Source organism: Rhizobium sp. 05N430 (assembly GCF_056396985.1).
Genome location: NZ_JBFTMO010000011.1, coordinates 57,004 through 220,772, shown reverse-complemented (window position 1 = coordinate 220,772; position 163,769 = coordinate 57,004). Strand labels below are relative to the sequence as shown.

154 protein-coding genes and 1 pseudogene (1 of these 155 running past the window's edge) are annotated in these 163,769 nt (G+C 61.8%); 76 read left to right on the top strand and 79 right to left on the bottom strand.

The window, feature by feature from the left end:
- Positions 1–434: 434 nt before the first annotated feature.
- From AC1DJO_RS21585 to ccoN, 11 genes are all read right to left on the bottom strand, one after another.
- A complete protein-coding gene (locus AC1DJO_RS21585; RefSeq protein WP_112389757.1) occupies positions 435–1,124 on the bottom strand; it encodes a CBS domain-containing protein in 690 nt (229 codons plus the stop codon).
- A gap of 114 nt (positions 1,125–1,238) precedes the next feature.
- Entirely contained in the window at positions 1,239–1,955 is a 717-nt protein-coding gene (locus AC1DJO_RS21580) for a response regulator (RefSeq protein WP_112389758.1), read from the bottom strand.
- 124 nt (positions 1,956–2,079) lie between these two features.
- Positions 2,080–2,238, bottom strand: a complete 159-nt coding sequence (ccoS, locus tag AC1DJO_RS21575) for a cbb3-type cytochrome oxidase assembly protein CcoS (RefSeq protein ID WP_112389759.1) — start codon at positions 2,236–2,238, stop codon at positions 2,080–2,082.
- Positions 2,235–4,523 carry a cation-translocating P-type ATPase gene (locus tag AC1DJO_RS21570; RefSeq protein ID WP_112389760.1) on the bottom strand — a complete coding sequence of 763 codons (2,289 nt, stop codon included), beginning with the start codon at positions 4,521–4,523 and terminating at the stop codon, positions 2,235–2,237. Before AC1DJO_RS21570 ends, ccoS begins: the two co-directional genes overlap by 4 nt.
- Positions 4,520–5,005, bottom strand: coding sequence for a FixH family protein (locus tag AC1DJO_RS21565; RefSeq protein ID WP_112389761.1), 486 nt, complete (start codon positions 5,003–5,005; stop codon positions 4,520–4,522). The genes AC1DJO_RS21570 and AC1DJO_RS21565 overlap by 4 nt, the downstream gene beginning before the upstream one ends.
- Positions 5,002–6,570: a cytochrome c oxidase accessory protein CcoG gene (gene ccoG / locus AC1DJO_RS21560; RefSeq protein WP_112389762.1), complete on the bottom strand. Its 1,569-nt coding sequence runs from the start codon at positions 6,568–6,570 to the stop codon at positions 5,002–5,004. Before ccoG ends, AC1DJO_RS21565 begins: the two co-directional genes overlap by 4 nt.
- 181 nt (positions 6,571–6,751) lie before the next feature.
- Positions 6,752–6,937 (bottom strand): hypothetical protein, encoded by a 186-nt coding sequence (locus AC1DJO_RS21555; RefSeq protein WP_112444340.1) that lies wholly within the window; start codon positions 6,935–6,937, stop codon positions 6,752–6,754.
- 11 nt (positions 6,938–6,948) lie between these two features.
- Positions 6,949–7,812 carry a cytochrome-c oxidase, cbb3-type subunit III gene (ccoP, locus tag AC1DJO_RS21550; protein WP_112389763.1) on the bottom strand — a complete coding sequence of 288 codons (864 nt, stop codon included), beginning with the start codon at positions 7,810–7,812 and terminating at the stop codon, positions 6,949–6,951.
- Position 7,813: 1 nt separating this feature from the next.
- Positions 7,814–7,966 carry a cbb3-type cytochrome c oxidase subunit 3 gene (locus AC1DJO_RS21545; protein ID WP_112389764.1) on the bottom strand — a complete coding sequence of 51 codons (153 nt, stop codon included), beginning with the start codon at positions 7,964–7,966 and terminating at the stop codon, positions 7,814–7,816.
- A gap of 9 nt (positions 7,967–7,975) precedes the next feature.
- The gene (gene ccoO, locus AC1DJO_RS21540) at positions 7,976–8,710 is read right to left on the bottom strand and encodes a cytochrome-c oxidase, cbb3-type subunit II (protein WP_112389765.1); all 735 of its coding nucleotides are present in this window, start codon (positions 8,708–8,710) and stop codon (positions 7,976–7,978) included.
- A gap of 8 nt (positions 8,711–8,718) precedes the next feature.
- Positions 8,719–10,341, bottom strand: coding sequence for a cytochrome-c oxidase, cbb3-type subunit I (gene ccoN, locus AC1DJO_RS21535; protein WP_112444342.1), 1,623 nt, complete (start codon positions 10,339–10,341; stop codon positions 8,719–8,721).
- A gap of 240 nt (positions 10,342–10,581) precedes the next feature.
- Between ccoN and AC1DJO_RS21530 the strand changes: the two genes are divergently transcribed.
- The 7 genes from AC1DJO_RS21530 to AC1DJO_RS21500 all read left to right on the top strand — a co-directional run bounded on the left by AC1DJO_RS21530 (position 10,582) and on the right by AC1DJO_RS21500 (position 16,715).
- Positions 10,582–11,313, top strand: coding sequence for a Crp/Fnr family transcriptional regulator (locus AC1DJO_RS21530; RefSeq protein WP_112386738.1), 732 nt, complete (start codon positions 10,582–10,584; stop codon positions 11,311–11,313).
- A gap of 18 nt (positions 11,314–11,331) precedes the next feature.
- Positions 11,332–13,254 carry a PAS domain S-box protein gene (locus AC1DJO_RS21525; protein ID WP_112386737.1) on the top strand — a complete coding sequence of 641 codons (1,923 nt, stop codon included), beginning with the start codon at positions 11,332–11,334 and terminating at the stop codon, positions 13,252–13,254.
- Positions 13,255–13,368: 114 nt separating this feature from the next.
- Positions 13,369–13,815 (top strand): pseudoazurin, encoded by a 447-nt coding sequence (locus AC1DJO_RS21520; RefSeq protein ID WP_112386735.1) that lies wholly within the window; start codon positions 13,369–13,371, stop codon positions 13,813–13,815.
- Between the two features lie 158 nt (positions 13,816–13,973).
- The gene (gene speD / locus AC1DJO_RS21515; protein ID WP_310289838.1) at positions 13,974–14,411 is read left to right on the top strand and encodes an adenosylmethionine decarboxylase; all 438 of its coding nucleotides are present in this window, start codon (positions 13,974–13,976) and stop codon (positions 14,409–14,411) included.
- Complete coding sequence (locus tag AC1DJO_RS21510; protein WP_112386734.1) at positions 14,411–15,514, top strand: fused MFS/spermidine synthase; 1,104 nt, start codon at positions 14,411–14,413, stop codon at positions 15,512–15,514. The genes speD and AC1DJO_RS21510 overlap by 1 nt, the downstream gene beginning before the upstream one ends.
- Before the next feature lie 3 nt (positions 15,515–15,517).
- Positions 15,518–16,351 carry a hypothetical protein gene (locus AC1DJO_RS21505; RefSeq protein ID WP_112386733.1) on the top strand — a complete coding sequence of 278 codons (834 nt, stop codon included), beginning with the start codon at positions 15,518–15,520 and terminating at the stop codon, positions 16,349–16,351.
- A gap of 10 nt (positions 16,352–16,361) precedes the next feature.
- Positions 16,362–16,715 carry a hypothetical protein gene (locus AC1DJO_RS21500; protein ID WP_112386732.1) on the top strand — a complete coding sequence of 118 codons (354 nt, stop codon included), beginning with the start codon at positions 16,362–16,364 and terminating at the stop codon, positions 16,713–16,715.
- Positions 16,716–17,119: 404 nt separating this feature from the next.
- Here the strand turns inward: AC1DJO_RS21500 and AC1DJO_RS21495 are convergent, their stop codons facing one another.
- Positions 17,120–18,919 (bottom strand): IlvD/Edd family dehydratase, encoded by a 1,800-nt coding sequence (locus AC1DJO_RS21495; protein ID WP_112386731.1) that lies wholly within the window; start codon positions 18,917–18,919, stop codon positions 17,120–17,122.
- Between the two features lie 106 nt (positions 18,920–19,025).
- Here AC1DJO_RS21495 and AC1DJO_RS21490 point away from each other — a divergent pair, with 106 nt between their 5' ends.
- Positions 19,026–19,952 carry a LysR family transcriptional regulator gene (locus AC1DJO_RS21490; RefSeq protein WP_112386762.1) on the top strand — a complete coding sequence of 309 codons (927 nt, stop codon included), beginning with the start codon at positions 19,026–19,028 and terminating at the stop codon, positions 19,950–19,952.
- A gap of 17 nt (positions 19,953–19,969) precedes the next feature.
- Here AC1DJO_RS21490 and AC1DJO_RS21485 read toward each other — a convergent pair whose 3' ends face one another.
- From AC1DJO_RS21485 to hemN, 4 genes are all read right to left on the bottom strand, one after another.
- Positions 19,970–20,233 (bottom strand): BON domain-containing protein, encoded by a 264-nt coding sequence (locus AC1DJO_RS21485; protein WP_112386730.1) that lies wholly within the window; start codon positions 20,231–20,233, stop codon positions 19,970–19,972.
- A 63-nt stretch (positions 20,234–20,296) separates the two neighbouring features.
- A complete protein-coding gene (locus AC1DJO_RS21480) occupies positions 20,297–20,785 on the bottom strand; it encodes a hypothetical protein (RefSeq protein ID WP_112386729.1) in 489 nt (162 codons plus the stop codon).
- Between the two features lie 127 nt (positions 20,786–20,912).
- Entirely contained in the window at positions 20,913–21,422 is a 510-nt protein-coding gene (locus tag AC1DJO_RS21475; protein WP_112386761.1) for an NUDIX hydrolase, read from the bottom strand.
- A 233-nt stretch (positions 21,423–21,655) separates the two neighbouring features.
- On the bottom strand, positions 21,656–23,008 hold the full coding sequence (gene hemN, locus AC1DJO_RS21470) for an oxygen-independent coproporphyrinogen III oxidase (RefSeq protein WP_112386760.1): 1,353 nt from the start codon (positions 23,006–23,008) through the stop codon (positions 21,656–21,658).
- A gap of 169 nt (positions 23,009–23,177) precedes the next feature.
- Here hemN and AC1DJO_RS21465 point away from each other — a divergent pair, with 169 nt between their 5' ends.
- Both AC1DJO_RS21465 and AC1DJO_RS21460 read left to right on the top strand, forming a co-directional pair.
- A complete protein-coding gene (locus AC1DJO_RS21465) occupies positions 23,178–23,528 on the top strand; it encodes a hypothetical protein (RefSeq protein WP_112386728.1) in 351 nt (116 codons plus the stop codon).
- 86 nt (positions 23,529–23,614) lie between these two features.
- Positions 23,615–24,175, top strand: coding sequence for a LysE family transporter (locus AC1DJO_RS21460; RefSeq protein ID WP_112386727.1), 561 nt, complete (start codon positions 23,615–23,617; stop codon positions 24,173–24,175).
- On the opposite strand, the gene AC1DJO_RS21455 is transcribed toward AC1DJO_RS21460, so the two are convergent.
- Entirely contained in the window at positions 24,176–25,255 is a 1,080-nt protein-coding gene (locus AC1DJO_RS21455; RefSeq protein ID WP_310290085.1) for a LacI family DNA-binding transcriptional regulator, read from the bottom strand.
- 169 nt (positions 25,256–25,424) lie between these two features.
- Here AC1DJO_RS21455 and AC1DJO_RS21450 point away from each other — a divergent pair, with 169 nt between their 5' ends.
- The 4 genes from AC1DJO_RS21450 (at position 25,425) to AC1DJO_RS21435 (ending at position 29,981) form a co-directional block, all read left to right on the top strand.
- A complete protein-coding gene (locus AC1DJO_RS21450) occupies positions 25,425–26,408 on the top strand; it encodes an ABC transporter substrate-binding protein (protein ID WP_112386726.1) in 984 nt (327 codons plus the stop codon).
- 82 nt (positions 26,409–26,490) lie between these two features.
- Positions 26,491–27,984, top strand: a complete 1,494-nt coding sequence (locus tag AC1DJO_RS21445) for a sugar ABC transporter ATP-binding protein (protein ID WP_112386757.1) — start codon at positions 26,491–26,493, stop codon at positions 27,982–27,984.
- A gap of 37 nt (positions 27,985–28,021) precedes the next feature.
- On the top strand, positions 28,022–28,987 hold the full coding sequence (locus AC1DJO_RS21440; protein ID WP_405049562.1) for an ABC transporter permease: 966 nt from the start codon (positions 28,022–28,024) through the stop codon (positions 28,985–28,987).
- 10 nt (positions 28,988–28,997) lie between these two features.
- Entirely contained in the window at positions 28,998–29,981 is a 984-nt protein-coding gene (locus AC1DJO_RS21435) for an ABC transporter permease (protein ID WP_477972824.1), read from the top strand.
- Here the strand turns inward: AC1DJO_RS21435 and AC1DJO_RS21430 are convergent.
- Entirely contained in the window at positions 29,978–30,703 is a 726-nt protein-coding gene (locus AC1DJO_RS21430; RefSeq protein ID WP_112386723.1) for an SDR family oxidoreductase, read from the bottom strand. The two genes, AC1DJO_RS21435 and AC1DJO_RS21430, sit on opposite strands and share 4 nt — an antisense overlap.
- A gap of 262 nt (positions 30,704–30,965) precedes the next feature.
- On the opposite strand from AC1DJO_RS21430, the gene AC1DJO_RS21425 reads away from it, so the two are divergent.
- From AC1DJO_RS21425 to AC1DJO_RS21400, 6 genes and pseudogenes are all read left to right on the top strand, one after another.
- Positions 30,966–32,024 carry a LacI family DNA-binding transcriptional regulator gene (locus AC1DJO_RS21425; protein ID WP_112386722.1) on the top strand — a complete coding sequence of 353 codons (1,059 nt, stop codon included), beginning with the start codon at positions 30,966–30,968 and terminating at the stop codon, positions 32,022–32,024.
- Complete coding sequence (locus tag AC1DJO_RS21420; protein ID WP_112386721.1) at positions 32,021–33,325, top strand: ABC transporter substrate-binding protein; 1,305 nt, start codon at positions 32,021–32,023, stop codon at positions 33,323–33,325. Before AC1DJO_RS21425 ends, AC1DJO_RS21420 begins: the two co-directional genes overlap by 4 nt.
- Positions 33,326–33,418: 93 nt before the next feature.
- Positions 33,419–34,264, top strand: coding sequence for a carbohydrate ABC transporter permease (locus tag AC1DJO_RS21415; protein WP_112386720.1), 846 nt, complete (start codon positions 33,419–33,421; stop codon positions 34,262–34,264).
- Positions 34,261–35,094 (top strand): carbohydrate ABC transporter permease, encoded by an 834-nt coding sequence (locus AC1DJO_RS21410; protein ID WP_112386719.1) that lies wholly within the window; start codon positions 34,261–34,263, stop codon positions 35,092–35,094. Before AC1DJO_RS21415 ends, AC1DJO_RS21410 begins: the two co-directional genes overlap by 4 nt.
- A gap of 13 nt (positions 35,095–35,107) precedes the next feature.
- A complete protein-coding gene (locus AC1DJO_RS21405; protein ID WP_112386718.1) occupies positions 35,108–37,198 on the top strand; it encodes an ADP-ribosylglycohydrolase family protein in 2,091 nt (696 codons plus the stop codon).
- Positions 37,199–37,208: 10 nt separating this feature from the next.
- Positions 37,209–37,966, top strand: a pseudogene (locus tag AC1DJO_RS21400) (ABC transporter ATP-binding protein).
- Between the two features lie 27 nt (positions 37,967–37,993).
- Here the strand turns inward: AC1DJO_RS21400 and AC1DJO_RS21395 are convergent.
- The 7 genes from AC1DJO_RS21395 to AC1DJO_RS21365 all read right to left on the bottom strand — a co-directional run bounded on the left by AC1DJO_RS21395 (position 37,994) and on the right by AC1DJO_RS21365 (position 44,615).
- Positions 37,994–38,812 (bottom strand): phosphate/phosphite/phosphonate ABC transporter substrate-binding protein, encoded by an 819-nt coding sequence (locus AC1DJO_RS21395; protein WP_112386716.1) that lies wholly within the window; start codon positions 38,810–38,812, stop codon positions 37,994–37,996.
- Between the two features lie 8 nt (positions 38,813–38,820).
- A complete protein-coding gene (solA, locus tag AC1DJO_RS21390; protein WP_112386715.1) occupies positions 38,821–39,963 on the bottom strand; it encodes an N-methyl-L-tryptophan oxidase in 1,143 nt (380 codons plus the stop codon).
- Positions 39,964–39,973: 10 nt separating this feature from the next.
- Entirely contained in the window at positions 39,974–41,461 is a 1,488-nt protein-coding gene (locus AC1DJO_RS21385; RefSeq protein WP_112386714.1) for an HAL/PAL/TAL family ammonia-lyase, read from the bottom strand.
- The gene (locus AC1DJO_RS21380; RefSeq protein WP_112386713.1) at positions 41,458–42,234 is read right to left on the bottom strand and encodes an ABC transporter ATP-binding protein; all 777 of its coding nucleotides are present in this window, start codon (positions 42,232–42,234) and stop codon (positions 41,458–41,460) included. The genes AC1DJO_RS21385 and AC1DJO_RS21380 overlap by 4 nt, the downstream gene beginning before the upstream one ends.
- Positions 42,235–42,246: 12 nt before the next feature.
- Positions 42,247–42,951 (bottom strand): ABC transporter permease, encoded by a 705-nt coding sequence (locus AC1DJO_RS21375; protein WP_112386712.1) that lies wholly within the window; start codon positions 42,949–42,951, stop codon positions 42,247–42,249.
- Entirely contained in the window at positions 42,951–43,676 is a 726-nt protein-coding gene (locus AC1DJO_RS21370) for an ABC transporter permease (RefSeq protein WP_112386711.1), read from the bottom strand. Before AC1DJO_RS21370 ends, AC1DJO_RS21375 begins: the two co-directional genes overlap by 1 nt.
- A 99-nt stretch (positions 43,677–43,775) precedes the next feature.
- A complete protein-coding gene (locus AC1DJO_RS21365) occupies positions 43,776–44,615 on the bottom strand; it encodes a transporter substrate-binding domain-containing protein (protein ID WP_112386756.1) in 840 nt (279 codons plus the stop codon).
- 179 nt (positions 44,616–44,794) lie between these two features.
- Here AC1DJO_RS21365 and hutC point away from each other — a divergent pair, with 179 nt between their 5' ends.
- A complete protein-coding gene (gene hutC / locus AC1DJO_RS21360) occupies positions 44,795–45,547 on the top strand; it encodes a histidine utilization repressor (protein WP_112386710.1) in 753 nt (250 codons plus the stop codon).
- A gap of 32 nt (positions 45,548–45,579) precedes the next feature.
- On the opposite strand, the gene AC1DJO_RS21355 is transcribed toward hutC, so the two are convergent.
- Both AC1DJO_RS21355 and AC1DJO_RS21350 read right to left on the bottom strand, forming a co-directional pair.
- Positions 45,580–46,935, bottom strand: a complete 1,356-nt coding sequence (locus AC1DJO_RS21355) for a sigma-54-dependent transcriptional regulator (RefSeq protein WP_112386709.1) — start codon at positions 46,933–46,935, stop codon at positions 45,580–45,582.
- Positions 46,932–48,785: a sensor histidine kinase gene (locus AC1DJO_RS21350; RefSeq protein ID WP_477972822.1), complete on the bottom strand. Its 1,854-nt coding sequence runs from the start codon at positions 48,783–48,785 to the stop codon at positions 46,932–46,934. Before AC1DJO_RS21350 ends, AC1DJO_RS21355 begins: the two co-directional genes overlap by 4 nt.
- 222 nt (positions 48,786–49,007) lie before the next feature.
- On the opposite strand from AC1DJO_RS21350, the gene AC1DJO_RS21345 reads away from it, so the two are divergent.
- Entirely contained in the window at positions 49,008–50,333 is a 1,326-nt protein-coding gene (locus AC1DJO_RS21345; RefSeq protein ID WP_477972820.1) for a dicarboxylate/amino acid:cation symporter, read from the top strand.
- 73 nt (positions 50,334–50,406) lie between these two features.
- Here the strand turns inward: AC1DJO_RS21345 and AC1DJO_RS21340 are convergent, their stop codons facing one another.
- A complete protein-coding gene (locus tag AC1DJO_RS21340; RefSeq protein ID WP_112386707.1) occupies positions 50,407–51,012 on the bottom strand; it encodes a TetR/AcrR family transcriptional regulator in 606 nt (201 codons plus the stop codon).
- A gap of 101 nt (positions 51,013–51,113) precedes the next feature.
- On the opposite strand from AC1DJO_RS21340, the gene AC1DJO_RS21335 reads away from it, so the two are divergent.
- Both AC1DJO_RS21335 and AC1DJO_RS21330 read left to right on the top strand, forming a co-directional pair.
- A complete protein-coding gene (locus AC1DJO_RS21335) occupies positions 51,114–51,944 on the top strand; it encodes an SDR family NAD(P)-dependent oxidoreductase (RefSeq protein ID WP_112386706.1) in 831 nt (276 codons plus the stop codon).
- Between the two features lie 99 nt (positions 51,945–52,043).
- Positions 52,044–52,676 (top strand): Rossmann-fold NAD(P)-binding domain-containing protein, encoded by a 633-nt coding sequence (locus AC1DJO_RS21330; RefSeq protein WP_112444406.1) that lies wholly within the window; start codon positions 52,044–52,046, stop codon positions 52,674–52,676.
- Positions 52,677–52,698: 22 nt separating this feature from the next.
- Here the strand turns inward: AC1DJO_RS21330 and AC1DJO_RS21325 are convergent, their stop codons facing one another.
- The 3 genes from AC1DJO_RS21325 to treZ form a co-directional block, all read right to left on the bottom strand.
- Positions 52,699–53,526: an endonuclease/exonuclease/phosphatase family protein gene (locus tag AC1DJO_RS21325; RefSeq protein ID WP_112386705.1), complete on the bottom strand. Its 828-nt coding sequence runs from the start codon at positions 53,524–53,526 to the stop codon at positions 52,699–52,701.
- 90 nt (positions 53,527–53,616) lie between these two features.
- A complete protein-coding gene (locus AC1DJO_RS21320; RefSeq protein ID WP_112386704.1) occupies positions 53,617–55,080 on the bottom strand; it encodes a phospholipase D-like domain-containing protein in 1,464 nt (487 codons plus the stop codon).
- An 88-nt stretch (positions 55,081–55,168) separates the two neighbouring features.
- Positions 55,169–56,941, bottom strand: a complete 1,773-nt coding sequence (gene treZ, locus AC1DJO_RS21315) for a malto-oligosyltrehalose trehalohydrolase (RefSeq protein WP_112386703.1) — start codon at positions 56,939–56,941, stop codon at positions 55,169–55,171.
- 273 nt (positions 56,942–57,214) lie between these two features.
- Here treZ and AC1DJO_RS21310 point away from each other — a divergent pair, with 273 nt between their 5' ends.
- The 3 genes from AC1DJO_RS21310 (at position 57,215) to AC1DJO_RS21300 (ending at position 60,853) form a co-directional block, all read left to right on the top strand.
- Positions 57,215–57,475 carry a DUF2934 domain-containing protein gene (locus tag AC1DJO_RS21310; RefSeq protein ID WP_112386702.1) on the top strand — a complete coding sequence of 87 codons (261 nt, stop codon included), beginning with the start codon at positions 57,215–57,217 and terminating at the stop codon, positions 57,473–57,475.
- Positions 57,476–57,801: 326 nt separating this feature from the next.
- Positions 57,802–57,972 carry a hypothetical protein gene (locus AC1DJO_RS21305; protein WP_162698734.1) on the top strand — a complete coding sequence of 57 codons (171 nt, stop codon included), beginning with the start codon at positions 57,802–57,804 and terminating at the stop codon, positions 57,970–57,972.
- 157 nt (positions 57,973–58,129) lie between these two features.
- Positions 58,130–60,853, top strand: coding sequence for a hybrid sensor histidine kinase/response regulator (locus AC1DJO_RS21300; protein WP_112386700.1), 2,724 nt, complete (start codon positions 58,130–58,132; stop codon positions 60,851–60,853).
- On the opposite strand, the gene AC1DJO_RS21295 is transcribed toward AC1DJO_RS21300, so the two are convergent.
- Entirely contained in the window at positions 60,850–61,206 is a 357-nt protein-coding gene (locus AC1DJO_RS21295) for a hypothetical protein (protein ID WP_112386699.1), read from the bottom strand. The genes AC1DJO_RS21300 and AC1DJO_RS21295 overlap by 4 nt on opposite strands.
- Positions 61,207–61,373: 167 nt before the next feature.
- Between AC1DJO_RS21295 and AC1DJO_RS21290 the strand changes: the two genes are divergently transcribed.
- The 5 genes from AC1DJO_RS21290 (at position 61,374) to AC1DJO_RS21270 (ending at position 66,126) form a co-directional block, all read left to right on the top strand.
- Complete coding sequence (locus AC1DJO_RS21290; RefSeq protein ID WP_112386753.1) at positions 61,374–61,688, top strand: plasmid stabilization protein; 315 nt, start codon at positions 61,374–61,376, stop codon at positions 61,686–61,688.
- Positions 61,689–61,771: 83 nt separating this feature from the next.
- A complete protein-coding gene (locus AC1DJO_RS21285) occupies positions 61,772–62,497 on the top strand; it encodes a glutathione S-transferase (protein ID WP_112386698.1) in 726 nt (241 codons plus the stop codon).
- A gap of 11 nt (positions 62,498–62,508) precedes the next feature.
- Positions 62,509–63,315 (top strand): non-homologous end joining protein Ku, encoded by an 807-nt coding sequence (gene ku / locus AC1DJO_RS21280; RefSeq protein ID WP_112386697.1) that lies wholly within the window; start codon positions 62,509–62,511, stop codon positions 63,313–63,315.
- Between the two features lie 129 nt (positions 63,316–63,444).
- Positions 63,445–64,635: a formaldehyde dehydrogenase, glutathione-independent gene (fdhA, locus tag AC1DJO_RS21275; protein WP_112386696.1), complete on the top strand. Its 1,191-nt coding sequence runs from the start codon at positions 63,445–63,447 to the stop codon at positions 64,633–64,635.
- A 258-nt stretch (positions 64,636–64,893) separates the two neighbouring features.
- Positions 64,894–66,126 (top strand): MFS transporter, encoded by a 1,233-nt coding sequence (locus tag AC1DJO_RS21270; RefSeq protein WP_112386694.1) that lies wholly within the window; start codon positions 64,894–64,896, stop codon positions 66,124–66,126.
- 24 nt (positions 66,127–66,150) lie between these two features.
- Here AC1DJO_RS21270 and ligD read toward each other — a convergent pair whose 3' ends face one another.
- From ligD to AC1DJO_RS21220, 10 genes are all read right to left on the bottom strand, one after another.
- Complete coding sequence (ligD, locus tag AC1DJO_RS21265) at positions 66,151–68,658, bottom strand: DNA ligase D (protein WP_112386693.1); 2,508 nt, start codon at positions 68,656–68,658, stop codon at positions 66,151–66,153.
- Positions 68,659–68,660: 2 nt separating this feature from the next.
- A complete protein-coding gene (gene ku / locus AC1DJO_RS21260; protein ID WP_112386692.1) occupies positions 68,661–69,497 on the bottom strand; it encodes a non-homologous end joining protein Ku in 837 nt (278 codons plus the stop codon).
- 23 nt (positions 69,498–69,520) lie between these two features.
- The gene (locus AC1DJO_RS21255) at positions 69,521–69,751 is read right to left on the bottom strand and encodes a DUF2188 domain-containing protein (RefSeq protein WP_112386691.1); all 231 of its coding nucleotides are present in this window, start codon (positions 69,749–69,751) and stop codon (positions 69,521–69,523) included.
- 17 nt (positions 69,752–69,768) lie between these two features.
- Positions 69,769–70,038: a hypothetical protein gene (locus tag AC1DJO_RS21250; protein WP_112386690.1), complete on the bottom strand. Its 270-nt coding sequence runs from the start codon at positions 70,036–70,038 to the stop codon at positions 69,769–69,771.
- A 288-nt stretch (positions 70,039–70,326) separates the two neighbouring features.
- Positions 70,327–71,358 (bottom strand): DNA topoisomerase IB, encoded by a 1,032-nt coding sequence (locus AC1DJO_RS21245; RefSeq protein ID WP_112386689.1) that lies wholly within the window; start codon positions 71,356–71,358, stop codon positions 70,327–70,329.
- 18 nt (positions 71,359–71,376) lie between these two features.
- Positions 71,377–73,530: a glycogen debranching protein GlgX gene (gene glgX, locus AC1DJO_RS21240; RefSeq protein ID WP_112386752.1), complete on the bottom strand. Its 2,154-nt coding sequence runs from the start codon at positions 73,528–73,530 to the stop codon at positions 71,377–71,379.
- A gap of 272 nt (positions 73,531–73,802) precedes the next feature.
- Positions 73,803–74,597, bottom strand: a complete 795-nt coding sequence (locus tag AC1DJO_RS21235; protein ID WP_112386688.1) for an SDR family NAD(P)-dependent oxidoreductase — start codon at positions 74,595–74,597, stop codon at positions 73,803–73,805.
- A 114-nt stretch (positions 74,598–74,711) separates the two neighbouring features.
- Positions 74,712–75,917 (bottom strand): 3-oxoadipyl-CoA thiolase, encoded by a 1,206-nt coding sequence (pcaF, locus tag AC1DJO_RS21230; RefSeq protein WP_112386687.1) that lies wholly within the window; start codon positions 75,915–75,917, stop codon positions 74,712–74,714.
- A 10-nt stretch (positions 75,918–75,927) separates the two neighbouring features.
- Positions 75,928–76,632, bottom strand: coding sequence for a CoA transferase subunit B (locus AC1DJO_RS21225; RefSeq protein WP_112386686.1), 705 nt, complete (start codon positions 76,630–76,632; stop codon positions 75,928–75,930).
- A complete protein-coding gene (locus tag AC1DJO_RS21220; RefSeq protein WP_112386685.1) occupies positions 76,629–77,336 on the bottom strand; it encodes a 3-oxoacid CoA-transferase subunit A in 708 nt (235 codons plus the stop codon). The genes AC1DJO_RS21225 and AC1DJO_RS21220 overlap by 4 nt, the downstream gene beginning before the upstream one ends.
- Before the next feature lie 207 nt (positions 77,337–77,543).
- On the opposite strand from AC1DJO_RS21220, the gene AC1DJO_RS21215 reads away from it, so the two are divergent.
- Together AC1DJO_RS21215 and AC1DJO_RS21210 are read left to right on the top strand one after the other, a co-directional pair.
- Positions 77,544–78,794, top strand: a complete 1,251-nt coding sequence (locus AC1DJO_RS21215) for a sensor domain-containing diguanylate cyclase (protein WP_112444353.1) — start codon at positions 77,544–77,546, stop codon at positions 78,792–78,794.
- 89 nt (positions 78,795–78,883) lie between these two features.
- The gene (locus tag AC1DJO_RS21210) at positions 78,884–79,639 is read left to right on the top strand and encodes an IclR family transcriptional regulator (RefSeq protein WP_112386683.1); all 756 of its coding nucleotides are present in this window, start codon (positions 78,884–78,886) and stop codon (positions 79,637–79,639) included.
- Here the strand turns inward: AC1DJO_RS21210 and AC1DJO_RS21205 are convergent, their stop codons facing one another.
- Positions 79,640–80,521 (bottom strand): helix-turn-helix domain-containing protein, encoded by an 882-nt coding sequence (locus tag AC1DJO_RS21205; RefSeq protein WP_112386682.1) that lies wholly within the window; start codon positions 80,519–80,521, stop codon positions 79,640–79,642.
- Between the two features lie 110 nt (positions 80,522–80,631).
- On the opposite strand from AC1DJO_RS21205, the gene pobA reads away from it, so the two are divergent.
- Both pobA and AC1DJO_RS21195 read left to right on the top strand, forming a co-directional pair.
- Complete coding sequence (pobA, locus tag AC1DJO_RS21200) at positions 80,632–81,804, top strand: 4-hydroxybenzoate 3-monooxygenase (protein ID WP_112386681.1); 1,173 nt, start codon at positions 80,632–80,634, stop codon at positions 81,802–81,804.
- Positions 81,805–81,996: 192 nt separating this feature from the next.
- On the top strand, positions 81,997–83,520 hold the full coding sequence (locus AC1DJO_RS21195) for an adenylate/guanylate cyclase domain-containing protein (protein ID WP_112386751.1): 1,524 nt from the start codon (positions 81,997–81,999) through the stop codon (positions 83,518–83,520).
- Here the strand turns inward: AC1DJO_RS21195 and AC1DJO_RS21190 are convergent.
- Positions 83,517–84,392, bottom strand: a complete 876-nt coding sequence (locus AC1DJO_RS21190) for an NAD(P)-dependent oxidoreductase (RefSeq protein ID WP_112386680.1) — start codon at positions 84,390–84,392, stop codon at positions 83,517–83,519. The genes AC1DJO_RS21195 and AC1DJO_RS21190 overlap by 4 nt on opposite strands.
- A 225-nt stretch (positions 84,393–84,617) precedes the next feature.
- Here AC1DJO_RS21190 and AC1DJO_RS21185 point away from each other — a divergent pair, with 225 nt between their 5' ends.
- Positions 84,618–85,064 (top strand): GNAT family N-acetyltransferase, encoded by a 447-nt coding sequence (locus AC1DJO_RS21185; RefSeq protein WP_112386679.1) that lies wholly within the window; start codon positions 84,618–84,620, stop codon positions 85,062–85,064.
- A 136-nt stretch (positions 85,065–85,200) separates the two neighbouring features.
- Here AC1DJO_RS21185 and AC1DJO_RS21180 read toward each other — a convergent pair whose 3' ends face one another.
- The 3 genes from AC1DJO_RS21180 to AC1DJO_RS21170 all read right to left on the bottom strand — a co-directional run bounded on the left by AC1DJO_RS21180 (position 85,201) and on the right by AC1DJO_RS21170 (position 88,398).
- Positions 85,201–85,419 carry a hypothetical protein gene (locus tag AC1DJO_RS21180; RefSeq protein WP_112386678.1) on the bottom strand — a complete coding sequence of 73 codons (219 nt, stop codon included), beginning with the start codon at positions 85,417–85,419 and terminating at the stop codon, positions 85,201–85,203.
- Between the two features lie 28 nt (positions 85,420–85,447).
- Positions 85,448–87,376, bottom strand: coding sequence for a hypothetical protein (locus tag AC1DJO_RS21175; RefSeq protein WP_112386677.1), 1,929 nt, complete (start codon positions 87,374–87,376; stop codon positions 85,448–85,450).
- A 239-nt stretch (positions 87,377–87,615) separates the two neighbouring features.
- A complete protein-coding gene (locus AC1DJO_RS21170; protein WP_112386676.1) occupies positions 87,616–88,398 on the bottom strand; it encodes an alpha/beta fold hydrolase in 783 nt (260 codons plus the stop codon).
- 156 nt (positions 88,399–88,554) lie between these two features.
- Here AC1DJO_RS21170 and AC1DJO_RS21165 point away from each other — a divergent pair, with 156 nt between their 5' ends.
- Both AC1DJO_RS21165 and AC1DJO_RS21160 read left to right on the top strand, forming a co-directional pair.
- Entirely contained in the window at positions 88,555–89,136 is a 582-nt protein-coding gene (locus AC1DJO_RS21165) for a sigma-70 family RNA polymerase sigma factor (RefSeq protein ID WP_112386675.1), read from the top strand.
- Positions 89,133–89,780, top strand: a complete 648-nt coding sequence (locus AC1DJO_RS21160) for an NrsF family protein (RefSeq protein WP_112386674.1) — start codon at positions 89,133–89,135, stop codon at positions 89,778–89,780. The genes AC1DJO_RS21165 and AC1DJO_RS21160 overlap by 4 nt, the downstream gene beginning before the upstream one ends.
- Before the next feature lie 3 nt (positions 89,781–89,783).
- Here AC1DJO_RS21160 and pcaQ read toward each other — a convergent pair whose 3' ends face one another.
- Positions 89,784–90,710 (bottom strand): pca operon transcription factor PcaQ, encoded by a 927-nt coding sequence (pcaQ, locus tag AC1DJO_RS21155; RefSeq protein WP_112386673.1) that lies wholly within the window; start codon positions 90,708–90,710, stop codon positions 89,784–89,786.
- 93 nt (positions 90,711–90,803) lie between these two features.
- Here pcaQ and pcaD point away from each other — a divergent pair, with 93 nt between their 5' ends.
- The 11 genes from pcaD to AC1DJO_RS21100 all read left to right on the top strand — a co-directional run bounded on the left by pcaD (position 90,804) and on the right by AC1DJO_RS21100 (position 100,748).
- Entirely contained in the window at positions 90,804–91,613 is an 810-nt protein-coding gene (gene pcaD, locus AC1DJO_RS21150; protein ID WP_112386672.1) for a 3-oxoadipate enol-lactonase, read from the top strand.
- Positions 91,610–92,014, top strand: a complete 405-nt coding sequence (gene pcaC, locus AC1DJO_RS21145; protein WP_112386671.1) for a 4-carboxymuconolactone decarboxylase — start codon at positions 91,610–91,612, stop codon at positions 92,012–92,014. Before pcaD ends, pcaC begins: the two co-directional genes overlap by 4 nt.
- 9 nt (positions 92,015–92,023) lie before the next feature.
- Positions 92,024–92,773, top strand: coding sequence for a protocatechuate 3,4-dioxygenase subunit beta (pcaH, locus tag AC1DJO_RS21140; protein ID WP_112386670.1), 750 nt, complete (start codon positions 92,024–92,026; stop codon positions 92,771–92,773).
- The gene (gene pcaG, locus AC1DJO_RS21135; RefSeq protein WP_112386669.1) at positions 92,773–93,387 is read left to right on the top strand and encodes a protocatechuate 3,4-dioxygenase subunit alpha; all 615 of its coding nucleotides are present in this window, start codon (positions 92,773–92,775) and stop codon (positions 93,385–93,387) included. The genes pcaH and pcaG overlap by 1 nt, the downstream gene beginning before the upstream one ends.
- Positions 93,388–93,574: 187 nt before the next feature.
- On the top strand, positions 93,575–94,744 hold the full coding sequence (locus AC1DJO_RS21130; protein ID WP_112386668.1) for an acyltransferase family protein: 1,170 nt from the start codon (positions 93,575–93,577) through the stop codon (positions 94,742–94,744).
- Between the two features lie 93 nt (positions 94,745–94,837).
- A complete protein-coding gene (locus tag AC1DJO_RS21125) occupies positions 94,838–95,887 on the top strand; it encodes a 3-carboxy-cis,cis-muconate cycloisomerase (protein WP_112386750.1) in 1,050 nt (349 codons plus the stop codon).
- A gap of 127 nt (positions 95,888–96,014) precedes the next feature.
- On the top strand, positions 96,015–97,187 hold the full coding sequence (locus AC1DJO_RS21120) for an ABC transporter substrate-binding protein (RefSeq protein WP_112386667.1): 1,173 nt from the start codon (positions 96,015–96,017) through the stop codon (positions 97,185–97,187).
- Positions 97,188–97,417: 230 nt separating this feature from the next.
- Entirely contained in the window at positions 97,418–98,281 is an 864-nt protein-coding gene (locus tag AC1DJO_RS21115; RefSeq protein ID WP_112386665.1) for a branched-chain amino acid ABC transporter permease, read from the top strand.
- A gap of 1 nt (position 98,282) precedes the next feature.
- Positions 98,283–99,290, top strand: a complete 1,008-nt coding sequence (locus tag AC1DJO_RS21110) for a branched-chain amino acid ABC transporter permease (RefSeq protein ID WP_310290149.1) — start codon at positions 98,283–98,285, stop codon at positions 99,288–99,290.
- Positions 99,287–100,051: an ABC transporter ATP-binding protein gene (locus AC1DJO_RS21105; protein WP_112444355.1), complete on the top strand. Its 765-nt coding sequence runs from the start codon at positions 99,287–99,289 to the stop codon at positions 100,049–100,051. The genes AC1DJO_RS21110 and AC1DJO_RS21105 overlap by 4 nt, the downstream gene beginning before the upstream one ends.
- Positions 100,032–100,748 carry an ABC transporter ATP-binding protein gene (locus tag AC1DJO_RS21100; protein WP_112386663.1) on the top strand — a complete coding sequence of 239 codons (717 nt, stop codon included), beginning with the start codon at positions 100,032–100,034 and terminating at the stop codon, positions 100,746–100,748. The genes AC1DJO_RS21105 and AC1DJO_RS21100 overlap by 20 nt, the downstream gene beginning before the upstream one ends.
- 3 nt (positions 100,749–100,751) lie before the next feature.
- Here the strand turns inward: AC1DJO_RS21100 and AC1DJO_RS21095 are convergent, their stop codons facing one another.
- Positions 100,752–101,237 carry a GNAT family N-acetyltransferase gene (locus tag AC1DJO_RS21095; protein ID WP_112386662.1) on the bottom strand — a complete coding sequence of 162 codons (486 nt, stop codon included), beginning with the start codon at positions 101,235–101,237 and terminating at the stop codon, positions 100,752–100,754.
- A gap of 116 nt (positions 101,238–101,353) precedes the next feature.
- Between AC1DJO_RS21095 and AC1DJO_RS21090 the strand changes: the two genes are divergently transcribed.
- Complete coding sequence (locus AC1DJO_RS21090; protein ID WP_112386661.1) at positions 101,354–102,121, top strand: SDR family oxidoreductase; 768 nt, start codon at positions 101,354–101,356, stop codon at positions 102,119–102,121.
- Here the strand turns inward: AC1DJO_RS21090 and AC1DJO_RS21085 are convergent.
- The 4 genes from AC1DJO_RS21085 to AC1DJO_RS21070 form a co-directional block, all read right to left on the bottom strand.
- The gene (locus tag AC1DJO_RS21085) at positions 102,118–103,797 is read right to left on the bottom strand and encodes an ABC transporter permease (protein ID WP_477972817.1); all 1,680 of its coding nucleotides are present in this window, start codon (positions 103,795–103,797) and stop codon (positions 102,118–102,120) included. The two genes, AC1DJO_RS21090 and AC1DJO_RS21085, sit on opposite strands and share 4 nt — an antisense overlap.
- A gap of 11 nt (positions 103,798–103,808) precedes the next feature.
- Positions 103,809–104,768, bottom strand: a complete 960-nt coding sequence (locus tag AC1DJO_RS21080) for an ABC transporter substrate-binding protein (protein ID WP_112386659.1) — start codon at positions 104,766–104,768, stop codon at positions 103,809–103,811.
- Entirely contained in the window at positions 104,761–105,870 is a 1,110-nt protein-coding gene (locus tag AC1DJO_RS21075; RefSeq protein WP_112386658.1) for an ABC transporter ATP-binding protein, read from the bottom strand. The genes AC1DJO_RS21080 and AC1DJO_RS21075 overlap by 8 nt, the downstream gene beginning before the upstream one ends.
- 125 nt (positions 105,871–105,995) lie before the next feature.
- On the bottom strand, positions 105,996–107,174 hold the full coding sequence (locus AC1DJO_RS21070; protein ID WP_477972815.1) for a DUF3095 domain-containing protein: 1,179 nt from the start codon (positions 107,172–107,174) through the stop codon (positions 105,996–105,998).
- A gap of 123 nt (positions 107,175–107,297) precedes the next feature.
- Between AC1DJO_RS21070 and AC1DJO_RS21065 the strand changes: the two genes are divergently transcribed.
- Positions 107,298–107,777, top strand: coding sequence for a class I SAM-dependent methyltransferase (locus tag AC1DJO_RS21065; protein WP_112386656.1), 480 nt, complete (start codon positions 107,298–107,300; stop codon positions 107,775–107,777).
- Positions 107,778–107,780: 3 nt separating this feature from the next.
- Here the strand turns inward: AC1DJO_RS21065 and AC1DJO_RS21060 are convergent, their stop codons facing one another.
- Positions 107,781–108,245 carry an Rrf2 family transcriptional regulator gene (locus AC1DJO_RS21060; protein WP_112386746.1) on the bottom strand — a complete coding sequence of 155 codons (465 nt, stop codon included), beginning with the start codon at positions 108,243–108,245 and terminating at the stop codon, positions 107,781–107,783.
- Between the two features lie 128 nt (positions 108,246–108,373).
- Between AC1DJO_RS21060 and AC1DJO_RS21055 the strand changes: the two genes are divergently transcribed.
- Positions 108,374–109,279, top strand: a complete 906-nt coding sequence (locus AC1DJO_RS21055; protein WP_112538735.1) for an NAD(P)/FAD-dependent oxidoreductase — start codon at positions 108,374–108,376, stop codon at positions 109,277–109,279.
- Here the strand turns inward: AC1DJO_RS21055 and AC1DJO_RS21050 are convergent.
- Complete coding sequence (locus tag AC1DJO_RS21050) at positions 109,276–110,154, bottom strand: FkbM family methyltransferase (RefSeq protein WP_112386654.1); 879 nt, start codon at positions 110,152–110,154, stop codon at positions 109,276–109,278. The two genes, AC1DJO_RS21055 and AC1DJO_RS21050, sit on opposite strands and share 4 nt — an antisense overlap.
- Positions 110,154–111,872, bottom strand: coding sequence for an adenylate/guanylate cyclase domain-containing protein (locus tag AC1DJO_RS21045; RefSeq protein ID WP_477972813.1), 1,719 nt, complete (start codon positions 111,870–111,872; stop codon positions 110,154–110,156). The genes AC1DJO_RS21050 and AC1DJO_RS21045 overlap by 1 nt, the downstream gene beginning before the upstream one ends.
- Before the next feature lie 193 nt (positions 111,873–112,065).
- On the opposite strand from AC1DJO_RS21045, the gene AC1DJO_RS21040 reads away from it, so the two are divergent.
- Both AC1DJO_RS21040 and AC1DJO_RS21035 read left to right on the top strand, forming a co-directional pair.
- On the top strand, positions 112,066–113,154 hold the full coding sequence (locus AC1DJO_RS21040; RefSeq protein ID WP_112386652.1) for a glycosyltransferase family 4 protein: 1,089 nt from the start codon (positions 112,066–112,068) through the stop codon (positions 113,152–113,154).
- Positions 113,151–113,903, top strand: a complete 753-nt coding sequence (locus tag AC1DJO_RS21035; protein WP_112386651.1) for a polysaccharide deacetylase family protein — start codon at positions 113,151–113,153, stop codon at positions 113,901–113,903. Before AC1DJO_RS21040 ends, AC1DJO_RS21035 begins: the two co-directional genes overlap by 4 nt.
- Here AC1DJO_RS21035 and AC1DJO_RS21030 read toward each other — a convergent pair.
- Together AC1DJO_RS21030 and AC1DJO_RS21025 are read right to left on the bottom strand one after the other, a co-directional pair.
- A complete protein-coding gene (locus AC1DJO_RS21030) occupies positions 113,900–114,730 on the bottom strand; it encodes an MBL fold metallo-hydrolase (RefSeq protein ID WP_112386650.1) in 831 nt (276 codons plus the stop codon). The two genes, AC1DJO_RS21035 and AC1DJO_RS21030, sit on opposite strands and share 4 nt — an antisense overlap.
- A 354-nt stretch (positions 114,731–115,084) precedes the next feature.
- The gene (locus AC1DJO_RS21025; RefSeq protein WP_112386649.1) at positions 115,085–116,455 is read right to left on the bottom strand and encodes a nucleotide sugar dehydrogenase; all 1,371 of its coding nucleotides are present in this window, start codon (positions 116,453–116,455) and stop codon (positions 115,085–115,087) included.
- 415 nt (positions 116,456–116,870) lie between these two features.
- On the opposite strand from AC1DJO_RS21025, the gene AC1DJO_RS21020 reads away from it, so the two are divergent.
- The 10 genes from AC1DJO_RS21020 (at position 116,871) to AC1DJO_RS20975 (ending at position 131,495) form a co-directional block, all read left to right on the top strand.
- Positions 116,871–118,214, top strand: a complete 1,344-nt coding sequence (locus AC1DJO_RS21020) for an adenylate/guanylate cyclase domain-containing protein (protein ID WP_112386648.1) — start codon at positions 116,871–116,873, stop codon at positions 118,212–118,214.
- A 144-nt stretch (positions 118,215–118,358) separates the two neighbouring features.
- Positions 118,359–120,257 (top strand): ABC transporter ATP-binding protein, encoded by a 1,899-nt coding sequence (locus tag AC1DJO_RS21015; RefSeq protein ID WP_477972811.1) that lies wholly within the window; start codon positions 118,359–118,361, stop codon positions 120,255–120,257.
- Positions 120,251–122,164: an ABC transporter substrate-binding protein gene (locus AC1DJO_RS21010; RefSeq protein ID WP_112386646.1), complete on the top strand. Its 1,914-nt coding sequence runs from the start codon at positions 120,251–120,253 to the stop codon at positions 122,162–122,164. The genes AC1DJO_RS21015 and AC1DJO_RS21010 overlap by 7 nt, the downstream gene beginning before the upstream one ends.
- 1 nt (position 122,165) lies before the next feature.
- Positions 122,166–123,164 carry an ABC transporter permease gene (locus tag AC1DJO_RS21005; RefSeq protein ID WP_112386645.1) on the top strand — a complete coding sequence of 333 codons (999 nt, stop codon included), beginning with the start codon at positions 122,166–122,168 and terminating at the stop codon, positions 123,162–123,164.
- Complete coding sequence (locus tag AC1DJO_RS21000) at positions 123,164–124,336, top strand: ABC transporter permease (RefSeq protein ID WP_162698735.1); 1,173 nt, start codon at positions 123,164–123,166, stop codon at positions 124,334–124,336. Before AC1DJO_RS21005 ends, AC1DJO_RS21000 begins: the two co-directional genes overlap by 1 nt.
- Before the next feature lie 88 nt (positions 124,337–124,424).
- Positions 124,425–125,633 carry a glycosyltransferase family protein gene (locus AC1DJO_RS20995; RefSeq protein ID WP_112386643.1) on the top strand — a complete coding sequence of 403 codons (1,209 nt, stop codon included), beginning with the start codon at positions 124,425–124,427 and terminating at the stop codon, positions 125,631–125,633.
- Between the two features lie 11 nt (positions 125,634–125,644).
- On the top strand, positions 125,645–126,892 hold the full coding sequence (locus AC1DJO_RS20990) for a glycosyltransferase family 4 protein (protein ID WP_112386642.1): 1,248 nt from the start codon (positions 125,645–125,647) through the stop codon (positions 126,890–126,892).
- Complete coding sequence (locus AC1DJO_RS20985; protein WP_112386641.1) at positions 126,889–128,022, top strand: glycosyltransferase; 1,134 nt, start codon at positions 126,889–126,891, stop codon at positions 128,020–128,022. Before AC1DJO_RS20990 ends, AC1DJO_RS20985 begins: the two co-directional genes overlap by 4 nt.
- A gap of 182 nt (positions 128,023–128,204) precedes the next feature.
- Positions 128,205–130,919: an ABC transporter transmembrane domain-containing protein gene (locus AC1DJO_RS20980; RefSeq protein WP_112386640.1), complete on the top strand. Its 2,715-nt coding sequence runs from the start codon at positions 128,205–128,207 to the stop codon at positions 130,917–130,919.
- Between the two features lie 108 nt (positions 130,920–131,027).
- Positions 131,028–131,495 (top strand): cyclic nucleotide-binding domain-containing protein, encoded by a 468-nt coding sequence (locus AC1DJO_RS20975; RefSeq protein ID WP_112386639.1) that lies wholly within the window; start codon positions 131,028–131,030, stop codon positions 131,493–131,495.
- Between the two features lie 6 nt (positions 131,496–131,501).
- Here the strand turns inward: AC1DJO_RS20975 and AC1DJO_RS20970 are convergent, their stop codons facing one another.
- From AC1DJO_RS20970 to AC1DJO_RS20960, 3 genes are all read right to left on the bottom strand, one after another.
- Entirely contained in the window at positions 131,502–131,789 is a 288-nt protein-coding gene (locus AC1DJO_RS20970; RefSeq protein ID WP_112386638.1) for a type II toxin-antitoxin system RelE/ParE family toxin, read from the bottom strand.
- A complete protein-coding gene (locus AC1DJO_RS20965) occupies positions 131,786–132,244 on the bottom strand; it encodes a hypothetical protein (protein WP_112386637.1) in 459 nt (152 codons plus the stop codon). The genes AC1DJO_RS20970 and AC1DJO_RS20965 overlap by 4 nt, the downstream gene beginning before the upstream one ends.
- 114 nt (positions 132,245–132,358) lie before the next feature.
- On the bottom strand, positions 132,359–133,687 hold the full coding sequence (locus tag AC1DJO_RS20960) for an MFS transporter (RefSeq protein WP_112386636.1): 1,329 nt from the start codon (positions 133,685–133,687) through the stop codon (positions 132,359–132,361).
- Between the two features lie 378 nt (positions 133,688–134,065).
- On the opposite strand from AC1DJO_RS20960, the gene cyoA reads away from it, so the two are divergent.
- From cyoA to AC1DJO_RS20935, 5 genes are read left to right on the top strand one after another with little or no spacing between them, the layout of a single operon-like run.
- On the top strand, positions 134,066–135,253 hold the full coding sequence (cyoA, locus tag AC1DJO_RS20955) for a ubiquinol oxidase subunit II (RefSeq protein ID WP_112386635.1): 1,188 nt from the start codon (positions 134,066–134,068) through the stop codon (positions 135,251–135,253).
- A 45-nt stretch (positions 135,254–135,298) separates the two neighbouring features.
- Positions 135,299–137,302 (top strand): cytochrome o ubiquinol oxidase subunit I, encoded by a 2,004-nt coding sequence (gene cyoB / locus AC1DJO_RS20950; protein WP_112386634.1) that lies wholly within the window; start codon positions 135,299–135,301, stop codon positions 137,300–137,302.
- 5 nt (positions 137,303–137,307) lie between these two features.
- On the top strand, positions 137,308–137,928 hold the full coding sequence (cyoC, locus tag AC1DJO_RS20945; protein ID WP_112386745.1) for a cytochrome o ubiquinol oxidase subunit III: 621 nt from the start codon (positions 137,308–137,310) through the stop codon (positions 137,926–137,928).
- A complete protein-coding gene (gene cyoD, locus AC1DJO_RS20940) occupies positions 137,925–138,332 on the top strand; it encodes a cytochrome o ubiquinol oxidase subunit IV (protein ID WP_112386633.1) in 408 nt (135 codons plus the stop codon). The genes cyoC and cyoD overlap by 4 nt, the downstream gene beginning before the upstream one ends.
- 42 nt (positions 138,333–138,374) lie before the next feature.
- Positions 138,375–139,115: an SURF1 family protein gene (locus AC1DJO_RS20935; protein WP_112386632.1), complete on the top strand. Its 741-nt coding sequence runs from the start codon at positions 138,375–138,377 to the stop codon at positions 139,113–139,115.
- A gap of 12 nt (positions 139,116–139,127) precedes the next feature.
- Here AC1DJO_RS20935 and AC1DJO_RS20930 read toward each other — a convergent pair whose 3' ends face one another.
- Both AC1DJO_RS20930 and AC1DJO_RS20925 read right to left on the bottom strand, forming a co-directional pair.
- Complete coding sequence (locus AC1DJO_RS20930) at positions 139,128–140,534, bottom strand: FAD/NAD(P)-binding protein (protein ID WP_112386631.1); 1,407 nt, start codon at positions 140,532–140,534, stop codon at positions 139,128–139,130.
- 264 nt (positions 140,535–140,798) lie between these two features.
- A complete protein-coding gene (locus AC1DJO_RS20925; protein WP_112386630.1) occupies positions 140,799–141,416 on the bottom strand; it encodes a flavodoxin family protein in 618 nt (205 codons plus the stop codon).
- Positions 141,417–141,536: 120 nt separating this feature from the next.
- Here AC1DJO_RS20925 and AC1DJO_RS20920 point away from each other — a divergent pair, with 120 nt between their 5' ends.
- Together AC1DJO_RS20920 and AC1DJO_RS20915 are read left to right on the top strand one after the other, a co-directional pair.
- Complete coding sequence (locus AC1DJO_RS20920) at positions 141,537–143,501, top strand: ABC transporter ATP-binding protein (protein WP_310290188.1); 1,965 nt, start codon at positions 141,537–141,539, stop codon at positions 143,499–143,501.
- A 210-nt stretch (positions 143,502–143,711) separates the two neighbouring features.
- Positions 143,712–145,610 (top strand): ABC transporter ATP-binding protein, encoded by a 1,899-nt coding sequence (locus AC1DJO_RS20915; RefSeq protein ID WP_112538736.1) that lies wholly within the window; start codon positions 143,712–143,714, stop codon positions 145,608–145,610.
- A 53-nt stretch (positions 145,611–145,663) separates the two neighbouring features.
- On the opposite strand, the gene AC1DJO_RS20910 is transcribed toward AC1DJO_RS20915, so the two are convergent.
- From AC1DJO_RS20910 to AC1DJO_RS20865, 10 genes are all read right to left on the bottom strand, one after another.
- Positions 145,664–146,509: a fumarylacetoacetate hydrolase family protein gene (locus tag AC1DJO_RS20910; protein ID WP_112388950.1), complete on the bottom strand. Its 846-nt coding sequence runs from the start codon at positions 146,507–146,509 to the stop codon at positions 145,664–145,666.
- Positions 146,510–146,539: 30 nt separating this feature from the next.
- On the bottom strand, positions 146,540–147,274 hold the full coding sequence (locus AC1DJO_RS20905; protein WP_477972808.1) for an SDR family oxidoreductase: 735 nt from the start codon (positions 147,272–147,274) through the stop codon (positions 146,540–146,542).
- Between the two features lie 4 nt (positions 147,275–147,278).
- Positions 147,279–147,734 carry a MaoC/PaaZ C-terminal domain-containing protein gene (locus AC1DJO_RS20900; protein WP_477972806.1) on the bottom strand — a complete coding sequence of 152 codons (456 nt, stop codon included), beginning with the start codon at positions 147,732–147,734 and terminating at the stop codon, positions 147,279–147,281.
- A gap of 4 nt (positions 147,735–147,738) precedes the next feature.
- On the bottom strand, positions 147,739–148,818 hold the full coding sequence (locus AC1DJO_RS20895) for a Gfo/Idh/MocA family protein (RefSeq protein WP_112388947.1): 1,080 nt from the start codon (positions 148,816–148,818) through the stop codon (positions 147,739–147,741).
- On the bottom strand, positions 148,811–149,140 hold the full coding sequence (locus AC1DJO_RS20890) for an L-rhamnose mutarotase (RefSeq protein WP_112388946.1): 330 nt from the start codon (positions 149,138–149,140) through the stop codon (positions 148,811–148,813). The genes AC1DJO_RS20895 and AC1DJO_RS20890 overlap by 8 nt, the downstream gene beginning before the upstream one ends.
- A gap of 11 nt (positions 149,141–149,151) precedes the next feature.
- Positions 149,152–150,264: a mandelate racemase/muconate lactonizing enzyme family protein gene (locus AC1DJO_RS20885; protein WP_112388945.1), complete on the bottom strand. Its 1,113-nt coding sequence runs from the start codon at positions 150,262–150,264 to the stop codon at positions 149,152–149,154.
- A gap of 14 nt (positions 150,265–150,278) precedes the next feature.
- Positions 150,279–151,376, bottom strand: coding sequence for a sn-glycerol-3-phosphate ABC transporter ATP-binding protein UgpC (locus AC1DJO_RS20880; protein WP_112388944.1), 1,098 nt, complete (start codon positions 151,374–151,376; stop codon positions 150,279–150,281).
- 6 nt (positions 151,377–151,382) lie between these two features.
- Positions 151,383–152,249 (bottom strand): carbohydrate ABC transporter permease, encoded by an 867-nt coding sequence (locus tag AC1DJO_RS20875; protein ID WP_112388943.1) that lies wholly within the window; start codon positions 152,247–152,249, stop codon positions 151,383–151,385.
- Between the two features lie 2 nt (positions 152,250–152,251).
- Positions 152,252–153,145, bottom strand: a complete 894-nt coding sequence (locus tag AC1DJO_RS20870; protein ID WP_112388942.1) for a carbohydrate ABC transporter permease — start codon at positions 153,143–153,145, stop codon at positions 152,252–152,254.
- A 122-nt stretch (positions 153,146–153,267) separates the two neighbouring features.
- Positions 153,268–154,578, bottom strand: coding sequence for an extracellular solute-binding protein (locus AC1DJO_RS20865; RefSeq protein WP_112444361.1), 1,311 nt, complete (start codon positions 154,576–154,578; stop codon positions 153,268–153,270).
- 166 nt (positions 154,579–154,744) lie between these two features.
- Between AC1DJO_RS20865 and AC1DJO_RS20860 the strand changes: the two genes are divergently transcribed.
- Together AC1DJO_RS20860 and AC1DJO_RS20855 are read left to right on the top strand one after the other, a co-directional pair.
- Positions 154,745–155,530, top strand: a complete 786-nt coding sequence (locus AC1DJO_RS20860) for an IclR family transcriptional regulator (RefSeq protein ID WP_112388940.1) — start codon at positions 154,745–154,747, stop codon at positions 155,528–155,530.
- 35 nt (positions 155,531–155,565) lie between these two features.
- Entirely contained in the window at positions 155,566–156,402 is an 837-nt protein-coding gene (locus tag AC1DJO_RS20855; RefSeq protein ID WP_112388939.1) for an amidohydrolase family protein, read from the top strand.
- 57 nt (positions 156,403–156,459) lie between these two features.
- On the opposite strand, the gene AC1DJO_RS20850 is transcribed toward AC1DJO_RS20855, so the two are convergent.
- The 4 genes from AC1DJO_RS20850 to AC1DJO_RS20835 form a co-directional block, all read right to left on the bottom strand.
- Complete coding sequence (locus AC1DJO_RS20850; RefSeq protein ID WP_112389064.1) at positions 156,460–157,566, bottom strand: extracellular solute-binding protein; 1,107 nt, start codon at positions 157,564–157,566, stop codon at positions 156,460–156,462.
- A 20-nt stretch (positions 157,567–157,586) separates the two neighbouring features.
- Positions 157,587–158,747, bottom strand: a complete 1,161-nt coding sequence (locus AC1DJO_RS20845; RefSeq protein WP_112388938.1) for a CaiB/BaiF CoA transferase family protein — start codon at positions 158,745–158,747, stop codon at positions 157,587–157,589.
- Positions 158,748–158,753: 6 nt separating this feature from the next.
- A complete protein-coding gene (locus AC1DJO_RS20840) occupies positions 158,754–159,254 on the bottom strand; it encodes a MaoC family dehydratase (protein ID WP_112389063.1) in 501 nt (166 codons plus the stop codon).
- Between the two features lie 151 nt (positions 159,255–159,405).
- Positions 159,406–159,597: a hypothetical protein gene (locus tag AC1DJO_RS20835; protein WP_148194277.1), complete on the bottom strand. Its 192-nt coding sequence runs from the start codon at positions 159,595–159,597 to the stop codon at positions 159,406–159,408.
- 36 nt (positions 159,598–159,633) lie between these two features.
- On the opposite strand from AC1DJO_RS20835, the gene AC1DJO_RS20830 reads away from it, so the two are divergent.
- Both AC1DJO_RS20830 and AC1DJO_RS20825 read left to right on the top strand, forming a co-directional pair.
- Complete coding sequence (locus tag AC1DJO_RS20830) at positions 159,634–160,779, top strand: alpha-hydroxy acid oxidase (protein ID WP_112389062.1); 1,146 nt, start codon at positions 159,634–159,636, stop codon at positions 160,777–160,779.
- A 96-nt stretch (positions 160,780–160,875) separates the two neighbouring features.
- Positions 160,876–161,907: an aldo/keto reductase gene (locus tag AC1DJO_RS20825; protein ID WP_112388937.1), complete on the top strand. Its 1,032-nt coding sequence runs from the start codon at positions 160,876–160,878 to the stop codon at positions 161,905–161,907.
- 15 nt (positions 161,908–161,922) lie between these two features.
- Here AC1DJO_RS20825 and AC1DJO_RS20820 read toward each other — a convergent pair whose 3' ends face one another.
- Positions 161,923–162,999, bottom strand: coding sequence for an ABC transporter ATP-binding protein (locus tag AC1DJO_RS20820; RefSeq protein ID WP_112388936.1), 1,077 nt, complete (start codon positions 162,997–162,999; stop codon positions 161,923–161,925).
- Positions 163,000–163,045: 46 nt separating this feature from the next.
- Positions 163,046–163,769, bottom strand: partial view of a carbohydrate ABC transporter permease gene (locus AC1DJO_RS20815; RefSeq protein WP_477831177.1) — the 3' portion only. Its footprint extends 164 nt past the window's final position; 724 of the gene's 888 nt are visible here — the last part of the coding sequence; its start codon lies off the right edge, out of view; the stop codon is at positions 163,046–163,048.

Sequence of the window (163,769 nt, the reverse complement as noted above, 5' to 3'; positions counted from 1 at the left end):
GCACCCAAACCCGAAAGCCTGGGAATAAATCAGCCTCAAAGGCCAACCTTCAAGAAATCCTAGAGCGAAAGACTTCGTCGCCTGCAGCGCCGCCGCCCTCGTTCAGTGACGCGGCTTATACGGCTAACCCCCGCAAACAGTCAACAGCACTCCGCAAAGAATTCCAATGTTTCTCGTAAGTAATTGTAATTGTACGATAATTCGAAATTGGTGTTCAGGAGCTCGAAGTCAGGCTGTCCGGCACCCCTTCTGGGAAAGCTGTCTCGTTGATTTCGATCAATGAAGGGGCCGGTGTCATCGCTAGGTTTGGCGCGCGGGCGAACGGTACCCGTGTCAAGTGGGGCAACTTGGCAGAGACTTGGCCGGTCCAGGGGCATAGCGCCGGGCAAGTCTCCCATGCCCTGGACCCTGACGGCACATCATCGATCCCGTTCCTAGATTGCCAGCCGCTCGGTTTCCAATATCGGCATGACGACCCGCAGCTGATCCCGGTAGGCACCGAGACCGAGGCCTTCGATCAGTGCGCGCACGGCCTTCCGCTTCAGCTCCGACTCGACCTGGCCGTTCAGGGTGATCTGGCCGTTCGTCACCGATACCTGCACCGTCTGCGGCGTCAGACCAAGATCGGACCGCAGACGCGTCCGGAGCGCAAGCCGGATCGCGCCATCCTCGCGCGGCAGCGCCGTCACAGGCGCATCGACGATCATGCCGAGAATATCCCGGCGGCTGACGATGCCGACCAGCCGGCCATCCTCGACGATCGGCAGGCGCTTGATGCGATGGGCTTGCAGGCTTTCGGCAATGTCGGAGACTTCGCTATCCGGCCGCGCGACGATCACATCGGTTGACATGACATCGCGGACTGACCAGCCATGGCTGCTGATGTAGCGTTCGAGTTCGAGCTCGGAGAGTACGCCGGAGGCACGAACCTGGTTCGGCTGCGGACGGATCTCGCGGCGCAGCAGCAGATCGCCCTCCGTCAGCATGCCGCAGATCCGGCCTTCGTCATCGACGACCGGCAGTCCGCTGATCTTGCCCTGCATCATCACCGCAACAGCGTGGCGGATGCCGGCGGCCGGGCTGATCGAAACCACGTCGGTGGTCATTATGTCTTTTGCCTGCATCGGCCTGCCTCATTCGTGCGGATAGCGACGTTCGGGGAAGGTTAGCGGTCGTCAAGCAGACACGCATTGATCTCCGTCAAAGATCGACAACCACAACGCGGCGAACGGGCAGCGCTACCGCTGCCTGCCGGTAAAGACATAGCCGACACCGCGCACCGACTGGATCAGCGCCGGTTCGCGCGGATCAGCCTCGATCTTCTTGCGCAGGCGAACGATCTGCGCGTCGATCGCGCGGTCGAACGCTTCGAGGTGACGGTTGCGGGTGAGATCCATCAACGTCTCACGCGACAAAACCCTGCCGCGATTGCGGACGAAGACCACCAGCATATCGAACTCGCCGGTCGTCATCGTCACGTCGCCGCCATCGGGAGAAGTGAGCCGCCTGCGGGAGACGTCCAGTGTCCAGCCGTCGAACAACAGGGTTTCATCGGCATCAGAGGCTGCGGATGGATGATCGGACACGGTTCGCCGCCGCAGAATGGTTCTGAGGCGGGCCAGCAGTTCGCGCAGGTGGAAGGGTTTTGCGATATAGTCGTCGGCGCCGATCTCGAGACCCACCACCTTGTCGGTGACGTCGTCCTGGCCTGTCAGCATCAGGACCGGAACGTCGGATGTGTTGCGGATTTCGCGCAGCAGTTCCAGACCGTTTTCGCCGTTCGGCAGAACGAGATCGAGGAAGACGGCAGCGTAGTGGCCCTTGGCCAGCTCGCTGCGCATCGCGGCGCCGTTTCCGACGGCATTCACCCTGTAACCATTGTCCTCGAAATAGCGAACAAGCATTTGTCTGATCCGGGCGTCGTCATCGACGACCAGAATGCGATCTGCTTCCATGTCACCCGTTCGTCCTGCTTTCTTCGTTTTCGTTAGAGATAACGCAGGTTTGTGGGCAGCGCTACCATTGCGGCCTTCGTCCACAATCTTCCGATCGAGATGATTTCGACCGGCGGCCGCCCGATCAGGAGCCTGGCGGATCCAGATCGTCATCAGCGATCGCCCGCCATGCCGCACCCTGCAGGTCATCGTACTGGCCGCTCTTCAGCGACCAGAGAAACGCTGCCAGTCCGATACCACCCATAAAAAGCGCGATCGGAATGAGATAGATCAGCATGTTCATGCCGTTCGCGCCTCGCTGGCTTTGCCGGCGGGACGCGCGATCGCGCCGGCGAGGATCGACTTGCCGAAGGCATTCAGCCTCAGCGCGTTCGAGACGACGATGATCGACGAGGTCGACATGGCGACGGCGGCAATCAACGGGGTTGCCAGCCCGGAAATGGCGATCGGAACCGCCAGAATGTTGTAGCCGATCGCCAGCGCGAAATTCTGGCGGATCAGCGCTGCCGAGCGGCGGGCGACGGCGATCGCCAGCGGCACGGCATCGAGGCGCTCGTTGAAGAACACCAGGTCTGCAGCCTGCCGGCCGATATCGGATGCAGTCGCTGGTGCCATCGACACATGGGCGGCGGCCAGCGCCGGTGCGTCGTTGATGCCATCGCCGATCATGAAGACCCGGTGGTTGCTACTGTTGAGTGCCTGGCATTGATCGACCTTCTGCTTCGGTGTCAGGGCGCCCAGCGCCCGGGGGATTCCGAGTTCGCGCGCCGTGTTGCCGGCAACGCGCTGGCGGTCGCCCGATATCATCACCGTCCAGAATCCAGCAGCATGAAGCGTAGCGACGGCCTCGCGCGCTCCCGGCCGCAGCGTGTCGTCGAAGAAGAACCGCGCGGAAACGACGCCATCCTGCGACAAGACGACTTCCGAGAACGGACAGTCCTCGGCCGGCTGAGTTGCCAGACCACGGCAGGCGAAGGATTCGCTGCCAAGGCGATAGAGCGTTCCGCAGCTGACGGCTTCGAGACCACCACCGGGGATTTCGGTGACGCGATCAAAGGGCACCGGGGTTGTACACGCGCTATGCATCATTGCCTGCGAGAGCGGGTGGCGCGAGTGGGCTGCGAGACCGGCCGCGATCGAGAGAAGGCGGCCTTCCGGCGGCTCGGCTTTCACCAACCGGGGCCTGCCCATGGTCAGGGTTCCTGTCTTGTCGAAGGCGACGGTGTCGATCTCCGCCAGCCTTTCGAGCGCCGAGCCATCCTTGACCATGATGCCGTTGCGGAACAGTTCGCCTGCCGCCACGACCTGGACGACGGGAACGGCGAGGCCGAGCGCGCAGGGGCAGGTTATGATGAGAACGGCGACCGCGACGAGCATCGCCTGCTTCCAGTCGCCGCCGATAAAACCCCAGCCGAGAAACGACGCCAGCGCCAGAAGATGAACGACCGGCGAGTAAAGGGCCGCCGCCCGGTCGGCGATCCGGCGGTAGCGCGCCCTGCCCCCTTCGGCGGCCTCCATCAGGGCGATGATTTCAGCAAGTAGCGACTCGCCTGCGCGTTTGCTGGCGCGCAGGATAAGCGAGCCGGTGAGGCTCATCGAACCCGAGCTGACCGGACTGCCGGCGTGAAGCGGAACAGTGCTGCTTTCGCCTGTGACGATCGAAAGGTCGAGATCGCTCTCGCCGCTGACGACAACGCCATCGACAGGGATACGCTCACCGGCGGCGACCGCAATCTCGTCACCGACCGAAATTTCCTCGACTGCCACATAGCGCCGCGATCCATCGGGCTGGATGAGCAGCGCGCCGCGCGGCGCGATCCGCGCCAGACCGTTGATCGCAGCCCGCGCCTTTTCACGCATGACATGATCCAGCGTCCGGCCGATCAACAGGAAGAACAGCAGCGAGACGGTGGCGTCGAACCAGGCATGTTCGCCGTGATGCATCGTCTCCCAGAGCGAGACGGCATAGGAGAGCGTCACGGCAAGCGAGATCGGCACGTCCATGTTGGTACGGCCATGCTTCACTGCATTCCACGCCGACTGAAAGAAGAAGCGGCCCGAGTAGATCAGCGCCGGGGCAGCGATCATCGCCGATATCCAATGGAACATGTCGCGCGTTGCGGCATCGGCGCCCGACCAGACGGAGACCGAGAGCAGCATGATGTTAGCCGCGGCAAAGCCGGCGACGCCGACGGCGAGCAGCAGCTGGTTGCGGGTCTTGTCGCCCTCGGCGGCAAGCGGCGCGTAGAGATGCGCGCGGTATCCCGCGCCCGCGACGGCGGCGATGATTTCGGCCGGATCCGTCGCCTGTGCGCCGATCTTTTCGTCATAGATGCAGGTGACGCGCCGCGAGGTCAGGTTGACGCGCGCCTTGCTGACGAAGGGCAATGCTGTCAGCGCCCTCTCGATCGTCGAGATACAGGCGCCGCAGTGGACATCGGGGACACTGAGATCAAGCTGATGCAAGCCGCCACCGAGCGGATGGCTGGCAAGCGCAATCTCCTCGGCACTGAAGGCCGTGGTGCTCATCGCCATCACCCCCTCGGCATCGATCGCACAGCAGGTCATCGAACGAACTCCGTAGTGTCGAACCGGATCGCCTCGTGCATGACGAGCCTGCCGGCCTTCTTCGAGATGAACTCGACGATCCAGTCGCCGGCCGGGACATGGCGATCCGTTTCAAACGCCCCCTCACCGCGATTGTCCAGCGCAACGGAAAAGTCCTCGTGGTCGCCGACCGGCCGCTTGAAAATGGCCGTCACGGTATCGACCGCCGCCGGCGATCCGTCCGGATTGGCAATCCGGTAGATGAAGCGGTCATCCTTCAGCGAGATATGCCCCGCGATGCCCGATGCGGTCATCGCCTTCATCTCGGCGGCGCGGTGATTGAACTCCTGGCTGGCGACATAGGTGTTTTCGACCACGAGGCCGCTCCAGCTTGAAGACGCGAACCAGGCCATCGTGACGTTGACGGTGATGACCACGGCAAAGAAGGAGGTGATGACGAGCAGCATGTGGCGGCCGGTGAAGCCTTGGACGCGGGTGGTCATTGCGGATCTCCAGGTGCGTTGAATGCTGCGCGATAGCTCGCCCGGTCGCTGCCGCCGGACTCCTCGATGGTGAAGAGGAATTCGTCGACAGCAGCCGTGGACGGCTTGCGGGTGACAAAGACCTTGATCGTGGTTGCCGCATCCGGTGCCGCGTCCAGCGTGAAGCTGCGGACATCGTCCTTGCTGAGTTCGGGGATGCGCATAGTGGCGCCATCGAGGCCCGACAGCGTCAGCGCGATCTGCCGCGGCCGCGGCACCATGTTGAGAATGCGGATCGTGTAGCCGTTGCGGATCGAGCCGTCGCTTTCCATGACGAATTGCGGATTGCGGTCGTGGACGACGTTCAGTTCCAGACGGCCGCGAATCGACAGATGGACGAGCATGCCGATGCCGATCACCGCCCATACGGCGGCGTAGAATACGACGCGCGGGCGAAAAATGATGCGCCAGTTGAAATGCCGGATGCCATCGACGAAGGAGCCACCCTCATCGCGCACCTTGGCCGGCTGCACCGCCGTGCGCCCGCTATCGGTGGCAATCGCCATATTGGCAGCATATTCGCTGAGCGTCGCATAGGCGATCAGGCCGCGCGTTTTGCCGATCTTGTCCATCACGCCATCGCAGGCGTCGATGCAGAGGGCGCAGGTGATGCACTCCATCTGCTGGCCATCGCGGATATCGATGCCCATGGGACAGACGGCAACGCAGGCATTGCAATCGACGCAATCGCCGACCGGAAGCCCATCCGCCTGCGCCTTCTTGCTGTGTCGCGAACGTTGCTCGCCGCGCCAGTCGTTATAGGTGACGACAAGCGAATTCTCGTCCAGCATGGCGCCCTGGATGCGCGGCCAGGGACACATGTAGGTACAGACCTGCTCGCGCAGCAGCCCGCCGAAGACGTAGGTGGTGGAGGTCAGGATGGCGACAGTGGCATAGGCGACGGCGGGTGCCGCGCCGGTTGCGAGTGCCACTGCCAGAGACGGCGCGTCGGCGAAATAGAAGATCCAGGCGCCACCCGTCGCAACGGCTATCGCCAGCCAGATGGCATGTTTCAGGGCGCGCTTCCGCAGCTTGCTCAAGCTCCACGGCGCGGCATCGAGCTTGATCCGGGCGTTGCGGTCGCCTTCTATGGCGCGTTCGACGACGAGAAAGAGATCGACCCAGACCGTCTGCGGACAGGCGTAACCGCACCAGGCCCGGCCGACCGCCGAGGTCACGAGGAACAGCCCGAACCCGGCCATGAGGAGCAGCCCAGCGACGTAGTAGAATTCCTGCGGCCAGATCTCGATGAAGAAGAAGTAGAAGCGGCGCGAGGCGAGATCGACGAGGATTGCCTGGTCCGGCGCGTAGGGTCCGCGATCCCAGCGGATCCAGGGGGCCAGATAGTAGATGCCGAGTGTAACAAGCATCACGATCCATTTGAAACGGCGGAACTGCCCCTCGGCGCGCTTTGGAAAAATCTTCGTTCGCGCCGCATAAAGCGGCTGACGGTTACGGCGGGCGTTCACAGGCTCGACATCGAGCCTCTCCACGCTCTTGGGATCGGGGGCTGTGAAAAGGTTCATAAGTAATGTCTTTCGCGTTCGATACGCCTGTTCTCCTCCGGGGGCCGTCGAGCGTCCTTGATAAAGATCAACAAGGATTAACCGGCCGCCTGCCGTAAAAAGACGGGCGGCGCTTCGAGACGAAGGCGCGGCCCCGGAAAGCAGTGGGAGAGAACGCCGCCTGGGTGTCCTCTCCCAATTTCTAGTGGCTCGACGGCTCGTCATCCCTGAGCGAGGTCAAGCTGACAATCGCGCTACCGATCTTCTCCGGCGCGTCGCCCTTGCAGCCGGGCGGCAGGGATTTGCCACGGACCGAGACACGGGAACGCACGATCGAGCGCGGCATGCCGTAAATCCGGAGGAGCGGATTGTTCCCGTGTGCCGTCACCGTCCCTCTCCTTACTGACCGCCGCCGAGCGAATGGACGAAGACCGTCAGTTCCTTGACCGTCGTATCGCCGAGGCGCGCCGACCATGCCGGCATCACGCCATGCTTGGGCGCCGTGACCTGGCGAATGATCGCCTCCTCGCCCCGGCCCTTCAGCCAGATCGCGTCGGCGAGATCGGGCGCGCCCATCTCTGCCTTGCCCTTGGCGTCCTCGCCGTGGCAGGCGGCGCAATTGTCGAGGAAGATCTGCTTGCCGGCAGTGGCCAAAGCCGGATCGGAAGGCGTGTTGGTCAGCCCCCAGACATAGGCGGCCACTTCCTTCGTTTGATCCTTGCTGAGGATATCGCCGAAGGCAGGCATCTCCGAGACATGCGTATCCGCATCCTCGTCGAAGCGGATACCGTGAGCGATCGTCGTCTGGATCGATTGCAGGTCGCCGCCCCAGAGCCAGTCGTCGTCATTCAGGTTCGGAAAGCCCGGTCCGCCGCTGGCGCCCGATCCGTGACAGGTGGCGCAGTTGACCTTGAAGGCCGAGGCACCACCGGCAATAGCGAATTCGCGCAGTGCCGGATCGGCGTCGATCTCTTCGACGCTCTTTGCCGCGATCATTTCGTGGAACTTCGCCTGGCCGGCCTTCGCGTGATCGAGATCCTGCTGCAACTCGGCGCGGCTGGAATAGCCGAAATAACCCTTCGTCGCCGAGGTTACCATAGGGATGGCGGGATAGACGACGACGTAGCCGATCGCCCAGAGGATCGTCACATAAAAGGTCCAGACCCACCATCGCGGCATCGGATTGTTCAGTTCGCGAATGCCGTCCCATTCATGCCCGGTGGTTTCGACGCCGCTGACTTCATCAATATGCTTTTCCGACATCTCAATCGTCCTTCAGGGGAATGTCAGCGGCCTCCTTGGCCGTCTGCTTGCTGCCGGGGCGGAGCGTGTAGGCGACGGCGCAGACGAAGAATGCCGCCATCGCCAGAAGCCCCCAGCTGTCGGCGAAGTGCCGCATTGCCGTGTATGTTTCCATGAGATCACCTCACCGGTAGCCGGTGGCATCGTCATAGGTCGAGAAATCGACCAGCGTGCCGAGCATCTGCAGGTAGGAGACCAGCGCATCCATCTCGGAAAGACGCTGCGGATCGCCGTCGAAATCGCCGGTCTTTGCCTTCGGGTAGCGCTGCAGCAGCGCCGAGGTGTCGGCGTTGGGATCGGCCTGCGCCTTCATGTCGGCTTCCGCATTGGCGAGCATGTCGTCCGTGTAGGGCACGCCGACATCCTCGTTGGCTTTCAGGTCCATGCCGATGTCCTTGACGGTGACCTCCTGCGTCTTCAGGAACGCGTATCTCGGCATGATCGATTCAGGCACGGCCGCCCGCGGATCGGACAGATGCTGAACATGCCACTCGTTCGAATAGCGGCCGCCGACGCGCGCGAGATCCGGCCCGGTGCGCTTCGAGCCCCATTGGAACGGGTGGTCGTACATGGATTCCGCCGCCAGCGAATAATGGCCGTAGCGCTCGACTTCATCGCGGAACGGCCGGATCATCTGGCTGTGGCAGAGGTAGCAGCCTTCGCGGATGTAGATGTTGCGGCCTGCCAGTTCGAGTGGTGTGTAGGGGCGCATCCCCTCCACTTTCTCGATGGTATTCTGCAGATAGAAGAGCGGCGCGATCTCTACGATGCCGCCGATCGAGACGACCAGCAGCGAGCCGACGAGCAGCAGCGTCGCGTTCTTTTCGAGGATCTTATGTTTGTCCAGTATCGATGCCATGGTTCACCTCACTCGGCAGGCTGTGCCTGAGGCACATAAGCGGTCGGGATAGCGGCTTCGTCGCGCAGGCGTCCGCGGATGGTCATGAAGACGTTCCAGGCCATGACGAGGCCACCGGCGAGATAGAGCGTGCCGCCCAGCGTGCGCAGCACATAATAGGGGAACATCGCCGAGACGGTTTCTGCGAAGGAATAGACGAGGAAGCCCTGCGAATTGTATTCGCGCCACATCAGGCCCTGCTGGATGCCGGCGACCCAGAGCACGGCGGCGTAGACGACGATGCCGAGCGTGGCGAGCCAGAAATGCCAGTTGACCATCCGCAGGCTGTAGAGCCGCTCGCGGCCCCAGAGCTTCGGCGTCAGGTAATAGATCGCCCCGAAGGTGATCATACCGACCCAGCCGAGCGCGCCCGAATGCACGTGACCGATGGTCCATTCGGTGTAGTGGCTCAGCGAATTGACGGTTTTCACCGACATCATCGGCCCTTCGAAGGTCGACATCCCGTAGAAAGCGATGGCGACGATCATCATGCGGATGATCGGATCGGTGCGGATCTTGTCCCAGGCGCCCGAAAGCGTCATCAACCCGTTGATCATGCCGCCCCACGACGGCATCCAGAGCATGATCGAAAACACCATGCCGAGCGTCTGGGCCCAATCGGGCAGAGCCGTGTAATGCAGGTGGTGCGGACCAGCCCAGATATACATGAAGATCAGCGCCCAGAAGTGGATGATCGACAGGCGGTAGGAATAGACCGGGCGGTTGGCCTGTTTCGGAACGAAGTAGTACATCATCCCCAGGAAGCCTGCGGTCAGGAAGAAGCCGACGGCGTTATGGCCGTACCACCACTGCGTCAGCGCATCCTGGACGCCGGAGAAGACCGAGTAGCTCTTCGATCCCAGGAACGACACGGGCACGGCGAGATTGTTGACGACGTGCAGCATGGCGATGGTGACGATGAAGCCGAGATAGAACCAGTTCGCCACATAGATATGCGGCTCGCGACGCTTCAGGATCGTGCCGAGATAGACGACGAGATAGGCGACCCAGACGATGGTCAGCCAGATATCGACATACCATTCCGGCTCGGCATATTCGCGGGCCTGAGTGATGCCGAGCACGTAGCCGGTCGCCGCCATGACGATGAACAGCTGGTAGCCCCAGAAGACGAACCAGGCGAGACTGCCGCCGAAGAGCCGCGCATGACAGGTGCGCTGTACGACATAGAACGAGGTCATGATCAGCGCATTGCCGCCGAAGGCGAAGACAACGGCCGATGTGTGAACCGGCCGCAGCCGCCCGAAATTCAGGTAGGGTGCCAGATTGAGATCGGGACATGCGAGCTGCGCGGCAATGATCACGCCGACGAGGAAGCCGACGACACCCCAGAAGACGGTGGCGATCAGCCCGTAGCGGATGACCTCATCGAAATAACCGGATGCCTCCGGCTTCGGCTGACGTCCCGCCGGCGAGAAATCGACGCGGCGTATTAAGATCACCGTTCCGGCAAACAGGCAGAAACACAGGATCCCCATATGGGCGGCAAAGAGCTGATCGTGGGCGAAGGCTGCTCCTAGCAAGGCTAGGAACGCTGCGACCGCGACCATCACGGTCTCGGTTGTGTAGTTCATGGTATCGTCCCCAGTGCGCAGCAGGCCGCGTGACGGCGCGCTTTCTCGTACTTTGCAGCAAGGACTGTCATGGAGCTCTCCGGCACTCCTTGATTTACATCAACGAACCGAACGGCTTAGCCGGTGATACCCAGCCTGTTACAAACTGTTACGCAGTCTCACCATTTGGCACCGTCCGCTCATCCTCGTGTGACGCAGCGGCTGTCTATTCCCTCGCGTGCAAACGAGGGGACTACGACGATGCTGATGCAGAACCACCAGGCGTTCGAACATGGAAAGCCCGCCGGTGAAGCGGCAAAGACGGGGCGCTCGCTGTCGTCGGTGTTTCATCTCTCGGCACTCGAACCGGTCGCCGCCGGCAAGGCGCTCTGCTGGGAAGGCGATGCGGCAAAGCATCTGTTTCAGGTGGTCGAAGGCGTTGTCCGCCTGCAACGCATCATCGGCGAGGGCCGCCGGGTGATCACCGGGTTTCATTTTGCCGGAGAAATCGTCGGCGCCTTCCTGCAGGGCGACTTCCTGTTCACTGCCGAGGCTGTCACCGATTGCAAGATCCGCCGCGTCTCGCGCAAGACCTTCCAGGACGAGGTGGCGCGCTCGGATGCGCTACGCCCCGAATATATCGCACTCCTCTGTCACGAGACGGCAGCGGCCCATGATCAGATGGTGCTCCTGTCGAAGAAGAATGCCGAGGAGCGGCTGTGCAGCTTCATCGCCACGCTCGCCGCCCGCCCCGGCGCCCAGCCGCGCCCGGGATTACTGCGCGTGCCGATGAACCGGCAGGATATCGCCGACTATCTCGGCCTGACGATCGAGACGGTTTCACGCACGATCACCAAGCTCTCGCAGCGCAACGTCGTGGTCCCCGAAGGCCGTCATGACTTGAGGATTCTCAGCAAGGGCAAGTTGATCCAGCTCTCGGGTAACGCAGATGATTTTCCGGAGAAAAACTGCCATAGGGTCAGCGTTCACTGATCGCAGCAGGAAGCAGCCATGCCCCATCGCCTGATCTCGCCGCGCACGGCCTCCCCCCAGGAACTGGACGCGCTTGTGCATGTTCTCGATGGCGCCGATATCATCGTGCATCGCCTCGAAGGCACGATCACCCATTGGTCGATCGGCTGCGAGAACATGTATGGCTGGGCGCGCGAGGAAGCGGTCGGCGAAAAGGTCGATGTACTGCTCGCCACGCGGTTTCCGGAGCCGGTCGAAGATATCCACGCACACCTGAGGTCACGCGGTTTCTGGCAGGGCGAGATCGTCCACCGCCACAAGAGCGGCTACGACCTTCACGTCGCCACCCGCTGCGTGCTCGTCAACCTTCCGGATGGTGAACCAGCTGTCATTCAGGCGAACAGCGACGTCAGCGCTCTCCGGAAAGCCGAAGAGGCCGTCAGCGCAAGAGAGGCGCATCTGAGCTCGATTCTCGAGACGGTGCCCGACGCGATGGTCGTCATCGACCAGAAGGGCAAGGTTCTCTCCTTCAGCACAGCAGCGGAAAAGCTGTTCGAGATGACCTCGGACCAGATCTGCGGCAGGAATGTCAGCAATCTCATGCCCTCGCCCTACCGCAGCGCCCATGACGGCTATATCGGCCGTTACCTGGAAACCGGCGAGAAGCGGATTATCGGCTACGGCCGCGTCGTCACCGGCCAGCGCGCCGATGGCTCGCAGTTTCCTATGGAACTGCATGTCGGCGAAGCGACCGCGAATGGCGAGCGGATTTTTACCGGTTTCGTCCGTGACCTGACCAGCCGCTTCAAGATAGAGGAAGACCTGCGCCAGGCGCAGAAAATGGAAGCGGTCGGCCAGTTGACCGGTGGCCTCGCACACGATTTCAACAACCTTTTGACTGTGATCAGCGGCAATCTCGAGATGATCGAAGACAAGCTGCCGCCGGGGCCACTGCGCGATATGCTGCGTGAAGCGCAGGGTGCGGCGACAGACGGAGCGAAGCTGACGGGACAGTTGCTTGCCTTCGGCAGGCGCCAGCCGCTCAATCCCCGGCATGCCGATCTTGGCCAGCTTCTCACCGGCTTTTCGGATCTGCTGCGGCGGACGCTCGGAGAAAATATCAAGCTCTCGACCATTCTCTCCGGATCCGAATTCAATGTGCTTGTCGATAGCTCGCAGCTCCAGAACGCCATTTTGAACATCGCTCTCAACGCCCGCGACGCGATGCCGAAGGGCGGCAGTCTGACAACCGAGATTTCGTCCGTGCATCTGGATGCCGACTACGCCAAGATGTATCCCGAAGTCCGCAGTGGAAACTTCGTGCTGATCTCGATGACCGACACCGGTTCGGGGATGACCGAAGACGTGAAGAAACGTGCCGTCGAGCCGTTCTTCACCACCAAGGAAACCGGCTCCGGCACTGGGCTCGGATTGAGCATGGTCTATGGCTTCGTCAAGCAATCCGGCGGCCATCTGCAGATCTACAGCGAGGACGGCCGGGGAACGACGATCCGCATCTACCTCCCGGCAATCGGCCCGACGCCGAAAGCATCCGCTGAGGACGGATCGGCCGTCGAAAGCCCGATGCCGCGCGGTCACGAGCAAATCCTGGTGGCCGAGGACGACATTCGCGTCAGACGCGTTGCCGTCGCAAGGCTTTCCGGCATGGGATACGCGGTGCTCGAAGCCGACAATGGCCGGCGGGCGCTTGAAATCCTCAAGGACAATCCGGAGATTGCCCTGCTCTTCAGCGATATCGTCATGCCCGGCGGAATGACCGGCGATGAGGTGGCACGCGCCGCCCGCGCTATCCGGCCCGATATCGCCGTGCTCTTCACCTCCGGCTATTCGGAGCCGGCGCTGGCGGCTAACGAGGTGATCCCCGGCGCCCAATGGCTGCGAAAACCCTATACGGCCCGCGAGCTCGCCGCGAAGATCCGCGACCTTCTCGACGCCAGATGATCCTGGGGCGAAACGCCGATTCCGCACCTGAAGTTTGACCGGCATCAAAGAGCATCTCTGGTGGATGACTTAGAACGTCTCGGGGCGAACGGCCCGCAAAACAGGAGACGTGCGATGAATTTGAAATACGGCCTGATCGCCGCAACGGCGGCCATGATCGCCTCGCCAGCACCGCTGATGGCAGCCGATCACCAGGTCCAGATGCTCAACAAAGGCACTGATGGCGCCATGGTCTTCGAGCCGGACTTCATCAAGATCGCTCCCGGCGATACCGTGACCTTCGTGCCGACCGACAAGAGCCACAATGTCGAGACCTTCAAGGGTCTGATCCCGGATGGCGCTGCGGAATTCAAGTCGAAGCCGAGCGAGCAGTTCCAGACGAAATTCGATATCCCCGGCGCATATGTCGTCAAGTGCACGCCGCATTTTGCCATGGGCATGGTAGCGCTGATTCAGGTGGGCGACCAACCCGCCAATCTCGACGCCATCAAGACGGCCAAGGTTCCGAACCTGGCACGCAAGCGCCTGGATGGCGAACTTGCGAGGGCCGCCGCGCAATAAGGCGCCGATCGTCGGACGGAGCGCGGGTTGCAATCCCTGGATGCGGCCCGCCTCTGGCTCCCGGCAATATATGTTGTCTGGCTAATATTTTGTGGCATGCTCATTACAAACTCCGTTCGATGTTGGGTTCCATGGGTGGAAGAGCGGCCGGGGACGCCATGACGGTGTCCGTTCATCGCAAGTCTGCAGCCTGCTACATGCCACCCATGCCCGTTGGCAGCGTGGTTCATGCGGGCAGGACCAATGGCGAACTTCCCGGCCGGCATCTCATCGCCGATTTCAGCGGCGCCACACAACTCGGTGACGTCGCACATATCGAGGCAGCGTTCCGCGCAGCCGTGAAAGCTGCGGGCGCCACCCTTCTCGGTATGAATTTTCACGTCTTCGACCCCGGCGGCGGCGTGACAGGAACCGTCTCGCTGGCGGAAAGCCACATGTCCATCCACACATGGCCCGAGCACGCGTATGCAGCGCTCGATATCTTCATGTGCGGCGCCTGCGATCCGCTGAATGCCCTGCCGGCACTGGTCGAGGCGCTCTCGCCTGCCCTGGTGGAACTGCGCCAGATCATTCGGAGAGAGGCAACGGATCTGTAATGGTCATTGTCATTTCGGACGATCCGGAAGAAACCGCACTGGAGCCGCTGCCAGCGATTTCGCGGCCCTACCCTCTGCCGGAGCTGCCGCCAGGCCGGGTCTTTGTCGAAGGGCTGGATACCGACGTGCCGCCGCGGAGCGGCAGCGTCTTCGTTCTCGAGGACGCCGATATCTTCGACGAGTATCACTATCGCGCCCAGTCCATCGTCTGCTCGTTTCGAACGCCGTTTCAGAACGTCACGATCGCCGATACCTACAGCTTCGGCCGTGCGCTGTTCCTCGACGGCGCCATCCAGAGCGCGGAGGACGACGAGGCGCTGTATCACGAACTGCTCGTGCATCCGGCCATGCTGATGCATGACAACCCGCGTCAGGTGCTGATCATCGGCGGCGGTGAAGGCGCAACGCTCCGCGAAGTGCTTGCCTATCGCGACGTGACGCGCGCCGTGATGGTCGATATCGACCGGGATGTGGTCGATTGCTGCCGCGAACATCTTGGCACCTGGAACTACGGCGCTTTCACCGATCCCCGGGCGGAATTGCATTATCGCGACGGCCGGGACTATTTGGAGACGACCGACGAACTCTTCGATATCATCATCATCGACGTCGTGGACATGCTGGATAACGGCCCGGCCCAGCACCTCTACACCAAGGAGTTCTATCGCTCGCTGCGCGGCTGCCTGCGCGACGGCGGCATTCTGGTCGTGCAGGCGCTCGAATTTTCGTCCTGCAACTACAAGGGCCACACCGCACTTCGCCGGACGCTGCAGACGGCCTTCACCAAGGTCAGCAGCTATCAGGTGCCGATCCCGTCGTTTCTCGCCGTGTGGGGCTTCATTCTGGCGTCAGACTGGCTCGACCCGGAAGAGGAGAATGCTGTCCGCCTTGACCAGCTGATCGATGCCAGGCTCGGCGATGACTGGCTCGATCACGCGACTGGCGCCTTCATCATGTCGCGCTTCTGCTTCGACAAGGAGACCGGCTTTCTGCTCGGCCTTGCCGGCCCGGTGCTGGAAGACGGCGTGGCATTCATCCCGCCTCCCGATGTCCATACGGTCGATGACGGCATGCGGCAGCTGCCCGCGCTGGCGGACGAGTAGCCGATGGCTGCGAACGGCGCTCAGCATTGCCGGCTGTTCCTGCTTCCTCCGGGTGAAGCCAGCCGCGCCGACGCTCCCCTCCTTTGCAGCCTCTCATATCCACGTCCGGTTTCGCTGCATGCATCGATCACGCCGATCGAGAGCGAGACCGTTCCGGGTGCGCCATTTCCCGATACCAATGATCAGCAGTTTGAAGTCATCTTGCTGCCGAGCGGCTCCCAGACCTCCTTTGCTCTACAGGAAGCGGCAGCAGACTGGCTGCGCAACGCAGCCGCGCAAGACCGATTCGAAAGCCTGTCCGCCGATCTCAAACTTCGCAACGGGCAGATCAGCATCCGCGGTCACCGCGTCGTCATCCAGTCCGCGCCGGAGCTTTTCAGAGACCTGCTCATAGGCATCGGGGCATTCGGCTGGCTCTGGCTTGGTATCGAGGATACCGAGCGGGCATTCGAGACCGCCTGGGATGGGCAATATCGCGATGCCGCGCTTCTTGAGCGCCGTACCTACAGCCGCCAGATCAGCCGTGAGCTCTCCGCCAAGGCGGCTGAAACCGCACGGCTTCGGCAGTGGTTTCTGAAGACCACGCTGCTTCTGGAGCGCGGCGACCGCGGCCTTCCAGCCGCCTCCCGCCGCAGCTTCTTCGAACTTTGCCAGCAGATGGACTTCGGCCGCCGGCTTCAGTTGATCGGCGAGGCGGTCGAAGCGCGGGAGACGCTCTACGGAACCGCTGCCGAACGCAGTTTCGAATACCGCATGTTCCTGGTGTCATGCGTGATCGAAGCGGCCATCCTGGCCGGTATCCTGATCGAAATCGCAATCATGCTCTACGATCTTTGAGGAGGGGTAGATGAGATTCCGCATAGTCCTGGCCGCCATGGCCATAGCAACGCCGGCGCTTGCCCAGGAGGCATCGCTGTCCGGGGCGCAGATCAAGGCCGCCTTCGCCGGCAGGACGGTCTCTGGAACGGAAGATGGCGCAGCCTATCAGGAGAAACTTCTTGCCAACGGTTCGATTCAGGGGCGCTCCAGCCTTGACGGGAGCTATACCGGGGAATGGGAAGTCGATGGCAACGAGATCTGCTTCTACTACGACGATGATGACGAAGACGACGATGAGGATTGCTCGCGCGTCATCCTGAAGGGAGCCAGTGTCACCTTTATCGACGAGGACGGATCCCGTTCGAGGGCGACCTTGCGATAGAGCGGCTGGGCGGCTCAGACGGGCACGGTTTCGCCTTTCCTCTCAAGCTTTTGCACCGCCGGGGCCGTGTCACGCCGATGTCACGCGACGATGATCCGAGGTTGTGATTAGCTTTTTTCCGAGGGGCTGGGGGGCCGCTCATGAAACGGCTTCGCCAGAGTTCGAGTAGCGAAGCGTCCTGTTCAGGAGACCCGCCTTTTTAGGCGGGTCTTTCAATTCGAGGGACCTAAATTGACCAAAATCCATATTTCATTCGGAATAGCTTTTCTCGTGGCGCTGACATCGCTGATCCTGGCACTTCTCGGCTCGCCACTGCCTTTCTGAGCGGCCGCCGCCTGGCCGCCAAAACAAAAATGGCACGGGCGAGCCCGTGCCATTTTTGTTTCATCGCAGCTGATTTCAGCTCAGTGGTTGTCGCGCGGCACGCCCTTGGTCTGGGCAATGCGCTGATACTTGACCGCCGGTTCGAGCACCGCGCCGGTTTCCAGCTGGCCGACGACCGAGCGCTGGATTTCCTGCCATGGCGTCTGGTGGTCGGGATAGCGGTAGCCACCATCGGCCTTGAGAGTCGCATGCCGCTCGGCAAGCTCGGCGTCCGAGATCAGAATATCGGCGCGGCCCTGGCCAACGTCGATACGCACCCGGTCGCCAGTCTTCAGAACTGCGAGCCCGCCGCCCGCGGCGGCTTCCGGCGAAGCGTTGAGGATCGACGGGCTGCCTGATGTGCCAGACTGGCGTCCGTCGCCGATGCAGGGCAGCGACGAGACGCCCTGCTTCAAGAGGTAGTCGGGCGCACGCATGTTGACGACCTCTGCGGCACCCGGATAGCCGATCGGACCGGCGCCGCGCATGAAGAGGATGGTATAGGCATCGATCCCGAGCGACGGATCGTCGATCCGCTTGTGATAATCTTCGGGACCATCGAAGACGACCGCCCTGCCCTCGAAAGCTTCCGGATCCTTGGGATTGGAGAGGTAGCGTTCGCGGAACTCCGGCGAGATGACGCTGGTCTTCATGATCGCCGAGGAGAACAGATTGCCGCGCAGCACGCGGAAACCGGCACGTGGCTTCAGCGGTGTCTCGTAGCGGCGGATGACCTTTTCGTCCTGGATCGTCTGCCCGCGACAGTTGTCGCCCATCGACTTGCCGTTGACCGTCAGCGCGTCTTCCTTGATCAGGCCCTGGCCCATCAGCTCATTCACCACGGCGGGAACGCCGCCAGCGTGATAATAGTCTTCGCCGAGATATTCACCGGCCGGCTGCAGGTTGACGAGCAGCGGCACTTCCTCGCCATAGGTCTGCCAGTCGTCGACCGTCAGCTCGACGCCGATATGGCGGGCCAGCGCGTTGAGATGGATCGGTGCATTGGTCGATCCGCCGATCGCCGAATTGACGCGGATGGCGTTGATGAAGGCATCCTTCGTCAGGATATCCGATGGCTTGAGGTCTTCGCGGACCATATCGACGATGCGCAGGCCGGTGCGATAGGAAATCTCCTGACGGTCGCGATACGGCGCCGGAATGGCGGCCGAACCCGGAAGCTGCATGCCGAGGGCTTCGGCCAGCGAATTCATCGTCGTCGCCGTGCCCATGGTGTTGCAATAGCCGGTCGAAGGGGCCGACGACGCAACAAGCTTCACAAAGCCCGCATAATCGATCTCGCCCTTTGCCAGTAGCTCGCGGGCCTTCCAGACGATGGTGCCGGAGCCGGTGCGCTCGCCGCGGAACCAGCCGTTCAGCATCGGCCCGACGGAGAGCGCGATCGCCGGAATATTGACGGTGGCCGCCGCCATCAGACAGGCCGGCGTGGTCTTGTCGCAGCCGATGGTCAGCACCACGCCATCGAGCGGATAGCCGTAGAGCACTTCGACGAGGCCGAGATAGGCAAGGTTGCGGTCAAGGCCCGCGGTCGGACGCTTGCCGGTTTCCTGGATCGGATGAACCGGAAACTCGATGGCGATGCCGCCGGCTTCGCGAATGCCTTCGCGCAGGCGATTGGCGAGCTCAAGATGATGCCGGTTGCAAGGCGACAGATCGGAGCCTGTCTGGGCAATGCCGATGATCGGCTTGTCCGACTGCAGCTCTTCCTGGCTGAGGCCGAAATTCATGTAGCGCTCGAGATAAAGCGCCGTCATGTCGGCATTATCAGGATTGTCGAACCAGGCGCGGGAACGAAGGCGGGGCTTGCTGTCGTGTTGGGTCATTGCGCTATCCACGTTGTTTATTGACATGCAAATATCCTAAGGCAGGCGGATTGTATAATACCGTTCTCCTATTCTGACTTAGCAAAACCGAATATCAGGAGTGATGATGACAAGGCTTGACGCCTTCAAACTCAAGCATCTGCGCATGCTCGTCGCTCTGGAAGAGCACGGCAAGGTCGGCAGCGTAGCCGGAATGTTCGGCTTGTCCCAGCCCTCGCTGTCGCGAACGCTGGTCGAGCTCGAATCACTGGCCGGGCATCGGCTGTTCGAACGGCACAACCGCGGAACGGCGCTGACGCCGGAGGGCAAGGTTCTGGCGCGCTACGCCCGGACCTTGCTGGCGGAAGCGGCACGCGCCGAATACGACATGAAGGTCATTGCCTCGGGCAAGCGCGGCAGCGTCAGCATCGGCACGGTGATGACGCCCGCTTCCGAGATCGTCGTTCCCGCCCTCAACGATGCGCAGGCTGGGTATCAGGATCTCGACATCAACGTCTCGCACGGCAGCAGCGATGCGCTTCTCGCACAGCTGAGCGCCGGGAGCCTCGATTTCGCGATCTGCCGTCTGCCCGAGAATTTCAACCGGACAATGTTCGACTACGAGCCGCTCGGCGAGGAAACCTTCCGGATGGTGGTGGCGCGCGGGCATCCGCTGGCTGCAAAACCGGCCGTAGAGGAGGCAGATCTCGAGGGGCTCGACTGGGTGCTGCAGCCGGAAGGCTCCTATCTGCGGGATGTGATGGATGATTATCACCGGGCGCATGCCATCGTGCCGCGCAGTGTCATTTCCACTTCGTCGGTGCTCATGACCATCCTGCTCGTCAAGAGCAGCGGCCGGGTCGGGATCTTCGCCAAGACCGTCGCCGAGATGCTCGACCAGCACCAGCTGCTGACGGCGCTGCCGATCCACGCCCGCATCGACATTCCGGGCTTCGGCCTGGTGCAATTGAAGGGCAAGGAGCTTTCGCCGCAGGCTCGAAGCGTGTTCGAGGCATTGCGGCAAAAAGCTCGCGAACGCAAGACGTGGGATTGAGGCGAGCAATCCCTGGCCTAAGGCGCCAGACGCCGCACCAGATGATACGCCGTCGAGATGTCGTCGTTGACGACACGCTTGATGCCTCGCACATTTCCGGCAGCAGCACCTGCCGCCTCGCGCGTTCCCGTGCTTGCCAGCCGCCCCTTGAGGGTGACGACGCCGTTCGCCACGGTCGCCTTCACCACGTCATGTGTCAGCCCGAGTTCCATCTGCAGCCGGCTGCGCACGGCAGTCGATAACGCGTCATCGCCGATCGGCACGATATCGTTCACAAACATCACGGAGCTCCTTCTCTCACCGCGAAGTGAACAACGGGCGGGAGCGCTACGCCTTGACGTAGATCAAGCGCCGGCAGGCGTCAGCTTCGCGTCTGATACGAGAGAAGGCACCGCGATCGCCTGGCGGATCTCGCCGATCAGCTGCCGCTCTTCTTTGATATGCCGGCGCGCCGGGCAGCAGAATGAACGGAGCGCATAGGCGATGGCGTCCGCCGAGAGGCTGCTTCGCCCCCTGCTCAAGTCGCACAACACCTTGACGGCGCGCTCTGCCATATCGCGTTGCTCGAGCCGATCGGAAATCCGGCGCTGCTCTTCGTCTCTCGGTGCCGGGACGCTGATAGCGAGGGCAGGATGCCGATCGACGCTGGTCTCTTCCAACTGATGTATCCTCACCAAAAGCGGAACGAGGTCTCGCGTCAGTGTCCTGCACAATCCCTCATCGACATGGCAGGGCAGAAAATCGGCAATCGCCTCGATCAGATCGCACCAAGACGACAATTCGCTAAGGTGCGTTTCCAGTGCATCGAGGCCGCCACGTGTCTCATCTATCATTCCAAGCCCCCTTGAACCGGCGAACACGAGGCCATCGGCGTGTTCGTCCGAAGACGGGCTATAGAGAACAGTCAGGATTTTCTTTGAGATCGATCAACAAGACCGTGATTTGGGCGGCAATGGGCTGTCACTTGACCTTGAAATCGACCAGCAGGGATTTCAGCTCGATCTCGCGAACGCGCCGCGCCGCCTCTTCCGGCTCGACCCAGGCAAGCACCCGCTGGCCTCGCTCCTTGAAGTTCTCGGACTGCTCCAGCACCTCGACCGTATAGACATCGACGATGCAGGGGGCGACGTCGCCATTGTCGAGCCATTTCAGGTACGTGTAGCGGCCGACCGGCTTCTTGCCGACGGTGCCACGCACGCCAGCCTCTTCCCAGGCTTCGGTCGCCGCCGCCTCATAGGGCTTCTTCTTCTTCATCGGCCAGCCCTTGGGGATCACCCATCGCCGGCTTTCGCGCGAGGTCATCACCAGCACTTCGATGCCGGAGCTGCCCGGCGCCTTGCGGTAGCAGAGCGCCCCATATTGCTGGCGGAAGGCGCCGGTGAACAGCTTGTCGGGCGTGGCGGCGAGCTGCTGGAGAAGCGTCTTCGGCTTTTCCGGCGCAAGCTTTCGCTCCTTCTTCTTCGGCACCATCTGAAGGGGCTGGCTCCGCCACCCATCGTGGTGGAGATCTGTGACGAAAAGATTCATTGCTGCTCCGACGGACAGGCACGGCCATCCGTTTTTCATGCCACGTCGGTCGGGCATTAGCAGACAATTTGCAGCCATCGGCCAAAAGGGCAACCCCGCGGGCAGCGCCCACTATGAGATTTTGATCGCAATCCCCGGCTATGGAGGGGTCGCCTCGTCAGAGAGTTGTAGCCGTTTCAGGCACCCTTGCTATGCGTGCGCCCCGGCGCTCCGAGATAGGCATCGAAGGCAGCGGCCACGGCGCGCACCATGAAGCGTGCTTGCTGCGAAACGGTCAGCCGCCCGTCCGCCAGCGTCACCACGCCGTCGGCCAGCAGTTGCGCCAGCCGCTCGTTGCGGCGCGTCAGGAAGGCAGGGTCATATCCGGCTTCGCCGCTGAGCGCAGCAAGATCGGCCTCGAAGCTGCACATCAGCCTTTCGATGACCTTTGCCCGCAGCCTGTCCTCAGCGCTCAGCACATAGCCTTTCGCAGTCGGCAGGATGCCGGAGGCGACGCGCTCCGCATAGCGGCCGGGGGCGACCTCGTTCTGGACATAGCCTCCGGGAAGCTTGCCGATCGCAGAGGCGCCGAGACCAATCAGCGTTTCGCAGTCGTCGGTGGTATATCCCTGAAAATTCCGCCGCAGCGTTCCCTCATGCGATGCCAGCGCCAGCGGGTCATGCGGCAGCGCGAAGTGATCGAGGCCGATGCGGACATAACCGGCGCCGACGAGTTCGTCGGCGATCGCCTCGGCCTGGGCATTGCGCTGGCTGGCATCCGGCAGCTGCGTCTCGTCGATCAGCCGCTGATGCTTCTTGAAGGACGGGATATGGGCGTAACCGAATACCGAAAACCGTTCCGGCCGGAGCTCGACAGCCATCCTGACCGTCTCAAGACAGGAGCGCACGGTCTGCAGCGGCAGGCCGTAGATCAGGTCGAAATTGATGCTGCGGGTGCCGTTTTCCCTCAAGCCTTCGACGGCTGCTTTCGTCTGATCGAAGGTCTGTATCCTGTTGATCGCATGTTGCACCCGCGGATCGAAACTCTGGACCCCGAGGCTGGCGCGATCGACGCCGTTGTCGCCGAGCGCGCCAATCATTGCTGCGGACAGGGTTCGCGGATCGATCTCGACGGCAACGCTGCAATCCGCCTCGAACCGGAAGGCGCTCCTCAGCTTCGCCATCAATGCGGCAAAGGCCTGAGGCGTCATGATCGTCGGTGTGCCGCCGCCGAAATGGATGTTTCGAACCGGCAGATCATTGCCGGCTGCCTGCGACACCAGTTCGATCTCCTCGCTCAGCACGTCGAGATAATCGGCAACCGGTCCGTCCTGGCGCGTCACCGACGTGTGGCAGCCGCAATACCAGCACATCGAGCGGCAGAACGGGATATGCAGATAAAGCGATACCGGATCGGCCGCACCGAGCCGCGCCAGCCCATCCGCATAGGCCTCCGGGCCGACGGCAGCCGAAAAGGCCGGTGCTGTTGGATAACTGGTGTAGCGCGGCAGGCGGGCTTCACCATATTTGGCGACCAGGGCATCGGACATCGTGATTTCCTTCATCTTCGTCTCGCGGGCTTATGCCGCGCGGCCGCTCACCCTTCCTTGTCCTAGATCAACGAACCGGACACGCCTCAGGCGGTCTTGATCGAAATCAAAGTATCGTCTCCATGCATCGCGTAGACTTGGCGCGTTGCGGGCGTGAGAGGACCATTCGATGCGATACGCGATCATTGCTGCGCGACTGGACGAGAGGGAAAAGTGCGGCCGTATCGAGATGCTCGATGGGGCAGTGGCACGCACCGTCATCATCACCCGGCGCGCGCTGCTCAGCATCGCTTCCCCGCCAAGGGCAACAGAAAGCCGGCTTCTGCAACATCTCGAAGCCTTCTGCGATGTCATCAGGACACAGAATATCGAACCCGACGCCACCGGGATGATCTTCATCAATGCCAACCACGTCCGAAACTGGCGTGGCCTGCGCGCGATGGACGATCCGGCGGACAGCGCTTCGATCCATACGCCAAACGCGGCCGGGCTCCCCTTCCCCAACCGGCCAGCCTTATAAATCCGCGCACGCACCCGCTGGAAATGGCAACGGGCAGGGACTATCGTTGCCTACTGAAACCGCAGGCTTCAAGGACACACAATCAGATGAACCTGCCGACTTTCTCTCTGGGCATCCTGGCACTGCTCATCCTGCCCGGGCCGACGAACGCCGTCCTTGCCATGATGTCACCAGGCCTGACGGTGAAACGCCTGACGTCCCTGCTGCTCGCTGTTGTCTCCGCCTATCTGCTGGTCATCCTGCCGGTATCCGGCATCGCCGGTCCATTCCTTCACGCGCATCCGGCCATTGCGCAGGCAGTGCGGCTGATATCGGCGGTCTGGGTTCTGTTTCTGGCATTGAAGCTCTGGCGGTCGCAATCTGAAGGGGCGGCAGCGCCGGTCGGCATCCGCGAACTTTTCCTCACCACCCTGCTCAACCCGAAAGCCATCATCATCGGCCTGACCATGGTGCCGGCCGTCGAGGCGCCGCTCCTGCTGACAGTGCTGATCTTCGTGGCATCGGTCACGGTGACGTCGACGCTCTGGATTGTCCTTGGCCGGCTGATCATCGGGCGGGGCACCGCCATGCCTCTGCTGGCGCAGCGCTGCGCCTCTGCCGTGCTGATGTTTTTTTCCGTGACCCTGGTGATCAGCGCCGTCGGCTGATCAGGGTTTGGTCTTTGCGGTCGAGGTTCTGACGACGAGCGGACCATCGACCTTGATGGTCATCGGCCGCAGCGTCTTGCCGTGGATGGCCATATCGATGAGCGTCTCCGCCGCCTTCTGCCCCATCTCGTAGTTCGGCAGGACCAGCGTCGAGAGCGGCGGATGGGTGTAGCGCGCCAGCTCCTGGTCGTCATAGCCCATGACGGAGAGATCTTCGGGAACGCGAAAGCCCTTCTCGGCCGCCGCTTTCATCACGCCGATCGCCATCAGATCGTTGCCGCAAAAGATCGCTGTCGGCGGATTGCTCATCGACAACAGGTCGAGACCAGCCTCATAGCCGCGCAAGGGCAGCCAGTCGCCGTCGCGCACCAGCGTCTCGTCGAAGGCGACATCGACGGTGGCGAGCGCCTGCTTGTAGCCCTTGAGGCGATCGACCGCCGCGTCCATCCAGGGTTCGCCGTTGATGAAGCCGATGCGCCGGTGGCCGAGCGAGGTCAGATGCGCCGTCGCGGCAAAGCCGCCCGCCACTTCGCCGGGCACGATCGCCATATGCTGACGCGGCTCGGCATAGCAGTTCAGCAATACGGTCGGGATGTTCTTCAGCAGTTCCGGCACCTTCACCTTGCGGGTGAAGATCGTCGCATAGATGACGCCGACGATCGTCGGGTCGCGCAGGATCGAGCGCAGCACGGCGTCTTCGAGATCCGGATTGGAACGCGTTGCATGCGCCGAGGTCAGGAAACCCTGCTCGAAAGCAAAATCGCGCACGCCGTCGAGGCTGACAACGGGATGCGGGCTGGTGGAGATTTCGTCGACGACGAAGGCGATCGTGTCTTTCTCGATTCGCGTGTCCGGCTGAGCTTCATGACGAACTCCAGGTAATTTATAACCAATTTTATGAGCAGCCTCCAAAACCTTGGCCTGGGTGTCCGGCGAGATGCGTGATCCCGACATTTCATTGAGCACAAGCGACACGCTGGACTGCGAAACGCCCGCAATACGGGCAACATCGGTCATTGTAGGCCGTCCAGCCTCACCGCGGCGCCCGTTTTCCCCGCCGCGGCCATTCTTTTTCGTCATCACAATATCCTCCCGATGACTTGCTGCAGCACAAACCAAAATTTGTGCAATAGCTCATAAAATGACGCTTGACTGCTAATATTATTAGCTACAAGATTAGCTCATGTGAAGCAGTTATTGCTCACTGCCGGTTGGGAAGATACCGGAAAATTCGGGAGGAGAAACTGAGATGTCCGCATTCTCACGTCGTACATTCATGCTTGCTGCAACCGCACTCGGCGCCGTCGCCGTGGCCGGCACAGTTGCCATGGCAGAAGTGCCTGCGCTGAAGCAGAAGGAAAAGTACAAGGTCGGCTTCGCGCAGACCGAATCAAACAATCCGTGGCGCATCGCCCAGACCGAAAGCATGAAGGCGCAGGCTGAAAAGCTTGGCTACCAGCTGGTCTATACCGATGCCGCCGGCTCGGCCGCCAAGCAGGTTGCCGACGTCAACTCGATGATCGCCCAGGGCGTCGACCTGATCTTCCTCTCGCCGCGCGAAGAAAAGCCGCTGATCCCGGCCGTCAAGGCTGCCGAGAAGGCCGGAATCCCGGTCATCCTGCTCGACCGTAGCGTCGATCCGAAGCTCGCCAAGCCCGGCAAGGACTACCTGACCTTCATCGGCTCCGACTTCATCAAGGAAGGCCAGCGCGTTGCCGAATGGCTGGCGAAGAACGCCAACGGCAAGAAGAAGATCATCGAGCTCGAAGGCACGACCGGCTCCTCGCCTGCCAACGACCGCAAGAAGGGCTTCGACGACGCCATCAAGGCCGCTGGCGGCTTCGAGATCGTCGCATCGCAGTCCGGCGATTTCGCCCGCGACAAGGGCCGCCAGGTTGCCGAAGCGCTGCTTCAGGCGCATCCGGATGCGGATATCGTCTACGCCCACAATGACGAAATGGCGATCGGCGCCATCTCCGCCATCGAAGCCGCCGGCAAGGTGCCGGGCAAGGACATCCTAGTGCTGTCGATCGACGGCGGCAAGGAAGCTGTCGGCCTCGTGGCTGAAGGCAAGATCGGCGCAGTCGTCGAATGCAACCCGCGTTTCGGACCGAAGGCTTTCGAAACGATGGCGCGCTATGCAAAGGGCGAGAAGATCGAGCCTTGGGTCATCAACGACGACAAGTTCTACGATGCATCCAACGCCAAGGCCGAGCTCTCCAGCGCCTACTAAACTCCCAGCGTGACCGCTCCGGCCGGTTCGGCAGACGCCGTTCCGGCCGGCTTTTCCTTTATTGAATACGGAGTCGACCGGCATGCTGCTGTCGATGCAGGGTATCTCCAAATCCTTTGCCGGGATCGCCGCGCTGCGCGCCGCTTCCCTCGATATTGCCGAGGGCGAGATTATGGCGCTTGTCGGCCAGAACGGCGCCGGCAAGTCGACGCTGATCAAGATCCTGACCGGCGCCTATCAGCGCGACGAAGGATCGATCTGTTTCAACGGCGAGGACGTCGCCTTCTCGACGCCGGCAGAAAGCCAGGCCGCCGGGATCGCCACGATCTATCAGGAGATCAACCTGGCGCCGCAGCGCTCCGTCGCCGAGAACATCTATCTGTCGCGGGAACCGAAGAAATTCGGCTTCCTTGACCGCCGCGCCATGCGCGATGGCGCCCGCAAGGTGCTTGCCACCTTCAATCTCGATATCGACGTCGATCTGCCGGTTGCGCGCTTCAGCGCCGCCACCCGCCAGATGGTGTCGATCGCCCGCGCCGTGACCCAGAACGCCCGGCTGCTGATCATGGACGAGCCGACCTCATCGCTGGACGAGCGCGAGGTCGCCGTCCTTTTCGAGACGATCCGCACACTGCAGAAAAGCGGCGTCGCAGTGATCTTCATCGGCCACCGCCTCGACGAGCTCTATGCGATTTGCGACCGCGTCACCATCATGCGTGACGGCCAGACGGTTGCCGTCAGCGCCATGAAGGATATCCCCAAAATGGAGCTGGTGCGCCACATGCTCGGCCGCGAACTGGCGGCTTTCGAAGCGCTCAGCCGCGATGCCGACAATGCGATCGAACGGCCGGTGCGCCTTGAGCTGCAGGGCGCCGGTTCGGGCCTGCGCGTCCGCGACGTCGATCTGCTGATCCGCGAGGGCGAGATTTCCGGACTGGCCGGCCTTCTCGGCTCCGGCCGCACGGAGACCGCCCGCATCATCTTCGGCGTCGACAAGCTGGAGCGCGGCAGCCTGAGCTTCAACGGCACCTCGCGCAGCTATGCCGAACCGGCCGCGGCGATCGCCGATGGCATCGGGCTCGTTTCCGAAGACCGCAAGATCGACGGGATCATTCCGGATATGAGTATCCGCGAGAACATGACGCTGGCGCTGCTGCCAAAACTGAAGAAAGCAGGCATCGTCGACCGCGCCCGCCAGGACGAGATCGTCGCCCGCTTCATCAAATCGCTCGGCGTCAAATGTGCCTCTCCGGACCAGCCGATCAAGGAACTGTCGGGCGGCAACCAGCAGAAGGTGCTGCTGGCCCGCTGGCTCTGCACCGATCCGCGAGTGCTGATCGTCGACGAGCCGACACGCGGCATCGATATCGGCGCCAAGTCCGAGATCCTGCGGCTGCTGCGAAACCTCGCAGATGATGGCCTCAGCGTGCTGATGATCTCGTCGGAACTGGAAGAGCTGCTGGCCGCCGCCGATCGCGTCACCGTGCTCAGCGACGGTATGTCGGTCGCGGTTCTGCCGAGACGTGAACTCTCGGAGCAAAGCCTCCTTGCCGCCATGGCGCATCAGGTGAATTGACATGACGATATCGGATACCGCCATCAAGCCGTCAACCATGTCGAAGGCGTCAGCGCTTCGCATCGCCAGCCGCTACGGCACCTTAGCTGCATTCCTGCTCTTGATCGCCGTCAACATTGCGATCACCCCGAACTTCTTCTCGTGGCAGACGCTGAACGTCAATCTGACCCAGGTCGCCACGATCGTCATCGTCGCAACCGGCATGACGCTGGTGATCGCCACCGGCGGCATCGATCTTTCGGTCGGCTCGCTGATGGCAATATCGGGCGCCATCGCGCCGATGATCTTCCTGGGAACCCTGTTCCCGATCGACAACGTCGCGCTTGCCGTTGGCCTTGCTTTCGTGGTGCCGGTCATCGTCGCCATGCTGTTTGGTTGGTTCAACGGCTTTCTCGTCACGCATTTCTCGATCCAGCCGATCGTCGCCACCCTGGTGCTGTTCATCGCCGGGCGCGGCATCGCGCAGGTGATGACCAATGGCAATCTGCAGGTCTTCAAGAACCCGGCATTCCAATGGATTGCCATGGGCCATTTCGCCGGCATCCCGGCGCAGGTGGCTCTGATGATCGTCATTGCCGCCCTCGCCTATGCGCTGATCCGCTTCACTGTCATCGGCCGCCAGATCATCGCCGTCGGCGGCAACGAAAAGGCGGCGCGGCTGACGGGCATTCCGGTCAAGCGGGTGAAGACGCTGGTTTATGTGATCAGCGGTGCGCTTGCCGGTATCGCGGGGCTGATCGTCGTGGCCAGAAACTCCGCCAGCGACGCCAATCTGGTCGGCATGGGCATGGAGCTTGACGCGATTGCCGCCGTCGCCGTCGGTGGATCGCTGCTGACGGGCGGGCGGGCCAATATCTTCGGCACGCTGCTTGGCGCCTTCGTCATTCAGCTGGTGCGCTACACGCTGCTTGCCAATGGCGTGCCCGATGCCGCCGCGCTGATCGTCAAAGCGGGACTGATCGTCATTGCCGTCTTCATCCAGCAGCGCGCCGACAAGACCTGAGGACACCGAGATGCTTTCCGCCCTCTTCAAACCCTTCGCCCCGAAATCCGCCGGTGACCTTGCCCGCCTCGGCGTACTGATCGCGCTGGCCGCGCTCATTCTCTTCGGCGCCCTGCGCTACGAGAATTTCCTGTCGCCCTTCAATATCCTGAGCTTCCTGCGCTACAATTCGATGTTCGCGCTGATCGCGCTCGGCATGGCCTTCGTGATCATGACCGGCGGCATCGATCTCTCCGTCGGCGGGGTTGCGGCGCTGGCAAGCGTCGTTTCCGCACTCGCCTCGCCCTATGGCTGGGCGGCGGGGCTGGTGGCGGGCGTCGGCGCCGGTCTGCTCGTCGGCATGCTCAACGGCTTCGTCATCTCCAAGATGCGGATTCAGCCGTTCATCGCCACACTGGCCGCTATGCTCGCCGCCTATGGCACCGCCTTGCTGCTAGCTGACGATCAATCGGTCTCCGTCGACTACGACACCGCTTTCGTATCGATCGGCCAGGACGATTTCCTCGGCTTTCCGATCCCAGCCTGGATCGCGCTCGCTGCTTACATCGCCGGATGGATTTTCCTCGAACGCCGCCCCTCCGGCCGCCATATTCTGGCGATCGGCGATGGCGAGCACACGGCCGCGCTGATGGGCCTGAAGGTCAATCGCACGCTGTTTGCGATCTATGCTCTCTCGGGCGCGCTTGCCGGACTTGCAGGCGTGATCCTCGCTGCCCAGTTCGGCGCGGGACAGCCGACCGAAGGCGTCGGCTGGGAGCTTTTCGCCATCGCCTCGGTCGTCGTCGGCGGCACGCTCCTGACCGGCGGATCCGGGTCGGTCGGGGCAACGCTGGCAGGCGCGCTGCTGCTAGGCATGGTCTTCAACGTGTTGAATTTCGAGAACGGTCTCGGCTGGATCTCGCTGTCTGCCTATTGGCAATCGGTGATTCGCGGCGCTTTCCTGCTCGTCGTCGTCATCCTGCAGGCACGGCTGACGGCCAAATCGGCCACCTAGGAAACCGCGAGACCGCCATCGACAGGCAGCGACACACCGTTGACCATCGATGCACCGTCGCTGAGCAGAAACAGGATCGCCTCGGCGACCTCGTCCGGATCGAGGAACCGGCCAAGCGGAATGCGGGCCTTGACCGGATCGGCCTTGGCCGGATCGCTCCAGGCAAGCTCGCCCATCGGCGTCAGCGTCACCGTCGGGTTGACGCTGTTAACCCTGATGCCTGACGGGCCGAGCTCGGCTGCCATCACCCGCGTCATCGCATCGAGCGCTGCCTTCGAGGCGCAATAGGCGGTGTGATTGGCGACACCGCGCCGCGCCGCATCGCTGGAAACGTTGACGATCGCGCCCTTGATGCCGCGGGCCAGCCAATCCCGCACCACGATCTGCGACAGCACCATCGGCGCGACCGTGTTGACGTTCATCACCCGGTTGAATTCCGCGAGATCACTGGTCACGAAGCTCTGCAGCACGGTCGTTCCGGCGCAGTTGACGAGCAGATCGACCGGAAGCGCCAGGCGGACCGCCGCTTCAATCGCACCGATCCCGGCAAGGTCGGCGCAGATCGTCTCGCAGGCGATCTCCGCGGCAAGGCTCGCCAGATCATCGGCACTGCGGCTGAGAGCGACGACCTTTGCCCCGCGCTTTGCCAGCATCACCGCCGTCGCCCGGCCGATGCCCTTGCCAGCTCCCGTCACCAGCACGCGGCGCCCATTCCAATCCATTCTGTCGTCCTCCTGCTCCTTCATTGGGCCGGATCATGAATGGCGAGCGAAGCGAAATCCACATCTATCGTGACGCCCGTGCCGGAAATTCTGCCGGGACCGCGCCCCCTCCAACCCTCTGAAATAGCGCTTGCATCCGCATCCGCTAAAGACGCCGCGATAGGCTAAAGCGGACGGGGGCTCCAGCGAACTTAAATATCGCCATTGACTAATTGATACGTAGCAATAAGTTGTTGCTACGTATCAATTATGGATATCTCAGGTGACGGGACGGCGGATTACGCAGAAGGAGGTGGCCGAAAGAGCGGGCGTTGCGCAAGCCACCGTCTCGCTGATCCTCAATGGTGGCCGTGAGAAGGTTACGCCTGAGACCGCCGAACGCATCGAGGCGGCAATCCTGGAACTCGGCTATCAGCCGAACCGGTTTGCGCAGGCGCTGCGGACCAAGCGGACCTATGTGATCGCCTGCGTGGTTCCGGATCTCGCGAACCCCTTTTATCCCTCGCTCGTCGTTGCCGTGCAGAAGGTCGCGCGCGCCGCCGGCTACGAAGTGGTGACGATCGATACCGAGGGCGAGCTGAACAATGAGCGGCAGGTGATCCTAGCCGCGCAGCAGGGCCGCTTCGACGGCGTGGTCGGCGTATTCTTCAAGACCAGCGCCAGGGATCTCGCGCCGCTCGGCAAGACGGGCGTTCCCGTCGTCCGTATCGAAGTCTCCAGGAAGGTCGGCGGCCCGCTGCCGATCGACAACCTGTTCATCGACAACGTCGCCGCCGCCCGGACGCTGACCAAGCACCTTCTGAACCTCGGCCACCGGTCGATCGCCATGATCGCAGCGCCCGGCGGTCCGCAGCAGGTCCGCCTGCAGGGCTATCTCGAGGCGATGGCGACCATGGGTGCCGCGCCGATCGTGCTGGAAGCCGCGCATTTCACGCTGGAGGGCGGGCGCGAGATCGCCGACCGCCTGCTGGAAAGCGGCCGTCCGGTCAGCGCCATCATCGCGGCCAACGACCTGATGGCGATCGGCACCATGCAGAGCCTCGCCGCCCACGGCCTGTCCGTTCCCGGCGACGTTTCGGTTGCCGGTTTCGACGACATTCTGGCGGCAGCGCTGGTGACACCGGCACTGACGACAGTCGCACAGTTTCAGGATCGGATCGGCGCCCGCGCCGCCGAGAAACTGATCGAACGGCTGGCAGACGGGGCCTCCGAACCCGGCCAGGCAGAAGAAATGCCATACGAACTCATCATCCGCGCCTCGGTTGCCCCCTTCAAGGGACAGCCGGAGCACATGCATCAAACCAGGGAGGAAACATTATGACCAGGCTGAAGCTTTTCGCCGCCACCGCATTGATTGCCAGCACGTCGCATATCGCCATCGCGCAGGAGAAGGTCTCTTGGTGGTACGAACAGGCGACCCCGGACCAACAGAAGCTGATCCAGAAAGATATCGTCGAGCCCTTCGCCAAGGCCAATCCCGATTACAGCCTTGTCATCGACTATCGCGGCAACGAACTCGACAAGCAGCTGCGCGTTGCCATGCTCTCCGGCAACGGTCCTGATGTCGTCTATACGGCAGGCCCGAGCTATGTCGCGCCGATGGCCCAGTCCGGCCAGCTGATGCCGCTGGATGACTATGCCGCCAAGTACAAGTGGCAGGACCGTATCCTGCCGGTCTTCCTGAAGATGGGCGAGTATAACGGCAAGATCTACGCCCTGCCAAAGACCTACGAAACGGTCGGCCTGTTCTACAACAAGACGCTGTTTGCCCAGAAGAACTGGCAGGCACCGAAGACGCTGGACGAACTCGAGACCGTCGCCGACGCCATGCTGAAGGACGGCATCACTCCGTTTGCGGCAGGCAATGCCGATTGGCGCGGCGCAAACGAGTGGTTCGTGACACTGGCGCTCAACTCGGTTGCCGGCCCCGAAAACCTGAACAAGGCGCTGCGCGGCGAAATGCCCTGGACCGCCGAGCCCTTCGTCAAATCGATCGACCGGCTGAATTCCTGGTGGCAGAAGGGTTATTTCGGCAAGAATTACTTCTCGGTGACGAGCAGCGAACAGGCAGCAGACGCCATGGCATCCGGCAAGGCCGGGATGATGCCGACCGGCACCTGGCAGTTCCAGAATGTCGATACCTACGGCAAGAAGGCAGGCAGCGAGGCGGGCTTCGTCGGCTTCCCGAGTGCTTCGGGCGACCCGGTCTTCCCGCTCGGCATCGGCTCCACCTTCTCGATCGCCACCAAGGCCAAGAACCCGGATGGCGCGGCAGCGGCGATCAACTATGTCTTCTCGCCTGAAGTCTACGAGACGATGAATTCGGCCTGGCAGGGCGAATGGAACATTCCACTGAAGGATATCTCCAACGTCAAGATGGCGAGCGAAGTGACGCCGCTCTTTACCGAGACGATGAAGAACCTCTCCTCATCGGTAAACGACGGCAAATACGGCTACACGACCTGGACCTTCCTGCCGCCGGCGACAGACAGCTATGTCATCAACGGCATCGAGGAAGTCTGGCTGAAGAAGACAACGACCGCCGACTTCCTCGCCAAGATGGACGCTTCCTTCCAGAAGGAAATGAAGGCCGGAAAGGCGCCTGCGGTCCCGGCCCGCTGATCAAAATGGCCGTGAGGGCGCAGCTTCGGCGCCCTCACCTTCGCCTGCGCCGCGTCGGCGCGGGAGTGGCCTGTTTGCCTTGAAAGGTCTGCAATGCACCGACTTTACGTCCTGCCGACATTGATCATCAATGTCGTCATCATCGCCATACCGGCGCTGCTCACGGTGGCTCTCGCCTTCTTCGAATGGGACGGCATCAGCACGCCCGTGTTCGTCGGCCTCGACAATTTCCAGGCCCTTTGGGACGACAGCGTGTTCTGGACGGCGTTGACCAACAACATCATCTGGACGCTTATCTTCCTGACGGTACCGATCGCCATGGGCCTGCTGGCAGCCACCATGATGCTGGTCGTGCGCCGCGGCTCGAACTTCTTCCAGGTCGTCTATTTCCTGCCTGTTATCATCGCCACGGCGATCACCGGCCGTGTCTGGCAGGGCATGATCTATTCGCCGGTCACCGGCATCACCGGCCTTCTGCAGCGCATGGGTCTCGATATCGCCAATCCTCTGACCGAGACGTCGAGCGCGCTCTATGGTATCGCGGTCGTCGACCTCTGGCATTGGTGGGGCTTCCTCTGCGTCATCTTCTTCGCGGCCCTGCGTCAGGTGCCGAACGAACAGATCGAAGCGTCGCGCATCGAGGGTGCAACCTTCTTCCAGACCATCCGCTATGTCCTCCTGCCAGGCATCATGCCGACCATCACGCTGATGATGATCATGACCGTCATCTGGTCGTTCCTGGTCTTCGACTTCGTCTACATCCTGACCCAGGGCGGCCCGGCCTATTCCTCCGAAGTGCTATCGACCTTCGCCTATCGCTCGGCCTTCTACGACCTTGCTGTCGGCAAGGCGGCAGCGATCTCGGTGGTGATCAGCCTCTTCGGCCTGGCCGCAACCGTCTTCTACATCCGCGCCCAAGCGACGGAGTTCGAACAATGAACATCACCGAAAGCCGCCTCACCTTCGCGATCGTCTACATCACCCTGTCGGTGCTGCTGATCGTCACCCTGTTTCCCATCGCGCTGACCGTGCTCAACGCATTGAAGCCATCGGCAGAGATCGTCCAGAATCCGCTGGCGCTCCCCTCCGTCATCCGCTGGGACAATTTCACCCGCGCCTGGACGGACGCGAATTTCGGCCAGACGCTGCTGAACTCCGCCGTGCTGACGGGCCTGACGATCATCCTCGTCTGCTCGACCGGATCGCTGACCGCCTATGTTCTGGCCCGCCAGAAGATCAAGCGCTGGAAAATCCTGACCTTCTATCTCTTGGCCAGCACCACCGCGCCGATCCAGCTCTTCCTCTTCCCGCTCTATTTCGGCTTTGCCCGCTTCGGGCTGATCAACAACCCTGTCGCCGTCGCCTTCATCTATACGGCGGTCTATTCGCCCTTCGCGATCATGCTGCTGCGGACTTACTTCCTTGCGGTTCCCAAGGAGCTGGAGGAAGCAGCGCTGATCGACGGGGCGACGCATTGGCAGGTGTTCCGCCGCGTCTTCCTGCCGATCGTCTCGCCCGGGATCCTGACGGTGGCGCTGATCATCGGCCTCTATTCCTGGAACGAGTTCCTGATCGCCACGACGTTCCTGCAGGGCCAGGACAGGCTGACGGCCGTCGTCTCGTTCTTCCTGCTTTCCGGCCAATACTCGTCCGACTGGGGTGAGATCATGGCCGCCGCCCTCATCATCATTCTTCCCATCGTAATCCTCTTCGTCCTGCTGCAGCGCCACTTCATCGAAGGAATGGCCGGCGGTTCGGTGAAGGGCTGATCAAGGAGTTCGCATGTCCATTCCCGCAGACTACAACAACCGCGTCTATGCAGGCGTTCTCGGCAAGCTGATCGGCGTCTATCTCGGCCGCCCGTTCGAGAACTGGCGCTACAAGGACATTCTCGAAAAGCTCGGCCCGATCACCTATTACGTCCATGACCGCCTCGGCGATCCGCTGATCGTCACCGATGACGACGTGGCCGGGACCTTCACCTTCCCGCGAGCGCTTGACGACTACGGCATCTCGCCGGATCTGTCGGCCGAAGACATCGGCAAGGCCTGGCTGAACTACATCATCGAGGAACGTTCGATCCTCTGGTGGGGTGGTGCCGGCAATTCGACGGAACACACCGCCTGGCTCAACCTACAGCGCGGCATTCCGGCGCCGGCCTCCGGTTCGATCGCCGTCAACGGCGCCACCGTTGCCGAGCAGATCGGCGCGCAGATTTTCATCGACGGCTGGGCGCTGGTCTCCCCCGGCAACCCGGCGCAGGCCGCCAAGCTGGCACGCGCCGCAGGCTCCGTCAGTCACGACGGAGAAGCGGTGAATGCCGCCGTCCTCTGGGCTGCGATGGAGGCGGAGGCCTTCGTCAGCAAGGATGTGAACCATCTGCTCGATACCGGCCTTGCGCATATCCCGAAGGACAGCCTGATCGCCAGGCTGATCGCCGATATCCGCGGCTGGACATCGGGCAACGAGGATTGGGAAGCGACGCGTCAGAAGATCGAGGACAATTACGGTTACGACAAATATCCGGGCAATTGCCATGTCGTGCCCAACCACGCGCTGATGATCATGGCGCTGTTGCATGCGCCGCACGACTTCCAGCGCGGCCAGATGATCGTCAACACCTCCGGTTGGGATACCGATTGCAACGCCGGCAACCTCGGCTGCCTGCACGGCATCATGCTCGGCCTCGACGGTCTCGATGCCGGTCCCGACTGGCGCGGCCCGGTCGCCGACCGTCTCTACATGTCGACCGCCGATGGCGGCCGCTCGATTGCCGACGCCGCCGACGTCTCGTTGTGGCTGGCCAATCTCGGTCGCAAGCTTGCCGGACAGACAGCCGAACCGGCGCCGAAGAATGGCGCGAAATTCCACTTCTCGCTGCCGGGCTCGGTCCAGGGCTTCCGTCCGCAGGCGGGCCAGACCGCTCTTGACGGGCTGAAGGTGACAGGAACCGGATCGGCGCTGGCGATCGATTACCAGGCGCTTGCCCAAGGTCGTGAGGCTGCGGCCACCACGCCGGTCTTCACGCCGCTCGAAGTCACCAAGATGCGCACCTACGATCTGGTCGCCAGCCCGCGCATCCATGCCGGACAGACGCTGCGCGCAACCATCCGCGCCGAAGCGGCAAACAGCGGCTCCGTCGAGGCGAAGCTCCGCATCCGCCACTATGATGGCAGCGATGCCCTCGTCGATATCGACATGCCCTCCGGCAAGCTTCTCAACCCCGGCAATTCGGCAGCGCTCGAATGGACCGTCCCCGCAACCGGCCACCAGCCGATCGCCGAAATCGGCCTGGTGTTGACGGCACCGCAGGGACGAGCAAACGGGCGGGTCCTGGTCGATGCGCTCACCTGGGATGGTTGCCCTGATGTGACCTTCAAGCGTCCGGAAGGCGCCAGCGACTTCTGGCGCCGCGCCTGGGTCAGCAATGTGCATTTCTTCTCGAAGAACTTCCCGCAGGACTTCCGCATCAGCCAGAACCGCGGTGAAGGATTGATCCTGCAGGGCACGCGCGACTGGACCGATTATGCTATCGAGGCCGACCTGATGCTGCATCTCGGCGATCACGGCGGCCTGGCGATCCGCGCCGAGGGACAGCGCCGCTACTATGCGGCTCTGGTTACCCGCGACGGCAAGCTGCAGATCGTCTGCCGCAAGGATGAGAAGCAGACGGTGCTCGCCTCGACCGCACTCCAGGTCGAATTCGAGACGCGCTTTACGATGAAGCTCTCGGCCAGGGGCGACAAGCTTTCCGCTACGGTCGGCGGCACCACGGTCGAAGCCAATGACCAGACCTTTGCCGGCGGATCGGCCGGACTGATCATTCACGAGGGAGCCCTCTCGGCCACCCGCATCCACATCGGCGCGGCGTAAGGAGATCCCCATGGCAAGTGTCACGATCGACAAGGTCGTCAAGCGCTACGGCAGCGCCGAGGTCATTCACGGGATCGATGCGGCGATCGGTGACGGCGAATTCGTCGTCCTGGTCGGCCCGTCGGGTTGCGGCAAGTCCACGCTGCTGCGGATGATCGCCGGTCTTGAGGACACCTCTTCGACGAACCGCTGTCGAACCTCGACGCCAAGCTGCGCGTGCAGATGCGCGGCGAAATCAAGAGCCTGCACCGCCGCCTCGGCACCACCATGGTCTACGTCACCCACGACCAGGTGGAGGCAATGACCATGGCCGACCGGATCGTCGTCATGCAGGCGGGCCGCATCGAGCAGATCGGCACGCCACTGGAACTCTACGACCGCCCGGCCAATGCCTTCGTCGCCCAGTTCATCGGCTCGCCGGCGATGAACCTGTTCCCGGCAACCGTCACCGGCGGCAAACTGATCCTGCAGAATGGCCAACCGTCGGGACTTGCAGCGCCATCAGCTGTTCAGGAAGGCCAGAAGCTGCTGATCGGCAAGCGGCCGGAAGAAATCGGCCTTGGGGCAGAAGGCGACCTGCACGCAACCGTCGAGAATATCGAGCCGACCGGCTCCGAAGCCTTCATCGAGCTCAAGCTCGGCGATCAACTCGTCTCGGTGGTGCTTCGCGAACGGCCATGGTTCGATGTCGGCAGCAAACAGACACTGACCCTCACCAAAGGCGCCGTTCACATCTTCGACGCGGCGTCGGGCAACAGGATCGGCTGAGGAAGCGCGCCGCCGGGAAGGCGGCGCTCATTTCAGCCTGTCGAAATCGCGGTAGCCGAATTCCTCGGCCTGCTTGGCAAGCGTCAGCAGCACTTCGTAACGGGCGTCCGGCAGGATGTCGAAATCGACCAGCCCCATCGTATCGCGCGCCACCGCAAGAAATGGCGCGCGGATCGAGGCCATGAGCGCTTCACGAAGCAGCTCAACCTGTTCGTCGGTTGCACCGCCAGACGTGATGAAGGGCAACCCGGGACTGGCAGGCGTGAGCGCAAGCTGCCGGATTTCAGTCACGCGCTCACGGTCGAAGCGTTGGATATTTGCAAGTGTAACGCAATCGATGGCCGCACAATCGGCGCGGCCCTGGGCAACCGCATCGATGCTGGCGCCATGGCTTCCCGTCTCGATAAAGGCAGCAAAGAAGCGCCCCTCCCGGGCAAGAGGAGTAACGGCGGCGCGCAGGAGATTGGCGCCGGAATTGCTGGTCGGGCTATTGATCGCCGCGACTGCGCCACGCAGATCTTCGATCGCAGCAAAAACCGAGTCGCGTCTGACGACGATGACGCTGCGCATCAGCGGCCCGTCGCAGCCCGGATGGCTGTAGACTGGCGTTGCGACGAGGCGGACCCTGCCCCGTAGCTGTGTCACATAGGGATAGCCGCAGGTCTGCGAGAGCAGGAGGTCGGGACGAAGCCAGGCTTCGTCATAGGCCAGATCGGTATCCAGACGATCCGGCAATCCTGAGACACCCGGGCGCGCGAGATATGCGCGCAGGAACTCCCAGAGTTCAGCGGTCGCCGCGGCAAGCGGCGGCGGGGTAACATACATTGCCAGGCAGACAAGATGCATCTTGTGCCTCAGCCGTTCGGGAAGTGCCGCGCAAACGAGAACAGGCCGTGCGGCAGCGCGCTGCCGCCCTCCAGCGCGAGATCCGCCAGAAGTTCGCCGATGACGCTGGTGAATTTGAAGCCGTGGCCGGAGCAGGCGGAGGAGACGACGACATCAGGCGCACCCGGCACATGATCGATCAGGAAGTCCTCGCTCGGCAGCATCGTGTAGCGGCAGGTCGTCGCCCGCACCCGCATCGAAGCCGCATGCGGCAGACGCTTGAGGACGAAGCTGTCAAGAAGCGCGGTATCGGCCTCGTTGACGGGCGGATTGGGAGCACGCGGATCGATCGGCTCGCGGAAATGCGCGTGACGGCCGACCTTGACGCCGTCGATGCCGATATTCGGAAAACCGAAATAGGATCCGCCCTCGCCGTCATCCCGCAGGAAGCAGGGCATGCGCTGCGGCTCGGCAACGAAGCCATCGGATGGCTGATACCAGGCCACCACCTGGCGGATCGGCACGGCACGCGACCGCAGTTGCGGCACGAGCTCGGCGATCCAGGCGCCGGTCGCAACGATGACCTTGCGTGCGCGGTAGGTCGCGGTGCCCGAGACGATCGTCACGCCATTGCCGCTCTGGTCGATCGAAAGCACCGGTTCGCCGAAATGCAGCGCAGCACCGTGTTCGGCGGCCAGCTTCAGGTAGCCCATGATCGCGGCTTCAGGCTTGACATAACCGCCCTGCGGATCGAGCAGCCCGATCTCGCCGTCATCGAGGGCAAAGGCCGGAAACCGCCGCGCCATCTCCTGCTTGTCGAGGATCTGATGCGCCAGGCCATGCATCTCACAGGATGCCTTCGTTCCGCTGACGATCTTGCTGTCCGGTGCGCCGATCTGCAGCACGCCTGTGACGGTCAGGATATCGGTTCGCAGCTGTGCTTCCAGCGCCCGCCAGTTTTCATAGGCACGCTGCAGCAGCGGCACATAGGACGGGTCTTCGAAATAGCCGAGCCGGATGAGACGGCTGTCACCATGCGACGAGCTGAGCGCATGGGCCGGGAAATAGGCTTCGAGCCCGATGACTTTGGCACCGCGCGATGCCGCGAAGGCGGCGGCCGAACTCCCCATGGCACCAAGACCGATGACGGCGACATCGAATTCTGCAGACATGTCCATTCTCTCACTCGGCCGGCTGATGGGTTGATATCAGGGTTCGGAGCGCCTCGATATCGCCATGCAACGGCCGGTCGTCATGGTAATGGCCTGCAACGCCGCGCACCATCGCGTGAATGGCGCCGGTTCCGGTGGCGCGTGCACCGTTGACGGCCACGAAATCATGCGCCTGCGCTGCCGCCATCAGTTCGACGGCCAAGATATATTCGGCGTTATCGATGATGGCGAGCAGCTTGTTTGCCGCCGCCGTCGGATGGGCCAGGAAGTCCTCCTGCAAACCGGAGGTGATGCCGCCGTCGAGCGAGGCGGGTGCCGCGAGACGGCGATTTTCGTTGGCAAGTGCCACAGCGGTATATTGCGCGATCATGAAGCCCGAATGGCTGCCGGCATCGCTGGCGAGAAACGGCGGCAACCCGCTGACAAGCGGATTGACCAGCCTGTCCGCGCGCCGCTCGCTCATTGCGCCGATCTGCGCGATCGCGATTGCGAGAGCATCGGCGGCCTGCGCCAGGGCGGGCGCCACGGCATGCGCTTCGGAGGACACCACGGGACGATCCGGCGTCCCGGAGATCGCGGGGTTGTCGGTCACGGAAGCCAGCTCCTGATCGACGATCCGGGCCGTCTCCTCGAACACGTCCCACGCAGCGCCGTGGGCGTGGGGCACCGAGCGGAGGCTGAGCGCGTCCTGCGTCCGTTTGCCCTTGGCGGCGTCGACCAGCGCGCTGCCCTTTAACCGGGAGCGTAAGCGCCCGCCTACCTTCGCAATACCTTTGGAAGGACGGAGCGACAGCACTGATTTCTCAAAAGCGGCTATCTGGCAGCCGACAGCTTCGAGCGTCAGCGCTGCGGCGGCGTCGGCCCAATCGAGCAGCCGTTCGGCGCGGGACAGGGCAACGGAAGACAAGCCCGTTGCGCAGGCCGTTCCGTTGACGAGGCTCAGGCCTTCCTTGGCTTGAAGCACAAGCGGCGCGAGCCCGATCGCGAGAAGTGCCTCGCGCCCCGTCATGCGCCGCCCGCCGACGGTTGCATGGCCCTCTCCGATCAGCACTAGAGCCGAATGGGCGTTGTGGGTGAGATATCCGGCCGATCCCCTGGACGGCACATCGGGAATGCAGTCCTTCGCGAGGAATGCCGTGAGATGTTCGAGGATTTCAGGGCGCACGCCGGAATGGCCGTGGCCGAAATTGGCGATCTGCGCAGCGATGATCGCGCGCACTTCGCGCGGCGCCAGCAGAGGACCGACACCGCAGGCATGGCTCAGAATGATATTGCGCGACAGGCGGCTCTGCGAGGTGCGGTCAACGACCGTGTCGGACAACGCGCCGACCCCGGTATTAATGCCATAAGCCCTGACGCCGCTTTCGACGATGCTCTCCACGATCTGTCTGGCGCGGGCGACACGGTCGCGTGCTGCGGCCGACAAGGCCAGAGCTTCACCCTCGCCAACGCGGGCGACATCGCGCCACGACAGACGTTCATGCAGGACGATGGTCATTGCCCGGTTCCGAAATGGCCGATGAACTGGCGGAAGGCCGGCGTGGCCGCACTGCCGAACATATCGTCGGGCGCGCCGCTGCTTTCGATCAGGCCTTCGCGCATGAAGACGACGCGGTTGGAAACGTTGCGGGCAAAGCTCATCTCGTGGGTGACGACGAGCATCGTCATGCCTTCCTCGGCCAGCGCGCGCATGACGCGCAGCACTTCGCCGACCAATTCCGGATCGAGCGCCGATGTCGGCTCATCGAACAGCATGACCTTTGGCTTCATGGCAAGGGCGCGAGCGATCGCGGCACGCTGCTGCTGGCCGCCGGAAAGATGCGCCGGATAGGCATGGCGCTTGTCGGCGATGCCGACCTTTTCCAGAAGCGCCTCGGCCTCGGCAATACACTCGGCCTTCGGGCGCTTCAAAACGTGGACCGGCCCCTCGATGACATTCTGCAGGATGGTCATGTGAGACCAGAGGTTGAAGCTCTGGAACACCATGCCGAGTTCGGAACGGATGTGGTCGACCTGCTTCTGGCTGGCAGGACGGCTGCTGCCGTTCTTGTGCACCATGCGGATTTGCTCGCCATCGACCCAGATCTCGCCATCGCTCGCGGTTTCCAGGAGATTGATACAGCGCAGGAAGGTCGACTTTCCCGAGCCGGAAGCGCCGAGCAGCGAAATAACATCGCCGTCCTGGGCCTCAAGGGAAATGCCGCGCAGGACCTCATGGGTGCCGAAGCTCTTGCGGATGTTGCGAACGGAAAGGCGTGTCACACCGGGCATCGCGGTTGCTCCTTAGGCCTTGAGTGCCGGCGGGATGGCGCGGCGGTGTTTGGAGAGTGAATATTCGAGCAGCGCCATGGCCTGCAGGATGATGAAGTTCAGCACCAGGTAGATGATGGCGGCGCACAGGAAGACTTCCATGGTGCGATAGGTCTGCGAAATCAGCCGCTGCGCGACGCCGGTGACTTCCCAGACGGTGACGAGGCTTGCGAGCGCTGTCGATTTCATCATCAGCACGATCTCGGTGGAATAGGCAGGCAGCGCATGACGGAAGGCGATGGGCGCGATGATCCGCCGGATCATCAGCATGCGCGGCATGCCGATGGCGCGGGCCGCCTCGATTTCCTTTGGCGAGACGGCGCGGATGCCGCTGCGGAAGATTTCCGCAGAGTAGCCTGCCGTGCAGAGCGCCAGCGAAAGCACGGCGCAGACCATTGGCTCGCGCAGGAAGGGCCAGAGGAAGGAGTAGCGGATGACGCCGAACTGACCAAGCCCGTAAAAGACCAGGAACATCTGGATCAGCAGCGGGGAGCCGCGGAAGATGAAGATGTAGCCCTTGGCGAAACCGGCCAGCAACGGATTGCCGCTGACGCGAAGCGAGACGATGACGAGCGCCAGCAGGCCGCCGAAAAAGATCGACAGCGAAAACAGGATCAGCGTCGTCGGCACTGCTTTCAGCAGCGTCACCATGGTGGAGAACAGAAATTCGAAATCCATCACGCTTGCCCCATCGCCGACGCAGGCATACTGCGGTTTGCGCGCCGTTCGGCGGTGTTGAAGATCCGGTCCGAGAGACTGGTGAGCAACAGATAGAGAAGGCCGCCGGCGATGAAAAACAGGAAATACTGACGCGTCGAGCCTGCGGCCACCTGGCTGGTGCGCATCAGCTCGGCGAGACCGGTGACGGAGATCAGCGCCGAATCCTTGAGGCTTAGCTGCCAGACATTGCCGAGACCGGGGATCGCGAAGCGCAGGACCTGCGGAATGATGACGCGCCGCAGGCGCAGCGCGCGCGGCATGCCGATCGCCGAGGCCGCTTCCAGCTCTCCCTTGGAGATCGCCAGAAAGGCGCCGCGATAGACTTCCGCCTGATAGGCGCCGGAGATGATGCCGACGGCAAGGGCGCCGGCGGCAAAGGAGGGCAGGCCGAGGAAGCCCTCGTAGCCTAGCCATTGACCGACGGATGTCACCGCCGCCGAGCCGCCGAAATAGATCAAATAGATGATCAGCAATTCAGGCACGCCGCGAAACACGGTCGTATAGATATTGCCGAGCGTCACCAGCAGCATATTGCCGGAGAGTTTGGTCGAGGCGATGATGGTGCCGAGTACGGCGCCGATCGCCAGCGCAGTCGCGGTCACGGCGAGCGTCATCAAGGTTGCAACAAGCAACAATGCGCCCCATCCGTTCGAGCCGAAGCCCAAGAGTCCCAAGGTTCCCATTGCGTCCGTTCCCGTCGATAGCAGCTTCAGGCGTCGAGATTATCACAGGCGTCTCCGGCAAGGTGCCGGAGACCGTATCGGTGATAGCCCGAAGGTTGCTTATTGCGGGCTGACGTCGACCTTGAACCACTTCATCGAGAGGGTCTTGACGGTACCGTCGGCCAGCGCGGACTTGATGGCTTCGCTGAACTTGTCGCGCAGGTCGGTGTCTTCCTTCCGGATGCCGAGACCTTCGCCCTCGCCCCAGATCGAGCCGGCGATTTCCGGGCCGGTGAAGGCAAGCGTATCGTTTGCCGACGCGAATGCGTTGTTGAAATAGACCGCGTCGTCGAAGCCGAGATCGATACGGCCGTTCTGCAGATCGAGATCGCGGTCGGCGCCGGTCTTGTATTCGCGGATTTCGGCGATCGAGCCGAAGTTGTCATAGACGAACTTCGCATAGACGGTCGCGGCCTGGATGCCGATCGTCTTGCCCTTGAAGGCTTCCTTCAGCGCATCGATTTCCTTCACGCCGGTCTGGCCGGGCGTCATCTTGATCGTCACGCCGGTACCGGCGGCATTTGCCAGCGGGCTATCCTTGGCGGTCGCGAAAGCGGCAGGCGTCGCGGCATAGGGAACGGTGAAGTCGATGATCTTCTTGCGCTCTTCGGTGATCGACAGCGCATCCATGATCACATCGAATTTGCCGGCATTCAGCGCCGGGATCATGCCGTCCCAGTCGGACGCGACAAGCTTGCATTCGATCTTGGCGCGCTCGCAGAGCACCTTGGCCAGTTCCGGCTCGAAGCCGCCTAGCGTGCCGTCGGCATTCGTCATGTTCCAGGGTGCGTAGGCACCCTCGAGGGTAATCGTCGCAGTCTTCCAGTCCTTGCCGAGAACCGGCGTTGCGAGAGCGGAGATTGCCACCGCTCCAGACACGATGATGCTATGCAATTTCATGTTCCAAACTCCTCTGAAATTCGATTGACCGTCTTTCCTGCCGATCTCCGCCGGCTTGCCTTTTGCGAAGATCATATCTCGCCGAAGGTTGTATAGGGTACCATATGAATAATTTTGTGATATGCAAGATGGAAAGTTGAGTTTTGCGGCAATTGCTGTCGATGCCAAGGGATTAGGCAATGAAACGTGCCGGTGAAATGAAGCGGGAATTGGCCGAGAATGACGCGACCCCGCTTTATGCGGGCGTCAAGCAGATCATTCTCGACAGGATTCACAGCGGCGAGTGGCCGCCCAAATACCGCGTACCGTCGGAAAACGAGCTAGTTGTCGAACTCGGCGTCAGCAAGATGACCGCCAACCGGGCGCTTCGCGAGCTTGCCAGCGAGGGCGAACTGGTGCGTATTCAAGGCGTCGGTTCGTTCGTTGCCGAACGCAAGGGCGTCTCCGCCCTCTTCGAAGTGCGCAACATCGCCGAGGAGATCGCCGAGCGCGGCCACGCCCATGAAGCGGCGGTTATCGTGCTGGCGCAGGAGACTGCATCGCCTGAAATGGCGGATGCATTGGGTCTGGAGATCGGCTCGGCGGTGTTCCATTCACTCGTCGTCCACAGCGAAAACGGCGTCCCGGTGCAGATCGAGGACCGCCACGTCCACCCGGATGCCGCCCCTGATTACCTTACTCAGGATTTCCGCAGCAAGACGCCGAACGCTTACCTCTCGGAAGTCGCACCGCTGACGGGCTCGGAACACATTGTCGAGGCGGTCATGCCGCAGCCTTGGGAATGCAAGCTGCTGACGATCCTGAAGTCCGAACCCTGCCTGACAATCCGCCGGCGGACATGGTCTTCACGCGGCGTCGTGTCCGTCGCGCGCCTCATCTATCCTGGCCACCGCTACCGGCTGGAAAGCCGCAACGGCGTAGAAGCCAAGTAGTTGTATATGGGAGTTAACGGTGATTTAACCGTTCACCGCTTGTCGGCGTAGTCGCTGCGAACGATCCCGTGACGCTGCATCTTGTCATAAAACGTCTTTCTCGGGATGCCCAAGGCGGCGATCGTCTGCTGCACGTTGCCACCGAACGAGATCAGTGTATCGCGAATGATCCCGGCTTCGTAGTGATCCAGCCGCTCGGGCAGCGGCACGCCGTTGGAAGCGCCGGGATCGGCCTTCGGCGGTTCGGGCTCGGCGGGCTGCATGCCCAGGACGGTGCGCTCGGCGAAATGCGAGAGTTCGCGGACATTGCCCGGCCAGTCATGATCCCGCAGATGGCGGCTGACGGTTGCGGTGATCTGCGGCACATCGCGATGGAAGCGGCGGGCCGCCCGCTCGGCAAAATAGCTGAAAAGCAGCGGAATATCGTCGCGCCGCTCGCGAAGCGGCGGGATCGCCAGCGTCACCACGTTCAGACGGTAATAGAGATCTTCCCGAAAACTCTGGCGTTGTCCGGGATCGCCGAGATCGACCTTCGCCGCCGCAACGATGCGCAGATCGACGGGGCGCACCTCGTTCGTTCCGAGCGGCGTCACCTGGCGCATCTCCAGAACACGCAGCATCTGCACCTGCGTCGACAGCGGCATGCTCTCGATCTCATCGAGAAACAGCGTACCGCCGCTCGAATGCTCGATCCGCCCGACGCGTTTCTTCTGCGCGCCGGTAAACGCGCCGGGCTCGTGGCCGAAAAGCTCGCTCTCGATGATCTGTTCGGGAAGCGCGCCGCAGTTCAGCGCCACGAAATTGCCTTTCGAACGGCGGCTCCAACCATGCAGCAGGCTCGCCACAACCTCCTTGCCACTGCCGGTTTCGCCGGTGACAAGCACATCGACATCGGTATCGGCGATCTGGCGCAGCATATGGCGCAGGCGCTCCATCACAGGGGTCTGCCCAATCAGAGGCATGCCCGGGTCGGCCTGCTGCGCGGCTTCGCGGAGATTGCGGTTTTCGATCACCAGCGCCCGCTTTTCGGCCGCACGCCGTACGCATTGAATCAGCCGCTCGGTGGCAAACGGCTTTGCAATGAAATCATAGGCACCGTCCTGGATCGCCTTGACGGCCATCTGGATATCTCCGTGGCCGGTCATCAGGATAACGGGTAGCTCGGCGTCGAGCTGGCGGATGCGCTCGAACATCTGCAATCCATCGAGGCCAGGCATGCGGATGTCCGACACCAGCACGCCCGGAAATGTGCGGTCGAGCTTGCCGAGCGCTTCCATCGCCGACGTGCAAAGCGTGACGTCGAAGCCGGCGAGATCGAGCGTCTGCCCGGTGGCGCGCAACAGATCCTTGTCGTCGTCAACGAGAATGACCGGGGCTGCCTTGCTCATGCGGAAACCTCCTTCAGATGGACGATGAAGCGGGTGCCGTCGGCCCCGCTCTCGACATCGATGCTGCCGCCATAGTCGGAGACAATGTCCTTGGAGATCACCAGGCCGAGGCCGAGGCCTTTTTCCTTGGAGGAATTAAAGGGTTCGAACAGGGCTTCGAGAATATCGGGGGCAATGCCCGGACCGTTATCGGCGACCGAAATGGCAACGCCGTCGCCGGAAACACCTGCCGAAACCGTCACCCGGCCGCCATCGCGCGCCTCCACGGCTTCCAGCGCATTCTGAAACAGGTTGATGAACACCTGCTCCAGCCGCAGCCGGGTGCCCATGACCTGCAGGCCTTCAGGGACAGGCTCGACGGTCAGCATCTCAAGCCGGCCGGTGAAACGGCTGCGCAGCAACATCAGCGCGCCGTCTATCATCTCCTCGACGCCAACCGCTTCGGGCGCCGTTCGTCCGCGCCGGGCGAGTGCCTTCAGATCCTCGGTGATGGTCCCGATCCGCTCCGTCAGTCCGGCAATCAGCGCAAGGTTCTCCGCAACCGGTTCGGTCTGCTGGCGCTTGAGATAGACCGCGGAATTGTCGGCATAGGCGCGGATCGTCGCGACCGGCTGATTGATCTCATGGGCGACACCGGCCGCGATCTGGCCGAGGATCGCCAGCCGGTTGGCATTGACCAGATCCTGCTGCACGCTCTGCAGCCGCGCATCGGTCGCCCGGTGACGGGTGATCTCGGCCTCGAGGCTATCGCGCGTCCGGCTGAGATCACGCGTCCGCTCGGCAACACGCTGCTCCAGCTCTTCGCGCGCCAGCTGCTCGCGCACGATGGTCATCAGCGCCACATCCCTGCGGCGCAGCCAGATGGCGGCAATGGCAATCACGGTCAAAAGCGCCAGCGCCGTCACCAGCAGGGCCTCGCGCACGGCCGCAGCCACCGGCAATTCGACCGGCAACAGATACTGAAACGTCCAGTTCGTCGAAGGCACAGGCGCTATGATCTTGAGATAGGTCGCGGCCCGGCCACCCGGAAGGATGGCGCGGATCAGCAGCGCGTCGGCTCCCAGCGCCTTCACCGGCCGGAAAGGCAGAGGCAAAAGCGGCGCATCGCCGAACTGCAGGCTCTCGCGGATCGAAAGCAGGCTATCGGCAGCAAGCGCTTCCGACGTCATGAACCGCCAGGAGGGCACGCTGGTGATCAGCACCACGTTGTTCTGATCGACCACGAAGGCCGGACGCTGCGTGTCGCTCCAATCGCTCTCCAGCTGATCGAACTCCATCTTGACGACAACGACGCCAAGCGGAGCCGATGCAGGCCCGATACGGTGCGAGATATAGAGCCCGGGGCGCTTGCTGACGGAGCCGAGCGCAAAATGCTCGGCCATCCCCTCCCGCATGCCGCGGGTGAAATAGCTGCGGAACGTATAGTCGTTTCCGACGAAACTCGTCGCTTCGTGCCAGTTGCTGGCCGAAACCGCGATACCATCCGCGTTGACCACGTAGATGACGGCGGCATTGGTGCCCTTGACCAGATCTTCCAGCTTGCCGCTCAACGCATCCTTCTTTTCCTGACCGGACTGGGTCAGCGCGTCCTCCACATCGCGGTCACGCGACAGCAGAAGGGGCAGCGCACGCGGCCGTTCCAGAACGGCCTGAAGCAGGGCAACCTTCAGATTGGCATCGGTGCGGCCCTGCTGTTGCAGCGCCGAAAGTGCTGCAGAGCGCCCATAGATCGCCGCAGTGGTCAGTGCGGCAGCCGCGATCAGCGCCGATATCAGCGCAAAGACGACCCACGTCCGGCGAATGCCGAGGCGAAGGCGCGCGTCTTCCGAGGATGGAACGGCTATGGCCATCGCCAATATTGAGCACAAAACCGCACTTCATTCAATATAATCCGTGCGGATTTACGCACATTCCGCATCAGACGACTTGCAGACCAATGTATAGTCTCAAAATAAATCAATGCCTTAGTCAGAATTTCCGAGTCTGGCACGCCGATTGCTGATCGTTCTGCGACGAAACGCAATTCGCCCCGGGAGAGCCAAATCCTTGGTTGGGGCTTCATGGAGGATATCATGGACATTGCACACCAAGACACGCAGCCGCGTGCGCCTCTGCCGTTCTACCGGCATCTTTACGTACAGGTGATCGCCGCCATTGTCGCCGGCATCCTGCTCGGCCACTTCTATCCGGATACCGGTACGGCGCTGAAGCCGCTCGGCGATGCCTTCATCAAGCTCGTGAAGATGATCATCGCCCCGGTTATTTTCCTGACGGTCGCGACCGGCATTGCCGGAATGTCCGATCTGAAAAAGGTCGGACGCGTTGCCGGCAAGGCGATGATCTACTTCCTCGTCTTCTCGACGCTGGCGCTCGCCGTCGGCATGCTGATCGCCAACGTTCTGCAGCCGGGCGCCGGAATGCATATTTCCGCCGCCTCGCTCGATGCGAATGCCGTCTCCAGCTATGCCAGCAAGGCGCATGACGCGACCATCACCGGCTTCCTGATGAACATCATTCCGGACACGATCGTCGGCGCCTTCGCCCAGGGCGACATCCTGCAGGTGCTGTTCTTCTCGGTGCTCTTCGGTATCGCGCTCGGCATGGTCGGCGATCGCGGCAAGCCAGTTCTCGACTTCCTGAACGCGTTGACTGCACCGATCTTCCGCCTTGTCGCCATCCTGATGAAGGCAGCACCGATCGGCGCGTTCGGCGCCATGGCCTTCACCATCGGCAAATACGGCATCGGCTCGATCGCCAACCTCGCCTTCCTGATCGGCACGTTCTACCTGACGTCACTGCTCTTCGTGATCGTCGTGCTCGGCGCTGTTGCCAAGTACAACGGCTTCTCGATCTTCGCGCTGATCCGCTACATCAAGGAAGAGCTTCTGCTGGTTCTCGGCACCTCGTCGTCGGAAGCCGCCCTTCCCGGCCTAATGCAGAAGATGGAACGGGCCGGCTGCAAGCGATCCGTCGTCGGTCTGGTCATCCCGACCGGCTATTCGTTCAACCTCGACGGCACCAACATCTACATGACGCTGGCAGGCCTGTTCATCGCCCAGGCAACCGACACGCCGCTCACCTTCGGCGACCAGATCCTGCTGCTGCTCGTCGCGATGCTGAGCTCCAAGGGTGCCGCAGGCATCACCGGCGCCGGCTTCATCACGCTTGCGGCAACACTCTCTGTCGTCCCGTCCGTCCCAGTGGCCGGCATGGCGCTGATCCTCGGCATCGACCGCTTCATGTCGGAATGCCGCGCCCTCACCAACTTCGTCGGCAACGCGGTCGCAACTGTCGTCGTCGCCCGCTGGGAAAACGAACTGGACGAAGGCATGCTGGCCCGAGCGCTTTCCGGTCAGGCAACCGAAGAGCCGGTCCCGGTTCTTCAGGCCGCCGAATAATTCCTCCCAGGGAAGAGACCCGGTCTCCGGAAGGCCCGCCGCTTGCGGCGGGCTTTTCCGTTTGCGGCTCGCTTTATGCGAGATCGAGTGGGCGCTGAAGAAGATCAAAACCCTCATCGATATAGTACGTGAGCGGATGTGCGCCATTTGCCTGCCGCCAGTTCTCCTTGGCGAAGCGAAGTGTTCCCATTGCGGTGATCGCCGCCAGCCGCAGTGCCGACCGCCCTGCCTCACCCGGCCATAATTCGTACATCGCCTCCGCCAGCACGTCCTCCAACTGAATGTGAAGCGCATCCTTGCGCAGCCGAAGCGTTTCCGTCGAGCGCAGGATCCGGTCGGCGAGAATGGATTCCTTGCTTTCATATCTTGAAGCAAGAATCAGGAATGTCTTGCGAGCAGCCTCCAGCGGCGGCTGGTCCGGTGACTGCGCAAGAAAGGTGGGGCGCAGCATGTCGGGAATGCCGCCGCTCTCGTGCGCCAGGAGAACATCCTCCTTCGACTTCAAATAAGAAAAGAACGTCCGGCGCGATATTCCCGACGCCGCCGCGATCGCGTCAAGCGTGGTGGCCTCGTAGCCATTCTCCATGAACAGTTTCAGGCCTGCTTTTGCGATGCGGTCGAGCGTCGATCTGCGTTTGCTTTCGCGCAAGCCGATGGGGGCGGTGTCAGCGGTTTCCATGACCACAACTCTTACCGCAAAAAAGGCGCTTGCCAAACTTGCACTCAGTGCGATATTTATTTTCTGCACTCAGTGCAATTATATCAACGGAGAAGCGCAATATGACATCGGCCAAAGTTTGGTTCATCACCGGAGCGGCGCGAGGATTTGGGCGTGTCTGGGCTGAAGCCGCCCTGCGGCGCGGCGACAAGGTCGCTGCCACCGCACGAGACATCACATCGCTCGAAGAGCTCGCAGCAGCTCATGGTAATGCAATTCTGGTACTGCCTCTCGATGTTGCGGATCGCGGCGCGGTATTCGAGGCGGTCGGCAACGCGCACAGGCACTTCGGGCGTCTGGACGTCGTTGTGAGCAATGCCGGCTATGGCTATTTCGGGGCTATCGAGGAGATCGAGCCCGAGCAGGCCAAGGCCAATTTTGAAACGAACGTGTTCGGCACGCTGTGGCTGATGCAGGCCACCTTGCCGATCCTGCGGGCGCAGGCCAGCGGTCACATCATAACGGTGTCGAGCATCGGCGGCGTCATCGGCTTTCCGACCGGCGGGACATATACGGCAACCAAATTTGCGGTCGAAGCCATTTCAGAGGGATTGGCCGGTGAAGTCGCAGCATTCGGCATCAAGGTCACGATCCTTGAGCCGGGCCACTTCACCACCGGCTTCGGCTCATCGGCCCGGTCTGCACCGGCGATCGACATCTACAACCCGATACGCCAGGCCATTCGCGCCTCGTTCAAGCCGGAAGACTTCGGCGATCCGGAAGCAACAAGTGCGGCACTGTTTCAGGCCGTGGACGCAGATCAGCCACCGCTCCGCTTGGCGCTCGGCACGGGAACGATCGTGAAATTCAAATCGGTCTACGAGGCGCGGCTGAAAAATTGGGGTGAATGGGAAGCCGTGACGTACGCCGCTCAAGGCCGCCCGGACGCCTAAGCCATATAAGCCCCGGGAATTGCTTGACGGCTTCCGGGGCCAGGGCATTCTCTATGCCTGACAAGGCCGGCGTGATCTCACCCTATGAAAGAGCTGAAGATGAAGCTGCTATTGCTTGGCGCAACGGGACTGGTCGGCAACAAGGCATTGGAGTTGGCACTTGCCAACGCCGCGATCTCCGAAGTCGTCGCGCCGACAAGAACGCCGCTGCCTGCCCGCGACCGGTTGTTGAACCCCGTTGCCCCGCGTCTGGAGGCGCTTGTTCAAACCTCCATATCGTACCAGCCGGACGCAATCCTGTGCGCGCTCGGAACAACACAAGCTAAGGCTGGTTCGAAGGAAGCATTTCGCTACGTCGACCACGAATTACCGGTCGCGTTCGGCCAAGCGGCGTTTGACGCCGGCGTCAAAACCTATGCCATCGTCAGCGCCGTTGGCGCATCGGAAAAGTCCATGAATTTCTATTCGCGGACGAAAGGCGAGGTCGAGCGGGACATCCGGAATATCGGTTTTCGATCCCTGACGATCTGCAGGCCGAGCCTGATCGGCGGAGAGCGTAGCGAGACGCGGCGGGCGGAGAGAGCGGCACTCGCCGTGGTTCGGCTTCTGGCGCCGGTCCTGCCGAAGAAGTTTCATCTCAATCCGGCGGAAAGGATTGCCGCAGCCGCGCTCGACGCGGTCATCGCCGCAAAGCCGGGATGTCATTTCATCTATGCTGAACAGATGCGCTGACATCATTCGATAGCGACAGAATCTATGCCTTCGCCAGTTTCTCTATCGTCTGCAGATTGATCACCGCCTTGATCGGCAGATGATCAGAGGCAACGCGCGACAGCGGCGTATCATGCGCTTCAATCGTCGTCAGAACGCCCTTGCGGTTGGCGATGATGCGATCGAGCGCCAGGATCGGCAGTCGCGCCGGGAAGCTTGGAACAGCCGGCGGCTGCGGCCCGAAAGCCGATTGAAAGCTGTTCAGCGACGAGCGGTCGCCGAGCCGCCATTCGTTGAGATCGCCAAGCAGGATCGTCGGCATCTCGTGCCGGTCGGCCATCAGTTCGACCAGCATCTGCGCCTGACGGGCGCGCGAATGGCGCAGCAGGCCGAAATGCGCGGCGATGATGCGCAGTGCCCCGCCACGCTCCAGCTCGATTTCGGCCACCAACGCGCCGCGCGGCTCAAGGCCGGGGAGCTTGATCTGGTGGACGTCGCGCACCAGGCCTTTCTTGAAAAGCACGACATTGCCGTGCCAGCCATGCGCCTTCGCCATGCCGGTGATCGGCACCGGGATAAGGCCGGTCTCGCGCTCCAGACGGGCAAGATCGAGAATGCCGGTGCGCTCGCCGAAACGCGTGTCGGCCTCCTGAAGCGCGATCAGGTCGGCATCAATCTCGTGGATGACGCGGCTGGTCCGCTCAGGGTCGAACCGCCGGTCAGCGCCGACGCATTTGTGCACGTTGTAGGAGGCGATCAATGTGCCTTCGGCACGCGGCCGCGCTTCGGCAAGGGCGGCGTCAAGCCGCTTCTTCCTGTTGCGGATCGAGGCCAGGATGCTGGCGGGGATACTGTCTTTTCTGGCATGCATCGGAGTGGGCAAAGGCTCCGTTGATCGAAAATAGCTCTCCCGGGATTATAGGCGGCACAACAGAAGCTGCCATAGGGGAAGCGCAGAAAATCAGAGATAGGGCGAGCCGAGCCAGAGAACCTTCTCGACGAGACGAACCAGGAAGGGCCGGGCGCGCAAGCCCTCCAGCGTCACCGGCGTTGCCGTGCGCAGCACCTCTTCGGCGTGCTCGTCGATCTCGGCTGCAAATCCTTCATTGAACACTTCGAGATCGATCTCGAAATTCAGACGCAGCGACCGCGGGTCGATGTTGGAGGAACCGACATAAGCCCAGGCGCCATCGACCGTCATAAGCTTGGAATGGCTGAAGCTGCCGGTCGCCCGCCAGATTCGGCAGTAATTCTTGAGGATCTGGTCAAACTGCGCCGTCATTGCCCGGTCGACCAGCATCAGATTGTTGACGGCGGGAACGATGATATCCACCTCGACGCCGCGCCGCGCCGCCGTCACCAGCGCGCTGATCAGTTCACGATCCGGCAGGAAATAGGGAGACATGATGCGGATCGATTTTCGCGCGACAGAGAAGGCACCCATCAGCATCTTGTGATTGGTTTCGACGCTGCGGTCCGGCCCCGATGCAACGACGCGCATGAACACCGGATCACCCGGCTCGCGCTCCGGCGTGGCGGTCTGCCAGGCCGCGCTGTTCAAAAGCTCTCCCGTCGCAAACCGCCAGTCTTCGGCGGCGACATCGAACAGATCGGCGACGGCCGGACCGGTGACAGAAAAATGCGTGTCGCGGGCATAGCTCTCGCCCGACATCTCCTCGCTGAACCCTTCGCGGATATTCATCCCGCCGGTCAGCGCCAGCCGCCCATCGACAATGACGATCTTGCGGTGGGTCCTGAGATTCGCATAGGGCAGCCTGAGGCCTATGATGACGTTGCCGTTAAAGACCGAGACGGTCACGCCGCCCTCGGCGAGATAGCCGAGGATGCTCGGCACGGAATAGCGGGCGCCGACGGCATCGATCAGGACCCGCACTTCCACGCCGCGCTTGACGGCCGCTATCAGCGCATCGGCGATCCTGAGGCCGATCCTGTCGCGGTCGAAGATATAGGTCTCCAGCAGAACGCTGCGCTCGGCACCATCGATCGCCGCCTTCATTGCACGATAGGCATCGTCACCCGTTTCCAGCATGTCGATCGTGTTGCCCGTTGTCAGCGGATTGCGCGCAACGCGGTCGCCGAGCGTCTGCATGGCGGCAAAGCGGTAGCCATAGCCGCTGATCACCATCTCCGCATCGGCATCGAAGGTCTCGAGCTCGTCCAGCGCTTCATCGGGCAGCAGTTCATCGCGCCGGATACTCAGCGACTTGCGGCGGATGCGATTGACGCCGGCAATGGCATAAAGCACGGCACCGACGATCGGCGACAGGATGATGACGCCGACCCAGCCGATCGCGGCGCGCACTTCCTCCTTGGTCATGGCGGCGTGAATCGCCGCCGCGGCTCCCATGGCGATCGAGATGATGAAAAGAATATGCGGCCAGTAGGTCGAGATGAGATAAAACATCGGTCAGGAATATAGCCGCGAAATGGCAGCGTTCAATTCGCCACTCTTCGCGTCAGGCGTGAATCTTTCATGCGGCTGTGAAATGCGGTCAGGCAATGGCGAAAACCACCGATTCCGCCGGCAATCCCTCCCCATGTACCTCGCGGACCAGCTCGAAGATCGTCTGACCATTGACCGCGGGCAGCGTTATCGATTGCGACGTGAGGTTGGCACGCAGCTGCAGCCGCGCGCCGTCCATCGCCCAATCGATCGCCAGGGCGCCATCGGCGGTTTCCGGTGCCTCGGCCTGCATCCGCGGTGTCCGCTTCAGCAGCGGTACGACATGCTGTTGCCGGATCCGCGCAAGCTCCGCGACGAACGCTTTCCGGCGCCTGCCATCCGAAGTCTCGGCGCGCTGCCATTGCAGGGCTGAGCCATCGAAGGTCGCGCGCGCATTCGGGTCCGGCAGCGTCTCCTTCGATTGGCCTTCCTTCAGACCACCGAAGCCTTCAGCTTCCCTCATGCGGCCTTTGCGGATCATATCGCCGAGTTCGCCGGCGTAGTCGCAGAAGAAATAGAAGGGCTGCGTCTCCCCATATTCCTCGCCCATGAACAGGAACGGGATCTGCGGCGCCAGCATCATGATCGCTGTCAGCGTCTCCACCATCGGCGGCCGGGACAGGCTCAGCAAACGCTCGCCGAAGGCACGATTGCCGATCTGGTCGTGGTTCTGCAGAAAATTCACAAAGGCTTCGGGCGGCAGATAGACACGTTCGTCGCGCGGCAGCACCGGCGGATCGGCACGGTCGGGATAGACGAAGCCATGCTGCAGGGCGAGCTTCGTCTTTTCCCAGAGGTCGCCGGCAAAGGGCTTGTAGTGACCGTTGTCCTCGCCGGTTGCGATGATATGCGCGACATGGTGGAAATCGTCGTTCCATTCGGCCGTGTAGGTCTTGACCTCGCCTTTTTCATCCCGCTCCAGCAGACTGACGAGATTGCGCTGATCCTCGACGATCAGGTGAACCTTTCGGCCCGGAAAAGCGCTACGCACTTCTTTCGACAATTCTTCGAGGACATGGCGCTCCGACAGGTCATGGATCTGTTCGACGGCATCGAGCCTCAGGCCATCGAGCTGAAATTCGCCGATCCAATAGAGTGCGTTGTCGATGAAATAGCGGCGCACCGCGGGCTGAGCGAAATCGATTGCCGCTCCCCACGGTGTCTGGCGGTCGGCGCGGAAGAAATCCGGGGCATAGCCGTGCAGGTAGTTTCCTTCAGGGCCGAAGTGATTGTAGACGACATCGAGCAGCACCATGATGCCGCGGGCATGCGCTGCATCGATGAAGGCGCGAAAGTCATCCGGTGTCCCGTAGGCCGAATGCGGCGCGTAATGCAGCACCCCGTCGTAGCCCCATCCGCGCTCGCCGGAAAACTGCGCCACCGGCATCATTTCGATTGCCGTGATGCCCGCCCCTGCCAGATGATCGAGCTTGGAGATCGCGCTTGAGAACGTGCCCTCGCCGGTGAAGGTGCCGACGTGGATCTCGCTGATGACGGCCTCTTCCCAGTCCCTTCCCTTCCAGTCGGTCCGCCAGCGATAGACGCTGGCAGGCACAAGCGACGGGCCATGCACATCGCCGCGCTGCTGGCGCGAAGCAGGGTCGGGCACGGCGCGTCCATCTCCGAGAACGAAGACGTAATCCTGTCCTTCGAGCGGTCCGGGCACGCGCGTCTCGAACCAGCCATCACCGGTATCTTGCATTGCATGGCCGGCGCCAGCCAGCTGCAGAACAACCGCCGCTTCTCCCGGTGCCCAAAGCCGGAACTTGGTCTCATCGCCGTCCCTGATTGGCCCCCAGGCGTGCTTCGCATTGCCGGTCATGCCGTCCCCTTGTCGCTGATATCCGAACATGTTCCGAAATCCGTGATCGCGCCGGTTGTTCCATCGGTACAGACCCACGAACATTAGCAGTGAGAAAAGCACAAGTTTTGTGCAGTATTGCAGGCTGCCAGCGAGCAAAACTGCCCATTTATATTGCACCGCAAACAATATTTTGCAGTGTGTCAAAATTTCTCTTGAAACTGCATGATTCCTCTGGAACCATCCCATCTAGTCTAGCGTTTGACTGCGGCATGTTGTGACGGGAGATCAGCGATGGCAGAAACTCGCGACGAGTGGATCAAGAAGCGTGCATATTCCCTCTGGGAAGAAGAGGGCCACCCGACGGGGCGCGATTCAGTTCATTGGGAACAGGCAAGGAAAGAGCGCGAAACGCTCGAGACCTCTGCCGCATCCAAGGACGGCACCGAAGTCAAGACCAGGGCAAAGCGGACCACAACGGCCGGTGCCAAGACCAATGGCGCCGTGAAGGCCGTGGCCGCACCCAAGAAGACGGCAAGCCGCAAATCGGCTTAGCCTGACATCATTTATCCGATCTTCGCAGACGCGCGGAAACCCGCGTCTGCCTATTCGTGTCATATATCTGAATTACTTGCGTTTTATGGTGTGATTCATGGAGCAGACAGCTCCCCCGGGGGATCGATCAGGCCAAATGAAGACCACAATCTGGCATCTTCAAAATATTGCCGCGAAATGGCCACGAATGGCGGAACCAAAGCCCGCCTGGAATGTTATTGGCGGGAATGGGAGAACCGCCATGAACAAAGGCTATTTCGACGTCATCCTCGTGTCCCTGATCGTAGCCAGCTGCTACATGTTCATAGCGCCGGTGTGAGGGAACAATGCTTGTCCTGACGATCGCCGCGCTGGCCTATTTTCTGCTCGCTATCGGGCTGGTGATTGTCATCGACAATATGGTCGGCTTCGTCTTTCCGGAGCGCCGTCCGGCATCCGGCCGCTTCTTCGATCTGACCAAGGCGATCGCGGTTGCCCAGCGCTTCGGCCGCAAGTAGTTCCCCCATCTCCGGCAGTCCTTCGCGCGCAAGAATACACGCGTGTTAAGCTTATTTTCCGTCAGGCCTTTCCCAATACGTGCGACCCTCTATTTTAGCCTGCAATTGGGCAGAATCGCGCTGCGAAAGCAGCGGCATCGCACGGAAGTGAATTTGAATGACGGGGCAGACTGAAGGCGATTGGCCGAAGGGTGGCGGCGGGATCGGCAAAATGCTTCGGGATCCGGAGTTCCGCGCCTCAGGTCTGGGACCTGTCGATCAATGGCCCGCCTCGCTCCGCTTCATCGTCGACGCCGCCCTCGATTCCCGCCATGCCAAGTTCATCGCCTGGGGTCCGGACCTCGCCTTCATCTACAACGACGCCTATGTGCCGATCTTTTCGGAGCGCCATCCACATGCTCTCGGTCGTCCCTTCAAGGAAGTCTGGAGCGATATCTGGCCGCAGTTCGAGCCGATCGTAAAGGCAACGCTTGACGGCCAGGCGCAGCTTTTCGAAGAGCTGCTGGTTCCGATGCGCCGCGGCGGCAAGCTTGCGGATGCCTGGTTCACCTTCTCCTATACGCCGCTACGCGACGAGACCGGCTCGATCGTCGGCATTCTCTGTGCGACGATGGAGGTCTCCGGCCAGGTCACCGCGAAACGTGGCGAGCGGCGGGCGCTCGATGAACTCCGGATCAAGTCGGATGCGCTATCGATCGTCAATGCGGCGGGATCGGCGATCACCGCCGAGCTGAATGTCGAGCGTCTGACGCAAACCGCAGTCGATGCCGGCGTAGCACTGACCGGCGCCGAGTTCGGCGCCTTCTTCTACAATGTCGATGACGGAGAAGGCGGCAGCTATATGCTCTATGCCCTGTCGGGCGTTGACCGGAAGAACTTCGAGCGCTTTCCGATGCCGCGCAACACCAAGGTCTTCGCGCCGACCTTCAATGGTGAAGGCGTCGTACGCTCCGACGACATCCTGCTCGACCCACGCTATGGCAAGAACGCGCCGCATGCGGGAATGCCGAAGGGCCACCTGCCCGTGCGCAGCTATCTCGCCGTGCCGGTCAAGTCGCGCGACGGCTCGGTGATCGGCGGCCTGTTCTTTGGCCATGCGCAACCCGGCCGCTTCAATGATGCCGCGGAATCGAGCCTTGTTAGCCTCGCCGGCCAGGCCGCCGTGGCGATCGACAATGCGCGCCTCGTTCGCGCCCAGGAGATGGAACTCAATCAGCGCCGCAATGTCGAGGAACAGCTCCGGCGGCTGAACGAGACGCTCGAGGTTCGTGTTGCCGCAGAGATCGCCGATCGCCAGCATGCGGAAGCTGCCCTCCAGCAGGCGCAGAAGATGGAATCGATCGGCAAGCTGACCGGTGGCGTGGCGCATGACTTCAACAACCTGCTGCAGGTGATTTCGGGCAATCTCCAGCTGCTTGGCAAGGATGTCTCCAGCAATACCCGCGCCAAGGAGCGTATCTCCAACGCCCTCACCGCCGTCGATCGCGGTTCACGGCTTGCCAGCCAGCTTCTGGCCTTCGGCCGCCGCCAGCCGCTGGAACCGAAGGTGATCAATATCGGCCGCTTCGTCTCGGGCATGGACGACATGCTGCGCCGCGCGCTGGGTGAGGAAATCGAGGTTGAGACCATCGTCTCCGGCGGGCTCTGGAACACCTTTGCCGATCCGATCCAGATCGAGAATGCCCTGCTCAATCTGGCGATCAACGCTCGCGATGCAATGGATGGCTCGGGAAGGCTGACGATCGAGGTCGGCAACGCGTTTCTCGACGATTCCTACAGCCGCACCCATCCCGAGGTCGTTGCCGGCCAATATGTCGTGCTCGCCGTCAGCGACACCGGTTCGGGCATGACGGCTGATGTCATCGAGCAGGCTTTCGAACCGTTCTTCTCCACCAAGCCGGAAGGCAAGGGCACCGGGCTCGGCCTGTCAATGGTCTATGGCTTCGTCAAGCAATCCGGCGGGCATGTGAAGATCTATAGTGAGATCGGCGAAGGCACGACGCTGAAGCTGTATCTGCCGCGCTCCTTCCAGAGCGAGGATCGTATCGCCAGCATCGAGACCGTGCCTGCCGTAGGCGGCACCGAGACCATTCTGGTCGCCGAGGACGACGAAGGCGTGCGCGCCACCGTCGTCGAGATGCTGACCGATCTCGGTTATTACGTGCTTAAGGCCCGCGATGCGCAGAGCGCGCTGACGGTCATCGAGAGCGGCGTCCATATCGACCTTCTGTTCACAGATGTCGTCATGCCCGGCACGCTGAAGAGCCCGGAACTGGCCCGCATGGCGCGCGAACGGCTTCCGCATGTCGGCGTCCTCTACACATCCGGCTATACCGAAAACTCCATCGTCCATGGCGGCCGTCTGGATCCGGGGCTGGAGCTGCTTTCGAAGCCTTATACCCGCGAAGCGCTGGCCCGGAAGATCCGCCATGTGCTTGCCAATCAGGCCCAGCGCCGCCAGAGCGCCGCAGCGGCAATCAGCGCGCCCGGAACGCCGCCGCGCGAAATCGTCCAGGAAAAGCTCAAGCTGCTGCTGGTCGAAGACGACGCTTTCATCCGCATGGATACAGCCGAGATCCTGCAGGATCTCGGCTATGACGTGATCGAAGCCGAGAGCGGCGAACGCGGCGTCGAAATCCTCGCTGCTGCCTCGGTCGATATCATCGTCGCCGATGTCGGGTTGCCGGGTATGTCCGGCCCCGCCTTTGCCGCCAAGGCGCGTGCGGCATTCCCGTCCGTCGGATTGGTCTTTGCCACCGGCAATAGCAGCCTTCCGGAAGCGGCCCGCTTTGCCGGCTCCGTGTTGCTGACAAAACCCTTCAGCAGCACGGCTCTCGACACAGCCATCAAGACCGCGGCCCAGCAGCGCCCGATCGCCTAGAACCCATCGAGCTTGTGGCTGCCGCTGTTGAACTCGGGATATTTGCGGACGATGTCATCGGTGCTGACGCAGCTGTCGTCGCGCGCAATCAGTTCGACCGCCAGACTGTCGCCGATATTAAGCGCGCCGCCAGGGTGATAGACGGGAATACGCGCGCCACTGGCGCTGATCAGCACGGCATCGCTGGCGAAGCCGCGTTGCAGCAGCCAGTCGCGCGACGCCATCAGGCGAACGTTGATCTCAAAGGATTGGCCTGTGCCCTTCCTTACCTTGAGGCTGTAGGCCACAGGCGATAGCTGGCCATTCAGATCGATCTTGCCGTTTCCATCGGCTTCGCTGATGTGGTTGTCCATGTCTGTGCTCCTTCCTTTTTGGTCATGAGGTTTCAGGACTCGCCGCCAAAAACGGGGTCAACGCGATTTTTGTTCCGTTTACGTAAGAATCGTACCGCGCCGCGGAATGGACGGAACTTTTCAAGTTCCGGGCGGTTGAAACTTGTTTGGAGCAACAGGAGGCGATGATGCCCAGAGGCGAAAAATCGGCCTATATCGGCAAGCAGAAGCGCAAGGCGGAGCATATCGAAGAGAGCTACGAGGATCGCGGGCTCTCCCACGAGGAGGCCGAGCGCCGGGCCTGGGCGACCGTCAACAAGGAAGACGGCGGCGGCAACAAATCCGGATCCGGCCGCGGCAAGACGGACACCCACGTCTCCGCGGGAAAGGGCGGCCGGACCGGCGGCAAAGCCTCTGCCTCACGCACGCCCGCCGAGCGCTCCGCTTCCGCCAGCAAGGCAGCGGCAACTCGCAAGCGCAATGCGCAACACGCTCATCACTGATGGTAAAAGCCGCGCCTGTTGACGGATGCGCCAGCCGCTACACTTCAATGGATGAAACATGGCGTATCTGGCCGGGGAGTTGAATGGCATACGAGCTCTATTATTGGGACGGCATACAGGGTCGCGGCGAATTCGTCCGCCTTGCGCTTGAGGAAGCTGGCGCCAGCTACATCGACGTGACGCGGGAGCCCGGCAGAGGCACGGGCGAAATGATGGAAATCATGAAGAGCGGCTCGGGTAGTGACATCCCCTTCGCGCCGCCATTCCTGAAGGACGGCGACCTGATCATTTCCCATGTCGCCAACATTCTGTTCTATCTCGGAGCGAAGCTTGACCTGGCACCGAAGCATGATACGGCGCGCTATGTCCTCAACGGCCTGCAGCTGACGATCACCGATTTCGTCGCAGAGGTGCACGACACGCATCACCCGATCGCAACGTCACTCTACTATGAAGACCAGAAGGAAGAGGCAAAGGCGCGCTCGGGCGAGTTCATCAAGGAGCGCATCCCCAAATTTTTCGGCTATTTCGAGCGCGTCATCGCCAACAACCCGAAGGGGCCGGCGCATATCTCGGGCGACAAGCTAACCTATGTGGACCTGTCGCTGTTTCAGGTGCTCAAAGGACTGCGCTATGCCTTTCCCAAGGCGATGAAGGGCTCGGCGGAGACATATCCGTTGTTGCAGGCGCTGCACGATAGGGTCGAGCAGCGGCCGAATATCGCTGCCTACCTGAAATCCGCTCGCCGCCTCGCCTTCAACGTAAACGGCATTTTCCGCCACTATCCGGAACTGGACAAGGCGGCCTGAGGAGAACCGAGATGCCCCGGCAGACATTCTGGAAAGGCTATCTGAAGCTCTCGTTGGTGACGGCGCAGGTGTCGCTGACGCCGGCGACGACGGACAGCAACAAGGTGCGGTTCAACGTTTTGAACCGCAACACCAAGAACCGCGTCGAAAGCCGCTATGTGGACAGCGTTACCCACCGGGCGGTTGCGGCCAGGGAGCAGGTGAAGGGCTATCCGCGCGGCGAGGACGATTATGTGCTGCTCGAAGATGCCGAACTCGACGAGGTCGGCCTGGAAAGCACGCGGACGATCGATATCGACACGTTCGTGCCGCGCGGCTCGATCGACTGGATCTGGTACGACAAGCCGCATTTCCTGGCACCCGAAGACAAGGTCGGGACCGAGGCTTTCTGCGTCATCCGCGAGGCGATGGCTGCCAATGACGTGGTCGGCATCGCCCGGCTGGTGCTCTATCGCCGCGAACGCGCGGTGCTTCTGGAGCCGCAGGGCAAGGGGATCGTGCTCTGGACGCTGCATTACGGCGACGAGGTTCGCGAGGCTGTGGGAACGGTCGCTATCGACGCCAAGCCCGATGCCAAGGTGCTGGCGATGATGAAGAAGCTGGTGAAGGACCAGACGCAGGACTGGAGCCCCGCCCTGATGCAGGATCCGGTGCAGAAGCGGCTGCAGAGCATTATCCGCGCCAAGCTGAAAACCATGAAAAAGGCGGCACCGGCCAAGAAGGCACCTGCTGTCAAATCGACAGGCAATGTCGTCAATATCATGGATGCCCTGAAGAAGAGCCTGGCGAAAGAAAGCGGCCAGCCGAAGCGGCACTAACAGGCCAATTCCGGACCCAAACCGTCGCATTCGGAACGGTGCCTGTTTGCATATGCTCTAATCTGTGAGCACAGCCCGCAGCGGGAGGAGCCCTGCGGGATGGCGGCATTTTCAACGGAGGAGACGAGAATGAGCAAGAATAGAGGCGTAGTCTATCTGCGGCCCGGCAAGGTCGAAGTCCGCGACATCGACGATCCGAAGCTGGAGGCCCCCGATGGCCGCCGCATCGAACATGGCGTCATCCTGAAAGTCATTTCCACCAACATCTGCGGCTCCGACCAGCACATGGTCCGCGGCCGCACGACAGCCATGCCCGGCCTGGTTCTCGGCCACGAAATCACCGGCGAAGTCATCGAGAAGGGCATCGATGTCGAGATGCTCGAAATCGGCGACATTGTCTCCGTTCCGTTCAATGTTGCCTGCGGCCGTTGCCGCTGCTGCAAGTCGCAGGACACCGGCGTCTGCCTGACGGTCAATCCGTCGCGCGCAGGCGGCGCCTATGGCTATGTAGACATGGGCGGCTGGATCGGCGGTCAGGCCCGCTACGTCACCATCCCCTATGCCGACTTCAACCTCCTGAAGATTCCGGATCGCGACAAGGCGATGGCCAAGATTCGCGACCTGACCATGCTGTCCGACATTCTGCCGACCGGCTTCCATGGCGCGGTCCGCGCCGGGGTGGGCGTCGGCTCGACGGTGTATGTCGCCGGTGCGGGTCCTGTCGGCCTTGCTGCCGCCGCCTCGGCCCGCATCCTCGGCGCTGCCGTTGTCATGATCGGCGACTTCAACAAGGATCGTCTGGCGCACGCCGCCAAGGTCGGTTTCGAACCGATCGACCTGTCGAAAAGCGACCGTCTCGGCGACATGATCGCCCAGGTCGTCGGCACCAACGAAGTCGATAGCGCCATCGATGCCGTCGGCTTCGAAGCCCGCGGCCATGCCGGTGGCGAACAGCCGGCAATCGTCCTGAACCAGATGATGGAGATTACCCGCGCCGCAGGCTCGATCGGTATTCCCGGTCTCTACGTCACCGAGGATCCGGGCGCCGTTGATGCCGCCGCCAAGCAGGGCAGCCTGTCGCTGCGCTTCGGTCTCGGCTGGGCGAAGGCGCAGTCCTTCCACACCGGCCAGACCCCTGTCATCAAGTACAATCGCCAGCTCATGCAGGCGATCCTGCACGACCGTCTGCCGATCGCCGACATCGTCAACGCCAAGGTCATCTCGCTCGAAGATGCCGCACAGGGCTACGAGAGCTTCGACCAGGGCGCGGCGACGAAATTCGTCCTCGATCCGCATGGCGTGGTGTCGAAGGCAGCCTGATTTCGGAAGGGGCGGCGCAAGCCGCCCTTTTCATATGTGCTCGCGATTGACCAGCCCAAGGTTTGCCGCTAGCTCTAGGCAATGATGATCGCAACGGTTCTCGTAGTGGTGATAGGGCGCATGGGCAGGATGGCGTAGCCATCCGGCGAAAGCACCCATGCGCGGTAAGCAGGCTCCCGGCGGGGCCTTTTTTATTGCCTGGATTCCGGGCAGCGGCCTGCCGGACATCCCTCTTCCCATCACCCGAGAGACCGACCGATGACCGGACAATCCGCATCCGAACCCGCGCCCGCAGGGCAACTTCAATCCGTGCCGCCGCGGCTGATCACCCTGATCCTGCTGACCGCCCTCTCCGTCCTACCCGTCAACCTGATCCTGCCGTCCCTGCCGGAGATTGCCGCCGATCTGCGCGCCGATCCGGCACTGGTGGCGCTCTCCGTCGCCGCTTATGCTGCGCTGACCGCCTTTGCCGAGATCATCGGCGGCGCCCTGTCCGATCGCTTTGGCCGCAGGCCGGTCGTGCTTTCCTCGCTGTCTGTCTTCATCCTGGCCTCAGCTGGTTGTGCGCTTGCGGATAACATTCATGTCTTCCTGCTCTTCCGTACCTTGCAGGCGGCCATTGCGGCCTGCTTCTCGATCGCGCTCGTCATCGTCAAGGAAAGCTGGGGCGGGCAGAAAGCGGCCAGCAAGTTCGGCTATCTCGCCATGGGCTGGGCGGTAGCACCAATGATCGGGCCGACGATCGGCGGATCGGTCAGCGAGCTTTTCGGCTGGCGGGCAAATTTCGTGATGTTCGCGGTGCTCGGGGCAATCATGCTGGCGCTCGCCGCCCGTGAGATCCGTGATGAGACCGGGAAGCGGAAAACTCACTCACATGGCTATCTCGCGGCATACCGGCTGCTGCTCGGCTCGCCGCGTTTCCTCGCCTATGCCGCCTGCATGGCCTGCTCGATGGGAACGCTTTACGTCTTCCTCGCCGGCGCGCCGCTGGTCATGAACCAAGCGCTCGGCGGATCAAGCGCCAGGCTTGGCCTCTACATGGGACTGGTGCCCGCGGGCTTCATCCTCGGCAGCTATCTCGCAGGACGGTATGCTGGCCGCATTCCAATCGCCGCCGTATTGGTTGCGGGACGCGCAGTCACGTGCACCGGATTGCTCGGCGGCCTGGCTCTTGCCGTCGGCGGATTGACCGCGCCTCCCGCCTTCTTCGCGGCCTGCATCTTCATCGGCATCGGCAACGGGCTGACCATGCCTGCCGCCAATTCGGGGATACTGGCCGTCCAGCCCGATCTCGCGGGCACGGCTGCGGGGCTAGCGGCGGCCGTCAGCGTTGGCGGCGGCGCCGTCATCGCCTCGATCGCCGGACTTCTCCTCAATGACGCTTCGAGCGGCCGGGATCTGCTCTACGTGATCCTCATCCCAGCGGCATTGGCTCTTGTCAGCGCCGGTCTTGCTTGCCTGCTCGACCGGCGGAAGCCGATCGCGGCATGATCAGACGAGAGCGATCCCGATGCGTCAGGACCGCTTCTTCTTTTCTAGAGGCCTCGCTGCATCGAAGAAATCGGCCCAGGGGTCGCTTGACAGCGCGTTGACCCTCGCCGGCGCGTTGTCGACGGTGAAATAAGCGGGGCCGATCTCGCCTGTCAGCTCGCTCCAATCGATGGGCATCGAGACCGGCGCACCTTTGCGGGCGCGGGCCGAATAGGGCGCGACGGCAGTATTGCCGCGCCCGTTGCGCAGATAGTCGATGAAGATCCTGCCCGTTCGTTCGGCCTTTGTCGCCTTGGCGATGTAGCGGGATGGGTCGGAGGCTTCCATCGTGTCGGCGATCCATTTGGCGAAGGCTTTCACTTCGGTCCAGCCCGCCTTCGGCGCCAGCGGCGCCACGACATGCAGCCCCTTGCCGCCCGAGGTCTTGACGAAGGCAGCCAGCCCCTCGCCTTCCATGAGCGCCTTGATCTCATGCGCCGCCGATATCACCGCGTCCCATGGCACATCATCGGCCGGATCGAGATCCATGGTCACCATATCGGGCTTTTCCCATTTGGCGGTCGTCGCGCCCCAGGGGTGGATCTCCAGGACGGCCGACTGCACCAGCGCGACGAGCCCGTCGAAATCCCTGATCCGCAGCAGCTTCTCGCCGCTGCGATCCTTGGGGTCGGCGATCTCTTCGATATATTCGTTCATTCCCTTCCAGGCGTGTTTCTGGAAGAAACGCTGCTTGCCGGCAATGCCATCGGGAAGGCGCAGCAGCGAGAGCGGCCGGTTGACGACGAACGGCTTCATCAGTTCCCAGACATGGGCGTAGTAATCGGCCAGCCCGGCCTTGGTAATGCCCTCGTCGGGCCAGTAGATGCGATCGGGATGCGTCAACGTCACGCTCGATACCGGCAGTTCTTTTGCAGCAGTTCCACCCATTTCGCGCCCCACATCCTTTGCCGCCTTGTCTTCGCGCAAACCGCGGAAAGCCGCATGGCGGAGATTACCATCGGCTGACCAGGCGCCAAACTCAACCTCGGCAACCATATCAGGCTTGACGAACACCAACCCGCGGCGCTCCTCGGCCGTCAGCTTGCCGTCGAAAGGACTGGCGGATTGCTCGATCTTGGAGAGCTGAGTGTAGAGATTGTGCGAGAGCTTCGCGGTATATCCGGTACCGACGCGCCCGACATGTTTCAGCTTGCCCTTGTCATAATAGCCCATGGCGAGCGAGCCGATGGCGCTCTTCATCGAGGTCGAGGGCACATAGCCGCCAATGACGAATTCCTGGCGCTTGACGCATTTCGATTTGATCCAGTCGCCGGTGCGGCCTGACACATATTTGCTGTCGCGGCCCTTAGAGATGACGCCTTCCAGGCTGAGCTGGCAGGCGTGGTCGAGAACCAGGCCGCCATTCTCGTCGAAATGATCGCTGTAGCGCAACTTGCTACTGCCCGCCGGCAGCAGCTTTTCCAGCAGCGCCTTGCGATCGATCAGCGCTGCATTCTGCAGATCATGGCCGTCGAGATAGATCAGGTCGAAGGCATAGAAGGAGAAGCGGTCGCTACGCCCCTCGCTCAGATCGTGCTGGAGTGCCGAGAAGTCCGATGCACCGTTCTCGCGTTCGACGACCAGTTCGCCGTCGATCAGCGCGGTCTCGACAGGCAGTTCGCCGAAGGCGGCAGCGATCTCTTCCCCGAATTTCTCCGTCCAGTCCAGGCCGGTGCGCGTCAGCATCGCCACCTTCCCGTCGCGGATGCGGATCTGCAGGCGGTAGCCGTCGAACTTGATCTCGTGGATCCAGCCGTCGGCGGCCGGAGGACGCGGCTTCAGCTTGGCAAGCACCGGCTCGACGAAATCGGGCATCGCCGCCTTGCGCACACCCTTCGGCCATTGGTGAGCCTGCGGCTTCGCCTTGGCCTTGGTTGCAAGCCTGGCTGCCGCCTTCCGGCCATTCGGCTTCGAATTCCAGGTATCATCTGGGTTCTTGGCGACCTGTTCGATCGTCCGGCCGCTCTTGGCCGATTCCGGACGCTTCTTGAGGATGTCCTCGCGGCCATGGCGGGCTTCGGCGTCCTCGCCCTTGATCAGCAGCCAGTTCTCGTGCTTTTCGCCCGGCTTGCCGTGCATGCGGACGAGATGCCAGCGGCCTTTCAGCTTGTCGCCGTCGAGCTCGAATTCGATATGGCCCTTTCGATAGGCTTTCTTCGCATCGTAAAGCGGCGTCCAGGTTCCCTGATCCCAGACGATGACGGTGCCGCCGCCATATTGCCCCTTCGGAATGACGCCTTCGAAATCGCCATAGGAGAGAGGATGATCCTCGACATGGACGGCCAGCCGCTTGTCATCGGGGTTCAGGCTGGGGCCGCGCGTCACCGCCCAGCTTTTCAGCACGCCGTCCATCTCCAGCCGGAAATCGTAGTGCAGCCGCGTCGCGTCGTGCTTCTGGATGACGAAGCTGTTGCCCTTGCTCTTGCCTTTTGCGCCGCGCGGTTCGGGAGTGGCCTTGAAGTCGCGCTTCTGCTGATAGGTTTCGAGCGCCATCGTCAGCTCGCCTTCTTGCGGCGGCTGGATGCGCTGGCGGCAGGCTTACCAGATCCGGATTTGCCGCCGATCTTGGCGCTTTGGCGCAGCGCCTCCATGAGATCGACGACCTTGCCCTCCGGCTTCGGCTTGCGCTTCGGCGGCTCCCGGCCCTCGATCTTGGCTTTCACGAGTTCGGTCAGTGCCGCCTCGTAGCGGTCCTCGTATTCGGCCGGATTGAAGCTGCCCTTCTTGGTGCCGATGATGTGGCCGGCAAGCTCCAGCATTTCCTTGTCAAATTTGATATCGGGAATGTCCTTGAAGACTGTCTCGGCGGAGCGGACTTCGTAGTCGAAATTGAGCATGGTGGCGATGACGTGATCGCCCTGCGCGCGGATCAATAGCGTCCGGTTGCGGCGGAACAATACGGCCTGGGCGAGCGCTGCGACCTTGTTGTCGCGCATGCTGCGCATGATCAGGCTAAGCGCTTCGGCATCGTGATCCTCGACTGGCGCCAGATAGTACGGACGATCGAAATAGAGCTTGTCGATCTCTTCCAGCGGGATGAAGCTCTGGACGCCCATCACCTTGTCGCTCTCCGGCATGACGCTGGCGATCTCGTCACCTTCGATGACGATGTATTCGCCATTGTCCATCCTGTAGCCCTTCACCTGGTCTTCGCGGTCCACGGGCTTTCCGGTTTCGCTATCGACAAACTGCCGCTCGACGCGATGGCCGGTCTTCCGGTTGATGATATTGAAGGACAGGCGGTCCGACGATGAAATGGCCGTGTAGAGACCGACGGCGCAGACAAGGTCGCCGATCTTCAGATGGCCTTTCCAGCTTGCCCGCGCCGCCATGTCACTCTCCTACGCTTGTCCCGTCAGAGCCTGCTTCCGCTCTTGTCCGTTTCCAGGGGTTGAAACTGCCAGCCGCCATCCGGCGAGGGATAGGCGAGCGTGGCATCGCCGGCCCCGATCTTCTGCCGCGACGCAGCACTTCGCGCCCGGTCTGCGGCTTCCTCGGCCGTGGCATAGGTCTCGGAAATGGTTTCGCCGAGCTTGTAGGCCCAGCCTTCGTCATGCGGCACGATCTGATATGTAATATCCACCATCTTCAGCTCCTCTTTCTTCAGTCGTAGTCGCGTGGCGCACCTTTGCGGCGCTCATCCAAAGCTATGATCTTTTCGACCGATGCGATCTCGTCGCTGGTCACCGGCCTGACGGGATCGGAGGCGATCGCTTCCAGCACCGCGTCCGACAATCCGCCATTGCGGATGACCCATTCGAGCGTCTCGCGCGTCTCCCGCTCGGCTTTCAGCTGCGCGTAGAGAGCGACGATCAACCGGTCGCGGGGATCGAACTTTCGGTCCTTGTCAGCCGCCTTGCGGACATTCGGCATGGGAGCGCCCTTTCAGAATGACTTCCGATCAAGCTTTTCAACGAGATGTAAGAGAATTTGTTCCGCGGCCACCGCTTTAAAGCCAAGTTTGCAGATCGCGCGTCGCATTTCAGGAACGATCTGGCGCTTGAGTGGTTCTACTTCTGCGACCGCACTGATTGGAGCGCGCATTTACTGCGACATCGGCGCGGCGAGTAGATCGAGGAAGGCCGTCTTTCAGAAGCGGCTGCTTGATAAGACCTCCTGTTATCTTGAGAAGCCCGCGCTCCCGAGCGCGGGCTTTTTTCATCATCTTGAAGAGGGCGTGATGCCCGCTTCGCGCATCAGGAAATCGAGCAGGCGGTTTTCCTCGGCGCGAAGACCGCGCAGCGGCTCCGCCGGCTCCGGCAGTTCTTCCGCCAACGCGCTGCCGCGGTCCGAAAGAGCGATGATGCGCGGGTGGATATAGCTGGAGCGCGAGATGGCCGGCGTGTTGTGCAATACTTCGGCCGAGGCCTCCGCCATCTCTTTCACAGTTGGGTGGCGGCCATCGAGGATTGCGCCGCGTGCCGCGCCGAACCCGGCAAGCGAGCCCGCCCAGGTACGAAAGGTCTTGGCGGAAATCGCGATGCCGGAAATTTCGGCCAGATAGGCGTTGAGCCTGCCGGACTCGACCGGCTTCAGCGATCCCGTCTCGTCCTTCCAGACAAAAAGCTGGCGGCCGGGGAGATCGGCGATTTCTTCCAGGATTTTCTGCAACCGCGGATGCTTGAGGCTGCGCTGCACGCGCTTGCCGCCCTTCGCCCGAAATTTGAGCTCGATTCTGCCGTCGTTCAGCTTGATGTGGCGCTTGAGTAGCGTCGTTGCGCCATAGGTGCCGTTTTCCCTGACATAGGCCTGATTACCGACGCGCAGATGTGCTTCATCGAGCAGCGTCGTCAGCGCCGCAAGGACGCCCCTGACATCGTCGGCGCCGGTGTCGAGATCTCTGAGAGCCTGCCGGCGAATCTTCGGCAGCGCCTGGCCGAATTCGATCAGCTGATGGAATTTCTCGACGCTGCGGAAGCTGTTCCAGTCCTTGTGATAACGGTACTGCTTGCGCCCGCGCGCGTCGTAGCCGGTTGCCTGCAGGTGGCCGTTTTCCTGCAGGCAGATCCAGACACCCTCATAGGCGGGCGGCAGACCGAGCGATGCGATGCGCTTCTTTTGATCCGGATCGGATACCAGCGAACCATCCGGCAGACGGTAGGAAAAGCCCTTGCCCTTCCGGCTGCGGCGGATACCCGGTTCGGTATCGTTCACATAGGTCAGTCCGAGCTCAGTTATCGCGTCCGCATTCATCGCTTTGTTCTGGGCCTGTCACTTCTTCTTGCGGCCGAAACTGAACCAGCGGCGGCGCTCGGCGGTATCGGCATCCTTGGGCGGCTCGGTGGCGCCTTTTGGCGCAAACACCGCGATACTTTCGCGATAGAGCGTGAACGGGTTCTCTGCGTGGATGACCTCGAAGGCATCGTCCGCCCCGGTCTCGACGAGGCGTTGCCATTCCCTGACACCGTTCACCTCCGGCAAATTGATCTCGCAATCGCCACCGGCATTGAAGAGCATGTAGAGACCCTGCATGTCCTCGTTCTCGGGTGCGCTGACGCTGCGCGACAGATAGACCCCAAGCACGCGCAGCTCGCCATCGTTCCAGGCGCCGTCATCCATGAAGCTGCCGTCGGCCTTGAACCACGCGATCTCGATCCGGCCATCCTCGCTGGTTTCGCCGGTCAGGAAGCGCTCCTGGCGCAGCTCGGGATGGGCTTTGCGGAAGCCAATCATCTTCTGGCAGAAGGCCAGGAACGGATCGTCGAGACCGCTCCAGTCGATCCAGCCGATCTCGTTGTCCTGGCAATAGGCGTTGTTGTTGCCATGCTGGCTGTTGCCGACCTCATCGCCGGCGACGATCATCGGCACGCCCTGAGACAGCATCAGCGTCGCCATCATGTTGCGGCGGCGCCGCGCGCGATTGTCGTTGATGCCCTGATCGTCGGTCGCGCCTTCGGCGCCCATATTGTCCGAATGATTGTCGGAATGGCCGTCATTGTTGTCCTCGCCATTCGCTTCGTTGTGCTTGTCGTTGAAGGACACCGTATCCATCAGCGTGAAGCCGTCATGGGCAGCCAGCAGGTTGACTGAAGACGTTGCGCCGCGGTCGGAATGATTGAACTGCACCGAGGAGCCGGTGATGCGCTGCGAGAGGCTGGAAACCAGACCGCCGTCGCCCTTCCAGAAGCGCCGGACATCGTCGCGGAACTTGTCGTTCCACTCGCGGAAGGGATGCGGGAAACCGCCGACCTGGTATCCGCCCTCGCCGACATCCCACGGCTCGGCGATCAGCTTGACGCCCGCCAGCATCGGATCCTGACGGATGGCGCTGAAGAAAATGCCGGCACGGTCGAATTCGAGATCCTGGCGGCCTAGCGTGCTGGCGAGATCGAAGCGGAAGCCGTCGATATGCATGACGCCGACCCAATAGCGCAGGCTGTCGAGCACCATGCGCATCACCATCGGGTTGGCAATGTTCAGCGTGTTGCCGGTGCCCGTCGTATCGAACGTATGGCGCGCATCGTCTGGCGAGAGAATGTAGTAGCTCGCATTGTCGAGGCCGCGGAAGGAGAGTGTCGGGCCGCGCTCGCTGCCTTCAGCGGTGTGATTATAAACGACGTCCATGATCACTTCGATGCCGGCCGCATGGAACTTGCGGACCATCGTCTTGATCTCGGTGATCTTGTCGCTCGACATGTAGCGCGACTGCGGCGCGAAGAAGCCGAGCGTCTGGTAGCCCCAGTAATTGGTCAAGTTCTTTTCTTCGAGATACCGGTCGTTCGGGAAGAACTGGATCGGCAGAAGTTCGATGGCGGAAATGCCGAGCTTCGTCAGATGATCGATGATCGGATCGCTCGCCATGCCCAGGAACGTACCGCGCAGATGATCGGGCACCTTGGGATGGGTCATCGTCATGCCGCGCACATGCGCCTCATAGACGATGGTTTCCGTCCATGGCCTGCGGATCGCCTGGTCGCCATCCCAATCGAAATCCGGATCCTGGACGACACCCTTGACCATGAAGGGCGCACTATCGCGCTCGTCGAAGGACAGATCGTCCTTTCCGATCGCATATCCGTAGAGAGCATCATCCCATTTCAGATCGCCCTTCACCTGCTTGGCATAGGGGTCGAGCAGCAGCTTGTTGGGATTGAAACGGTGGCCGTTCTTCGGATCGTAAGGGCCGTGGGCGCGATAGCCATAGACCGTTCCCGGCCCGACGCCGGCGATATAGCCCGACCAGATGTCGCCCTCGCGCTTGGGCAGCGCCAGCCTCGCCTCTTCCTTCTTGCCGTCGGCCGAAAACAGGCAGAGTTCCATCTGTTCGGCATGGGCAGAGTAGACGGCGAAATGCGTCCCGGATCCGGTATATTCCGCACCAAGCTCCGGCTTGAGGAAATCGAGTTCCGAGAACGAATAGCTCATCTTTGTGTCGCCCATCCTTTATGTCGCTTCATTATACGGTTTTCGCTGCCGCGGCAGCTGACGAGGCGGATGGGCAATTCAGCCAGCAGACACAGCAAAGCACTGCGTCCGGCAGCGTTGCCCGGCACAGCGATTGGAGTGGCTTGGCTTGAACATGATCATCCGTCTCAGATAACAAGGAACGGCGATCGCCTTCCCCCGTCTCCGAAACGTCAAGGGAACCCGAAGGTTCCCTTGTGCAGTGCAAAATATCGGGGAGAGAAAATGCCGGATTACGGCATCAGCTGGCCGCCATTCACTTCGATGATCTGGCCGGTGATGTAGCCAGACAGGGTCGGCGAAGCGAGGAAGAGATAGGCGCCGACGCAATCTTCCGAAGTGCCGACAAAGCCCATCGGGATCGACTTGCGCTGCATCTCCATCTGCTCGTCATTGGTATAGCGCTCATGGAACGGCGTGGCGATAACGCCGGGCGCCACTGCATTGACGCGGATACGATCGCCGACAAACTCTTTGGCATGGCCGCGGGTAATCGTCGAGACGAAGCCCTTGGATGCCGCATAGAGGATCGCGCCGTTACCGCCGCCATTGCGGGCGGCGATCGAGGTGGTGTTGATGATGAATCCACCCTGCTTCTTCAGCCAGGGATGAGCGGCGCGCACGGCAGCGAGAACCGAGCGTGCATTGAGGTTCATGACGTTGTCGTAGTGCTCGTCGGTATATTCGGCGGTCGGCTTGCGGCCGAGCATGCCGCCGGCATTGTTGATCAGGCCGTCGAGATGGCCGAAGGTCTTTGCCGTTTCTTCGACGACGCGCTCGGTCTCGCCCTCTTTCGATACGTCACCATGCACGAGATGCACGGTGGCGCCGGTGGCGCGGATTTCCTCGGCGAGTTTTTCGGCCGGTTCGCGGCTGGCATTGTAATGAATGCCGACCTTCATCCCCTGTGCCGCGAAGGCGCGGGCAAGTGCGGCACCGATACCGGTCGAGGCGCCGGTGATGAGCACCGCCTTGCCGACCAGATCCGGCAACTTGATGGACGCGAGTGATTGAGCAAGATCAGCCATGGCTGCAAAGCCTCCCTAAAACCAATGAAGTGTGATTATGGCTGGGAGTCTTAGCAGCAGGCGTCGCTGATCGGCAATGCCGAACACGCGAATTTGTACGATGACCGGCTGTCCCTAGACCCGCTCCAGCGCTACGGCGATCCCCTGCCCGACGCCAATGCACATGGTCGAGAGCGAATAGCGGCCGCCGGTTTCGGCAAGTTCCAGCGCCGCCGTGCCGGTGATGCGGGCGCCCGACATGCCGAGCGGATGACCGAGCGCGATCGCCCCGCCGTTACGATTGACGCGGGCATCGTCATCGGCAATCCCGAGTTCGCGCAAAACTGCCAGACCCTGCGAGGCAAAAGCTTCGTTGAGTTCGATGACATCGAACTGCTCCTGTTTGAGGCCAAGCCGCGCCAAAAGCTTGCGCGAAGCCGGGACCGGGCCGATGCCCATGATCCGCGGCGGCACGCCGGCGGCGGCACCGCCGAGAATGCGGGCGATCGGCCTGAGGCCGTATTTCTTCGCCGCCGCTTCGGAGGCGACGATCAGCGCAGCCGCGCCGTCATTGACGCCGGAGGCATTGCCCGCGGTAACCGTCCCGCCTTCCTTCTTGAAGGGTGTGCCGAGCTTGGCGAGCGTTTCGATCGAGGTGGCACGCGGATGCTCGTCCCGGTCGACGACAACGGCATCGCCCTTGCGCTGTGGAATGGTGACGGCGCTGATTTCCTTGGCCAGCCGGCCGCTTTCCTGCGATGCCGCGGCCTTCGCCTGCGAGCGGACGGCAAAGGCGTCCTGATCCGCGCGGCTGACCTTGTAATCCTCGGCAACGTTCTCGCCGGTCTCCGGCATGGAATCGACACCATACTGCTTCTTCATCAACGGATTAACGAAGCGCCAGCCGATCGTCGTATCGTAGATCTCGGCATTGCGCGAGAAAGCCGTATCGGCTTTCGGCATGACGAACGGCGCCCGCGACATGCTTTCGACGCCACCCGCAATCATCAGCTCTGCCTCGCCGGAACGGATCGCCCGGGCTGCCGTGATGACTGCATCCATGCCCGATCCGCAGAGCCGGTTGATCGTCGTGCCGGATACGCCGAGCGGCAGGCCTGCCAGCAGCAGCGACATGCGCGCCACATTGCGGTTGTCCTCGCCCGCCTGGTTGGCGCAGCCGAAGACGACGTCATCGACGGCCTCCCAATCGACGGAAGCGTTGCGCTCCATCAGCGCCTTCAGCGGCACGGCACCGAGATCGTCAGCGCGGACGGAGGAGAGCGAGCCGCCGAAGCGGCCGATCGGGGTGCGGATGTAATCGCAGATGAAAGCGTCAGCCATCGGTCAGTCCTCAGAGTTCGGGCACGATGAGATCGGCGACCGGGCCTTCGACATGCAGCTTGGCGCCGGTCATTGCCTGCAGTTCCTCGACAGTCATGGCGGCAAGCTTTTCGCGCAGCACGAAGCGGCCCTTGACGATATCGATCACTGCATGGCTCGTGTAGATACGCGTGATGCAGCCGACTCCAGTCAACGGGAAGGTGCATGTTTCGACGAGTTTCGGCTCGCCGTTCTTGGTGACATGCTCGGTGATGACGCAGACCTGCTTGGCGCCATGCACCAGATCCATCGCGCCGCCGACGGCGGGCACGCCCTTCGAGCCGGCGCGCCAGTTGGCGAGATCGCCGTTTTCAGACACCTGATAGGCGCCGAGGATCGCGATATCGAGATGACCGCCACGCACCATGGCGAAGCTGTCGGCATGGTGGAAGAAGGCAGCGCCCGGCTTCAGCGTCACCGCCTTCTTGCCGGCATTGATCAGATCCCAGTCTTCCTCGCCCGCAGCCGGCGCCTCGCCAAAATTCAGGATGCCGTTTTCGGTATGGAAGATCGCCTCGCGGCCCTCGGGCTGATAGCGGGCCACCATCTCAGGAAAACCGATGCCGAGGTTGACATAGGCACCGTCGGTGATGTCCTGAGCGGCGCGCCAGGCGATCTGGGCGTTCGAAAGCTTGATGTCTTCGCGTGTGTCGATCTTGCTTGGTTCAGGGGTCATACGTAAGCCACTCCGGCTCGAATGAGCTCTTCTTCCTGTTGCGGATTGGCGATCTCGACGACGCCATCGACGAAGATGCCGGGTGTCACCACCTGTTCCGGATCGATGCCGCCGGCCGGCACCAATCTCGACACCTGGGCAACGGTCTTGGCCGCCGCCATGCACATCAGCGGGTTAAAGTTGCGGCCCGCCTTGTTGTAGGTCAGATTGCCATGCGTATCGCCGAGATGCGCCTTGACGATCGCAAAGTCGGCTTTCAGCCAGCGTTCCTGCACATATTTCCGGCCGTCGAACTCGGCAATCGGCTTACCCTCGGCAAGCTCGGTGGCATAGGTCGTCGGCGTATAGAATGCCGGGATCCCGGCGCCGCCGGCACGGATGCGCTCGGCAAGCGTGCCCTGCGGCACCAGCTCAAGCTCGATCTCGCCCGCCAGATACTTGTCGGTGAAGGCGCGCGGGTCGGACGAGCGCGGGAAGGAGCAGATCATCTTCCTGACCATCCCGGCATCGATCATCGCCGCAATACCGATCCGGCCATTGCCCGCGTTGTTGTTGATCACGGTCAGGTTCTTCGGCCCCTTGTCGATCAGCGCGTGAATGAGCTCGATCGGTGCGCCCGAACCGCCGAAACCGCCTATCATGACGACGGCGCCATCGCCGATTTCGGAAACGGCATCCGCCGCGCTCCGGATTGTCTTGTCCATGCCGGATATCTCCTCGCCTGGCATCGCGAGGCTCACCGGCCTCGATCTGACTGCTACGGATAAATCCGGGACCTTGGGTCAGGCAAGTTAATTGTGCGATATTTGATATTTGTTCGTATATCGCACCGATGATTATATGATGTGGTTTGGAAACATTACCCGTTATTTACAATTAGCCCGCATATTTGCTCGCAAAAGAGGTGGCAAATGGCGGTTGCTAGGGCATTTGGCAGATCATCGGTCGAGGCGGCGCAGCGCGAGCTGGAGCGCCTCAATGCGCTTGACGAGCTTGATATGCTCGATACGCCGAGAGACGAGGGCTTCGAACGGCTCGTCCGTCTCCTCAAGCAGGTCTTCTCCGTCGATATCGGCATCGTCTCGTTCATCGATGCGCACCGTCAATGGTACAAGGCCTGCTCAGGCCTGACCAACGACGAGATGCCGCGGGAAGACACCTTCTGCCGCTATGTCGTCGATGACGAACAGCCGATCGTCGTCCAGGATGCCACGCGCGATCCGCGCTTTGCGGCCAATCCTGCGGTCACAGGCGAGGCTCATATCCGCTTCTATGCCGGCGTTCCCTTGAAGACCCGCGACGGCCATACGGTCGGAACGGTCTGCGCCATCGACCGCAGACCGCGTTCTTTCGGCAGCAAGGACCTCGGCATCCTGGAAGAAATCGCCGGTATCGCGATGGATCGCGTCGAGCTGCTACGCTCTGCCGCGACCGACAGCTTGACGGGCGTCCTCAGCCGCCGGGCCTTCAATGAGGAAGCACGCCGCCTTCTCTCGCTTGCCACCCGGCATCAGCATGATGCGGCCTGCATCGTGCTCGATGTCGACCATTTCAAGAAGGTCAACGACACCTATGGCCATTCGGCTGGCGATGCGGTTTTGAAGGCGGTTGCCGCGACCTGCCGGGAACAAATTCGTGCCGGCGATATCCTCGGGCGGCTCGGCGGCGAAGAATTCGCGGTGCTGCTGCCGCATGCCGATCGGGACGCGGCTCTCGCCGTGGCCGAAAAGCTGCGCGGCGCGTTGGAGGCCAGTCCGGTTCCCGTTGCCGACAACGCGATCCGCGTTACGGCCAGCTTCGGAATAACTGGCATGTCGATCATCGCCAAGGACATCGATACGCTTCTGGCGCAGGCGGACGCCGCCATGTACCGGGCCAAGCAGGCGGGCCGGAATCGCTGCGCTTCCTCCGCCCCGGCCTCGTCATCAGAAGCCGGCGAGCGGCGCCGGGTGCTCAAAGCGGGCGTGATCATCTTCAATGACAGGCGCTCGACATTCGATTGCACGATCCGCTCTCTCGGACCTGATGGCGCCAGCCTTGCCGTCTCGAACGCAACGGGCATCCCGCCGGAATTCACCCTAGGCATTCCCGGCGATCGCTTCGAAACCGCCTGCCGGGTCGTCGCGCAAGATCGCCAGCATCTTGAAGTCCACTTCCGATAGCGGGCGCCCAGCTTTGCCGGAGAGCAATGCCGTGCTAGCAAACCGCTAGGCTCGATCGAGCCAGCAACAGAGATTCTGGACCGGATCGAATGCGCGAAACGGACTTCGTCAGCGGCTTTGCGAGAGGCCTGAAGGTCATCGAAGCCTTCGGAGAGATGCATCAGCGGCTATCGATTACCGATGCCGCGAAGCTGACCGGCCTCGACCGCGCAACGGTGCGGCGCTCGCTGCTGACGCTCTCCGAACTCGGCTATGCCGATTACGACGGCAAGTTCTTCACGTTGACGCCGAAGGTTTTGCGCCTCGGCCACGCCTATCTCTCGGCGACGCCGCTGCCCGCCATCCTGCAGCCGCATCTCGATCAGCTGTCGGATAAGGCCGGGCAGAGTGCCTCGGCCTCGGTGCTCGACGGCACCGAGATCCTCTATATCGCACGGGCCTCGCAGAAGCGGGTGATGTCGATCAACCTGACGCCGGGGAGCCGCCTGCCCGCCTATTGCGCCTCGATGGGCCGCGTGCTGCTGGCCGCCTTGCCCGAGCCCGAGGCGCGCGCCGTTCTCGCCCGCAGCGATCTCAAGGCCAGTACGCCGCGCACGATCACCGATCCCGAAAGGCTGATCGCCGAGTTCCAGCGCGTCCGCGCTCAGGGCTATGCGGTTATCGATCAGGAACTGGAGCTCGGCCTGTGCTCGATCGCCGTACCGGTGGAAAACGATCGCGGCCAGCTGATCTGCGCGCTGAACATCGGCGCCCCCGCCGCTCATGTTGCAGCGTCGGAGATGGCAGCGCGCTATCTGCCGCTGCTGAAGGAAACACAGGCCGCCCTTCGCCTGGTCCTGCGCTGATCACATGCCGAGCTTCGCCCGCTCGGCAATCCGCCAGGCCCGCGGCGTCTCGCCCGTCTGCTTCAGGAAAAAGCGGGAAAAATAGGCGGGATCGGCGAAGCCGAGCCGGTAACTGATTTCCTGGACACTGCCGAAGGTGAAGACCAGCTCGCGTTTGGCCTCATCGGTCAGGCGATGCGCAATCATCTCATGCGTGCCCTGCCCGGTCGCTGCCTTGACGATGCGGTTCAGATGCGTTGCGGAGACGCCGAGCTCACCGGCATAGAAGGCGGCCGGCCGGTGGGATCTCAGATGCTGCTGGATCAGGCCGTTCAGCAATTCCATCCGCCGCCCGTTTTCGTCGCCAGCCTGCCCGGCATCACTGCCGGAGAGCCGCATCGTCAGCTGCAGCGCGATCGTCACATAGGCTTCCAGCAGATCGGCGCGGCCACTGCCACGTCCCGCGAACTCGGCACCAAGGCGTGAGAGCGTCTGCCCGGCATAGACTGCGTCCGGATCGTCCCGGTGCAGGCTCGTCAGATGCGGGCGGGCAAGCCATTCGCCAAGCGGGCTGCGGCCACCCGGCAGCGCCTTCAGATGCGACGCAAGCACGGTGATGACGAAGCCGTCGATATCCTTCGAGAACCGGAAGCCATGGTTCAGCCCCGGCGGCACGGTGATCACCGTGTTGGGCGTGATCTCATGCCGCTCTGCGCCAAAGATCGCATCGCCGGATCCGGCGCTGATGTACAAGATCTGAAAGAAGCTCTCATGGCGATGCAGCTTGATCTCCCAATGATGCAAGCTGCTGCGCGATGGTATCGTCTCGCAATGCAGCCAGAAATCGGGATTTCTGCCGGTGTTCTCGCCATAGAGCTCATAGGTCGGGACGAATTTCGTCATGGCCGCATCCTCCTGCCACGTTCGATAAGTGCAATTTCTGGCGCGAAATGTCCATTGCTGCGGGCCACCGCGTTCCGCAAAATCCGGGCAAGAGGATGCAAGGAGGAACCATGCGCACCAAAGTCGCCATTATCGGCTCAGGCCCCGCCGGTCTGCTGCTCGGCCAGCTGCTGACTGATGCCGGGATCGACAACGTCCTCCTCGACCGCGCCGCCAAGGATTATATCCTCGGCCGGGTTCGCGCTGGCGTGCTCGAGGAGGGTACCGTCGGGCTGATGGACCGGGCGAAATCCGGCGCGCGCATGCATGCCGATGGCTTGCCGCATGACGGTTTTTCGCTCGCCTTCGATGGTAGGGATCACCGGATCAATCTCCATGGACTGACCGGCGGCAAGCGCGTCATGGTCTATGGCCAGACGGAGTTGACCCGTGATCTGATGGAACATCGCGAGGCGAGCGGCGCGCTGGCGATCTACGAAGCGGCCAATGTGACGCCTCACGATTTCGACGGTGCCGCGCCCTACGTTACCTATGACAAAGACGGCGTGACGCACCGCATCGACTGCGATTTCATCGCCGGCTGCGACGGCTTTCACGGCGCCAGCCGCAAGGCGGTGCCGGAGAAGGCGATCCGCACCTTCGAGAAGATCTATCCGTTCGGCTGGCTCGGCATCCTGGCCGATGTCGCGCCTGTCAGCCACGAGCTCGTCTATGCCAATCATCCGCGCGGCTTTGCGCTCTGTTCGATGCGATCGGAAAGCCGCAGCCGCTATTACATCCAGTGTCCGCTCGACGAGAAGATCGAGGATTGGAGCGACGAGCGTTTCTGGGACGAGCTGCGCCGCCGCCTGCCTGCCCATCACGCCGAGGCGATGCAGACGGCACCGTCCTTCGAGAAATCGATCGCGCCGCTGCGCTCCTTCGTCGCCGAGCCGATGCGCTTCGGGTGGCTGTTCCTTGCCGGTGACGCGGCCCATATCGTGCCGCCGACCGGAGCCAAGGGGCTGAATCTCGCCGCGAGCGACGTCCATTACCTGTTCTCCGGCATCGCCGAATATTACGCCGAGCATTCAAGCGCCGGGATCGATGTCTATTCGCAGCGCGCCCTGTCGCGCGTCTGGAAAGCCGTTCGCTTCTCCTGGTGGATGACGACGATGCTACACCGCTTCCCGGATACCGGCGATTTCGGCCAGAGGATCCAGGAAGCCGAACTCGATTATCTGACCCATTCGACCGCCGCCTCGACCGCGCTTGCCGAAAACTATGTCGGGTTGCCCTACTGACGACACGCCTTCCGCCATCCACGGAAGGCGGCCCACCGATGAATATGCTCGACAACTGAAATACGATGGCCGATCCTGTCGCCCTTGGGTTTTGATATCGATCAGCGGGTGGGGCAGATCGTGGCGACGCGGGAAAAGGAAATATCGACAGCGCGCAAGAACGCGCATCTGATCGGATTGGTGACGCTGATCATGCTCGCCGGCCTGCCGCTTGCGGCCTGGCTTGATGTCAGCACACTGTCGCGCGATGCCGTGCACCGGCAGGCGCAGGACATGAGCTCGCTGATCACGAGTATCCGCTCCTATTACTCGACCAACGTCGTCGGCCGGATTCTCGCAGCCCACGCGGCGGGCCAGGAAAACGGGACGGTCCTCTCCCACAACTACGCCAATATTCCCGGCGCCATTCCGATACCGGCGACGCTATCGCTGGAACTCGGCGACGTCATCAAGGAGCAGCAGGCGAATATCACCTACCGCTTCGTCTCCGATCTTCCCTTCAAAAACCGGGCATCGCACGATCTGGACAAATTCGAGAGCGATGCGCTCACCGCGCTTCGCACCAATCCGAAGCAGACGATGACGGAGAACAAGCGTTCGGGCTTCACCAATATCTTCCGTCTCGTCACGCCCGTGCTGATGGGGCCTGCCTGCGTCGCCTGCCACAACACCCATCCGGAGAGCCCGAAGACCGACTGGAAGGTAGGCGATGTCAGAGGCATTCAGGAAGTGATCATCCGTCAGCCCTTTGCGGCCAATGTCTTTGCCTTCAAATATCTGCTCGCCTATTTCATCTGCGTCGCGGTACTTGGCGCGTCCTTCATCGTCATGCAGCGCCGCCAGGCTTCGGTGCTGCACGCCTTCAACCGCGATCTCGAATCCACCAACGAGTTCCTGGCCAGCATCTCGCTGAAGATCTCGCGCTATCTCTCGCCGCAGATCTACAAGAGCATCTTCAGCGGCCAGCGCGACGTCGTCATCCAGACCGAGCGCAAGCGGCTGACGATCTTCTTTTCCGATATCAAGGATTTCACCGCAACCACCGAGCGGCTGCAGCCGGAAGCGCTGACGGAGATGCTGAACGAATATCTGACGGAGATGTCGAAGATCGCGCTGAAACACGGCGGCACCGTCGACAAGTTCATCGGCGACGCGATCCTGGTTTTCTTCGGCGACCCCGAAACCAAGGGGGCGGCAGAAGATGCAAAAGCCTGCCTGCGCATGGCCGTTGATATGCAGCAACGCCTCGGCGAACTGAAGGCGAAATGGCGACGCGACGGTACGGCCGAGCCCTTCATCGTGCGCATGGGCATCAACAGCGGCTATTGCAATGTCGGCAATTTCGGCAGCACCGATCGCATGGACTATACGATCATCGGCGCCGAGGCCAATCTGGCGGCGCGGCTGCAATCAATCGCCGAGGGCGGCAAGATCGTCATGAGCTATGAAACCTATGCGCTGGTGGAGGATATCGTCGAAGCCGTGCCGCTGGCGCCGATTACGATGAAGGGTATCCAGCGCGATATCGTGCCTTACGAGGTGCAGGGCCTACTCCTCGGTAACGACGGTCATTCAAGGGTGATGAGCGAGCATTTTGCCGGTCTGGATCTCCACCTCAACATGTCGCAGCTGGAGCCCGGCGAGAGGAGCAAGGTCAAGGCGGCGCTGATGGAAGCGCTGGCGGCCGTGGAAAAACCCACGGAGAAACCGGCCTAGCATTTCGCCGCGCGGGCGGCGATCGCCTTGATAACGGCAGCCATGTCGAGCCCTCCGAAACCCATCTCTTCGGTTTCGGCATAAAGCGCGCGGCAGACATCGAGCAGCGGTGAAGCGATACCCAGCCGCCGCGCGGCATCGACAACCAGCTGATTGTTCTTCAGCACGTCGGAGATCGCCGCCTGCGGCGAGAAATCGCCTTCTGCAAGCTTGGCGTTCTTGAGCCTCAAGATGCCGCTCGCCATCTGGCCGCCATCGGCAATCCGCTTGAAGAGATGCAGGTCGAGGCCGTGGCTGGCGGCAAAATTCGCGGCCTCGGCGAGACCTGTCACAGTCGAGATCAGGAAGATATTGACCGCCAGCTTCATCAGCAACGCGTTTGGAACCACGCCGCAGACGATCGCATCGCGGCAGAGCGGCTGGAGCAAGGGCTGCACAGTTTCGACTGTTTCAGGCGCTCCCGCCAGCATGGCCACAAGCTCGCCAGCCTCGGCCGGAACACGCGATCCTGAGACCGGCGCCTCGACATAGGCGCCTCCTGCTGAAAGCACGTCCGCTTCCAGTGTCTTTGAATAATCAGGCGCCGTGGTGCCCATGTGAACGAGGGTGCGCCCGGCAACGAGGCTGGCAAAGGCAGGGGTTCCGCGCTGCAGAACCGCATCGATTGCCACATCCGTCGCCAGCATCAGGATGATCACATCAGCGCCTGCGAAAAGGGCCGCGACGCTTGCCGCCACTTCGGCGCCTTCAGCTTCGAGAACGGCTGCCTTTTCCGCAGAGCGGTTCCAGACGATGACGTCGCGCCCCGATCGCACCAGATTGAGGGCCATGGGCGTCCCCATGATCCCGAGACCGATGAAGCCTATGCGCATGTGCCCTCCAATCGCCGATAGACGACAATGGCAGGCGGCGATGGCGTCGTCTTGAAGATTAGTGCTCCGTCAAATTGTCGCGGCACCGGGAAAAGACGTGTAGAACGGCACCATTCACAACTTTAGACCACAATTGAGCGGTAAAAAATACAGCAACCAGTTGTTTAGGACCGGCGCTCATAATATTCATCAGCATCGCCCTTGGTGCTTCGTTAGACAGTGGCCATGACAGTCGTTTTCAAGCGGATCAATAAAAACCAGGCGCTTCAGGGCGCCGCCATCATCGTCGAAGCCTATAGTGCCGCGCCATGGCACGAACACTGGACGATCAAGCGGGCAAACGCCCGGATGGTGGAACTGTCGACGACGCCGGGTTGGCTCGGGGTCGGTGCGCTTGATGGCGAGGATCTCCACGGTTTTGCGATCGGCTACCCGCACACAGCGGCAACCGGCTGCATGCTCTATATTCCGGAGATCGCCGTCATGCCTGCCCACCAGGGCAAGGGCATCGGCACCGCGCTGCTGAAGCTGCTGGAGGAAGAAGCGCTGGCGGCCGGATTTTCGAGCACATGGCTGCTGTCGCAAAATGAGGGGGTCGCGGCGGATTACTACCGGTCGGCCAACTACCGGCAATCTCCCAATCACCGTATCTATTCAAAGCCGCTCAAGTAGCGGTTTTTTTGGCATCGCCCGGCGCGTCCCATGCGGGCCGGTGGAATAGCGCTCCAAAGCGCACGACCACCCTGTGTGAGCAGCGCCGCTCGCTGCTCACATCGGCGATTGTGATGCTGGTTGTCTTAAGGCGTGACTAGCCGTCGTAGTGGCCGGCTGCGACAGTATCCGCCGACTTGACGGCAACGGCCAGATTGACGCCCTTGGTGATGACGCTGCCCTTGGCGGCGAGAGCCGCAGCCTCGGCAAGTGCGCCAGCCTTCGGCACGCTCAGCGGCGTGACCGTGCCACGGCCGAGATCCGCCACCCAGAGCCCCTTTTCACCCTCAACACTGATTACAACAACTTTGGTCATGCTCTTATTCCCTCTTCCAGAGTTGACGTTAAAAGCCTGCCTTCTTCAGTCCTTCGCGATAAAGGTCCTTGTGCCACTGTTCCTTGCTCGGAACGGCGGACAACCATTTATCGACATCGAAGTTCGGATTGGCCTCGCGGACGCGGCGCACCAGAACGCGCGCCTTGTCCTTGTTGCCAAGCATCGCCCAGCTGGCGGCAGCAAGTCTGTCTGCCAGGCTGGGATCGCTCATCTGGCTGATATAGTCGATCGACGCGGAAAACTCGCCGAGCGCATAGTTGGCGCCGGCCGCAGTCCAGAGATAGGGATCGGGGCTCAGCGGATTGAGCTCGATCGCGCGCTCGATCTTCTGCAGCGCCATGCCGGGGCGCGAGCAATGCACCAGCGTATCGGCATGATCGGCAATGACGTCGGCATAGTGCGGCGACAGGGTTTCGGCGATTTCCATCGCCTCTGCGCTGTCGTCGAAAGCGCCCTGCAGCAACTTGGCGACACCGAATTCGCGGTAGCCGTCGGCCAGATCGTTGCGCGCTTCGATGGATTTGGTCGCAAATTCCTCTGCCGACTTCAGAAGTTCCATATCGCCGCGGGCTGTCAGCAGCCATTCCTTCGAATAGGTTCTGGCGGTCGAGCTCAGCGCCGGTGCGAAATCGGGCGTCGCCTTCAGTGCCGAGCGCATCTCCTTGCGCGCACGGCGCAGGTTGGGCAGCGTCAGGCGCCCGAGGTATTGCTTGCCAACCAGATATTGATGATAGGCGGCCGGATTGAGCTCAAGGTACGAGCGCGTCGCCTCATGCCGCTCGATCTCGCTGGAAACAGACAGCGCCACGCGCCGTGAGATCACCCGCCTGTCGCGCAAGAGATCGGCCTGATTGAGGCTGAAGCGTTCGGCCCAGACGATCTGGTTGTCGTCGAAGAAGATCAGCTGCGCGAAGAGCTTGACCTCGTCGAAACCGGTGATCTGGGTTTCCAGCACATAATTGACGGCGTGCCGTTCGAAAAATGCGGTCTGGTCCTCGCTCTGATGGCCGATCTGTACGGCCGAATGCGGCGCGATGACCTGCAGACTGTTGAAGGCGCAGAAACCAATGGTGATATCCTCGATCAGCGAGGCGGCAATCATCACCGATTGCGGATTGCTGGAGAGATTGCGCGGCGCGAGCAGCACCAGGCGGGGAATGGCCGGGCGCCCTGCCCTTTCCAGTGACAGACCCTCGATCCCATCCCCTGCTGCGGTACCTACCGGTCTTGCTTCCAGCTTGCTGCTGCCATTGCCAACGGTGGGCGACACGGCATCGAGGCCGCGCGCGATCGAATTTCTCCGCTTCTCGATATAGTCGCGGATATATTCGACCTCTTCCTGCGCATCGAAAATATCGAGCAGCAGGCGCAGCATGTCCGGGTCTTTCGGCTCGTCGCGAAACACCAGAAGCCCGGCTTTCCTCAGAACCTCCCATTCCTCGGTCGTTTCGACGGGAAAAGAAACCGCTTTCAGCGTATCCTGAAGCACGCCGGAATGGCGGTAGTTCTGATCCTTCAGCCAGCCATCGAAAACGTGGCTCTGGCAATTGACCTGCCCCAGGAAAGGCTGGCCCATTGCTTTCGTTAGCTTCGCCAGCCGGGCCATCGGCTCGCCTGTTGCCTGCAGCGCAACGAAGTCGGCGCTCAGCGACGATGGATCGAGGGAGACGGAGCTTTCGGTGAATGTCAGGAATTCGGTGCCGAGCTGCTCCTGGCGGGCCTTGATGCGCGAGATGGTCTTGCGCAGGTTGGACAGCGAGATCGCCTTATCCTCATTGCCCCACAGAAAATCGGCAGCCATCGTGCGGTGCGCCGCATGCTTTTCGAGCGTCAGCAGATAGGCGACGAGCAGCAGGCCTTTCTCGGGGAAAGCAATATCGTTGCCTTCCGCGTCGGCAAGCCGCAGACGTCCAAACGTTTCTACGAGAAAAGCCATTTCAACCTTTGAGTTGCGCCGCCCTGATTCGCATCCTTCGTGCGAGATATTAATGCAACCAAAAATACGAATAATGCTCGGCAAAGCAAGCTTTTGCCGAGTGCCCTGGAAATATGAGTTTGGCTTAATGTGCGGGCAAATTCAACTGTTGTGCACCGCACGCGCCACCGCAGCTCAGCCGGGAGTTGGTGAGCCGGCTATTCGGGGCCGGACGCGGGCTGCGTCCGGCCCCGCTGTCTTCATTTTTTAACCGGATATCCGGCGGCCGCGAGGATCAGATTGGCGATCTCGCGCGGATGAGAAATCAGCGATACGTGGCTGGAATTGAGCTCGACCCTGGTGGCGTTCATGCGCTTGGCAAGGAAGCGCTCGAGATCCGGATTGGTCGTCCGGTCGTTCTTCGAAACGGCGTACCAGCTCGGCTTTGTCTTCCACGCAGCCTGCGTCGTCTTGGTCGAAAACAGCGTATCGGAGATCGGGCCCTGGACGGCGTAGAGCGCGAGCGCGTCCTTCTTGCTCAAATCACCCGCGAAATCATGGACGAAAGCATCCTCGCTCAGCTGCGCGAAGCCGCCGCTATGCACCAGGCCCTTGCTTGCGGGAGGAGCCGGGAACTTTGCGGCAAGCGCCGGATAGTCTTCACCGGCATCAGGTGCACGGGCGGCGACGTAGACCAAGGCCGAGACCTTGGGATCGACGCCCGTCTCGCTGATCACCATGCCGGCATAGGAATGGCCGACGAGCACGGTCGGGCCGTCCTGAAGGGCAAGAGCACGCTTGGTGGCGGCAACGTCGTCGGCAAATGAGGTGAGCGGGTTCTGCACCGCGGTCACATGCAGCCCGGCCTTCTGCAGCAGCGGGATGACTTTCGACCAGCTGGAGCCGTCGGCATAGGCGCCGTGGACGAGCACGACGTTGCGCGCCTTGACCGGCGCCTCACCGGCTGCCGAGGAGGCACCGGCAAAAGAGACCGCAGCAATAAATGTTGCCGCAGCAAAAGCGGCCTTCTGGAAAATGTTCATGATCTGACGTCCGTATCGTTTCGTGATGAAGCACGTCGCTTCAAAAGCCCTATTCGACCGGCATTTCAGGTCCGCAACACTATCACGCTTTTGTGACGGCCTCAATTTTTTCACCAGTCCATGTAACGAAACGCTGACAACAGCGAAAAGACGATCATGACCCCTCGCGAAGACAATTGGGCGGATGCCATGCGCGCTGCTCGCCGCGGCGATGCCGGAGCCTACGAAGCGCTGCTCGAAGATATCGGGCGAACGCTGCGCGTGCTCGTCGGCCGCAAGCTGACAAGGCTCGGCATGGGGACCGACCAGACAGAAGATATCGTTCAGGAAGCCCTGCTCGGCCTGCACATGATGCGCGACCGCTGGGACGATAGCCGGCCCTTCCTACCCTGGCTGCACGCAATCGTCCGCTACAAGATCGGCGACGCCATGCGCAAGGGCAGCCGCGAGGCGCGCCACCGCTGCGACGTGACGCTCGACGAGCTTTCGGATGTCATCGCCGCACCCGATCAGGGCGACCGCCACATGCCTGATATGGACCGGGCGCTTGCGAGCCTTTCTTCCGGCCAGCGCGACGTCGTCTCATCATTGGCGATCGAGGGGCAGTCGGTTCGCGAGACGGCTGCGAGATTGAAGACCAGCGAGGGCGCGGTCCGCGTCACCCTGCATCGCGCGCTTCAGCGCCTGACGGCCTTTGCCGATCCGGGGCCTGGCTACGCAAGAAAAGGCAAATCATGAAATCCGCCCAAGACACATCCGCCTTGATCCGCAGCCTGGCGCGCGAAGCCGCCGAGGAGGAACCGTCGCAGGGCCTGCGCTTCGATCGTCTGCTGATGCTGGCGGGCGGTTTCTCACTGCTGCTGTCGATCGCGCTGGCGCTCGGCCTGTTCGGCATCCGCCCCAATCTGCCTGCCGTTCTGATTGGCGCGCCGTTTCTCTTCAAGTTCGCGACGATGCTGCTTCTGGCCGCTGGCGGCTTGGCGCTGGTTCGCCGGGCGGGCGAGCCTGACAGCGGCGGCGCTGCCTGGATGATGCTCATTCCAGGCTTCCTGGTGCTCGCCATGGGGCTGGCACTCGATGGTTCCAGCTTTCCGCTTTTGGGCCGGCATGGCGGTGCGGTGCCAAGCTGCGTCGGCGCTATCGTGCTTCTATCGCTTCCGGCGCTTGCTGCCGCTCTCGGCGTGCTGAAGCGCGGCGTGCCGACGCAGCCCCTGCGCGCCGGTTTGTCGGCAGGATTCCTTGCCGGAACGATCGGCGGGGCGGCCTATGCCTTCGTCTGCAAGAACGACGGCGCACTCTTCGTTGCCGTCTGGTACGGATTGGCGATTGTCATCGTCGCAACGCTTGGAGCACTGATCGGCCGCAAAGCGCTCGCCTGGTAAAAGTCAGGTCTTCGCCGAAACCTCGTCTGCCGCCTCGCGGATCGTCTGCATCAGGATCGACAGCGGCAGAGACGGGATCGCATCGGTGCGCATCGTCAGGCCGACCGGGCCTTTCGTCTCGCTGGTATCGATCGGCAGCACCGCCAGAACCCCATCCTCGATATCCTTGGCGACGACGCCGGTCGAGATGATCCAGACCGCATCGCTCGCACGCACGAAAGCGCGGCCGAAGCTGTCTGAAACGGTCTCGATCTGGTTCGGCAGGCTCGGCACACCGTTGGCGATCAGGAAACTCTCGACGAAGGGCCGGATGATCGAAGCCCGCGTCGGCATCAGCACCGTGTAATCGGCGAGCGCTGCAAAATGCGATTGCCGGGTCTTCAGCAGCGGATGGCCGGCGCGCACGGCAAAGACCACCTGCTCCGAATAGAGATGCTCGAAGGAGAAGCCGGTCATCTTCTCCGGCCCGGCAAGACGGCCGACGACAAGATCGAGATCGCCGACGCGCAACTGCTCCAGAAGCACGGCGTTTTCGCCGGTGACGATCTTCAGCCGGCTCCAGGTATTCTCCTTGAGAAACAGCTCCATGGCCCGCGGCATGATGCGCGTCGACACGGTGGGCAAGGCCCCGACCCGGATCGGCGGTGCGTCGCCGACACGCTCCTGGGTGACGGAATCGAGCCCCTGCCGCAGCGCTGTCAGAGCAGCACCGGCATGCTTCAGAAATACTTCGCCGTAACGGGTGATCTTGATGCCGCGGCCGTCGCGCTCGAAGACCTCGACGCCGAGAACCTCCTCCAGCTCACGGATCGTCTTAGTCACCGCGGGCTGGCTGACATGCAGCAGCTCGGCCGCCTTCATCACGCTTTTCTGCCTGGCGACCTCGACAAAGGTTTGCAGATGGCGGAACTTTATGCGGCCGTCGATCATCGATCACATAACTCCGGAGTTATCGGAAAGCCACGAAATATCATTTTACCTAACCAGATTAAACCTTCAATTTCCTGTCCGGAGGAGTTTCCAGTGCAGTTTGCCCGCGTCAACGACATCGCCATTCACTATCAGGTTATCGGCGGCCCCGCCGACAAGCCGGTCCTGGTCTTTGCCAATTCGCTGGGCACCGACTTCCGGATCTGGCGTGATGTCGTCGTCCGCCTGGCAGGCGATTTCGCCATCCTGCTCTATGACAAGCGCGGCCATGGCCTTTCCGATGTCGGCCAGACGCCCTATTCGATCGAGGACCACGCGTCCGATCTCATCGGCCTGCTCGAAACGCTGGATATCAAGAAGGCCATCATCTGCGGCCTGTCCGTCGGCGGACTGATCGCGCAGTCGCTCTACCAGCAGCGTCCCGATCTCGTCAGCGCGCTGATCCTCTGCGACACCGCGCACAAGATCGGCACGGCCGAGAGCTGGAACAACCGCATTGCGGCCGTCGAGCAGAATGGCATAGCCAGCATGTGCGACGCGATCATGGAGCGCTGGTTCACGCCGGCCTTCCGCCGCCCTGAGAACGCCGCCTATGACGGCTATTGCAACATGCTGGTCCGCCAGCCGGTGGCCGGCTACGCCGCGACCTGCGCTGCCGTGCGCGACGCCGACTTTACCGAAGCGGCAAAGACCATCGCCGTACCAACGATCTGCATCGTCGGCGCTCAGGACGGATCGACACCGCCAGACCTCGTCAAGTCGCTGGCGCAACTGATCCCCGGCGCGCGCTTCGAAATCATTCTCGATGCCGGCCACATCCCCTGCATCGAGCAGCCCGAAGCGCTGACGTCAGTCATTCGCGCATTCATCGATTTCGCATTGCATGGAGAAAAGAGCCCATGAGTGACAGTTCGCGCGCCTCCGAGCGCTACAAGCAGGGCATGGCGACGCGCCGCGCCGTGCTCGGCGACAGCCATGTCGACCGTGCCGAGGCCGGATCGACGGATTTCGACAAACCGTTTCAGGACCTGATCACCGAAGCCGCCTGGGGTCATGTCTGGTCGCGCCCAACGCTTTCCAAGCGCGAGCGCTCGATCGTCACCATCGCGCTGCTCGCCGCTCTCGGCCAGGACGATGAAGTGGCGATGCATGTGCGCGCCACAGTCAATACAGGCGCCAGCCGCGACGATGTCTGCGAGGCGCTGCTGCATGTGGCGATCTATGCCGGTGTTCCGGCGGCCAATCACGCGATCAAGATTGCCAAGCAGGTCTTCGAACAGATGGACGCTGATAAGGCGGCATAAGAGGAAGCCATGTCCGACATACCGAACCGCAAGCCCGAAACAGGCGCCTTTTTCGCCCGCGACCACGCCTGGCATCCGCCTGCCTTTGCGCCGGGATACAAGACCTCGATCCTGCGTTCGCCGCAGCGCGCCCTGCTGTCTCTCGACGGCACGATCTCCGAGATCACCGGCCCCGTCTTCGGCCACGGCATGATCGGCGAACTCGACAACGACCTGCTCCACAATTATGCCAAGCCCGGCGAGAGCGCGATCGGCGAGCGCATCATCGTTCACGGCCAGGTGCTGGACGAGCGCGGGCGGCCGCAAACAGGCGTGCTGGTCGAGTTCTGGCAGGCCAATGCCGGCGGGCGCTACCGCCACAAGAGGGAAAGCTATCTGGCAGCGATCGACCCGAATTTCGGCGGCTGCGGCCGGGCGATCACCGACGAGGAAGGCCGATACTATTTCCGCACCGTGCGGCCCGGCGCCTATCCTTGGCCGAACGGCGTCAACGACTGGCGCCCGGCACATATCCATTTCTCGGTCTTCGGCCACGGCTTCTCGCAGCGCCTGATCACCCAGATGTATTTCGAAGGCGATCCGATGATCTGGAAGTGTCCGATCGTCAGCACGATCCCCGACAAGGCGGCGATCGAACAGCTGATCGCCCCCATGGATTGGGGCAACACCATTCCGATGGATAGCCGCGCCTACAAATTCGACATCGTGCTGCGCGGCCGCCGCTCGACGATGTTCGAGAACAAGCTGGAGGGCAACTGATGGCCCAGGAAATCCGTTACCTCAAGGAAACGCCATCGCAGACCGCGGGACCCTATGTCCATATCGGTCTCACGCCGAATTTCTGCGACATATCAGGTGTCTATGACGGCGACCTCGGCACCGCGATGGTCAACGACAAGACGACGGGCGAGCGGATCACCGTGACGGGCCGGATCTTCGACGGTGCCGGCGCTTTGGTGCGCGATGCGGTGATCGAGATCTGGCAGGCCGACAGCGCCGGGCTCTATAACAGCCCCTCGGAAATGCGCGGCGCCGCCGATCCGAATTTCACCGGCTGGGGCCGTTGCCCGACCCGGGCGGAGGACGGCGTCTACAGCTTCGAGACCATCAAGCCCGGCAAGGTGCCGTTCAAGGACGGGCGCAAACAAGCGCCGCACATCACCTTCTGGATTGTCGCACGCGGCATCAATCTCGGCCTGCACACCCGCATGTACTTCCCGGAAGAATCGGAAGCCAACGCTGCCGACCCGCTGCTGCAGCGGATAGAGCACCGCGACCGCGTGGCGACACTTATTGCCGCACGCGATGGCGCAACCTATACGTTTGACATCCGCCTGCAAGGAGAAAACGAGACAGTCTTTCTCGATATCTGACAAGCTTTACTGCCGCTGGATTTTCGCCTGATCTCGGAAATCCGGCAGCAGCCGGCTTTCGTTAAGCACGCGCAATTCAAAATACAACCGGGAATGTATTTTCCATGCTGCATCCGCGTAAAGCGGGTTGGCTTTCATGCTGCGCCGCGGTATGAAACGGACGGGCTGAAACGTTGATGGTGGAAACATGCAGAAAACTTTCGGACACGTCCTGGCGGCGCATAGGGGCCTCGGTCCAGGTTTTGATTTCTTGCGAATCGCGCTCGCTTTTTCAATTGTCCTCGCGCACTCCTTCCTACTGACCGGCAATGACGAATTCTTCCGCTCCACGCCACTGTGGTTTGCGGAATATGCGCTGGTGCCGATGTTCTTTGCGTTGAGCGGCTTCCTGATTGCAGGCAGCGCCCAGCGGCTGAGTCTCAAGAACTTCCTCCTGAACCGCGGGCTGCGTATCGTGCCGGCGCTTGCCGTCGATATCGTCGTCTGCGCCCTGATCATCGGCCCGCTGCTGACGCCTGTCGCGCTCAGCGCCTATTTCTCAAGCGCCGATTTCTTCAAATATTTCCTGAACATCATAGGCTGGATCCACTACAGCCTGCCGGGCGTCTTCGAGAACAACCCGACGCATCGCGTCAACGGCGCATTGTGGACGGTTCCCTGGGAGATCTTCTGCTACATCATCATGTCCGGCCTGATGATGACCTCGATCATCTCTTCCTGGCGGAAGACGGCTCTGCTGACCGCAGGCTTCATCGTCGCCGGTCTTTTGATCCAGGCCTTGGGACCGCACCTGCCCTACCGCGTCAACCTGGTGCTCGGCACGATCTTCGTCAGCCGCGGCGCCCAGCTGGTCTTTGCCTTCCTGCTCGGCATTCTTGCCTATCAGCTGCGTGACGTGATCCCGCACAGCCGCACTTTGCTTGCCGTCTGCGCCGCGATTGCGATTGGCGCGGTCTTCGTGCTCAACAGCTCGTCGATCGAGACGGTACCGAACCGCATCATCGTCATCCCGGCGCTGGTCTACATCACCACCTTCATCGGGCTGACACCGGTGCCGTTGCCCTCCGTCTTCCACAAGGGCGATTATTCCTACGGCGTCTACCTCTATCACGACCCCTTCCTGCAGATCCTGATCGGCCTGGCGCCGGGTGTCTTCCTGGTGCCGGAAACCGGCGCGCTGGCGCTTTATGCGATCGGCATCTGCGCAGCGATGGCGGTGGCAGTGATTTCCTGGCACATGATCGAGAAACCCATCCTCGGCATGCGCAAGAAGTTCTCCTTCGTCGCCAAGGCCCGTGGCGTCGATGAGACCAGCGAACCGAATATCCTGCCTGTCGAGAAGCCAGCCAAGGCATAGGCTTGAGGTCTATCGGCTATTGACGTCTCGACGGGCTCAAGGCTTTCTGCCGCCATAAGGCGGCAGCGGCCGGCCATGAAAGAAGAGACGACAGTGAGCGCAACGGCCTTCGACCACCCCTTCCTCTCCGGCCTTTTGGGCGATGAGGAGACCTCAGCTTATTTCACCGCGGAAGCCGATATCCGCGCCATGCTGCAGTTCGAGGCGGCGCTGGCGCGCGCTGAGGCGGCTCATGATGTCATACCCCTGCCCGCTGCCGAAGCCATTTCCGCCGCATGCACAAGCTTTGCCGCCGATATCCCGGCCCTGCGCACTGCCACCGCCCGCGATGGCGTCGTCATCCCCGAGCTGGTACGCCAGCTGCGCGCCGCTGCAGGCGAGGCCGGCCATCACGTCCATACCGGGGCCACCAGCCAGGATGTGATCGACACCAGCCTGATGCTGCGGCTGAAGCCCGTCGCCTTCATTTTTGCGGCACGGCTCACCGCCATCGAAGTCAGGCTTGCCGCTTTGGAAACAAGCCTCGGTGCAAAGCCTCTGATGGGCCGCACCCGCATGCAGGCGGCAATCCCGATCACCGTTGCCGACCGGCTGCTCGCCTGGCGCACGCCCTTCGACGGCTATCGCGAAAGGCTGACGGATTTGCGCTTCCCGCTACAATTCGGTGGTGCTGCCGGCACGTTGGAAAAACTTGGCGGCAAGGCGGCCGCCGTGCGCGGTTCGCTCGCCCAGGAACTGGGCCTCACCGACCTGCCGCAGTGGCAGAGCCAGCGCGCCTTCATCGCCGAATTCGCCGGACTGCTGTCGCTTGTCACAGGCAGCCTCGGCAAGTTCGGCCAGGACATCGCGCTGATGGCGCAGGCGGGGGACGAGATTGCGCTGAGCGGCGGCGGTGGCTCGTCGGCCATGGCGCACAAGCAGAACCCTGTTGCCGCCGAGACGCTAGTGGCACTGGCGCGCTTTAACGCCACGCAAATCTCGGCGATCCACCAGTCGATGGTCCATGAGCAGGAACGCTCCGGCGCGGCCTGGATATTGGAATGGCTTGTCCTGCCGCAGATGGTCGTGGCGACCGGGGCTGCCCTTCGTCTTGCACGCGAGCTTGCGGACAACATTCAGAGGCTCGGCGCCGCGAATTCATAACCGTTCGATCATGAATTCTGGCATTTATTTCATTTTACATTACCGTTTCGCATGACAAACTAGCGCGAAAAGTTTTAGCTGCGAGCTAATACGGCGCTGGAGTACGCCGAAAAAGGGAGAGAGAAGAATGAAGAAGCTGCTTCTGGCCGCCGCTGCGGCCATGCTCATGGGCTCGGGCGCCTATGCGGATACGATCAAGGTCGGCGTTGTCGGACCCTTTTCCGGTCCGTTCGCCCTGCAGGGCAAGAACTTCAAGGCAGGCATCGACGCCTATATGGCGACCAATGGCGCCAAGATCGGCGACAACACGGTCGAGGTCATCTATCGCGACCTGCCCGCCGCTGATCCGGCGCAGTCGAAGGCGCTTGCCCAGGAACTGGTCGTCAAGGAAAAGGTCCAGTATCTGGCCGGCTTCTATTTCACGCCTGACGCCATGGCCGTCACCCCGATCCTGAAGGAGGCCAACACACCGCTGGTCATCATGAACGCCGCGACGTCGGCGATCGTCACCAAGAGCCCGCTCGTGGTACGCACCTCTTTCACGACATGGCAGACCTCGACGCCGATGGCACAGGTCGCCTTCGACAAGGGCGTCAAGAAGGTGATCTCCGTCGTCAGCGACTACGGCCCCGGCGTCGACGCGGAAAATGCCTTCAAGGCCGGTTTCGAAAAGGCTGGCGGCGAGGTCGTGGAAGCGATCCGCATGCCGCTTGCGACCAACGACTTCAGCCCGATCATGCAGCGCATCAAGGATTCTGGCGCGACCGGCGTCTTCGCCTTCCTGCCGTCAGGCCCGACGACGCTCGGCTTCGTCAAGGCTTACAACGAAAACGGCCTGAAGACCGGCGGCATCCAGCTCTTTGCCCCCGGCGACCTGACACAGGAATCCGATCTTCCGGCACTCGGCGACGCGGCGCTCGGCATGCTGACCACCTTCCATTACGCGGTTTCCCACGACTCGCCCGAGAACAAGGCCTTCGTCGAAGCCGCCGGCAAGACGATCGGCAACCCCGCCGAACTGACCTTCCCGGCTGTCGGCGCCTATGACGGCATGCATGTCATCTACAAGATGATCGAGGCAACCGGCGGCAAGCAGGACGCGGCAAAGGCTGTCGAAGCGGTGAAGGGTCTCGCCTGGGTGAGCCCGCGCGGACCTGTTTCCATCGATCCCGATAGCCGCCACATCACGCAGAACATCTACCTGCGCGAAGTCGCCAAGGATGCCGACGGCAAATACATCAACAAGGAAATCCAGACCTTCGAAAAGCAGGGCGATCCGGGCCTTGCCGCTGTGAAGTGAGGATTTCGACTTCGACGTTGTGCCGTGAGCCCCCTCACCCTACCCTCTCCCCGCTGGGGAGAGGGGAAGCGACCGTGGTGCTCCAATTTCCCTTCTCCCCATCGGGGGTCCGAAGGACGGGTCGAGACGAGCGGCTCGACCCCGGGGTGGCCCGAAGGGCGGATGAGGGGGCCACGCGGCGCAAGGGCTGCTAGTCGCCGCTCGTATAGAACAAGGACCACACCAAACCCATGCAAACCGTCTTCAGCATAGCCGTCGATGCGCTGGCCTATGGAATGGTGCTGTTCGTGATCTCGATCGGCCTGTCCGTCACCATGGGCCTGATGCGCGTCGTCAATCTCGCCCACGGCGCCTTTGCCATGATCGGCGGCTATATCGCGTCCTATGCGGTGCGCGATCTCGGGCTTGGCTACGGCATCGGCGTCATCGCCGCCGTCATCGGCACGATCATCATTGCCATCCCGATCGAACGCTTCCTCTACCGCCGCATCTATGGCGCGCCCGAGCTGACGCAGGTGCTGATGACGATCGGCATCACCTTCTGCATCATCGGCATCGCCAACTATGTGATGGGTCCGACGCTAAAGACCATTCCGCTGCCGCAGGGGCTGCAGGGTTCGGCCGATCTCGGTTTCCGCACCATCCCGATTCATCGCCTCTTCGCGATCGTCTGCGGATTGGGTGTCGCCATCGCGCTGTGGTTCACGATCGAACGGACGAGTTTCGGGGTGAAACTGCGCGCCTCCGTCGACAACGCATCGATGGCGGCGGCCCTCGGCGTGCGCACCGAGATCATCTACGCGCTGAGTTTCGCGGTTGCCGTTGGCCTTGCCGCGTTCGGCGGCGTTGTTGGGGCGGAGCTGCTGCCGGTCGAGCCCTACTATGCGCTGCGCTACATGGTCACCTTCCTCGTCGTCGTCTCCGTCGGCGGCGCGGGATCGATCCCAGGCGCGCTGATTGCCTGTCTCGTGCTCGGCGGCATCGATACGACAGGACGCTACCTGATGCCTGAGTTCGGCGAGTTTTTCTTCTATCTCGCCGTCATCGCCATCATCTGCATCTTCCCGCGTGGTTTTGCCGGGAGGACGAAATAGGATGACGCTCGCCATGAACACTGACACGGCCGCCGCTGCCGCACGCCGCCATCGCTCGGCGGGGAGAGACTTCGCCGGCGTTGCGGCAATCATCGTGCTTGCCGCCATCGGCTATCTGCTTTTCCCTGATAATCTGGCTTTGCTGACCCGCATCATCGCCATCGCGCTGCTCGTTCTGTCGCTCGATCTCGTGACCGGCTATTGCGGCGTGGCGACCCTCGGCCATGCAGCCCTCTTCGGTTCCGGCGCTTATGCCGCCGGTATCGTCTCGGCCCATTACGGGATCACCGATCCGCTGCTGATGGCGCTTGCCGGTATCGCCGGCGGCGCGATTGCCGGTCTGATCTGCGGCGCCGTCATCCTGCGCGCCCACGGCTTGCCGCAGCTGGTTCTGTCGATCGCGCTGATCAACCTGTTCCATGAATTCGCCAACAAGGCGTCCTCCTGGACCGGCGGCAGCGACGGTCTCTCCGGTATTTCGGCCGATCCGGTGCTCGGCTATTTCGAATTCGATCTCTACGGGCATACCGCCTATATCTTCGGCGTTATCCTGCTGCTCGCCGTCTTCATCCTGCTTCGCCTCCTGGTGCGCTCGCCTTTCGGCATGCTCTGCCGCGGCATCAAGGAAGACCCGTTGCGCATCCGTGCCATGGGCGCATCGCCGAAGGCTGCGCTGATGAAGATGTATGTCATCTCGGGTGCGGTGGCCGGCATCGGCGGCGCGCTGACGGCGATCTCGACGCAGGTGGTCGGCCTCGACAGCCTGTCCTTCACGCTCTCGGCCGAAAGCCTGGTCATGCTCGTGCTCGGCGGCACCGGCTCGCTGTTTGGCGCACTCTCCGGCACCGTCATCTTCATGCTGTTCGAGGACTACGTCTCAGCCGCCAACCCGTTCCACTGGCTGACGATGGTCGGCGCACTGCTGATCGCCGTCGTGCTCTTCGCACCAAAGGGGCTCTACGGCACAGCTGCTGCCGTCCTCTCTCGTCGCAAGGAGGCAGGCGAATGAGCGCCGTATTCGAAGTCGCCAACCTGAAGAAATCTTTCGGCGGCCTTGCCGTCACCAACGACGTGTCGATTGCAATGCATCCGGGCGACCGGGTGGCGCTGATCGGGCCGAACGGTGCCGGCAAGACCACCTTCGTCAATCTGGTCACCGGCAATCTGGCCCCCGATTCCGGCGAAGTCCGCCTCGGCGGCGAGACGGTGACGAAGGTCGATGCGGCCGGGCGCGTGAAACGCGGTCTGGTCCGTTCCTTCCAGGTGACCCGCCTTTTCCAGGAGATGACGCCAGCCGAACATGTCGCACTTGCCATCCTGCAGCGCGACGGGAAGACCGGCCGGATGTTCGGAAACTTCCTGTCGATGCCCGGCGTCATGGACGAAGTTGCGGGCATGTTGCAGACGCTGGGGCTGACAGGCCTCATGCACCGCAAGGTCAGCGAGATCGCCTATGGCCAGCAGCGCCTGCTGGAGATCGCCGTCGCCATGGCCTTGAAGCCGAAGGTGCTGCTGCTCGATGAACCCGCCGCCGGTGTGCCGCAGAGCGATACCGGCCGCATCGAACAGGCGCTGGCCGATCTGCCTGCCGATCTCGCGGTGCTGATGATCGAGCACGACATGGACCTCGTCTTCCGCTTCGCCAGGCGCGTCATCGTGCTTGCCGCCGGCGCCATCATCTTCGACGGCTCGCCCGCCGACGTCACCAAGGATGCCCGCGTGCGCGAGGCTTATCTCGGGAGCTATGCCAATGCCAGCCACGCCGCTTGAGGTGGAAAACCTGTCGGCCGGCTACGGCCCGACCCGCGTTCTCGAAGGCGTGTCCTTTTCGGTCCCGGCAGGCGCCCGCCTCGCCGTGCTTGGCCGCAACGGCATGGGCAAGACGACGCTGCTCGCTACCCTTGCCGGGCAGACGAAACGCTATGACGGCCGCATCCGGCTGGGTTCGACCGACGTGACGGCGATGCCGAGCGCCGCACGCGCGCATCAGGGGCTGGGCTTCGTGCCCCAGGCGCGCTGCGTCTTTCCGACACTGACCGTCGAGGAAAACCTCTTCGTCGGCCTCAAGGGACGCCCGAAGACAGCGCTCGACGAAGCCTACCAGATGTTTCCGCGCCTCAAGGAACGCCGCCGCAATCTCGGCAACCAGCTTTCCGGCGGCGAGCAGCAAATGCTCTCCACCGCCCGCTCGATCCTCGGCCGCCCTTCGGTGCTGCTGCTGGACGAGCCACTCGAGGGCCTGGCGCCCGTCATCTGCGAGGAACTGATGGCTGCCTTTGCCGAACTCGCCAAGACCGGAGATATGACAATCGTTCTGGTCGAGCAGCGCATCCAGAGCGCGCTCGATTTCGCCGACCAGGTCATCATCCTGGAACGCGGAAGGCTCGCCTGGAGTGGCACGCCGGCAGCGCTGTCTGAGGATCATGGTTCGGTGGAACGGCTGCTCGGCGTAGGTGGGCTGCACTAACGCTCAGCTCGCGGAAAAGCCCTCGTCATATGTCACCTCGCCCGACGGTGTGTCACCGCTGAAAGTCGCTGCCTGAAAATACTCGGCCGGGACGCCCGGAAGCGTTAGTTTCGCATCTGCCTGGAAGCCGAAGCGGCTGTAGAAAGCCGGATCACCAAGCAGAACGCAGCCTCTGGCACCAAGCGCCAGGCCCGCGTCCATCAGCGCGCGTCCAATTCCCTGTCCCTGCCATTCCGGTGCAACGGCAATAGGGCCGAGCCCGTACCAGCCGAGATCGGCGCCATCGATCGCCACTGGGGAGAATGCAACATGGCCGACGACATTCCCTTCATCTTCGGCAATCAGTGAGACACTGAGCTTACCGCGGTCGCGTAAGGCGTCGACAATCGCCGCCTCCGTCTGACTGCTGAATGGCATCGGCGCAAAGGCACGGGTTATCAGCGCCCGGATGAGCGGAATATCGGCTGCGGTTTCTTCGCGAAGCTTCATCGCTGTCCTCTAATAGCAGCAAATCGGGTAGCAAATAGCAACACTTGCGTCAAAGCCGCGGCTTGCATTGGCGAGCCGACTCCTCTTTGATCGCAGGCCAAAGAGGAGTATCCCGCTTGTCCTTCCCCCTATTCGACCTCACCGGAAAACGTGCGTTGATCACCGGCTCCAGCCAGGGCATCGGCTATGCGCTGGCACTCGGGCTGGCCGAGCATGGGGCGTCCGTGGTCATCAACGGCCGCAACGCCAGCAAGGCTTCGGAGGCGGCGGAAGTGATCCGGGGCAAGGGTCATCATGCGCTGAGCGCCGCCTTCGACGTTACGGACGCGCAGGCGGCGCGCGGCGGCATTGCCTATATCGAAGAGGAAATCGGGCCGATCGATATCCTCATCAACAATGCCGGCATGCAGTTTCGCACGCCGCTCGAAGATTTTCCGGTCGAGAAGTGGGACGAGATCTTCAAGACCAATGTCTCCAGCGTCTTCTATGTCAGCCAGCCGGTCGCCAAGGCGATGATTAGCCGCGGACGCGGCAAGATCATCAACATCGCTTCGGTTCAGGCCGAACTCGCCCGCCCGAGCATCGCGCCCTATACGGCGACGAAAGGCGCGGTGAAGAACCTGACGCGCGGCATGGCGACGGATTGGGCCAAGTACGGTCTGCAGGTGAACGCGATTGCGCCCGGATATTTCAAGACGCCACTGAACCAGGCGCTGGTCGATGATCCGAAATTTTCCAGCTGGCTGGAAGGGCGCACGCCGGCCGGGCGCTGGGGCAATGTCGAGGAGCTGGTGGGTGCTGCGGTATTCCTGTCCTCGGAGGCTTCGTCCTTCGTCAACGGCCATATGCTGATGGTCGATGGCGGGATCACCACCAGTCTCTAATCGGCGGCGATATTTCCGCGCCGCATCAGCCGCATCAGGATGAGCGGCAGCAGCGTGGTAATGCAGATGGCGATGAAGGCCATGGCCATGCCGAGGCCGATCGAACCCTGCTCGAACTGCCGCCAGATGAAGGTGGCGATCGTCTGCATTCCGACCGGGGCGACGACGACGGATGCGACAAGCTCGCGCGAGGCCAGTGCAAAGACCAGCAGCATCGAGGAGGCAAGGCTCGGGAAGACCAGCGGCAGCAGAATGCGCCGGAAGGCCACGGTGCCGCTGGCGCCGCAGACGCGGGCGGCGGCTTCCAGATTGTCACCGATCTGCTGGAAGGCGGCTGCGGTGTAGCGCACCGGCTGCGGCAGCAGGATGCAGCAATAGGCGAGCAGCAGGATGAAGCCGGTATTGTAGGGCGTGAACGGCAGGCCCGGCATGTTCCAGGCGAGGATCAGCCCGACAGCGACGACGATGCCGGGCAGCGCGTTCGGCAGGATGGTCATGATATCGATCACCATCCGGCCCCGCATCTTCGTCTTCACGACGGTATAAGCGGCGGTGACGCCGACGAGGCCGGTGATAACAGCCGTGCCGATGCCGAGCGAGAAACTGTTGATCAGCGCGGTGACGGCACCGGCACTGTTGCTGAAAACGGCGATGAAATTGTCGAGGCTGACATTGTCGAGCGCAAGACCGCCGGAAATGGTGCGCGCCAGCGCGGTTGCAAGGATCGCCAAAAGCGGCACGCCTGTCGCGAGGAAAGCGACAACGGCAAAGCTGATCATGACCGGGACCTTCAGCGCGCCGAGCGGCCGCTTGTCTTTCGCGGTCGGCTTGCCTCCAACCGTCTGGTAGGAGCGGCGCGCCAGAATCCAGCGCTGCAGCAGGAAGGTGGCGAGCGACATGGCGACGAGCACCAGCGAGAGGATCGCAGCGCCCGGCAGATCGATCGGCCAGTCGGTGACGCGAAGGTCGATGCCCGTCACCAGCACCTGGAAGCCGACCCGGCGGCCAAGTGCCGCGGGCGTGCCGTATTCTTCGATCGCTGCGGCGAAGACGAGCATCAGGCTGGCCGTCAGGCCGGGTGCGGAGAGCGGCAGGGTGATGCGCCAGAAGGCGCGCGCCGGGCTGGCGCCGAAAACACGGCCGACATCGGCATAGCGGGCACCGACGGCCTCGACAGTGCGCGACACCGCGAAATAGACGACCGGGAACGTGTTGAAGGCCATGACCACGGTCATGCCGGCCAGCGAGAACAGGAAGGGCGCCAGGTTGAAGCCGGCAAGCTGCTCAAGATAGCCGCGCGGCTGCAGCGTCATGATCCAGCCGAGTGTGGCGATATAAGGCGGGATCATGAAGGGGACGAGTAGCACCACATCGCAGAGGGTCGCGAAGGGGATGCGGTAGAGGGCGCGAAAGACGCCGAGCGGCACGGCAACGAGCGCCGAAGCCAGGACGACGCACGCGCCGAGCAGGATGGTATTGCCGCCCATTCGGATCAGCGAGCTATCGGCAAGCGTCGCGTAGAGCGAGGAGAAGGGGCTCCCAAACGAGCCCCGTCCAAGTTGGGGAAAGATGCCTTGCAGGACGACGGCGATGAAGGGAACGGCAACGACGAGGATGAGACCCGCTGTTGCCAGCCAGGCGGCCGGAGCCGTGCCGCCGATGCCGTTCGCTTTCATCTCGTCAGACCTTACTTGGCGCCGTAGAGTTCTGCGAAGGACTTCAGCGTTTCCTTACGCTTGCCGTAAACGGCGGCCGTATCATACTTCAGGAGCTTCAGATCGCTGATCAGCGGGCGGGCAGCCGCAATATCGGTGCGCGACGGCATCAGCATCTCACCGGCAACGAGCTTCTGGCCTTCGTCCGAGAGCATGTAGTCGATGAACTTCTTGGCATCGTCCTGGTTCTTGGACCAGTTCATGATCATAGCCGGGCGCGGCGCGATGACGGTGCCCGAAGCCGGGAACACGACTTCGATATTCTCGCCCTTCTTCTGGGCGGCAAGCGCGATGTAGTCGACCGCGCCGAAGACAACGGCCTTGGCACCCTGCAGAACCGGGTTGAGGGCGTCAGCATTGGCACCGGCGATGATGGCACCGTTGGCCTTCAGATCCTTGAACAGCTTCCAGTCGTCTTGGCCACCGAGAGCGGCGGTCAGCTCGAAGGACGAGCCAGACTGCGCGGGATCCGGAATGTTGACGAGGTCCTTGTATTCAGACTTCGCGAGATCGGCCCATTCAGACGGCTTTGGCGTGCCGCTCTTCGAGTTCCAGACGATGCCCAGAGCCGAAATGCCTTGCGCAACGGCGCCTTCCGACTTCAGGAAATCAGGAACCTTGGCAGCGTTCGGGCTTGCATAATTGACGAGCCAGCCGCGCTTGGCGAAATCGTTTGCCGTATCCCAGGAAGCCGAGATGACGACATCGACGACCGGGTTTGCAGCTTCGGCTTCGATACGGGCCATGACCTTGCCGGTCGTTGCCTGGAAAACATTGACCTTGACGCCGGTCTGAGCGGTGAAGCCAGCCGACAGCTTGTCGATCAGGCTCTGCGGGCCAGCGGTGTAAACGGTGACGTCGGCATGGGCGACGCCCGCCATAAGCGCGGCAGCAACCACGCCAAAAGTGATGCTCTTCAAAGACTTAAACATTTTCGAGTCTCTCCTGTTTTGAATTATCGGCAGTCTGTTCAAAAAAGCGGATCTGCGTGGGATCGACGGCAAGGCCTATGCGTTCGCCGGGGCGCAGCTTGAGACGGCTGAGCACCTGCAGCTCGACGCCAGGCAACCCGGCGAGCGAAACCGTGGCCAGATGGCCGTCGCCGCGAAACTGCGAACGCAGCACTTCGGCGCTCAGACGATCGGGGGCGTCTCCAGATGCGGAAATCCCGGCGGTCGGGATCAGGATGCGGGCGCTGCGCGCCGCCGCCTCTTCGGCCGGCATTAACGCCACATCGCTGTCCTTGAAAAACCAGATCGCACCGCGGCGCTCGATATCGGCCAGACAGCCGAGCCGCAGGAAGTCGGCAACCTCAGGCGTCGCAGGGCGCTCGATCAGCATATCGGGTGAAGCAAGCTGCTCGATCAGCCCGCCGCGCATCACCGCAACGTGATCGGCAAGCGTCAGCGCCTCGCTGTGATCGTGGGTGACGTAGATCGCCGTCAGCCCCAATGTCGCAATCAGATCAGCAAGCTCACCGACCATGTTTTCGCGCAGCTCGCGATCGAGGTTCGAAAGCGGCTCATCGAAAAGGATCAGCTGCGGCTCGGCAACGATGGCACGGGCGATCGCCACGCGCTGCTGCTGGCCGCCGGAAAGATCGCTCGGACGGCGGTCGGCAAAGGCTGCAAGCCCGACCTTGTCCAGCGCCCGCATCGTCCGCTCCCGGCGCTCGGCCTTTCCGACGCCGCGCATTTCAAGCGGAAACGAGACATTGCCGCCAACCGTCAGATGTGGCCAGAGCGCATAATCTTGGAAGACCATGCCCAGCCCGCGGCGCTCCGGAGGCACGAAGGTGCCCTCGCCTGCAACGCGCTGCCCGGTAATGGCGATATGGCCCCTCGTCGGCGCCAGCAGGCCGGCGACAAGCCTGAGCAGCGTGGTCTTGCCGCAGCCTGATGGGCCAAGCAGCGCCAATGTCTCACCCTTGCGAAGAGAGATGTCGATCCCCTTGAGGATGCGCGTCTGCCCATAGCTCAATTCGAGCCCGGCCGCGGAAACGGCGGTATTCGACGGAATTGCGGGGGCGTTCATGGGGAACCGGATGTCGCTTCAGAAATTACGGCGACATTTAGGCAGGCCGGATGACAGCTTTGCGACAGTTCGATTTCAGTTTCATGACAATGGGTTGATGCGCTCTTGGACGCGAGGTCCGGTGGTCAGCGATCCAGCAATTCGATCGGCCCCAATGTCTTGCCCGATATCTTGCTGGCGGCGACCGCATAGCCGCCGCTGGCGCCGTCGATGAAATGGATGTGGTCGCGCGACATCGGCGTCGGCACGAAACAGGTCATCAGCGCCGAATCCTGCCGGTGCAGGCCGTAACGGGCGATCCCCTTGCTCTGCGCCTCCTTGAGCAGGGCTTCGATCCGCTCGAACCGCGCGCTATCGACATCGATCGTCATTTTCAGTCCGTCGTCGAATTTGCGGAAATCGGAATTTCCGGCGACGTCGCGCTTGTATTGACGCGCGTCGAACCTGCCGAAGGGGATGCACAGCTTGAAGAAAATCACGGTCAGTGCCAGCTGCAGCATGATGAACAGTTTTTGGCGCCATTGCCTGCCAGGCGCCGCGGTTGCCTTGGCCTCGCGCTCGATGCCCTTCCTCGAGAAAGACAGGTCCGGGCCGTCTGCAGGCACTGGATGGCCGCCGCGGCCTTGTTCCGACGAGATGGCGACGATGGCGGTGACCAGCGACTGGAACTCCGGACCGGAGCCCGCTTCACCGGGAACGGCGATGATCGAGACGATTTCCCCGTTCTCGGCCTCGATCGGGTTCCAGCGGCAGGAGAGACCGGCCAAATCCGGCCGGGTGCCCGCGGGGGCTGCGGCAACGCCGTAGCGTCCCGATTTCATCTGCTTTTCGGCCCAACTGTTGCCCCCGCCGGCAAACATTGCGTAGGTCACGTAGGGGCTTGCCGAATAGCGGGCAACGCGCACATCCAGCCCTTCCTTGCGGATATCGGCAACGGGAACGATCGCGGTCCGCAGGTCGAGGACGAGATCTTCCCTCACCCAGACCTGGACCGCGGCAAGTGCCGCGCGGGCAGCATCCTCATGCGATGCAGGCAGGGCGATCATCGCACCGTCGCCGCCGAAGACGAAGGGAAAGTCACCCTTTCCGACAGCGTTCAGCACGGCGGAAATCACCGAAGCGCCCGCCATGTTGACGTCCTTGTAGCGCCCGTCACCGATCGCCTTGGTGGAGCCGACGATGTCGGCCAGCGCCAGGATCCATCCCTCGGGCAGGGGGCGGTAATTGCCAGTATCGGCCACACCCTTGAACTCGGCAAAGACCGGCACGGAAGCAAAGAACTGATCGTTGGAAGCGGCGCTCATGACCCGACCTTATCACAGACAGTTGTAGCGGCGGCAACGCCATTTCAGGAGTTACGGCAATCGACTTCGCACAGTTTCGTGTGATAGCACCGCAAGATAAATGAATGACGGACAAGGACATAGATGAGCCGCCTCGACAGCTTCATCCGCCGCCTGACGGCTCAGCGCGATATCTTGAATTCGATCGTCGGTCTGGTCGGGCCGCTTGAGGGCCCGGTCATCGAATTCGGCCTCGGCAACGGACGGACCTACGACCATCTACGCGAGATTTTCGCCGGCCGCCGCATCATCGCCTTCGACCGCGAGGTCCGCTCCTATTCCGCCTCGACGCCGCCCGCCGAAGATATGGTGACCGGCGATATCCGCGAGACGGGGCAGCGTTTTCTCGGCGTCAACGCGGCGCTTGCGCATGCCGATATCGGCACCGGTCACGACGATATCGATGCCGTGACCCTGACCTGGCTGCCGCAGCTGATGGCCGGGGTTCTGCGCTCCGGCGGCATTGCCGTCTCCGGCCTGCCGCTCGACCGGCCTGAACTCGATCCCCTGCCGCTGCCTGACGGCATCAAATCCGGGCGTTATTTCCTCTACCGCCGCACATAGCTTTCAGTCGCTACAGATCTCCGGCATTGGGCCGGACGCGCCGAGCTTCGCGTAGCGGCGCTCGAATTCGCCGGCGAGATCGCCGAGCGTCACCGCTTTCAGCCGGGCGAGGATCAGCGCCTCGGCCTCCCGCAAGGTGTCGCCGACGGCATTGTTGACCGCCTGTTCGACCAGGCATTCCGGATGATCGGATGCCGGACCGATGGCGAACAGCTCCGGCTCGCCGATCGCCTGATAGACATCGAGCAGGGCGATCTCGGACAGTGGCTTGACCAGCGTCCAGCCACCATGATGACCCTTCTCCGAGCGCACATATCCCTGATCCCTGAGCCCCGCCATGGTGCGGCGGACGACAACGGGATTGGTGCTCAGCATCCCGGCGATCATCTCGGATGTCACCGGTTTCTGATACCGATCCATGTGGAGCAGCACATGCAGCATGCGGGACAGGCGGCTGTCACTTCTCATCATCATCCTCGTATGCGTCTACTCCGCACTATCCCATGCCATTCGTAACAACACAAGTGACGTAGGACTTGACGACATCATTTCACGTAACTTATGTAGATGCGTGAAATGCAAGAAGGAGCGACATCATGCATTATGAAGCAATCGTCATCGGCGGCAATTTTGCCGGGCTCTCCGCCGCCATGCAGCTCGCCCGCGCCCGCCGCAGCATCCTGCTGATCGATGCCGGGCGTCCGCGCAATCGCTTCGCCGAGGCATCGCACGGGTTTCTCGGCCAGGACGGCATGACCCCGGCCGCGATCATGCTGGAGGGCAAGCGCCAGCTTTCGGCCTATCCGACGGTGAGCTTCGCCGAAGGGGAAGCGATCACCGCCGAAAAGACCGGTGGCAAATTCAATGTGGTGCTGGCGGATGGACGGCAGTTCAGCGCCGACCGGTTGCTGCTGGCGACAGGCGTCAGGGATACGCTGCCGGATATTCCGGGGCTTGCCGCACGCTGGGGCCGCTCGGCGCTTCATTGCCCCTATTGCCACGGATACGAGGTGCGCGATCGTGCGCTCGGCGTGCTCGGCAGTCATCCCTTCTCGATTCACGCGGCGCTGCTGATCCCGGATTGGGGTCCGGCCACCTATTTCTCGCAGGGCCTCGTCGAGCCTGATCAGGAGCAGCTGGCGCAACTGGCGGCCCGTCAGGTTCGCGTCGAAAGCAGCCCGATCGTCGAATTCCTCGGCACCGCGCCAGATCTCGAGGCTGTCAGGCTTCAGGATGGCCGTGTCGTACCGCTCTCGGCGATCTTCGTCGCGCCCAAAGTATCGATGGCCACCCCGCTTGCCGAACAGCTCGGCTGCGAATTTGACGATGCGCCGCTTGGCCCTGTCATTCGTCTCGATGAGCGCAAGGAAACCACAGTGAAAGGCGTCTACGCCGCAGGCGACGCGACGAACCCGATGCACAACGCCACACTGGCCTCAGCCTCCGGCGTGCTTGCCGGCGTCCATTGCCACCACTCGCTGGCGCTGGGTATGGCGCATTAGGGTAGAAACAGCACGTCGTACTGGTCGATACCGCCGGGCAGCTCGCGCACTTTCATCTGCTGCTCGCCCTCCTCGAAAAACACGAGGCAGTTCTCGTAGAAGGAAGCCAGGGTGGAGATGAAATCGCGGGTCTGATCCGGGCCGTAAAAGAGCGGCGTGAACTCCATGTATAGAGGCACGCGCCGCTTCATCAGCTCGGTCATCGAGCGGCAGGCGACGGGCTCGTATCCCTCGATATCCATCCAGACCAGACCGACGGCGCTCTGTTCGAGGCCGAGATCGCCAAGGATTGCCGCGACCGGGCGGACGGGAACGCTGATCTTGATATCGGACGGGCTCTGTCTAATCGCGCTGCTCTTGCCATGATTGGCGGCGTTCATGAAGAAGTCGATCTCGCCTGCCATCTCTCCTGCGGCACAATTGACCGGTGTGACGATCCCGTCCAGCCGGTTCTGGCGGATATTCGTCTGCAGCAGGGGAAAGTTGCGCGGATCCGGCTCGACGCTGACAATGCGGGAATAGGCGCCGCTCAGCGCGAAATAGACGGTCTGGGTGCCGATATTGCCGCCGAGTTCCAGCAGCACGCTGTCTTTGCGCGACAGGCCGCGCTCCCGGAGCACGGCCAGCAACCGGTCGACATGATCACGCTCGAAATGCCCCTTCCGGAAGACCTTGCGGCCGATATAGTCGGATGGCGAAAAGGTCATGCGGTGGTCGCCGGCATCGACGGTCATCGTCAGTACCCGCGGCCCGATGCTTTCGATCAGCAGACGGCGGCCAAGGCGGGTATCGAAGAAGCGGGCAGCAGTGGCATTGCGCATCTTGCGAAGCCGCTTGATCCAGTATTTTTGCGTCAGCAGCGCATTGGCGGCCATCAGGCTTTTCCTTGCAGCGGCAGCGCCGCCTTGTCCTTGGGAATCACGAAGACCTTCAGCGGCAGCGCCCGGCCGCGGACGTTGATCTCGTGGCTTTCGATGCCGGTCATGTCGGCGCCGGCGCGCTCGGCGACTGGTTCGGAAATGACGATCGCCGCGTCGAATTCCTTGGCGGCATGCTCGAGGCGGCTGGCGACGTTGACGGTATCGCCGACGGCGGTCAGGCTGCGGACGCGGCCGTATCCCATCGTGCCGACGACTGCCGGACCGGTGTGGATGCCGATAGCGATCTGCAACGGGATCGACAGCTCCTCGGCCAGTTCATGACCGAGCTTCTCGATCTCTTCGGCGATGGTCGCGGCCGCCTTCAGCGCCTGCCTGCAGCCCTCTTCCGGCGAGGTGTTGATGCCGAACAGCGCCATGGCGCCGTCCCCGATGAACTTGTCGACGCGGCCGCCGGCCTGCTCGACAGCCTTGCCGACCAGCGCGAAATAGCGGTTCAGCAGGAAGACGATATCGAAGGGAAGACGGGGCTCCGTCAGCGCCGTGAAATTGCGCATGTCGCAGAAGAGTACCGCGATATCCCGCTCGCGGCCGGGGCTCGTTTCCTGCGTGTTGGCAGGTAGAGTCGCCTCCGTTGCCGGGATCAGCAGCGGCACGACGGTCAGGTCATGGTTCGGCCGCAGCTGGCAGGCAAGCCGGACATCCGGGGCGGCATTGATCCGCCGGAGCGTCGTCTGTTCCATTTTGTCGGGTGGCGGCAGGCTCTCATAGTCGCTGAGGATCTGCACGCGGCAGGTGGAACACTGCCCTTTGCCGCCGCAGACAGAATAATGCGGCAAGCCGCCAAGACGGCTCGCCTCCAGCACGGTGAAGCCGCGCGGCACATGGATGGTCTCACCAGCCGGGTAGTGGACGGCGATCTGATCGGTGGCTTCCTTCCATTTGCGCAGGCTGCGGGCGAGGACGACCGAGAGCAGCGCCAGCGAAAAGCTGCTGTAGAGACCGGCGCGGATCAAGGCGATCTGCCTTTGCGCTTCCGGGTCGGAATAGTAGCGGCGGTTCAGGTTCTGCAGATAGTGGCCGGTATCGACGAGACCCTCATAGGCAGGCTCGGCGATCGTCCGGCCCATTTCGGCAAAGCCGAGAAGGGCGAGCACCGGAAGCAGGATTGCCAAAGCCAGAAGCAGCGGCGAAAAAGCCTGATACCACGGGCGATAGCGCAGCCAGAAATGCAGGCCGATGCATCCGTGGGTCCAGACGACGACGACCGCAAGTGCCTGGCGCACACCCGAACTTGGCGAATTGATCCACAACAGACTGACGATCGTTTCGTAGTTGTCGGAGTAGTGAAACAGCTCGTGGACGATGCGCGTGCCGATCACATGGTCCATGATGATCAGTGGTATGGCCAGGCCGAGGGCGATCTGCGCCAGCTCACCCTTTGGCATGACGAGGCTGCGCCGGATATAAAGCGAGCGCAGCGCCAGCGTCATGTGGGTGAGGATGGCGCCATAAAGAGCAACCGTCCCGACCGGGTTACGCCACAGCATCATGAACAGCCGGCGGCCATCTTCGGCGGCTCCGACCGAAATCAGGCCGAGCGCATGGTTCGACAGATGCAGCGTCACGAACAGGAACATGATCAGCCCGGCGCCCAGCCGGGCACGCCGGATGTTCCGCTCGGGGAAAATGCTTGTGTCTGCGACGGCGGCCATTCATTCCCGTTCTTGAAGATCGAATCTCTTATGCAATAGAGATGTTCGAAGAGAAGCGGAATGCCGCCTTCTTCAACTGCGATCACATTCTATATGTTTATCAGCAACTCTTAAGGAAGCGGACCATAGCGCAGAATTTCGCCGCAGGCTGGATCGGGAATTGGAAACGCTCTGTCTCGGCGGGCGCTCGCTGATGAAGATTGCCTTTTACGCGCCTTTGAAGTCTCCCGGCCATCCCGTCCCCTCCGGCGACCGGCTGATGGGCAGGCTTCTGATGCGCGCGCTCGATCTGGCAGGCCATGAGGTCGAACTCGTCTCCAGCTTCCGGAATTTCGCCGCAACACCGGAGGCCGCAGCGCTCCTGGAAGAGGGCCGCCAGAGCGAATTGCAGCGGCTGCGGGCAGAGTTTGCTGCCGGCGCTAAGCCGGACTTCTGGTTTTGCTACCACCCCTATTACAAATCGCCGGATCCGTTCGGTCCCGTCCTTTGCGGTGAACTCGACATTCCCTATGTGACCGTCGAGGCATCCTATTCGCCGAAGCGTGATCAAGGCCCCTGGCAGCCGGCACAGGCGCTGGTCGCCAGCGCTATCCGGCAGGCGGCGGTTAACATCGCGATGACGGCGCGGGACCGCGCCGGTGTCGAGCGGGCGATTCCCGAGGCACGCATGGCCTCGATCCAGCCATTCATCGATCCGGCGCTCTATGCGGAGCCCGGCACGGTTGCCGATCCAACGCGGTTGATCGCGGTCGCGATGATGCGCCCGGGCGACAAGATGCAAAGCTATGCGATGCTCGCGGCCGCTTTGCATCAGATCCGCGATACGGCCTGGACGCTGGCGATCGCCGGTGACGGTCCTGAAAGGAATGCTGTCGAAGCGCTGTTTGTCGGTTTCGAGCCCGGACGCATCGAGTGGTGCGGTGAGCGCAGCCCGGTGGAGATCGCTGCGCTGCTGAAGCAGTCTGCGATATATGTCTGGCCGGGTTGCGGTGAGGCCTATGGCCTGGCCTATCTGGAGGCGCAGGCCGCCGGACTTCCCGCCGTCGCCCAGGAGACCGCGGGTGTCCCCGCAGTGATCGGCAACGGCTCCACCGGCGTATTGACATCTGAAGGCGACGTGGCGGCCTATGCAGTCGCGATCCGTGAGCTGCTGGAGCGCCCGGAGAAACGGCGTAAGATGGGCGCCGAAGCGCGCCGGTTCGTTCTCGAAGAGCGGTCGATCGCAACCGCGGCAGCGGCCCTCGACGATATCTTGAAGACCTATGCAGGAGTGAAGCGATGAGCGGCAATACGGCCTGGGAACCCCTTCGCGGCGAGTTGGCGCGGTGGACTGCCGCGGGCCGCACCGCGGCGTTCTGGTGGCGCGATGACGATGCGATCGAACCGACCGGCGCGCTCGACACACTGCTGGGGCTTGCCAATCGCTACGACGTGCCGGTGACGCTTGCTGTGGTGCCGGCGAAGACCGGACCGGCGCTCTCGCAGCGCCTGGCCAATGAGAAACATGCAGCCGTGGCAGTTCATGGCTGGGCGCATCAAAATCACGCCCCGGCGGAGGAGAAGAAGCAGGAGCTTGGCAGCCATCGCCTGGCCGAGGCGGTGCTTGGCGAGCTCTATCACGGCTTCCTCAATCTGAAGCAGCTTCACGAGACGTCTTTCGTGCCGATGCTGGTGCCGCCGTGGAACCGGATCGACGATGCGCTGATCCCGAAGCTTTCCGCACTCGGCTTCGAAAGCCTCTCCACCTATGGACAAGCCGCGCCGGGCCAGCCGATCGGCATTCTGAATACCCATGTAGATATCATGGATTGGCATGGTACCCGCGGCGGGCGGCCGGAAGAAGAGCTGATTGCAGAACTGGTCGCCGAGCTGCAGAACCGCTTCGAGGGCAGCGACGAGCCGATCGGTCTTCTGACGCACCATCTCGTCCATGACGCCGCAGCCTGGAATTTCTGCGATGCGCTGTTCAGGGAGACAGCCGGGATCAAGGCGGTCGCCTGGACGCCCGCCGCCAGCTTGCTCAAGACCTAGATATCGATAACCTGATTGTCGCGGGCGGCAAAGGATGTCGGGAAAGCGGCCTGCGCCTCACGCTCCATCTGGCCGAGCTGCTGGTCGGTACGCGACGGCGCGTGATGGAAGAGCGCGAACTGCTTCGTGCCCGCCATCTTGGCAAGCTCGACGCCGTGCTGCCATGTCGAGTGACCGAAACCCTTGAAGCGCTGCATCTCGTCTTCGTTATAGGTGCAGTCGTAGATCGCCAGATCGGCGTCCTTCATCATCTCCAGCGACACCGGATCGTAAGAACCCGGGATATGCTCGATATCAAAGATCAGCGCAACGGACCGGCCACCCCATTCGATACGGTAGCCGATGGCGCCGCCCGGATGGTTCAGCATGTAGGTCTTGATCTTGATGCCGTCGCGCGGCGACAGGACTTCACCGGCGTGGAAATCGCGGAAATCCATCGTCGCCTGGCAAATATCGGTCTTCACCGGAAACCAGGGCGGGCTGATGAACTGGTTGACCATCTCCTTGGTGGTCATCTTGCCGTCCAGATGTCCTGACCAGATGTTCAGGTGGATCGACGGGTAATAGATAGCCTTGAAGAAGGGCAGACCGATGATGTGGTCATAGTGGCAGTGGCTGAAAAACAGATCGACGTCGCTGACGCTCTCGTTGAGCATCGCGAGCCCGGCTTCGCGCAGGCCGGAGCCCGCGTCGAAAATCATACGGTGGGCGCCGCAACGGATTTCGATGCACGTGGTGTTGCCACCATAGTGATCGAACTCGGGTCCCGAAACCGGAATGCTGCCCCGGACGCCCCAAAACTTAACCTGAAATAGTTCTTTGCTCATTCTTTCGTCGATCGGACGTTCCCGTGGATGCGATCGTAACCACAAACTGATCTGGTTGCGAAGAGCACCATGCTACGGACATGCCGTTTCCTTACCAATCCGCCTACCGCTACAGGCAGAACAAGTAGATTTTCCTAAGCAAGCGGTTTTCGCCTTGGATTGCAACTGGATATGGTTTGTTTTCGGTAAACGGAAGCGGCTGGGCCTGCAAATGGCGGAGAACGGATCCGTGTTTCCTGACATTAGATGGGTTCTAATGTCGCAAATTGCAAATTGGAGCCTAATGCGACCTTCGTCTACAGAGGACTGATCTCAGTGCTGGAAAGAATAGGCACCGGGCCAAGCACCCTGCGATCACGCCTTGATGATGTGATCGCCAGCCAGGCCGAGGCGCGCGAATACATTGCGCGTATCGACGATCAGAGGCGCGCTCTTAGCCAGCACGCCGTAGTCAACCGCGTCATGATCGGTGGCGATAAGAACTACATCATAGTCCGCAAGCGTCTCGGTGCTGATCTCAACGGACTTCCGGCCCTTCAGCGCCTGGTATTCGCGCGTCGGCGGGATTTCGGCCACGAAAGGATCGCTGTAGTCGGCCTTGCCGCCGCGCTCCTCAATGATCTCGATCAGCCTGAGCGACGGGCTCTCACGAATATCGGCGACGTTCTTCTTGTAGGCAAGACCGATCACCAGCACCTTGCTGCGGCTCAGCGCCTTGCCGGCGCGGATATCGAGTGCCTCGGCAAGCTTTCCGACGACATAGCGCGGCATTGCGGAATTGATCTCACCGGCCAGCTCGATAAAGCGTGTGGGAAGCTCGTATTCGCGCGACTTCCAGGTCAGGTAAAAGGGATCGATCGGGATACAGTGCCCGCCGAGACCGGGACCGGGATAGAACGGCATATAGCCGAACGGCTTGGTCTTGGCGGCGTCGATCACTTCCCAGACGTCGATACCCATGGCGGCGTAAACGGTCTTCAGTTCATTGACGAGCGCTATATTGACCGAGCGGAAGATGTTCTCCGTTAGCTTGACAGCTTCAGCGGTCGCATTCGACGAGACAGGGACGACTGTCGAGACGGCCGCCCCGTAGAAGCTCGTCATCAGCTCCAGCGCATCCGGCCCGTCACCCGCGACGACTTTGGGAATGGTCGCCGTGTTGTAATGCTGGTTGCCGGGGTCTTCGCGCTCCGGAGAAAAGCCGATGAAGAAATCGGCGCCCGACCTCAGACCGGTCTTTTCGAGGATTACCTTGACGACGTCATCGGTTGTCCCCGGATAAGTGGTCGATTCCAGCACGACCAGCTGGCCCGGCCGAAGGTGTTCCGCAATGGCGCGCGACGTCGCCTCGACATAGGAAAGATCCGGATCCCGGTGCTTGGTCAGCGGCGTCGGCACGCAGATGACGATGACATCGCAAGCTTTCAGCCCGGCAAAATCGGTCGTTGCCGAAAAGCGGTCTGCGTCGATCTCAATGGCGAGCGCCACATCGGTCACCGCATCGATGTAGGATTTTCGCGCATCAAGCGCGACGATCTTCTTCGGATCGATGTCGAAACCGGTGACCGGAAAGCCGCTGCGGGCGATCGCCATGGCCAGCGGCAGGCCGACATAGCCAAGGCCGATGATGCCGGCGCGGGCGGTGCGATCGCTGATCTTTGCGGAAAGGGCGGCTGATGTCTGCGAGGTGGCCAAGACGGGGTCTCTTCTGACGAGGAAAGTCATGGGTGAGATAATGCAAGATCGCAATGATTTAAACCCGCCTTCTGCCTGACAGGATGGTGAAGCGGTCGTGATCGGCGCTGCCCGATACAAGCCGTAATCGCATCGCACCTCTTTTGCACTGTGGCCGAAAAGACTCGCTGGCCGCAGACATCGAAACCGGAGGCAGAAAATTATCCGGATAGCATTGTTTCGGATCGATCAAATGCCTATCTGATTAGGATAATGAACCACCAGAAAGGACACCCGTCCTCGCTCTTTTCGGGCTCTGACAGGTAGGTTTGCCGGGTCTTCGGCAGATCGTTGACCCAATAATACCGCTCGTCCATCTTGCCCCCCGCCCTGCGCGTGACCGCGCTGCAGGCAGGTTTTTCGTCGCTTTCAGGAACGGACGTGCTTGATGAGGATAATACCAAAAATGAGCACCATCGAATCCAGCGTGTCCTCCATTCTTCTGGACCGCGTCGCCGAATGGCTGACCAATTCTTCGCTGGCCGGCGATGATCTGGAGAATATCGTTCGTGGTTTTTGCGAGCGCATCGCCGCTGCCGGTCTGCCGATCGCCCGCGTTCACCTGACCTTTTCAATGCTGCATCCGCTTTATGATGCGCTGAGCTTCACCTGGCGGCGCTCGAGTGGCGTCACCATCGAGGGTTACCGGCATTCGGCCGGCGCCAAGCCGGATCGTTTCCTCCAAAGCCCCTATTACTACCTGCTCGACAACAACCTGCAGCACATTCGCCGCCGGATGAGCCAGGAAGGACCGGCCGAATTCCCGATCTTCGACGATCTCCGCAAGGAGAAGATCACCGACTATCTCGCCTTCGTGCAGCCGTTCGGCGATGGCTCCGTACAGGGCATGATGGGCTCGTGGTCGACGGACGCGCATTCCGGCTTTTCCGACGACATGATCGAAGCGCTGCTGCGCATGCAGAACCATCTGGCCGTCGCCGCCAAGATGGCGGTGCTCGGCAAGCTCGCCAACAATATGCTGACCACCTATCTCGGCGGCGATGCCGGCAAGCGGGTGCTGAACGGCCAGATCCGCCGCGGCGACGGCGAGACGATCCGTGCCGCGCTCGTCATGGGCGACATGCGCCAGTCGACGATGTTCGCCGAAAAGGAGGGCCGCCAGGCCTATATCGATACGCTGAATGAGTTCTTCGACGCGATTGCCGCACCCTTCAACCGCAATGGCGGCGAGATCCTGAGCTTCCTCGGCGACGGCTTTCTCGCCGTCTATCCATGCGGCCGCCACAAGGATCCTTCAAAGATTGCGGCACAAGCAGCACTATCGGCCGTCCATCAGGCACAGTCGCGTGTTGCCGAGCTCAACAATGAGCGCGCCGGAAAAAGCATGAGCCCGGTGCGCTACGGCATCGGCCTGCATATCGGCAACGTCATGTTCGGCAATGTCGGGCTGAAGGACCGGCTAACGTTCTCGGCCTTCGGTTCGGCCGTCAACGAAGTCCAGCGCCTGCAGTCGCTGACCAAGAAGTATAATCGTGAGGTTGTCGCCAGCCAGGCGTTCGCCGGCTATTGCGGCGGCGAATGGACGACGCTCGGCGAGGAAAAGCTGCGCGGCATCCGCCAGAAGGTCACCGTGCTGCAGCCGCGCATCACGCCGCCGCCGCTCGCCGATGGCGGAACCTTCCAGGACGTCGCCCAGAATGGGCTGTCCGAAGCCGAACAGGTGATCCTGCTGCATCGTGACGCGAAGAAGCAGGAGAAGCGTCCGATGGTTGAAAGGTTCGTTCAGTAAGTGGCCTTCAAAGAGGCCGATTTTTGCTTGAATATCAGCGCTAAAGCGCCAAATTCTCCAGAGCTGTCATAAACTGGACACCCCGCTTACGGTAGGCTAGTGTGCCTTAACGGGAACAGAATAAGACTGGGGAATATCATTGGTATGGCGTCCGCGTCCGACTTGTTGCGTATCGAGAATCTCGACGTCTCATTCTCGGTTTTCGGGGACAAGCTGCGTGTCGTAAAAGACGCCGGGCTACGTATCCTACCGGGTAAGGTCACCGCACTTGTCGGTGAATCCGGCTCCGGAAAATCCGTCATCAGTCAATCGATCATGGGCATTCTGCCGACGCCGGCCAAGGCGACGGGCAAGATCCTGTTCACCGATCCCCTCGACGGCAAGACCACCGATATTCTGCAATATGGCCGCGACAGCGAACAGATGCGCGATCTGCGCGGCAAGCGCATGGCGACGATCTTTCAGGAGCCGATGACCTCGCTTTCGCCGATTCATACGGTTGGGAACCAGATCAGCGAGTCGCTACTGATCCACACCGACGCCGACAAGAAGGAAGCGCGCGAGAAGACCGAGGAGATGCTTGCCCTCGTCGGCTTCGCCAATCCGAAGCGCACCTACGACATGTACCCGTTCGAGCTGTCTGGCGGCATGCGCCAGCGCGCGATGATCGCGATGGCGCTGATCTGCCGGCCGGCGCTGCTGATCGCCGACGAACCGACGACGGCGCTCGACGTGACGATCCAGGCGCAGATCTTGGAACTCCTGCGCGACCTGCAGCACAAGCTCGGCATGGCGATGCTCTTGATCACGCACGATCTCGGCGTTGTCGCTAACATGGCCGACGAAGTGGTCGTCATCTATCACGGCGAGATCATGGAAGCCGGTCCGGTCAAGGAAATCTTCCGCAACCCGCAGCATCCCTATCTGAAGGGCCTGATGGCCGCGGTCCCGCATTTCGACATGAAGCCCGGCGAACGGCTGAAGGCGCTACGCGACGTGCCGGTCAATCTCGAATCGCTGATCGGCAAGAAGAAGTCGTCCGTCGATCACGACGCGCCGAAGGTGCTGCTGTCGGTCAACAATCTCTCGAAAACCTATGCGATCCGCAAGCGCGGCCTTTTCGGCCAGGGCGAAAAATCCGTGCTGCGCGCCGTCGATGACGTCAGCTTCGACATCAGGCGCGGCGAGTGCCTGGGTCTCGTCGGCGAATCCGGCTGCGGCAAGACCACGGTCAGCAAGATCCTGATGCGGGCGATCACACCGGATAGCGGTTCGGTGGTTTTCAACGACGGCAAGGAAGTCATCGACGTTCTGACCGTCAAGGGCGACGAGCTGCAGGAGCTGCGCACCAAGATCCAGATGGTGTTTCAGGATCCGGTCTCATCACTCTCGCCGCGCATGACGGTGCGAAATATTCTCAGCGAGCCGCTCGAGATTCACGACCGCGGCGACAGCGAGGAGCGCAAGCGCAAGGTCGAAGCGCTGATGGGCGCCATCGGCCTCGACCGCCGCTACCTCAGCCGCTATCCGCACAGCTTTTCCGGAGGCCAGCGCCAGCGCATCGGTATCGCTCGCGCGCTTGCTCTCGGCCCCAAACTCATCATCCTCGACGAGCCGGTTTCGGCGCTCGACGTCTCGGTTCAGGCGCAGATCCTCAATCTCTTGAAGGACCTGCAGAAGGAACTTGGCCTGACCTATCTGTTCATCTCGCACAATCTTGCCGTCGTCGACTACATGGCCGACCGCATCGCCGTCATGTGCAAGGGCCGCATCGTCGAAATCGCACCGCGCGAAATCATCCTGCGCGATCCGGTTCACCCCTATACCAAGTCGCTGCTGGCAGCCGTCCCCTTCCCCGATCTCGACCGGCCACTCGATTTCGAAGCGCTGCGCAAGAATGGTGCTGCCGACAAGCAGAACTGGGGCCTGACCTTTACCGCCGAACATGACGACGCTTCCGAGCTTGCCTATGCCGATCTCGGCGAAGGCCATTTCGTGCGCGCCCGAAAAGGTGCCGACGTCAAGGAGCTACGCGCATGGTAACGCGTCGCACCTTCCTCGGCGGCATGATCGGCGCAACGGTTGCGCCTACCCTTGTCCGCGCCGCCTCCGACGATCGCGATATCGAGCCGGAATTCCTGCGCGACCAGCTGCGCGCCGACGCCATTCCGCCGATGGCGCAGCGGCTGCCGAAGCATCCGCGCATCATCAACATGAAGGAAGCGGGCCTGGCGCCCGGCACCTATGGCGGCCAGGTCAAGACCATCATCGGCGGCCCGCGCGACGTCCGCTACATGACCGTCTATGGCTATTCGAGGCTGATCGGTTACGACAAGCACCTGCAGTTCCAGCCGGACATTCTCGGCGGTTACACGACAGAAGACGACCGCATCTTCACCTTCCACCTTCGCGAAGATCACAAGTGGTCGGATGGCAAGCCGTTTACGGTCGATGACTTCCGCTACTGGTGGGAGGATGTTATCCTCAACAAGGAAGCGACCCCAGGCGGCGGTGCGTTGGAGCTGCGTCCGCACGGCGACCTGCCGAAGTTCGAGGTGCTCGACGACCTCATCGTCCGCTATACCTGGGAAAAGCCGAACCCAAGCTTCCTGCCGGCACTCGCCGGTCCGCTGCCGCTCGTCATCTTCGGGCCGGCACACTACCTGAAACAGTTTCACAAGAAGTATCAGGACGATTTCCGCCTTTCGGCGCTGATGAAGGAAAACCGGGTCAAGAAGTGGGCCGACCTGCACATCAAGATGTCGCGCGCCTCGCGTCCCGAGAACCCGGATCTGCCGACTCTCGACCCCTGGAAGGTCATGACCAAGCCGCCGGCCGATCAGTTCATCTTCGACCGCAACGCCTTTTTCCACCGTGTCGATGAGAACGGCGTGCAGCTTCCCTATATCGACCGCTTCATCCTGAATGTCAGCTCCTCGTCGATCATCGCCGCCAAGGCGGGCGCCGGCGAATCCGACCTGCAGGCAACCGGCATCGACTTCAACGACTATACCTTCCTGAAAGAGGCCGAGCAGCGCTTCCCGGTGAAGGTCAATCTCTGGAAGCAGGCCCGCGGCTCGCGCGTTGCGCTGCTGCCGAACCTCAATTGCGCCGATGAGGTCTGGCGCAAGCTGTTCCGCGACGTCCGCTTCCGCCGGGCGCTGTCGCTGGCGATCGACCGCCACGAGATCAATATGGTGGCGTTTTATGGGCTTGGCACGCCGAGCGCCGATACGGTTCTGCCCGACAGCCCGCTCTTCAAGCAGGAATATGCCGACGCCTTCATCCAGCATGATGTCGATCAGGCAAACAAGCTGCTCGACGAACTCGGCCTGACGAATCGCGACGAAGAGGATATCCGCCTTCTGCCGGACGGGCGGCGTGCCGAGATCACCGTCGAGACACCCGGCGAAAGCACGCTCGATACCGACGTGCTGGAACTCGTGCGCGATCACTTCCGCACGATCGGCATCGCGCTCTACACGCGGACCTCCCAGCGTGACATCTTCAGAAGCCGCGCGATGAGCGGCTCGATCATGATGGCGATCTGGTTCGGCATCGAGAACGGCGTGCCGACCGCCGACATGGCGCCGGTACAGCTTGCACCGACCGTAGACGATCAGTTGCAATGGCCGATCTGGGGCATGTACTACCTCTCGGCCGGCCAGGAAGGTAGCGCGCCCGATATCCCCGAGGTCGTGCAGCTCGTCGATCTGCTGAGCCAGTGGGGAGCAACCGCCGACTTCAAGAAACGGGAGGAGATCTGGCACAAGATGCTGGCGCTTTATACCCAGCAGGTCTTCTCGATCGGCCTGATCAACGGCGCGCTGCAGCCGATCCTGATCTCGAAGAAGATGCAGAACGTTCCGGAACGGGCGCTTTACGGCTTCGACCCGACCTCCTTCCTCGGCATCTACATGCCTGACGCGTTCTGGCTGAAGGAGGCGTGAGATGCTGAGATATATCCTCTGGCGTATCGCCGCCATGGTGCCGACGCTGTTCGTGATCTCGGCTCTGGTCTTCACCATCATCGAGCTGCCGCCGGGCGACTTCTTCGAAAGCCAGATCGCCGAGCTGCGCGCCCAGGGCGAAGCCGCCAACCTCCAGGAAATCGAGGAACTCCGGAAGCAGTACGGCTTCGACAAGCCGGAGATCGTCCGCTATTTCTACTGGGTCGGCGGCATGCTGCATGGCGATTTCGGCTATTCGTTCGAATACCAGCTGCCGGTTTCCGATGTCGTCGGCGACCGGTTGTGGCTGACGATCCTCGTCTCCTTCACCACCATCCTCGTCACCTGGCTTATCGCGTTCCCGATCGGCATCTATTCGGCCACCCATCAATATAGCTGGGGCGATTACGGGTTGACCTTCTTCGGTCTGCTCGGCATCGCCATCCCGAATTTCATGCTGGCGCTGATCCTGATGTATTTCGCCAACGTGTGGTTCGGCCTCTCCATCGGCCATCTCATGGACCAGCAATATCTGAACGAGGCGATGAGCTGGGAGAAGGCGAAGTCGATCCTCGCGCATCTCTGGATCCCGGTGATCATCGTCGGCACCGCTGGAACAGCAGGCATGATCCGCCGCCTGCGTGCCAACCTGCTCGACGAGATGCAGAAGCAATATGTGACGACGGCGCGTGCGAAGGGCCTGCATCCGACCCGGGCGCTGATCAAATATCCGCTGCGCATGGCGCTGAACTTCTTCGTCGCCGATATCGGCTCCATCCTGCCATCGATCATTTCGGGCGCCGAAATCGTTGCCATCGTATTGTCGCTCGAAACGACCGGGCCGATGCTGGTCAAGGCGCTGCAGAGCCAGGACATGTACCTTGCCGGTTCGTTCCTGATGTTCCTCGCCTTCCTGAACGTTATCGGCGTGCTGATCTCGGATATCGCTCTCGGCTTCCTTGATCCCCGCATCCGCTTGCAAGGCAGGAGCACCAAATAATGTCGCCCTTGCCGCCACCAGGCGCCCCCCTGGAGCACTTTGTCTCGACCACCCCGTTCGATCCGCAAGCGCAGGAGACGATGACCTCTGCGCAGTCGCGCATTCATCTCGCGTCGCAGAAGCAGCTGATGTGGTGGAAGTTCAAGCAGCACCGCCTGGCGCTGATTTCCGGCATCTTTCTCGCACTGGTCTATTTCGCGATCCTGATCGTCGAGTTCCTGGCGCCTTACGGCCTGCATAGCCGCAATGTCGACTACATCCATTCGCCGCCGCAGCGGGTGCATTTCTTCGACAAGGGCGAATTCATCGGTCCCTTCGTCTATGGCCGCTCGATGCGGCTCGATATCGATACGCTGCGCCGCATTTACACCGAGAAACCCGACGACATTCAGCCGATACGCTTCTTCTGCAGCGGCGATGCCTATCGTTTCTGGGGTCTGTTCGAATCCAGACGGCACCTCGTCTGCCCGGCCGAAGGCGGACAGATGTATTTGCTCGGGACCGACCGGCTCGGCCGCGACGTGCTGTCGCGCATCCTCTATGGCGCGCGAATCTCGCTGACGATCGGCCTGATCGGCATCACCATCAGCTTTGTGCTTGGCATCGTCATCGGCGGCCTCGCCGGCTATCGCGGAGGCGTCTTCGATCTGATCGTGCAGCGCATGATCGAGGTGCTGCAATCGCTGCCGAGCTTGCCTCTCTGGATGGCGCTTGCCGCCATCATGCCGGTGACCTGGAGCCCGATCGTCATCTATTTCGGCATTACCGTAATCCTCGGCATCATCGACTGGACCGGGCTGGCACGTGCCGTCAGATCCAAGCTTCTGGCGCTTCGCGAAGAGGATTATGTGCAGGCCGCACAGTTGATGGGCGCCAGCACACCGCGCATCATCGGCCGCCATCTGGTTCCCGGTTTCATGTCGCATCTCATTGCTTCTGCAACGATTTCCATCCCCGGAATGATCCTTGGCGAAACGGCGCTGTCGTTCCTCGGCCTTGGCCTTCGGCCACCGATCACCAGCTGGGGGATCTTGCTCACCGAAGCGAAAAGCGTCAGTGTCATCGCTTTCTACCCGTGGCTTCTGTTCCCGATAATTCCGGTGGTTCTTGTCATTCTTGCCTTCAACTTTCTGGGAGACGGGTTGCGCGATGCCGCAGATCCCTACAAATAACAGCAAGTCCAGCGGATCATCGGCCCGCTGTCTCTTGGCCTCCGGCAAACGGGGGTGAACTATGTCATTCGCCCCAGAGGTACTCTCCATGGCCAGACGTGTTGAAGATGCACGTATCCTCATGTACAGCCACGACACGTTCGGTCTCGGCCATCTGCGCCGCTGCAGAACGATCGCCCATGCGCTGGTCGAAGACTATCGCGGCCTCAACATCCTGATCATCTCGGGCGCCACGATCGCCGGCGCCTTCGATTACCGCGCCCGCGTCGATTTCGTGAAGATCCCGAGCGTGATCAAGCTTCGCAACGGCGAATATACGTCGATGGCGAGCCATATCGATCTGCAGGATACGCTGAAGATGCGCGAATCCAGCATTCGCCATACCGCCGAGACCTTCCAGCCCGACATCTTCATCGTCGACAAGGAGCCCATGGGTCTGAAGGGTGAAGTCGAGGATACGCTCGCCTATCTGAAAGCGCGCGGTACGACGCTGGTGCTTGGCCTTCGCGAGATCATGGACGCGCCGCACCTGCTCGATGCCGAATGGAAGCGCAACGGCATCATGCAGAAGATCGACCAGTATTACGACAGCGTCTGGGTCTATGGCCCGCCGGACTTCTACGATCCGTTGGTCGGCCTCGATGTTCCCGCCAATGTCCGACGCAAGATGGATTTCGTCGGCTTCCTGCAGCGCAGCGTTTCGAAGAGCAAGAAGTCGGTGAACACGCCTAAGGAAAAATACATTCTCGTCACGACGGGCGGCGGAGGCGACGGCTCCGATCTCGTCCACGACGTGATGAACGCTTACGAGCAGGATTCGACCCTTCAATTGAAGGCGCTTGTGGTGCTCGGCCCCTATATGCCGGCCGCAGAGCGCACGAAGCTCGTCAAGAAGGGTGAAAAGATCCCGTCCATCGAGGTCATCGAATTCGACAATCACATGGAAGAGCTGATCGAGGGGGCAACGGGCGTGGTCGCCATGGGCGGCTACAATACCTATTGCGAGATCCTCTCCTTCGACAAGCCCGCGCTGATCGTGCCGCGCGTCAAGCCGCGTGAGGAGCAGTTGCTGCGGGCGCAGCGCGCCAGCGAACTCGGCCTCGTCGATATGCTGCTGCCGGATCAGTCCGCCAATCCTGCCATCATGGCCGAAGCCCTGAAACAGCTGCCAAACCGCCAGCCGCCGTCGCAGAGCGGCTGCACAATGCGGCTTGAGGGCCTCGATCATATCTCGCAGACCGTCGGCCGCTGGCTCGACAATCGCGGCCGTCATCTCTCCCTCGTCGGCGCAGAGTGAAGACACCGACATTGCCAGAGCGCCGGAAGATCCTCGTCGTCCTGAAAGGCTATCCACGCCTTTCGGAAACCTTCATTGCCCAGGAGCTGCTTGGCCTCGAAAAGGCAGGCTTCGACCTGACATTGATTTCCATGCGCCGCCCGACCGACAAGAAGCGGCATCCTGTTCATGACGAGATCAAGGCGCGCGTCGTCTATCTGCCGGAATATCTGCACGAGGAACCGCTTCGCGTCCTGAAGAGCCTTTTCGCCGGCTTCAGCAGGAAGGGGTTCGGAGCGCTGATGAAGCGCTTCTTCGCCGACCTGCCGCGCGACATTTCCCGCAATCGCTTCCGCAGGCTTGGCCAGGCGCTGGTTCTCGCGCGTGAATGGCCTGATAACGGCCAGTGGCTGCATGCCCATTTCATCCATACGCCGGCCTCGGTAACGGAATATGCCAGCATTCTGACCGGCGTCCCGTGGACGGTTTCCGCCCATGCCAAGGACATCTGGACCTCGCCGGATTGGGAGCTGAACGAGAAGCTTTCGAGCGCCCGCTGGGCGGTGACCTGCACACGCACCGGCTATGAACACATGCGGACGCTGACCAGCCGTCCGGATGCGGTGCATCTCAGCTATCACGGGCTCGATCTTGCCCGTTTCGGCCATTTTTCAGGCGATCGGTCGAAGCGTGACGGATCGGCCACCAGCGATCCGGTCTTCCTGCTCAGCGTCGGCCGCGCCGTCGAGAAGAAGGGTTACGACATCCTGCTCAACGCGCTGGCCCTGCTGCCGAAAGATCTGGCCTGGCGCCTCGAGCACATCGGCGGCGGCGACGAGCTTGCGAAGCTCAAGGCACTTGCCAGCACTCTTGGTCTTTCTGAGCGCATCGTCTGGAAGGGCGCGCTCGCCCAGGAAGATGTTCTCGATCACTACAGACGGGCCGATCTCTTCGTGCTCGCCTGCCGGATCGCCGCCAATGGCGATCGTGACGGGCTGCCGAACGTGCTGGTCGAGGCGTCGAGCCAACGGCTTGCCTGCCTGTCCACCAATATCTCGGGCGTGCCGGAACTGCTGACAGACGACAAAAATGGCCTTGTCGTGCCCCCTGAAGACCCGATAGCGCTGGCTGCAGCGCTTGAGCGGGCAATCCGCGATCCGGCTCTGCGCCACCGCCTCGGCGACGCCGCCGAACAGCGCGTCCGGGCGCATTTCGACTACCATTCCAGCATCGCGCAGCTGACGCAGCTTTTTGAAGCCGAGTGGGAGAAGACCCCATGAGCGGCAAGCGAGCCTTCTTCTACGTTCAGCACCTGCTCGGCATCGGCCATATCGCCCGCGCGAGCCGCATCGCCAATGCCATGGCAACAGATGGTTTCGACGTCACCGTCGTCACCGGCGGCCTGCCTGTTCCGGGCTTTCCGGCCGGGGGACTGAAGACGATTGCACTTCCTCCTGTCGTTGCCAGCAACGCCGGGTTTTCAGGGCTTGCAGACGCAAACGGCAATCCGGCCACCGAAGCGTTCCTGTCTTCCCGCCGCGACATGCTGCTTTCGGCATTTCGCGAGACCAAGCCGGATGCAGTCATCATCGAAGCCTTTCCCTTCGGCCGCCGGCAAATGCGCTTCGAATTGCTGCCGCTGCTCGATGCGATCGCTTCGGTCAATCCGCGGCCAAAACTCTTCAGCTCGGTCCGCGATATCCTGCAGGAGAACCGTAAACCCGGCCGCGACGAAGAAACCGTCAAGCTCGTCAAGGATCACTTCGATGCCGTTCTCGTTCACGGCGATCCTGATTTCGTGCGGCTGGAAGACACCTTTCCGCTGACTGCTGATATTGCCGACAAGGTGCGATACACCGGCCTCGTCGCCCCGCCCCCGGCGGCCGATCCGGCTGAGCGATTCGATATCATCGCATCAGCAGGCGGTGGCGCTGTCGGCCTGGATTTGATCCGCGCCGCCCGCGATGCCGCATGCTCGCTTCCGGCGAGCTATCGCTGGCTGCTGATTTCAGGCCCGAACCTTCCCGAACGGGATTTCGCAGCACTGCAGCACGAGGCCCCCGCAAACGTGACGCTGGTGCGGTTCCGCAAGGATTTCCCCTCTCTGCTGAAGGGCGCCAAGGTGTCGATCTCGCAAGCCGGCTACAATACGGTCGGCGATCTGCTGCGCACCGATTGCCGGGCAATCCTGATCCCCTTTGTTGCCGGTGGCGAAACGGAGCAGACCGTGCGTGCCGAGCGGCTGAAAGCCATGGGTCTGGCCAGCATTCTTCCGGAGACCGGGCTCACCGCTGAGCATGTCGCAAGTGCCGTCTCCGAAGCCCTTGCGCGTCCCCCCCGGCAGGCCGCCGCGCTGGACCTTGCGGGCGCTGAAACCACAGCGGCGATCATTCGCTCAATGCTCGGCTGAATTGCTCGCACTTTATGAAAGTCCTGTGATATAAACGGATTTCCGGCAGAATCGGCAGTTCGATGGTAGTCCGCTTCGCCTTGTTTTCGTTACGATATCCGGCGGTCCGGCGGCATGAACCTGTTTTCCGAATCCCCCTTCGTAAACGTCTCCGGACCCTCCCTTCAGGTTGACGGTTAGCAATGGAAAAGAGTCTCGCCCGCTACATCTGGTCGAACACCCGCCTCCAGCAGCTCTGGATTCTGGCGGTCGTTGCGGCATCGATGATCCCGTACTTCCTGTCGTTCGATCTGCCGAAGCAGATCGTCAATGGACCGATCCAGGGTGACGGCTTCGACAATGCCAACGCCACGCAGACCTTCATGCATCTGGCCTACGATCTGCCGCTGATCGGGCATGTCGAGTTCTTCCAGGGTCTGCAGCTCAACCGTCTGCAGATGCTGATGGCGCTCAGCCTGGTTTTCCTGGCGCTCGTGGTGCTGAACGGCCTCTTCAAATTCTACATCAACACCTACAAGGGCCGCCTGGGCGAGCGCATGCTGCGCCGTATCCGCTTTCAGCTGATCGACCGGGTGCTGCGCTTTCCGCCGGCGCATTTCAAGCGGGTGAAATCCGCTGAAATCGCCACGATGATCAAGGACGAGGTGGAGCCGATGGGCGGCTTTACCGGCGACGCCTTCGTCTCGCCTGCCCTGCTTGGCGGCCAGGCGCTGACGGCGCTCGCCTTCATCATCATCCAGAATTTCTGGCTCGGCATGATCGCCGCCGGTATCGTCGGCGTGCAGGCGATCGTCATCCCGCGCATGAGGAAGCGCCTGCTCGAACTCGGCCGCCAGCGGCAGCTGACGGCACGCGAACTCTCGGGCCGCGTCGGCGAAATCGTCGATGGCATTGGTACCATCCATGGCAACGACACTTCCAACCTCGAGCGCGCCGATATCGCAGCGCGCCTCGGCCTGATCTTCTCGATCCGCTACGACCTCTACCAGTGGAAGTTCATGGTGAAATTCCTGAACAACTTCCTGGCCCAGGTCACCCCGTTCCTGTTCTACGCCATCGGCGGATATCTGGCGCTTCAGGGCCGCCTCGACATCGGCCAGCTGGTAGCCGTCATCTCCGCCTACAAGGATCTGCCGGGACCGCTGAAGGAACTGATCGACTGGGACCAGATGCGCCAAGACGTTCAGGTCAAGTATCAGCAGGTCTACGAGCAGTTCAACGTCGAGCCGTTGATCGACAGCAAGATCCAGGACGTTCCGGCCGAAGCGATCGGACCGTTGACAGCGGCACTCGTCGTAACCAATCTCGCCGTCAATGACGACAGCGGCGCGCGGCTGGTCGACCACGTCTCGGTAGAGATCAAGCCGAACGAAACGGTGGCGATCGTCGGCCCGAATGGAAGCGGCGCGGAAGCCTTTGCCGAAGCGCTCGGGCGCATCGTCTGGCCGGAAGGCGGGCGCATCAGCATCGACGGCCAGGATTTGCTTGCGCTGCCGGAATATATTACCGGCAGACGGATTTCTTACGTATCGTCAGATACCTACTTTTTCCACGGTACGCTGAAAGACAACATCCTCTACGGCCTTAAGCACGCGCCGCTGACGGATCCGGGCTACCAGGGTCAGGACGCTCTCGAATTCAAATGGCGAAACGCGGAGGCGCTGCGCGCCGGAAACCCGATTTTCGACCTCAACAGCGACTGGGTGGATTATAACGCCGCCGGTGCGACAGGCCCCGACGATCTGCTGAAAGCGATCCGCCCGGTGCTCGACGCTGTGCTGATTTCGCAGGACATTCTCGATCTGGCACTGCGGTCTTCGGTCGATACCAGCGTTCATGTGGCACTTGCCGAGCGCATTGTCGATCTACGCGCCTCCTTGCGCGAGAGGCTGGAGGAAGAGAAGCTCGACACTATCGTCGTTCCCTTCGATTTCGACGCCTACAACGCTCAGGCGACGGTTGGCGAGAACCTGCTTTTCGGCACGATGAAGCGGCCGCAGATGACCAACCGCCGCCTCGCCGCCCACCCCTATTTCCAGCAACTGTTCCGCGACACCGGCCTCAGCAACGATCTCTACGCGATGGGCCTGGAGATCGCCGAAAACGCCGTGGAACTGTTCCATGACCTGCCGCCGGATCACCCGTTCTTCCAGCAACTGACCTTCATGACCGCGGACGACATCCCTGCCTACCAGGCGCTGCTGCAAAAGCTGCAGAGCCGGAAGTTCGAGGATGCGACGGCCGAGGAACGCTCAAGTATCATCCGCCTGAGCTTCGCCTATATCGAGCCCCGCCACCGCTTCGGTCTGCTGACCGACGAGCTGATGGAAAAGATCGTCTCGGCGCGCAAACAGTTCCACGAACATATTCCCAGTGATCTCTCGGCACTTATCGAGCGCTACGATCCGGAACGTTTCACCGCGTCTGCCAGCCTGATGGACAACGTGCTTTTCGGCCGCATCGCCTATCAGCAGGCCGATGCATCGGAGCATATCCGCTCGATCATGGGCGAGCTCTTCGACAAGCTCGATCTGTTCGACGACGTGCTGTCAATCGGTATGGAATTCGATGTCGGCTCTGGCGGCAAGCGCCTGACGATGGTTCAGCGCCAGAAGATCAACCTGGCGCGCGCGCTGCTGCGCCGTTCCGACTATTTCATCCTCAACCGGCCGCTTCTGGCGTTGGACCAGCGCGTCCAGGACCAGATCACCCGAAACGTGGTGACCGGCCTTCATGAAGAAGGCAAGCGCCCGGCAATCATCTGGGTTCTGTCGAACGCACGCCTTGCGGAGGTCTTCGACAGGATCCTGCTTTTCGAACGCGGTGGCCTGGCGCAAGCCGGTGGCTATCCGGAACTTTCGGAGAAAAACACTATGTTCAAGGAACTGTTATCGTAATAATCTACTGGGGCGGCTGAGACGGCATTCTTGCGAGGGAATGCCTGGTAGAGTTTTAGAAAACGCTTTCTCCTTATACGAGAGGAGGCGCCAGGGGGTAAAACACTCATGCTGTTGAGAGATGAAGTCGAAATGCTGCGGCGGGTGCCGATCTTTTCCAGGATCGCGCCGGCAAAACTCAAGCTTTTGGCATTCACCTCCGACCGGATGACCTACAAGGCCGGTCAGAACCTTTTCCATCAGGGCGATCCGGGCGATGCAGCCTACGTGATCCTCTCGGGAACGGCCGACATTCTCGTCCATTCTCCCGCTGGCGATATCAAGGTCGCCGATGTCGAACTCAACTCGATCGTCGGCGAGATCGCCATTCTCTGCGACGTCTCGCGAACGGCAACCGTGCGCGCCACCTCGGGGCTCGAAGTCCTGCGCATCAGCAAAGAGCACTTCCTGAAGCTGCTCAGCGACTTCCCAGAAATGGCCGTCGAAATCATGCGCGTGCTGGCCGACCGCCTGAACCACACGACTGCCGAACTGACCGCGGCGCGCGCCAAGCAGCCACCGGAACCGGTTAACTGATCAGCATTAATCCGGCGGCCATTGCTGGGCGCCGTGAAGCAGGCGCAGGATCTGGATTTCCTGCGCGTTCTCATCGATGCGATAGATGGTAAGATATGGACTGCCGGGAACCACCAGTTCCCGGGTTCCGTCCTTGCGTCCGCTGCGGCCCACACGCGGGTGTGCGCTAAGGATATCCGCCTGGCTTCGTACAAGCGTCTCCAGCCGGATGGCGGCCTGCGGGTTCTGCTGAAAAACGTAGGATATCTGGCGCCGGCGATCATTCAGCGCGCGAGGCAACCAGTTGACGATCACTTACCGTCTTCCTGTACGCGAGACATCAGGCTAGCCAGAAACGCATCCATTTCCTTGTTGGCATCTTCGTTACTGATCCAGACGGTATTCGGATCATCCGCCTCGCGAAGGCCGATCTCAACTTGCTCGCGGAACCACCGGTCGTGTTCGGCCGCCTCATGCGCGCGCTTCAGCGCTTCGGCTCGATCGGGACGCTTGCTGGACTCCGCGGCGTACTCCGCAGCATCCACATCGAATTGCGAGATGCCGACATCCTTGAGATAGGAGACAAGCGTCTCCATGCGCTTGAAAAGCCTGACCTGGCGGCTGCGCTGGGCGGCAAGCGAATGCTCGCTCTTTCCGTAGCGCACGACGATAGACCAGCCACCGAGCTGGCCGACGACAAGGGTTTTGTCGATGGCGCCGGCTTCCGCGAGGCGCGAGAGAGTCGCATGGTCGATCATCGAGTGGGTCATCAGAGCATCTCCTTGGTCTGGAAGGATATGCAATCAATTATAATTTGCAATGCGCCATTTAATAAAAAGCCCGGTACGAAACCGGGCTCTTCTGTTTGATCAGGATATCAGGCGCTACTCGCGTTGTTCCAGCGCCTTGCTGAAAGCCAGCGCTGCAAGCGTGCAGATCGCGCCCGAGAGCAGGTAGTAGCCGACGAAGGTCAGGCCGAAGCTGCTGGAGAGGCTCAGCGCCACCAGCGGCGCAAAGCCGGCGCCGACGAGCCATGCGAGGTCGGAGGTAAAGGCGGCACCGGTATAACGGTAGCCGCGGCCGAAGCGCGAGGAGATCGAGCCGGTCGCCTGACCGAAGGACAGGCCGAGCACTCCGAAGCCGATGATGACGAAGGCATCCTGTCCGGCATCGCCGGATGCAATCAGCATCGGCCCGACGAAGGAGAAGATCGCGATCAGCACCGCACAGACGGCAAGCTGGGCGCGGCGGCCGATGCGGTCGGCGATCAGGCCGGAGGCAATGATCGCGACGATGCCGACGAGTGCGCCGATGATCTGCACCACCATGAACGTGTCGAGCGGCTGCGTTCCATAAAGGCTCATCCAGCCGAGCGGGAAGATGGTGACCAGATGGAACATCGCGAAGCTCGCCAGCGGCACGAAGGCACCGATCAGGATGTCGCGGCCATGAACCTTCAGAACCTTGCCGATCGGCGCGGCCTCGAGCTCATGCTGTTCCAGCAGCGTGCCGAACTCCTGGGTCATGACCAGGCGCAGGCGGGCAAAGAGCGCCACGACGTTGATCGCGAAGGCGACGAAGAACGGGTAGCGCCAGCCCCAGGAGAGGAAATCCTCGTTGGAGAGATTGGCGATGAAGAAGCCGAAGATAATGCTCGCCAGCGCGAAGCCGATCGGCGCACCGAGCTGCGGGATCATCGCGTACCAGCCGCGCTTGTTCTGCGGCGCATTCAACGCCAGCAGCGATGCCAGGCCGTCCCAGGCGCCGCCGAGCGCAAAGCCCTGGCCGAGGCGGAACAGGGCCAGAAGCGCGATCGCCCAGTAGCCGATCTCGTTATAGCCGGGCAGGAAGGCGATCGACGCCGTAGAACCGCCGAGCAGGAAAAGCGCAATCGTCAGCTTCGTGCCGCGGCCATAGAAACGGTCGATCGTCATGAAGACGACCGAGCCGACTGGACGCGCCAGGAAGGCCAGCGAAAAGATCGCAAAGGAATAGAGCGTCGCCGTCAGGCGATCCGGTGCGAAGGGAAAAATCAGTTGCGGGAAGACCAGAACCGAAGCCAGGCCATAGACGAAGAAGTCGAAGAATTCCGACATTCGACCGATGATGACGCCAAGGGCGATACTGCCAGGCGAAACCTTTTCGCCAGAGTGGATCTGTCTTGCGTCGCGTTCAAGTGTCGTGGACGATGGTCCATAATTTGCTGCAGTCATTAACGCCTCCCTCGTTGAGACGCCGCGGCAAAGCGCCTCAAGACGATTTTGATCAAACCCGCAAGCTTATCAAGTCTGATGGACGTAAATAGTTCATCATCCATTCTCAAAATTAGATGTGGACGAGAAATCGGGCGTGATCCGGCGAATCGAGCCGCCGCCAGGTGGCCCTTTTCATTTTCACGGATATATTATGCCGCTAACATGCATGCGCCCGGGCCAAATCCTTCGTAATTTTATCAGGATTTCAAAGCCGTAGCGTCTTACAATTTTTGCCGCGCTGCGGCATCTTTGCTGCAGTGCGACCAAACACCTCATGTTGCCATCAGGTTCAGTGCTTTAGTCGCGGTTTGGACGAAACAACAAGAGCTTAGAGACGTGCAAAAACTCGTGAAGTTTTCCCGCCTTCTATCCGTGTTGCCGCTGATGATGCTGGCAGGATGCAATATGGTCGTGATGTCGCCGTCGGGCGATATCGCAAGTCAGCAGGCAGATCTCATTCTGGTCTCCACCTTCCTGATGCTGCTGATCATCGTGCCGGTCCTGTTCCTGACGCTGTTCTTCGCCTGGCGTTACCGGCGTTCGAACACGGCAGCGACCTACGATCCGGAATGGCATCATTCGACACGACTGGAAGTGGTTATCTGGTCTGCGCCGCTGGCGATCATCATCGCGCTCGGCGCGATCACCTGGATTTCAACTCACAAGTTGGACCCATACCGGCCACTCGACCGGATCGACGCGGAACGCAGCATTCCCGCGGACACCAAGCCGCTGACCGTTGAGGTCGTTGCGCTCGACTGGAAATGGCTGTTCTTCTATCCGGATCTCGGCATTGCCACGGTCAACGAACTGGCAGCGCCGGTCGATGTGCCGATCAATTTCAAGATCACCGCATCGTCGGTCATGAACTCCTTCTATATCCCTGCCCTTGCCGGCCAGATCTATGCGATGCCGGGCATGCAGACCAGGCTGCACGCCGTCATCAACAAGGAAGGCGAATACGAAGGCTTCTCCGCAAATTATAGCGGCGACGGCTTCTCGCACATGCGCTTCAAGTTCCACGGTCTGAACCAGCAGGGCTTCGACGATTGGGTCGCCCGGGTGAAGAGCCAGGGTACGGCGCTGAATCGCGACACCTATCTGAAGCTCGAAAAGCCGTCCGAACGCGAGCCGGTGCGCTATTACGCCACTGCCGACAAGGATCTCTACGACGCGATCCTCAATCTCTGCGCCGCACCCGGTAAGATGTGCATGAGCGAGATGATGCATATCGACATGATGGGCGGCGGCGGCAAGGAAAGCGCCGAAAACCGCGAGAAGCTGCAATATGACAACCGCCATGTGGAGAAGGGCGAAGGCACCAATGCCGCGACCTTCCCGGCAACCGGCACGCCTGCCCGCAGCGACGAGAAGCCCGCCGGCACCGGCGAAAATGGCCAGCAGCCGATGCAGAACGACATGCCAGGAATGGACATGAACGGCGGCGGCCACGATGGCCATTCGATGCCCGGAATGAACCACGGTACTGGCGATCCGGCTCCGGCTCAGCTGAACAACAATTAAACCTGGCGCTTTGCGTCGCTAAGACATCAATGAACGGGTTATTCCATGTTTTCCAATCCTGACCTCCTGAAGTTTATCTTCGGCCGGTTGACCCTCGATTCGATCCCCTATCACGAGCCGATCCTGGTCTTCACCTTCATCGGCGTGGCGATCGGCGGCATCGCCGTGCTGGGTCTCATCACCTATTTCAAGTTCTGGGGTCCGCTCTGGCGCGACTGGATCACCAGCGTCGACCACAAGAAGATCGGCATCATGTACATCATCCTCGCGGTGATCATGCTGCTGCGCGGCTTCTCCGACGCCATCCTGATGCGTATCCAGCAGGCGATCGCCTTCAACGGCAATGAAGGCTATCTGCCGCCGCATCACTATGACCAGATCTTCACGGCGCACGGCGTGATCATGATCTTCTTCGTGGCGATGCCATTCGTCACCGGCCTGATGAACTTCGTCGTGCCGCTGCAGATCGGCGCGCGCGACGTCTCGTTCCCGTTCCTCAACAATTTCTCGTTCTGGATGACGACGGCAGGCGCGATCATCATCATGATGTCGCTGTTCGTCGGCGAATTCGCCCGCACCGGCTGGCTGGCCTATCCGCCGCTTTCGGGGGCTGACTATAGTCCGGGTGTCGGTGTCGACTATTATATATGGGGCCTGCAGGTCGCAGGTGTCGGCACGACGCTATCGGGCATCAACCTGATTGCGACGATCGTCAAGATGCGCGCGCCGGGCATGACCTTCATGAAGATGCCGGTCTTTACCTGGACCTCGCTCTGCACAAACGTGCTGATCGTCGCTTCCTTCCCGATCCTGACCGCAACGCTCGTTCTGCTGTCACTCGACCGCTATGCCGGCACGAACTTCTTCACGAACGATCTCGGCGGCAATCCGATGATGTATGTGAACCTCATCTGGATCTGGGGTCACCCGGAAGTCTACATCCTGATCCTGCCGGCCTTCGGCATCTTCTCCGAAGTCGTCGCCACCTTCTCCGGCAAGCGCCTCTTCGGCTACGCATCGATGGTTTACGCCACCTGCGTCATCATGATCCTGTCCTATCTCGTGTGGCTGCACCACTTCTTCACGATGGGCTCGGGCGCCAGCGTCAACTCGTTCTTCGGCATCACGACGATGATCATCTCCATCCCGACAGGGGCGAAGATGTTCAACTGGCTGTTCACGATGTATCGCGGCCGCATTCGCTACGAAGTGCCAATGCTGTGGACCGTCGGCTTCATGGTGACCTTCGTCATCGGCGGTATGACCGGCGTCATGCTCGCCATCCCGCCTGCCGACTTCGTGCTCCACAACTCGCTGTTCCTGATCGCCCACTTCCATAACGTGATCATCGGCGGCGTGCTGTTCGGCCTGTTTGCCGGCGTCAACTACTGGTTCCCGAAGGCCTTCGGCTTCAAGCTCGACCCGTTCTGGGGCAAGATGAGCTTCTGGTTCTGGCAGATCGGCTTCTTCTTCGCCTTCATGCCGCTCTACGTGCTCGGCCTGATGGGCGTGACCCGCCGCGTCTCGCAGTTCGAGGATCCGTCGCTGCAAATCTGGTTCATCATCGCCGCCTTCGGCGCCGGCCTTATCGCCCTCGGCATCGTTTCCTTCCTCGTGCAGATCTTCGTCAGCTTCCGCAAGCGCGAGGCGCTGAAGGACGAGACGGGCGACCCCTGGGAAGGCCGTACGCTGGAATGGGCGACGTCCTCACCGCCGCCGGACTACAACTTCGCCTTCACGCCTGTCGTCCACGACCATGACAGCTGGTACGACATGAAGAAGCGCGGCTATGTCCGTCCGCACGAAGGTTTCCGTCCGATCCACATGCCGAAGAACACCGGCACCGGCGCGATCCTTTCGGCCCTCAGCATCGGCCTCGCCTTCGGCCTGATCTGGTACATGTGGTGGCTGGCTGCCGTCTCCTTCGTCGCGATCGTCGCGGTGTCGATCGCCCATACGTTCAACTACAAGCGTGATTTCTACATTCCCGTTGAGGAAGTCACCGCGACAGAGGACAAGCGCACCAAGCAGCTTGCGGTTCAGGCATGACGACCATGACCGATCACACCATCGACTCGGCCGAAAAGCCCGTCTTCTATCTGACCGAGGATCATCATCCGGAGAGCAGCACCAATCTCGGGTTCTGGCTCTATCTGATGAGCGACTGCCTGATCTTCGCCGTGCTCTTTGCCACCTATGGCGTGCTCGGCCGCAATTATGCGGCCGGCCCGTCGCCGAAGGATCTGTTCGATCTGCCGCTGGTGGCGATCAACACCTCGATGCTTCTGTTCTCGTCGATCACCTATGGCTTCGCCATGCTGCAGATGATGAGGGGTTACAAGGCCGGCGTGCTATTCTGGCTGGCGATCACCGGCCTGTTCGGTGCCGCCTTCATCGGGCTCGAACTCTATGAGTTCGCGCATCTGATCCATGAAGGCGCCGGACCGTCGCGCAGCGCGTTCCTCTCGGCCTTCTTCACGCTGGTCGGCACCCACGGCCTGCACGTCACCTTCGGCATCATCTGGCTCATCACGCTGATGGTGCAGGTCTCGATGCACGGCCTAATCGAAGCCAACAAGCGCCGCCTGATGTGCCTGTCGATGTTCTGGCACTTCCTCGATGTCGTCTGGATCGGCGTCTTTTCCTTGGTCTATCTGCTGGGAGTTCTCGGATGAGCTCGAACACTCACGCCCACGACGCACATCACCACCACGGCCATGGCGGCCATGATCACGGCGGCCACGATGCGGATCACGGCTCCTTCAAGAGCTACATGATCGGCTTCGTGCTGTCGGTCATCCTGACGGCGATCCCGTTCTGGCTGGTTATGGCAGGCGTCTTCGAAAGCCCGCTGGTGACGGCGGTCACGGTGATGGCGCTCGGCGCCGTGCAGATCGTCGTTCACATGATCTACTTCCTGCACATGAACACCCGTTCGGAAGGCGGCTGGACGATCATGGCGCTGATCTTCACCATCGTCATCGTCGCCATCGCCCTCGCTGGCTCCTTCTGGGTCATGCATCATCTGAACACCAACATGATGCCGATGAGCCCCGAAATGATGAAGAACATGCCGTAAGGCAGATGCGGGCGGCCTCCGGGCCGCCCGCTGCATTTGACCATGACCGATCTGTCCGGCTCCAAACCCACCACACCGCGCTCGACCGGCAAGCTCATTCTGCTTGGCGGCCTGATGCTGCTCGCGATCGCCACTTTCGTGGCGCTTGGCATCTGGCAGGTGGAGCGGCTCTACTGGAAGCGCGACCTGATCGCCCGCGTCGATCAGCGCATTCATGCGGCACCTGTACCCGCTCCCGAAGGCGCCACCATCGACGCCATGGCCGACGAATACCTCCGGGTCACCGCGACCGGCACGTTCGACAACAGCAAGGAAACGCTGGTCTACGCCTCCACCGAGCTCGGCCCCGGATACTGGGTGATGACGCCGCTCCGGCTGGAAGACGGCAATGCCATCCTCATCAATCGCGGCTTCGTACCGCTGGAAAAGCGCGACCCGAAAATGCGCACTGAGGGCCAGCTTTCGGGACCGGTCAGCGTGACAGGGTTGCTGCGGCCAACAGAGCCGAAAGGTTCACTGCTGCAATCCAATGATCCCACGACCGGATGGTGGTATTCGCGCGACGTGGCGGCGATCGCCGCGGACAAGGACATCGGCAAGATCGAGCCCTACTTCATCGACGCCGATGAAGCTCCGAATCCGGGTGGCGCCCCGGTCGGCGGGCTGACGCGCGTCGTCTTCCCGAACAGCCACCTGAGCTATGCGATCACCTGGTTCGCGATGGCGCTGATGGTCATCGGGCTGTTTGCAGCTGCCGTTCGCAGCGAGCTCCGCCGCCGATGAGCGAAGCGACGGCTACATGGCCCGGCATTGCGGAAATGCACGGACCGCAACCTGTTCGGCAGCGGCATAGGCCTGGCTGACGATTTCCGGCACCAGATCAATATCCGGAAGGCTGCCGAGCCCGAGCGGACCGATTGCGAAAATCCCCCCGACGGACGATCCGTCGGCAAGATAGGGCTCGCCGCGCTGGTTGACGGCAATGCCGAGCGACAGTTCGTCCGGCATCGCAAGCCCTGAGGCAAACAGGCTCTGCATCAGCGGCACATCGAGGTCGGCTGCTCTGCAACGGCAATCGATCACGCGATCGGCATGGATAACTTCCTCGGTTCGCGTACCTGAAGGCGTGAAGAAGATACCGCTCAGGCCCTGACGACCCGCCAGGCCGCGGCGTAGAACGGTATTGCCGCCTGCAAGCTCACGCTTCAGCCGCGCATACATCGCCTCCGGTAGTCTGTTACGGTGACTGTCGTAGATTGCCCGCAGATGCCGGTTGAATTGCTGCTTCTGGCGCGCAGGCAGCGAGCGCCAGAGCGAACGCGCATGCTTGCGCAGGCCGTTCATCACGGATTGCCAGCTGCGGCCGCCCTCCTCGGCATCCCTGCAGGCCTTGCGGATGAAATGGAGAATGCCAGCGAGATCCTTGGGAAGCTCTTCGGCCGGGAAAAGCGGATCGGCGGAGTTGGGCGTATGGCTCTGCGGCAGGAAGCCATGCTTTGAAACGATGGAGATCTGGCCGGAATAGCCCTGATCCCGTAGCTGCAGCAACTGATCGACGACGCGGATGCCGCTGCCGAGCAGAATCGTATGCGGACGCGCGACCAGCCTCTGGGCGCGCACCGGCGAAGTGTTCTCCGTCACGGCAGCGGACGGCGCAAGGCCATAGCCGGTGGCGAGGAAAACGGTGTCGAAAAGCGGATTGGCGGGACCGGCATGTTCCAGCAGGAAGCGGTTTCCGTGGCTCCTGCGAATTGCCACGACGGGCTCATGACAGACCTGGACAGTGATATCCTTGCGGGTCGAGAGCGCTTCGGAAAAGCGCTGGTAGACATAGTCGCTGAAAATTTCCTTGGGCACGAAGATCTGGCGGAATCCCGGGATCGCCGCCGGGACGGCAGCGCGGAATTCCGCGTTGCTACAGAGCCAGTCGTTGAAATCATCAGCATCGCCAGCCGACACCGAAAGGTCGCGGACGCGGGTGTTGAGGATGGCGGAACTCTTTGCCGACGACAGCGCCTGTCCGCCGCTGACGGAGGAATTCGGATCGAAGAGTTGCAGATGGAAGGGCGTACGCACTGTCTTCATCAGCGCAATTGCCGTCATCATCCCGGAAAAGCCGCGCCCGACAATCGCGATGCGCGGAATAGCCGACGGCTTTGCCGCGGCCGCGGCCTTCGCAGAGAAAAGTCCTTGAACCGTCATCTCAACTCCCTTGCGGTCATCACCGCATCCGTGTCTCGATCAAGGTATCGACGCAGAAAAATCAGGCTGCGTCGGCCGGGGTTCGAACTGCTATACGAGCAGTCGTCCGGAACTGGCCGGAAAGGAATTTAGGGGAGCAAACTCTCCCGTCCATAGTCTATTAAACTAGTCGTGTATGAAAGCGCTAAAATGGCTTCGCCGCAAGCCTCTGATTTCCGCTGAAGCGAAAATGCGGGTTAAGGCATTGATTGCGGGTGCTGTTTTTTAGCTCTCTTCGCCGGGATATTGCTTCGCCTTGAGCAGTGCGGCGAGATGGGTGACGTTTCGCGCCAGGGTCTCGATCATCGTGGTGACGTTCTCCGGCACCTGCTTCAGATCGGCGAAATTCGTTGATCCCATCGCCTCACCGACCCAATAGGCGACGGCATTAGCCGGCACCGTGAAACCGACATCGTTCAGCGCCTGATAGAGTTCGGCCGAGACATGGTGCGCGCCGTCTTCGTTTCCGACCACGGCAACCGCCGCCACCTTTCCATACGATACCATGCGACCCTCCGCGTCGGTTTCCGATAGGAACGCATCCATCCGCTCGAGGGCTCGTTTGCAGACGCTCGACGGTTGGCCCATCCATATCGGCGTCCCGACGAGCAGAATGTCGGCGGCGAGGATCTTTTCGCGGATGCCGGGCCAATCGTCCCCCTCGCCTTCGTCGGATGTGACGCCGGGCTTGATGTTGAAATCCGCCAGCCGGAGAACCTCGGTCGTGACATCGTATTTCGCCAACTCGTCGTCGATCAGCGCGGTCATTCGTTCGGTCGATGACTGCTCCTGGCTTTCCGCGGTTTTCAGGGTGGCGTTGAGGGCGAGTGCTTTGAGAGACATGCGGTGCTCCACGGACTCATATCGGTCCGTCACACGAACACGGCAAAGCATCGATTGTTCCGCGCGGAAACGGCGCGTGATCGCGCTCACGAGAAAATAACCAGTTGGTGAATTCTTTACTTGAACGGCCAGGTGGAATCGGCAAAAGTAAGCGCACTACCAATCCCATCATGGAATTGCCGTGTTTTCGGGTCAGCGTCCGAATGCACTTATCTATTTGGAATCATTACCGTGAGCAGCGATGCGTCCTTAAGCGCGACGAAGCATTCGGCTTCGCTCGCGAAAGCAACCGCGGCAGGCTGGGGCAAGGGCCTCTACACACTGGTCCGCATCACCGTCATGGCCTTCCGGCGTCCCTGGCAGGCAAGCCTGGCGATCGGCGCGACGCTTGTGGCGTCCACCTTTCAACTGATGATCCCGCGGCTACTCGGCCAGGCGGTCGACCACACCCAGGTCGCCCTGAGCGGAGGCACCGTCGGCCAGGCGGCGCAGGACGCGCTGCTGACGACGGCGCTGATGCTGCTTGGCGCCAGCGTGCTGCGCGGCCTCTTCACCATGGTGCAGAACTATTATTCCGAGAGCGTCGGCCACCATATGGGCTATTCGCTGCGGCTGGCCTGTTACGAAAAGATCCAGCGGCTGTCCTTCAGCTTCCACGACACCGTGCATTCGGGCGACCTCATCACCATCGGCCTGCTCGATCTCGAAGGCGTACGGATGTATTTCTCGACGGCGCTGGTGCGTGTCTTCCTGCTGTCGATGCTGATCGGCATCGGCGCCTATATGCTTATCACCACCGATCCGGTGCTCGGTCTCCTCGCCCTGAGCTTCGTTCCCTTCGTCGGCTGGCGTTCATCAGTCACGCAGCTGCGCCTGCGCGCCACTTGGCTGGAGCTCCAGGAGCGTCTTTCGGTGTTGACCCGCATCATGGAAGAAAACCTCGGCGGCATTCGCGTCGTCCGCGCCTTCGCGGCTCAGGACCATGAGATGGCGAAATTCCAAGCGGCATCCGAAAGTGCGATCGAACTCGCGCATCAGCGTGTCGGCATCCGCGTCGCCAATACCAGCGCCATGACCTTCTCGTTCTTCGTGTCGATGGGTCTCGTGCTCTGGGTCGGCGGCGGCAAGGTCATGGCCGGCGAAATCACCGTGGGCACGCTTGCCTCGTTCCTGACCTTCATGACCATCCTGCAGATGCCAGTGCGCCAGCTCGGCCTGATGGTCAACGCCTTTGCCCGGGCCTCGACCTGCGGCACGCGCCTCTTCAATCTTCTCGACCTCGAGATTGCCGTGCGCGATGCACCCGATGCCGCGGAGCTCAAGATCACCGAGGGAACGCTTCGCTTCGAGCATGTGGACTTCGCCTATCCGAGCTCGGAGATGCACCAGGTTCTCTACGATGTCAGCTTCGAGGCGAAGCGCGGCGAAACGATCGGCATTGTCGGCCCTCCAGGTAGCGGCAAGTCGACGATCGCGCATCTGATCCCGCGCTTCTATGACGCCACCGGTGGCCGCATCACCATAGACGGTCAGGATATCCGCAAGGCGACACTGCAATCGCTGCGCCGCTCCGTTGCCGTCGTGCAGCAGGATTCCTTCCTGTTCACAACGACGATCGAGAACAACATCGCCTATGGCGACCCATGGGCGAAGGAGCCGCGTATCGAGCGCGCCAGCGAAAGCGCGCAGCTGCACAACTACGTTCTCGGCCTGCCGACGGGATATGGCACCGTCGTCGGCGAGCGTGGCGTCTCGCTGTCGGGTGGCCAACGCCAGCGCCTGTCGATCGCTCGCGCCCTGATGCTGCGCCCCGCCGTGATGGTCTTCGACGACTCGACGGCCGCAATCGACGCGGCGACCGAACAGCGCATCCGCTCGGCGATGCGCAAATACGCCGCCGACCGGGTCACGATCATCGTCGCGCACCGGCTGAGCTCGCTGATGCATGCTGACCAGATCCTCTTCGTCGAGGACGGCCGCATCGTCGAGCGCGGCACGCATGCCGAACTGCTGGCTCTCGGTGGGCGCTACAAGGCGCTCTACGACCTGCAGGTACGGCCGGGAGATGAGGCGCTGAGTGCTTGAAGTCCCTTCTCCCCAGCGGGGAGAAGATGTCCGTCAGGACAGATGAGGGGGCGCGCGACATCGGAGCGAGCGCCTGAGCGGCAAGCGAAGGCGAGTTTGTGAGTGCGTCCCCCTCATCCGACCCTTCGGGCCACCTTCTCCCCGCTGGGGAGAAGGGAAAAGAACCAATATGCCGGCCATGGAACGAGAAATGGCCGCGGGAGGAATGGCATGGCCGAGGAAATGGAAACCGAGCGCCCTGATCCGCGCGAAGACGGCAGACGGCCGCCGCGGGCGGTGGTCGGTTCGCACCGAATCGAAGAAGAGATGTTCGGTACCGCCTTCGACGGCAACATCGTCAAGCGCATCTGGACCTTCGTCGATCCCTACAAGGACAAGATCATCTGGTCCGTCGTGGCGGTGCTGACCTTCACGGCCATGCAGCTGCTGATCCCGCTGATCATCCGCTACGCCATCGACCACGGCATGCGGCAGGGCGGCAGTTCCAACGCGCTCACCTGGTCGATCCTTGCCTTCCTCTGTGCCATCCTCGTCAATTATGCTGCCAGCTATGCGCAAGAGACGCTGGTGGGCGGGGTGGCCGAAAACGTGCTCTTCGATATGCGCAAGGCGATGTTCTCGCATCTGCAGCGCGTCTCGCTCTCCTTCATGGACAAGACCGAAGTGGGCCGCCTGATGTCGCGGCTGCAGGGCGACGTCAACTCGATGCAGGAGTTTCTCGAAACGTCGGTCCTGTCCGTCGGCGATATCTTCCTGCTCTTCGGCATCGTCTTCGTGATGCTGTATCTCGATTTCAAGCTCGGATTGCTGACGCTGTCGGCCCTGCCGGTGCTCTTCGTCGTCCGCCTCTTCTGGCTGCCGCTGGCGCGCAAGTCGTTCATGGCAGCACATGAAACGAACTCGGTGGCGAACGGCGCGCTGGCCGAGGCGATCCATGGCGTGCGCGCAGTCCAGAGCATGGACCGCCAGAGTGTGAATTTCACGCTCTATGACGACAAGGCCCATGCCAACCTTCTCACCCATCTAACGGCAGCGCGCTATGCGCAGGTGATGGTCCCGATCGTCGACAGCCTGACGGGCGTTGCTATGGCCCTCGTCATCGTCGTCGGCGGGGCACGTGTCCTGAACCAGGCGCTTGACGTCGGCGTGCTCGTCGCCTTCCTCTTTTATATCCAGCGCTTCTTCGACCCGATCCGTTCGCTGACGCTGCAATATTCGGTGATGCAGCGCGCCATGGCCTCCGGCCAGCGGCTGACAGAGGTGCTGGACGTTCCCGTCGACATCCAGGACGCCCCCGATGCCAAGGTGCTTTCGCGAGATATGGACGGCTCGGTCGAATTCCGCGACGTGGTCTTCGGCTACAACCCGAAGCATCCGGTGCTGAAGCATGTGAGTTTCCGCGTCAATCCGGGCGAAACGGTTGCGCTCGTCGGACCGACAGGCTCTGGCAAATCGAGCTGCATGTCGTTGATCCATCGCTTCTACGATGTGCAGCAGGGCCAGGTGCTCGTCGGCGGCAATGACGTGCGGGATCTGACGCAGGATTCACTCGGCGACCAGATCGCCATGGTTCTGCAGGAGCCTTTCCTCTTCACGGGCAGCGTCTTTGAAAACATTCGCTATCACAAGACAAATGCCACCCGCGAACAGGTGATCGAGGCGGCCAAGGCCGTCGGTGCGCATGATTTCATCATGCGGCTGGCAGAAGGCTATGACAGCATTCTCGGTGAGCGCGGCGGCAATCTCTCGCTCGGGCAAAGGCAGCTTCTGTCCTTCGCCCGCGCGCTCGTCGCCGATGCGAAGATCCTCGTTCTCGACGAGGCGACGGCCAATATCGACAGCTATACCGAAATGCTGATCCAGAAGGCCCTGGTGAAGCTGCTGGAAAACCGCACCGGTCTCGTCATCGCCCACCGTCTCGCGACGATCCGCGAAGCCGACCGCATCATCGTGCTGCAGAACGGCGAGCTGATTGAAAGCGGCAATCACAGTGAACTGATGAAGAACGGGAAGCTCTATTCCCGGCTCTATAATCTCAACTACGCGTCTTTCGACGATATTCCCGAAGACGTGCTCGAAGAGACGGCATCAGGCAGCTCGGCGACATAAAAGGCACGAAGCATGGCGTCGCCTGCCTCGTGCCCATCAGCACCATGGAGCTATCAGATATCCGCCCTGACGGCCTGCCGCTGGTTGCCGAGCTTTTCGATGCCGAGCTCGACGATATCGCCTGGTTTCAGATAGCGCGGCGGCTTCATGCCCATGCCGACGCCCGGCGGCGTACCGGTCGAGATGATGTCACCGGGATGCAGCGACATGAACTGGCTGAGATAGGAGACCAGATAGGCGGCGCCGAAGACCATGGTATTGCTGGAGCCGTTCTGCATGGTTTCACCGTTGACCTTCAGCCACATCTTCAGGCCTTGCGGATCAGGCACCTCGTCCTTGGTGACGAGCCAGGGACCGGTCGGGCCGAACGTGTCGCAGGACTTGCCCTTGGTCCACTGGCCAGAGCGCTCGATCTGGAAGGCGCGTTCGGAGACATCGTGGATCGTGCAGTAGCCGGCAACATAGTCGAGCGCATCGGCTTCGCTGACATATTTCGCCGTCTTGCCGATGACGATGCCGAGCTCGACTTCCCAATCGGTCTTCTCCGAGCCGCGCGGGATGACGAGATCATCATTGGGGCCGACAATCGCCGAGGTGGCCTTCATGAAGATGATCGGTTCGGGGGGAACCGTCGCACCGGTCTCGGCAGCGTGGTCGGAATAGTTGAGACCGATGCAGATGAACTTGCCGGTACCGGCAACGCAGGGGCCGAGCCGCGGTGTTCCCTCGACAACCGGCAGCGTGCTGGTGTCGAGCCGCGACAATTCGGCGAGACGATCGGGGTTCAGGGCCGCTCCGGCGAGATCGCCAAGCTGGCCGGAGAGATCGCGGATCTTGCCGCCGGCATCGAGAAGGCCGGGCTTTTCCTGGCCGGCTTCACCGTAACGAAGAAATTTCATGCGGATTCCATTCCTGTGTCGGTTCGAAGGTCAGATGGTCCAGCCGCCGTCGATGGCGTAGGCCTGACCTGAGGTATAGGCGGCGCCGGCGAGATAGACGGCGAGTTCGGCGATCTCTTCGGGTGAGCCCAGACGGCCCATCGGCTGGCGCGAGATGAAGGCGGCGCGCGCCGTCTCGTAATCGCCCTGCGCCTTCATGCGATCCTGCAGCGACGGGCTCTCGACCGTGCCGGGGCAGATGGCGTTGCAGCGGATGCCCTGCGCCACATAATCGGCAGCAACAGACTTCGTGAGACCGATGACGGCAGCCTTGGTGACGCCGTATGCGAAGCGGTTCGGCACGCCCTTGATGCTGGATGCAACGGAGGCCATGTTGATGATCGAGCCGTCCTTGCGCTCCAGCATGCCGGGCAGCACGGCGCGGATGGTGCGGATCATCGCCTTGACGTTGAGATCGAGGGCAAACTCCAGATCGGCGTCCTTCATCTCGAGGATTGAACCGGCATGGACGAAGCCGGCGCAATTGAAGAGCACGTCGATCTGGCCGATCTCTGAGACCAGCGCATTGACGGCGGCTTCGTCGAGAACGTTCAGCTTGTGGGTCGCAATCCCGGTTTCGGCAGTCAGCTGCGCCAGTGCATCGGTGTTGATGTCTGTGGCATGTACGATGGCACCAGCCTGCTGAAAGGCGATCGCCGAAGCGCGGCCAATCCCCTGCCCTGCGGCGGTGATCAGAACGGTCTTGCCGGTCAAATCCTGTGACATGATCTTATCCCTGTTTCTGTTGGCGCTCGACGAGCAGGATATGGTCTGCGGCCAGCACCACTTCATTGCGCTGGTTCAAAACCTCGCAGCGCTCGACGACGCGGCCCATATCCGGCCGCTTCGGATCGTCTTCCTTGGCTGAGATGGTCACCCGTGTACGGATCGTGTCTCCGATATGGACCGGGCGGACGAAGCGCAGCCGGTCGTAGCCGTAGGAAAAGGCGACGGGGTTGATGAGCGTCGCCGTTAGGCCGATACCGATCGAGAAGACCATCGTGCCATGGGCGATACGCTGGCCGCCCGGCAGCGTCTTGGCGAATTCGGCGTCCATGTGATGCGGAAAGAAATCGCCGGTATGCCCGGCATGGACGACGAAATCCGTCTCGGTAATCGTGCGGCCGATCGTCGTGCGCGACGCGTTCAGTGCGTAGTCTTCAAAATGGATGATCGGTTCCGACATCGGTCTATTCCTTCGGCAGCGGGCTGAGCGGGGTCGCCGGGCTGGCACTCGATTGATAGGCTGCTTCGACCAGCGCCATGGTCTGCCAGCCGTCCTCGACGGCGCCCACGAGCCTGTCGTCTTCGCCCGAAGCGAAGCGCTGGAGGTTCGCCATGCGGTTGGCGAAGGCATCGGGGAACCATGTGCCTTCGAGCGGCACGGAGACCCAGTCGCTGGCGCCCTCCGTCTTAATCCAGAGCTCGTCCGGCTCGCCGCGTGGATAGTCGAGATTGACTCCAAGCTTCAGGTAGGCGGCCCCGTTCGTCCCCGATATCCGGAACTCGCAAGCCTGGAAGCGGCGGCCGAAATCGTGGTCGTGGTTGATCGACAGGGCGCAGCGGATGCGATCGCCATAGTCGAGGATCGCAGCCGTGCGGGTCTGCGCCACGTCATGGTTCGGATGGCCGATGGTCTTGGCGTGAACGCCGAGCGGATTGCCGAGCAGATCCCTGACGACATCGAGATAGTGGATCGAATGCATGGCGATCTCGATGCGCGGCAGGCCTTTCAGGAATGGCCAGAGACCCCAGGGGGTCGCCAGCGCCAGCCAGGCGTCAAAATCGACGATCTCGCCGAGATGGCCCTTGGCGATCGCATCTTTCAGCGCCAGCATCATCGGCGCGAAGCGCAGCTGGAAATTGACTGCAGCCTTGATGCCGCGGGCGCGGCACAGCCTCAAAATTTCGGTCGCCTCATCGAGATTGCTGCCCATCGGCTTCTGCAGCAAAGCAAAGGAGCCCTCCGGTAGCTTCGACAGGATGGCAGCATGGGCCGCGGGCGGGGTGGCAAGATCGAAGATCGCACCTGCGGTTTGCAGAGCCTCGCTCTCGGAGGCAAAGGCTGTCGTGCCCCATTGCTCCGCCAGCGCGCTGGCCTTGGCGAGATCGGGATCAAAGATTCCGGCGACCGGGAAGCCAGCCTTCCTGTAGGCCGGCAGATGGGCGTCGCCGACGATGCTGCCGGCGCCGAAGATGACGATCGGACGCGGCTTGGCGGGCCGCGGCCAGAATTGCTGCAGACGAATGGGATCGAAGACCTCAGTCATGATGGAAGACCTCCTCCATCATCGCCCACCATTCGCCGGGCTTGCGGGTTTCCAGCGGCTGTTGCTGTGGCATGCAGACGGCCCACCATTCCTTGTTTTTCGGGTGATCGGCCATCTTCGCCATATCGGCCGCAAAGTCGCTGCCGGTATATTCCCAATAGCCGAAGAGCAGATTTTCCGGCTCTTTCAGGAAGATCGAATAGTTGCTGATGTTGCATTCCGAGATCAGCGCCAGGATCTCCGGCCAGACGGCGGCGTGCAGACGCTTGTACTCGGCGATCTTCTCGGGCTTCAGCCCGACAACCATTCCCATGCGCTGCATGGCCCGTCTCCTCAACCGCGAAACTCTCGGATGAATTCCTTGATCGATCGCTCCTCGATCGCCTGCCAATCCCAGCTGATGCCGAGGCCCGGTTCGGACGGGGCAATCGCCCGGCCGTCGCGGATTTCCATACCCTTGGTGGTCAACTGGTCGAGCTGCGGAATGTATTCGACATATTTGCCGTTCTGCACAGCGCAGACGAGGCTGACATGCAACTCCATCAGGAAATGCGGGCAAACCGGAATGTCGAAGGCTTCTGCCGCATGGGCGACCTTCAGCCAGGGCGTGATGCCGCCGATGCGGGCGACATCGACCTGGACGATCGAGCAGGCGCCCTTCTGCATATATTCGCGGAAATGACGGATCGAATAGATCGACTCGCCGACGGCAATCGGCGTGGTGGTCGAGCGCGACAGGCGGATATGGCCGTCGAGATCATCGGCGGGCAGCGGCTCCTCGATCCAGGCAAGATCGAGCTCCTTCAGCCGGGCGGCACGGCGGATCACTTCATCGACCATGAAGCCCTGATTGCAGTCGGTCATGATCTCGAAGCCATCGCCGACCGCAGTACGCACAGCCGACAGACGTGCATAATCCTCCGAGCCATGCGGCTTGCCGATCTTCACCTTGGAGCCGGAGAAGCCCTTCGACTTGGCGAGCAGCGCATCTTCGACCAGCGCCTCCTTCTCGATATGCAGCCAGCCGCCTTCGGTGGTGTAGAGGGGGCAGCTATCCTTGGCACCACCCGCCAGCTTCCAGAGCGGCAGGCCCTGCTTTTTCGCTCTGAGATCCCATAGCGCCGTATCGACGGCGGCAAGCGCCAGCGCAGTAATCGCGCCGATCGTCGTGGCATGGGTGGCGAACTCCATCTTGCGCCAGATCGCCTCAATGCAATCGGCATCCTCGGCGATCAGCAGCGGGACGAGATGATCCGACAGCAGCCGCATGATCGACGATCCGCCGGTGCCGATCGTGTAGCTGTACCCGATCCCCGTCGCGCCGTCGGAATCGGTGATCGTGACGATCGGCGTTTCTTGGCTGACGAAGCTCTGGATCGCGTCGGTGCGCTTGACCTTGGGAGCAAGGTCGACCATCCGGATGTCAATTTTCTCGATGCGCGCCATGTCTCTCTCCCCTCTCAGATCGCTAGCGTCTTGCCGGTGTCGGCGGCAAACAGATGCGCCTGTGACAGATCGAAGCTCATCCTGATCTGTTCGCCGGTTGCCAGCCCCCTCGGGTTCAGCATGCGCGCCACCCATTCGCGGCCGGCGAATTCGACGAAAACCAGCGTCTCGTTGCCGAGCGGCTCGGTGATGACAACGGGCAGGCTGATCTCATGAACCGCAGATGTGCTGTCCGAGACCAGGCCATGGCCGGTCGGGAAGAGATCGTCCGGGCGCAGACCGAAAGTGACCTTCTGCCCATGCGTGACGGCATTCCTGAATTTCGGCGGCAGCGGCAGGCGATCGCCATTGGCGAAGACGATGCTGTCGCCATCGACGGTGGCATCGAGGATATTCATCGGCGGCGAACCGATGAAGCCTGCGACGAAACGGGTGGCCGGGCGCTTGAACACTTCGTCGGGCGTTCCGACCTGCTCGATGTAACCATCGCGCATGATGACGATACGATCGGCAAGCGTCATTGCCTCGACCTGGTCGTGGGTGACGTAGATGACGGTCGCCTGAACCTTGGCATGCAGCTTCTTGATCTCGGTGCGCATCTGCGTGCGCAGCTTCGCGTCGAGGTTGGACAGCGGCTCGTCGAACAGGAAGACCTCGGGATTGCGCACGATGGCGCGACCCATGGCGACGCGCTGGCGCTGGCCGCCGGAAAGCTGCGCCGGGCGCCGGTCCATCAGCGCTTCGAGGCTGAGAATGGCGGCCGCCTCGTTGACGCGCTGGTCGATCTCGGGCTGCGGAACCTTGGCGATCTTCAGCGAGAAGCCCATGTTCTCGCGCACGCTCATATGCGGATAGAGCGCATAGGACTGGAAGACCATCGAGATGTTGCGGTCGCGCGGCGGCAGATCGTTGACGACGCGTCCGCCAATTTCGATATCGCCGCCGGAAATCGGCTCGAGGCCTGCGACCATGCGCAGGGTCGTGGACTTGCCGCAACCGGAGGGGCCGACGAGGGCGATGAATTCCTTGTCGGCAATATCGAGATCGATACCGTGGACGATTTCGAGCGAACCGTAGCGCTTGACGAGTTTTTTAAGAGAGACCTGAGCCATGGGAAATCAACCTTTGACCGCGCCGAATGTCAGGCCGGACACGAGATGCTTCTGAATGATGAAGGTGAGCGCCAGCGCCGGAACGATCATCACGACCGCAAGCGCACACATACCGCGCCAGTCGATGGTGAATTCCGCCGTATAATCGAGGAGCCCGACCGGGAGTGTCTTTGAATTGACGGACCGCGTCAGCTGAGACGCCAGCGCATATTCGTTCCAGCAGGTGAGGAAGGCGAAGATGCCTGCCGACGCAATGCCGGGACCGGCCAGCGGAAACTCGACCTTCCAGAACGCCTGCCAGCGCGTGCAGCCGTCGATCTGCGCGGCTTCCGCCAGATCCTTCGGCACCTGGCGGAAGAAGCCGTCGATCAACCAGATCGTGAAGGGCACGTTGAGCGCCACATAGGTCAGGATCAAGCCGAAATGCGTATCGATGATGCCGATGCGCGAATAGACGATGAACAGCGGCAGCGAAAGCGCGATACCGGGAACGGAGCGTGTCAGCATCAGGCCGAGGAAGGTTGTCGACTTGCCGGCAAACCGGAAGCGCGCGAAGGCATAGCCGCCGGACATGCCGATCACCAGCGCGATGACGGTCGAGGTGATCGAGATGATCAGTGAGTTGCGGAAGTAATCCCAGATCGGGATGCCGCCCTTGCCGATGCCGGAGAACATCGCTCTGTAGGCATCGAGCGACAATTCGTTGGGGATCCAGACCGGCGGCTTGGCCATGATCTCGACCGGCGGCCGCAGCGAGCTAAGAACGATCCAGAAGCCCGGCAGGCAGATGATCAGCATCGCCAGAAACAGGCCGACGAGATAGAAAACCTGGCCGATACGGCGGCGCAGACGTTGTTGAGCGTTGCGATCCATGATTACCACTCCGCGCCGATTTGGGTGCGGGCAAGCGCCAGCTTCCGGAAGAAATAGACGGTGAAGCCGATCGACAGGATGATCGAGACATAGGCCATGGCGTTGGCAAGGCCCATCTGCGCATCGGCATAGGCGGTGCGGCCGACCAGTGTCCAGAGCAGCTCCGTGCGCCGCGCCGGGCCGCCATCGGTCATGATCTTGACGATGTCATAGGCGCGCGCGACGTCGAGCGAGCGAATGGTCATGGCGATGAAGGCGAAGGGCATCAGGAATGGCCAGATGACATAGCGGAACGTCTGAAGCGGCGTGCAGCCATCGACGCGGGCAGCCTCGACCGGCTCCTGCGGCATGGCGAGCAGGCCCGAGAGGATCAGGATCGCGAAGACCGATGTCGATGACCAGACCTCGGCGACGACGATCGAAAACAGTGCCAGATTGCCGTCGATCAGCCACGGGATGGCATTGTCGGTCAGCCCGAGCGCCTGAAGCGAGTTGTTGATCAGCCCGACATTGTCGTTGAACATGAACTTGAACTGGAAGCCGACGAGCACGGGTGAGAACATCATCGGAAACATCATCAGCGTGCGCAGCACGCGCTGGCCCATCGTCGCCTTGTTGACGAGCAGCGCCAGGCCGAGGCCAAGCAGCATTTCCAGATTGAGCGCGATGGTCAGAAGCACAACGGTGCGGACGAAAGCGGCGAGGAAAACGGGATCGGTCAGAATGCGCACGTAATTGCGCAGGCCGACGAAGACATAGAGCGTCTGCGGCCGGGTCAGGCGGAATGGCGTGAAACTGGAATAAAGCGAAAGCAGCAAGGGAACCAGGACGACTGCGACCAGCACGACGATCGCCGGCAGAAGCAGAAGAATGGGTGTCGGAATTTTTTTCAACATCGAGTGACCTGTCCACACCTGATAGGGCGCCGGGACCGCAAGAGGGAGCGCGGGAAGCGCTCCGGTCTTCCAAAAATGAGGCCCCGCACCCGTTGCCGGATGCGGGACCTGTTATGACAGGATTAGAGGGCGCCAGCGTCCTTGAGGATGCCGGTTGCCTTTTCGGCAGCCGCGTCGAGCGCTTCCTTGGAGGTCTTGTCGCCGAGGATGGCGGACTGCAGCTCCGGATAGACCGCGTTGGAGATCTCGATCCATTCCGGCGTGCGCGGAACCGGGAAGGCATGCTTCATGGCTTCCTGGAAGGCGCCGAGGGCTTCCTTCTTGTAAGGATCGCTGGCAGCCTGCTGGATATCCCAGTCCCAGACAGCCTTGCGGGTCGGCAGCGTGCCGTTTGCCGCTTCGATCTTCTGCGAGTCCTCGTTTGTCAGGAACCAGACGAGCGAGGCCGCCGCATCCTTGTGTTCGCAGGCTTCGGTCACCGAGAAGCCGTGGTGACCGGACCAACCGGTCCGCTTGCCGGACGAACCGGCAGGCTGGACGATCACGCCGACATTGCCAGCAATCTTGGAGTTCTTCGGGTCGTTGAAATAGGCGGCCCAGCCCGGCCAGTCGAGATCGAGCGCCACGGTGCCGGACGCAAAGCCGGCGCCGAGGTCGTCCCAGAGATAGTTGGTGGTGCCGGCCGGAACGGCCTTCGCCTTGTACATGTTGACGAACCAGTCGAGCGCACGAATACCGGCTTCGGAGTTGAACGCAGGCTTGCCGTCCTTGTCGAGATATTCGCCGCCTTCGGCGACCAGCATTTCAAAGAAGCGTCCGTTGATCGCTTCTTCCTTGCCGGGGAACTGCGTGCCGAAGAAATTCGGCGGATTGGAGAAGAAGATCGCCTGATCCGAAACCTGCTTCCAGGTGTCCGGCGGCGTCAGATCGTAGCCGTACTTTTCCTTGAAAGCCTTCTTCTTGGCTTCGTCGGTGTAGAGGCTCTTCTGGTAATACAGCGCCGAAACGTCGAACTGGGCGCGCGGCAGCATCACCAGCTTGTCGTCGATCGTCGACGCTGAAATGGTGGAATCGACGAACTTGGCGATTTCTTCTGCCGGCAGAAGCGGCTTCAGATCGGTGTAGAGGCCTTCGTAGATCGGCGCGAAGGACGAGTGGTTGGAACCGACGCACCACTTGATATCGCCGGACGCGATATCGGACTTCATTTCCTTGTCGAGCTCGAAATAGTTCTTCTTCGAGAGCACGTTGACCTTGGCGCCGGTCGCCTTTTCCCATTCGGCGATGCGTCCATAGAGCGGCTCGTACTGCTGTCCGCCGATCAGCTTGGCATCGATCGTCACGCCTTCGAACTTGCCGGGCAGGTCCGCAGCATTGGCAGAGCATGCAAACAGCGAAATTCCAGCCGCGAGGCTGGCTAGCAATCTTTTCATATTCCTCTCCTCCACAACGGCGATCTTGATGAGTTCGCCGATTCTCCTCACATATGAGTTTTATGTTTATATACAAACGACAAGAAAGTTGCGGCGTCAAGCGGAACTTTCCCTTCTCGAATGGTTCATCTGCGTATATGCAACTATCATTCATGGGAGATCGCACATGGACATGGACGACGCAGACCGTTACCGCGCGCCCGCGCTCGACAAGGGTCTCGATATTCTGGAACTGCTCGCCAGCGTCGAGGACGGCCTGACGCAGGCCGAGATATCGAAGCGGCTCGATCGCAGCCCGAACGAATTCTACCGGATGCTCGACCGCCTGGTGCGCCGCGGCTACGTCACCAAGCTGGAGGGCGACCGCTTCGCGCTGACGCTCAAGCTATTCGGCCTGTCGCAGCTTCATGCACCGACAAGACGCCTGGCATCCTTCGCAACGCCGCTGATGCGCGATCTGGCACAGAAGACCCGCCAGGCCAATCATCTTGCCGTTTTCGACCGCGGCTATGCCGTGGTCATCGCCCAGCAGGAAGCCCCTGATTACTGGGGCATCTCGATCCGAGTCGGCTCGCATGTGAACCTTTTCGACACCGGCTCCGGCCATGTGCTTCTGGCCTTCCGCGATGCCGAGGAACGCGAACTGATGATCTCGGAGCACGTCCGCAGCAAGGACGATCCCCGCCTGACGCCTGACTTCTACGAAAGACTCGATCAGATCCGCGAGCGGGGATACGAGATGATGGCCAGCGCCCAGACCGCCGGCGTCTATAACCTTTCCGCGCCGATCATGGGTCCCGATGGCCGGGGCATCGCCGCCCTCACCTGCCCCTACATCGCGCTGGTCAACGCGCCGTCCGCGCCGGATATCACCCGAACGATCACCCATCTCCAGAAGACCGCCGAACAATTGTCGCTGCTGGTCGGATCGGACGTCAACGTCGCGCCCTGAGCGCGTTCCATTCATCGCAAAACGCGGAGGACGCTTTGCTTATCGATACCCATCTGCACCTGATCGACAGGTCGAAACTGACCTATCCCTGGCTCTCCGGCGTCCCGGCTCTGGACAGGGATTTCCTCTACAATACCTATGCGGTGGAAGCCCGCCGCTGCGGCATCGATGCAGCGCTGCACATGGAGGTGGATGTCGATGCCGGGGAAATGCAGCGCGAAACCGATGTAGTCAGGGATCTCTCGGACACCAGTGGCCAGCTGATCCACGGCGCCATCGCTGCCTGCCGTCCCGAGGACGAGGGCTTTGCCGGCTATCTCGAACGGCAGACGGCCGATCCCTTCGTCAAAGGCTTTCGCCGGGTGCTGCACGTCGTTCCCGACGAACTTTCAGAGTGTGCAGTGTTTCGCGAGAACATCAGGCGCATGTCCGGCTCGCGGCTTACATTCGATATCTGCGCTCTACCGCATCAGATGAACCGGGTTTTGGCGCTCATCGACCTCGCACCCGAGGTTCAGTTCGTCCTCGATCATTGCGGCGTGCCGGCGATCAGCAGCGGCGCCTTAGACGCATGGAAGGACGGCATTCGCGAGGTCGCCAAGCGGCCGAACGTCGTCTGCAAGGTATCGGGCGTCGTGGCCTATGCCGATGCAGAGACCTGGGATGTCGAGACCCTGAGGCCCTATATCGAGCAGGTGACGGCGAGCTTCGGCTGGGACCGCCTCGTCTGGGGCAGCGACTGGCCCGTCTGCACCCTCGGCGGCGGGCTTTCCACCTGGATTGCGACCACCCACGCGCTGTTTGCAGGCAGCAGCGAAGCAGAGCGGACGAAGGTCTTCTCCGGCAATGCGAAGCGGCTCTGGAATCTCTGATAACAGGTTCGCCCTGGCGCTCTCATCCTTGATGGATCAGAATGCCAGGGCTGCCCCTTAGAAGCTGACGGCAAACAGCCTGTTCAGATCGGCAACGATTGCCGCGGCACTTTCGCCACTCTTCAATCCGGCATTCAACCTGTCGGATCCCTGCTGCTGGAACGCCATGTAGCCATCGTGCCGCGGACGCACCCAGGCGCCTTCCAGCGTTGCGCGCGTGCCGCGATAGAAGTCCGCCGTTGCCAGATTGACCGCGCCGTCTTCCCATGCCGCCGCATGGCCCGGCTGCCCGCCGGCGCTCGCATAGAGTCCGCGCTGGACACCTGCGGCCGCAACCCAATAGGCAAAATCGACCGCCTCCTTGGGATTGCCTGAAAAGGCCGAGACGGCGATGCCCGTGCCGCCCAGCGCCGAGCCGACTGGCCCGAGGTCACCGGCAACGGGAATATCGGCAAACTTGATCAGCCGGCCGCGGAAACCCGGCATCGAATAGCTGACATAGCCGTAGATCAGCGGCACGCAGACGATCCTGCTATCGGCAGCCGCCATCTGCTCGAAGACCGCGATCGGATCCATCTCGAAACAGGCGGGGTCGATCAGCGCGGAGATTTCACGCATCATCTCGACGGTTTCAGCGCCGGCTTCAGGGTCGATCAACTGCCCAGCCTGTGTCCGGCACGGATGCCCGCGGTTGGCCGACAGGGTGTAGAAGGTCATCAGCGTGTGCGGCGGGCGAAGCGGCAGAAGCACGCGTCCGTCCTTCGCCAGCGCGATCACCTCCTGCCAGGTCGCAGCCGGTTGCGGCAGCTGGTCGGGCCGGAAGGCCTGGACCTGGGTCGCCGCATCGATCGGGAAGGCCCATTGATGTCCCTGCCAGAGATAGCTCGGATAGGAGGCGCCGACGCTGCCGTCTTCCAGCGCCTTGCGCTCTTCCTCGCGCCCGGAAACGTCGAGCGGCAGAAGGCATTTCTCATTGGTGATCTGACCGACATGCGGGTGATCGATGACGATGAGATCATAGGCGCGCGCCAGCTCTTCGACCGGATAGGTCTCGAAATCCTGCAGCGAGCGCTTCTCCCATTGAACAGCCACGCCCGTCTGCTCTTCGAAGAGCCGCGCGCAGGCCACCATCGGATCGTAGCCGCGCGGATGGCTCCAGGTCATGCCTTTCAAGGTCACCTTGCTCACAGGCCGAACTCCTCGCGAATGGCCGCGCTATGCTCGCCGATCCGGGGAGCAGCGCGCTGGAAGACCGGGCGGGCGCCATCGACGCGAAGCGGCGAACGGGTCGTCAGGATCGAGACGTCGTCCTCGCGCGTCACCGTCTGCAGCATGTCGAGCGACTTGAAACCGTCGCTGTCCATCAGCTCGTTCCAATTCAGAACCTTGGCGCACCAGATATCGGCCGGCTCGAGCACTGCCAGCCACTCGTCGATTGTCTTGGCCGCAATCCGCTTGGCGATCAGTTCCTTGATGCCATCACGCTGCAGGAACCAGCTGGACGGATCGTCGCGATAGGGATCGAGCTCGGGCATACCAAGGAGATCGGCGAGCTTCGGGATCGGCGTCATGGCGATCGCCAGATAACCGTCCGAGGCGGCATAGACACCATAGGGAGCGGCGAGATAGGCATGGGCGCTGCGGAAGTTGGACCGCTTCGGCAGCCGCTTGCCGTCGTTCAGATGCGTCGTCAGCACCTCGAACTGGAAATCGACAAGTGCCTCGAGCAGGCTGGTCTCGACGAGCGCACCCTTGCCGGTGATGCCGCGGCGCACCAGCGCTGCAAGAATGCCCTGGCAGGCAGCCGCTCCCGCCAGCATGTCGCCGATCGCCAATCCGAACGGCACGGGCCCCTGGTCCTCGTCGCCGTTCAGCCACATCACGCCGGAACGCGACTGGGCGAGCAGATCCTGGCCGGGACGCTTCACCCAGGGGCCTTCATCGCCATATCCGCTGATCGACGCATAGACGAGGCGCGGATTGATTTCCTTGACCGCATCGTAGTGAAGGCCGAGCCGTTCGATCACGCCGGGGCGGAAATTCTGGATCAGCACATCCGCCTTCAAGAGCAGGGCGCGCAGCGCCTTCAGGTCGCTCTCGTTCTTCAGGTCGATCGCCAGGCTCTCCTTGGCGCGGTTGATCGCGTGGAAGATCGTCGAGTCGCCGCCTATTTCGGTGTCGCTGAGATAGAGCCGGCGCGAAAGGTCGCCGCCGTCGGGCCGTTCAACCTTGATGACACGCGCGCCGAGATCCATCAGGCGCAGTGAACAATAGGGGCCGGAGAGGAACTGGCTCATGTCGACGACGACGAGGCCGTTTAAGGGAAGATCGCTGGATTGCGTCATTGCATCTTACTTTTCTGTCTTACCGGCGAAGTCGGCCGGGTTCTTGTACTTCACGGTTTGCAGATGCTCGCAGTAGAGCACCAATTCCCCTTCGCCCTTGAAGATCTCGTAGCTCGCGCGGATGAGGCCGAGCTCCTTGTAGCGCGGGCGTTTGTCGAGGTTCGTTCGGATCGTATAGATCGTATCGCCGATGAAAACCGGCTTGATGAAGCGCAGCTTGTCGTAGCCATAGGAAAAGGCGTTGACGCAGTTGGTGGCGACCAGGCCAAGCCCTGCCGAGAAGACGAAGGCGCCGGCAACGAGACGCCGCCCGAACACGCCGTCCTTTTCCGCAAACATCTGATCCTGCACATAGGGATGGATGTCGGTCACCAGCACATTGAAAAGGTGGCTGTCGCTCTCCCCGATCGTGCGGCGGAGCGAGCGGATTTTCTGGCCCTCGGGCCAATCCTCGTAGAACCAGTTCTCGGCATTCCATACCGGCAGATCGGCATGCGCTTGCGGCATGTCGGACGGATGGGTGGACGAAATCCCGACTGTTGGCGCCTGTGCCACGATCACGCCTCCTCCCGGCCATGAATTTTCTTATGTGAAGATTATTTTCACATATGGGTTATCTTTGCAAGAGCTGTCGATTGTGCCAAGACACACTGGAAGGTCAGCGCCGGCACGGCCGGTGCAATATCGGCAGCGAAATGCTGATGATGTCAGGCAGGTTCATCGACGGCGGCGTGCCGATGTGTATAAAGACGATAGCGGCGCGGCTCCCCGCCGGCGCCGCCGCCAATTTCCAACCAGGGTAGCGCTTGCCGTCCGCCGGCGGCTCGCGCTTCTCGATCAATCCAAGCAAGCGACGCTCTGCGACAACGAGATTCTGGACACAAACATGCGCCTTACGGATTGCCATAACTTCCACGACTTCCGCCGTCTCGCGAAGCGCCGCCTGCCCGGCCCGATCTTCAACTACATCGACGGCGCGGCTGACGACGAGGTGACCTACCGGCGCAATACGGCATCCTTCGAAAGCTGCGATCTGCTGCCGAGCGTGTTGCGCGGGGTTACCGATGTCGACATGTCCGTGACGGTCATGGGCCAGCGCCTGGCAATGCCGGTCTATTGCTCGCCGACGGCGCTGCAGCGGCTCTTCCACCATGATGGCGAACGGGCGGTTGCGCGGGCTGCCGGCAAGTTCGACACGATGTTTGGCGTCTCCTCGCTCGGCACCGTAAGCCTTGAGGAAGCGCGGCGGATCAGCGGCGCGCCGCAGGTCTATCAGTTTTATTTCCACAAGGACCGCGGCCTGAACCGCGAGATGATGGCCCGCGCCAAGCAGGCCGGCGTTCAGGTAATGATGCTGACCGTCGACAGCATCACCGGCGGCAACCGCGAACGCGACAAGCGCACCGGCTTTTCCATCCCCTTCCGCCTGAACCTCGCGGGCATCGCACAATTCGCGGTCAAGCCGGGCTGGGCACTCAACTTCTTCACCCACGAGAAATTCAAGCTGCCGCAGCTCGACAGCCACGTGGACATGGGCAGCGGCACCATGTCGATCAGCCGCTATTTCACCGAGATGCTCGACCCCGCCATGAACTGGGATGATGTCGCCGATATGGTGAAGACCTGGGGCGGCCAGTTCTGCCTCAAGGGCATCATGACCGTCGAGGACGCCAAGCGCGCCATCGATATCGGCTGCACCGGCATCGTGCTCTCCAATCACGGCGGCCGCCAGCTGGATGGCTCGCGCAGCGGCTTCGACCAGCTGGCCGAGATCGTCGATGCGGTCGGCGACAAGATCGACGTGATGATCGATGGCGGCGTGCAGCGCGGCACCCATGTTCTGAAGGCGCTTTCGCTCGGGGCCAAGGCCGTCGGGCTCGGCCGCTACTATCTCTTCCCGCTGGCCGGAGCCGGCCAGGCGGGCGTCGAGCGCGCGCTAACGCTGATGCATGCGGAACTCGAGCGCGGCATGAAGCTGATGGGTTGCTCGTCGATCGACCAGCTCACCCGCGCGAACATCCGCTTCCGCTAATCAGGGCCTTCCCGTTCACGATTGAGAGAGCAAGCGTTGTGTGTGACGGCACAGCGCGATAGATCTGGCGTTGTCTTTTGAAATGGAGGATTTTCAATGGATTATCGCAAGCTCGGTCCGAGCGGCACGATCGTGACCGCCTATTGCCTGGGGACCATGACATTTGGCGCAGAGTCGGATGAGGCGACCTCGCACAAGCTGCTCGACGACTATTTCGCCTGGGGCGGCAATTTTATCGATACCGCTGATGTTTACAGTGCAGGCGTTTCCGAAGAGATCATCGGCCGCTGGCTGAAGGCGCGTCCGGCGGAGGCCAAGCAGGCCGTGATCGCCACCAAGGGCCGCTTTCCGATGGGTGACGGCCCCAACGATATCGGTCTGTCGCGGCGCCACCTTCACGATGCGCTGAATGCATCGCTGAAGCGCCTCGGCGTTGATTATATCGATCTCTACCAGATGCATGCCTGGGACGCGCTGACGCCAATCGAGGAGACATTGCGCTTCCTCGACGACGCCATATCGTCGGGCAAGATCGGCTATTACGGCTTCTCGAATTATGTCGGCTGGCATATCGCCAAGGCCTCGGAAATCGCCAAGGCGCAGGGCTATACGCGGCCGGTGACGCTGCAGCCGCAATACAATCTGCTGATGCGCGATATCGAGCTCGAGATCGTCGCGGCCTGCCAGGACGCCGGCATGGGACTGCTTCCCTGGTCGCCGCTCGGCGGCGGCTGGCTGACCGGCAAATACAAGCGCGACCAGATGCCGACGGGTGCAACGCGCCTCGGCGAAAATCCGAAGCGCGGCGGCGAGGCCTATGAGGCCCGCAACGCGCAGGAACGCACCTGGAATATTATCAGCACGGTCGAGGAAATCGCCAGAGCCCGCGGCGTCAGCATGGCGCAAGTGGCGCTTGCCTGGACCGCGGCACGCCCCGCGGTGACCTCTGTCATCCTCGGCGCCCGCACCACCGAGCAGCTATCCGACAATCTCGGCGCCGCCAAGCTGGCGCTGTCGGATGAAGAGACGCAGCGGCTGACCGACATCAGCGCCCCGACACCCGGACAATATCCCTACGGCGTCAACGGCACCAACCAGCGCCACCGCAAGATGGAAGGCGGACGCTGACAATCGAAGGCGGCGTCAGATCCTGACGCCGCTCGTTTCGTCGAAGAGATGAAGATGGGCAGGATCGACGGTCACGCCGATGGTCTCGCCCGCATGTGCGCCGCTGCGGCCGGTCTGGACGATCGTCAGCTCGGGTGCCGTTGCCGTGGCGACGAAGGTCGATGAGCCCGTCGATTCCACGAAGGCGACAGGCACATCGAAAGTCCCCTGCCCCTGCCCGGTGATCCCCAGATGTTCGGGCCGCAGCCCCGCCGTCACCCTGGCGCCGGGCTGCAGTTGATGGTTGGAAGCGATCGTTTGCCTCACGGTGCCGAAATCGAGAACGAGGCTGCGTCCATCTTCGCCGGCGATTGCCGGGATGAAGTTCATCGCCGGTGAGCCAATGAAACCGCCAACGAACTTGTTGGCCGGCTTGTCGTAGAGATCGAGCGGTTTGCCCTGCTGCTCGATGATCCCGTCACGCATGACGACCACATGGTCGGCCATGGTCATGGCTTCGATCTGGTCGTGTGTCACATAGACCGACGTCGCATGCAGCCGGTCGTGCAATGCGCGGATCTCCTTGCGCATCGAAACACGCAATGCGGCATCGAGATTGGACAAGGGTTCATCAAACAGGAAGGCCTTGGGGTTTCGGATAATAGCCCGGCCCATGGCAACACGCTGGCGCTGGCCACCGGAGAGCTGGCGGGGATACCGATCCAGCAGGCCTGTCAGCCCGGCGATCGTCGCGACTTCCTGTGCCTTGCGCTTGGCCTCCGGCTTCGGGACCTTGCGCATGCGCAGCGAGTAGGTGAGATTCTGCTCGACGGTCATATGCGGGTAGAGCGCATAGGACTGGAAAACCATGGCGATATCGCGCATGCGCGGCGGCACATCGTTCATCACGTCGCCGGCGATCTTCATGGTACCGCCGGTGATCCTTTCGAGCCCAGCAAGCGAGCGTAGCAGCGTCGATTTTCCGCAGCCGGACGGGCCGACCAGGGCAACGAACTGCCCCTTCGGGATCGTCAGATTGATATTCTTGAGGGCATGATAGGCGCCGTAATGCTTCTCGATTCCGGAGAGTTCGATCTGGATGTCCTGGTTCATGCGAGGCGACCTGTGATTGGAACGGAGAGCGGATTGTTCACGAGCATCATTTCACGGCTCCCACGGCAATGCCGCGCGTCAGAGTGCGTTGGAAGATCAGGAAGAAGATCAGCGTTGGCGCAATGCCGAGCAGGGCTGCGGCAGCCGTCGTTGTCGGTGTCTGTACGAACTGGCCGTTGAGGACGCCCATCGATACGGAGACCGTCTGGTTGACGTTCGACACCAACAGCACCAGCGGCAGCAGGAACTCGTTCCACGTCCAGATGAAGAAGAAGGTCGCCAGCACCGCAAGCGTTGGCATTAGCATCGGCACGACGATCGTCCAGAGAATTTTCCACGGTGTCGCGCCATCCATCTCGGCCGCCTCGATGATCTCGCGCGGGAATGCGGTCATGACCGACGAGAGAAGATAGGTGCCGAAAGCGCTCTGCAGGACCGAGAAGACGATGATCACCGACCAGATCGTGTCGAACAGTCCGACGGCCTTGGAGAGATAATAGATTGGATAGATCAGCGATTCATGCGGGATCATGATGCCGACGAGCAGGATCGTCAGCATGTATTTGCTGCCCTTCACCTTGCCGATGCCGAACGCATAGGCATTCAACAGACTGAGCAGCACGGCGATAACGGCTGTCGATGCGCTGATGATCGTGCTGTTGATCAGCTTCTGCGTGAAATCGACATTGTTCCAGAACGTCTTGAGTGCCGTCAGGTCGAAGCTTCGGGGAATGGCGAGCGGCCCGTAGGTGCCGTAGTCCTCAGGTGTC

Coding starts and splice junctions, on each gene's coding strand:
- AC1DJO_RS21585 (WP_112389757.1), bottom strand. CDS start 1,124: ATGCAGGCAAAAGACATAATGACCACCGACGTGGTTTCGATCAGCCCG.
- AC1DJO_RS21580 (WP_112389758.1), bottom strand. CDS start 1,955: ATGGAAGCAGATCGCATTCTGGTCGTCGATGACGACGCCCGGATCAGA.
- ccoS (WP_112389759.1), bottom strand. CDS start 2,238: ATGAACATGCTGATCTATCTCATTCCGATCGCGCTTTTTATGGGTGGT.
- AC1DJO_RS21570 (WP_112389760.1), bottom strand. CDS start 4,523: ATGACCTGCTGTGCGATCGATGCCGAGGGGGTGATGGCGATGAGCACC.
- AC1DJO_RS21565 (WP_112389761.1), bottom strand. CDS start 5,005: ATGACCACCCGCGTCCAAGGCTTCACCGGCCGCCACATGCTGCTCGTC.
- ccoG (WP_112389762.1), bottom strand. CDS start 6,570: ATGAACCTTTTCACAGCCCCCGATCCCAAGAGCGTGGAGAGGCTCGAT.
- ccoP (WP_112389763.1), bottom strand. CDS start 7,812: ATGTCGGAAAAGCATATTGATGAAGTCAGCGGCGTCGAAACCACCGGG.
- AC1DJO_RS21545 (WP_112389764.1), bottom strand. CDS start 7,966: ATGGAAACATACACGGCAATGCGGCACTTCGCCGACAGCTGGGGGCTT.
- ccoO (WP_112389765.1), bottom strand. CDS start 8,710: ATGGCATCGATACTGGACAAACATAAGATCCTCGAAAAGAACGCGACG.
- ccoN (WP_112444342.1), bottom strand. CDS start 10,341: ATGAACTACACAACCGAGACCGTGATGGTCGCGGTCGCAGCGTTCCTA.
- AC1DJO_RS21530 (WP_112386738.1), top strand. CDS start 10,582: ATGCTGATGCAGAACCACCAGGCGTTCGAACATGGAAAGCCCGCCGGT.
- AC1DJO_RS21525 (WP_112386737.1), top strand. CDS start 11,332: ATGCCCCATCGCCTGATCTCGCCGCGCACGGCCTCCCCCCAGGAACTG.
- AC1DJO_RS21520 (WP_112386735.1), top strand. CDS start 13,369: ATGAATTTGAAATACGGCCTGATCGCCGCAACGGCGGCCATGATCGCC.
- speD (WP_310289838.1), top strand. CDS start 13,974: ATGACGGTGTCCGTTCATCGCAAGTCTGCAGCCTGCTACATGCCACCC.
- AC1DJO_RS21510 (WP_112386734.1), top strand. CDS start 14,411: ATGGTCATTGTCATTTCGGACGATCCGGAAGAAACCGCACTGGAGCCG.
- AC1DJO_RS21505 (WP_112386733.1), top strand. CDS start 15,518: ATGGCTGCGAACGGCGCTCAGCATTGCCGGCTGTTCCTGCTTCCTCCG.
- AC1DJO_RS21500 (WP_112386732.1), top strand. CDS start 16,362: ATGAGATTCCGCATAGTCCTGGCCGCCATGGCCATAGCAACGCCGGCG.
- AC1DJO_RS21495 (WP_112386731.1), bottom strand. CDS start 18,919: ATGACCCAACACGACAGCAAGCCCCGCCTTCGTTCCCGCGCCTGGTTC.
- AC1DJO_RS21490 (WP_112386762.1), top strand. CDS start 19,026: ATGACAAGGCTTGACGCCTTCAAACTCAAGCATCTGCGCATGCTCGTC.
- AC1DJO_RS21485 (WP_112386730.1), bottom strand. CDS start 20,233: ATGTTTGTGAACGATATCGTGCCGATCGGCGATGACGCGTTATCGACT.
- AC1DJO_RS21480 (WP_112386729.1), bottom strand. CDS start 20,785: ATGATAGATGAGACACGTGGCGGCCTCGATGCACTGGAAACGCACCTT.
- AC1DJO_RS21475 (WP_112386761.1), bottom strand. CDS start 21,422: ATGGTGCCGAAGAAGAAGGAGCGAAAGCTTGCGCCGGAAAAGCCGAAG.
- hemN (WP_112386760.1), bottom strand. CDS start 23,008: ATGTCCGATGCCCTGGTCGCCAAATATGGTGAAGCCCGCCTGCCGCGC.
- AC1DJO_RS21465 (WP_112386728.1), top strand. CDS start 23,178: ATGCGATACGCGATCATTGCTGCGCGACTGGACGAGAGGGAAAAGTGC.
- AC1DJO_RS21460 (WP_112386727.1), top strand. CDS start 23,615: ATGAACCTGCCGACTTTCTCTCTGGGCATCCTGGCACTGCTCATCCTG.
- AC1DJO_RS21455 (WP_310290085.1), bottom strand. CDS start 25,255: ATGACGAAAAAGAATGGCCGCGGCGGGGAAAACGGGCGCCGCGGTGAG.
- AC1DJO_RS21450 (WP_112386726.1), top strand. CDS start 25,425: ATGTCCGCATTCTCACGTCGTACATTCATGCTTGCTGCAACCGCACTC.
- AC1DJO_RS21445 (WP_112386757.1), top strand. CDS start 26,491: ATGCTGCTGTCGATGCAGGGTATCTCCAAATCCTTTGCCGGGATCGCC.
- AC1DJO_RS21440 (WP_405049562.1), top strand. CDS start 28,022: ATGTCGAAGGCGTCAGCGCTTCGCATCGCCAGCCGCTACGGCACCTTA.
- AC1DJO_RS21435 (WP_477972824.1), top strand. CDS start 28,998: ATGCTTTCCGCCCTCTTCAAACCCTTCGCCCCGAAATCCGCCGGTGAC.
- AC1DJO_RS21430 (WP_112386723.1), bottom strand. CDS start 30,703: ATGGATTGGAATGGGCGCCGCGTGCTGGTGACGGGAGCTGGCAAGGGC.
- AC1DJO_RS21420 (WP_112386721.1), top strand. CDS start 32,021: ATGACCAGGCTGAAGCTTTTCGCCGCCACCGCATTGATTGCCAGCACG.
- AC1DJO_RS21415 (WP_112386720.1), top strand. CDS start 33,419: ATGCACCGACTTTACGTCCTGCCGACATTGATCATCAATGTCGTCATC.
- AC1DJO_RS21410 (WP_112386719.1), top strand. CDS start 34,261: ATGAACATCACCGAAAGCCGCCTCACCTTCGCGATCGTCTACATCACC.
- AC1DJO_RS21405 (WP_112386718.1), top strand. CDS start 35,108: ATGTCCATTCCCGCAGACTACAACAACCGCGTCTATGCAGGCGTTCTC.
- AC1DJO_RS21395 (WP_112386716.1), bottom strand. CDS start 38,812: ATGCATCTTGTCTGCCTGGCAATGTATGTTACCCCGCCGCCGCTTGCC.
- solA (WP_112386715.1), bottom strand. CDS start 39,963: ATGTCTGCAGAATTCGATGTCGCCGTCATCGGTCTTGGTGCCATGGGG.
- AC1DJO_RS21385 (WP_112386714.1), bottom strand. CDS start 41,461: ATGACCATCGTCCTGCATGAACGTCTGTCGTGGCGCGATGTCGCCCGC.
- AC1DJO_RS21380 (WP_112386713.1), bottom strand. CDS start 42,234: ATGCCCGGTGTGACACGCCTTTCCGTTCGCAACATCCGCAAGAGCTTC.
- AC1DJO_RS21375 (WP_112386712.1), bottom strand. CDS start 42,951: ATGGATTTCGAATTTCTGTTCTCCACCATGGTGACGCTGCTGAAAGCA.
- AC1DJO_RS21370 (WP_112386711.1), bottom strand. CDS start 43,676: ATGGGAACCTTGGGACTCTTGGGCTTCGGCTCGAACGGATGGGGCGCA.
- AC1DJO_RS21365 (WP_112386756.1), bottom strand. CDS start 44,615: ATGAAATTGCATAGCATCATCGTGTCTGGAGCGGTGGCAATCTCCGCT.
- hutC (WP_112386710.1), top strand. CDS start 44,795: ATGAAACGTGCCGGTGAAATGAAGCGGGAATTGGCCGAGAATGACGCG.
- AC1DJO_RS21355 (WP_112386709.1), bottom strand. CDS start 46,935: ATGAGCAAGGCAGCCCCGGTCATTCTCGTTGACGACGACAAGGATCTG.
- AC1DJO_RS21350 (WP_477972822.1), bottom strand. CDS start 48,785: ATGGCCATAGCCGTTCCATCCTCGGAAGACGCGCGCCTTCGCCTCGGC.
- AC1DJO_RS21345 (WP_477972820.1), top strand. CDS start 49,008: ATGGACATTGCACACCAAGACACGCAGCCGCGTGCGCCTCTGCCGTTC.
- AC1DJO_RS21340 (WP_112386707.1), bottom strand. CDS start 51,012: ATGGAAACCGCTGACACCGCCCCCATCGGCTTGCGCGAAAGCAAACGC.
- AC1DJO_RS21335 (WP_112386706.1), top strand. CDS start 51,114: ATGACATCGGCCAAAGTTTGGTTCATCACCGGAGCGGCGCGAGGATTT.
- AC1DJO_RS21330 (WP_112444406.1), top strand. CDS start 52,044: ATGAAGCTGCTATTGCTTGGCGCAACGGGACTGGTCGGCAACAAGGCA.
- AC1DJO_RS21325 (WP_112386705.1), bottom strand. CDS start 53,526: ATGCATGCCAGAAAAGACAGTATCCCCGCCAGCATCCTGGCCTCGATC.
- AC1DJO_RS21320 (WP_112386704.1), bottom strand. CDS start 55,080: ATGTTTTATCTCATCTCGACCTACTGGCCGCATATTCTTTTCATCATC.
- treZ (WP_112386703.1), bottom strand. CDS start 56,941: ATGACCGGCAATGCGAAGCACGCCTGGGGGCCAATCAGGGACGGCGAT.
- AC1DJO_RS21310 (WP_112386702.1), top strand. CDS start 57,215: ATGGCAGAAACTCGCGACGAGTGGATCAAGAAGCGTGCATATTCCCTC.
- AC1DJO_RS21305 (WP_162698734.1), top strand. CDS start 57,802: ATGCTTGTCCTGACGATCGCCGCGCTGGCCTATTTTCTGCTCGCTATC.
- AC1DJO_RS21300 (WP_112386700.1), top strand. CDS start 58,130: ATGACGGGGCAGACTGAAGGCGATTGGCCGAAGGGTGGCGGCGGGATC.
- AC1DJO_RS21295 (WP_112386699.1), bottom strand. CDS start 61,206: ATGGACAACCACATCAGCGAAGCCGATGGAAACGGCAAGATCGATCTG.
- AC1DJO_RS21290 (WP_112386753.1), top strand. CDS start 61,374: ATGCCCAGAGGCGAAAAATCGGCCTATATCGGCAAGCAGAAGCGCAAG.
- AC1DJO_RS21285 (WP_112386698.1), top strand. CDS start 61,772: ATGGCATACGAGCTCTATTATTGGGACGGCATACAGGGTCGCGGCGAA.
- ku (WP_112386697.1), top strand. CDS start 62,509: ATGCCCCGGCAGACATTCTGGAAAGGCTATCTGAAGCTCTCGTTGGTG.
- fdhA (WP_112386696.1), top strand. CDS start 63,445: ATGAGCAAGAATAGAGGCGTAGTCTATCTGCGGCCCGGCAAGGTCGAA.
- AC1DJO_RS21270 (WP_112386694.1), top strand. CDS start 64,894: ATGACCGGACAATCCGCATCCGAACCCGCGCCCGCAGGGCAACTTCAA.
- ligD (WP_112386693.1), bottom strand. CDS start 68,658: ATGGCGCTCGAAACCTATCAGCAGAAGCGCGACTTCAAGGCCACTCCC.
- ku (WP_112386692.1), bottom strand. CDS start 69,497: ATGGCGGCGCGGGCAAGCTGGAAAGGCCATCTGAAGATCGGCGACCTT.
- AC1DJO_RS21255 (WP_112386691.1), bottom strand. CDS start 69,751: ATGGTGGATATTACATATCAGATCGTGCCGCATGACGAAGGCTGGGCC.
- AC1DJO_RS21250 (WP_112386690.1), bottom strand. CDS start 70,038: ATGCCGAATGTCCGCAAGGCGGCTGACAAGGACCGAAAGTTCGATCCC.
- AC1DJO_RS21245 (WP_112386689.1), bottom strand. CDS start 71,358: ATGAATGCGGACGCGATAACTGAGCTCGGACTGACCTATGTGAACGAT.
- glgX (WP_112386752.1), bottom strand. CDS start 73,530: ATGAGCTATTCGTTCTCGGAACTCGATTTCCTCAAGCCGGAGCTTGGT.
- AC1DJO_RS21235 (WP_112386688.1), bottom strand. CDS start 74,597: ATGGCTGATCTTGCTCAATCACTCGCGTCCATCAAGTTGCCGGATCTG.
- pcaF (WP_112386687.1), bottom strand. CDS start 75,917: ATGGCTGACGCTTTCATCTGCGATTACATCCGCACCCCGATCGGCCGC.
- AC1DJO_RS21225 (WP_112386686.1), bottom strand. CDS start 76,632: ATGACCCCTGAACCAAGCAAGATCGACACACGCGAAGACATCAAGCTT.
- AC1DJO_RS21220 (WP_112386685.1), bottom strand. CDS start 77,336: ATGGACAAGACAATCCGGAGCGCGGCGGATGCCGTTTCCGAAATCGGC.
- AC1DJO_RS21215 (WP_112444353.1), top strand. CDS start 77,544: ATGGCGGTTGCTAGGGCATTTGGCAGATCATCGGTCGAGGCGGCGCAG.
- AC1DJO_RS21210 (WP_112386683.1), top strand. CDS start 78,884: ATGCGCGAAACGGACTTCGTCAGCGGCTTTGCGAGAGGCCTGAAGGTC.
- AC1DJO_RS21205 (WP_112386682.1), bottom strand. CDS start 80,521: ATGACGAAATTCGTCCCGACCTATGAGCTCTATGGCGAGAACACCGGC.
- pobA (WP_112386681.1), top strand. CDS start 80,632: ATGCGCACCAAAGTCGCCATTATCGGCTCAGGCCCCGCCGGTCTGCTG.
- AC1DJO_RS21195 (WP_112386751.1), top strand. CDS start 81,997: ATGCTCGCCGGCCTGCCGCTTGCGGCCTGGCTTGATGTCAGCACACTG.
- AC1DJO_RS21190 (WP_112386680.1), bottom strand. CDS start 84,392: ATGCGCATAGGCTTCATCGGTCTCGGGATCATGGGGACGCCCATGGCC.
- AC1DJO_RS21185 (WP_112386679.1), top strand. CDS start 84,618: ATGACAGTCGTTTTCAAGCGGATCAATAAAAACCAGGCGCTTCAGGGC.
- AC1DJO_RS21180 (WP_112386678.1), bottom strand. CDS start 85,419: ATGACCAAAGTTGTTGTAATCAGTGTTGAGGGTGAAAAGGGGCTCTGG.
- AC1DJO_RS21175 (WP_112386677.1), bottom strand. CDS start 87,376: ATGGCTTTTCTCGTAGAAACGTTTGGACGTCTGCGGCTTGCCGACGCG.
- AC1DJO_RS21170 (WP_112386676.1), bottom strand. CDS start 88,398: ATGAACATTTTCCAGAAGGCCGCTTTTGCTGCGGCAACATTTATTGCT.
- AC1DJO_RS21165 (WP_112386675.1), top strand. CDS start 88,555: ATGACCCCTCGCGAAGACAATTGGGCGGATGCCATGCGCGCTGCTCGC.
- AC1DJO_RS21160 (WP_112386674.1), top strand. CDS start 89,133: ATGAAATCCGCCCAAGACACATCCGCCTTGATCCGCAGCCTGGCGCGC.
- pcaQ (WP_112386673.1), bottom strand. CDS start 90,710: ATGATCGACGGCCGCATAAAGTTCCGCCATCTGCAAACCTTTGTCGAG.
- pcaC (WP_112386671.1), top strand. CDS start 91,610: ATGAGTGACAGTTCGCGCGCCTCCGAGCGCTACAAGCAGGGCATGGCG.
- pcaH (WP_112386670.1), top strand. CDS start 92,024: ATGTCCGACATACCGAACCGCAAGCCCGAAACAGGCGCCTTTTTCGCC.
- pcaG (WP_112386669.1), top strand. CDS start 92,773: ATGGCCCAGGAAATCCGTTACCTCAAGGAAACGCCATCGCAGACCGCG.
- AC1DJO_RS21130 (WP_112386668.1), top strand. CDS start 93,575: ATGCAGAAAACTTTCGGACACGTCCTGGCGGCGCATAGGGGCCTCGGT.
- AC1DJO_RS21120 (WP_112386667.1), top strand. CDS start 96,015: ATGAAGAAGCTGCTTCTGGCCGCCGCTGCGGCCATGCTCATGGGCTCG.
- AC1DJO_RS21115 (WP_112386665.1), top strand. CDS start 97,418: ATGCAAACCGTCTTCAGCATAGCCGTCGATGCGCTGGCCTATGGAATG.
- AC1DJO_RS21110 (WP_310290149.1), top strand. CDS start 98,283: ATGACGCTCGCCATGAACACTGACACGGCCGCCGCTGCCGCACGCCGC.
- AC1DJO_RS21105 (WP_112444355.1), top strand. CDS start 99,287: ATGAGCGCCGTATTCGAAGTCGCCAACCTGAAGAAATCTTTCGGCGGC.
- AC1DJO_RS21100 (WP_112386663.1), top strand. CDS start 100,032: ATGCCAGCCACGCCGCTTGAGGTGGAAAACCTGTCGGCCGGCTACGGC.
- AC1DJO_RS21095 (WP_112386662.1), bottom strand. CDS start 101,237: ATGAAGCTTCGCGAAGAAACCGCAGCCGATATTCCGCTCATCCGGGCG.
- AC1DJO_RS21085 (WP_477972817.1), bottom strand. CDS start 103,797: ATGAAAGCGAACGGCATCGGCGGCACGGCTCCGGCCGCCTGGCTGGCA.
- AC1DJO_RS21080 (WP_112386659.1), bottom strand. CDS start 104,768: ATGTTTAAGTCTTTGAAGAGCATCACTTTTGGCGTGGTTGCTGCCGCG.
- AC1DJO_RS21075 (WP_112386658.1), bottom strand. CDS start 105,870: ATGAACGCCCCCGCAATTCCGTCGAATACCGCCGTTTCCGCGGCCGGG.
- AC1DJO_RS21070 (WP_477972815.1), bottom strand. CDS start 107,174: ATGAGCGCCGCTTCCAACGATCAGTTCTTTGCTTCCGTGCCGGTCTTT.
- AC1DJO_RS21065 (WP_112386656.1), top strand. CDS start 107,298: ATGAGCCGCCTCGACAGCTTCATCCGCCGCCTGACGGCTCAGCGCGAT.
- AC1DJO_RS21060 (WP_112386746.1), bottom strand. CDS start 108,245: ATGAGAAGTGACAGCCGCCTGTCCCGCATGCTGCATGTGCTGCTCCAC.
- AC1DJO_RS21055 (WP_112538735.1), top strand. CDS start 108,374: ATGCATTATGAAGCAATCGTCATCGGCGGCAATTTTGCCGGGCTCTCC.
- AC1DJO_RS21050 (WP_112386654.1), bottom strand. CDS start 110,154: ATGGCCGCCAATGCGCTGCTGACGCAAAAATACTGGATCAAGCGGCTT.
- AC1DJO_RS21045 (WP_477972813.1), bottom strand. CDS start 111,872: ATGGCCGCCGTCGCAGACACAAGCATTTTCCCCGAGCGGAACATCCGG.
- AC1DJO_RS21040 (WP_112386652.1), top strand. CDS start 112,066: ATGAAGATTGCCTTTTACGCGCCTTTGAAGTCTCCCGGCCATCCCGTC.
- AC1DJO_RS21035 (WP_112386651.1), top strand. CDS start 113,151: ATGAGCGGCAATACGGCCTGGGAACCCCTTCGCGGCGAGTTGGCGCGG.
- AC1DJO_RS21030 (WP_112386650.1), bottom strand. CDS start 114,730: ATGAGCAAAGAACTATTTCAGGTTAAGTTTTGGGGCGTCCGGGGCAGC.
- AC1DJO_RS21025 (WP_112386649.1), bottom strand. CDS start 116,455: ATGACTTTCCTCGTCAGAAGAGACCCCGTCTTGGCCACCTCGCAGACA.
- AC1DJO_RS21020 (WP_112386648.1), top strand. CDS start 116,871: ATGAGCACCATCGAATCCAGCGTGTCCTCCATTCTTCTGGACCGCGTC.
- AC1DJO_RS21015 (WP_477972811.1), top strand. CDS start 118,359: ATGGCGTCCGCGTCCGACTTGTTGCGTATCGAGAATCTCGACGTCTCA.
- AC1DJO_RS21010 (WP_112386646.1), top strand. CDS start 120,251: ATGGTAACGCGTCGCACCTTCCTCGGCGGCATGATCGGCGCAACGGTT.
- AC1DJO_RS21005 (WP_112386645.1), top strand. CDS start 122,166: ATGCTGAGATATATCCTCTGGCGTATCGCCGCCATGGTGCCGACGCTG.
- AC1DJO_RS21000 (WP_162698735.1), top strand. CDS start 123,164: ATGTCGCCCTTGCCGCCACCAGGCGCCCCCCTGGAGCACTTTGTCTCG.
- AC1DJO_RS20995 (WP_112386643.1), top strand. CDS start 124,425: ATGGCCAGACGTGTTGAAGATGCACGTATCCTCATGTACAGCCACGAC.
- AC1DJO_RS20985 (WP_112386641.1), top strand. CDS start 126,889: ATGAGCGGCAAGCGAGCCTTCTTCTACGTTCAGCACCTGCTCGGCATC.
- AC1DJO_RS20980 (WP_112386640.1), top strand. CDS start 128,205: ATGGAAAAGAGTCTCGCCCGCTACATCTGGTCGAACACCCGCCTCCAG.
- AC1DJO_RS20975 (WP_112386639.1), top strand. CDS start 131,028: ATGCTGTTGAGAGATGAAGTCGAAATGCTGCGGCGGGTGCCGATCTTT.
- AC1DJO_RS20965 (WP_112386637.1), bottom strand. CDS start 132,244: ATGACCCACTCGATGATCGACCATGCGACTCTCTCGCGCCTCGCGGAA.
- AC1DJO_RS20960 (WP_112386636.1), bottom strand. CDS start 133,687: ATGACTGCAGCAAATTATGGACCATCGTCCACGACACTTGAACGCGAC.
- cyoB (WP_112386634.1), top strand. CDS start 135,299: ATGTTTTCCAATCCTGACCTCCTGAAGTTTATCTTCGGCCGGTTGACC.
- cyoC (WP_112386745.1), top strand. CDS start 137,308: ATGACCGATCACACCATCGACTCGGCCGAAAAGCCCGTCTTCTATCTG.
- cyoD (WP_112386633.1), top strand. CDS start 137,925: ATGAGCTCGAACACTCACGCCCACGACGCACATCACCACCACGGCCAT.
- AC1DJO_RS20935 (WP_112386632.1), top strand. CDS start 138,375: ATGACCGATCTGTCCGGCTCCAAACCCACCACACCGCGCTCGACCGGC.
- AC1DJO_RS20930 (WP_112386631.1), bottom strand. CDS start 140,534: ATGACGGTTCAAGGACTTTTCTCTGCGAAGGCCGCGGCCGCGGCAAAG.
- AC1DJO_RS20925 (WP_112386630.1), bottom strand. CDS start 141,416: ATGTCTCTCAAAGCACTCGCCCTCAACGCCACCCTGAAAACCGCGGAA.
- AC1DJO_RS20915 (WP_112538736.1), top strand. CDS start 143,712: ATGGCCGAGGAAATGGAAACCGAGCGCCCTGATCCGCGCGAAGACGGC.
- AC1DJO_RS20910 (WP_112388950.1), bottom strand. CDS start 146,509: ATGAAATTTCTTCGTTACGGTGAAGCCGGCCAGGAAAAGCCCGGCCTT.
- AC1DJO_RS20905 (WP_477972808.1), bottom strand. CDS start 147,274: ATGTCACAGGATTTGACCGGCAAGACCGTTCTGATCACCGCCGCAGGG.
- AC1DJO_RS20900 (WP_477972806.1), bottom strand. CDS start 147,734: ATGTCGGAACCGATCATCCATTTTGAAGACTACGCACTGAACGCGTCG.
- AC1DJO_RS20895 (WP_112388947.1), bottom strand. CDS start 148,818: ATGACTGAGGTCTTCGATCCCATTCGTCTGCAGCAATTCTGGCCGCGG.
- AC1DJO_RS20890 (WP_112388946.1), bottom strand. CDS start 149,140: ATGCAGCGCATGGGAATGGTTGTCGGGCTGAAGCCCGAGAAGATCGCC.
- AC1DJO_RS20885 (WP_112388945.1), bottom strand. CDS start 150,264: ATGGCGCGCATCGAGAAAATTGACATCCGGATGGTCGACCTTGCTCCC.
- AC1DJO_RS20880 (WP_112388944.1), bottom strand. CDS start 151,376: ATGGCTCAGGTCTCTCTTAAAAAACTCGTCAAGCGCTACGGTTCGCTC.
- AC1DJO_RS20875 (WP_112388943.1), bottom strand. CDS start 152,249: ATGGATCGCAACGCTCAACAACGTCTGCGCCGCCGTATCGGCCAGGTT.
- AC1DJO_RS20870 (WP_112388942.1), bottom strand. CDS start 153,145: ATGTTGAAAAAAATTCCGACACCCATTCTTCTGCTTCTGCCGGCGATC.
- AC1DJO_RS20865 (WP_112444361.1), bottom strand. CDS start 154,578: ATGAAAAGATTGCTAGCCAGCCTCGCGGCTGGAATTTCGCTGTTTGCA.
- AC1DJO_RS20860 (WP_112388940.1), top strand. CDS start 154,745: ATGGACATGGACGACGCAGACCGTTACCGCGCGCCCGCGCTCGACAAG.
- AC1DJO_RS20850 (WP_112389064.1), bottom strand. CDS start 157,566: ATGACCTGGAGCCATCCGCGCGGCTACGATCCGATGGTGGCCTGCGCG.
- AC1DJO_RS20845 (WP_112388938.1), bottom strand. CDS start 158,747: ATGACGCAATCCAGCGATCTTCCCTTAAACGGCCTCGTCGTCGTCGAC.
- AC1DJO_RS20840 (WP_112389063.1), bottom strand. CDS start 159,254: ATGCCGCAAGCGCATGCCGATCTGCCGGTATGGAATGCCGAGAACTGG.
- AC1DJO_RS20830 (WP_112389062.1), top strand. CDS start 159,634: ATGCGCCTTACGGATTGCCATAACTTCCACGACTTCCGCCGTCTCGCG.
- AC1DJO_RS20825 (WP_112388937.1), top strand. CDS start 160,876: ATGGATTATCGCAAGCTCGGTCCGAGCGGCACGATCGTGACCGCCTAT.
- AC1DJO_RS20820 (WP_112388936.1), bottom strand. CDS start 162,999: ATGAACCAGGACATCCAGATCGAACTCTCCGGAATCGAGAAGCATTAC.